General features: G+C 68.1%; 217 protein-coding genes, 1 tRNA gene, 1 rRNA gene and 1 riboswitch (2 of these 220 running past the window's edge). Of the genes, 132 read left to right on the forward strand and 87 right to left on the reverse strand.

The window, feature by feature from the left end; translation table 11 throughout:
- Positions 1–268 (reverse strand): 16S ribosomal RNA (locus tag CY658_RS12575) (it extends 1,267 nt beyond the left edge of the window).
- Positions 269–364: 96 nt separating this feature from the next.
- Between CY658_RS12575 and CY658_RS32475 the strand changes: the two genes are divergently transcribed.
- Positions 365–895, forward strand: coding sequence for a hypothetical protein (locus CY658_RS32475; RefSeq protein ID WP_143713679.1), 531 nt, complete (start codon positions 365–367; stop codon positions 893–895).
- Between the two features lie 302 nt (positions 896–1,197).
- On the opposite strand, the gene CY658_RS12580 is transcribed toward CY658_RS32475, so the two are convergent.
- Positions 1,198–1,740, reverse strand: a complete 543-nt coding sequence (locus CY658_RS12580) for a hypothetical protein (protein WP_101490539.1) — start codon at positions 1,738–1,740, stop codon at positions 1,198–1,200.
- 123 nt (positions 1,741–1,863) lie between these two features.
- Between CY658_RS12580 and CY658_RS12585 the strand changes: the two genes are divergently transcribed.
- Positions 1,864–2,835 carry a LysR family transcriptional regulator gene (locus CY658_RS12585; RefSeq protein ID WP_101490540.1) on the forward strand — a complete coding sequence of 324 codons (972 nt, stop codon included), beginning with the start codon at positions 1,864–1,866 and terminating at the stop codon, positions 2,833–2,835.
- Positions 2,836–2,885: 50 nt separating this feature from the next.
- Here the strand turns inward: CY658_RS12585 and CY658_RS32760 are convergent, their stop codons facing one another.
- Positions 2,886–3,056 carry a hypothetical protein gene (locus CY658_RS32760; RefSeq protein ID WP_180838940.1) on the reverse strand — a complete coding sequence of 57 codons (171 nt, stop codon included), beginning with the start codon at positions 3,054–3,056 and terminating at the stop codon, positions 2,886–2,888.
- A 129-nt stretch (positions 3,057–3,185) separates the two neighbouring features.
- On the opposite strand from CY658_RS32760, the gene CY658_RS12590 reads away from it, so the two are divergent.
- Positions 3,186–3,992, forward strand: coding sequence for a metallophosphoesterase (locus tag CY658_RS12590; RefSeq protein WP_101490541.1), 807 nt, complete (start codon positions 3,186–3,188; stop codon positions 3,990–3,992).
- 16 nt (positions 3,993–4,008) lie between these two features.
- Here CY658_RS12590 and CY658_RS12595 read toward each other — a convergent pair whose 3' ends face one another.
- Positions 4,009–4,743, reverse strand: a complete 735-nt coding sequence (locus CY658_RS12595) for a GntR family transcriptional regulator (RefSeq protein WP_101490542.1) — start codon at positions 4,741–4,743, stop codon at positions 4,009–4,011.
- A 297-nt stretch (positions 4,744–5,040) separates the two neighbouring features.
- Between CY658_RS12595 and CY658_RS12600 the strand changes: the two genes are divergently transcribed.
- The 8 genes from CY658_RS12600 (at position 5,041) to CY658_RS12635 (ending at position 12,855) form a co-directional block, all read left to right on the forward strand.
- Entirely contained in the window at positions 5,041–6,378 is a 1,338-nt protein-coding gene (locus CY658_RS12600) for an aromatic ring-hydroxylating dioxygenase subunit alpha (protein WP_101490543.1), read from the forward strand.
- Positions 6,379–6,387: 9 nt separating this feature from the next.
- The gene (locus CY658_RS12605) at positions 6,388–7,836 is read left to right on the forward strand and encodes a glutamine synthetase family protein (RefSeq protein ID WP_101490544.1); all 1,449 of its coding nucleotides are present in this window, start codon (positions 6,388–6,390) and stop codon (positions 7,834–7,836) included.
- Positions 7,837–7,841: 5 nt separating this feature from the next.
- Complete coding sequence (locus CY658_RS12610; protein ID WP_062470484.1) at positions 7,842–8,165, forward strand: 2Fe-2S iron-sulfur cluster-binding protein; 324 nt, start codon at positions 7,842–7,844, stop codon at positions 8,163–8,165.
- A gap of 97 nt (positions 8,166–8,262) precedes the next feature.
- Positions 8,263–9,477, forward strand: coding sequence for an ABC transporter substrate-binding protein (locus CY658_RS12615; protein ID WP_101490545.1), 1,215 nt, complete (start codon positions 8,263–8,265; stop codon positions 9,475–9,477).
- 58 nt (positions 9,478–9,535) lie between these two features.
- Positions 9,536–10,396 carry a branched-chain amino acid ABC transporter permease gene (locus tag CY658_RS12620; protein WP_101490546.1) on the forward strand — a complete coding sequence of 287 codons (861 nt, stop codon included), beginning with the start codon at positions 9,536–9,538 and terminating at the stop codon, positions 10,394–10,396.
- The gene (locus tag CY658_RS12625; protein ID WP_101490547.1) at positions 10,393–11,355 is read left to right on the forward strand and encodes a branched-chain amino acid ABC transporter permease; all 963 of its coding nucleotides are present in this window, start codon (positions 10,393–10,395) and stop codon (positions 11,353–11,355) included. The genes CY658_RS12620 and CY658_RS12625 overlap by 4 nt, the downstream gene beginning before the upstream one ends.
- Entirely contained in the window at positions 11,352–12,128 is a 777-nt protein-coding gene (locus CY658_RS12630) for an ABC transporter ATP-binding protein (RefSeq protein WP_101490548.1), read from the forward strand. The genes CY658_RS12625 and CY658_RS12630 overlap by 4 nt, the downstream gene beginning before the upstream one ends.
- The gene (locus tag CY658_RS12635; RefSeq protein WP_101490549.1) at positions 12,121–12,855 is read left to right on the forward strand and encodes an ABC transporter ATP-binding protein; all 735 of its coding nucleotides are present in this window, start codon (positions 12,121–12,123) and stop codon (positions 12,853–12,855) included. Before CY658_RS12630 ends, CY658_RS12635 begins: the two co-directional genes overlap by 8 nt.
- A gap of 4 nt (positions 12,856–12,859) precedes the next feature.
- Here CY658_RS12635 and CY658_RS12640 read toward each other — a convergent pair whose 3' ends face one another.
- The 3 genes from CY658_RS12640 to CY658_RS12650 all read right to left on the reverse strand — a co-directional run bounded on the left by CY658_RS12640 (position 12,860) and on the right by CY658_RS12650 (position 16,159).
- On the reverse strand, positions 12,860–13,210 hold the full coding sequence (locus tag CY658_RS12640; protein ID WP_101490550.1) for a hypothetical protein: 351 nt from the start codon (positions 13,208–13,210) through the stop codon (positions 12,860–12,862).
- Positions 13,211–13,311: 101 nt separating this feature from the next.
- Positions 13,312–14,481, reverse strand: coding sequence for an ABC transporter substrate-binding protein (locus CY658_RS12645; RefSeq protein WP_101490551.1), 1,170 nt, complete (start codon positions 14,479–14,481; stop codon positions 13,312–13,314).
- 85 nt (positions 14,482–14,566) lie between these two features.
- Positions 14,567–16,159 (reverse strand): phospholipase D family protein, encoded by a 1,593-nt coding sequence (locus CY658_RS12650; RefSeq protein WP_101490552.1) that lies wholly within the window; start codon positions 16,157–16,159, stop codon positions 14,567–14,569.
- Positions 16,160–16,255: 96 nt separating this feature from the next.
- Between CY658_RS12650 and CY658_RS12655 the strand changes: the two genes are divergently transcribed.
- On the forward strand, positions 16,256–17,485 hold the full coding sequence (locus tag CY658_RS12655; RefSeq protein WP_101490553.1) for a nucleoside recognition domain-containing protein: 1,230 nt from the start codon (positions 16,256–16,258) through the stop codon (positions 17,483–17,485).
- Between the two features lie 272 nt (positions 17,486–17,757).
- Here CY658_RS12655 and CY658_RS12660 read toward each other — a convergent pair whose 3' ends face one another.
- Positions 17,758–19,746 (reverse strand): alkyl/aryl-sulfatase, encoded by a 1,989-nt coding sequence (locus CY658_RS12660; protein WP_101490554.1) that lies wholly within the window; start codon positions 19,744–19,746, stop codon positions 17,758–17,760.
- 132 nt (positions 19,747–19,878) lie between these two features.
- On the opposite strand from CY658_RS12660, the gene CY658_RS12665 reads away from it, so the two are divergent.
- The 5 genes from CY658_RS12665 (at position 19,879) to CY658_RS12685 (ending at position 23,814) form a co-directional block, all read left to right on the forward strand.
- A complete protein-coding gene (locus CY658_RS12665; protein WP_101490555.1) occupies positions 19,879–20,793 on the forward strand; it encodes a LysR family transcriptional regulator in 915 nt (304 codons plus the stop codon).
- 51 nt (positions 20,794–20,844) lie between these two features.
- The gene (locus tag CY658_RS12670) at positions 20,845–21,354 is read left to right on the forward strand and encodes a flavin reductase family protein (protein ID WP_101490556.1); all 510 of its coding nucleotides are present in this window, start codon (positions 20,845–20,847) and stop codon (positions 21,352–21,354) included.
- On the forward strand, positions 21,351–21,860 hold the full coding sequence (locus CY658_RS12675) for a BON domain-containing protein (protein ID WP_101490557.1): 510 nt from the start codon (positions 21,351–21,353) through the stop codon (positions 21,858–21,860). Before CY658_RS12670 ends, CY658_RS12675 begins: the two co-directional genes overlap by 4 nt.
- Before the next feature lie 101 nt (positions 21,861–21,961).
- A complete protein-coding gene (locus CY658_RS12680) occupies positions 21,962–22,870 on the forward strand; it encodes a DMT family transporter (protein ID WP_101490558.1) in 909 nt (302 codons plus the stop codon).
- Positions 22,867–23,814 carry a glutaminase gene (locus CY658_RS12685; protein WP_101490559.1) on the forward strand — a complete coding sequence of 316 codons (948 nt, stop codon included), beginning with the start codon at positions 22,867–22,869 and terminating at the stop codon, positions 23,812–23,814. The genes CY658_RS12680 and CY658_RS12685 overlap by 4 nt, the downstream gene beginning before the upstream one ends.
- Positions 23,815–23,821: 7 nt before the next feature.
- Here the strand turns inward: CY658_RS12685 and CY658_RS12690 are convergent, their stop codons facing one another.
- Complete coding sequence (locus CY658_RS12690; RefSeq protein WP_101490560.1) at positions 23,822–24,811, reverse strand: SDR family oxidoreductase; 990 nt, start codon at positions 24,809–24,811, stop codon at positions 23,822–23,824.
- Positions 24,812–24,906: 95 nt separating this feature from the next.
- Here CY658_RS12690 and CY658_RS12695 point away from each other — a divergent pair, with 95 nt between their 5' ends.
- The 13 genes from CY658_RS12695 (at position 24,907) to CY658_RS12760 (ending at position 38,035) form a co-directional block, all read left to right on the forward strand.
- Entirely contained in the window at positions 24,907–25,854 is a 948-nt protein-coding gene (locus CY658_RS12695) for a LysR family transcriptional regulator (protein WP_101490561.1), read from the forward strand.
- The gene (locus CY658_RS12700) at positions 25,855–26,349 is read left to right on the forward strand and encodes a hypothetical protein (protein WP_095948507.1); all 495 of its coding nucleotides are present in this window, start codon (positions 25,855–25,857) and stop codon (positions 26,347–26,349) included.
- Between the two features lie 410 nt (positions 26,350–26,759).
- Positions 26,760–27,953: an urea ABC transporter substrate-binding protein gene (urtA, locus tag CY658_RS12705; RefSeq protein ID WP_101490562.1), complete on the forward strand. Its 1,194-nt coding sequence runs from the start codon at positions 26,760–26,762 to the stop codon at positions 27,951–27,953.
- A 5-nt stretch (positions 27,954–27,958) separates the two neighbouring features.
- Positions 27,959–28,861, forward strand: coding sequence for an urea ABC transporter permease subunit UrtB (gene urtB, locus CY658_RS12710; RefSeq protein ID WP_101490563.1), 903 nt, complete (start codon positions 27,959–27,961; stop codon positions 28,859–28,861).
- Positions 28,862–28,864: 3 nt separating this feature from the next.
- Positions 28,865–29,917 (forward strand): urea ABC transporter permease subunit UrtC, encoded by a 1,053-nt coding sequence (gene urtC / locus CY658_RS12715; RefSeq protein ID WP_101490564.1) that lies wholly within the window; start codon positions 28,865–28,867, stop codon positions 29,915–29,917.
- A gap of 29 nt (positions 29,918–29,946) precedes the next feature.
- Positions 29,947–30,714, forward strand: a complete 768-nt coding sequence (gene urtD / locus CY658_RS12720) for an urea ABC transporter ATP-binding protein UrtD (RefSeq protein ID WP_101491271.1) — start codon at positions 29,947–29,949, stop codon at positions 30,712–30,714.
- Between the two features lie 17 nt (positions 30,715–30,731).
- On the forward strand, positions 30,732–31,421 hold the full coding sequence (urtE, locus tag CY658_RS12725) for an urea ABC transporter ATP-binding subunit UrtE (RefSeq protein ID WP_101490565.1): 690 nt from the start codon (positions 30,732–30,734) through the stop codon (positions 31,419–31,421).
- A 43-nt stretch (positions 31,422–31,464) separates the two neighbouring features.
- Complete coding sequence (locus tag CY658_RS12730; RefSeq protein ID WP_101490566.1) at positions 31,465–32,502, forward strand: aliphatic amidase; 1,038 nt, start codon at positions 31,465–31,467, stop codon at positions 32,500–32,502.
- An 18-nt stretch (positions 32,503–32,520) separates the two neighbouring features.
- Positions 32,521–33,531, forward strand: a complete 1,011-nt coding sequence (locus tag CY658_RS12735; RefSeq protein WP_101490567.1) for an alpha/beta fold hydrolase — start codon at positions 32,521–32,523, stop codon at positions 33,529–33,531.
- Entirely contained in the window at positions 33,528–34,346 is an 819-nt protein-coding gene (locus CY658_RS12740; RefSeq protein ID WP_101490568.1) for a CbbQ/NirQ/NorQ/GpvN family protein, read from the forward strand. The genes CY658_RS12735 and CY658_RS12740 overlap by 4 nt, the downstream gene beginning before the upstream one ends.
- A complete protein-coding gene (locus CY658_RS12745) occupies positions 34,343–35,977 on the forward strand; it encodes a nitric oxide reductase activation protein NorD (RefSeq protein ID WP_101490569.1) in 1,635 nt (544 codons plus the stop codon). The genes CY658_RS12740 and CY658_RS12745 overlap by 4 nt, the downstream gene beginning before the upstream one ends.
- A 66-nt stretch (positions 35,978–36,043) precedes the next feature.
- Positions 36,044–37,198, forward strand: coding sequence for a transporter substrate-binding domain-containing protein (locus CY658_RS12750; protein ID WP_101490570.1), 1,155 nt, complete (start codon positions 36,044–36,046; stop codon positions 37,196–37,198).
- Between the two features lie 183 nt (positions 37,199–37,381).
- Positions 37,382–38,035, forward strand: a complete 654-nt coding sequence (locus CY658_RS12760; protein WP_101490572.1) for an ANTAR domain-containing response regulator — start codon at positions 37,382–37,384, stop codon at positions 38,033–38,035.
- A 6-nt stretch (positions 38,036–38,041) separates the two neighbouring features.
- Here the strand turns inward: CY658_RS12760 and CY658_RS12765 are convergent, their stop codons facing one another.
- Positions 38,042–38,932, reverse strand: coding sequence for a LysR family transcriptional regulator (locus CY658_RS12765; RefSeq protein ID WP_099794445.1), 891 nt, complete (start codon positions 38,930–38,932; stop codon positions 38,042–38,044).
- A gap of 90 nt (positions 38,933–39,022) precedes the next feature.
- On the opposite strand from CY658_RS12765, the gene CY658_RS12770 reads away from it, so the two are divergent.
- Together CY658_RS12770 and CY658_RS12775 are read left to right on the forward strand one after the other, a co-directional pair.
- Positions 39,023–39,217: a DUF1127 domain-containing protein gene (locus CY658_RS12770; RefSeq protein WP_101490573.1), complete on the forward strand. Its 195-nt coding sequence runs from the start codon at positions 39,023–39,025 to the stop codon at positions 39,215–39,217.
- Positions 39,218–39,281: 64 nt separating this feature from the next.
- Positions 39,282–40,943, forward strand: coding sequence for a hypothetical protein (locus tag CY658_RS12775; RefSeq protein WP_101490574.1), 1,662 nt, complete (start codon positions 39,282–39,284; stop codon positions 40,941–40,943).
- Here the strand turns inward: CY658_RS12775 and CY658_RS12780 are convergent.
- Genes CY658_RS12780 through CY658_RS12800 form a run of 5 tightly spaced genes read right to left on the reverse strand, consistent with a single transcriptional unit; the run spans position 40,849 to position 46,340 of the window.
- Positions 40,849–41,508, reverse strand: a complete 660-nt coding sequence (locus tag CY658_RS12780) for a uracil-DNA glycosylase family protein (protein ID WP_101490575.1) — start codon at positions 41,506–41,508, stop codon at positions 40,849–40,851. The two genes, CY658_RS12775 and CY658_RS12780, sit on opposite strands and share 95 nt — an antisense overlap.
- An 11-nt stretch (positions 41,509–41,519) precedes the next feature.
- On the reverse strand, positions 41,520–42,350 hold the full coding sequence (locus tag CY658_RS12785; protein WP_101490576.1) for an isocitrate lyase/PEP mutase family protein: 831 nt from the start codon (positions 42,348–42,350) through the stop codon (positions 41,520–41,522).
- Between the two features lie 56 nt (positions 42,351–42,406).
- A complete protein-coding gene (locus CY658_RS12790) occupies positions 42,407–43,792 on the reverse strand; it encodes an L-serine ammonia-lyase (protein WP_180838967.1) in 1,386 nt (461 codons plus the stop codon).
- 4 nt (positions 43,793–43,796) lie between these two features.
- A complete protein-coding gene (locus CY658_RS12795; RefSeq protein ID WP_101490578.1) occupies positions 43,797–44,966 on the reverse strand; it encodes a M20 aminoacylase family protein in 1,170 nt (389 codons plus the stop codon).
- 24 nt (positions 44,967–44,990) lie between these two features.
- Positions 44,991–46,340, reverse strand: a complete 1,350-nt coding sequence (locus CY658_RS12800; RefSeq protein ID WP_101490579.1) for a DUF3100 domain-containing protein — start codon at positions 46,338–46,340, stop codon at positions 44,991–44,993.
- A gap of 112 nt (positions 46,341–46,452) precedes the next feature.
- Here CY658_RS12800 and CY658_RS12805 point away from each other — a divergent pair, with 112 nt between their 5' ends.
- On the forward strand, positions 46,453–47,430 hold the full coding sequence (locus tag CY658_RS12805) for a LysR family transcriptional regulator (protein ID WP_101490580.1): 978 nt from the start codon (positions 46,453–46,455) through the stop codon (positions 47,428–47,430).
- 55 nt (positions 47,431–47,485) lie between these two features.
- Positions 47,486–47,944, forward strand: a complete 459-nt coding sequence (locus tag CY658_RS12810; RefSeq protein WP_101490581.1) for a CopD family protein — start codon at positions 47,486–47,488, stop codon at positions 47,942–47,944.
- Here CY658_RS12810 and CY658_RS12815 read toward each other — a convergent pair.
- From CY658_RS12815 to CY658_RS12825, 3 genes are read right to left on the reverse strand one after another with little or no spacing between them, the layout of a single operon-like run.
- The gene (locus tag CY658_RS12815) at positions 47,941–48,399 is read right to left on the reverse strand and encodes a VOC family protein (RefSeq protein WP_101490582.1); all 459 of its coding nucleotides are present in this window, start codon (positions 48,397–48,399) and stop codon (positions 47,941–47,943) included. The two genes, CY658_RS12810 and CY658_RS12815, sit on opposite strands and share 4 nt — an antisense overlap.
- Positions 48,400–48,412: 13 nt before the next feature.
- Positions 48,413–49,651 (reverse strand): CaiB/BaiF CoA transferase family protein, encoded by a 1,239-nt coding sequence (locus tag CY658_RS12820; protein WP_101490583.1) that lies wholly within the window; start codon positions 49,649–49,651, stop codon positions 48,413–48,415.
- An 8-nt stretch (positions 49,652–49,659) separates the two neighbouring features.
- Positions 49,660–50,859: an acyl-CoA dehydrogenase gene (locus CY658_RS12825; protein ID WP_101490584.1), complete on the reverse strand. Its 1,200-nt coding sequence runs from the start codon at positions 50,857–50,859 to the stop codon at positions 49,660–49,662.
- A 185-nt stretch (positions 50,860–51,044) separates the two neighbouring features.
- On the opposite strand from CY658_RS12825, the gene CY658_RS12830 reads away from it, so the two are divergent.
- The 3 genes from CY658_RS12830 to CY658_RS12840 all read left to right on the forward strand — a co-directional run bounded on the left by CY658_RS12830 (position 51,045) and on the right by CY658_RS12840 (position 53,544).
- Positions 51,045–51,947, forward strand: a complete 903-nt coding sequence (locus tag CY658_RS12830) for a LysR substrate-binding domain-containing protein (RefSeq protein ID WP_101490585.1) — start codon at positions 51,045–51,047, stop codon at positions 51,945–51,947.
- A 64-nt stretch (positions 51,948–52,011) separates the two neighbouring features.
- The gene (locus CY658_RS12835; protein WP_101490586.1) at positions 52,012–52,506 is read left to right on the forward strand and encodes a helix-turn-helix domain-containing protein; all 495 of its coding nucleotides are present in this window, start codon (positions 52,012–52,014) and stop codon (positions 52,504–52,506) included.
- Between the two features lie 108 nt (positions 52,507–52,614).
- Positions 52,615–53,544, forward strand: coding sequence for an AraC family transcriptional regulator (locus CY658_RS12840; protein ID WP_101491272.1), 930 nt, complete (start codon positions 52,615–52,617; stop codon positions 53,542–53,544).
- Positions 53,545–53,557: 13 nt separating this feature from the next.
- On the opposite strand, the gene CY658_RS12845 is transcribed toward CY658_RS12840, so the two are convergent.
- Complete coding sequence (locus CY658_RS12845; protein ID WP_101490587.1) at positions 53,558–54,064, reverse strand: GFA family protein; 507 nt, start codon at positions 54,062–54,064, stop codon at positions 53,558–53,560.
- Between the two features lie 176 nt (positions 54,065–54,240).
- Here CY658_RS12845 and CY658_RS12850 point away from each other — a divergent pair, with 176 nt between their 5' ends.
- A complete protein-coding gene (locus tag CY658_RS12850) occupies positions 54,241–54,954 on the forward strand; it encodes a 2OG-Fe(II) oxygenase (RefSeq protein ID WP_101490588.1) in 714 nt (237 codons plus the stop codon).
- Positions 54,955–55,181: 227 nt separating this feature from the next.
- Entirely contained in the window at positions 55,182–57,146 is a 1,965-nt protein-coding gene (locus CY658_RS12855; RefSeq protein WP_101490589.1) for an adenylate/guanylate cyclase domain-containing protein, read from the forward strand.
- Positions 57,147–57,186: 40 nt separating this feature from the next.
- Here the strand turns inward: CY658_RS12855 and CY658_RS12860 are convergent, their stop codons facing one another.
- Together CY658_RS12860 and CY658_RS12865 are read right to left on the reverse strand one after the other, a co-directional pair.
- Positions 57,187–57,630: a YbaY family lipoprotein gene (locus CY658_RS12860; protein WP_101490590.1), complete on the reverse strand. Its 444-nt coding sequence runs from the start codon at positions 57,628–57,630 to the stop codon at positions 57,187–57,189.
- Positions 57,631–57,661: 31 nt separating this feature from the next.
- Positions 57,662–59,656, reverse strand: a complete 1,995-nt coding sequence (locus CY658_RS12865) for an acetoacetate--CoA ligase (protein WP_101490591.1) — start codon at positions 59,654–59,656, stop codon at positions 57,662–57,664.
- A 99-nt stretch (positions 59,657–59,755) separates the two neighbouring features.
- Here CY658_RS12865 and CY658_RS12870 point away from each other — a divergent pair, with 99 nt between their 5' ends.
- Genes CY658_RS12870 through fahA form a run of 7 tightly spaced genes read left to right on the forward strand, consistent with a single transcriptional unit; the run spans position 59,756 to position 66,059 of the window.
- A complete protein-coding gene (locus CY658_RS12870; protein ID WP_101490592.1) occupies positions 59,756–60,526 on the forward strand; it encodes a TetR/AcrR family transcriptional regulator in 771 nt (256 codons plus the stop codon).
- Positions 60,523–61,470 carry an ABC transporter substrate-binding protein gene (locus CY658_RS12875; RefSeq protein ID WP_101490593.1) on the forward strand — a complete coding sequence of 316 codons (948 nt, stop codon included), beginning with the start codon at positions 60,523–60,525 and terminating at the stop codon, positions 61,468–61,470. Before CY658_RS12870 ends, CY658_RS12875 begins: the two co-directional genes overlap by 4 nt.
- The gene (locus tag CY658_RS12880; protein ID WP_101490594.1) at positions 61,467–62,324 is read left to right on the forward strand and encodes an ABC transporter ATP-binding protein; all 858 of its coding nucleotides are present in this window, start codon (positions 61,467–61,469) and stop codon (positions 62,322–62,324) included. The genes CY658_RS12875 and CY658_RS12880 overlap by 4 nt, the downstream gene beginning before the upstream one ends.
- Positions 62,317–63,087 carry an ABC transporter permease gene (locus tag CY658_RS12885; RefSeq protein ID WP_101490595.1) on the forward strand — a complete coding sequence of 257 codons (771 nt, stop codon included), beginning with the start codon at positions 62,317–62,319 and terminating at the stop codon, positions 63,085–63,087. Before CY658_RS12880 ends, CY658_RS12885 begins: the two co-directional genes overlap by 8 nt.
- The gene (locus CY658_RS12890) at positions 63,084–63,878 is read left to right on the forward strand and encodes an ABC transporter permease (RefSeq protein ID WP_101490596.1); all 795 of its coding nucleotides are present in this window, start codon (positions 63,084–63,086) and stop codon (positions 63,876–63,878) included. Before CY658_RS12885 ends, CY658_RS12890 begins: the two co-directional genes overlap by 4 nt.
- A gap of 49 nt (positions 63,879–63,927) precedes the next feature.
- A complete protein-coding gene (locus CY658_RS12895) occupies positions 63,928–64,734 on the forward strand; it encodes a cyclase family protein (protein WP_056574620.1) in 807 nt (268 codons plus the stop codon).
- A 2-nt stretch (positions 64,735–64,736) separates the two neighbouring features.
- The gene (gene fahA / locus CY658_RS12900) at positions 64,737–66,059 is read left to right on the forward strand and encodes a fumarylacetoacetase (protein WP_101490597.1); all 1,323 of its coding nucleotides are present in this window, start codon (positions 64,737–64,739) and stop codon (positions 66,057–66,059) included.
- Positions 66,060–66,114: 55 nt separating this feature from the next.
- Here the strand turns inward: fahA and CY658_RS12905 are convergent.
- From CY658_RS12905 to CY658_RS12915, 3 genes are all read right to left on the reverse strand, one after another.
- Positions 66,115–66,190, reverse strand: a tRNA-Gly gene (locus CY658_RS12905).
- A 63-nt stretch (positions 66,191–66,253) separates the two neighbouring features.
- Positions 66,254–67,156 carry an NAD(P)/FAD-dependent oxidoreductase gene (locus CY658_RS12910; RefSeq protein ID WP_101490598.1) on the reverse strand — a complete coding sequence of 301 codons (903 nt, stop codon included), beginning with the start codon at positions 67,154–67,156 and terminating at the stop codon, positions 66,254–66,256.
- Positions 67,146–67,607 (reverse strand): Rrf2 family transcriptional regulator, encoded by a 462-nt coding sequence (locus CY658_RS12915; RefSeq protein WP_101490599.1) that lies wholly within the window; start codon positions 67,605–67,607, stop codon positions 67,146–67,148. Before CY658_RS12915 ends, CY658_RS12910 begins: the two co-directional genes overlap by 11 nt.
- 249 nt (positions 67,608–67,856) lie before the next feature.
- Here CY658_RS12915 and CY658_RS12920 point away from each other — a divergent pair, with 249 nt between their 5' ends.
- Positions 67,857–68,339 carry an adhesin gene (locus CY658_RS12920; protein ID WP_101490600.1) on the forward strand — a complete coding sequence of 161 codons (483 nt, stop codon included), beginning with the start codon at positions 67,857–67,859 and terminating at the stop codon, positions 68,337–68,339.
- Between the two features lie 107 nt (positions 68,340–68,446).
- On the opposite strand, the gene CY658_RS12925 is transcribed toward CY658_RS12920, so the two are convergent.
- From CY658_RS12925 to CY658_RS12945, 5 genes are all read right to left on the reverse strand, one after another.
- Complete coding sequence (locus CY658_RS12925; protein WP_101490601.1) at positions 68,447–68,893, reverse strand: MaoC family dehydratase; 447 nt, start codon at positions 68,891–68,893, stop codon at positions 68,447–68,449.
- A gap of 276 nt (positions 68,894–69,169) precedes the next feature.
- Positions 69,170–70,450, reverse strand: coding sequence for a benzoyl-CoA 2,3-epoxidase subunit BoxA (boxA, locus tag CY658_RS12930; protein ID WP_101490602.1), 1,281 nt, complete (start codon positions 70,448–70,450; stop codon positions 69,170–69,172).
- A 140-nt stretch (positions 70,451–70,590) separates the two neighbouring features.
- Entirely contained in the window at positions 70,591–72,018 is a 1,428-nt protein-coding gene (gene boxB / locus CY658_RS12935; protein WP_099794387.1) for a benzoyl-CoA 2,3-epoxidase subunit BoxB, read from the reverse strand.
- Positions 72,019–72,055: 37 nt separating this feature from the next.
- On the reverse strand, positions 72,056–73,729 hold the full coding sequence (gene boxC, locus CY658_RS12940; protein ID WP_101490603.1) for a 2,3-epoxybenzoyl-CoA dihydrolase: 1,674 nt from the start codon (positions 73,727–73,729) through the stop codon (positions 72,056–72,058).
- Positions 73,730–73,868: 139 nt separating this feature from the next.
- A complete protein-coding gene (locus CY658_RS12945; RefSeq protein ID WP_101490604.1) occupies positions 73,869–74,810 on the reverse strand; it encodes a helix-turn-helix transcriptional regulator in 942 nt (313 codons plus the stop codon).
- Positions 74,811–74,978: 168 nt separating this feature from the next.
- On the opposite strand from CY658_RS12945, the gene CY658_RS12950 reads away from it, so the two are divergent.
- The 11 genes from CY658_RS12950 to CY658_RS13000 all read left to right on the forward strand — a co-directional run bounded on the left by CY658_RS12950 (position 74,979) and on the right by CY658_RS13000 (position 87,342).
- Complete coding sequence (locus tag CY658_RS12950; RefSeq protein ID WP_101490605.1) at positions 74,979–75,473, forward strand: 4-hydroxylaminobenzoate lyase; 495 nt, start codon at positions 74,979–74,981, stop codon at positions 75,471–75,473.
- Positions 75,470–77,020: a 3,4-dehydroadipyl-CoA semialdehyde dehydrogenase gene (locus tag CY658_RS12955; protein WP_101490606.1), complete on the forward strand. Its 1,551-nt coding sequence runs from the start codon at positions 75,470–75,472 to the stop codon at positions 77,018–77,020. The genes CY658_RS12950 and CY658_RS12955 overlap by 4 nt, the downstream gene beginning before the upstream one ends.
- Before the next feature lie 29 nt (positions 77,021–77,049).
- Positions 77,050–78,600 carry a benzoate-CoA ligase family protein gene (locus tag CY658_RS12960; protein WP_101490607.1) on the forward strand — a complete coding sequence of 517 codons (1,551 nt, stop codon included), beginning with the start codon at positions 77,050–77,052 and terminating at the stop codon, positions 78,598–78,600.
- 151 nt (positions 78,601–78,751) lie between these two features.
- Positions 78,752–79,564, forward strand: a complete 813-nt coding sequence (locus tag CY658_RS12965) for an alpha/beta fold hydrolase (protein WP_101490608.1) — start codon at positions 78,752–78,754, stop codon at positions 79,562–79,564.
- Positions 79,561–80,736: an ABC transporter substrate-binding protein gene (locus CY658_RS12970; protein WP_101490609.1), complete on the forward strand. Its 1,176-nt coding sequence runs from the start codon at positions 79,561–79,563 to the stop codon at positions 80,734–80,736. Before CY658_RS12965 ends, CY658_RS12970 begins: the two co-directional genes overlap by 4 nt.
- A 112-nt stretch (positions 80,737–80,848) precedes the next feature.
- Entirely contained in the window at positions 80,849–81,721 is an 873-nt protein-coding gene (locus tag CY658_RS12975) for a branched-chain amino acid ABC transporter permease (protein ID WP_101490610.1), read from the forward strand.
- Positions 81,718–82,701 carry a branched-chain amino acid ABC transporter permease gene (locus tag CY658_RS12980; protein ID WP_101490611.1) on the forward strand — a complete coding sequence of 328 codons (984 nt, stop codon included), beginning with the start codon at positions 81,718–81,720 and terminating at the stop codon, positions 82,699–82,701. Before CY658_RS12975 ends, CY658_RS12980 begins: the two co-directional genes overlap by 4 nt.
- Positions 82,702–82,846: 145 nt before the next feature.
- On the forward strand, positions 82,847–83,596 hold the full coding sequence (locus CY658_RS12985; RefSeq protein ID WP_101490612.1) for an ABC transporter ATP-binding protein: 750 nt from the start codon (positions 82,847–82,849) through the stop codon (positions 83,594–83,596).
- Positions 83,597–83,598: 2 nt separating this feature from the next.
- Positions 83,599–84,300 (forward strand): ABC transporter ATP-binding protein, encoded by a 702-nt coding sequence (locus CY658_RS12990; protein ID WP_101491273.1) that lies wholly within the window; start codon positions 83,599–83,601, stop codon positions 84,298–84,300.
- Positions 84,301–84,410: 110 nt separating this feature from the next.
- A complete protein-coding gene (locus tag CY658_RS12995; RefSeq protein WP_101490613.1) occupies positions 84,411–85,196 on the forward strand; it encodes a hypothetical protein in 786 nt (261 codons plus the stop codon).
- A gap of 193 nt (positions 85,197–85,389) precedes the next feature.
- Positions 85,390–87,342, forward strand: coding sequence for a sigma-54-dependent Fis family transcriptional regulator (locus CY658_RS13000; protein ID WP_101490614.1), 1,953 nt, complete (start codon positions 85,390–85,392; stop codon positions 87,340–87,342).
- On the opposite strand, the gene CY658_RS13005 is transcribed toward CY658_RS13000, so the two are convergent.
- The 3 genes from CY658_RS13005 to CY658_RS33005 all read right to left on the reverse strand — a co-directional run bounded on the left by CY658_RS13005 (position 87,339) and on the right by CY658_RS33005 (position 90,717).
- Positions 87,339–88,553, reverse strand: coding sequence for a glycosyltransferase (locus tag CY658_RS13005; protein ID WP_101490615.1), 1,215 nt, complete (start codon positions 88,551–88,553; stop codon positions 87,339–87,341). The genes CY658_RS13000 and CY658_RS13005 overlap by 4 nt on opposite strands.
- Positions 88,550–89,197: a TetR/AcrR family transcriptional regulator gene (locus CY658_RS13010; protein ID WP_257884855.1), complete on the reverse strand. Its 648-nt coding sequence runs from the start codon at positions 89,195–89,197 to the stop codon at positions 88,550–88,552. Before CY658_RS13010 ends, CY658_RS13005 begins: the two co-directional genes overlap by 4 nt.
- A gap of 134 nt (positions 89,198–89,331) precedes the next feature.
- Complete coding sequence (locus CY658_RS33005; RefSeq protein WP_257884856.1) at positions 89,332–90,717, reverse strand: hypothetical protein; 1,386 nt, start codon at positions 90,715–90,717, stop codon at positions 89,332–89,334.
- 387 nt (positions 90,718–91,104) lie between these two features.
- On the opposite strand from CY658_RS33005, the gene CY658_RS13020 reads away from it, so the two are divergent.
- Positions 91,105–92,907: an NAD(P)/FAD-dependent oxidoreductase gene (locus CY658_RS13020; RefSeq protein WP_101490617.1), complete on the forward strand. Its 1,803-nt coding sequence runs from the start codon at positions 91,105–91,107 to the stop codon at positions 92,905–92,907.
- A 145-nt stretch (positions 92,908–93,052) separates the two neighbouring features.
- On the opposite strand, the gene CY658_RS13025 is transcribed toward CY658_RS13020, so the two are convergent.
- Together CY658_RS13025 and CY658_RS13030 are read right to left on the reverse strand one after the other, a co-directional pair.
- Positions 93,053–93,763 carry a Crp/Fnr family transcriptional regulator gene (locus CY658_RS13025; protein WP_101490618.1) on the reverse strand — a complete coding sequence of 237 codons (711 nt, stop codon included), beginning with the start codon at positions 93,761–93,763 and terminating at the stop codon, positions 93,053–93,055.
- Between the two features lie 19 nt (positions 93,764–93,782).
- A complete protein-coding gene (locus CY658_RS13030) occupies positions 93,783–94,163 on the reverse strand; it encodes a DUF1090 domain-containing protein (RefSeq protein WP_143713682.1) in 381 nt (126 codons plus the stop codon).
- Between the two features lie 164 nt (positions 94,164–94,327).
- Between CY658_RS13030 and CY658_RS13035 the strand changes: the two genes are divergently transcribed.
- The 5 genes from CY658_RS13035 to CY658_RS13055 all read left to right on the forward strand — a co-directional run bounded on the left by CY658_RS13035 (position 94,328) and on the right by CY658_RS13055 (position 100,116).
- A complete protein-coding gene (locus CY658_RS13035; protein WP_101490620.1) occupies positions 94,328–95,248 on the forward strand; it encodes a 3-keto-5-aminohexanoate cleavage protein in 921 nt (306 codons plus the stop codon).
- 37 nt (positions 95,249–95,285) lie between these two features.
- On the forward strand, positions 95,286–96,494 hold the full coding sequence (locus tag CY658_RS13040) for an ABC transporter substrate-binding protein (RefSeq protein WP_101490621.1): 1,209 nt from the start codon (positions 95,286–95,288) through the stop codon (positions 96,492–96,494).
- The gene (locus tag CY658_RS13045; protein ID WP_101490622.1) at positions 96,491–97,438 is read left to right on the forward strand and encodes a 3-hydroxyacyl-CoA dehydrogenase NAD-binding domain-containing protein; all 948 of its coding nucleotides are present in this window, start codon (positions 96,491–96,493) and stop codon (positions 97,436–97,438) included. Before CY658_RS13040 ends, CY658_RS13045 begins: the two co-directional genes overlap by 4 nt.
- A gap of 1 nt (position 97,439) precedes the next feature.
- Entirely contained in the window at positions 97,440–99,248 is a 1,809-nt protein-coding gene (locus tag CY658_RS13050) for a feruloyl-CoA synthase (RefSeq protein ID WP_101490623.1), read from the forward strand.
- Between the two features lie 82 nt (positions 99,249–99,330).
- Positions 99,331–100,116, forward strand: coding sequence for a crotonase/enoyl-CoA hydratase family protein (locus tag CY658_RS13055; RefSeq protein ID WP_101490624.1), 786 nt, complete (start codon positions 99,331–99,333; stop codon positions 100,114–100,116).
- Position 100,117: 1 nt separating this feature from the next.
- Here the strand turns inward: CY658_RS13055 and CY658_RS13060 are convergent, their stop codons facing one another.
- A complete protein-coding gene (locus CY658_RS13060) occupies positions 100,118–101,512 on the reverse strand; it encodes an aminotransferase-like domain-containing protein (RefSeq protein ID WP_101490625.1) in 1,395 nt (464 codons plus the stop codon).
- 137 nt (positions 101,513–101,649) lie between these two features.
- On the opposite strand from CY658_RS13060, the gene CY658_RS13065 reads away from it, so the two are divergent.
- The 3 genes from CY658_RS13065 (at position 101,650) to CY658_RS13075 (ending at position 104,867) form a co-directional block, all read left to right on the forward strand.
- Positions 101,650–102,936, forward strand: coding sequence for a hydroxymethylglutaryl-CoA reductase, degradative (locus CY658_RS13065; protein WP_101490626.1), 1,287 nt, complete (start codon positions 101,650–101,652; stop codon positions 102,934–102,936).
- Positions 102,937–103,029: 93 nt separating this feature from the next.
- Entirely contained in the window at positions 103,030–103,482 is a 453-nt protein-coding gene (locus CY658_RS13070) for a hypothetical protein (RefSeq protein WP_101490627.1), read from the forward strand.
- A 41-nt stretch (positions 103,483–103,523) separates the two neighbouring features.
- Entirely contained in the window at positions 103,524–104,867 is a 1,344-nt protein-coding gene (locus CY658_RS13075) for a tripartite tricarboxylate transporter permease (protein WP_101491274.1), read from the forward strand.
- Positions 104,868–104,973: 106 nt separating this feature from the next.
- Here the strand turns inward: CY658_RS13075 and CY658_RS13080 are convergent, their stop codons facing one another.
- Positions 104,974–106,311: a hypothetical protein gene (locus CY658_RS13080; RefSeq protein ID WP_101490628.1), complete on the reverse strand. Its 1,338-nt coding sequence runs from the start codon at positions 106,309–106,311 to the stop codon at positions 104,974–104,976.
- Positions 106,312–106,400: 89 nt separating this feature from the next.
- Here CY658_RS13080 and CY658_RS13085 point away from each other — a divergent pair, with 89 nt between their 5' ends.
- From CY658_RS13085 to minE, 5 genes are all read left to right on the forward strand, one after another.
- Positions 106,401–106,823 (forward strand): hotdog fold thioesterase, encoded by a 423-nt coding sequence (locus tag CY658_RS13085; protein WP_056574715.1) that lies wholly within the window; start codon positions 106,401–106,403, stop codon positions 106,821–106,823.
- Between the two features lie 166 nt (positions 106,824–106,989).
- Positions 106,990–108,276: a solute carrier family 23 protein gene (locus tag CY658_RS13090; RefSeq protein ID WP_101490629.1), complete on the forward strand. Its 1,287-nt coding sequence runs from the start codon at positions 106,990–106,992 to the stop codon at positions 108,274–108,276.
- A gap of 131 nt (positions 108,277–108,407) precedes the next feature.
- Positions 108,408–109,184, forward strand: a complete 777-nt coding sequence (minC, locus tag CY658_RS13095) for a septum site-determining protein MinC (RefSeq protein ID WP_101490630.1) — start codon at positions 108,408–108,410, stop codon at positions 109,182–109,184.
- A gap of 68 nt (positions 109,185–109,252) precedes the next feature.
- Positions 109,253–110,068 carry a septum site-determining protein MinD gene (gene minD, locus CY658_RS13100; RefSeq protein ID WP_095747381.1) on the forward strand — a complete coding sequence of 272 codons (816 nt, stop codon included), beginning with the start codon at positions 109,253–109,255 and terminating at the stop codon, positions 110,066–110,068.
- Between the two features lie 2 nt (positions 110,069–110,070).
- On the forward strand, positions 110,071–110,343 hold the full coding sequence (minE, locus tag CY658_RS13105) for a cell division topological specificity factor MinE (protein WP_099794335.1): 273 nt from the start codon (positions 110,071–110,073) through the stop codon (positions 110,341–110,343).
- A 45-nt stretch (positions 110,344–110,388) separates the two neighbouring features.
- On the opposite strand, the gene CY658_RS13110 is transcribed toward minE, so the two are convergent.
- From CY658_RS13110 to CY658_RS13120, 3 genes are all read right to left on the reverse strand, one after another.
- Complete coding sequence (locus CY658_RS13110; RefSeq protein ID WP_101490631.1) at positions 110,389–113,352, reverse strand: SEL1-like repeat protein; 2,964 nt, start codon at positions 113,350–113,352, stop codon at positions 110,389–110,391.
- An 87-nt stretch (positions 113,353–113,439) separates the two neighbouring features.
- Positions 113,440–114,336 (reverse strand): alpha/beta fold hydrolase, encoded by an 897-nt coding sequence (locus tag CY658_RS13115; RefSeq protein WP_101490632.1) that lies wholly within the window; start codon positions 114,334–114,336, stop codon positions 113,440–113,442.
- A gap of 229 nt (positions 114,337–114,565) precedes the next feature.
- Complete coding sequence (locus CY658_RS13120) at positions 114,566–115,168, reverse strand: TetR/AcrR family transcriptional regulator (protein ID WP_101490633.1); 603 nt, start codon at positions 115,166–115,168, stop codon at positions 114,566–114,568.
- A gap of 175 nt (positions 115,169–115,343) precedes the next feature.
- Between CY658_RS13120 and CY658_RS13125 the strand changes: the two genes are divergently transcribed.
- The gene (locus CY658_RS13125) at positions 115,344–116,288 is read left to right on the forward strand and encodes a CysB family HTH-type transcriptional regulator (protein WP_101490634.1); all 945 of its coding nucleotides are present in this window, start codon (positions 115,344–115,346) and stop codon (positions 116,286–116,288) included.
- 113 nt (positions 116,289–116,401) lie between these two features.
- Entirely contained in the window at positions 116,402–116,671 is a 270-nt protein-coding gene (locus CY658_RS13130; protein ID WP_101490635.1) for a hypothetical protein, read from the forward strand.
- Positions 116,672–116,753: 82 nt separating this feature from the next.
- On the opposite strand, the gene CY658_RS13135 is transcribed toward CY658_RS13130, so the two are convergent.
- Together CY658_RS13135 and CY658_RS13140 are read right to left on the reverse strand one after the other, a co-directional pair.
- The gene (locus tag CY658_RS13135; RefSeq protein WP_101490636.1) at positions 116,754–117,224 is read right to left on the reverse strand and encodes an RcnB family protein; all 471 of its coding nucleotides are present in this window, start codon (positions 117,222–117,224) and stop codon (positions 116,754–116,756) included.
- Positions 117,225–117,370: 146 nt separating this feature from the next.
- The gene (locus CY658_RS13140) at positions 117,371–117,961 is read right to left on the reverse strand and encodes a dihydrofolate reductase family protein (RefSeq protein WP_101490637.1); all 591 of its coding nucleotides are present in this window, start codon (positions 117,959–117,961) and stop codon (positions 117,371–117,373) included.
- Between the two features lie 110 nt (positions 117,962–118,071).
- Between CY658_RS13140 and CY658_RS13145 the strand changes: the two genes are divergently transcribed.
- Complete coding sequence (locus tag CY658_RS13145; protein WP_101490638.1) at positions 118,072–118,494, forward strand: winged helix-turn-helix transcriptional regulator; 423 nt, start codon at positions 118,072–118,074, stop codon at positions 118,492–118,494.
- Positions 118,495–118,503: 9 nt separating this feature from the next.
- Here the strand turns inward: CY658_RS13145 and CY658_RS13150 are convergent, their stop codons facing one another.
- The 6 genes from CY658_RS13150 to CY658_RS13175 are packed head-to-tail and all read right to left on the reverse strand — an operon-like array spanning position 118,504 to position 124,695.
- Positions 118,504–119,397 (reverse strand): VOC family protein, encoded by an 894-nt coding sequence (locus tag CY658_RS13150; RefSeq protein ID WP_101490639.1) that lies wholly within the window; start codon positions 119,395–119,397, stop codon positions 118,504–118,506.
- Positions 119,398–119,431: 34 nt separating this feature from the next.
- Positions 119,432–120,277, reverse strand: coding sequence for an ABC transporter ATP-binding protein (locus tag CY658_RS13155; RefSeq protein WP_374221106.1), 846 nt, complete (start codon positions 120,275–120,277; stop codon positions 119,432–119,434).
- On the reverse strand, positions 120,274–121,122 hold the full coding sequence (locus CY658_RS13160; RefSeq protein WP_101490640.1) for an ABC transporter ATP-binding protein: 849 nt from the start codon (positions 121,120–121,122) through the stop codon (positions 120,274–120,276). The genes CY658_RS13155 and CY658_RS13160 overlap by 4 nt, the downstream gene beginning before the upstream one ends.
- The gene (locus CY658_RS13165; protein ID WP_101490641.1) at positions 121,106–121,663 is read right to left on the reverse strand and encodes an OsmC family protein; all 558 of its coding nucleotides are present in this window, start codon (positions 121,661–121,663) and stop codon (positions 121,106–121,108) included. Before CY658_RS13165 ends, CY658_RS13160 begins: the two co-directional genes overlap by 17 nt.
- A gap of 14 nt (positions 121,664–121,677) precedes the next feature.
- Positions 121,678–123,507, reverse strand: coding sequence for an ABC transporter permease (locus tag CY658_RS13170; RefSeq protein ID WP_101490642.1), 1,830 nt, complete (start codon positions 123,505–123,507; stop codon positions 121,678–121,680).
- Positions 123,508–124,695, reverse strand: coding sequence for an ABC transporter substrate-binding protein (locus CY658_RS13175; protein WP_101490643.1), 1,188 nt, complete (start codon positions 124,693–124,695; stop codon positions 123,508–123,510).
- Between the two features lie 166 nt (positions 124,696–124,861).
- Here CY658_RS13175 and CY658_RS13180 point away from each other — a divergent pair, with 166 nt between their 5' ends.
- Positions 124,862–125,503 carry a GDSL-type esterase/lipase family protein gene (locus CY658_RS13180; protein WP_101490644.1) on the forward strand — a complete coding sequence of 214 codons (642 nt, stop codon included), beginning with the start codon at positions 124,862–124,864 and terminating at the stop codon, positions 125,501–125,503.
- Here CY658_RS13180 and CY658_RS13185 read toward each other — a convergent pair.
- Positions 125,481–125,930, reverse strand: coding sequence for a hypothetical protein (locus CY658_RS13185; RefSeq protein WP_101490645.1), 450 nt, complete (start codon positions 125,928–125,930; stop codon positions 125,481–125,483). The genes CY658_RS13180 and CY658_RS13185 overlap by 23 nt on opposite strands.
- A 96-nt stretch (positions 125,931–126,026) precedes the next feature.
- Between CY658_RS13185 and CY658_RS13190 the strand changes: the two genes are divergently transcribed.
- Positions 126,027–126,404 (forward strand): MerR family transcriptional regulator, encoded by a 378-nt coding sequence (locus tag CY658_RS13190; RefSeq protein ID WP_101490646.1) that lies wholly within the window; start codon positions 126,027–126,029, stop codon positions 126,402–126,404.
- On the opposite strand, the gene CY658_RS13195 is transcribed toward CY658_RS13190, so the two are convergent.
- The 4 genes from CY658_RS13195 to CY658_RS13210 form a co-directional block, all read right to left on the reverse strand.
- Complete coding sequence (locus CY658_RS13195; protein ID WP_101490647.1) at positions 126,371–126,895, reverse strand: class IV adenylate cyclase; 525 nt, start codon at positions 126,893–126,895, stop codon at positions 126,371–126,373. The genes CY658_RS13190 and CY658_RS13195 overlap by 34 nt on opposite strands.
- 300 nt (positions 126,896–127,195) lie before the next feature.
- Positions 127,196–127,549, reverse strand: coding sequence for a hypothetical protein (locus CY658_RS13200; protein WP_101490648.1), 354 nt, complete (start codon positions 127,547–127,549; stop codon positions 127,196–127,198).
- Positions 127,546–128,145, reverse strand: a complete 600-nt coding sequence (locus CY658_RS13205; RefSeq protein WP_062473752.1) for a cob(I)yrinic acid a,c-diamide adenosyltransferase — start codon at positions 128,143–128,145, stop codon at positions 127,546–127,548. The genes CY658_RS13200 and CY658_RS13205 overlap by 4 nt, the downstream gene beginning before the upstream one ends.
- A gap of 19 nt (positions 128,146–128,164) precedes the next feature.
- Positions 128,165–128,665 (reverse strand): DinB family protein, encoded by a 501-nt coding sequence (locus tag CY658_RS13210; RefSeq protein WP_101490649.1) that lies wholly within the window; start codon positions 128,663–128,665, stop codon positions 128,165–128,167.
- 76 nt (positions 128,666–128,741) lie between these two features.
- Between CY658_RS13210 and CY658_RS13215 the strand changes: the two genes are divergently transcribed.
- Positions 128,742–130,166: an FAD-binding oxidoreductase gene (locus CY658_RS13215; RefSeq protein WP_101490650.1), complete on the forward strand. Its 1,425-nt coding sequence runs from the start codon at positions 128,742–128,744 to the stop codon at positions 130,164–130,166.
- An 88-nt stretch (positions 130,167–130,254) separates the two neighbouring features.
- Here CY658_RS13215 and CY658_RS13220 read toward each other — a convergent pair whose 3' ends face one another.
- The 9 genes from CY658_RS13220 to CY658_RS13260 form a co-directional block, all read right to left on the reverse strand.
- Complete coding sequence (locus CY658_RS13220; protein WP_101490651.1) at positions 130,255–131,154, reverse strand: CsgG/HfaB family protein; 900 nt, start codon at positions 131,152–131,154, stop codon at positions 130,255–130,257.
- 124 nt (positions 131,155–131,278) lie between these two features.
- Entirely contained in the window at positions 131,279–132,232 is a 954-nt protein-coding gene (locus tag CY658_RS13225) for a ParB/RepB/Spo0J family partition protein (protein ID WP_101490652.1), read from the reverse strand.
- Positions 132,232–132,777 carry an RBBP9/YdeN family alpha/beta hydrolase gene (locus CY658_RS13230; protein ID WP_101490653.1) on the reverse strand — a complete coding sequence of 182 codons (546 nt, stop codon included), beginning with the start codon at positions 132,775–132,777 and terminating at the stop codon, positions 132,232–132,234. The genes CY658_RS13225 and CY658_RS13230 overlap by 1 nt, the downstream gene beginning before the upstream one ends.
- 48 nt (positions 132,778–132,825) lie before the next feature.
- Positions 132,826–133,749, reverse strand: coding sequence for a ParA family protein (locus CY658_RS13235; RefSeq protein WP_101490654.1), 924 nt, complete (start codon positions 133,747–133,749; stop codon positions 132,826–132,828).
- Positions 133,750–133,778: 29 nt separating this feature from the next.
- On the reverse strand, positions 133,779–134,393 hold the full coding sequence (locus CY658_RS13240; protein ID WP_099794289.1) for a LysE family transporter: 615 nt from the start codon (positions 134,391–134,393) through the stop codon (positions 133,779–133,781).
- A gap of 114 nt (positions 134,394–134,507) precedes the next feature.
- Positions 134,508–135,152 carry a 16S rRNA (guanine(527)-N(7))-methyltransferase RsmG gene (rsmG, locus tag CY658_RS13245; RefSeq protein ID WP_101490655.1) on the reverse strand — a complete coding sequence of 215 codons (645 nt, stop codon included), beginning with the start codon at positions 135,150–135,152 and terminating at the stop codon, positions 134,508–134,510.
- On the reverse strand, positions 135,149–137,125 hold the full coding sequence (gene mnmG, locus CY658_RS13250; RefSeq protein ID WP_101490656.1) for a tRNA uridine-5-carboxymethylaminomethyl(34) synthesis enzyme MnmG: 1,977 nt from the start codon (positions 137,123–137,125) through the stop codon (positions 135,149–135,151). The genes rsmG and mnmG overlap by 4 nt, the downstream gene beginning before the upstream one ends.
- Before the next feature lie 176 nt (positions 137,126–137,301).
- Positions 137,302–138,210: a transglutaminase-like domain-containing protein gene (locus CY658_RS13255; RefSeq protein ID WP_374221107.1), complete on the reverse strand. Its 909-nt coding sequence runs from the start codon at positions 138,208–138,210 to the stop codon at positions 137,302–137,304.
- Complete coding sequence (locus CY658_RS13260; RefSeq protein WP_101490658.1) at positions 138,207–138,392, reverse strand: DUF1328 family protein; 186 nt, start codon at positions 138,390–138,392, stop codon at positions 138,207–138,209. The genes CY658_RS13255 and CY658_RS13260 overlap by 4 nt, the downstream gene beginning before the upstream one ends.
- Before the next feature lie 190 nt (positions 138,393–138,582).
- Between CY658_RS13260 and gstA the strand changes: the two genes are divergently transcribed.
- The 10 genes from gstA to CY658_RS13310 all read left to right on the forward strand — a co-directional run bounded on the left by gstA (position 138,583) and on the right by CY658_RS13310 (position 148,101).
- Positions 138,583–139,191: a glutathione transferase GstA gene (gene gstA, locus CY658_RS13265; protein ID WP_101490659.1), complete on the forward strand. Its 609-nt coding sequence runs from the start codon at positions 138,583–138,585 to the stop codon at positions 139,189–139,191.
- A gap of 114 nt (positions 139,192–139,305) precedes the next feature.
- Positions 139,306–140,559, forward strand: a complete 1,254-nt coding sequence (locus CY658_RS13270) for a CaiB/BaiF CoA transferase family protein (protein ID WP_101490660.1) — start codon at positions 139,306–139,308, stop codon at positions 140,557–140,559.
- Positions 140,559–141,386: an enoyl-CoA hydratase/isomerase family protein gene (locus tag CY658_RS13275; protein ID WP_101490661.1), complete on the forward strand. Its 828-nt coding sequence runs from the start codon at positions 140,559–140,561 to the stop codon at positions 141,384–141,386. Before CY658_RS13270 ends, CY658_RS13275 begins: the two co-directional genes overlap by 1 nt.
- A 16-nt stretch (positions 141,387–141,402) precedes the next feature.
- Entirely contained in the window at positions 141,403–142,188 is a 786-nt protein-coding gene (locus tag CY658_RS13280) for an enoyl-CoA hydratase/isomerase family protein (protein ID WP_101490662.1), read from the forward strand.
- On the forward strand, positions 142,185–144,008 hold the full coding sequence (locus tag CY658_RS13285) for an acyclic terpene utilization AtuA family protein (RefSeq protein ID WP_101490663.1): 1,824 nt from the start codon (positions 142,185–142,187) through the stop codon (positions 144,006–144,008). The genes CY658_RS13280 and CY658_RS13285 overlap by 4 nt, the downstream gene beginning before the upstream one ends.
- Positions 144,005–144,997, forward strand: a complete 993-nt coding sequence (locus tag CY658_RS13290) for a Bug family tripartite tricarboxylate transporter substrate binding protein (RefSeq protein ID WP_101490664.1) — start codon at positions 144,005–144,007, stop codon at positions 144,995–144,997. Before CY658_RS13285 ends, CY658_RS13290 begins: the two co-directional genes overlap by 4 nt.
- Before the next feature lie 45 nt (positions 144,998–145,042).
- A complete protein-coding gene (locus CY658_RS13295) occupies positions 145,043–145,852 on the forward strand; it encodes a GntR family transcriptional regulator (protein ID WP_101490665.1) in 810 nt (269 codons plus the stop codon).
- Between the two features lie 105 nt (positions 145,853–145,957).
- On the forward strand, positions 145,958–147,061 hold the full coding sequence (locus CY658_RS13300) for an alkene reductase (protein WP_101490666.1): 1,104 nt from the start codon (positions 145,958–145,960) through the stop codon (positions 147,059–147,061).
- Positions 147,062–147,142: 81 nt separating this feature from the next.
- Complete coding sequence (locus CY658_RS13305; RefSeq protein WP_101490667.1) at positions 147,143–147,628, forward strand: RidA family protein; 486 nt, start codon at positions 147,143–147,145, stop codon at positions 147,626–147,628.
- Positions 147,625–148,101, forward strand: coding sequence for a GNAT family N-acetyltransferase (locus CY658_RS13310; protein ID WP_101490668.1), 477 nt, complete (start codon positions 147,625–147,627; stop codon positions 148,099–148,101). The genes CY658_RS13305 and CY658_RS13310 overlap by 4 nt, the downstream gene beginning before the upstream one ends.
- Before the next feature lie 4 nt (positions 148,102–148,105).
- On the opposite strand, the gene CY658_RS13315 is transcribed toward CY658_RS13310, so the two are convergent.
- Entirely contained in the window at positions 148,106–149,491 is a 1,386-nt protein-coding gene (locus CY658_RS13315; protein ID WP_257884858.1) for a sensor histidine kinase, read from the reverse strand.
- Between the two features lie 8 nt (positions 149,492–149,499).
- Positions 149,500–150,189 (reverse strand): response regulator transcription factor, encoded by a 690-nt coding sequence (locus tag CY658_RS13320; RefSeq protein WP_056574813.1) that lies wholly within the window; start codon positions 150,187–150,189, stop codon positions 149,500–149,502.
- Between the two features lie 115 nt (positions 150,190–150,304).
- Here CY658_RS13320 and CY658_RS13325 point away from each other — a divergent pair, with 115 nt between their 5' ends.
- Genes CY658_RS13325 through CY658_RS13335 form a run of 3 tightly spaced genes read left to right on the forward strand, consistent with a single transcriptional unit; the run spans position 150,305 to position 152,783 of the window.
- Positions 150,305–151,189, forward strand: a complete 885-nt coding sequence (locus CY658_RS13325) for an alpha/beta hydrolase (RefSeq protein WP_101490669.1) — start codon at positions 150,305–150,307, stop codon at positions 151,187–151,189.
- 17 nt (positions 151,190–151,206) lie between these two features.
- Positions 151,207–151,494 (forward strand): phosphopantetheine-binding protein, encoded by a 288-nt coding sequence (locus CY658_RS13330; protein WP_101490670.1) that lies wholly within the window; start codon positions 151,207–151,209, stop codon positions 151,492–151,494.
- Positions 151,491–152,783, forward strand: a complete 1,293-nt coding sequence (locus CY658_RS13335) for a beta-ketoacyl-[acyl-carrier-protein] synthase family protein (RefSeq protein WP_101490671.1) — start codon at positions 151,491–151,493, stop codon at positions 152,781–152,783. The genes CY658_RS13330 and CY658_RS13335 overlap by 4 nt, the downstream gene beginning before the upstream one ends.
- A 6-nt stretch (positions 152,784–152,789) precedes the next feature.
- On the opposite strand, the gene CY658_RS13340 is transcribed toward CY658_RS13335, so the two are convergent.
- Positions 152,790–153,860 carry a tetratricopeptide repeat-containing glycosyltransferase gene (locus CY658_RS13340; RefSeq protein ID WP_101490672.1) on the reverse strand — a complete coding sequence of 357 codons (1,071 nt, stop codon included), beginning with the start codon at positions 153,858–153,860 and terminating at the stop codon, positions 152,790–152,792.
- Positions 153,861–153,934: 74 nt separating this feature from the next.
- Here CY658_RS13340 and CY658_RS13345 point away from each other — a divergent pair, with 74 nt between their 5' ends.
- The gene (locus tag CY658_RS13345) at positions 153,935–154,486 is read left to right on the forward strand and encodes a GNAT family N-acetyltransferase (protein WP_101490673.1); all 552 of its coding nucleotides are present in this window, start codon (positions 153,935–153,937) and stop codon (positions 154,484–154,486) included.
- Positions 154,487–154,498: 12 nt separating this feature from the next.
- Here CY658_RS13345 and CY658_RS13350 read toward each other — a convergent pair whose 3' ends face one another.
- Positions 154,499–156,769, reverse strand: coding sequence for a heavy metal translocating P-type ATPase (locus CY658_RS13350; RefSeq protein ID WP_101490674.1), 2,271 nt, complete (start codon positions 156,767–156,769; stop codon positions 154,499–154,501).
- 170 nt (positions 156,770–156,939) lie between these two features.
- Here CY658_RS13350 and CY658_RS13355 point away from each other — a divergent pair, with 170 nt between their 5' ends.
- Together CY658_RS13355 and cueR are read left to right on the forward strand one after the other, a co-directional pair.
- Positions 156,940–157,134 carry a heavy-metal-associated domain-containing protein gene (locus CY658_RS13355; protein WP_101490675.1) on the forward strand — a complete coding sequence of 65 codons (195 nt, stop codon included), beginning with the start codon at positions 156,940–156,942 and terminating at the stop codon, positions 157,132–157,134.
- Positions 157,134–157,553 (forward strand): Cu(I)-responsive transcriptional regulator, encoded by a 420-nt coding sequence (cueR, locus tag CY658_RS13360; RefSeq protein WP_101491277.1) that lies wholly within the window; start codon positions 157,134–157,136, stop codon positions 157,551–157,553. The genes CY658_RS13355 and cueR overlap by 1 nt, the downstream gene beginning before the upstream one ends.
- Positions 157,554–157,562: 9 nt before the next feature.
- On the opposite strand, the gene CY658_RS13365 is transcribed toward cueR, so the two are convergent.
- Entirely contained in the window at positions 157,563–158,513 is a 951-nt protein-coding gene (locus CY658_RS13365; protein ID WP_101490676.1) for a YcjF family protein, read from the reverse strand.
- A 569-nt stretch (positions 158,514–159,082) separates the two neighbouring features.
- Between CY658_RS13365 and creB the strand changes: the two genes are divergently transcribed.
- Both creB and creC read left to right on the forward strand, forming a co-directional pair.
- Complete coding sequence (gene creB / locus CY658_RS13370) at positions 159,083–159,877, forward strand: two-component system response regulator CreB (protein WP_101490677.1); 795 nt, start codon at positions 159,083–159,085, stop codon at positions 159,875–159,877.
- Entirely contained in the window at positions 159,874–161,316 is a 1,443-nt protein-coding gene (creC, locus tag CY658_RS13375) for a two-component system sensor histidine kinase CreC (RefSeq protein ID WP_101490678.1), read from the forward strand. Before creB ends, creC begins: the two co-directional genes overlap by 4 nt.
- On the opposite strand, the gene CY658_RS13380 is transcribed toward creC, so the two are convergent.
- The 5 genes from CY658_RS13380 to creD all read right to left on the reverse strand — a co-directional run bounded on the left by CY658_RS13380 (position 161,310) and on the right by creD (position 168,220).
- Positions 161,310–162,224, reverse strand: a complete 915-nt coding sequence (locus CY658_RS13380) for an acyl-CoA desaturase (protein WP_101490679.1) — start codon at positions 162,222–162,224, stop codon at positions 161,310–161,312. The two genes, creC and CY658_RS13380, sit on opposite strands and share 7 nt — an antisense overlap.
- 9 nt (positions 162,225–162,233) lie before the next feature.
- Entirely contained in the window at positions 162,234–162,839 is a 606-nt protein-coding gene (locus CY658_RS13385) for a hypothetical protein (protein ID WP_101490680.1), read from the reverse strand.
- Between the two features lie 210 nt (positions 162,840–163,049).
- A complete protein-coding gene (locus CY658_RS13395) occupies positions 163,050–165,443 on the reverse strand; it encodes a penicillin-binding protein 1A (protein WP_101490681.1) in 2,394 nt (797 codons plus the stop codon).
- A gap of 18 nt (positions 165,444–165,461) precedes the next feature.
- Positions 165,462–166,754: a glycoside hydrolase family 3 N-terminal domain-containing protein gene (locus CY658_RS13400; RefSeq protein ID WP_101490682.1), complete on the reverse strand. Its 1,293-nt coding sequence runs from the start codon at positions 166,752–166,754 to the stop codon at positions 165,462–165,464.
- Complete coding sequence (creD, locus tag CY658_RS13405) at positions 166,751–168,220, reverse strand: cell envelope integrity protein CreD (protein ID WP_101490683.1); 1,470 nt, start codon at positions 168,218–168,220, stop codon at positions 166,751–166,753. Before creD ends, CY658_RS13400 begins: the two co-directional genes overlap by 4 nt.
- A 216-nt stretch (positions 168,221–168,436) precedes the next feature.
- On the opposite strand from creD, the gene CY658_RS13410 reads away from it, so the two are divergent.
- The 8 genes from CY658_RS13410 to CY658_RS13445 all read left to right on the forward strand — a co-directional run bounded on the left by CY658_RS13410 (position 168,437) and on the right by CY658_RS13445 (position 176,884).
- A complete protein-coding gene (locus tag CY658_RS13410; protein WP_101490684.1) occupies positions 168,437–170,497 on the forward strand; it encodes a VIT and vWA domain-containing protein in 2,061 nt (686 codons plus the stop codon).
- Positions 170,498–170,512: 15 nt separating this feature from the next.
- Complete coding sequence (gene xrtQ, locus CY658_RS13415) at positions 170,513–171,445, forward strand: exosortase Q (protein ID WP_101490685.1); 933 nt, start codon at positions 170,513–170,515, stop codon at positions 171,443–171,445.
- Positions 171,426–171,995: a hypothetical protein gene (locus CY658_RS13420; RefSeq protein WP_101490686.1), complete on the forward strand. Its 570-nt coding sequence runs from the start codon at positions 171,426–171,428 to the stop codon at positions 171,993–171,995. The genes xrtQ and CY658_RS13420 overlap by 20 nt, the downstream gene beginning before the upstream one ends.
- A 34-nt stretch (positions 171,996–172,029) precedes the next feature.
- Positions 172,030–173,277, forward strand: coding sequence for a biosynthetic peptidoglycan transglycosylase (locus CY658_RS13425; RefSeq protein ID WP_257884860.1), 1,248 nt, complete (start codon positions 172,030–172,032; stop codon positions 173,275–173,277).
- Complete coding sequence (locus CY658_RS13430) at positions 173,274–174,038, forward strand: GNAT family N-acetyltransferase (RefSeq protein ID WP_101490688.1); 765 nt, start codon at positions 173,274–173,276, stop codon at positions 174,036–174,038. The genes CY658_RS13425 and CY658_RS13430 overlap by 4 nt, the downstream gene beginning before the upstream one ends.
- A gap of 70 nt (positions 174,039–174,108) precedes the next feature.
- Complete coding sequence (locus tag CY658_RS13435) at positions 174,109–174,999, forward strand: pirin family protein (protein ID WP_101491278.1); 891 nt, start codon at positions 174,109–174,111, stop codon at positions 174,997–174,999.
- Positions 175,000–175,076: 77 nt separating this feature from the next.
- Positions 175,077–176,150, forward strand: coding sequence for a flavodoxin family protein (locus CY658_RS13440; protein WP_101490689.1), 1,074 nt, complete (start codon positions 175,077–175,079; stop codon positions 176,148–176,150).
- Between the two features lie 149 nt (positions 176,151–176,299).
- On the forward strand, positions 176,300–176,884 hold the full coding sequence (locus CY658_RS13445) for a Spy/CpxP family protein refolding chaperone (protein ID WP_101490690.1): 585 nt from the start codon (positions 176,300–176,302) through the stop codon (positions 176,882–176,884).
- A 105-nt stretch (positions 176,885–176,989) separates the two neighbouring features.
- Here the strand turns inward: CY658_RS13445 and CY658_RS13450 are convergent, their stop codons facing one another.
- A complete protein-coding gene (locus CY658_RS13450) occupies positions 176,990–177,364 on the reverse strand; it encodes a serine/threonine protein kinase (RefSeq protein ID WP_101490691.1) in 375 nt (124 codons plus the stop codon).
- Positions 177,365–177,572: 208 nt separating this feature from the next.
- On the opposite strand from CY658_RS13450, the gene CY658_RS13455 reads away from it, so the two are divergent.
- From CY658_RS13455 to CY658_RS13470, 4 genes are all read left to right on the forward strand, one after another.
- Complete coding sequence (locus CY658_RS13455; RefSeq protein WP_101490692.1) at positions 177,573–178,370, forward strand: endonuclease/exonuclease/phosphatase family protein; 798 nt, start codon at positions 177,573–177,575, stop codon at positions 178,368–178,370.
- 14 nt (positions 178,371–178,384) lie between these two features.
- Positions 178,385–179,668 carry a cardiolipin synthase ClsB gene (gene clsB / locus CY658_RS13460; protein WP_101491279.1) on the forward strand — a complete coding sequence of 428 codons (1,284 nt, stop codon included), beginning with the start codon at positions 178,385–178,387 and terminating at the stop codon, positions 179,666–179,668.
- 55 nt (positions 179,669–179,723) lie between these two features.
- Complete coding sequence (locus CY658_RS13465; RefSeq protein ID WP_101490693.1) at positions 179,724–180,701, forward strand: lysylphosphatidylglycerol synthase domain-containing protein; 978 nt, start codon at positions 179,724–179,726, stop codon at positions 180,699–180,701.
- Between the two features lie 119 nt (positions 180,702–180,820).
- Entirely contained in the window at positions 180,821–181,321 is a 501-nt protein-coding gene (locus CY658_RS13470) for a polyhydroxyalkanoate granule-associated phasin (protein WP_101490694.1), read from the forward strand.
- A gap of 21 nt (positions 181,322–181,342) precedes the next feature.
- Here the strand turns inward: CY658_RS13470 and CY658_RS13475 are convergent, their stop codons facing one another.
- The 3 genes from CY658_RS13475 to CY658_RS13485 form a co-directional block, all read right to left on the reverse strand.
- Positions 181,343–182,599, reverse strand: a complete 1,257-nt coding sequence (locus CY658_RS13475) for a metallophosphoesterase (protein WP_101490695.1) — start codon at positions 182,597–182,599, stop codon at positions 181,343–181,345.
- 122 nt (positions 182,600–182,721) lie between these two features.
- Positions 182,722–183,237, reverse strand: coding sequence for a hypothetical protein (locus CY658_RS13480; RefSeq protein ID WP_101490696.1), 516 nt, complete (start codon positions 183,235–183,237; stop codon positions 182,722–182,724).
- Between the two features lie 113 nt (positions 183,238–183,350).
- Positions 183,351–183,875 carry a hypothetical protein gene (locus CY658_RS13485; protein ID WP_101490697.1) on the reverse strand — a complete coding sequence of 175 codons (525 nt, stop codon included), beginning with the start codon at positions 183,873–183,875 and terminating at the stop codon, positions 183,351–183,353.
- Between the two features lie 404 nt (positions 183,876–184,279).
- On the opposite strand from CY658_RS13485, the gene CY658_RS13490 reads away from it, so the two are divergent.
- The 3 genes from CY658_RS13490 (at position 184,280) to CY658_RS13500 (ending at position 186,653) form a co-directional block, all read left to right on the forward strand.
- On the forward strand, positions 184,280–185,431 hold the full coding sequence (locus CY658_RS13490) for an ABC transporter substrate-binding protein (protein WP_257884861.1): 1,152 nt from the start codon (positions 184,280–184,282) through the stop codon (positions 185,429–185,431).
- A 179-nt stretch (positions 185,432–185,610) separates the two neighbouring features.
- Complete coding sequence (locus CY658_RS13495) at positions 185,611–186,072, forward strand: mobile mystery protein A (RefSeq protein ID WP_101490699.1); 462 nt, start codon at positions 185,611–185,613, stop codon at positions 186,070–186,072.
- Positions 186,063–186,653: a mobile mystery protein B gene (locus CY658_RS13500; protein ID WP_101490700.1), complete on the forward strand. Its 591-nt coding sequence runs from the start codon at positions 186,063–186,065 to the stop codon at positions 186,651–186,653. The genes CY658_RS13495 and CY658_RS13500 overlap by 10 nt, the downstream gene beginning before the upstream one ends.
- Positions 186,654–186,728: 75 nt before the next feature.
- Here CY658_RS13500 and gyrB read toward each other — a convergent pair whose 3' ends face one another.
- From gyrB to dnaA, 3 genes are all read right to left on the reverse strand, one after another.
- Positions 186,729–189,350: a DNA topoisomerase (ATP-hydrolyzing) subunit B gene (gene gyrB, locus CY658_RS13505; protein WP_101490701.1), complete on the reverse strand. Its 2,622-nt coding sequence runs from the start codon at positions 189,348–189,350 to the stop codon at positions 186,729–186,731.
- A gap of 134 nt (positions 189,351–189,484) precedes the next feature.
- The gene (gene dnaN, locus CY658_RS13510) at positions 189,485–190,591 is read right to left on the reverse strand and encodes a DNA polymerase III subunit beta (protein ID WP_099794246.1); all 1,107 of its coding nucleotides are present in this window, start codon (positions 190,589–190,591) and stop codon (positions 189,485–189,487) included.
- An 89-nt stretch (positions 190,592–190,680) separates the two neighbouring features.
- Positions 190,681–192,060 (reverse strand): chromosomal replication initiator protein DnaA, encoded by a 1,380-nt coding sequence (gene dnaA / locus CY658_RS13515; protein ID WP_099794245.1) that lies wholly within the window; start codon positions 192,058–192,060, stop codon positions 190,681–190,683.
- 308 nt (positions 192,061–192,368) lie between these two features.
- On the opposite strand from dnaA, the gene rpmH reads away from it, so the two are divergent.
- The 7 genes from rpmH (at position 192,369) to CY658_RS13550 (ending at position 198,065) form a co-directional block, all read left to right on the forward strand.
- The gene (gene rpmH / locus CY658_RS13520) at positions 192,369–192,503 is read left to right on the forward strand and encodes a 50S ribosomal protein L34 (protein WP_007834827.1); all 135 of its coding nucleotides are present in this window, start codon (positions 192,369–192,371) and stop codon (positions 192,501–192,503) included.
- 101 nt (positions 192,504–192,604) lie between these two features.
- A complete protein-coding gene (locus tag CY658_RS13525; RefSeq protein ID WP_101490702.1) occupies positions 192,605–193,021 on the forward strand; it encodes a ribonuclease P protein component in 417 nt (138 codons plus the stop codon).
- Positions 193,018–193,305, forward strand: a complete 288-nt coding sequence (gene yidD / locus CY658_RS13530) for a membrane protein insertion efficiency factor YidD (protein ID WP_101490703.1) — start codon at positions 193,018–193,020, stop codon at positions 193,303–193,305. The genes CY658_RS13525 and yidD overlap by 4 nt, the downstream gene beginning before the upstream one ends.
- A complete protein-coding gene (yidC, locus tag CY658_RS13535) occupies positions 193,302–194,984 on the forward strand; it encodes a membrane protein insertase YidC (protein WP_101490704.1) in 1,683 nt (560 codons plus the stop codon). Before yidD ends, yidC begins: the two co-directional genes overlap by 4 nt.
- Before the next feature lie 75 nt (positions 194,985–195,059).
- Entirely contained in the window at positions 195,060–196,472 is a 1,413-nt protein-coding gene (mnmE, locus tag CY658_RS13540; protein WP_101490705.1) for a tRNA uridine-5-carboxymethylaminomethyl(34) synthesis GTPase MnmE, read from the forward strand.
- A 101-nt stretch (positions 196,473–196,573) separates the two neighbouring features.
- Entirely contained in the window at positions 196,574–197,035 is a 462-nt protein-coding gene (locus tag CY658_RS13545; RefSeq protein WP_101490706.1) for a Crp/Fnr family transcriptional regulator, read from the forward strand.
- Between the two features lie 91 nt (positions 197,036–197,126).
- Positions 197,127–198,065, forward strand: coding sequence for a zinc ribbon domain-containing protein (locus CY658_RS13550; protein WP_101490707.1), 939 nt, complete (start codon positions 197,127–197,129; stop codon positions 198,063–198,065).
- A gap of 22 nt (positions 198,066–198,087) precedes the next feature.
- Here CY658_RS13550 and CY658_RS13555 read toward each other — a convergent pair whose 3' ends face one another.
- Positions 198,088–200,079, reverse strand: coding sequence for a monovalent cation:proton antiporter family protein (locus CY658_RS13555; RefSeq protein ID WP_101490708.1), 1,992 nt, complete (start codon positions 200,077–200,079; stop codon positions 198,088–198,090).
- Positions 200,080–200,165: 86 nt separating this feature from the next.
- On the opposite strand from CY658_RS13555, the gene CY658_RS13560 reads away from it, so the two are divergent.
- Genes CY658_RS13560 through CY658_RS13575 form a run of 4 tightly spaced genes read left to right on the forward strand, consistent with a single transcriptional unit; the run spans position 200,166 to position 203,191 of the window.
- On the forward strand, positions 200,166–201,167 hold the full coding sequence (locus CY658_RS13560; protein ID WP_101490709.1) for a KpsF/GutQ family sugar-phosphate isomerase: 1,002 nt from the start codon (positions 200,166–200,168) through the stop codon (positions 201,165–201,167).
- The gene (locus CY658_RS13565) at positions 201,167–201,715 is read left to right on the forward strand and encodes a KdsC family phosphatase (RefSeq protein WP_062473615.1); all 549 of its coding nucleotides are present in this window, start codon (positions 201,167–201,169) and stop codon (positions 201,713–201,715) included. The genes CY658_RS13560 and CY658_RS13565 overlap by 1 nt, the downstream gene beginning before the upstream one ends.
- Entirely contained in the window at positions 201,712–202,362 is a 651-nt protein-coding gene (gene lptC, locus CY658_RS13570; protein WP_180838945.1) for an LPS export ABC transporter periplasmic protein LptC, read from the forward strand. The genes CY658_RS13565 and lptC overlap by 4 nt, the downstream gene beginning before the upstream one ends.
- Positions 202,363–202,405: 43 nt before the next feature.
- The gene (locus CY658_RS13575) at positions 202,406–203,191 is read left to right on the forward strand and encodes an SDR family oxidoreductase (protein ID WP_101490710.1); all 786 of its coding nucleotides are present in this window, start codon (positions 202,406–202,408) and stop codon (positions 203,189–203,191) included.
- A 102-nt stretch (positions 203,192–203,293) separates the two neighbouring features.
- Here CY658_RS13575 and CY658_RS13580 read toward each other — a convergent pair whose 3' ends face one another.
- Positions 203,294–203,839 carry an RNA recognition motif domain-containing protein gene (locus CY658_RS13580; RefSeq protein WP_101490711.1) on the reverse strand — a complete coding sequence of 182 codons (546 nt, stop codon included), beginning with the start codon at positions 203,837–203,839 and terminating at the stop codon, positions 203,294–203,296.
- A 259-nt stretch (positions 203,840–204,098) separates the two neighbouring features.
- A riboswitch (yybP-ykoY riboswitch) is annotated at positions 204,099–204,285 on the forward strand.
- Between the two features lie 9 nt (positions 204,286–204,294).
- Between CY658_RS13580 and CY658_RS13585 the strand changes: the two genes are divergently transcribed.
- The 4 genes from CY658_RS13585 (at position 204,295) to CY658_RS13600 (ending at position 207,355) form a co-directional block, all read left to right on the forward strand.
- Entirely contained in the window at positions 204,295–204,858 is a 564-nt protein-coding gene (locus tag CY658_RS13585) for a TMEM165/GDT1 family protein (protein ID WP_101490712.1), read from the forward strand.
- 127 nt (positions 204,859–204,985) lie between these two features.
- Positions 204,986–206,146: a homoserine O-succinyltransferase MetX gene (gene metX / locus CY658_RS13590; protein ID WP_101490713.1), complete on the forward strand. Its 1,161-nt coding sequence runs from the start codon at positions 204,986–204,988 to the stop codon at positions 206,144–206,146.
- A complete protein-coding gene (metW, locus tag CY658_RS13595; RefSeq protein ID WP_101490714.1) occupies positions 206,143–206,730 on the forward strand; it encodes a methionine biosynthesis protein MetW in 588 nt (195 codons plus the stop codon). Before metX ends, metW begins: the two co-directional genes overlap by 4 nt.
- Before the next feature lie 37 nt (positions 206,731–206,767).
- Entirely contained in the window at positions 206,768–207,355 is a 588-nt protein-coding gene (locus CY658_RS13600) for an IMPACT family protein (protein WP_101490715.1), read from the forward strand.
- On the opposite strand, the gene CY658_RS13605 is transcribed toward CY658_RS13600, so the two are convergent.
- Positions 207,300–208,232, reverse strand: a complete 933-nt coding sequence (locus CY658_RS13605) for an ion transporter (RefSeq protein ID WP_101490716.1) — start codon at positions 208,230–208,232, stop codon at positions 207,300–207,302. The two genes, CY658_RS13600 and CY658_RS13605, sit on opposite strands and share 56 nt — an antisense overlap.
- Before the next feature lie 113 nt (positions 208,233–208,345).
- Here CY658_RS13605 and CY658_RS13610 point away from each other — a divergent pair, with 113 nt between their 5' ends.
- Positions 208,346–208,849, forward strand: coding sequence for a bactofilin family protein (locus tag CY658_RS13610; RefSeq protein ID WP_101490717.1), 504 nt, complete (start codon positions 208,346–208,348; stop codon positions 208,847–208,849).
- A gap of 21 nt (positions 208,850–208,870) precedes the next feature.
- On the opposite strand, the gene CY658_RS13615 is transcribed toward CY658_RS13610, so the two are convergent.
- Positions 208,871–209,653, reverse strand: coding sequence for a DUF72 domain-containing protein (locus CY658_RS13615; RefSeq protein ID WP_101490718.1), 783 nt, complete (start codon positions 209,651–209,653; stop codon positions 208,871–208,873).
- Between the two features lie 92 nt (positions 209,654–209,745).
- On the opposite strand from CY658_RS13615, the gene CY658_RS13620 reads away from it, so the two are divergent.
- Both CY658_RS13620 and CY658_RS13625 read left to right on the forward strand, forming a co-directional pair.
- Entirely contained in the window at positions 209,746–211,254 is a 1,509-nt protein-coding gene (locus tag CY658_RS13620; RefSeq protein ID WP_101490719.1) for a M20 family metallopeptidase, read from the forward strand.
- Complete coding sequence (locus CY658_RS13625; protein ID WP_101490720.1) at positions 211,251–212,126, forward strand: alpha/beta hydrolase; 876 nt, start codon at positions 211,251–211,253, stop codon at positions 212,124–212,126. The genes CY658_RS13620 and CY658_RS13625 overlap by 4 nt, the downstream gene beginning before the upstream one ends.
- A gap of 6 nt (positions 212,127–212,132) precedes the next feature.
- Here the strand turns inward: CY658_RS13625 and CY658_RS13630 are convergent, their stop codons facing one another.
- The 5 genes from CY658_RS13630 to CY658_RS13650 all read right to left on the reverse strand — a co-directional run bounded on the left by CY658_RS13630 (position 212,133) and on the right by CY658_RS13650 (position 217,354).
- Complete coding sequence (locus CY658_RS13630) at positions 212,133–213,311, reverse strand: MFS transporter (RefSeq protein WP_101490721.1); 1,179 nt, start codon at positions 213,309–213,311, stop codon at positions 212,133–212,135.
- Between the two features lie 106 nt (positions 213,312–213,417).
- Positions 213,418–213,885, reverse strand: a complete 468-nt coding sequence (locus CY658_RS13635) for a YidB family protein (RefSeq protein ID WP_101490722.1) — start codon at positions 213,883–213,885, stop codon at positions 213,418–213,420.
- Between the two features lie 100 nt (positions 213,886–213,985).
- The gene (locus tag CY658_RS13640) at positions 213,986–215,341 is read right to left on the reverse strand and encodes a M20/M25/M40 family metallo-hydrolase (RefSeq protein WP_101490723.1); all 1,356 of its coding nucleotides are present in this window, start codon (positions 215,339–215,341) and stop codon (positions 213,986–213,988) included.
- Positions 215,342–215,445: 104 nt separating this feature from the next.
- Positions 215,446–216,177, reverse strand: coding sequence for a 16S rRNA (uracil(1498)-N(3))-methyltransferase (locus tag CY658_RS13645; protein WP_101490724.1), 732 nt, complete (start codon positions 216,175–216,177; stop codon positions 215,446–215,448).
- 79 nt (positions 216,178–216,256) lie between these two features.
- Positions 216,257–217,354, reverse strand: a complete 1,098-nt coding sequence (locus CY658_RS13650) for an aminoglycoside phosphotransferase family protein (RefSeq protein ID WP_101490725.1) — start codon at positions 217,352–217,354, stop codon at positions 216,257–216,259.
- Positions 217,355–217,487: 133 nt separating this feature from the next.
- Between CY658_RS13650 and CY658_RS13655 the strand changes: the two genes are divergently transcribed.
- The 3 genes in view from CY658_RS13655 to rsmA are tightly spaced (at most 26 nt apart) and all read left to right on the forward strand, a layout consistent with a single transcriptional unit that may run on beyond the window.
- A complete protein-coding gene (locus tag CY658_RS13655; protein WP_101490726.1) occupies positions 217,488–220,079 on the forward strand; it encodes an LPS-assembly protein LptD in 2,592 nt (863 codons plus the stop codon).
- 19 nt (positions 220,080–220,098) lie between these two features.
- Complete coding sequence (locus tag CY658_RS13660; RefSeq protein ID WP_101490727.1) at positions 220,099–221,502, forward strand: peptidylprolyl isomerase; 1,404 nt, start codon at positions 220,099–220,101, stop codon at positions 221,500–221,502.
- A gap of 26 nt (positions 221,503–221,528) precedes the next feature.
- Positions 221,529–222,224, forward strand: the 5' portion of a protein-coding gene (gene rsmA, locus CY658_RS13665; protein WP_101490728.1) for a 16S rRNA (adenine(1518)-N(6)/adenine(1519)-N(6))-dimethyltransferase RsmA. The gene runs 72 nt beyond the window's last position; 696 of the gene's 768 nt are visible here — the first part of the coding sequence; it begins with the start codon at positions 221,529–221,531; the stop codon falls past the right edge of the window.

Below are 222,224 nucleotides of genomic sequence, written 5' to 3' on the forward strand. Positions count from 1 at the left end.
TTGGTGAGCCTTTACCTCACCAACTACCTAATCTGCCATCGGCCGCTCCATTCGCGCAAGGTCTTGCGATCCCCTGCTTTCATCCGTAGATCGTATGCGGTATTAGCACAGCTTTCGCTGCGTTATCCCCCACGATTGGGCACGTTCCGATGTATTACTCACCCGTTCGCCACTCGCCGCCAGGATTGCTCCCGCGCTGCCGTTCGACTTGCATGTGTAAGGCATGCCGCCAGCGTTCAATCTGAGCCAGGATCAAACTCTATAGTTCGATCTTGATTTTTGCGCCTGACCTCGCGGTCAAGCAAAACTCATAAAAAAAGAATTAAAGTGAACTTCACTTCTATCTCATGAGCGTTTTTAAGTCTTGCGACTTGTTCCGAAGAACTTACGCAATTACCTTCAAACGCCCACGCTTATCGGCTGTAATTTTTTAACGATCACCGAAGCAACTTATCGTTTACTTCGTTTTGCTTCGCTGCGATCAGCGGAGCCTTGTAGTCTAGCACGATTTTTTAAGTATCGTCAAACTTTTTTCGCTTTCTTCAACTTCTTTTTCCGCATCCCGAATCTTTCGATTCAAGCTGCCGAAGTTGTTTTCAGCGGAGCCTTCGATTATGCACTGTTTTTTCAAACCGCGTCAACTTTCGGAGACTTTTTTCGCTTTCCACTTCTTCTTTCCTGCAACCCGAACCTTTCAGTTCAAGTCGCTGAAGTTGTTTCCAGCGAAGCCTTCGATTATGCACTGTTTTTTCAAACCGCGTCAACTTTCGAAGACTTTCTTCACCACCCACAACCAGCACTCCTGAGAGCACCAGTCGCTTCGAAAACCAGAGGTATTCAGCAGCGAAGCCTGCCAGTGTATGTCATTTTGAGTGCCGCAGCCAACAAGAGATGAAAAGAATCTGCAGTGCGGCCGCCCCACTGGCTTGTAGCGCCGCCAAGCATCGCCTGATCTCACAGCATTCTCCCCAGGAGCCGCACTCACGCCACACGCTCCTCCTTATATATAGAGATAGAAGGACACGCGTTCTCCCAGGCGCCATGGAGTAACTCCCCTAACGCCTCCATCGATAGCAGAGACATCCGCCAACCGCATCACCTCAGCCCCCAACGAAAAATGCCCGTCAGACATATGTCTGACGGGCATTCAAACCGACTCAACTGCAGCCAGGCGCTTAGCGCCCGGCTCAGCCTTGCTTAGTAATAGCGCGAGCTGTTCATGCGGCGCATCGCTTCGTACAGCGTAGGCATGCGCACTTCTTGCGAACGACGGTTCATGCGGGCCAGGGCGTCGACCTTGGCGACGGCTTCAACCGATGCGACGTCGTCCGACTGCTGGCGCCAGACTGCCGCTTGCAGCTCTTGCATGATGCGCGGGTCGCTCTGGGCGGTCGCCAGGAAGCGGGCGTCTGCACGGGCTTCCGCACGGCGTTCTGCAGCTTCGCGCCACAGGGTGGCGAGGCTGCTCTTGCGCACCGAGCCCACGAAGAGCGCGAACAGGGCGATGGCGGCGACACAGAACACGGTCCATGCGGCGAGCAGTGCGCCTTCATCCCAGTTGGAAACGATCTTGTCGGCGACCACGAGCACGGCGGCCGCGAGGGCCAGCACGAACAGTGCGATCAGCGGACGGGCGCCATGGGCACCGGCGCGGGCGGCCTGGATCTGGCCGAAGAGAACTTCGGCGCGACGGACGCCGGGATGTTCGGTGGGTTGGTCAACGTGGACAAAGCTGGTCATGATGCATCCCTCCTAGGGATAAGTGGTAATCAGTGGTGGCGAACAAGGCCGATGGGTCGATATTAGGGATTACCCCAGTGTTTGGCCACTTTATCTTTCTGATGCTTATCATTCACATCGCTGATGGATGTCAATTTCCGCACATTCGACCTGAACCTGCTGCGCGTCTTTGATGAGGTGATGGCGGAGCGCAACCTCACGCGCGCCGCACGCAACCTCGCGATCACCCAGCCGGCCGTGAGCAACTCGCTGCGCCGCCTGCGCGAGCTGCTGGGCGACGAGCTGGTGCGGCGTTCCGGTGCGGGCGTGGAGCCCACGCCGCGGGCGCAAGCCCTCTGGCCGACCGTGCGCGACGCCTTGCGCCAGCTGCAGCACACGCTGGCACCCGGCGAATTCGACGCCGGCACCGCCGACACGACCTTCCTGCTGGCCATGGCCGACGCCACCGCCGCCGAACTCATGCCGGGGCTGGTGAAGATTGCAGAAGAAGAAGCGCCTGCTATCTCGCTGCGCGTGCTGCCGCTGACCACGCGCGACCCGCGCCGCATGCTGGAACATGAAGAGGTCGACATGGCCGTCGGCTACTTTCCGGCGGTGATCGCGAGCCTGGCGGCGCGCGGACAGTCGGGGGTGGGGGTGCCGTTCGAGACCCAGCGGCTCTACCTGGGCCAATATGTATGTGTGATGCGGCGCGGCCATCCGCTGGCGGGGGCACCGTTGACGCTCGACAGCTACTGCGCGGCGCGGCACCTGCTGGTGAGTTTTTCGGGCCGGCCCTATGGCTTCATCGACCAGACGCTGGGCGCCATGGGGCGCGAGCGGCGGATCGCGGTGACGGTGAACCAGTTCTTCACCGCCGGGCGCGTGGTCGCCAATTCGGACCTGCTGGCGGTGCTGCCGCGCCACTTCGTGAGCGTGACCGGCATCGAGGAGCAACTGGTGGTGCACGACCTGCCGTTCGACCAACCGCCGGTGCACGTGGATGCCATCTGGCATCGGCGCGCCCAGCACGGGCATTCCCACGAGTGGCTGCGAACGGCGCTGTTGCGCTCGGCGGCCGCGGCGTTCGCGGGCTCGGTTCACGGGCAGGCGTGACCCGCCCCTTGAACCAGGGTGCGCCGCTCGAGGCGGCGCGGGTCAGTCAGTTACCTGACGACGCTGAGCCAGGCGGAAGCCGCAGCACGCAGCTCTTGTGCGTGGTGCGCGCCACGGCCGGCACGGCTGTCGGCGCTTTCCATCAGCGCAGCGGCGTGGCTGGGGGTCTGGGTCGGCGACGAGCGGAAGAAACGGGCCACTTGGGCAAGAAGACTGAACATGACGGTACGCGGCGTGTGGCTGCGACAGAGTTGATTAACGATGGATGTAGATTAAGGGTAATCCCTAGTAAAGCAAGCCCCACGTTATGCAGCTCACGCATAGTGCGATTCACCTAGACTGATCCGACGATGAAGTTGCAACTGCTCTCCGACCTGCACCTGGAATCCCACCCGAGCTTTCATGCCGACCCGATCCCGGGTGCCGACCTGCTGGTGCTCGGGGGCGATATCGGCTCTTACCAAGAAGGCTCCCGCCTGACGGACACCGACTTCGGCCTGGGCCGCTTCTCGCCGCGCAACGGCTGGCCGACGCCGGTGGTCTACGTGCCGGGCAACCACGAATACGACAACCTCGATTTCGACGCCACGCATGCGCGCCTGCGTGCGCTGTGTGACGAACTCGGCATCCTGTGGCTCGAGCGCGAGACGCTGGTCATCGAGGGCATCCGCTTCATCGGCACCACGCTGTGGGCCGATTTCGACGCGCTGGTCGAGCCCCGCGACGGGCTCGCCGAAGCGCTCAAGAAGCGCGGCAAGGCGATGCGTGCGGCCGACTTCTACCTCGAGAAAATGGCCGGAACGCGAAACGGATTGCCCTTCATGGCTGCCGAAATGCGAGAGCAAGCGCTCACCTGCCAGACTTGGCTGCGCGACGCGCTGGCCCAACCCTTCGACGGCACGACGGTGGCCATCACCCATTTCGCGCCCAGCCTCGCGAGCGCCGACCCCCGCTACGGGCTCACGCCCGGCACCGCGGGTTTCTGCAATTCGCTCGACGAGCTGCTGCCGCACGCGCAACTCTGGCTGCACGGTCACCTGCACTGCCCGTTCGATTACGTGAAGGACGGCTGCCGCGTGGTCGCCAATCCACTGGGCTACCGCAGCAACGGCGAACAAGAGGGCTACCAGCCCCAGTTGCTGATCGAGGTCCGCTGACCGGCCGCTTCGCCCGTCAGGCGTTGCGGCCCTTCGCCACGAGGCGAATGCCCGGCATGAGTTCGGCGGCCAGTTCGGGCCGCTCCAGCGCGTAGTCGAGATTCATGCGCGCGATCTCGACGTGCTCTTCGCCGAGCGCCTGTGCGCGCGAGCCTTGGCCGCGCTCGATCGCCTGCACCATCGCGTGGTGCGTGCGATGCGCCTGCCGCATCCACTGCTGCCCCTCTTCCATCGACGACTGCATCGGCAGCATCGCGCTGGGCGCGGCAAAGGGCTGGCCGCCGAGCATGTCCATCACGCGCTTGAGTGCGAGGTTGCCGCAGCCTTCGAGGATCAGCTTGTGGAAGCGGTCGTTCATCTCGACGTACGCGGCGTAGTCGTCGATCTCCATGCTGGGCTTGTTGACGGCGCGGTCGCCGTCTTCCAGGCAGTCTTTCAAGTCGCGCAGCAACTGGCGCGACACGCCGTCTTCCGCCAGCAAACGGGCGGCAAAGCCCTCGATCACGCCGCGCACGCGGATCGCGTCGGCCACTTCCTGGGAGGTGAAGCGGCGCATCTGGTAGCCGCCGCTGGGCGACTGCTCGATCAGGCCTTCGTGCTCGAGGCTGGCCAGCGCCAGGCGCACCGGCGTGCGCGAGGCCCCGAGCTTCTCGGCCAGCGGGATCTCGGCCAGCCGCTCTCCAGGCACGAATTCGCCCTTGAGGATCAGGTCGCGCAGTTGCACGAGCACGCGGGATTGTTGGGAGTCCATCGGGAGGCGCCAGGGCAACGGGGAGAGGGATGAATGGGCGGATTCTAGGAGAACCGCCCGCCGCTGCACGCAGCATAGCCAAACGGGCGCAGTTGTTGCATACAGTGCAAATAGATGTGTGTCAAAAACCCACAAACACCCCAGAGTTAACCCTATATATGGTTTCCATCGGCCCCAAAGCAGGGCGAACGAGGCGATGAAAGTTTGACCTTTGTCAAAAATCACCAAGACAATGCATACAACTGCATGCAATGCCTGCAGGCCTTCTGACAAAGACCTCTCGATGGAGCCCGCACGATGATCAGCGCCGAGCAAAACGATTTCATCACCCGCGTCGGACCCGGCGCGCCCGCCGGCAAGCTGCTGCGCCGCTACTGGCAGCCGGTGGCCCTGGCCGACGAACTGGCGGGTCCGCGCCCGGTCAAGCCCGTGAAGCTCATGGGCCAGGACTTCGTGCTGTTCCGCGACGAGAGCGGCCAGCTCGGCATGCTCGACCGCGACTGCCCGCACCGCGGCGCCGACCTGGCCTTCGGCCGGCTGGAAAACGGCGGCATCCGCTGCGCCTTCCACGGCTGGCTGTTCGACGCCAAGGGCAACTGCCTGGAGACGCCGGCCGAGCCCGCCACCAGCAAGCTGTGCAGCCGCATCAAGCAGTCGGCGTACCCGGTGGTCGAGAAGGCCGGCGTGGTCTTCGCGTACATCGGCGAGGGCGAGCCCCCGGCCTTCCCCGAGTTCGACTGCTTCGTCGCGCCCGACAGCCACACCTTCGCGTTCAAGGGCCTCTTCGAATGCAACTGGCTGCAGGCGCTCGAAGTGGGCATCGACCCGGCGCACGCCTCGTACCTGCACCGCTTCTTCGAGGATGCCGACACCTCCGAGAGCTACGGCAAGCAGTTCCGCGGCGCCTCGGCCGACTCCGACATGCCCATCACCAAGGTGCTGCGCGAGTACGACCGCCCCGACATCAGCGTGGAGCCGACCGACTACGGCTTCCGCCTCAAGGCGCTGCGCAAGCTCTCGGAAGACACCACCCACGTGCGCGTGACCAACGTGGTGTTCCCGCAGGCCTTCGTGATTCCGATGAGCGCCGAGATGACCATCTCGCAATGGCATGTGCCCGTGGACGACACGCACTGCTACTGGTATGCCGTGTTCACCAGCTTCACCGGCCCGGTCGACAAGCAGCAGATGCGTGACCAGCGCCTGAAGCTGTACGAGCTGCCCGACTACACCTCGCGCAAGAACAAACGCAACAACTACGGCTTCAGCATCGAAGAGCAGCTGACCGAAACCTACACCGGCATGGGCGACGACATCAACGTGCACGACCAGTGGGCGGTGGAGTCGCAGGGCGCCATCCAGGACCGCACGCGCGAGCACCTGGGCAGCACCGACAAGGGGATCATTGCCTACCGCCGCGTGCTGGTGAAGGCCATCGAGGCCACGCTCGCCGGCGAAAGCGCGCCGATGCTCATCGACGCCGCGCAGGCCAGCGCCATGACCGGCCCGCCGTCGATCGACGGCATCGGCAAGGTGGTCGACGAAGCCGCCACCGAGGCCTATTGGCAGGACGCCGACCGCGCGCGCCGCCTGAAGTCCGACTGGGCGTCCGCACGCCTGGCCGCCACGGCCTGAGCACGCGCCATGAACAGCAGCCACACCTTCGTCGACCGCTTCGGTCTCTGGTCGGCCGACCAGCATGCGCAAGCGCGCGAGCTCGTGCGCCGCATCGACAGCGGCGAGGTGGACACCGTCCGCTTCGCCTGGCCCGACCAGCACGGCCTGCTGCGCGGCAAGACCCTGGTTGCCAGCGAGGCGCGCTCGGCCCTGTGGGAGGGCGTGAACCTCACCTCCACCCTGCTGGCCAAGGACACCTCGCACAAGACCGTGTTCCCCGTGTTCACGCAAGGCGGCGGCTTCGCCATCGAGGGCCTGCAGGGCGGCGCCGACTTCACCATCGTGGCCGACCCCGCCACCTTCAAGGTGCTGCCCTGGGCACCGCGCACCGGCTGGATTTTGTGCGACGCCTACATGGCCGACGGCCGGCCCTGCCCCTTCGCCACGCGGCAGATCCTGCAGCGCGCGGTGGCGCAGCTCGACGAGCTGGGGCTGGACTTCATCGCAGGCCTCGAGGTCGAGTTCCACGTCTTCAAGCTCGAAGATGCGCGCATGGGCCTGTCCGACTCGGGCCAGCCCGGCGAACCGCCGCGCGTGTCGCTGCTGTCGCACGGCCACCAGTACCTGACCGAGCTGCGCTACGACCGCGTCGACGGCCTCATGGAGCTGCTGCGCTCGCAGCTCGTGGCGCTCGGCCTGCCGCTGCGCTCGCTCGAGATCGAGTTCGGCCCGAGCCAGTTCGAGCTCACCTTCGGCCCCACGGCCGGCGTGACGCCCGCCGACACCATGGTGCTGCTGCGCAGTGCGATCAAGCAGATCTGCCAGCGCGCCGGCCTGCACGCCACCTTCATGTGCCGCCCGAAGATCCCGAACGTGATGTCCAGCGGCTGGCACCTGCATCAGTCGCTGCGCCGCAAGAGCGATGGCGTGAATGCCTTCATGCCCGAGCCCGGCGGACGCGACCTCAGCGAGATCGGCATGCACTACCTCGGCGGCCTGAAGGCGCACGCCTGCGGTGCGGCCGCATTGGCCAGCCCGACGATCAACGGCTACCGCCGCTACCGCCCCTTCTCGCTGGCACCCGACCGCGCGATCTGGGCCCGCGACAACCGCGGCGCGATGCTGCGCGTGCTCGGCGGCCCGGGCCAGAACGCCTCGCGCATCGAGAACCGCGTGGGCGAGCCGACGGCCAACCCGTACCTGTACCTTGCGTCGCAGTTGTTCTCGGGCCTGGACGGCATCCGCCACCAGACCGACGCCGGTCCTTCGGCCGATGCACCCTACGAAACGCCGGCCGAGCAACTGCCGCGCTCGTTGAGCGACGCCCTCGCCTGCCTGCGCAAGGACGAAATGCTCAACGCGCAGATGGGCAAGGTCTTCGTCGACTACCTGTGCCACATCAAGGAAGCGGAAATCGCCCGCTTCAACCTCGAAGTCTCGGAGTGGGAACACCGCGAGTACTTCGACATGTTCTGAACCCCATGCCCACGATCCACTACATCCTCAAGGACGGCACCACGCGCGAGGTCGACGCCAAGGTCGGCGCCAGCGTGATGGAGACCGCCATCCGCGGCAACGTGCGCGGCATCGACGCCGAGTGCGGCGGCTGCTGCTCGTGTGCGACCTGCCACGTCTACGTCGACGACGCATTCCTCGAACTGCTGCCGCCGCCCGACGACATGGAAAGCGCGCTGCTCGATGCCGTCGCCTCCGAGCGCCGGCCCGGTTCGCGCCTGAGTTGCCAGCTCAGCGTGAGCGCCGCCCTCGATGGCCTCACGGTGCGTGTGCCCGATACACAGGTCTGACCAACGCGTCGGGCATCATCGCCCGCTGCCAAACATCCGGTTACAAGCCAGCGGCGCCCGCGCGGCGCATTCCACTCCCACAGAAAGGCGTTTTTTCATGACGACGACGATGACCAAGCGAACCCTCCTCTCGACCCTGCTGCTCGCCGGTTTCGGCATCGCGGGTGCGGGCCAGGCCCTGGCCCAAGCCTTCACCGAGCCGCTGCGCATCGGCCTCATCGCGACCTACTCCGGCCCCTACGCCGACTACGGCCGCCAGTTCGACGCCGGCATCGCGCTGTACCTGAAGGAGCACGGCGGCAAGGTGGGCGGGCGCACCGTCGAAATCATCAAGAAGGACACCGCCGGCCCCGCGCCCGACGCCGCCAAGCGCATCGCGCAGGAACTCGTCGTGCGCGACAAGGTGAGCATCCTCACCGGCCTGGACTTCAGCCCCAACGCCTACGCCGTGGGCGCCATTGCCACGCAGGCCAAGATCCCCACGCTGGTGATGAACGCCGCCTCCTCGGCCATCACCACCAGCTCGCCCTACGTGGCGCGCCTGTCGTTCACCGTGCAGCAGGTCACCGACCCGATGGCGCGCTACATGCTCAAGCAGGGCGTGAAGGACGCCTACACCGTGGTCGCCGACTACGCCTCGGGCGTCGATGCCGAGACCGCGTTCAAGAAGGCCTTCACCGCCGGTGGCGGCAAGGTCTCGGGCGAGGTGCGCACGCCGATGAGCAACCCCGACTTCTCGGCCTACGTGCAGCGCATCAAGGACGCCAAGCCCCAGGCCGTGTTCTTCTTCTTCCCCTCGGGCGTGATGCCGCCGGCCTTCCTCAAGGTGTGGAAGGAGCGCGGCATGGAACAGGCCGGCATCAAGCTCTTCGCCACGGGCGAAGCCACCGACGACAGCTACCTGGACGCCACCGGCGACGTGGCGCTCGGCCTCGTCACCAGCCACCACTACTCGTTCGCGCACAACTCGCCGAAGAACCAGAAGTTCGTCAAAGACTTCGCCGCCGACAACGGCACCAAGCTGCGCCCGAGCTACTTCGCCGTGACCGCCTACGACACCATGGCCGCCATCGACCTCGCACTGGCCAAGACAAAGGGCGACACCGCCGGCGACAAGTTCATGGACGCGCTCAAGGGCCTGAGCTTCGAGAGCCCGCGCGGCCCGATCGAGATCGACGCCGCCACGCGCGACATCGTGCAGACCGTCTACATCCGCAAGACCGAGCGCGCCAACGGCCAGCTGGTGAACGTGGAGTTCGACAAGTTCGAGCGCGTCAAGGACCCGGCCAAGGAAGCCGCCGCCGCCAAGTAAGCCAACGCCAGCCAACGCCAGCCAACGCCAGTACGCAGCAGCAGCAAGCAGGAAATTCATGGGTATCGTGATCTTCGACGGGGTGGCCTACGGCATGCTCCTGTTTCTCATCGGCGTGGGCCTGTCCATCACGATGGGACTCATGAATTTCGTCAACCTCGCGCACGGCAGTTTCGCGATGGTGGGCGGCTACGCGGCCAGCGTGCTCATGAACCAGTGGGGCCTGGGCTTCGGGCTCTCGCTGGTGGCGGCCTTCGTGGCCGCGGCGCTGGTGGGTGCGGTGCTGGAGTTCGTGTTCTACCGGCGGCTGTACCGCGCGCACCCGCTCGACCAGGTGCTGCTGTCGATCGGCGTGGTGTTCGTCTCGATCGCCGCGTTCACCTACTTCTTCGGCCCGACGATGCGGCCCTTCACGCTGCCCAAGGCGCTCGAAGGCCAGGTGTCGTTGCTCGGCCTCGAGGTGGGCCGCTACCGCCTGTTCCTGATCGGCTGCGGCGTGGCCGTGCTGGTCGCGCTGCTGCTGGGCCTGGGCAAGACGCGCTACGGCGCGATGGTGCGCGCCGCGGTCGACAACCAGCGCGTGGCGGGTGGCACGGGCATCCACGTGCAGCGCCTGTTCTTCCTGACCTTCTCGCTGGGCTGCGGCCTGGCGGGCCTGGGCGGCGCACTGAGCCTGGGCATGCTGGGGCTGGAGCCGTCGTTCCCGCTCAAGTACCTCGTCTACTTTTTGATGGTGGTGTGCGTGGGCGGTGCGGGCACCGTCACCGGGCCCTTCATTGCGGCGCTGCTGGTCGGCATCGTCGACGTGGCGGGCAAGTACTACCTGCCTGAAACCGGCGCCTTTCTCATCTACGTGTTCATGATCGTCATGCTGCTGGTGCGCCCGAACGGCATCGTCGCCAAGAAGGGGCTCGCATGAAGCCGCTGAGCCTCTCCCCTGCGCAACTGCGCGTGGCCGAAATCGCCTTCTGGCTTGCGCTCGCGTCGAGCTTTTTCCTGCTGCCCGACAAGCTCACGCTGATGAGCCAGATCATGATCTTCGGGCTCTTTGCCGTGTCGCTCGACATGGCGCTGGGCTACGCGGGTATCCTCACCGTGGGCCACGCCGCCTTCTTCGGCGCGGGCGCCTACGCGGCCGGCCTGCTCGCCAAGTACGGCTGGAGCGAGCCCTTCAGCGGCCTGGTGTTCGCGCTCGCCGTGTGCGCCCTGCTGGGCTACGTGCTGAGCTACCTCGTGGTGCGCGGCGCCGACCTCACGCGGCTGATGATCACCATCGGCGTGTGCGTGCTGCTGTTCGAGCTGGCCAACCGGCTCTCGGGCATCACGGGCGGCACCGACGGCCTGCAGGGCGTGGTGATCGCGCCCGTGCTCGGCCTGTTCGACTTCGACCTCTACGGCAAGACCGCGTTCGGCTATGCCTTCGGCGTGGTGCTCGCGATGTTCCTGCTCGTGCGGCTGGTGCTGCGCTCGCCCTTCGGCCTGGCGCTGCGCGGCATCCACGACAGCCGCAAGCGCATGACGGCCATCGGCTCGCCGGTGGAAGCGCGGCTGCGCATGGCCTACGCGATGTCGGCCGCGGTGGCCGGCGTGGCGGGCGCGCTGCTGGCACAGACCACGCAGTTCGTCGGCATCGAGTCGATCAGCTTCAACCGCTCGGCCGAAGTGCTCATCATCCTCGTGCTCGGCGGCACCGGGCGGCTGTACGGCGGGCTCATCGGGGCCATCGTCTACATGCTGGTGCACGACTGGTTCGCCGACATGAACCCGCAGTACTGGATGTTCTGGCTCGGCATCTTCCTGATCGCGGCCGTCATGCTGGGACGCGGCGGGATCATGGGCGCACTGTCGCGCGTGGTTCGCACGGGGAAGGCACGATGACTTCCACCACCACGACCACCACGCACGCCCTGCGCACGCAGAACCTGGGCATCCGCTTCGGCGCCTTCCAGGCCGTGAGCGACGTCAACCTGTCGCTCGAACCCGGTGCGCGGCAGGCGCTGATCGGCCCCAACGGCGCCGGCAAGACCACGCTCATCAACCTGCTCACGGGCGTGTTCAAACCCACCAGCGGATCGATCCGCCTGGGCGGGCGCGACATCACGCGCCTGCCCGGCGACAAGCGCGCCCGCATGGGGCTGGCGCGCACCTTCCAGATCAACACGCTGTTCCCCAGCCTCACGCCACTCTTGTCGGTGGTGCTGGCCATCAGCGAGCGCGAAGGGCTGGGCGCCACGTGGTGGCGGCCGCTCAAGGGCTGCACCGCCGTGTTCGACGAGGCGCATGCGCTGCTCGCCACGCTGAAGCTCGACGCCCTGGCCGACGTGCCCGTGGCCGAGCTGGCCTACGGCAAGCAACGGCTGCTCGAGATTGCACTGGCGCTCGCCGCCAAGCCCCGCATCCTGCTGCTCGACGAGCCCGCCGCCGGCGTGCCGGAGGACGAGAGCGGCGAACTCTTCGAAGCCATTGCGGCGCTGCCGGCCGACATCAGCGTGCTCTTCATCGAGCACGACATGAAGCTCGTGTTCCGCTTTGCGCGCCGCATCTCGGTGCTGGTGGGCGGACGCATCCTCACCGAAGGCACGCCCGCCGAGATCGGCGCCGACCCGCGCGTGCGCGAGGTCTACCTGGGAAGCTCGCACCACCATGGCTGACACCGACACCGCCGCACTCGCCTTCGACCGCGTCACCGCCGGCTACGGCAACGCCGTGGTCCTCGACCGCCTCGACTTCTCGCTGCGGCCCGGCGAAAGCCTGGCCATCCTCGGGCGCAACGGCGTGGGCAAGACCACGCTGCTCGAAACGCTGATGGGCAACACTCGCGTGATGCAGGGCGCGATCCGCTGGCAGGGCGCCGACATCACGCGCTGGCCCGCGCACCAGCGCGTGCGCGCCGGGCTGGGCTGGGTGCCGCAGGAGCGCGAGGTGTTCCCGTCGCTCACGGTGGAAGAAAACCTCACGGTGATCGCCCGCCCCGGCAGCTGGACCTTGCAGCGCGTCTACGAGTTCTTTCCGCGCCTGCGCGAGCGGCGCGGCAACTACGGCAACCAGCTCTCGGGCGGCGAGCAGCAGATGCTGGCCATCGGCCGCGCGCTCATGACCAACCCGAAGCTGCTGCTGCTCGACGAGCCGATGGAAGGCCTCGCGCCGATCATCGTGGAAGAGCTGGCGGCCGCCATCCGGCGCCTGTGCGAATCGGAAGGCCTGGCCTCGATCGTGGTGGAGCAGCACCCGGTGCTGGCCCTGGACATGACGCACCAGGCGATCGTGCTGGAGCGCGGCACCGTCGTGCACGCCGGCCCGAGCGCGGCGCTCGCGGCGGACAAGGAGCTGCTCGAAGGCTTGCTGGGCGTCGGCATCGCCGAGGCGCCGGCCGGCTGAGCCGTCAGGCCAGCAGGCCGATCTTCCTGGCGCCGGCGAAGAAACGCCACGACGCCACCCCTGCGGCGATCGCGCTCACGCCCCACGACAGCCACAGGCAGGTGTAGAGGATGAAGGCCAGGCCGATGTCCACCACGCGCGCGAGGAAGGTCGTGTCCTGCCCGAACAGCACGTGGGTGCCCAGGCCCCACCACACGACGTACGGCAGCGCGGCCAGGCACAGGCCGTAGACCAGGCTGGCCGCCAGCGGGCCGAGGTGCTCGCGCAGCACGGCCCAGCGCACGAGGAAGAACAGGGCCAGGTCCAGCAGCACCAAGGCCAGCAGGCCGAGGCCCAGGATGAGTTCGAGGGTCATGGCCGCACTGTAAGCACGTCGCCCGGCGAAAGGACTGTGCGGGTGCCGGCGTACCGGCAGGCGCTACCGGACGCCGCAGCGCGCGGTACGCCTCACCGGCATCAGCTCAGCATCTGCCCGCGGCTGCCGATCACGGCCACGTCCACGAACTGGCCGCCTTCGCGGTTCGAGCGGCCGTAGTTGATCTTCACGCCGCCGAGGTCGAAGTTCTCGATGCTCGCCATGCCGCCGAGCACGGCGGCGCGCGTCGGCGAAGGGCCGGCGCGGCGCAGGCCTTCGGCCAGCACGGCGGCGTTCATGTAACCCTCCAGGCTGGTCAGCGAGAAGTCCTTGGTGCCGTTGGCCACCATGTCGGCCTGGTAGCGGCGCACGATCTCGAACTTGGTCGAGTACGGCGACGGCACCACGATCACGAAGCCCAGGCCGCGTGCCAGGTCGCCCATGGCCGACAGCGCGCTGGCCGTGATCGACAGGCCGTAGGCCGAGCTGCTGTTGCCCGCGCCGCGCAGCGCCTTCAAGAACACCGGCGCCGTGCCGGCCAGGCCGACCACCACCACCTGCGGCTTGGCCTTGGCGATGGCTTCTGCGGCCGGACCCACTTCCATGCTCGTGGTGTTGGGCGTGGTGGCGATCACCGCCGGCTCCAGCTTGGCCTTGGCCAGCGCGTTCTTGAACGCCGCCAGCACCGACTGGCCCAGCGGGTCGTTCGAATGCACGAGGCCGATGCGCGTCTGGCCCAGCACGGCGGCCGTGCTCACCAGCTTGTCGACCTCCTGGTCGTAGTTGGCGCGCACCCAGAAGGTGTTGGGTGAGGTCTTCTTGCGCAGCGCGATGGTGCCGGTGATCGGGCCGACCACGGCCATGCCGGGCACCGCATCCATCACCTCGGCGGTCTGGCGCGTGCCCAGCGGGTGCACCAGCGCAAGCACCGAGCTGTCTTTTTCGAAAGCCAGCGCGTTGGCCTTGGCCACGTCAGGCTTGAAGGTGTCGTCGGCCATCACAAGCTCGACCTTGCTGCCGTGCAGGCCGCCGGCCTTGTTCAGCGCGTTGAAGAACGCGCTGGAGCCCTGGTACAGCCCCTGGCCGTTGGCCTTTTCCACGCTGCTGTTGTCGAAGGTCGTCCCGATGCGGATCGCACGGTTCTGCGCGAACGCCGGAAATCCCAGCCCGACGCCGGCCGCGGCGGCCGTCGTGGCGGCCAGCCCGGAAAGGGCGCGGCGGCGGCTGGTGGAAAGCGGCGCGGTCGACTCGCGCGGCACGGGGACGGTCATGATCAAAGCCTCCAATAGTCGGTGACAAAAGTTCACATTTCAAACAGAAATGTAACGCACCTCACTGGATCGGTCATGACAAACCCTAAAGCAGCTCCTCGCCCACGATGGGCAGCAGCAGCCAGTTCTTGAAGCGCAGCCAGAGGAATTCGCCCGGTTCGTCCTCGTGCACGATGTCGCCGCCGGCATCGTCGTATTCCAGCCACTGCACGCGCCGCCCGCCCGGCGCGAGCCGCAGCCGGTAGCCCAGGTTGACGCGCTCGCCGTTCATGAGCTTGTCGTAGTCCTGCACCAGCCGCGGGCTGTCGATGACCAGGCCCATCTCGGTGTTGACGGCGGCCGAGCGGTGGTCGAGGTTCATCGAGCCGACGAAGAAGCGCTGGTCGTCCACGATGGCCAGCTTGGCGTGCAGCCGGCTGATCGACTTGCCGAAATCGCCGAAGCGCCCCGAACGCCCGGAGAGCGTGGGCGCGATCTCGTAGATGGTGACGCCGATCTTCAGCATGTCGGCGCGGTAGCGCTCGTAGCCCGCGTAGGCCAGCGGCTCGTCGGTGGCGCCCAGCGAGTTGGTGATGACCGTGATGCGCCCGCCGCGCTCGATGGCCGTCTTCATCATCGCCATGCCGCGCGCGCCCGGAATGAAATACGGCGAGCCGATCTTCACCTCGTGCTTGGCCGCCTGGATCACGCCGAGCGCGCCTTCGGTCACGCTGCCGCCGTAGGCCGCCTCGGCCTTGCGCGTGATCTTGTCGGGGTCGTCCACGAACAGCGTGGCCGGCGCCCAGTAGCGGTCGATGCGGCCCGTGGTGAGCTGCTCGCCGACCGGCGACTTGCCCAGCACGTCGCGCGGCTGCATCGGCACGTCGGGCACGGCCGCGCGCGCCAGGGCGTCGAAGCGCCGCTGGGCTTCTTCGAGCGGCAGGCGCTGCGGCACGATGCGCTCGATGGGCCAGGCGTGGTCGCTGTTCCAGTAGCGGTCGAAGCCCTCGGACATGCGGCGCACGATCGGCCCGCTGGACAGCACGTCCATGTCGATGAAGTTCGCCGCCGTGCTGCGCATGAAGTACTCGTTGGCGATGTTGCGCCCGCCCGAGACCGCGAAGCTGTTGTCGGCCACCAGCAGCTTGTTGTGCATGCGGTGGTTGATGCGGCCGAAGTCGCCCAGCGAGAACAGCAGCCGCGCGGGCAGCGAGCTGGCGCGCGACGGCAGCGGGTTGAACAACCGCACCTCGATGTTCGGAAAGGCCGAGAGGGTGCTGAACACCTCGTCCTCGCCGCCCGTGTAGAGGTCGTCCACCAGCAGCCGCACGCGCACGCCACGCGCGGCGGCCTCGCGCAGCTCCTTGAGGAACAGCAGGCCGACGTCGTCGTTGCTGATCAGGTAGTACTGCACGTCGAGCGACTTCTCGGCGTGCCGCGCCAGCGAGATGCGCGCGTCGAACGCAAACGCCGCCTCGGGCAGCAGCCGGAAGCCCGACAGCGGCACCGCGCTGCCCTGCGGCGCGTCCTTGGCGGCCAGCCGGCCCAGGTCGGTGTCGGCCACGTCGGTGATCGCATTCGTGAGCACCGGGTGCGGTTGCGGCGGCGGCAGGCTGGCGCAGCCCGCGAGCCAGGCGATGGCCAGCCCCGTCGACACCAGGGCGACGAAGCGACGGAGGCGGGAGAGCGCGGCGGCCATGGGTCGCACTGTAGCGCCGCAGAGCCCGGCCGGGGCGGCATGCCGCCCTATGATCAACGGCACATACAGCAGCCAACGAAAAGAAGGAAAAAACGCGTGCTCAATGGGTTGTGGCTGGGGTTCTTCGGGATGGCGGCGCTGGCAGCGCTGGGACGCTGGCTCGTCGGCGGTGACCCGACCGTGTTCGCGGCGCTGGTCGAAAGCCTGTTCACGATGGCGCGGCTGGCCGTCGAGGTGATGGTGCTGCTGTTCGGCACGCTCACGCTGTGGCTGGGCTTCCTGCGCATCGCCGAAGCCGCCGGCCTCGTCGGCTGGCTCGCGCGTCTGCTCGGTCCGCTGTTCCGGCGCCTGATGCCGGGCGTGCCGGCCGGGCACCCGGCGCTCGGGCTCATCACGATGAACTTCGCCGCCAATGCGCTGGGGCTGGACAACGCCGCCACCCCCATCGGCCTGAAGGCCATGCGCGAACTGCAGCGCCTGAACCCCGACCCCGTGACGGCCACCAACGCGCAGATCCTGTTCCTGGTGCTGAACGCCTCGTCGCTGACCTTGCTGCCCGTCACCATCTTCATGTACCGGGCGCAGCAGGGCGCGAGCGACCCGACGCTGGTGTTCCTGCCGATCCTGCTGGCCACGAGCGCCTCGACGCTGGTGGGCCTGCTCACGGTGGCGGTCGCGCAGCGCCTGCGGCTGTGGGACCCGGTGGTGCTGGCCTACCTCGTGCCGGGCGCGCTGCTGCTGGGCGGCTTCATGGCGCTCCTGGGCACGCTCTCGGCGGCGGCCATCGCCTCGCTGTCGTCGCTGCTGGGCAACCTCACGCTGTTCAGCGTGATCATCGTGTTCCTGGCAGCGGGGGCGATCCGGCGCATCAAGGTCTACGAGGCCTTTGTCGAGGGCGCGAAGGAAGGCTTCGACATCGCAAAGAACCTGCTGCCGTACCTCGTCGCGATGCTGTGCGCGGTGGGCGTGCTGCGCGCCTCGGGCGCCCTCGACTTCGCACTCGACGGCCTGCGCTGGCTGGTGCAGGCGGGTGGCTGGGACGCACGTTTTGTCGACGCGATGCCGACCGCGCTCGTCAAGCCCTTCTCGGGCAGCGCGGCCCGCGCGATGCTCATCGAGACCATGAAGACCCAGGGCGTCGACAGCTTCCCCGCGCTGGTGGCCGCCACCATCCAGGGCAGCACCGAGACCACGTTCTACGTGCTAGCGGTGTACTTCGGAGCCGTGGGCATCCAGCGCGCGCGGCATGCGGTGGCGTGCGCGCTGCTGGCCGAACTGGCGGGGGTGGTGGCCGCCATTTCGGTCTGCTACTGGTTCTTCGGCTAGTTCGCAGTCATTCAGGGCGACACTCCCGCCGACGGGGAGCCTTGCTCCGCGAATGTCCTCCGCCCTTCGGGCTCCCCCTTAATTTCGCTGCGCAAGGCACCCCATCGACGTGAGCGTCTTCAGTGCGGTCGTTGATCGGGCCAGCACAACGAGAGCGCCCTGCGTGCTCAGGACACTGGGTGCTTCCCGCAGCGAAATCAAGGAGGAGGCCGCAGGCCGGGGGACATTCGCGGAGGGAAGTACCCGGTGGCCTGGGCACGCGCCCTGAACAACTACTTGCGCGGCTCCACCACCGGAAACATCAGATCGAAGTTGTCGAGCATCCCGAACAGCTCCCCGAGCTTCGCGCGGTTGCCATCGATCTTCACCTGCCCCGACTGCACCGCCTCAGGAAAGGTCGTCTGCTTCAGCGTGATCGCATCGAGCGTCGCCCGGCTCAGCGTGACGGTGGCATCCGCCCCGCTCGCCTGCTGGTTCTTCACATGCGTGAGCGCCGAGTTCTCCAGCGTCAGCACGAACTTCTGGTTCGAATCGGTGAAGTTCCAGTTGACCACCATCGTCTTGCCTTCGGCCTTGGCCGCGTCGAGCCGCACGCCGAGGTAGTCGAAGAAGAGTTCGTTGCTCACCGCCTTCAGCGTGTCGCCGTTCGCGCTGCTGCCGCCCGGGATCTTCGGCACGCCGTTGCGCAGTTCCATCGCGCCCACCAGGTAGGCGCTGCGCCAGGTGCCCGCCTCCGACTGGTAGCCCAGCTGTTCGAGCGCGTCGGCGCCGAGTTCGCGTGCCGCGCGGTTCGCCGGGTCGGCGTACACCACCTGGCTCATCGCGCTCGCCACCCAGCGGTACTCGCCCTTCTTGAAATCTTCGCGGGCGCGCGCCACCACCGCGTCGGCGCCGCCCATGTACTCGACCGTCTTCTTCGCTTGCGCCACCGGCGGCAGCGGGTTCAGGTTGGCCGGGTTCGCGTCGTACCAGCCCAGGTACTTCTGGTAGACCGCCTTCGCGTTGTGGCGCAGCGTGCCGTAGTAGCCGCGCGTGGACCACTCCTGCTCCAGGCTCTCGGGCATGCGCAGCGTCTCGGCGATTTCGGGTGCCGTGTAGCCGTGATTCAGCAGGCGCAGCGACTGGTCGTTGATGAACTTGTACATGTCGCGCTGCTTCTTCAGCAGGTCGACGATCCGCGCACGCCCCGTGGTGGGCCAGTGGTGCTGCGCGATGAGCACGTCGGTCTTGTCGCCGAAGGCCACGCGGGCCTCGTCGATGTATTTGGCCCACAGGTTGCCGTCGCGCACCTCGGCGCCGCGGATCGTGTACAGGTTGTGCATGTTGTGCGTCACGTCCTCGGCCATGTTGAGCACGCGGAACTGCGGCATGTACATGAGCATTTCGGACGGCGCCTCCGAGCCCGGCACCAGCTGGAACACGATCTGCACGCCGTCGATGGTGCGCTCCTCGGTGGACTTCTCGATGGTCGAGGTGGGCGCGATCAGCGTCACGCTGCCGCGCGCCAGCGCCTTGCCCAGGCCCGTGTCGACCTGGCCGCGCGCGCCCGGCGGCAGCAGCGTGCCGAACTGGTACTGCGAGCGCCGGTTCATCGCGTTGCCCGCGAGGATGTTCTCGGCCACCGCCGATTCCATGAAGCCCGAGGGCGCGATCACCTGCACCTTGCCCGCCGCCACGTCAGCCTCGCTGACCACGCCCTTCACGCCGCCGAAATGGTCGGCATGGCCGTGCGTGTAGATCACCGTGCCGACCGGCTTCTTCGGGCGATGCTGGTAGTACAGCTCGAGCGCGGCGCGCGCCGTCTCGGCGGCCAGCAGCGGATCGATCACGATCAGCGAGGTGTCGCCTTCGACGATGGTGATGTTCGCCAGGTCGAAGCCGCGCACCTGGTAGACCCGGTCGGTCACCTTGAACAGGCCGTGAATCGCATTGAGCTGCGCCTGCCGCCACAGGCTCGGGTTGACCGTGTCGGCCGCCTCGTTCGCTTTCAGGAAGTCGTAGGGCTTCATGTTCCAGACCGGGCGCGGGCCGCTGCCGGTCACCAGCGCGTCGGGCACGGTGCCGATGAAGCCGCGCATCGCGTCCTCGAAATCCTGCTTGTTGGCAAACGGCAGCGCCTTCGCCATGTCGGCGTTGGCCTTCAGCGTGACGGACTCGGCCGCCTTGGGCGCCACCACCGGCTGCGCCGCAGCAGTGAAGGCGCAGGCCCAGGCGACGAGGACCAGGGAGAAACGGGTGGGCGCGGAAGCAATGCGGGTCATCGATGTCTCGGGGTTGTTGTCTGTCGAACGACGGGGCACGGGAAAGCACGGGGAAGCCGTGGCCGATTCTCGGAAGCACCCAACCCCTTGGCAAATGCAAAATGTGATCTTGCTTTTGAACCAGAACGCAAAATGCAGCTGCGCCACCTCCAGCACCTGATCGCCCTCGCCGAGCAAGGCAGCTTCGGGCGTGCCGCGCAGGCCGTGCACCTGTCGCAACCCGCGCTGTCGCGCAGCATCGACGCGCTCGAACAGGCGCTGAAGACCCGCCTCATCGATCGCGCCTACGGCACCGTGCGCTTCACGCAGGCCGGCGAGCTGGTGCTGGCGCGGGCCCGCGAGCTGGTCGCCGACGCGCGGCAAATCCAGCGCGAGGTGCAGCAGCTCGAAGGCCTCACGCTCGGCAGCCTCGACGTGGGCCTGGGCCCGTTCGCGGCCGGCCTGCTCGGGCGCGCGGCGCTGTCGCTCATGACGCAGCGCCACCCGCAGCTGCTGATGCGCATGGAAGTGGCCGACACCGTCACGCTGTGCGAGCGGCTGCACAAACGCCAGATCGACCTGTTCATCGCCGACACCCGCGACCTGAAGAAGCCCTCGGGCCTGAAGCTCGTGCGGCTGCCCAACGTGCCGGTGTCGTTCTTCGTGCGGCCCGGGCACCCGCTGCTGAAACAGCCGGCGCCGCTCACGCTCGAGCAGCTCATGGACTACCCCGTGGCCGGCCCGCATCTGCCCAGCGAGGTGGCCGCGTATTTCGACCGGCAGATCCGCCGCACCGACCGCGGCGTGTTCAACGTGATCTGCGACGACGCCGACACGCTGCGGCACCTGGCGCTGACCGCGCACGCGGTGATCCTCGCGCCCCACGCGCCCGGCCTCACGCCCGAGACCGCCGCGCTCGCGCCGCTGGCGGTGACGGGCCTGTCGCGCATGCGCACGCACTACAGCCTGGTGACGCTGGCGGGCCGCACGCCCACGGCCGCCGCCACGGTCTATACCCGGCTGGTGACCGAGTTGCTCGGCCCTGCCAAGCAGCCCGCCAAAGCCTGAGCCAAAATGGTCCCTTCCTTTGCCGCTCACCGCCTTGCCGTCCGTTCTCCCGTGACCACCTCCCGCCGGGCCCAGCCCCCCACCTTCTCGCCCGGCGAATTCCGCAAGGCACTCGGCATGTTCGCCACCGGCGTGACCATCGTCACCGCACGCGCGGCCGATGGCAGCCTGGTCGGCCTCACGGCCAACTCGTTCAACTCGGTGTCGCTCGCGCCGCCGCTGGTGCTGTGGAGCCTGGCGCGCGCGGCGGCGTCGATGTCCGCGCTGCGCGCCGGCTCGCACTACGCGGTCAACATCCTGGCCGCCAACCAGAAGACGCTGGCGGAGCGTTTCGCCACCAAGAACATCGACCGCTGGGCCGACGTGGCCTACACCGAAGGCCTGGGCGGCGCGCCGGTGCTGCAGGGTGCGGCGGCGAGCTTCGAGTGCTTCAACCGCAGCCGCTACGACGAGGGCGACCACGTGATCTTCGTGGGCGAGGTGGAGCGCTGCATGCACGACCCCGACGCCTCGCCGCTGCTGTTCCACGGCGGGCGCTTCTACACCGAGCATCCCTTGTGAACCGCCCCGCGCTGCTGGCCGTCCTGCTGCTCGTCGCGCGGATTGCCACGGCGCAGGGCACGCCTGAGCCGACATCGCCATCGCTGCGGCAGAACTGGTTCGACGACCCCTTCTTCCAGGTCGCCGCGGGCCTGCCGGCCTGCCCCATGCCGCAGGGCCCCTACTACACCGCCGAGGAACGCCGCGCGCAAACCCACTCGCGGCTGGAGCGCGGCACCAGCTGCTGGCTCGCCGGCAAGTGCACCGACAGCAACGCCTACCGCTACGACAAGCCGCTCGCGCCCAAGGTGCGCGCCGCGCTGCTGGCCGTGCCCGGCGTGCGCCGCGGCAGCGTGTGGGTCACCGTGCAGCGCCGCTGGGTCTACCTGCAGGGCTGCGTGCCCGATGCGGCCCTGGCCCGGAAGCTCGAACGCGCGGCGCGCACCGTGCCCGACGTCGAGACCGTGGTGCCCGACCTGATGGTGGGCACGCGCGGCAAGCCGCCCTACCCGATGGCCGGGCACTGAGCGGCGCCGCACGGCGTTGGCGCCGGCGCGATACGATCATCGGATGAATTCGGCGGCTGTCCGCCGCCTTCGCCGCCCCTGCCGCCACCGATTGACCGCGAATGATCCAGCGCAAGACCCACCTCGACTCCCTGGCCATCGGCCTGCTCATCGTCTGCTGCGCGTTCTGGGGCCTGCAGCAGATCCTCATCAAGACCACCGTGACCGAGGTGCCGCCGCTGTGGCAGGCCACGGTGCGCATGGTCGGCGCGGTGGCGCTCCTGTGGCTGTGGTGCGCGGTGCGGCGCGTGCCGCTGTTCGAGCGCGACGGCACGCTGTGGCCCGGGCTGCTGGCCGGCCTGCTGTTCGCGGGCGAGTTCGCCGGCATCTACCTGGGCTTGCAGCACACCAGCGCTTCGCGGCTCACGGTGTTCCTGTACACCGCGCCCTTCTGGGTGTCGCTGCTGCTGCCGCGCTGGGTGCCGGCCGAACGGCTGCGCGGCTTCCAGTGGCTGGGCCTGTTCATCGCCTTCGCGGGCGTGGTGCTGGCCTTCAGCGAGGGCTTCGGCCACATGAGTTCGTCGCAGCTCATCGGCGACGGCATGGCCCTGGCGGCCGGCATGCTCTGGGGCCTGACCACGCTCACGCTGCGCACCACGCGCCTGGCCACGGCCAGCGCGGAAAAAACGCTGTTCTACCAAGTGGCCGTGACCGCCGCCGTGTGCCCCCTGCTGTCGCTCGCGCTGGGCGAGACCTGGGGCTTCTCGTACTCCGCCTGGGCCTGGACCTCCATCGGCCTGCAGACGGTGGTCGGCGCCTTCGCGAGCTACCTCACGTGGATGTGGCTGCTGCGGCACTACCCGGCCACGCAGATGTCGTCCTTCACCTTTCTCACGCCGCTGTTCGCGCTGATCTTCGGCGTGGCGCTGCTGAAGGAGCCGCTCACGCTGCAGCTGGTGGTGGCGCTGATCGGCGTGGCGCTGGGCATCGTGCTGGTGAACCGGCGGCCTGCGGTACAACGCTCGGCATGAGCACGAAGACCCCGACCCGATTCCAGCCCGTCCTCGACGAGATCGTCGCCACCCTGCGCCTGCAGCTCGGCCAGGGCGGCACCGTGGCCAGCTACATCCCGGCGCTGGCGCGCGTCGATGCGCGGCAGTTCGGCATTGCGCTGCGCACCTGCGACGGCGAAGAAGCCGGCGCGGGCGACTTCGAAACGCCCTTCTCGATCCAGAGCGTGTCCAAGCTGTTCACGCTCACGCTCGCCATGCAGCGCATGGGCGATGCGCTGTGGGAGCGCATCGGGCGCGAGCCCTCGGGCAACCCCTTCAACTCGCTGGTGCAGCTGGAGAACGAGCAAGGCAAGCCGCGCAACCCCTTCATCAATGCGGGCGCCATCGCGGTGGCCGACCGGCTCGTGAGCCAGGCCAAAGCCAAGGGCGGCAGCGCCAAGACCGACATCCTCGCGCTCATGACCAGCCTGTGCGGCGAGCCCATCGGCTTCGACGGCGAGGTGGCGCAGTCGGAGGCCGACACGGGCTTTCGCAACGTCGCACTGGCCAACTTCATGAAGAGCTTCGGCAAAGTCGACAACGACGTGGCCGAGGTGCTCGACACCTACTTTCACCAGTGCGCGCTGCGCATGAGCTGCCGCCAGCTCGCGCGCGCCGCCGCCTTCCTGTGCCGCGACGGCGCGCACCCGATTGCCGGCGAGCCCGAGGTCACGGGCGAGCGGCAGACGCGCCGCATCAATTCGCTGATGCTCACCTGCGGCACCTACGACGCGGCCGGCGACGTGGCCTTCTCGATCGGCCTGCCCTGCAAGAGCGGCGTGGGCGGCGGCATCGTCGCCGTGGTGCCCGACAAGCTCACGCTGTGCGTGTGGTCGCCGGCACTCGATGCGACTGGCAATTCGCTGCTGGGCATGAAGGCGCTGGAGATGTTCGTGGCGCGCACCGGGCTGTCGGTGTTCTGACGCACGTTCAGGCCGCGACAGCCACCGGCGCCACAGGCAGGCACCCCATGCCGTCGAGCGCAGCCTCCACCGCTTCGTCGAGCGGCGTGTGCGGCTCGCGCCCCAGAAAAGCCACCAGCTTCGCGTTGTCCATGCCCACGGGCGTGCGCCACAGGTAGCGCATCTCGCGCAGTTCGCGAAAGGTCGCGACGAAGGGCGAGGCCAGTGTCAGCAGCCCCCAGGGAAAGGCCGACACGCGCACCTGGGCGCCGGTGCGCCGGGCCACCACCTTGCGGATCGCGTCGCTCATGCGCGTGCCGTCGGCGTCCCAGTGGCCGGCCATGTGGAAGCGCGCGAAGGCTTCGAGCCGGTCGCGCCGCGCCAGCAGCTCGACCATCGTGCGCGCCACGTCCGGCAGGTACGACCAGTGGTGGCCCACGCCCGCGTCGCCCGGATAGCTCACGGCCCGCACCGGTTGCCCCGCCTTCACCAGCCCCTGCGAGAACCAGTTGTTGCCGGCCTTCGGGCCGAAGAAGTCGCCGGCGCGCACGATCAGCACGCGCGCGCCCTCGCGGCTCGCGGCCTCGAGGCGCCGCTCCATCTCGACGCGGATCGCGCCCTTGCGCGTGGCGGGGTGCTGCGGCGCGTCTTCGGTGAGCAGCGGGAAGGCGTCGGGCCCGAAGTTGTAGACGTTGCCGGGCAGCACGAGGGTCGCGCCTTCGGCCTTGGCGGCGGCGATGCTGTGGTCGAGCATCGGCAGCACCAGCTCCGACCAGCGGCGGTAGCCCGGCGGGTTGACCGCATGCACGATGACCGCGCAGCCCTTCGCGGCTTGGCGCACGGCCTGCGCGTCCATCGCGTCGCCGGCCAGCCAGGTGATGCCGTCGCGCTTTCCTTCGGTGGCGCCGCGCTTCAGCGCGCGCACCTGCCAGCCTGCATCGCGCAGCTGGCGCGCCACTTCGCCACCGATGCCGCCCGTGGCGCCCAGTACCAGAACCGTGTTGTCGTTGCCTGCCATGAAATGCTCCAGAAGAGTGATCGATGAGCGAATTCTGGGCAGGATGGGGTTCGAATGGAATTGCCGAACATGCGCCATTGGCCATACATTTCTGTATGACCTGGAACATCAGCTGGGAGCTGTACCGCTCCTTCCTCGGCGTGCTGCGCGAGGGTTCGCTCTCGGGCGCGGCGCGCGCACTCGGCATCACGCAGCCCACCGTGGGGCGCCATGTGGCGGCGCTCGAAGAGGCGCTGGGCGTGGTGCTCTTCACGCGCTCGCAGGTGGGCCTGCTGCCCACCGAAGTGGCGCTGGCGCTGCGCACGCACGCCGAGGCCATGGAAAGCACCGCGGCCTCGCTGCAGCGCGCGGCCAGCAGCCAGGGCGACGGCGTGCGCGGCGTGGTGCGGGTGTCGGTCAGCGAGGTGGTCGCGGTGGAGGTGCTGCCGCCCGTCGTGGCGCGGCTGCGCGAGGCGCACCCGGCGCTGAAGGTCGAGCTGGTGGCGACCAACCGCGTGCAAGACCTGCTGCGGCGCGAGGCCGACATCGCCGTGCGCATGGTGCGGCCCCGGCAGGCACAGCTGGTGGCGCGCCGCATCGGCCACATCGAGCTGGGCTTTCATGCGCACACCAGCTACCTCGCGCGCCACGGCACGCCGCGCACGCCCGACGACCTGGCGGCGCATGCGCTCATCGGCTATGACCAGCCTTCGGCCTTCGTGCGCGACGCGATCAAGTCATTCAAGGGCTTCACGCGCGACGCCTTTGCGCTGCGCACCGACAGCGACCTCGCGCAGCTGGCCCTCATCCGTGCGGGCGCGGGCATCGGCGTGTGCCAGGTCGGCCTGGCGCGGCGCGACGCCGCGCTGGTGCGCCTGCTGCCGCGCGCGCTCTCACTCAAGCTCGACACCTGGGTCACGATGCACGAAGACCTGCGCCACAGCCCGCGCTGCCGCGTGGCCTTCGATGCGCTGGTCGAGGGCTTGCAACAGTACGTTGGCGCGGCGGCGGCCTCCGCGCCCCGGGCGACAATGCCCCGCGCAAGACCCAAAGCTTCTCCCTGAATGACGACGACCGATTCCCCCGACCACCTCCCCCTGCAGGAACCCCGCCTCTGGCGCGACGACCTCTGGACCGCCCGCATCATCAAGAACGAGGAAGACGACGGCTGGGCCGTCGAGATGACCCGCCACGGCGACCCCGAGCCCGCGCTCGTCGGCCCCTGGACCATGGGCCGCGACAAGAAGAACCCCAAGCCGCTGGACACCCCCGCCTTCCACACGCTGGTGAAGACCGCCGCCGAGGTGATCCGCCGCCACGAGCAGCAACTGCACGCCACGCTCAACAAGAGCGTGACGGTCACCGCACGCAACGACCAGCGCATTCGCGTGGCGCTGTCGATCGTGCCCGACGAAGACAACCCCTCGGCCACGCTCACGGCGTACGACGATGCCGACGACTCGGAGCTGGCGAGCGTGAACGTGTCGCCCGCGTTCCGGCTCACGACGTCGAGCGCGACCGCGTGGATCGAGTCGGACTACGCACGCCCGCGCAGCTAGCCGCCTCTGATTCACGCAGGCGCTGCGCGCGAATAGCACACGCGCCGCCCTTTCGCCAATTAGCGAAAAAGCGTATGTTCACGCCGGGGTGAGACGAGAAGAATCCGCCCCAACGAGCAATCGTTCCCAGTCATACGACGCCCGCTGCCAGTGCTGCCAGCGAGGTGTCGGGCAATAAAGCCCGAATCGGTTTCACCGCCGGTTCGGGCTTTTTTGTTTTTTCGGTCGCAACAACGCCTTTTCAAAACGGATGCGCGTCATCCGGTGGCGCAGCTTTGCCCGAAGAAAAAGCACTGGCAGCACAGCGCTCGTTTGCAGGGGCCGCGCGGCGGGAGGAGACACCCACCACGCGGTTCCGAAGGTCGGAGGTTCCTGATGACTCGCACAAAACCAAAGCAAAGGAATTTGACATGACGAACGCTTTCAACCGCCGCCAGATCGTGAAGACGGGCGGCTCGATGATCGTGCTGGGCGCCACCGGCGGCGTGGCCGGCCTGGCCCGCGCGCAGGACGGCGCCACCGTGAAGCTCGGCCTGCTGCACTCGCTCTCGGGCACCATCGCCATCGCCGAGGCCTCGCTGGTCGATGCCGAAAAGCTGGCCATCGAAGAGATCAACGCCGCCGGCGGCGTGCTGGGCAAGAAGATCGAGGCCGTGGTCGAAGACGGCGCGAGCGAGAACTCGGTGTTCGCCGAGAAGGCGCGCAAGCTGCTGGAGCGCGACAAGGTCGCGGCCATCATCGGCTGCTACACCTCGGCCTCGCGCAAGGCGCTGCTGCCGGTGCTCAACCAGGCCAAGGGCCTGCTGTTCTACCCGACCTACTACGAAGGCCAGGAGCAGGACAAGCGCGTGTTCTACCCCTCGCAGGAAGCCACGCAGTCGGTGATCGCGGCGGTGGAGTGGATGGCGCGCGAGAAGGGCAAGAACTTCTTCCTCGTCGGCTCCGACTACATCTACCCGCGCACCTGCAACAAGATCGCCAAGCCCGCCATCGCGAAGGCCGGCGGCAAGGTGCTCGGCGAAGAGTACGCACCGCTGGGCCACACCGAGTTCTCGTCGATCATCAACAAGATCAAGGCCGCCAAGCCCGACTGCATCTACAGCACGGTGGTGGGCGGCTCCAACGTGGCCTTCTACAAGCAGCTGCGCGCGGCCGGGCTCGACGGCGCCAAGCAGGTGCTGCTGTCGACCGTGGTGTCCGAGAACGAGATCGACGGCATCGGCAAGGACAACGCCGCGGGCTACTACGCCTGCATGGGCTACTTCCAGAGCATCAAGTCGCCGGCCAACGAGAAGTTCGTGAAGGCCTTCAAGGCCAAGTACGGGCAGGACCGCGTGATCGGCGACCCGATGGAGGTGGCCTACAACAGCGTGTACCTGTGGAAGCTGGCGGTCGAAAAGGCCAAGTCCTTCGAGGTCGACAAGGTCACGGCCGCCGCCGCGGGCGTGGAGATCGAGGCGCCCGAGGGCACGGTGCGCGTGCACGCCACCAACCACCACGTGTGGAAGAAGGTGCGCGTGGGTCGCGCGCGGCCCGACGGGCAGTTCGACATCGTGTGGGAATCGCCGCAGCCGGTCGAGCCCAACCCCTTCCCGAAGGTCTGAACGCGATGAACTTCGACATCGCGGTGATGCAGGTGTTCAACGGCGTGAGCCTGTTCACCATCCTGCTGCTCATGGCGCTCGGGCTGGCCATCGTGTTCGGTCTGATGGGCGTCATCAACATGGCGCACGGCGAGCTGATGGCGCTGGGCGCCTACATGACCTACCTGGCGGCGCGCTTCTTCGCGCACTACGCGCCGGGCTTCATGGACCTGTACCTGTTCGCCGCGATTCCGTTCGCGTTCGCCGTGACCTTCGCGTTCGGCTATGTGCTGGAGCGCGGCTTCATCCGCTTCTTCTACGACCGCCCGCTCGACACCCTGCTGGCCACGTGGGGCCTGAGCCTCATGCTGCAGCAGGCCTACCGCTCCATCTTCGGCGCGCAGGAAGTGAGCGTGCCGCTGGCCTCGTGGCTGGCGGGGGCGTGGGAGCCGACGGCGGGCATCCAGCTGCCGCTGAACCGCATCTTCATCGTCGGGCTCACGGCCCTGGTCGCGGTCGGCGTGTACCTGCTGCTGTACCGCACGCCGTGGGGGCTGAAGGTGCGCGCGGTGACGCAGAACCGCCCCATCGCCGGCGCGGTGGGCATCGACACGCACCGCGTCGACGCGATGACCTTCGCGCTGGGCTCAGGCCTGGCGGGCATCGCGGGCGCGGTGTTCACGATGATCGGCTCGACCAACCCCGGCACGGGCCAGCTGTACATCGTCGACTCGTTCATCGTGGTGGTGTTCGGCGGCGTGCAAAGCCTCATCGGCACCGCGCTCTCGGGCTTTGCCATCGCGCAGTCGCAGACCTGGCTCGAGTACCTCATGAGCGGCTCGATGGCCAAGGCCACGATCCTGCTGCTGGTGATCGCGGTGCTGTACTTCCGGCCCAACGGCCTGTTCGCCACACGCGCGAGGAGCTGACGCATGCACGGTCTTTCTCCTCAACGTACACGCGACCTCGGCGCGATGGTGGCGGTGCTGGTGCTGCTGGCCGTGGTGCTGCCGCTCACGCTCGATCCATTCCGCCTGAACCTCATCAGCAAGTACCTGGCCTTCGCGTTCGTCGCGGTCGGCGTGGTGCTCACCTGGGGCTACGGCGGCGTGCTGAGCCTGGGCCAGGGCATGTTCTTCGGCCTGGGCGGCTACATGATGGCGATGTTCCTCAAGCTCGAAGCCTCCGCGCCCGAGCTGCCGGACTTCATGGTGTGGAGCAGCGTGGAGCAGTTGCCCGCGTGGTGGCAGCCCTTCCACTCGCTGGGCTGGACGGTGGTGGGCATCCTCGTGATTCCCGCCGTGCTGGCTTATGTGTTTTCGTACGCGATCTTCAAGCGGCGCGTGAGCGGCGTGTACTTCGCAATCGTCACGCTGTCGCTGGCACTCACGCTCACCGTGGTGGTGGTCGGCCAGCAGGGCGACACCGGCGGCGCCAACGGCATCACCGATTTCCGCACGCTGCTGGGCTGGGACATCGCCACCGATGAGGCGAAGCGCACGATGTACTTCGTCGAGGTCGCGGCCATCGCGCTGGTGATGATGGTGTCGCTCGCCATCGTGCGCAGCCGCTTCGGCAAGCTGCTGATCGCCATCCGCGACAAGGAAGACCGCGTGCGCTTCAGCGGCTACAACACGGCGCACATGAAGGCCTTCGTGTTCGCGGTGGCAGCCGTGCTGTCGGCCATCGGCGGGGCGTTCTACAGCCTGCAGGTGGGGCTGATCGCGCCGGGCGTGATCGGTGTCGTGGCTTCGGTCGAGATGGTGATCTACGCGGCGGTCGGCGGGCGGCTGTCGATCCCGGGCGCGGTGATCGGCGCCCTGCTCATCGGCTTTCTCAAGTCGTACCTGTCGGAGACCTTTCCCGAAGGCTGGCTGTACTTCCTGGGCGCCGTGTTCATCCTCGTGGTGTGGGCGATGCCGAACGGGCTTGCGGGGCTGGGCGAGAAGCTGATGCGCCGCCGTGGCACGGAGGTGGCGCCATGAACGCCACGATGACGATGCCCAACGGCGGCATGCCGCAAGCGGTGGCGGCGTTCTCGCACTCGAACGAACAGATCCTGCGCATCGAAGACCTCACCGTGTCCTTCGACGGCTTCAAGGCCGTGGACGGACTCAGCCTCTCGGTCGAGCGCAACGAGCTGCGCGTGATCATCGGCCCGAACGGCGCGGGCAAGACCACGCTGCTCGACATGGTGTGCGGCAAGACCAAACCCAGCGCGGGCCGCGTGCTGTTCAACGGCCAGGACCTCGTCCGCCTGAACGAGTACGAGATCGTGCGTGCCGGCGTGGGCCGCAAGTTCCAGACGCCTTCGGTCTACGAAGACCTCACGGTGCTCGAGAACTTCGAGATTTCGCTGCCGCGCATGCACGGCCTGCTGCAGTCGCTGACCTTTCGCCGCACGCCCGCCGTGCGCGAACGCATCGACGCGATGGCCGAGCAGGTCTTCCTGAGCGAGCGCCTCGGCCACCGCGCCGGACAGCTCAGCCACGGGCAGAAGCAGTGGCTCGAGATCGGGATGCTGCTCATGCAGGAGCCCGAGTTGCTGCTGCTCGACGAGCCCGTGGCCGGCATGAGCCCGCGCGAGCGCGAGCAGACGGGCGACCTGCTGCGGCGCATCTCGGCGGGCAAGTCGGTGGTCGTGATCGAGCACGACATGGACTTCGTCAAGCGCATCGCGCACCGCGTCACGGTGCTGCACCAGGGCAAGTTGCTGAGCGAAGGCACAGCGGCCGAGGTGCAGGCCGACCCGCGCGTGATCGACGTGTACCTCGGCCATTGAGAGAAGGAGAAATTCACATGCTCGAAGTCTCCGACCTCAACGTGGCGTATGGCGAGTCGCACGTCATCCGCGTTGTGTCGCTGCGCGTCGCGCCCGACGAAGCGGTCGCCATCATGGGCCGCAACGGCATGGGCAAGACCACCTTGCTGAAGTCGCTCATCGGATTGCTGCCTGCGCGCGGCGGCCATATCCGCCTGGGCGGCACCGAGCTCACGAAGCTGCCCAGCTACCAGCGCGTGGCGCAGGGCCTGGCCTTCGTGCCGCAGGGGCGCATGGTGTTTCCGTTCCTCACGGTGGAGCAAAACATCCTCGCGGGGGCCGCGCGGTCGGGCCACCGCACGGTGCCCGACTACCTCTACACCTTCTTCCCCGTGCTCAAGGACATGAAGCAGCGCAAGGCCGGCAACCTCTCGGGTGGCCAGCAGCAGATGCTGGCGATTGCGCGCGCACTCATCTCGGAGCCGAAGGTGCTGATCCTCGACGAGCCCACCGAGGGCATCCAGCCTTCGATCATCAAGGAGATCGCGCAGACGCTGAACGTGCTGCGCGCCGAGCGCGGCTTTGCTGTCGTGGTGTCGGAGCAGGTGCTGAGCTTCGCGCTCGACCTGGCCGACCGCTTTCTCGTCATCGACCGCGGCCGCATCGTGCACGACGAAGCGCGCGCCACGCTCGACCAGGACAAGGTCAGGTCCTTTCTGACCGTGTAGCCCATCCCTCTTTTTTCTTCAACCACCCTTCAGGAGCAGCGTCATGAGACATGGTGATATTTCGAGCAGCAACGATTGCGTCGGCGTCGCGGTCGTCAACTACAAGATGCCCCGCCTGCACACCAAGGCCGAGGTGCTGGACAACGCACGCAAGATCGGCGAGATGCTGGTCGGCATGAAGCGCGGCCTGCCGGGCATGGACCTGGTGATCTTTCCCGAGTACTCCACGCACGGGATCATGTACGACGCCAAGGAGATGTACGACACCGCGTCGGCCATCCCCGGCGAGGAGACCGCGATCTTCGCGGACGCCTGCCGCCGCGCCAACGTGTGGGGCGTGTTCTCGCTCACCGGCGAGCGCCATGAGGAGCATCCGAACAAGGCGCCCTACAACACGCTGATCCTCATGAACAACCAGGGCGAGATCGTCCAGAAGTACCGCAAGATCATGCCGTGGGTGCCCATCGAGGGCTGGTACCCGGGCGACTGCACCTACGTGAGCGAAGGCCCCAAGGGCATGAAGATGAGCCTCATCATCTGCGACGACGGCAACTACCCGGAGATCTGGCGCGACTGCGCGATGCGCGGCGCCGAACTCATCATCCGCTGCCAGGGCTACATGTACCCGGCCAAGGAGCAGCAGATCCTGGTGTCGAAGGCCATGGCCTTCATGAACAACACCTACGTGGCGGTGGCCAACGCGGCCGGCTTCGACGGCGTGTACTCGTACTTCGGCCACTCCGCGCTCATCGGCTTCGACGGCCGCACGCTCGGCGAATGCGGCGAGGAAGAGATGGGCATCAACTACGCCGAGCTCTCGATGAGCCTCATCCGCGACGCGCGCAAGAACGGCCAGTCGCAGAACCACCTGTTCAAGCTCGTTCACCGCGGCTACACCGGCACCATCAATTCGGGCGACGGCGACAAGGGCGTGGCGGCCTGCCCCTACAACTTCTACACGCAGTGGATCAACGACCCTGAAGGCACGCGCGAGATGGTGGAGTCGTTCACGCGCACCACCGTCGGCACGCCGGAGTGCCCGATCGAGGGCATTCCGAACGAGCCGGCGAAGCACCGCTGAACCCCGGCGCGAACGACCATGGACTACGAGATCTTCGACCTCGGCGATGTCGCGCTGCAGCGGGGTACCACCCTGCGCGGCGCGAAGCTCGCCTACAAGACCTACGGCAAGCTCAACGCCGACAAGAGCAACGTGATCGTCTACCCGACCTGGTACTCGGGCCAGCACTACGACAACGAATGGCTCATCGGCCCGGGCATGGCGCTCGACCCCGAGAAGTACTTCATCATCGTGCCGAACATGCTGGGCAACGGCCTCTCTTCGTCGCCGAGCAACACGCCCGAGCCGTATAACCTGCCGCGCTTTCCGGACATCACGCTCTACGACAACGTGACGCTGCAGCACCGGCTGGTGACGGAGAAATTCGGCATCGAACGCATCGCACTGGTAGTCGGCTGGTCGATGGGTGCGCAGCAGACCAACCAGTGGGGCTGCCTCTACCCCGACATGGTGAAGCGCATCGCACCCTTCTGCGGTTCGGCGAAGACGGCGCCGCACAACATCGTGTTCCTCGAAGGCGTGAAGGCCGCGCTCACGGCCGACGTGGCGTGGAACGGCGGCTGGTACAGCGCACCGCCGAGCAAGGGCCTGCGCGCGGTGGGCCGGGTGTATGCGGGCTGGGGCCTGTCGCAGCCCTTCTACATGCAGGAGCTGTGGCGCGAGCTGGGCTTCAGTTCGCTCGAAGACTTCCTGGTCGGCTACTGGGAAGGCTTCTTCCTGCAGAAGGACGCGAACAACCTGCTCGCGATGCTGTGGTCGTGGCAGCACGGCGACATCAGCGACAACCCGGTGTTCAAGGGCGACATCAAGAAAGCGCTGGGCGCCATCCAGGCGCGCGCGATCGTCATGCCGGCCGAGCGCGACCTGTACTTTCCCGTGGCCGACAACGAATGGGAGGTGTCGCACATGCCGAACGCCGAGTGCCGCCCGATCCCGGGCGTGTGGGGCCACTTTGCCGGCGGCGGCAGCAGCCCGGTCGACACCCGCTTCATCGACAACGCCCTCAAGGAACTGCTCGCCACGCCATGAACGCCCCCGTCCACGATCCGCTCGCCAGCTACCGCATCGAAACCGAGCCCTTCTACCGGCCCGCTGGAAACGAAGTGGCGCTCTATGAACACGCCTATCGCCACCGCATGCCGCTGATCCTGAAAGGGCCGACCGGTTGCGGCAAGACGCGCTTCGTGGAGCACATGGCGTGGTCGCTCGGGCGGCCACTGGTCACGCTCGCGTGCAACGAGGACATGACGGCGTCGGACCTCGTGGGGCGCTACCTGCTCGATGCGAACGGCACGGCCTGGCACGACGGACCGCTGACGCTCGCGGTGCGCCACGGCGGCATCTGCTACCTCGACGAGGTGGTCGAGGCGCGGCAGGACACCACCGTGGTGATCCACCCGCTGACCGACGCGCGCCGCATCCTGCCGCTCGACAAGAAGGGCGAGCTGGTGCACGCGCACCCCGACTTTCAGCTCGTGGTGTCGTACAACCCCGGCTATCAGAGCAGCGCGAAGGACATGAAGCCGTCGACACGCCAGCGCTTCGCGGCGCTCGAATTCGACTACCCCGACGGCGCGCTCGAAGCGGAGATCGTCGCGCACGAGGCCGGCGTCGAACCCGCGCTCGCTGCGAAGCTGGTCGCCATTGCGCACTGCTCGCGCGAACTCAAGCACCGCGGGCTCGACGAGGGCGTGTCGACGCGCATGCTGATCTACGCGGGCGTGCTGATCCGCGACGGCGTGTCGCCGCGCGACAGCTGCGACATGACGATGACGCGCGCCCTCACCGACGACCCCGACATGGCGAGCGCGCTGCAGGGCTTTGTCGAGGCGCAGTTCGGATGAACGACGGGCACGGCGCCCTCTCGCTGCTGGCCCGCGGGCTGGCCGGCATCGATGTCGACGTGCAGCCGCTGGCCGGCGCACGCGCCGTGCTCACGGGCCGTCGGCTGCTGTTGCCCGAAGGCGATGAGGCCGTGCGCCTGCGCCGCGCGATGGTGGCGCATGCGGTCGCACACCTGCGCCACTCGACGCCCGCGCGGCCGGCGCGCACGCTCAAGCCGATGGGCATCGCCATCGTTTCGGCCCTTGAAGACGCGCGCGTCGAACGGCTGCTGTGCCGCGACTTTCCCGGCCTGCATGGCTGGTTCACCGCCGCGCTGCCGCCCGCGCCCGATCCGCTGGACCTGCGCTTTGCCGCGCTGGTCGCGCGCATGGACCGCGTGCTGCTGCGCGCCGAAGCGACGGATGACAACCACTGGGTGAACAAGGCGCGCCGCCTGTTCGACGAGACCGTCGACCGCGCGGGGCTGGAGGACTACGACGCCTTCCGCGCCGTCGCCTCGGTCCTCGCCAACGACCTCGGCCAGATGCGCGTGCGCTTCGAGCCGCAGGACTACGCCGTGCCCGCGCCCTGGCGCGACGACAACAGCTACCTGTGGGATTTCGGCGAGGCCGAGACACCGCCCGACGAAGCCATCGCGCTGCAGCAGACGGGCGCGCGGCCACCGCCACCGTCGGATGCACCGAGCGAAGGCAACGAAGCGCCACCCGAAGGCGGCGCCGACATGGAGCTCGGCCGCTACACCTACCCCGAATGGGACCGCATGCAGGAGCGCCTGCGACCCGACTGGTGCACGGTGATCGAGAAGCTGCCCGCGTGGCAGGGCCTGGGCGCGGCGGGCGCTTCGGGAGCGGCGGGCCATGAGCGCATCGTGCCGCTCGCCCTGCCCCGCGCGCGCCACCTCGACCGCACGCACCGTCTGCGCCGGCAGTGGGAAGGCGACGACATCGACCTCAATGCGGCCATCGAGGTGCTGGTCGATCGCCGCCTGCGCCTGCGGCCCGATGCGCGGCTGTTCATGCGACCGGGCAAGGGCCCGCGCCCGTCGAGCGTGCTGGTGCTGCTCGACCTGTCGGAGTCGGCCAACGACGCGGGCCACGGCGATGGTGCTGTTTCACTGCTCGACCTGGAGAAGCAGGCCGCGCTGCTGCTCGCCGCCTCGAACGCGCGCGGCATCGACCGGCTGGCCATCCACGGCTTCTCGTCGAACACGCGCGCCGAGGTGTACTACTACCGCCTGCTCGAATTCGGCCAGCCGCTCGCTGCGCCCTCGCGCGCCATGATCGGCGCGGTGCGCGGGCGCTACTCGACGCGCATGGGCGCCGCGCTGCGCCATGCGGCCTCGCACCTGCAGGCCGAGCCGGCCGGGCCGCGCGCGATCCTGCTGGTGACCGACGGTGCACCGTCGGACATCGACGTGCACGACCCGAAGTACCTGATCGAAGACGCCCGCCAGGCCGTGGCCGAGGCGCGCGATGCCGGCGTGCGCAGCGCGTGCATCGCCGTGGACGGCGCGGCCGATGCGTATGTGCGGCGCATCTTCGGCTGGCGCAACTATTGCATCGCCGACGATGCGCGCAGCCTGCCCGCACGGCTGGCCCGCATGAGCACGCGGCTGGCCGCCGCCCATTGACCGAACGACTGAAGAAAGACACGGAGGAGCACACAATGAGGGTCCACACCTCCAGGAGACACCCCAGTGGCTGACAGGGACCCTCTTCGCGTCGGCATTCTGTATTCCGAGACCGGCGTCACCTCGACCATCGGCCTGTCGCAGCTGCAGGGCGCGCTGCTGGCCATCGAGGAAATCAACGCGGCCGGCGGCGTCGACGGCCGCGAGCTCGTGGGCGTGCGCTACGACCCGCAATCGAACCCGGTGCGCTACGCCCAGCTGGCCGAGCGGCTGATCGTGCAGGATCGCGTGAACGTGATCTTCGGCTGCTACATGTCGAGCAGCCGCAAGGCCGTGATCCCGGTGATCGAGAAGTGGAACAAGCTGCTGTTCTACCCCACGCTGTACGAAGGCTTCGAGTACTCGGGCAACGTGATCTACACCGGCGCGGCGCCCAACCAGAACAGCGTGCAGCTGGCCGAGTTCATGACCACGAACTTCGGTTCGCGCGTGTACCTGATCGGCTCCGACTACATCTACCCCTACGAGTCGAACCGCATCATGGGCGAGCTGGTGATGCAGCGCCCCGGCAGCGAAAAACTCGGCGAGCGCTACGTGGCACTCGACGCCACCGAGAAAGATTACCGCGCGATCATGGACGACATCCGCGACAAGCGGCCCGACTTCATCTTCTCGACGGTGGTGGGCGACTCGACCGCCAGCCTGTACCGCGCGTATGCCGAAGCCGGCTTCGACCCGAAGACGATGCCCATCTCGAGCCTCACGACCTCGGAGGCCGAGATCTCGCAGATGGGCCCTGGCGTTGCCACGGGCCACTTCACGGCGGCGCCGTATTTCCAGTCGATCGACTCGCCCGCCAACCAGCGCTGCCTGGCGCGGCTGCGCGCGCGCTTCGGCGATGGCTGCGTGCCCAACCTGTGCTGGGAGGCGTCGTACTTCCAGATGCACATCTTCGCCAACGCCTTCCGGCAAGCGGGCACCGACGGCATCGCGGAAATCCTGCCGCACATCCTGGGCAGCGAGTTCGATGCGCCGCAGGGCCGCGTGAAGATCGACCCGACGAACCACCACACCTGCCTGTATCCGCGCATCGGGCGCGTCGATGCGCACGGGCAGTTCACCATCGTCCGCCAGGCCACGCGCGCGGTGTACCCGGACCCTTACCTCGTCACCCACTCGCTGGGCGACTGGACGGCGCGGCTCGATACGCTGGAGCTCTAGGATGAATCCGCAGCGGTCGTCGATCGGCGAGCACCAGCAACGTGCCCCTGTGCGCAGGGCACTGGGTGCTTCCCGCAGCGAAATCAAGGAGGAGCCGAAGGCGGGGGACATTCGCGGAGGGAAGTACCCGGTGGCCTGTGCACACGCCCTGAACAGCAGCAGCGCCCTGAGAAAGAGCTGACCGTGGACAGCACAGCCCCCAAGCGACACACCCTGCGGGTGACGCCACCGCAGCTCAAGGAGCTGCGGCTGCTGAAGATCGCGGTGATCCACCCCGACGACGCAGACGGCCGGCAGCTCACCCAGCAACTGCAGCGCATCGGCTGCCAGGTGCAGGCCTTCTGGCCGCCCGTGCAGCACCTGCCCGAGGGCATCGACGTGGCCTTCATGGCCGTGCTGCCCGACTTCATCAACCTGCGTTTCGAATGGACCCAGAGCGAGGACGCACCCGCCGTCATCGCCGTCGTGACCTACGAGAACCCGACCATCGTCGAGGCCGTGCTCGAGATCGGCGCCAAGGCCGTGCTGCCGTCGCCGGTGCGTTCGTTCGGCTTGCTCTCGGCACTCGTCGTTGCGCGCGAGGCGCACAAGGAAAGCCGCTCGCTCGCGCGGCGCCTGCGCAAGACCGAGGCCAAGCTGCTCGGCGTGCGGCAGCTGGCCGAGGCCAAGGCCATCCTCATGAAGACACACGACGTGTCGGAAGGCCAGGCGCACGACCTGATCCGCGAACAGGCCATGAGCAAGCGCACCACCATGGAAGACATTGCCGCGGCCATCGTCAACGCCAACGAAATTCTTTCGCTCGGCGCGCGCGGCAACAAGCCCGGGCCGGGCTGAACGAACTCAGAGCTGGCGAAAGCCCGTCAGCACCTTCAGCACGCTCTGCGTGGCACCGTCGAGCACGGCATGCTGGCGGTGCGCAATGCCCACGCGCCGCGTGAGTTTGGGTGTCACCGGCACGATCTGCATGCGGTCGTTGCGCGCCATGTCGGTGGACTTCTGCAGCGGCAACAACGCGGCGCCATAGCCCGCCGCCACGAGGCTGCGGATGGCCGCGTCGTAGTTGAGCTCGATGCGCGCACGCGGCGCAAAGCCGGCCGCGGCAAACCACTCCATCGTGAGGCGGTACATGTGCGTGGTCGCCTCGTTGAAGATCAACGGCTGCGCCGCGAGCCACGCCGGCGTGACGCGCTTCGGTGCCTTCCAGCGCTGCGGCACGAAGGCCATCATGGGCTGCTCGCACCACGGCGTGACCACGATGCCGCGCACCGGCGGCTGCGGAATGGCGACGAGGCCGATGTCGAGCGTGCCCGCCGCGAGCCGCTCCATGGCCTCGTACGAGCCGCGGATGCTCACCTCGACATCGATGCCCGCGTGCTCCGCACCCAGCGCCTCGAGCACCTGCGGCAGCAGGTCGACCAGCACACCGGTCGAGGTGCCCAGCCGCACGCGGCCCGTGCGGCCTTCGGCCTGGCGCTTGACGGCCTCCACCGCGTCGTCGGTGTCGCGCAGCAGCTTGCGCCCGCGCTCCACCAACGCTGCACCGGCCGGCGTGGGCAGCACGCGGCGGCTGCCGCGCACCACGAGCGGCGCGCCCAGGCGCGATTCGAGTTCGCTGATGTGCAGGCTCACCGTCGGCTGCGCGAGGTGCAGCGCCTTGGCTGCGGCCGAGAAGGTGCCCAGGTCGGCAATGGCGATGAGCGTACGCAGTTGGTCGAGGTTGAGCTGTCGCATCAGGAATGCTGATTGAAGGTGTCAGAAATCTCAACTTCCACAATAGCACGCGTCGCCGGAAGATGAGCGCTCCCCTACCAGGAGCCCACCGTGACCGCGCCGAAGCCACCGTCTTTTCATCAACGCCTGCTGCACGCCCTGCACGACTGGCGCCGCCGCGCTGTGACACGCCGCCGCGCCCGCAACGACGTGCAACTGCTGGCCGGCATGAGCGACCACGACCTGCGCGACCTCGGCATCGGCCGCAGCGAAGTGCCCGAGCTGCTCGACCGGCACCGCTACTGATTCGCCGAGCCCCGCGCACGCTTTCTTCTGAAAGGCGTGCGCGATTTGAGGTTCAATCCAGGGCGTGCCTTCCACCGCCACCCCTGCCCTTCTCTCCATCGAACTCACCTCCCCGCAGTCCGTCAACGGACGGCGCGCGGCCTTCCAGTCGCTGTGGCTGCTGGTGCGCATGCAACACGCCCATGCCCACGGCGGCGGCAGCGGCGTCGTGCGGCTGGCCGACCTGCGCGGCGAGGTGTCCGACGCCAGCACGCTGCGCATGGTCGTGAGCCGCGCGTTCCGCGACTTCAAGGCCTGGGGCCTCGAGGTCGGCTGGGGCGAAGACCTGCAGCGCGAGCCGCGCTTTCTCAATGCTGAGCGGCGCAGCCAGGGCCCGTTCTGGCTGCCGGCTGCTGAAGCGAAACGCCTGCGCCTGCTCGTGGACAACCGCCCGGCCACCGCGGCCGAGGTCGCGTCGTTCCTCGGCCTGCGTTCGCGCAAGGCGCAGCCCGTCGGCACGGTGACGCCGCCCGACGCCGTGCACCTGCAGGACGCCGCCTTCTGGAAACAGCTGGTCGCCTCGCAGCAGGCCGCACGGCAGGGCCGCCTCATGTCGCCGGTGGCGGGCGGCAGCGGCAGCGCGCTCGAGTCCATCCGCCTGGCCGGCACGCTGGCCGCGAGCGATTTCCAGCGCGCGCTCGTCACGCTCAACGAAGCGATGCTGTGGCGCCGGCTCGGCGACAACGAGCAGGCACGCCGGCGGTTGCAGGCGCTCAAGAAGCAGCGGCTCGCGCACCACGTGGCGGGCAACGACTACCTCGGCGCGATGGAGTGCATCGTCTCGGCCTGGTGCGCCTACACCGCACGCGACCTGCCGCTGGCGCAGTCGCTGCTGGGCGGCATGGCCGAAGACCCGGCGCGCGCACTGGTGCTGCGCCACCACCCCGACGTGCGCTTCGAGTGGTGCAACCTGTGGGCGCTGGCCTGCCGCTCGCGCGCCCTTGCACTGGCCGCCGACGACCGCCCGGCTGCCGCAGCGCTCGCCGAAGAGTCGCTGCAGCGCTTCGGCGAGGCGCTGGCGGCGGCCTTCGAGTCGCACTCCTTCGACGCCGCGCAGCACGTCGCCGCCAACATGGGCATGGCCGCGTGGCTGTTCGACCGCGTGGGCCTGGGCGACCTGCCGGCGCTCGCGCACGACGGCCACCGCGCCGACACCACGCGCCGCGCGGTGCAATGGATCGCCTTCAGCGAATGGCTGTGCGGCCACACCGACGGCCAGGGCCGCTCGGCCTGGAACGCGATCTACCTGCTGCGCATCGCGCGCGGCCATTGCAAGCCAGAGACGCAGCCCACGCTCGCGCAGTTCCGCGCACAGAAGCCGCTCGACCCGGCCGCGGTCTCCAAGCTCGCGGGCCCACTCGCCGATGCCTTCGACGCCGCCAACTGGCCCGCGCGCTGGGTCGACGTGGCGCAGGCGCGGCTGGTCGACCACCAGGCCGGGCGACGCCGCTACCCCGGGCTTCAGCAGGGCAGCCTGCTGTTCGAGCACGCGTGGTACGCGGCGCATGCGGGCGACCTGAAGGCGGCCGAGCACTCGCTGGGCCTGCTGCGCGAGGTGCTGCCGCAGCTGGTGCCGAGCGACCGCGCCTACTTCACCGAGTCGTGGAATGACGCGCTGCCGGCCGAACTGGTGCTGGAGGCGAAGCCGCCGCGGCGGCCGTCGGCCCCTCGGAAGAAGGCGCGCTGAGCGCCTGCTGCACGCGCTCGCGCAGCACCGGCAACACATCGCGCTCGAACCACGGGTGGTGCTGGAACCATGCGGTGTTGCGTGGCGACGGATGCGGCAGCGGGATGAAGCGCGGCGCATGATCCGCAAAAGCGGCGACGGTCTCGGTCACGCCCTTGTGCGCGGTCTTGCCGAGGAAATGGCGCTGCGCGTACTGGCCGATGAGCAAGGTCAATTCGATGTGCGGCATCTGCGCCAGCAGGCGGTCGTGCCACAGCGGCGCGCACTCCTTGCGCGGCGGCAGGTCGCCGCTGGTGCCGCGGCCCGGGTAGCAGTAGCCCATCGGCACGATCGCGATGCGCGCCGCGTCGTAGAACAGCGCGCGGTCGATGCCGAGCCAGCGGCGCAGCTGGTCGCCGCTCTTGTCGTTCCACGGCACGCCGGTCTGGTGCACCGTGAGGCTGGGCGCCTGGCCGACGATGAGCAGCCGCGCGCTCGCACTGGCCTGCACGATCGGGCGCGGCCCGAGCGGCAAATGCGCCTCGCACGCACGGCAGGCGCGGATCTCGGCGAGCAGCGCATCCACGGTGCTGACAACTAATCTGCGAACGGACGGAAGAAGGCGTTGAGCTCGGTGCCCGGCGTGGCATCGGCAAAGCCGTCGAAGCGGCCCTGCTCGGCCAGCGTGCGCGCGGCGCGGATGAAGCCGCCCCAGGCCGCGCGCGCCATGCCGCCGCCCACGCTCACGCGGCGCACGCCGAGCGCGGCGATGTCCGCCATCGTCAGCTCGCTGGTCGCGCCGACCAGCAGGTTGACCGGCTTGGGCGCAACGGCGGCCACCACGGCGGCGATCTGCTCGCGCGTCTTGATGCCGGGCGCGTAGAGGCAGTCGGCGCCGGCCTCGGCGTACGCACGCAAGCGCGCGATGGTGTCGTCGAGGTCGGGGCGGTTGGCAAAGAAGTTCTCGGCGCGGCCCACGAGCAGCGTGTCGCCGCCCGCCGCGTCGATGGCCCGGCGCGCGGCGCGCAGCCGCTCGACCGCCACGTCGATGGGGAACAGCGGATCGTCGGGGTTGCCCGTCGAATCCTCGATCGACAGGCCCGCCACGCCAGTCTCGACCGCGAGGCGCACGCTCTCGGCCACGCCCTGTGCATCGGTGGCAAAGCCGTTCTCGAAGTCGGCGTTCACCGGCAGGTCGGTGGCGGCCACGAGTTCACGCAGGTGGGCGAGTATCTGGTCGCGCGACAGCGCCCCGTCGGCATGGCCGCGCGACCACGCGAAGCCCGAGCTGGTGGTGGCCAGCGCCTTGTAGCCCAGGCCTTCGAGGTAGCGCGCGCTGCCCGTGTCCCAAGGGTTCGGAATGACGAAGCAGCCCTGTGCGTGGAGGGCACGGAAGGCGGCGCGCTTTTCGGAGACGGTGCGGGTCATGGGGCCTCGGCTTTCTGTGTTCAAGACAGTGAGCCGGTCATTCTGACGCAGCGGGCTCAGCACTCCACCACGTTCACCGCAAGCCCCCCCAGCGAGGTCTCCTTGTACGTGGACTTCATGTCCTCGCCGGTCTGCTTCATGGTGCGGATCACGGCGTCGAGCGAGACGTAGTGGCTGCCGTTGCCGCGCAGCGCCATGCGCGAGGCGTTGATGGCCTTCACGGCCCCCATCGCGTTGCGCTCCACGCACGGGATCTGCACCATGCCGCCGACCGGGTCGCAGGTGAGGCCAAGGTTGTGCTCCATGCCGATCTCGGCGGCGTTCTCGACCTGCGCGGGCGTGGCGCCGAGGACTGCGGCAAGCGCGCCCGCCGCCATCGAGCAGGCCACGCCGACCTCGCCCTGGCAACCGACCTCGGCGCCCGAGATGGAGGCGTTGGTCTTGTAGAGCATGCCGATGGCTGCGGCCGTGAGCAGGAAGTCGACGATGCCTTCGTCGCTCGCCTGCGGCACGAAGCGCTGGTAGTAGTGCATCACGGCGGGCACCACGCCGGCCGCACCGTTGGTGGGCGCGGTGACGACACGGCCGCCAGCCGCGTTCTCCTCGTTCACCGCCATCGCAAAGGCGTTGACCCAGTCCATGGCCGCGAGCGGATCGGCGGCGCCGGCCTGTGCCAGCAGCTCGCGGTGCAACTCGGGCGCGCGGCGGCGCATGCGCAGCGGGCCGGGCAGCGCGTGCGCGGCCAGCGGGTTGTCGATGCCGAAGCCGCGCTGCACGCACTGCTGCATCACGCCCCAGATGCGCAGCAGGCCCGCGCGCACCTCGGCCTCGGGCCGCCACACGCATTCGTTGCGCATCACCAGCGTGGCCACGGAGATGTCGTGCGCGTGGCACTGCGCCATGAGTTCGTCGCCGGTCGTGAAGGGATGCGGCACGGCCGCTGCAGCGGCTGCCGTTTGCGCCACCGCCTGCCCGCCCTCGACGACGAAGCCGCCGCCGACCGAGAAGTAGGTGCCTTCGGCAAGCACGGCGCCATCGGCCGCGAAGGCCGTGAAGCGCATCGCGTTCGGGTGCTCGGGCAGCGACTCTTCGCCGCGAAAGGCGATGTCGCGCACGCGGTCGAAGGCGATGGGCGTGGTGCCCAGCAGGCTCAGCTGGCCGCTGCGGCGCAACGCGTCCAGGCGCGGCTGCACGGTCTCGGGCCGCACGGTGTCGGGGGCGTCGCCGAAGAGCCCGAGGATCACGCCCTGGTCGGTCGCGTGGCCGTGGCCGGTGGCGCCGAGCGAGCCGAAGAGGTCGACGTGCAGCCGTGCGACCTGCGCGAGCAAGCCGCGCCGTTCGAGCGATTGCGCGAACAGCAGCGCGGCGCGCATCGGCCCGACGGTGTGCGAGCTGGACGGGCCGATGCCGATCTTGAAGATGTCAAAGGCGGAGAGCATCAGCGCATCATGCGACCGGAAGCTGCTGTTTGACCAGCGCCACCCAGTAGGCCGCACCCAGCGGGAGGATGTTGTCGTTGAAGTCGTAGTACGGGTTGTGCACGTTCGGGTCGTTCGGGCCCTCGCCCGCGCCGATGCCGATGTAGGCGCCGGGGCGCTTCTGCAGCATGAAGGCGAAGTCTTCCGAGCCCATGGCGGGCGGAATGTCGGTGTGCACCTGTTCGATGTCGACCAGGCTGGCCGCCGCCGCGATGGCTGCGTCGGTCTCGGCCGGCGTGTTGACCACGCCGGGGTAGCCGCGGCGGTACTCCAGCGCCACCTTGGCGCCGTGCGTGGCGGCCACGCCGTCGCAGATCTGTTGCATCGCCGCCTGGGTCTTGTCCTGGATGCCGGCGTCGAGCGTGCGCACGGTGCCGCGCAGCACCACGGTTTCGGGAATGACGTTCCAGGTGTCGCCACCGTGGATCTGCGTGACGCTGACCACGGCCGCATCGGTGGCGCCGGTGCGGCGGCTCACGATGGTCTGCAGCGCGTTGATGAGCTGGGCCGAGATCACCACCGAGTCGATGCCGGTCTCGGGCATGGCGCCGTGGCTGCCCTTGCCGGTGATGACGATCTCGAAGGTGTCGAGAAAGGCCGTCATGGTGCCCTTGCGGATCGCGAAGCGGCCGCGCGGCAGGCTCGGAAAGTTGTGCATGCCGTAGACGGCGTCGGCCGGGAACTGGTCGAACAGGCCCTCTTCCACCATCACGCGGCCGCCGCCTTCGTTTTCTTCGGCGGGCTGGAACACGAAGTGCACCGTGCCTTTGAAGGGCTTGTGGCGCGACAGGTGCTCGGCCGCGCCCAGCAGCATCGCCGTGTGGCCGTCGTGGCCGCAGGCGTGCATCTTGCCGACGCACTTCGAGGCGTGCGCCTGCGTGCCGAGCTCTTGCATGTTGAGCGCGTCGAGGTCGGCGCGCAGCGCGATGCTCGGGCCGTCGCCGTTCTTCAGCGTGCCGACCACGCCGGTGCCGGCCAGGCCGCGGTGCACGGGCAGGCCCATGAGCATCAGCGCATTGGCCACCACGTTGGCGGTGCGGTGTTCCTCGAAGGCAGTCTCGGGGTTGGCGTGGATGTCGCGACGCCAGCTGAGCATGCGGGCGCGGGTGTCTTCGGCAATCTCGGGGTCGCGGTACATGGCGTGAATCTCTCGTGGGTGAAATCAGTGGAAGAACTCGGCGATGAAGGTCGCGCCGAGGAAAGTGCCTGCGGTGGCGGTGAGCGATACCACCACGATGCGCCAGCCGAGGCGGCGGAACACGGGCAGGTCTTTGGCGACCGAGAAGCCGGCCAGCGCCAGCACCGGCGTGGTGAAGGCCAAAAAGTTGAGCTTGGCGGTGAGCGCGATCAGCGCGTCGGAGAACGGGAACAGGCCCGGGATGCCGACCACGGTGGCCACCACCGAGAGCACCAGCACCATCGGCAGGCGCGGCACGAAGCGCTTGATGGCTTCGACGGCGCCGGCAATCGCCACCACGGCGAGCACGCCTTCGAGCGACACCAGCACCGGCACCTTGTAGGTCACGGCATTGCCGATGAGCACGCCACCGCCCACCACCAGCCAGGCCAGCAGCGTGTCGCGCAGCGAGGTCGGCGCGGCATGGGCCACGTCGGCGCTCGAGACGTTCGCGCCCGCATCCACGGCGGCGCCCTGTTGGGCGCCATGCTTGGAGAAGCGGCCCAGCACCGGCTCCAGCTTGCCGTAGAGCCACGAGCACAGCGGCAGCGAGAGGAACAGCGTGAAGTAGAAGCCGGCCACGGTGGTCAGCAGGTTCGACGCAGCGGCAATCGCCGTGAGCTGCGGCAGCATCTCGGGCGGGCTCTGCGCGGCGATGGCGCCCAGCGCCGCCGCCATCAGGCTGCCCGAGCCCACGCCGGCGCCCATGGCCAGCGAGCGCGGGTCGAAGATGTGCAGGCTGGCGATGAAGCCCGCCAGCACCGCGATGAACAGCGCGCCCAGCACGGTGCCGGTGATGTACTCGGCCAGCACGCCGCGGCCTTCGGGCGAGGCCATGCCGTACTTTTCTCCGATGATCACGAGGTTGCCCTCGCGGCCCACCGAGAAGGTGGCGCCCACGGCTTCGCGCTTGATGCCCAGCAGCAGCGCCAGCGGCAGGCCCAGCGCCAGGGTGCCCAGCGCATGACCGAACTCCTGGAACAGCAGCGCCCAGCCGGCCTGCTTCACCTGCGGCAGCGCGGCGCCGACCGTGAGGCCCAGCTTCACCACGAACAGCAGCAGGCCCGCGTTGAGCAGGCCGCCGGCCAGCGACTGCTGCGCCGTGGCCACGCGCACCACGCCCGGCACGCGCCGGTGTGCGATGCCCCAGGCGGCGGCCATGAGCAGCGCCCACAGCATCGGCAGCAGCACCACCTTGCCGGGGCCGACGCTGAACTGCGTCGGGCCGATGAGTTCGGCCACGGCCACGAGGGCTAGGGTGACGACGAGGAGCTTGAGTTTGCCGGCGGCGCTGGAAGGCGCTACGGCTGCAATCGTGGAGGCAGCGGAAGTCATGGGTGGGCGTTTTCGAGGGGTGCCGGCGAGTTTCGGGCGGCTAGCCCCTTGCATCAATGACCGCAAATAAGGATATTCGTTGCATTGAATGCAACACTCGGAGACGACCGCCATGGACGACAAGCTCGACACCCGCCGGGTGCGCTACTTCATGCAGGTACTCGACAGCGGCTCGGTGCGCGGCGCGGCCGACGTGCTCGACATGGACCCGTCGGCGGTGAGCCGCGCCATCGGCATCCTGGAAACAGAGTGCGGCCTGCCGCTGCTGGAGCGCCACGGACGTGGCGTGGTGCCCACCGACGCGGGCCAGTTGCTGGCCGGCTATGTGCGAAGGCAGCAAGGGCAGAAGCAGCACCTGCTGGCGCAGATGGACAGCATCCGCAAGATCGAGAGCGGCCACATCGACATCGTGGCCGGCGAAGGCTATGTCGACTGGCTCATGCGGCACAGCCTGCGCATCTTCATGGCCAGCCACCCGAAGATCACGGTGAACCTCGACGTCGCCAGCACCGACGAGATCGTGCGCCGCGTGATCGAGGAGCGCGCCCACATCGGCATGTTGTTCCAGCCGCCGAAGGACGAGCGGCTCACCTCGCACCAGTCGCACGCGCAGCCGATCCAGGCCATGGTGCTGGGCTCGCACCCGCTCGCGCAGCTCGGGCGCCCGCTGAAGCTGGCCGACCTGCTGCCCTACCCCGGCGCCACGCTGCACCGCAACTTCGGCGTGCGCCAGCACATCGAGGCGGCCGAGATCAGCGAGGGCGTGCGACTGCCCGCGCTGCTGACCACCACCTCGTTCAGCGCGCTGGGCCACTTCGTGTCGGCGGGCTTGGGCTACACGCTGGGCACGCGCATCTCGCTCACGCCCAATGCCGACCATCCGGCGCTGGTCGAACTGCCGATGAAGAACCCGCTGCTGTCGCAGGGGCGTTCGCACATCGTGTCGCGGCACGGCCGTCTGCTGCCGCCGGCCGCGGCGACGCTGCTGCGACAGGTCGTGGCGGACATGAAGCGCTATGCCGATTCGATCGCAGGCACCGGCACCAGCAAGCCCCGCGCGAACACGCGCGGGCGCGGCGCGACGGGTTGAAGGCATGGGGGCTTGCGTTGCGTGCGCGGCCGGTTCGGTGTTCTGATCGGACCCCATGTCCTACCTCGCTTCCCTCTTCATTCATTTGCTGTGCGCCGCCTTCTGGGTCGGCGGCATGGCCGTCATGCACTTCGCGGTGCGCCCCGCCGCCGTCGCCACGCTGGAGCCGCCGCTGCGCCTGCGCATGATGGCCGCGACGCTGCGGCGCTTCTTCATCGGGGTGGACGCGTCCGTCACGCTGCTGTTCGTGACCGGCATCGGTTTGGTCCACGCGACCGGCGGCTTTCGCGCCGTGCACTGGCGCGTCGAAGCCATGATGGGCATTGCCCTCGTGATGGCGGCGATTTATGTCTACATCCGCGCCTCGGTGTTCCGCGCGCTGCGCCGTGCGGTGGACGACAGCGCCTGGCCCGTGGCGGCCGCGCGGCTGAACACCGTGCGCCAGCTGGTGACACTGAACCTCGCGCTGGGCGTGGTGGTGTTCGGGGTGGCGGTGATGGGGCGCGGCGCTTAGGCCGCAGGGCCCTTCAATTCAACGCCATTGCCATCGGGATCTTCGAGGTAGATCGAAGGCCCGTTGCCCTCGGCCCCGAAGTTGTTCTGCACCTCGCCGTGCACCGGCACGCCGTGCCGCGCCATGCGCGCGCGGATCGCCGCTTCGTCGAAGGGCTCGATGCGCAGGCAGAGGTGATCGACGTTGCGGCCCTCACGCCCGGCCAAAGCGCCGCCCTGGCTACCGAGCTTGCCGTCATGCGTGACGAGGTCGATGAGGCTGCTGCCGGCGCGCAGGTGCACGAGGCCGAGGTCGTCGCGGCGCTTCTCGAGCGTGCAGCCGAGCACGTCGCAATAGAAGGCCATGGACCGCGCGGCGTCGCGCACGCGCAGCACGACGTGGTCGATGCGCAGCACCGCGAACGGCGCTGCATCGGCAGCGGAAACCACAGGAGACGGATCAGGCGGGCGCGTCATGCCCGCCAGTGTGTCAGACCACCCCGGCGGCGCGCAACACCTCGAAGCGCGTGGCGTCGACGCCCATCTCGGCCAGCACCTCTTGCGTGTGCTGTCCGAGCGCGGGCGGTGCGCGGCGCAGCACGGGCGGCGTGGCCGTGAGGCGCAGCGGGCTCGCCACGCCGGTGATGCTGGCGATGCCGTCGCCGGCATCGCGCGGCAGCGTGACCGCCAGGCCGCGCGCCTTGACCTGCGCGTCGTCGAAGGCCTGCGCGATGTCGTTGATGGGGCCGCAGGGCACGGCCTTGTCTTCGAGCAGCGCGACCCAGTCGGCGGTGGTGCGGGTGCGCGTGAGCTCTTCCATCATCGGAATCAGCACGCCGCGGTGTTTCACGCGCAGCGTGTTGGTCGCAAAGCGTTCGTCGGCAGCCCACTCGGCGTGGCCGGCAGCTTCGCAGAAACGCGCGAACTGGCCGTTGTTGCCGATGGCCAGCAGCATCGAACCGTCTTGCGTCGGAAAGTCTTGATAAGGCGCGAGGCTCGGGTGCGTGTTGCCCTGGCGGCCCGGCGCCTTGCCGGTGTTGAGAAAAGCGCTCGCCTGGTTGGCAAGGATGGCCATGCCCACGTCGAGCAGCGCCATGTCGATGTGCTGGCCTTCGCCGGTGCGGTCGCGCACCTGCAGCGCCGCGAGGATGGCGGTGCTGGCGTACACGCCCGTGAAGAGGTCGGTGAGCGCCACGCCCACGCGCAGCGGACCACCGCCGGGTTCGCCGTCGGGGCGGCCGGTGATGCTCATCATGCCGGTCATGGCCTGGATCATCAGGTCGTAGCCCGCGCGCTCGGCGTAGGGGCCGTCGTGGCCGAAGCCGGTCACGCTGCAATAGATGAGGCGCGGGTTGGCCGCGCGCAGGCTGTCCTGGTCGAGGCCGTACTGCTTGAGGCCGCCGGTCTTGAAGTTCTCGACCACGATGTCGGCCTGCGCCGCCATCTGCTGCAGCAGCGCCTGCCCTTCGGGCGTGGCCATGTCGATGGTGACCGAGCGCTTGTTGCGGTTGCAGGACGTGAAGTAGCTGGCCTGGTCGGTGTCGTGGCCGTTCGCGTCCTTCACGAACGGCGGGCCCCAGGTGCGCGTGTCGTCACCGACGCCGGGGCGTTCGATCTTGACGACGTCGGCGCCCAGGTCCGCGAGGATCTGCGTGCACCACGGGCCCGCGAGCACGCGGGACAGATCGAGGACCTTGATGCCGTCGAGTGCTGCGGGCTTGGTGGTCATGCGTCCGATCAGTTCGCGAAAGCGGCGATGCCGGTGATGGCGCGGCCCAGGATGAGCGCGTGGATGTCGTGCGTGCCTTCGTAGGTGTTCACGACTTCGAGGTTCACCAGGTGGCGTGCCACGCCGAACTCGTCGCTGATGCCGTTGCCACCCATCATGTCGCGCGCCATGCGAGCGATGTCCAGCGACTTGCCGCAGTTGTTGCGCTTCATGATCGAGGTGATCTCGACCGCGGCGATGCCCTCGTCCTTCATGCGGCCCAGGCGCAGGCTGCCTTGCAGGCCCAGCGTGATCTCGGTCTGCATGTCGGCCAGCTTCTTTTGAATGAGCTGGTTGGCGGCGAGCGGGCGGCCGAACTGCTTGCGGTCCAGCGTGTACTGGCGGGCGCGGTGCCAGCAGTCTTCGGCGGCACCGATGGCGCCCCACGAGATGCCGTAGCGAGCGCTGTTCAGGCAGGTGAACGGGCCCTTGAGGCCTTGCACTTCGGGGAACGCGTTTTCTTCGGGGCAGAACACGCCGTCCATCACGATTTCACCGGTGATGCTGGCGCGCAGGCCGACCTTGCCGTGGATGGCGGGAGCGCTCAGGCCCTTCATGCCCTTCTCGAGCACGAAGCCGCGGATCGGGCCGACCGTCCCGCTTTCGCTGACTTCCTTGGCCCACACCACGAAAACGTCGGCGATGGGCGAGTTGCTGATCCACATCTTCGAGCCGCTGAGCGAGTAGCCGCCCGGCACCTTCTTGGCGCGCGTGGCCATGCTGCCGGGGTCGGAGCCGTGGTCGGGTTCGGTCAGGCCGAAGCAGCCGATAAATTCGCCGGTGGCGAGCTTGGGCAGGTACTTCTGCTTCTGGCCTTCGGTGCCGAATTCGAAGATCGGCACCATCACCAGCGAGCTCTGCACGCTGGCCATCGAGCGGTAGCCCGAATCGACACGCTCGACTTCGCGGGCGATCAGGCCGTAGGCCACGTAGTTGAGGCCAGGGCCGCCGTACTGCTCGGGGATCGTCGGGCCCAGCAGGCCGAGCGCGCCCATTTCGCGAAAGATCGCGGGGTCGGTTTCGCCGCTGCGGAAGCCTTCGATGACGCGGGGCGCCAGGCGCTCCTGGCAGTAGGCGTTGGCCGCGTCGCGGATCATGCGTTCTTCGTCGGTCAGCTGCTGGTCGAGAAGAAAGGGGTCGTCCCAGTGGAATTGCGCTTTGGCGGCCATGTGGATGTCTCCGGAAAAGGAAGAAGAAACAAAAGAAGGGGAAATGCGGTCGATCGTAGCCACGCAGGAGGCCTGGCGCAAACGATGAATCCTCACCCAGATATGCGCCTGACGCACATATGCAGAGATACATCTTGTTGATTTACAGGTGAAACCACACCGCCAGTCATACACTCCCGACATACATGCGCCGCAAGATCCCACCCCTGCAAACCCTCGTGTGCTTCGACGCCGCCGCGCGCCATGAGAGCTACACCCGCGCCGCGCAGGAACTGGCGCTCACGCAGAGCGCGGTGTCGCGCCAGGTCGGGTCGCTCGAGGCCTTCCTGGGCGTGGCGCTGTTCCGCCGCACGCGGCACGGCGTGGCGCTCACGGCCAGCGGCGCCGCCTACGCGCGCCAGATCGCCCGCCGCCTGGAGGCCATGGAGCGGGACACGCTCGACGCCATGGCGCACCAGGGCGAAGGCGGCTCGCTGTCGCTGGCGGCAGTGCCGACCTTCGCCACGCGCTGGCTCGTGCCGCGCCTGCGCGGTTTCGCGGCGCTGCAGCCCGACGTGGTGGTGCACATCGAGACGCGCACCCGCCCCTTCCTATTCGCCGACGCGGAGTTCGACGCCGCGCTGTACGCGGGCACGCCCGCGCAGGTCGAGAACTGGGCCGGCACGCGCGCCGTGTTGTTGATGCATGAAGACGTGGTGCCTGTGTGCAGCCCTTCGCTGCTGCCGAATGGCCAGGCCGTGTCGCCCGATGCCATCGCGCAGATGCCGCTGCTGCAGCAGAGCACGCGCCCCGACGGCTGGCGCCAGTGGTTCGACGCGCAGCAGGTCGACGCGCCCAACGCGCGTGGCGGCCCGCGCTACGAGCTGTTCTCGATCCTCGCTGCGGCGGCCTCACACGGGCTCGGGGTCGCGCTGATGCCGACCATGCTGGTGGCCGACGAGCTGGCGCGCGGCGAACTGGTGGTGGCCTGCCCGCGGGCGCTGTCGGCGGAGCGCAGCTATTACCTGGTGACGCCGGAGCGGGCGGACCAGCGGCCGTTGTTGAAGTTGTTCAGTGATTGGTTGCTGGGGCAGGCTCGGGAGGTCTGACTCGGCCGAAAAATGCATCTCATACTAGACATTTCATTAGTTTTGCCTAATATGAGATACATATATGCCATCCGCCGCACCGCCGACCTTCGAGGGAGCCAGCCGACGCCTTGAAGCGTTCGGCCGGCATATCCATGCCCGGCGGAAGTCCCTCAGGATCAGCGCCACCACGGCCGCCGAGGCGGCGGGCATGTCGCGCATGACGCTGCATCGCATCGAACGCGGAGAGCCCTCCGTCACGATGGGGGCCTACATGAATGCGCTCGCAGCATTGGGGCTCGATGTCGAAGTGACGGCACCGCTCGAAGGCACCGCCAAAGAGATGGCGACGCCGGCACCTTCACTCATGCCGATGAAGACCGTCCGGGTCGGCGACTTTGCGCAGTTGCGTCGCCTGGCCTGGCAATTGCCGGCGGACGCGGAACTCACACCCGAAGAGGCCTGGGGCACTTACGAACGCAACTGGCGCCACGCCGATCCGTCCGCGCTCGAAGACAACGAGCGCCAGTTGCTCGCCGAGTTGGCCCGCCTGCTGGGCCGAAAGCCGCTGGATGTTTGAGCGCGCGCACCTGGACTACCCACCGGCGCGGGCGGACCAGCGGCCCTTGCTCAAGTTCTTCAGCGACTGGCTGCTCGAGCAGGCCCGCCAAGGTTGAGAATGCGCGCCATGCCGCGCGACAGCCGCTCCGAGTACGAATGGCGCATGCACAAGGTGCTGACGCACATCGACGACCACCTGGACGAGGCGCTCGATCTCGCGGCGCTGGCCGACGTGGCGCATTTCTCGGCGTACCACTTCCATCGCCTCTTCGCGGCCTGGGCCGGCGAGACGCTGGGCGACTACATCCGGCGCCGTCGCGTGGAGGTGGCAGCACTGCGGCTCGCGACGCAGCCGCACCTGTCGGTGCTCGAGGCTGCGGTGTCGGTGGGCTTCGGTTCGGGCGAGGCGTTCACCCGCGCGTTCCGCGCGCATTTCGGCAGCGCGCCCAGCGTATGGCGTGCATCGCACGATTGGTCTTTGCCCTGCGACGACCCTTCACGCAATAGCAATCCTGATCAGATCGCCCTGCACGGCTTCACGAAGAATGGATCTCCAACGCGCAATTCCGCGCACGAGGAGCCACCTGTGAATGTCCAGCTGATCACCCGCTCTCCCGTCACCATCGCCTACCTGCACTACACCGGCCCGTTCGGTGCGCCGGTGGGCGATTTCTGGGCCACGAAGGTCGCGCCCTGGATCGGCGCGCACAACCTGTGGTCGCATGCCCGCTACGGCATCAGCCACGACGACCCGAGCATCACCGCACCCGAGCACTCGCGCTACGACGCCTGCGTGGAAGTGCCTGAAGACTTCGTGCCCGACGGTGGTTTCCAGAAAACGGTGCTGCCGGGCGGGCGCTATGCCTCGCTGAGGTTCGAGGGCCTGCCTGCGGAAATCAACGATGCGTGGACGCGCCTGATGCGCGACTGGCTTCCCGCCAGCGGCTTCCAGTTCGACAGCCGGCCCGCGTTCGAGTACTACGGGCCCGACATGGCCTTCGACGAGAAGACCGGCGCGTTCGAATGCGACATCTGCATTCCGATCGCGCCGCTCTGAACGATGCCGTGCGTCAGGCCTTCGCAGCCGGCCGCGCACCCTCTTGCGCAAACGCTTGAATCAACGCCGGGAAGGCCGCCAACTCCGGCAGCTTGCCGAAGCTGTGCTTCGCCGGCGTCGTCGCCCAGGGCAGCTTCTCGTCGGTCCAGGTTTCGGCGAAGGGCACGACCCATTCGTGCCGGTCGAGCATCGTGGGGCGCAGGTTGACGAACTCGTCCATGCCTTCGGTGCGGGTGAACATCCAGCTCTTGCAGTGCGGGCAGAAGAAATGGTGCGAGTCGCCGTGCAGGCCGCCGATGACGGGCTCGCCCGACACCACTTCGAAACCCGGCGTCGGAATCGCCAATGACAACGAGAACGCACTCGCGCTCATGGTCTGGCAGCCGGTGCAATGGCAGGCCATCGCCAGCAGCGGCGGTGCGGTGATGCGCAGGCGCACCTGGCCGCAGCGGCAGCCGCCGGTCCAGGGGAGTTGCCAGTCGTTGGCGGTGTCTTGAGGGGCGTTGCTTTGGGTGCTCATGGGCGCTTTCTGGCTTGATTTTCAGAATGATCGCTCAATACGTGTCCCGCTTCATCGGCCGATTCAAAGCCCATGCGATCCCTTCGCGAAACAACAAGAACACTGCCGTCCAGCGCTTTGAAACCCGCGTCCGAAAACGGCGAGCCTGCACAGAGCCGCAGCGCGACACTGCCCGCATGACCTCCCCCGTCCCCTCCCGCGTCGATGCCCTCGATTGGCCCCGCATCGACGCCGACCTGGCCACGCGCGGCTGCGCTGCCACGGGCGTGCTCTTCACACCGAAGGAATGCGCCGCGCTCGCCGCGATGTACGAGCAGCCGCAGCATTTCCGCAGCCGCGTGGTCATGCAGCGCCATGGCTTCGGCCAGGGCGAGTACCAGTACTTCGCGAACCCGCTGCCGTCCAAACTCGTGGCGTTTCGCAGCGCGCTGTACGAACGCCTCGCGCCGCTGGCCAATGCCTGGGCCGCTGCGATGGGCCAGCCGGCCGACTACCCGCCGGACCACGCAACCTACCTCGCGCGTTGCCATGCGGCGGGCCAGTTGCGCCCCACCCCGCTGCTGCTGCGCTATGACGAAGGCGACTACAACTGCCTGCACCAGGACCTGTACGGTGACCTGCAATTTCCGCTGCAACTCACGGTGCTGTTGAGCCGGCCCGGTGAAGACTTCACGGGTGGCGAGTTCGTGCTGACCGAGCAGCGCCCGCGCATGCAGTCGCGTGCCGAGGTGGTGCCGCTCGCGCAAGGAGAAGCGGTGATCTTCGCGGTGAACCAGCGGCCCGTGGCCGGCACGCGCGGCAGCTACCGCGTGACGATGCGCCATGGCGTGAGCCGCGTGCGCAGTGGGCGACGTCACACGCTGGGCCTGATCTTTCACGACGCGCGCTAACCAAAACGAACGCCCGTTCGCAAGCAAGCCCTCGGGCGCGGCAACGTTGCACCGAGCGTGCAAAGTTGCACATATGTACCAATTACAGGCGAAAATCCCGCGCGCATCTGGGGGGATTGCCAGGATGGCCGGCGCACACGATCGGCCCCGCAACCCCCTCCGGACGTCGGACCACGACCTCGTGAGGAGGAGCCGAGGTCCGTTCCGAGTTGTCGTCAGGGAGCTGTATGTACAAGAAATCGTCCGGGCCTCCGGATGTGGCGGGTCGCCCGTCTTTCGCGCACGCCACCACGCCGTTGCCACCGCCTTCGTCCCCCTCTTCTGCTGAACCTCCTGTGCCCCGGCGACCGCGTCGCTTCCGGGTCGATGTCGGCTCCATCGTCAGTGCCGTGGCGCTTGCGCAGTCGCTGCTGCTGGTGACGCTGGGCTACTGGGGCTCGCAGCGGCTGGTGACGACGATCGGCAGCTCGGCGCACAAGTCGAACCACGACCGCATCGAAGACAAGGTGCTGGCCTTCCTGTCCAAGGCCGAATCGGCGGTCGGCGCGATCGGCAGCTCGCCCAGCCTCACGCCCGCGGGCGAGAACGTCGAGCGCACGGCCGAGCTTTTGTGGACGCTGCTGCAGCAGTCGCCCGAACTCGACAGCGTCTACGTGGCGAACGTCGAGGGCAAGATGCTGATGGCGCTGCGCTACCCGGTGCCGGCCATCCGCCACATTGCGCGCAGCGCCGACTTCACCACCGAGACCTGGCAGTACAAGCTGCCGCTGGGCTCCGAGGCCGATGTGCAGCAGCGCTTTGCCACGCAGCGCGTGGAGGCCTACCGCAGCAACTACAACCCGACGCAGCGCAGCTGGTTCGTGCAGGCGCGCAAGACGCAAGCGCCGGTCTGGACCAGCCCCTATGTGTTCGCCGCCGCGCAGGAGCTGGGCGTGACCTACGCGCTGCCGAGCCAGCGCCGCCAGGCCGAAGGCAGCCCGCAGGCGATGGTGGTGGCGGGCGACGTGTCGCTGGGCCGGCTGTCGGAGTTCGTGCGGCTGTTCAGCCGCAACGGCAACGGCAACAGCGCGCTGCTCAGCGCCGACCACAAGGTGCTCGCACGCAGCGACATGCCGGGCGTGCTGCACACGCTGGAGGCACCCACGGGCGCACTCGGCGCGCTCGATGCGCAGATGGCGGCCGACGGCATCGCCGGCAGCGGCAGCGACAGGGCCTTTGCGTTCAGCCACGAAGGCAAGCGCTACCTGGTGCAGGCCTCGCGCATTCCTGCGACGGGCTGGCAGCTGGTCAGCTGGGTGCCCGAAGACGTGCTGCTGGGTGGCCTGCGGCGCGCGGTGGCGTGGTCGCTGCTGCTGGCGCTGGTGTTCCTCGGGCTGGCGCTGTACATGTCGCTGAAGCTGTCGAAGCTGGTGACGGCGCCGGTCGAGAACCTCTCGCGCATCGCGCACCGCATCGGCCGGCTCGAGCTTGACGACCTGCCGCGCGAGCCGAGCCGCGTGCTTGAAATCCAGCACCTGGACCAGGCGCTCGACGACTCGGCGCGCAGCCTCAAGGCCTTCCGCAAGTTCGTGCCGGTGGACGTGATCAACCAGCTGGTGGCGCAGGGCCACGCGCTCGCGCCCAACGGCTCGCCGCGCCAGGTGACGGTGATGTTCACCGACGTGGAAGGCTTCACGTCGATTTCCGAATCGATCGCGGCCGATGTGCTGGTGCGCCAGCTGACCGAGTACTTCAACCTCGCGGCCGATGTGTTCGCGCGCCACGGCGGCGTGATCGACAAGTTCATCGGCGACGGCATCATGGTGCTGTGGGGTGCGCCGGCCGACCTGGAAGACGCCGAGTACAAGGCCTGCTGCGCCGCGCTGGAACTGCACGCCGAGATGCACGCACTCAACCGGCAGTGGGCCGAACAGGGCCTGCCCGAGTTCCGCACGCACATCGGCATTCACACGGGCGTGGTGGTGGCGGGGGTGCTGGGCTCGAACGACCGGCTGTCGTACACGGCGTTCGGCGACGTGGTGAACGTGGCGAGCCGCATCGAAGGCGCGAACCGCCAGCTGGGCACGCGCATGCTGATTTCAGAAATCACCTACGCGGCCCTGAAGGGGCGGCTGGCCACGCGGCGCATCGAAGAGCTGGTGGAACTGCGCGGCCGGCAGACGCGCATGGTGCTGCACGAACTGCTGACTTGATCTGTCTGACCCGCGCGAGCCTGTCGCGCGGATCGGTCGATCAGCGCGAGGGGCGCGGCGGCGCAGGCGGCGTGGTCACGCGCACCAGCATCAGGTTGGCGGTGGTGCCGTTGCCCTGCGTGAGCACCGAATACTGCGTGTCGTTGATGAACAGCAGCTGCTCGCCACGCGTGATGCGCGCCGCGACGGCGTAGCGCATGCGCGGATCGATGCGTGCCGCATCGACGCTGAGTTCGAACGCGAAGGGCGGTTGTTTGCCGTTGGCGGGAATGCGCTGCTCGGCGAGCACGACCGAGGGCGCGTCCATGCGCGACACGTCGAGCAGTTGCACGCGCACTTCGGCTGCAGGGTCGAGCGCGATGCGCTCGCGGTAGGCCACCGTGCCGGTCACGCGCAGCGGCGCGGCGCCCGGTTTGGGCGTGGCGGGCGTGCCCGAGGAAGCGCAGGCGCTCAGGACGGAGGCTCCGGCAATCGCGGAGAGCATGAGGAGGCTGGTGCGTCTTTTCATCGCCCCATTATGCGGAGGCACGCTCGGCGGCGAAAGCCACATACCAATCCAGGCTGCCGGGGTTTGCCATCGCCTCGCGGTTCACGACCTTCTCGATCGGCTGGCCCAGCAGCAGCTTCTTGATCGGCAGCTCCTGCTTCTTTCCCGACAGCGTGCGCGGGATCTCGGCCACCTGGAAGATGTCGTTGGGCACGAAGCGCGGCGACAGCGAGGTCTTGATGGCGTTGTTGATGCGCGCGCGCATGGCCTCGTCGAGTGCCACGCCGGGGCGCAGCACCACGAACAGCGGCATGTAGCTGTCGCGGCCCAGGTATTCGAGGTCGACCACCATCGAGTCGAGCACCTCGGGCAGGCCTTCGACCGCGCTGTAGATCTCGCTCGTGCCCATGCGCAGGCCCTGGCGGTTGATGGTGGCGTCGCTGCGGCCATAGATGATGCAACCGCCGTCGCTGCCGATCTTGATCCAGTCACCGTGGCGCCACACGCCCGGGTAGGTGTCGAAGTAGCTCGACACGTAGCGTGCGTTGCCTTCGTCGCCCCAGAAGTACAGCGGCATCGAGGGAATGGGCTGCGTGCACACCAGTTCGCCCACCTCGCCGATCACCGGCTGGCCCTGCTCGTTCCAGGCCTCGACCGCGTGGCCGAGTTCGCGGCATTGCATCTGGCCCGGCACTTCGGGCAGCTCGCGGTTGCCACCGACGAAGGCACCGCAGAAGTCGGTGCCGCCCGAGATGTTGCACCACCACACGCCGCTCGAACCCGCATCGAGGATCTGCTGCGAGCCCCAGCGCTGCACCTCGTCGGGCAGCGGCGAGCCGGTGCTGCCGAGTGCGCGCACGCGCGACAGGTCGCCGCAGTCTTTGGCGACGAGACCGGCCTTCATGCAGTTGGTGAAGTAGGCCGCGCCCGCGCCGAAGAAGGTGACGCGGTGCTTGGCGACGAAGCGCCACAGCACGCCCCAGTCGGGCTTCTCCTTGCTGCCCGCCGGGTTGCCGTCATAGATGCAGATGGTGGCGCCGAAGGCCAGGCCCGAGAGCTGCGAGTTCCACATCACCCAGCCCGTGGAGCTGTACCAGTGGTAACGCTCGCCGAGGTTGTTGGCGCCGTAGCTCGCGCCCACGTCGTTGTGCAGGCCGCAGGCGTGCATGGTCAGCAGGATGCCGCCCTGTCCGTGCACGATGGGCTTGGGCAGGCCCGTGGTGCCGCTCGAATAGACGATCCAGATCGGGTGATCGAAGGGCAGCCACTCGGGCTCGAAGGCCGCGACCTCGGCGTCGTCGCGCGCAATGGCCTGCTGCCATTCGACGTCGTGCGCCACCGCGTTCGCAGCAAAGGGCGTCTGCACGAGCAGCAGCTTCTGCACGCTCGGCAGCTGGCCGCGCAGCTCCCGCAGCACGGTGCTGCGATCGAGCGGCTTGCCACCGTAGTGCACGCCGTCGACCGCAATCAGCAGCGTGGGTTCGATCTGGCGGAAGCGGTCGGCGACAGCGGCCGTGCCCATGTCGGGCGCGCACACGCTCCACACCGCGCCGATGCTGGAGCACGCAAGAAACGCCACCATGGTCTCGGGCACGTTCGGCATGTAGGCGGCCACGCGGTCGCCGCGGCGCACGCCGAGCGACTTCAGCGTGAGCGCCACCGCGGCCACCTGCCGGCGCAGCTCGGGCCACGACAGCTCGCGCACCTCGCCGCGTTCGTTGTCGCTGACGATGGCGGGCAGGCCGGCCGCATGGGCCGCGTCGGCGTGGCGCAGCACCTCGCGCGCGTAGTTGACCTGCGCGCCGGGGAACCAGCGCGCGCCGGGCATGCGCCGTTCGGCGAGCACCGCGGTGTGCGGCGTGGGCGAGTGCAGGCCGGCGTAGTCCCAGATGCTCTGCCAGAAGGCATCGAGGTCGGTAACGGACCAGCGCCACAGCGCGTCGTAGCTGTCGAAGGCCAGGCCGCGCGTGTCGCGCAGCCAGTTCTGATAGAGGCGAATCTGGGGGATGTTGGGAGCGGGCATGCCACGAGCGTAGCGCCGCGAACGGCCGTGCTCAATGAGGGTTGACCTCAGGGTTTGTACGTGTGTTCAACATTTTTGTACAGCCGTTCAATACGCCCCATGAACGCTCGCACACCGACGGCCCGCAAACGCAGCACCTCACGCGCCTCAGCCGCCTCAAGCGCCGCGCCCGAGGCTGCGCGACCCGACCGCCGACAGGCGATCCTGCTGGCGGCCGAGAAGCTCTTTGCGCAGCACGGCTACCACGCGGTGACGATCCGCCAGATCGCCGAAGAAGCCGGCGTGCCGCTCGCGCTGGTGGGCTACTACTTCGGCCCGAAGCACGAGCTGTTCCACGCGATCTTCGAACACTGGAGCCACAGCATCGACGAGCGGCTCGCGCGCCTTGCGGCCGTGACCATCGACCCCGACGACGCGCGCACGCTGCCGCGCATCATCGAGGCCTTCACCGCGCCCGTGCTGGCGCTGCGCGCGAGCACCGAGGGCGAGTACTACGCACTGCTGGTGGCGCGCGAGCTGTACCACGCGACGGAAGAAGCCGACCGCGTGCTGCGCGGCTACTTCGATCCGCTGGCAGAGGCCTACATCGACGCGTTGCATGTCGCGCTGCCGCACGCCACGCGCAGCCAGGTCGCATGGGGCTACCAGTTCGCGCTGGGCGCGCTGCTGCACCACCTGACCGACAGCCGCATCGAACGGCTCTCGCGCGGCGAGAACACACGCGCCGACCCGGCCGTGGCGCCGATGCTCGTGAACTTCATCGCCGGTGGCCTGCGCGCCGCGCTGCCGAAACCGAAGGCGACGTCGAAGGCCCCCGCCGCCAAGTCCTCACGCACGAAAAAGACCATCCCCAGGAGACCCCAGCCATGATGAAAAGACGCACCCTGCTGTCGGCGCTCGCGGCCGCATCGGCCACCGCCTCGTTGCCTTCGCGCGCACAGCAGGCGCACCCGAAGATCGTGTTCGGCTACACGGCGGTGACCGACTTCGCCTCGGTCTTCGTGGCGGCCGAGGAGGGCTACTTCAAGAAGCGCAACCTCGACGTGGAGCTGAAGTTCATTCCGCTGAACTCCACCATCCCGGCCGCGCTGCAGTCCGACTCGCTGCAGATCGGCGGGCCCACGCCTTCGGTGTTCCTGCAGGCGGTGGACGGCGGTCTCGACCTGGTGCTGGTGGCCGGTGGCGGCCTCACCTCGAAGACGATCACGGGCTTCGGTCTCGTGGCACGCGCGGGCTCGGGCATCAAGAGCGCGCAGGACTGCGTGGGCAAGAAGATCGGCGTGCCGGGGCTCGGCGCCTTCCTGCACGTGACCTTCCGCGCGTGGCTGAAGGACAGCGGTGTCGACTACCGCAAGGTGAACTTCATCGAGGCCGCCTTCCCGCAGCATGCCGACCTGCTGCGCGGCGGTTCGGTCGATGCGGTGGTGTCGGCCGACCCGTTCATGAGCCGCATCACCGAGAGCGGCGCGGGCTACGTGGCCTCGTACTACTCGACCTTCCTGCCCGAGAACAACCAGACCATCGTGCATGCGGCCAAGCGCGAGTGGGTGGCGAAGAACCCCGCCACGGCGCGCGCGTTCCGCGAGGCGCTGGTCGAATCCAGCGGCTTCATGCAGCAGGCGAAGAACGACGCCAAGGTGCGCACGGCCATCGGCAAGTACATCAAGCTGCCGGCCGAGGTGCTCGCCAAGGTGCAGGTCTCACCACCCGGCCCGGTCGTCACCGACAAGCAGCTGGGCTACTGGACCGGGCTCATGAAAGAGCAGGACATGCTCAAGACGAACATCGACGTTGCGAAGCTGATCGCCAAGTGATTTCCGCACCTGCCCCGATCACCACGCGCGCCGCGCTTTCCGCGAGCGTCGCAGGCTCGCCAACAAGTTCGGCGATGCAAGCCACGCCCTTCCTTCGCTTCGATGGCGTCACCATCCGCTTGGGCGGGCGCGAGATCCTGTCGCCCACGTCGTTCGACGTGGCGCGCGGGGAGTTCGTCTGCATCGTCGGCCCGAGCGGCTGCGGCAAGACCACGCTGCTGCGTGCGGCCAGCGGCCTCGTCACCGCGAGTGCCGGCGAGGTGCGGCGCAAGGGCGTGCCGATGACGGCGCCTTCGCGCGAAGTCGCCTTCGTGTTCCAGGACTACGGCCGCGCGCTGCTGCCGTGGCGCACGGTCGAAGGCAACGTGAGCCTCGCACTCGAAGCGGCCGGCGTGCCCGCGTCCGAGCGCGCATCGCGCATCGCCGACGTGCTCGGCAAGGTCGGGCTCGCGAAGCACGCGCACAAGTTTCCGGTGCAGCTGTCGGGCGGCATGCAGCAGCGCGCGCAGATTGCGCGCTGCCTCGCGCAGAAGCCAGAGCTGATGATGATGGACGAGCCCTTCGGCGCGCTCGATGCACTCACACGCCAGAGCCTGCAGGACGAGCTCGCGCGGCTGGTGCGCGACGACGGGCTCACGGTGCTGTTCGTCACGCACGACCTCGAAGAAGCCATCTACCTCGGCGACCGCGTGATCGCGCTGCAGGCCAACCCCGGACCGGGACGCCCGAGCCTCGCGCGGATGATCGACGTGAAGATCCCGCGCCCGCGCGACCAGCTCACGACCAAGGAGCATCCGGACTACCTGCAGTTGCGGCGTGAGCTGTTCGCTTTCATCGAGCAAGGCCATGACTGAGGGTCGCCTCTTCCGCTGGCTGCGGCCGTGGGTGTTTCCTGCGGTGCTGGTCGGCGCCTTCGAGTGGTACGCGCGGCGCGCGGCGGCGTTGGGCAGCGATGCACTCGCGCCACCGACCGCGGCGGCCAAGGCTTTCGTCGGTGCGGCGATAGACGGCTCGCTCTGGCAGGCCACGGGCTTCACGCTCGGCACGGCGGCACTCGGCCTGCTGCTCGGTGCGGTGCTCGGCATTGCACTCGGGCTGATGCTCGGGCTCTCGCGCCGTGCAGCGCAGCTGGGCTCCGTCTCCATCGAGGTGCTGCGCCCCGTGCCTTCCGTCGCGCTGATCCCGCTCGCGATGCTGGGCTTCGGTTTCGGCGTGCGCATGGAAGTGGCCATCGTCGCCTTCGCCACCTTCTGGCCGCTGCTGGTGCTGGTGCAGTCGGCGGTGCAGCAGATCGAGCCCCGGCTGCTCGAGGTGAGCCGCGTGCTCGGCCTGTCGGCGCGCGAACGCGCCTTCAAGATCGTGCTGCCGGCCATCGTGCCGCGCCTGTTCGTCGCATTGCGCCTCGGCGTGGCGGTGGCGCTGGTGGTGGCGGTGACGGTCGAAATCGCCGCGAATCCGCACGGCATGGGTTACGCGATGATGATCGCGCAGCAGAGCTTCGACCCCGCGCTGATGCTCGCGTGGCTCGGCTGGATCGGCGTGGTGGGCTTCGCGGTCAACGCGGGCATGGTGCGGCTGCAATCCTTCGTCGCGCGCCGCATGGGGGTGCAGCCATGAACAACAACCGCAACGACCGACTGGGTCTGGGGTGGCTGGGCTCCGCGGGCGTGCTGCTCGCGCTGATCGCGCTGTGGTGGGTGGCCAGCAACGCGGGCTGGGTCAGCCGCGTGTTTTTGCCGACGCCGCAGGCTACGTTCGCGAGCCTGCTCGAGGGGCTCAATCTCTCTGCGGGCAACGATGGCAACGGCGAGCTGCTCGCTTTCACGCAGGCCACGGTGGGCCGCATGGTCGAAGGCTGGCTGCTCGCCTCGCTGTTCGGCGTGCTGCTGGGTGCGGCCATCGGCGTGTCGCCCGCGGTGCGCGCGTGGGTGCAGCCGACGCTGGAGTTCATCCGCCCGCTGCCGGCCTCGGCGCTGCTGCCGCTGGCGATTTCGATCTTCGGGCTGAACCCCGGCATGGTGCTGTTCGTGGTCGCCTTCGGCGCGATGTGGCCGGTGCTGCTGGCCACGGTGCACGGCTTCGCGGCGGTGGAGCCGCGCCTGTCGGAGGTGGCGCGCTGCCTGCAGATGTCGCGCGCCGCGTACATCTGGAAGATGGGCCTGCCCAACGCCATGCCCGACATCCTGGCCGGCATGCGGCTGGCGCTGACCATCGCGCTGATCGTCGCGGTGGTGGGCGAAATGATCGCCTCGCAAAGCGGCCTGGGCCAGGCGATTCTGCTGGCGGCGCGCGCCTTCCGCGCCAGCGATTTGTTCGCCGGCATCGTGCTGCTCGGGCTCATCGGCTTCGTGAGCAACGCGCTGCTGGCCTTTGCCGAAAAGCGCCTGCTGCGCTGGCAGCAGCCCTGATTGATTCGATCGATTCCTTCAAAACCAACACCCCACAAGGAGCCTCGCCATGCCACGCAAGTTTGTCGACCTGTCGATCTTTCTCGAAAACGACGTGCTGTCCGATCCACCGGCCTTCGCGCCGAAGATCCAGTACTTCACGCACGACAACACCTTCGAACAGATCGAGCCCTTCTTTCCGGGCCTGAAGAAAGAAGACCTGCCCGACGGCGAAGGCTGGGCCGTGGAGCTGGTGCAGCTGTCCACGCACAACGGCACGCACCTCGATGCGCCGTACCACTTCCACTCGACGATGGACAAGGCGCTGGGCGAGAAGAAGCCTGCCATTGCGATCCACGACGTGCCGCTCGAATGGTGCTTCCAGCCCGGCGTGAAGCTCGACTTTCGCCACTTCGCCGACGGCTACGTGGTCACGGCCGCCGACGTCGAGGCCGAGCTGAAGCGCATCAACCACACGCTGAGCCCGTTGGAGATCGTGGTGGTCAACACGCGCGCCGGCTCGCGCTACGGCAACAACGACTACGTGTCGGCCGGCGCGGGCATGGGCTACGAAGCGACGATGTATCTGCTGGAGCGCGGCGTGCGCCTCACGGGCACCGACGCCTGGAGCTGGGACGCGCCCTTCGTGCACACCGCAAAGAAGTACGGCGAGACGCAGGATGCCTCGCTGATCTGGGAAGGCCACAAGGCCGGGCGCGACATCGGCTACTGCCACATCGAGAAGCTGCATAACCTCGAGGTGCTGCCGCCCACGGGCTTCTTCATCAGCTGCTTCCCGCACAAGATCCGCGGCGCCTCGGCAGGATGGACGCGCGCGGTGGCGATCTTCGACGACGCGTTGATGGCGTCGGTGTGAACATGATCGAACTCAACCACACGCACGACATTGGCGCCCGCAGCTGGGTCGCATCGGCCAACGTCGCAGGCAGCGACTTTCCGATCCAGAACCTGCCGTATGCGATGTTCCGTCGCACGGGCCGCCCCGAGCCGTTTCGCGGTGGCGTGGCCATCGGCGACCAGGTGCTCGACCTCGCAGCGCTGGCCGCGGGCTCGCACGTCGACGGCCTCGCGCTCGATGCGGCGCGCGCCGCCGCCCTGCCCGCGCTCAACGATTTCTTCGCGCTCGGCCCGTCCGCCTGGCAGGCGCTGCGCCATGCGGTCTTCGCGCTCTTGCGCAGCGATGCACCGTCAGCGACGGCGGATGATCTGCGCGGCTGCCTCGTGCCGCAGGCCGAGGTCGAATACACCGTGCCCGCGCGCATCGGCGACTACACCGACTTCTACACCTCGATCGACCACGCGCTGAACATCAGCCGCCTGATGAATCCCGACGGCGACGTCACGCCCAACTTCCGCTGGGTGCCGACCGCGTACCACGGGCGCGTGTCGACCATCGGCGTGAGCGGCCAGCGCTTTCACCGGCCGATGGGCCAGGCCATGCCGCCCGGTGCGAAGGCGCCGACGTATCAGGCCTGCGCGCGGCTCGACTACGAGCTGGAGCTGGGCGTGTGGATCGGCCAGGGCAATGCGCAGGGCGAGGCGATTCCGCTCGAACGGGCGGAGGAACACATCTTCGGCCTCTGCCTGCTCAACGACTGGTCGGCCCGCGACATCCAGTTCTGGGAAATGGCGCCGCTCGGGCCTTTTCTCGCAAAGAACTTCGCCACCACGATCTCGCCGTGGATCGTGACGATGGAAGCGCTCGCGCCCTACCGGCAGGCGTGGACACGCCCCACGAACGAGCCGCAACCGCTGCCGTACCTGGAAGGCAGCGCGAACCGCGAAGGCGGCGCGCTCGACATCCGGCTCGAGGTGTGGCTCGAAAGCGAAACGGCGCGCGAGCAGAAGACCGGGCCGTCGCGCCTGTCGGGCACGAGCTTCCGGCACCAGTACTGGAGCATTGCGCAGATGGTGGCGCACCACACGGTCGGCGGCTGCAGCCTGAACCCGGGCGACCTGTTCGGCAGCGGCACCATCTCGGGCCCCGGCGAGGGCGAGGCCGGCGCGATCATCGAACTGACGCGCGCGGCCCAAACCCCGGTGACGCTGGCCAACGGCGAAACGCGTGGTTTCCTGGAAGACGGCGATGCGGTGTTGCTGCGCGGCTGGTGCGAGAAGCCCGGCCATGCGCGCATCGGTTTCGGCGAAAGCCGGGGGACCGTGCTGCCGGCGCGGGGATAAAGGCGGCGCGCCAATGAAAAAGGCCACCTGGTGAGGTGGCCTTTTTCATGCGATTTGGAGCGGGAAAAGAGTCTCGAACTCTCGACCTCAACCTTGGCAAGGTTGCGCTCTACCAACTGAGCTATTCCCGCGTGAGCCTCAGATTATAGGGTGGTTCGGGGCCGTTTGCCAGCCTCCCCCGAAAAAATTTGAAATCAGGCCCCGAACACCAGCGCGCGGTGCATCGACACCCCGGCGAACAGCCCGTCGGCCGAGGCCAGCGTGGCGTTGGAAAAAGCCATCGCCACATCGCCCGCCGCGTACACGCCGGGCACGGTGGTCGTCTTCATCGCGTCGACGCGCAGCACCGGGCCCGTGGGGCCGTCGTCGAACGCGCAGCCCAGCTGTTCGGCCAGCGGACTGGTCGGCCGCGTGTGCGGCGCCACGAACAGCGCCTCGATCGGCACGCGCCGCCCGTCGTCCAGGCGCACGGCCGCCAGCTCCGTCCCCTGCCCTTCGAGACCGGCGATGCGCCCGGGCTCGAGGGTCACGCCGCGCGATTGCAGCCGGGCGCGCGCCTCGGCATCCGGCCCTTCGTCGCCATTCAGGAAGAGCGTGGTCGGGCCCCACTCCGCGATCAGGAGCGCGTGGTCCGGCGGATGGGCGCTGTGAAAGAGCACGCCCAGCGGTCGATCGCCGAACTCGTAGCCGTGGCAATAAGGACAGTGCAGCACGCTCTTGCCCCAGCGCTCGCCGAGGCCCGGAATGTCGGGCAGGCCGTCCTGCACGCCGAAAGACAGCAGCAGCTTGCGCGCCGAGAGCTCTTCGCCGTTGTTCAGCGAAACCGTGAAGCCCTCCGCGCCATCGGCCGTCGCTGCAGTCACCGTGCCCTCGACGAACGTGACCGACGGGTAGGCGAGCAGCTTGTCGCGCGCATCGGCAATCATCTGCAGCGGCGGCATGCCGTCCTGCCCGAAGAAGCCGTGCGAGGCGTCGGCGAAGCGGTTCCGCGGCGCGCCCGCGTCGACAACGCAGACCTTCCTGCGTGCGCGCGCCAATTGCATGGCGGCGGAAAGGCCGGCAAAGCTGCCGCCCACGATGAGTGCGTCATAACGCATGTGCGATGTCCTTCAGGGTGAAGCCGCCGCCCGTCATGCGGCGATGAAAGTCCTTGGAAAGATCGGCCAGCGTGATGCCGTTGAGGCGTCGCAGCAGCAGCGCCTCGGCCTCCTGGCAGGCGCCGTCGAGCGCCGCGTTCACCGCCTGCTCGACGATGCAGCCCGGGCTCTCGGTGCGGTTGCCCATGGCCAGCAGCGCGGGCGCGCCGACGGCGTTGTGGATGTCGCCGAGCGTCACCGAACCCAGCGAGCACGACAGCACCCACCCGCCGCCATGTCCCTTCGCCGAACTGACGAAGCCGGCCTGCCGCAGCCCCGCCATGAGCCGGCGCACGACCACGGGGTTGGTCTGCATCGCCGCGGCGAGCGCCTCGGAGGTGATGGGTGCGTCCAGCTCGGCCATGTGCAGCAGCACGTGGAGCACGCCGGAAAGCTTGCTGTCTCGTTTCATGCAACATTATGAGTTGCATGTTTTCAACGACGCGGCGCGTCGCACAAAAAAACCCCGGATTGCGCGGGGATTTACAGACGCCGCCCTAACGCACGAGCCCTTCATTTCGCCGACGGTCGATTCCCACAGCAGTGGGCGAACGCGCCGCACATGGCGACAACCCGCCAGGCCGTGATGGTTGCCCCCGAATCGATCGAACCCCGGTCGGTTCTGCAAACCGTGACTCAGCAACGAAAGGAACTGTCACTCATGACTACACATGCAACCAACCGCATCTTCATCGGCGCCATGCTGGCGGGCCTCCTGGCCCTCGGCGCGACGGCCCAGGCGCAAGGCGTCGGGGTCGGCGTGGGGGTCAACGCCGATGTGAAGGCCTCGGGCGCTACAAGCAGCACCGGCGCGACGCAAGGCGGCGCAGCAGGCGCACGCTCGCAGACCGGTGCGTCGGCCGATGCCAACGCGGACACGTCCACCTCCGGTGCGACCGGCGGCGTGGGCAATGCCGTCGGTGGCGTGCTCGGCACGGCCACGGGTGCGGTCGGCGGTGCCACTGGCGCCGCAGGCGGCGCAACGCAGGCCGTCGGCGGTGTGACCAACACCGTCGGCAGCACCGTGAACAGCGCGACCGGTGCCGCGGGCGCGGTCGGCGGCGCGGTGAAACCGGCCACCGCCGGCGCCAAGGCGAGCGGCAAGGCCCAGGGCTCGGGCGCGGTCGACCTGCACAAGAAGTAAGCAGGTCGCACGCCGCATTGCTGCAGCGGCCGGACGCGGCTGCTGCAGCGCATCGCTCCAAAAGAAATCAAGCCCGCAACGCTTCGCGCGTTGCGGGCTTGTGTCGTTCAGAGCTCGGGTGCGGGCAACTTGAAAAGGCTGGTGACTTCGGTGTCGAGCACCACCAGCGCGCGCTGGTTGAACAGCCGCCAGCGCCAACGCAAGATGCCGAGCGTGGGTCGCTTCTCGGAGCGGCGCACCTCGATCACGTCGGCCACGAGCCGCAGTGCATCGCCGGGCCGCACCGGGTTCGGCCAGCGCACGTGCTCAAGCCCGGGCGACGCAAACGATTCGGAGCCGGCCAATGCCGCCTCGACCACCAGCCGCATCGCGATCGAGCAGGTGTGCCAGCCACTGGCGATTAGGCCGCCGAAAGGGCTTTCGGCCGCGGCTTCGGGATCGGTGTGAAACCACTGCGGGTCGTAGGCCCGCGCGAACTGCAGCAGCTCGGCTTCGGTGAGCACATAGGGCCCGGCCTCGATGACCTGGCCCGCATGGAAATCGGCGAACTGCATCCGCCGCAGTTTAGGGCCTGCTCACGCCATGCAAGGGGATCGCGTTGCTTCGCAAAGGGGCTGGCTGCAAGGCGCCCGTGCGCAGCAAGGCTGAAGCCTTGCAAGCGCGGGCAACGCCGCAGACGGCCCCTTTGCGAAGCAACCCGAAGGGAAGGTCACCACAGCCCGCCCCTCCGCGTTGCGTTCCTTGTGCGTGCGGACGCACGCACGGCGTCACGCGTCTTGATGGGCGGACTGTGGTGACCTTCGCGACCCCTTGCATGGCGTGAGCAGGCCCTAGTACGTTTCGAGGTGGAGCCGGCCTTCACGCTTCAGTGCGGCGCCCACGGTGTCCCAGTCGAGCCCCGCTTCTTTCGCCACGTCGCGCAGTGCGAGCACCACGCCCTCTTCCATGCTCTTCAGGCCGCACACATAGAAGTGGCTCGCGCCGTCTTTCAGCAGCGCGGCCAGGTCGGCGGCGCGTTCGCGCATCAGGTCCTGCACGTAGCGCTTGGGTTGCCCCGCCGTGCGCGAGAACGCGAAGTTGATGTCGATGAAGTCCTTGGGCAGCGACTGCAGCGGACCGAAGTACGGCAGCTCCTGCTGCGTGCGCGCGCCGAAGAACAGCATGAGCTTGCCGCCTTCGAACTTGCCGCTCTTGCGCAGGCGCCGGCGCCATTCGGTCATGGCGCGCATCGGTGCGCTGCCGGTGCCGGTGCAGATCATCACGATGTGCGACTTGGGGTGGTTCGGCATCAGGAACGACGAACCGAAAGGGCCCACCACCTGCACCGTGTCGCCCACCTTGAGGTCGCACACGTAGTTGGAGCACACGCCGCGCACCGGGTCGCCTTCGTGGTCCTCGGTGACGCGCTTCACGGTGAGCGAGACGTTGTTGTAGCCGGGGCGCTCGCCGTTGCGCGGGCTGGCCACGGAGTACTGGCGCGCATGGTGGCGCTTGCCGATGGCATCGACGCCCGGCGGCACGATGCCGATCGACTGGCCTTCGAGCACGGGGAACGGCACCACGCCGAAGTCGAGCACGATGTGGTGCGTCTCGCTGTCGAAGCCGGCTTCGGTGCAGTTGAAGTTGCCCACCACGGTGGCGGTGGTCGGTGTCTTCGGCGGAAAGAGGTTGGTGTACGCGTGCGCGGCCGACCAGGGCGGCACGCTGGCACCGTACTGCGCGGAGTTGAAGACCGGCTCGGTGGCTTCGGCGGCGGCCTGGGCCTGCGTCTGCGCGGGCGCTTCTGCAGCCTCAGCGGAAGCGCCGGACACGCCCGCGGCTTCGAGTTCTTCGGGCGACAGCTCGGCGGGAAGTTCTTCCCACGTGAGCTGTTCTTCGATGGTGTACGCGCGCACCAAAGGCATGGTTCGCCAGTTGTCGATCGAGCCCGTGGGGCACGGCGAGATGCAGGCCATGCAGCCGTTGCAGACGTCCGCACGCACAACGTAGTTGTTGTCGTCGTGCGTGATCGCGTTCACGGGGCAGGTCGCCTCGCAGGTGTTGCAGCGGATGCAGATCTCGGGGTCGATCAGGTGCTGCTTGATGACCCCGGCTTCAACGACCATGTCCATGTTGTTCTCCTAACCTGAAGCCCTCCCCCTTTGGGGGAGGGTTGGGTGGGGGCAAGCGGCCTCTGTCGTGGGCGCTATCGCCGCTTGCCCCCATCCCAGCCTTCCCCCAGTGGGGGAAGGAGCAATACCGAAATCCCTAATCAACCGAAACGCACGTATTCGAAATCCACCGGCTGGCGGTTGATGCCCATCACCGGCGGTGCGATCCAGCCCGCGAACTTGCCCGGCTCGATCACGCGGCCCATCAACGATGCCACGAAAGCGAAGTCTTCGGAACTCGGCAGCCATTCGTCGCGCTTGGCGGCCCATTCGACCTCGCTCACCACGCGGCCTTCGGGCGACATCTTGATGCCGGCGAGTGCGCCGATCTGGCGGTTGAAAGCCTTGTGCGGCACGCTCAGGCGCGTGGGAATGCCGGCCTTCTCGAGCACCTTGTTCCAGCGGCCGACGCCGGACACCGAGTCCTTGATGAAGTCGTCGCGCAGCACCTCGTTCAGTGCGTTGAGCATCGGCACGTCCTTCTCGACGAGCTGGCCCTCCTTCACTTCGAGCACCTTGTAGGTCTGGCCCTTGAGCACGTGGTCGTCGTCGCGCTTGCCTTCTTCGTAGCGGCCCTTCAGGCCCGAGCTGTAGAAGATGGCGGCGTTGCTCGACTGGTCGGCGCCGAACAGGTCGATGGTCACCGAGTAGTGGAAGTTCAGGTAGCGCTGGATGGTGCCCAGGTCGATGCAGCCGGCGGCGCGGATCTTCTGCGCGTCGTCGGTCTTCAGCTCGTTCATGACCTGCGCGGTGCGCGCAATGACGCGCGACACGCCGCTCTCGCCCACGAACATGTGGTGCGCCTCTTCGGTCAGCATGAACTTCGTGGTGCGCGCCAGCGGATCGAACGCGCTCTCGGCCAGCGCGGCCAGCTGGAACTTGCCGTCACGGTCGGTGAAGTACGTGAACATGAAGAACGCGAGCCAGTCGGGCGTCTTCTCGTTGAAGGCGCCCAGGATGCGCGGGTTGTTGGCGTCGCCCGAGGTGCGCTGCAGCAGCGCGTCGGCCTCTTCGCGGCCGTCGCGGCCGAAGTGCTTCTGCAGCAGGTAGACCATGGCCCACAGGTGGCGGCCTTCTTCGACGTTGATCTGGAACAGGTTGCGCAGGTCGTACATCGACGGCGCCGTGAGGCCCAGGTGGCGCTGCTGCTCGACCGAGGCGGGCTCGGTGTCGCCCTGCGTGACGATGATGCGGCGCAGGTTGGCGCGGTGTTCGCCGGGCACGTCCTGCCAGACCTTCTCGCCCTTGTGGTCGCCGAAGTGCACTTCGCGGTTGGCGTCGCCCGGGTTCAGGAAGATGCCCCAGCGGTAATCGCGCATCTTCACGTGGCCGAACTGCGCCCAGCCCTGCGGGTCGACGCTCACGGCCGTGCGCAGGTACACATCGTGGTTGGTCGAGCCTTCGGGGCCCACGTCGTCCCACCAGTTGATGAAGTTGGGTTGCCAGCCTTCGAGCGCGCGCTGCAGCGTGCGGTCTTCGCCGAGGTTGACGTTGTTGGGGATCTTCTCGCTGTAGTTGATCGTGCTCATCGTTGTTCCTTGGGTTGTGCGGACTGCTGCTCTGTGCTCAAACGCGGTTCAGGTCGAAGCCGGCTTTCTGGCCGGTGCCGTAGACCTTCAGCGCGCCCTTTTCGCCGACGGCGTTGGGGCGGTTGAAGATCCAGTTCTGCCAGGCCGTGAGGCGGCCGAAGATGCGGGTGGCCATGTTCTCCTTGCTTGCGAAGCGCAGGTTGGCTTCGAGGCCGGTGAGTGCGTCGGGCGACATGGCGGCGCGCTCTTCGATGGCGATGCGGATCTCGTCGTCCCAGTCGATGTCGTCCGGCGCGGCGGTCACGAGGCCGAGCTTCATGGCCTCGTCGGCGTCGAGCGCCTGGCCGGCGACCGCGCGCGCGGCTTCGAGCGGCGCGGCCTCTTCATAGAAGCGGCGCTGCAGGCGGCTCTGGTCGTTCACCATCGGGAAGAAGCCGAAGTTGAATTCGTTGAGCGTGAGCTTCGGTGCGCGCGCGGCGTCGTCGGGCAGCGCGAGCATGTAGGTGCGGTCGGCCGCAAAGGCCAGCTCGGCCAGCGTGCCGGCGAAGCACGAGCCGGCCTCGACCAGCGCGAACAGGCTGCGCGACGACACATCGAGGCGCGCCAGCGTGCGGCGCAGGCCGCCGATGGTTTCGCGCACCAGCCAGTGGTCCTTGTTGGCGAACATCACGGCATCGGAGGCGAGCACGGCGGCGGCGTCGCCTTCGGTCTTGAGCAGCCAGGTGCCGACGTCGAGTTCGTTGGTGCGCAGGTTGAGGATGGCGTCGTCGAGCTCGCGGCACACGGCCAGCGGCCACCAGGCGGCGCCGGCGGCTTCGATGCCGGCGATGTCGGTCGGCTGCGTGCCGGTGGGCGCCTTCACGGTGATCGTCGCGGTGCGCTTGCTGCGGTCGATCTGCACGTTGACGTGGGCATACGCGATGCCGTCGGCGCTGTCGGTGCGCTCGACGCGGGTCAGGGCCACGCCCTTGGCGCCGGCGGGGCGGTCGCTGCCGGCGGCGAGCTGGGTGGCGCGTTCCTGCACGGCGGCGGGGAACTGCGCGGGCTTGGCCACCGCATCGACCAGGCGCCAGTCGACCGCGCGCTGGCCGCGCACGCCTTCGACGCTGGTGCAGAAGATGTCGGCAAGGTCGTGGCGCACGTGGCGCTTGTCGGTCACGCGGGTCAGGCCGCCGGTGCCGGGCAGCACGCCGAGCAGCGGCACTTCGGGCAACGAGACCGACGAGGAGCGGTCGTCCACCAGCAAAATTTCGTCGCAGGCCAGTGCCAGCTCGTAGCCGCCGCCGGCGCAGGCGCCGTTCACGGCTGCGAGGAACTTCAGGCCCGAATGCTTGGAGGTGTCTTCCATGCCATTGCGCGTCTCGTTGGTGAACTTGCAGAAGTTCACCTTCCAGGCGTGGCTCGACACGCCCAGCATGAAGATGTTGGCGCCCGAGCAGAAGATGCGGTCCTTGCCGCTGGTGACGATCACGCTGCGCACTTCGGGGTGCTCGAAGCGGATGCGGTTGAGCGCGTCGTTCAGCTCGATGTCCACGCCCAGGTCGTAGCTGTTGAGCTTGAGCTTGTAGCCGGGGCGAATGCCGCCGTCTTCCGCGATGTCGAGCGTGAGGCGCGCAATCGCGCCGTCGAAGCTCAGCGACCAGTGGCGGTACTGAGCAGGTTCGATGCGGTAGTCGACGCGCTGGGGCGCCTGGAGCGTGGTGTCGGTCATGCGGAAGTCTCCTGTGGGGCTGTGTTCAGAAAACCGTGAACAGGAATAATAATGCACTTCCCTGTTCCGATGACATGCATCATGCTGCATGCAAACAGGCAAGTCAATGCCTGTTGTGCTTTTTTTCAGATGCAGCGGCCTAGACCAAGCCTATGGATTGGCGGGCGACCGTGCGCAGCGCCTGGAAGCTCTGTTGCAGCGTCTTTCCGCTCGTATCGACCGACAGGTCCGCCTTCGAATAGAACGCGGCGCGCCCGTTCAGGATGCGGCGCAGGTCTTCCATCGCTTCCTTGCTGGCGGCCATCGGGCGGGTGTCGCCCTGCGCGGCCACGCGGCCCATGTGCTCCTCGGGCGCGGCCTGCAGCCACACGGTGGTGCAGTGGGCCAGCAGCTCGTTGAAGGTGGCCGGGTCGGACACGATGCCGCCGGGCGTGGCAATGACCACCTCGCTGTAGATCTGCACCGCTTCTTCGAGCGCGCGGCGCTCGTAGCGGCGGTAGGCGTTGGTGCCGTAGAGGTCGTGGATTTCGCGCACGCTGCAGCCCGCGAGCTTCTCGATCTCGCGGCTCAGTTCGATGAACGGAATCTCCAGGTCTTCGGCCAGCATCTGCCCCAGCGTCGACTTGCCCGCGCCGCGCAGCCCCACGAGCGCGATGCGCCGGTGCCGCGCCGGGTCGACCGAGGCCGTGCCCAGCATCTCGCCGAGCGCCACACGCACGCGGCGCAGGTCGGCCTCGCTGCGGTGCTCCAGCAGTTCGCGGATCAGCAGCCACTCGGGCGAGCTGGTCGTCACGTCGCCCACCAGCTCGGCCAGCGAGCAGTGCAGCGCCCCGGCCACCTGCTGCAGCACCAGGATCGATGCGTTGCCGATGCCGTATTCCAGGTTCGCCAGGTGGCGCTCCGAGACGTCGGCCGACAAGGCCACCGCCTTGCGCGTGAGGCCGCGCTGCGCGCGCAGGTTGCGCACGCGGTCGCCCAGTGCCACCAGCAGCGGGTTCTTGGCCTCCCCGGCCACGGCGGCGCTGTTGCTTTGGCCGCCCTCGGGCGCGGTGGCCAGCACCGCGTCTACATGCTCGTTCATGCCATTCCTCGTTCTTCGCCGGGATTGTGCGCGCTCAGGGTAAACACCATAGATGCACTATATTGCTTGACACCTGTTGTCTCGCTGCTTATTGTTCGATCACACGCAAGATACTGCACGCGCAGCCTTCCTGCAAGAAGTCGATAGTTCATCCGTTCGAGGCCCACGATGTCCGACACCTCCACGCCCGCCACCGGCAAGGCGGCATTTCACCAGCTGATCGCCGGCCTGACCGCCGAGATCGCCGGCCAGCCGCTCGACGACACGCTCGACCAGTGGCTCAACACCACCCACGGCGCCGGCAGCGCCCGTTTTGCGCAACTGCGCCAGGCCTGCATCGGCGGCGTTGCCGAAGGCTGGCTGTGCGACCGCGAAGGCGGCGGCATCAAGTACGGCCGCGTCTTCAAGGCCGAAGACACGCTGCATCGCTTCTCGGTCGACGTGGTCGACATGCAGGACCTCGCCGGCCCGCACCACTCGCACCCGAACGGCGAGATCGACCTGATCATGCCGCTCGACGACACCCCCGCCGCCACCTTCGACGGACGGCCCGCGGGCTGGTGCGTCTACGGGCCCGGCACCGCACACCGCCCGACCGTAGCCCAAGGCCGCGCGCTGGTTCTCTATCTCCTGCCCGAAGGGCAGATCAAGTTCACCCCATGACCGACCTTCTCGCCAACCACGTCGCCGGCCGCTGGCAAAGCGGCACGGGCGCCGGCACGCCCCTGTTCGACCCGGTGCTCGGCACCGAACTCGCACGCGTCGACGCCACCGGCCTCGACCTGCCCGAAGCTTTCAGCTTCGCCCGCGCACAGGGCGGCCGCGCGCTGCGCGCCCTCACCTACCGCCAACGCGCCGGCCTGCTCGCAGCCATCGTGAAGGTGCTGCAGGCGAACCGCGACGCGTACTACGAGATCGCCACCGCGAACTGCGGCACGGTGAAGAACGACTCGGCCGTCGACATCGACGGCGCGATCTTCACGCTCGGCCAGTACGCCAAGTGGGGTGACGCGCTCGGCGACGTGCGCGCGCTGCGCGACGGCGACGCCGTGAAGCTCGGCAAGGAGCCCGTGTTCCAGTCGCAGCACCTGCAGGTGCCGACGCACGGCGTGGCGCTGTTCATCAACGCCTTCAACTTCCCTTCGTGGGGCCTGTGGGAAAAGGCCGCGCCCGCACTGCTGTCGGGCGTGCCCGTGATCGTGAAGCCCGCCACGGCCACCGCCTGGCTCACGCAGCGCATGGTGAAAGACGTGGTCGATGCGGGCGTGCTGCCGGCCGGCGCGCTGTCGGTCATCTGCGGCAGCTCGGCCGGGTTGATGGACCAGCTGCAGCCCTTCGACGTGGTCTCGTTCACCGGCTCGGCCGAGACGGCCGCCCTCATCCGTTCGCACCCGGCCGTGGCCGAGCGTTCGGTGCGCGTGAACATCGAGGCCGACAGCCTCAACAGCGCCCTGCTGCTGCCCGGCGCCGCGCCCGGCAGCGAGGCCTTCAACCTGCTCGTGCGCGAAGTGGTGCGCGAGATGACGGTCAAGTCGGGCCAGAAGTGCACCGCCATCCGCCGCATCCTGGTGCCGGCCGAGGTGTACGACGCCGCCGCCGAAGCCATCGGCGCCAAGCTCGCGGGCGTGACCGTCGGCAACCCGCGCAACGAGAACGTGCGCATGGGTTCGCTCGTGAGCCGCGCACAACTGAACGCGGTGCGCGACGGCCTCGACGCACTGGCCGCGCAAACCACCGTGCTGCACGACAGCAGCAGCAAGCCCCTCATCGACGCCGACCCGGCCGTGGCCGCCTGCATCGGCCCCGTGCTGCTGGGCGCGCGCGACGCCGATGCGGCGCAGCGCGTGCACGACGTGGAAGTGTTCGGCCCGGTCGCCACGCTGCTGCCCTACAACGACCTGGCACACGGCATCGCGCTCGCGCACCGTGGCCAGGGCTCGCTCGTCACCTCTCTCTACGGCAGCGACGATGCCGCGCTCGCCCAGGCCGCGCTGTCGGTCGCACCGAGCCATGGCCGCGTGCACGTCATCACGCCCGAGGTGGCGCAGGCTCACACCGGCCACGGCAACGTGATGCCGATGTCGATGCACGGCGGCCCCGGCCGCGCGGGCGGCGGCGCCGAGCTGGGCGGCCTGCGCGCGCTCGACTTCTATCACCGCAAGAGCGCGGTGCAGGCGAGCCCCGGCGTGCTCGCCGCCCTCGGCCTCTAGCCCCCGCACAGGCCCCAAGGAGACACACGATGAGCAGCCTGCCCGCACGATTCAACTTTGCCGAACACCTGTTCGCCCTCAACCGCGGCCGCGCCGAACGCACCGCCTACATCGACGACCGCGGCACGCTGAGCTACGGCCAGCTCGAAGACCGCGCGCGGCGCCTGGCCGCCGCGTTGAAAGCCGCAGGCCTGCGCCGCGAAGAGCGCGTGCTGCTGCTCATGCTCGACGGCAACGACTGGCCCGTGAGCTTTCTGGGCTGCCTCTACGCGGGCATCGTGCCCGTCGCCGTGAACACGCTGCTCACGCCCGACGACTACGCCTACATGCTCGACCACAGCCGCGCGCAGGCGGTGCTGGTGTCGGGTGCGCTGCTGCCGACCTTGCAGGACGCGATGTCGCGCGGCGGCCATGAAGTGCAGACGCTGTTCGTGTCGCAACCGACGGGCGCGCTGCCCGAGGGCGCGCAAGAGTTCGAGGCCGCACTCACCGCCGCCGAGCCCCAGCCCGCACCGGCACTCACCGCGTCGGACGACCCCGGCTTCTGGCTCTATTCCTCCGGCTCCACCGGCAAGCCCAAGGGCACGGTGCACACGCACGCCAACCTGTGGTGGACCGCCGAGCTCTACGGCAAGCCCGTGCTCGGCCTCACCGAAGACGACGTGTGTTTCTCGGCCGCCAAGATGTACTTCGCGTACGGCCTGGGCAATGCGCTGACCTTCCCGCTGTCGGTCGGCGCCACCGTCGTGCTGATGGCCGAGCGCCCCACGCCCGACGCGACCTTCCGCCGCTGGACCGAACACCAACCGACCGTGTTCTTCGGCGCACCCACAGGCTTCGCGGGCATGCTCGCCTCGCCCAAGCTGCCGGCGCGCGATGCGGTCGCACTGCGCATGTGCTCGTCCGCCGGAGAAGCGCTGCCGGGCGAGATCGCGCAGCGCTTCAAGGCGCACTTCGGCTGCGAGATCATCGACGGCATCGGCTCCACCGAGATGCTGCACATCTTCATTTCGAACCGCCCCGGCGACGTGCGCTACGGCACCACCGGCAAACCGGTGGACGGCTACGAGGTCGAGCTGCGCGGCGAAGACGGCCGCCCCGTGCCCGACGGCGAGGTCGGCGACCTGTACATCCGCGGCCCGAGCTCGGCGCTCATGTACTGGTGCAACCGCGAGAAGTCGCGCGACACCTTCCAGGGCGGCTGGACCAAGAGCGGCGACAAGTACACGCGCGATGCCGACGGCTACTTCACCTACGCGGGCCGCAGCGACGACATGCTCAAGGTCAGCGGCATCTACGTGTCGCCCTTCGAGGTCGAGGCCACGCTGATGCAGCACCCGGCCGTGCTCGAGGCCGCAGTGATCGGGAAGGACGACGCGGATGGGTTGACGAAGACCAAGGCGTTCGTGGTGCTGAAGGATGGCGCTGCGGTGACTGAGGACGAACTCAAGGCGTTCGTGAAGGAGCGGCTGGCGCCGTACAAGTACCCGCGGTTCCTGGAGTTTGTGAGCGAGCTGCCGAAGACGGCCACCGGGAAGATCCAGCGCTTCCGGTTGCGTGAACGCGAGAAGCAGGCATGAGCACGAGGTTCCCGCGTTGTCCCCTCTCCCTCTGGGAGAGGGTCAGGGTGAGGGCATCGGCCTTCACCCACGCACAGCCTTCGCCAGCGCCGCTGGCCCTCACCCCCGCCCTCTCCCAGAGGGAGAGGGAGCAACAGCCGGGAGCCATGCGATGAGCGCCATCAACTTCGCCACCATCGACTGGCGCGGCCGCCCCATCCGCATCGAGTGCCAGTGGATCGCCCCCAAGCGCGGCCCCGACGCCCCCCTCATCGTCTTCCTCCACGAAGGCCTGGGCTCCGTCGCGATGTGGAAGGACTTCCCCGCCCAGGTCTGCGAAGCCGCCGGTGCGCGCGGCCTCGTGTTCTCGCGCCCCGGCTACGGCCGCTCCACGCCGCGCGCCGACGACGAGATCTGGGACGTCGACTTCATGCACCGCCAGGCGCACGAAGTGCTGCCCGCACTGTTCGCCGCGCTGAAGCTCGGCGACGAAAAACCCTGGCTCTTCGGCCACAGCGACGGCGGCTCCATCTCGCTGCTGTACGCCGCGCGCTTCCCCGACAAGGTCGAAGGCCTCGTGGTGCTCGCGCCGCACCTCTTCGTGGAAGACAAGACGGTCGCGAACATCGAGATCGCGCGCACCGCCTACCGCACGACCGACCTGCCCGCCAGGCTCGGCCGCTACCACGACAGCGCCGACTCGGCCTTCTGGGGCTGGAACCGCATCTGGCTGCACCCGCCCTTTCGCGACTGGAACATCGAGGCCGAGCTGGCCACCATCCGCTGCCCCGTGCTCGCGGTGCAGGGCATCGACGACGAATACGGCACGCTCGCGCAGATCCGCGACATCGCACCGCGCGTCAGTGGGACATGCGAGCTGCTCGAAATCCCTGAATGCGGGCATTCCCCGCATCGCGATCAGCCGGATCGTGTCATCGTCGCGACCGCTTCTTTCATCACCAACAACAGGAGACAGACACCATGACGAACCTTCGCACCGCGCGCCTGGCGCTCACGGCCATCGCCCTCGCCGCACTGGCCACTGCTGCCGGCGCACAGGGCACGGGCAAGCTCAAGGTCGGCCTGATGCTGCCCTACAGCGGCACCTACACCGCCCTGGGCGTGGCCATTGAAAACGGCTTCAAGCTCTACGTGGAACAGCAGGGCGGCAAGCTCGCGGGCCGCGAGATCGAATACTTCAAGGTCGACGACGAGTCCGACCCCGCCAAGGCCACCGACAACGTCAACAAGCTCATCAAGCGCGACAACGTCGACGTGATCGTCGGCACCGTGCACTCGGGCGTGGCCATGGCCATGGCCAAGGCCGCCAAGGAAAGCGGCACCGTGCTCATCGTGCCGAACGCCGGCGCCGACGCCGTGACGGGCCCCATGTGCGCACCCAACATCTTCCGCAGCTCGTTCAGCAACTGGCAGCCGGCTTTCGCCATGGGCGAAGTGGCGGCCAAGCAGCAGGGCAAGAAGAAGGTCATGACCATCACCTGGAAGTACGCGGCCGGCGAAGAGTCGGTCAACGGCTTCAAGGAAGGCTTCGAGAAGAACGGCGGCAAGGTCGACAAGCAGCTCACGCTGCCCTTCCCCAACGTGGAGTTCCAGGCGCTGCTGACCGAGATCGCGGCGGCCAAGCCCGATGCGGTGTACGCCTTCTTCGCGGGCGGTGGCGCGGTGAAGTTCGTCAAGGACTACCAGGCCGCCGGCCTGAACAAGACCATCCCGTTGTACGGCCCCGGCTTCCTGACCGACGGCACGCTCGACGCGCAGGGCGAATCGGCGCAAGGCATGCTCACCACGCTGCACTACGCCGACGGCCTGAACACCCCGCGCGACAACGCCTTCCGCGTGGCCTATGCCAAGTCGTTCAAGCTGCAGCCCGACGTGTACGCGGTGCAGGGCTACGACGCCGCGCAGATGCTGGGCGTGGGCCTGAATGCCACCAAGGGCGACATCTCGAAGAAGGCCGAGTTCACGGGCGCGATCGAGAAGGCAAAGATCGACAGCCCGCGCGGCACCTTCACGATGAGCAAGTCGCACAACCCGGTGCAGGACATCTACCTGCGCAAGGTGGAAGGCAAGGAAAACAAGCTGGTGAGCACCGCGATCAAGGGCCTCTCGGACCCGGCTCGCGGCTGCCGGATGTAAGTAAGTAGCGGGCCACAAGCCCCGACGTTCGTCTCGTTCCCTCGCGGCCCCCGATCAAGTTCACGGGGCTGCGAGCCGCCTTGCGGCAACCACAACCAACTGGGATCTCACGGTGGATTTCGGAACCTTTCTCGTGCAGTGCCTGAACTCCGTTCAGTACGGCCTGCTGCTCTTTCTCGTGGCCTCGGGGCTGACGCTGATCTTCGGGATCATGGGCGTCATCAACCTCGCGCACGGGAGCTTCTACATGATCGGCGCCTACCTGGCGTTCTCGCTGGCGCCGCTGTTCGGCGACCAGTTTCTGCTGATGCTGGTGGCCGGCGTGGTGCTGGCCGCGATCTTCGGCTACGTGCTGGAGTGGGCCTTCTTCAGCTACCTCTACCAGCGCAACCACCTGCAGCAGGTGCTCATGACCTACGGGCTCATTCTGGTGTTCGAAGAACTTCGCTCCATCTTCGTGGGCAACGACGTGCACGGCGTGAAGGTGCCCGCGTGGCTCGACGGCAGCTTCGCGCTGGGCAACGTCATGAGCTACCCGTGGTATCGCCTGTTCGCCTCGGCCGCCTGCATCGTGCTGGCTGTGGGCCTGTACTACGTGGTGAACCGCACGCGCCTGGGCATGATGATCCGCGCCGGCGCCAGCAACCGCGACATGGTGCGCGGCCTGGGCATCGACGTGAAGCGGCTGTACCGCATCGTGTTCGCGGCCGGCGTGGCGCTCGCGGCGCTCGCCGGCATGATCGCCGCGCCGATGTCCTCGGTGTACCCGAACATGGGCGCGAGCGTGCTCATCATCTGCTTCGTGCTGGTGGTGATCGGCGGCATCGGCTCGATCACCGGCGCGCTCGTGGCCTCGCTGCTGGTGGGCTTCGTCGACACCTTCGGCAAGGTGTTCTTCGCCGACCTCAGCGGCATCGGCATCTACCTGCTGATGGCCATCGTGCTGATCTGGAAGCCTGAAGGCTTGATGGGGAGGCGGCCATGAGCCCCGTGGTTGCGTCTGTGTCTTCGTCGCCGCGGCGCGGCGCCTTCGTCGTGCCCGTGCTGTGCGCCATCGCCCTCGCCGTGGCCGGCCCGCTGCTGGGCAACTACGCGTCGGACTTCATCGTCAAGGTGATGATCCTGTCGATCTTCGCGCTCAGCCTGGAGCTGCTGGTGGGCATGACCGGGCTCGTGAGCCTGGGCCATGCGGCCTTCTACGGCATCGGCGCGTACGTCACCGTGCTGGCCTCGGGCAGCGAGGGCGGCAACTTCGCGGTGCTGCTGGTGCTGTCGATGGGCGCGGCGGCGCTGTATGCGCTGTTCGTCGGTGCGCTGAGCCTGCGCACGCGCGGCGTGTACTTCATCATGGTCACGCTGGCCTTTGCGCAGATGGCCTTCTTCGTGTTCCACGACACCAAGGTCGGTGGCGGCAGCGACGGCATCTACCTGTACGTGCGCCCCGCCCTCGGCGCGCTCGACATGGAAAACCGCCGCGTGCTGTTCTACGTGGTGCTCGCTTCGCTGGTGTTCACCTACGGCCTGCTCGCGCTGGTGCGCCGCTCGCGCTTCGGTGCGGCGCTCGCGGGCATCCGCGTGAACGAGCAGCGCATGCGCGCCGCGGGCTTTCCGGTGTACGGCTACAAGCTCGCGGCCTTCGTGCTCGCGGGCGCACTGGCCGGGCTCGCGGGCTTTCTGCTGGCCTCGCGCGACGGCGTGGTCAACCCCGAGCTGATGGCCTGGCACAACTCGGGCGAGGTGCTGCTGATGGTGATCCTGGGTGGCCTGGGCCACCTGCGCGGCGCGGTGATCGGTGCCGTGGCCTTCACGCTGCTGAAGGAAGTCTTCTCGACGCATGCCGTGATGGGCCCGCTGGCGGACCACTGGCAACTGACGCTGGGCATTGCGATCATCGTGTTCGTGGCGTTGTTGCCGAAGGGGCTGATCGGTTTGGTGCAGCGCCTGTCGCCGAAGGGAGGCGCATGACCCGCGCTCTGGCTTCGACTTTGAATTTCTCCCTCCCCTCCCGGGGGAGGGCCGGGGTGGGGGCAAGCGGCCTCCAACGCCGCGCAGCCTCGAAGGCCGCGTGCCCCCATCCCTACCTTCCCCCGGAAGGGGAAGGAGCAACACCATGACCGCACTGCTGTCCGTCGACAAACTCACGCGCCGCTTCGGCGGCCTCACGGCCGTGAACGCCGTCACGCTCGACCTGCACATCGGCGAAGTGCATGCGGTGATCGGCACCAACGGCGCCGGCAAGTCGACGCTCATCAACATGCTCTCGGGCGAGATCGAGGCCTCCGAAGGCCGCATCGCGCTCGACGGCGTGGACATCACCGCGCGCGCGCAGTCGCGCCGCGCCCGCGACGGCGTGGGCCGCAGCTACCAGCGCACCACCATCTTCCCGGAGTTCAGCGTGCACGAGAACTGCCGCCTCGCCGCGCAGGCCGCCACGGCGAAACCGTGGGCGATCTGGCAGTCGTCGCAGCGCTGCGCCACCAGCAACGCATCGGCCGACGCCGCGCTCGACGCCGCCGGCCTCACGGCCGAAGCGCGACGCATCGCCGGCACGTTGAGCCACGGCGCGCAGCGCCAGCTCGAAGTGGCGATGTGCCTGGCCACCCACCCGCGCGTGCTGCTGCTCGACGAGCCGCTCGCCGGCATGGGCGCCGAAGAAACAGACCGCATGCTCACGCTGCTCGCGCGGCTGAAGGCCACGCATGCCATCCTGCTGGTGGAGCACGACATGGACGCCGTGTTCCGCATCGCGGACCGCATCACCGTGATGGTGAACGGCACCGTCATCGCGACCGGCAACCCACAAGAAATTCGCGAGAACCCCGAAGTGCGCACGGCCTACCTCGGCGAGGAGCAACACTGAAAATGCTGATCGTTCGCGACCTCAACACTTACTACGGCAACAGCCACATCCTGCGCGGCGTGCACGCCGGCATTCCGGCGGCGACCTCGGTCGGTCTGCTCGGGCGCAACGGCATGGGCAAGACCACGCTCATCCGCACGGTCATGGGCTACGTGCGACCGGCGTCAGGCGAAGTGCAGGTCGACGGCCGCACCGTCACCGGCCTGCCGCCCGAGAAGATGGCGCGACTGGGCGTCGGCTACGTGCCCGAGGGCCGCGGCATCTTTCCGAACCTGTCGGTGCGCGAGAACCTCGTGATGAGCGAACGCGCCGGCGTCGACGGCCAGCGCGCCTGGACCTTCGACCGCGTGATGGCCACCTTTCCGCGCCTGTCGGAACGGCTCTCGCATGGTGGCCAGCAGCTGTCGGGCGGCGAGCAGCAGATGCTGTCGATCGGCCGCGCGCTCATGACCAACCCGCGCCTCTTGATCCTCGACGAGGCCACCGAAGGCCTCGCCCCGCTGATCGTGGCCGAGATCTGGCGCGTGATCAGCGAGATCCGCAGCACTGGCATCGCCACGCTGATCGTCGACCGCGACTACCGCAAGGTGCTCGCGCACACGGACCTGGCGGTGGTGATGGAGAAAGGGCAGATCGTGCGGCATGGGGCGTCGGCCGATTTGCTGGCGGAGCCGAAGGTGCTGGAGGAGCTGCTGGGCGTGTGAGGTTTTCGTGTTGTATTTGTCACCGTGACGGAGTGCGCCAAGGGGCGACGCTGGTCACACGATGTCGGGCTGCGTAGAGTGGCTCGACTTACAACAGGGAGGACAAATCAATGCTCAAGATCATCAGGCAGGTCGATCTCATTCGGGCAACCGATCCGGCCTACGGAAACATCCAGACGTTCTTGGAACAACTGGTCGTGGAAGTGATAGCGGGCAACTACCGCTACTTCCTCAATGAACACCTGATCAATTCAGTGGCCGGCGTCAACCAGCCTGAGGCCCTTTGCTGGCCTCCGCTGCTCGCAAACGAACGACAGGTTTCGGGGCTCTTCGCCAACGCGCTGTCGTCCGTCTGTCCTGTATCGCGCCCGGAGTACGCAATCCTTCGCCCCGGCGCGCTCGGCAAGCGTGGCAAGGTGGGCGCAGACCGCAATGGGCGTGTGGATTTCTTCGCGACCTACGGCAAACGGAGCCTCGCGCTGGAGCTCAAGCAGATCTCGATTTCCTCCTTGGGAGATGTCGCCGTCAGGCGCGGGCTCGCAGCACGCTGGAAGAGCGTGCAGCAGCAGTCGGCAGAGGCGCTGACACACTTGTGCACCGACCGAGTTTCGTATCCGCATCCGACGTCGGTCGGTCTCCTCGTGGTGCGGGTGAGCAGAAAAGTCTCTTCGAAAAAGCTCCCCGAGACAGCGCGTGCGGAAGCAGCCGAGCAGATGCCTTCTGTCTTGGAACGCGTCAGGCAGAGCATCAAGCCGGATTTTCTGGCGCACTATGAACCGCCTCTCGAGATGCAAACCAGTGGGGGATGGGGCGACAACGGAAACGAATACAAGGTCTTTCCCGGCGTCATCTTTGCGGCTGTCGTTCACGGGAAGCAACCACCCAAGAAGCGGTAATTCGATAAATTGGGCTTTCTCAGTACTTCCGGTCCTGTCGTAAGCCTTTGCAAACACGGCTCGGTGGGCAGTTTTGAGGCACCCTCCCCTCACTACCGGGTTTCACCTCTCTCCTGCGACAGTGCGACAGCCGAATCATGTCCGGCTGCGCAGCCTCTCCCCGAGCCGCGCCCACCCACGCACGAGGCTGCGCATGACGTCCCTGCAATCGCGCCACATCGACAACGTCTATTCGATCGCCACCGGCACGGCGCTGCTGGCCGATCCGGCGGCGAGCCTGGTGCACAAGTCGTGGGCGCGCTGCGTGCGCGACCATGGGCTCGATCCGTCGCGGCCGACGCCCGCGCGCATCCTGCCGGCCCAGGAGGTGCGCGTGCACCAGCAGCAGCTCGAGCACTTCTTGCGCGCGGCGCGCGCGGGCATGGAAGACATCTACCGCCGCGTGGCCGAGCTGGGCTACATGGTGCTGCTGACCGATGCCGAGGGCATCACGGTCGACTACATCGGCAACCCGGCCTGGGACGACCAGCTGCGCCGCGCGGGCCTGTACCTGGGCGCCGACTGGAACGAAGCGCACGCCGGCACCTGCGGCGTGGGCACCTGCCTGATCGAGCGGCAGCCGATGACCTGCCACCAGACCGAGCACTTCGACGCCACGCACATCGCGCTCACCTGCACGACCGCGCCGCTGTTCGACCACAGCGGCAAGCTCACGGCCATCCTCGACGTGTCGGCGCTGCGCTCACCCGAGGCGCGCGAGAGCCAGCACCTGGTGCGGCACCTGGTGTCGATGTACGCGCGAATGATCGAGGACGCCGACTTTCTGCGGCACTTTCGCGGCCACTGGATCCTGCGGCTGGGCAGTGCCTTCGGGCTGGTCGACGTGGCGGGCGAGGTGATGCTGGCCTTCGACGATGGCGGCACGGTGGTGGGCGCCAACGGCGGTGCGCGCGAGGTTTTCTCGGGGCTGCAGCACCCCCTGCTGGGCGGTGCGGTGTCGGAGCTGCTGCACCTGCCGATGGATGCGGTCTGGCGCCTGGGCAACGGCGGTGCATCGGCCCTGCCGTTCGCGCACACGGTGCTGCTGCCCGGCGGCGGCGAATACCACGCCTCACTGATCGCGCCGCGCCTGCGGCGCTCGCCGGCCACGACGCCCGCCTCGCCGGCGCCCCAACCTTCGGACCGCCTGCCGCCGCTCGAACGCATCGCGGGCGACGAAGACCCCGCGATGCAGCAGCTGATCGCGCAGGCGCGCCGCCTGGTGGACCGCGGCATCCATGTGCTGGTCGAAGGAGAGACCGGCAGCGGCAAGGAGGTGCTGGCGCGCGCACTGCACGGTGCAAGCCGCCGCGCGGCCCTGCCCTTCGTGGCGGTGAACTGCGCGGCCATTCCCGATTCGCTGATCGAGAGCGAGCTCTTCGGCTACACGCCCGGCAGCTTCACGGGCGGCCGCGCCAAGGGCATGAAGGGGCTGATCGCGCAGGCCGACCGCGGCACGCTGTTTCTCGACGAGATCGGCGACATGCCGATGGCGCTGCAGACGCGGCTGTTGCGCGTGCTGTCCGAAGGCGAGGTGCTGCCGCTGGGCGCCGAGTCGCCGCAGCGCGTGGACCTTGCGGTGGTGGCGGCCACGCACCGCGACCTGTCGGCGCTGGTCGCGGCCGGGCGCTTTCGCGAGGACCTGTACTACCGCCTGTGCGGCGCGGTGCTGAAGCTGCCGCCGCTGCGCGCGCGGCGCGACCGGCGCTACTTGATCGAAGCGATGTTCCACGAAGAAGCGGCGGCGATGGGCTCGACCGCGCGGCTGTCGGAGGCCGCGATGCTGCGGCTGATGGCGCATGACTGGCCGGGCAATCTGCGCGAGTTGCGCAATGTGCTGCGGTTGGCGCTGGCGCTCTGCACGGGTGCGAACATCACGCCCGAGGAGCTGCGCCTGGCGCCGCATCGTCCGTCGCTCGACCACCGCGACGCCGCACCCGCGCCGGTCGACGATGAAGACAGCGCCGCTGACGCCACGCGCCTGCTCGACGCACTGCAGCGGCACCGCTGGCATGTGGCGCGGGCCGCGCAGGCGCTCGGCATCAGCCGCGCCACGGCGTACCGCCACATGAAGCGCTTCGGCATCGTGGCGCCGCAGCGCGGCTAACGCCTCAGGATCTGCTCGATGGTGCGTACGGCCATGCCCAGGCCGTCTTCCGCGCGCATGCGTTCGCCCATCGCCCGGGCCCGCGCGCGCACCTGCGGGTCGTGCGCGAACGCGATGCCGCGCGCCAGGTCATCGGCGCCGAACCGGGCACCCGCCACCGCGGGCGGTGCCACGCCCGCCTGCGCGAGGTGGTGCGCCCAGAACGCCTGGTCGCCCGCGAAGGGCACGACCACCGAGGGCACGCCCGCGCGCGCGGCCGAGTGGCTGGTGCCCGAGCCGCCGTGGTGCACCACCAGCGCCATCTGCGGAAACAGCCAGTCGTGCGGGGTGTCGCCGATGGCGTGGAAGTTCGGCGGCAGCTGCCGCACATCGAGACCGCTCCATCCGGGGTGCAGCACCGCACGCCGGCCGGCCACGCCGTCGACGAGGGCCGCGAGCAGCCGCGCCTTGTCGAAGCCCGTCATGCTGCCGAAGCCGATGTAGACGGGTGCCTCGCCGGCCGCGAGAAAGTCGCGCAGCGACGCTGGCGGCTGCCAGTCGGGCGCGGGCGCGAGCCACTGGCCGCACACGGCGGCGTTGGCAGGCCAGTCGGCGGGGCGCGGCAGCAGGCTCGGCGAATAGCCGTAGAGCACGGGGTGCGTGGTCCACAGGCGCCGCCGCGGCGGCAGGCCGCAGACCTCGGCGCGCGCGGCATTCACGGCCGGCCGGAAGGCACGCCAGAGCAGCCCGTTGACGAGGTGGTGGCTCGCGCGGTTCAGGAAGCGCGGCACGCGCGCGGGCGGCAAAAAGGGCGAGGCGAACGCGGCCGTCGGCGTGAGCGGGAACATGCCCGCGCCGATGGCGGGCACGCCCAGCGCCTCGGCCGCCGACAGGCCCACGAAGGCCGCGAGCCCCGCGCAGACGATCGCGTCGCAGCCCTGCGCGGTCTCGACGGTCTGGCGCAGCCAGGGCGTGGCGTTGGCATTGGCGATGTCCGCGAGCGCCTTCGCGGCCGCGGCCGGCTTGTCGCCCTGCGCGATGACGCCGCCGAGCGCCTGCCGGATGTCGCCGGCCAGTGGCTGCGAGCGCACGCCGAGCCGTTCGGCCGCGCCGAGCGTGGTCGCGTCCGCCAGCAGCACCGACGCATGGCCCGCGTCGTCCAGTGCGCGGCACAGCGCGGCGAGCGGGCGCGCGTCGCCCTCGGTGCCGTAGGTGAGCACGGCGAGTTTCATGAGGCGCGCCTCCTTGCAGAGGGTTTGGGGGCTGCGCGTGCGCCGCCGACGAAGAGGTCGACGACCACGGCGAACTCGTCGCGCAGCACGAGGCCGGGCAGCGTGAGCCAGCGCATCAGCGCGCCGAAGTACAGGTGGTGCAGCAGGCTTGCGAGGTGCGCGGCCGAGACGTCGGTGCGCAATGTGCCGGCCTGCTGGGCGGCGGCAATCAGCGCCTCGAACAGCCCCGACAGGTCGCGCGGCGTGCCGCGGTCGCCACCGCCGCCGAGTTCGCTCTCGATGTTGAGAAAACGAAAGCGGAAGTAGTCGAGCAGGTAGGCCCGGTAGCGCTCGGACCATTCGGCCGAGGCATCGAGCAGGCCGGTGAGCTGCGCCGTGAAACCGGCCTTCGGGTCAATCGACGCATGCAGGCGCTGCGCATCGACCACGAGTTCGAGGTGCACCCAGTGCGCCAGGATCGCTTCTTTGGTCGGGAAGTGGTTGTAGAGCGTGCCCTTGGCCACGTCGGACTGCAGCGCGATCTGCTCCATCGTCGTCGCGTCGTAGCCCTGGGCTTCGAACAGGCGCATGGCGGTGGACGCCACGTGGTCGAGCGTCTGGGTGCGGCGGCGCTCGCGACGGCCTGGGGGATCGGGTTCTGTCACGGTGCAAGTCCCTTGAATTTGAACGTCGTGCAATTTTATACGTCGTTCAATATTCCATGCATCGCCGTCGCGTCGCGCATGAAAAAGCCCGCGACGCCGGTCACGGCGCGCGGGCTTCTGGGGTCAGCGTGGTGTTACTGGATCACGCCAATGTGCAGGTAGCCGCGCGTCGGCGACGAAGGACCCCGCTTGCCGATCAGAACGTCGAGCTTGCTCGAGCGCATGGCGAAGTACTGATCCGATGCAGCCGCACCATCGATGGCATCCCGCATGCCGACAGGGGCGTCGCTGCTCAACGCGGTCAGCGCCAGCGACTTGGTGATCACCGGACCAGCGGGCGCCGACAGCGAATACAGCCCGGGCGACACGGCCGAGAGGTTGATGTCCCCGTCCGTGGCCCAACCGGAAGCGTTGAAGTCCGCATAGGTCGCCACGGCCGGGACACCGATGGCCATCACCTGATTGGCCAGGGCTGTCGACGTGCCGGCGCTCAGGTAGATCTTGTCGCCTTCCACCACGGCGATGCCGAACTTGCCGATGACCGCGCCACTGGCGTCCTTCAGCGTCCACAGACCGGCTTCCGTGTCGGCCGCGACCGCCGAGGTCGCCACACTGCTGCTCGGGCAGTTCTCGATGCGATAGATCTTCTGGTCGACGCACTGCTTCATTACCGTGCCGCCATCGGAAATCCGGATTTGTGCGATCGCGGATTCGCGGTCTGCGCTCGTGTAGTCGACGCGCGCGCGGTCGTACGTGCCGTCCAGCTTGGCCTGCGTGGTGACGAAGGCGCGCGTTGCGATGAACGGCGCGTTCTTGTAGGTCACCGGCGACGAGAAGGGCACGGCGAACGGGAACCCGCCGGCGAAGCTGTCCTTCAGCGTCAGGAAGGTCGCGTTGTTGGGAATGCCGGGAACGCGGCTGTTGGAAAAGACCCAGCCCGTGGTGCCGTTCGCACTGACGGTGCCCGAGGTCTTGTCGCCTGCCGCGTCGGTCACGTCGTAGGTCTTCGCATCGAAGTCGATGTGCAGCTTCTGGCGCGAGCCGTTGGCGGCGAACACCATGTAGTCGCCGTTGTCGTAGCTGCCGGTCTGGACCGCGAAGTTCACCTGCTTCGTGCGACCTTCCGAGGCGGAGGCTTCGAGTTTGTAGCTGGCGGCGTCCGTCTTGCTGCTGTTCGCGAAGCGCGAGACCCACTGTGTGGCGCCGGTGTCGACGTCGTTGGTGAGGGTGGCCGTGCCGCCGCCACCGCTCGCGGCCCAGGCGACGCTGTCGCTCGACTTGACCACCACCTCCTGGCCCGGCCGCACGGTGTACGTGCCCGCGCCGTCGGGGGTGGCCACGCTGCCTGCGATTTCGACGGTGAGCTTCAGCTCTGCCGCTGGGGGCGGCGTGGGTGCGGGCGTCGGAACGAAACCGATCGGCAGCCCGCCGCCACCGCCACCACCCCCTCCTCCACCGCCGCATCCGGCCAGTCCCAAGACCACTGCCGCGGCGAGCGCGGTTCTGATGTTTGCCCTCATGTGTCCCTCGTCCTTTGTATGGATTTTTTGTGCGCTCCCGGCGGCGCCGAAAGGCTTCACGAATGTAACGAAAGCTTTGGATTCATAACCAAAAGTTCACGCCGAAGTGGCCGCTGCGCCACAGCTTTTGCGGCGCAGCGGATGCGGCCGCAGAAAAGTTAATTCAAAAGTTTTCTTCCTCTGTTCAGTGGGCTCGCCGGCCCGTCGCAACCACGTCGCATGCCCGTCGCACGGCGCATGCGACACGCCCGCCGCCTGCGACAAAACCACCGCCAACCCCTTGATTCCTCGTCACCCTCCGCACGGCACGAAAGCTGCGCCACGAACCCTGCGTGCGCCTTGCCGCGCCGCGATTCGATTCGTTCAACGACACAACGGAGACATGCAATGACAGACCCGACCACCGGCCCCACCCAGGCCGCCGCCCAATGGCTGGCCGACTTCGCCGCCGCGCTCGCACGCGGCGACATCGACGCGGCCGTTTCGCTGTTCGAGGCCGACAGCTACTGGCGCGACCTCGTCGCCTTCACCTGGAACCTGCGCACGCAGGAAGGCCCCGGCGCCATCCGCGCGATGCTGCAGGCGCGCCTGGCCGACACGCAGCCCACGGCCTTTGCGCTCGAAGGCGAGGCGACCGAGGCCGAGGGCGTGGTCGATGCGTGGTTCAGCTTCGAGACGCGCGTGGCGCGCGGGCGCGGCCACCTTCGCTTGCGCAACGGCAAGGCCTGGACGCTGCTCACCACCATGACCGAGCTGAAGGGCTTCGAGGAAAAGACCGGCGACAACCGCATCAAGGGCGCGGAGCACGGCGTGCACAAGGGCCGCAAGAACTGGCTCGAGAAGCGCCGCGACGAAGAGGCCGCGCTGGGCTACACCGAGCAGCCCGAGGTGGTGATCATCGGCGGCGGCCAGGGCGGCATCGCGCTGGGGGCGCGGCTGCGTCGGCTGGGCGTGCCGACGATCATCGTGGAGCGCAACGCCAAGGCCGGCGATTCCTGGCGCAAGCGCTACAAGTCGCTGTGCCTGCACGACCCGGTCTGGTACGACCACCTGCCCTACATGCCCTTCCCCGACGACTGGCCGGTGTTCGCGCCCAAGGACAAGATCGGCGACTGGCTCGAGATGTACACGAAGATCATGGAGCTCAACTACTGGAGTTCCACGAACGCGACCAAGGCGCGCTTCGATGAAGCCACGCAGCGCTGGGGGGTGCAGGTGGAGCGCGAAGGCAAGCCCGTGACGCTGCGCCCGAAGCAGCTGGTGTTTGCGCTCGGCGTGTCGGGCTACCCGAACGTGCCGAAGGTGGCGGGCGCCGAGAACTTCCTGGGCGACCAGCACCACTCCAGCCAGCACCCCGGGCCCGAGGCCTATGCGGGCAAGAAGTGCGTGGTGCTGGGCTCGAACAACTCGGCGCACGACATCTGCGCGGCGCTGTGGGAGCACGGCGCCGACGTGACGATGGTGCAGCGCTCGTCCACGCACATCGCGCCCTCGCAGTCGCTCATGGAGCTGGCGCTGGGCGGCCTGTATTCCGAGCAGGCGGTGAAGAGCGGCATCGACCACCACAAGGGCGACCTCATCTTCGCCTCGGTGCCCTACAAGATCATGCACACCTTCCACATCCCGGTGTACGAGGAGATGAAGAAGCGCGACGCCGACCTGTACGCGCGCCTCGAGAAGGCAGGCTTCCTGCTCGACTTCGGCGTGGACGGCTCGGGCCTGTTCATGAAGTACCTGCGGCGCGGCTCGGGCTACTACATCGACGTGGGCGCCTCGGAGCTGGTGGCCAACGGCAGCATCCACCTGAAGAGCGGCGTGAACATCGAGCGCGTGAACGCGCGCTCGGTCACGCTCACCGACGGCACCGAACTGCCGGCCGACCTGCTGGTGTACGCCACGGGCTACGGCTCGATGAACGGCTGGCTCGCCGACCTGATCTCGCCCGAGATCGCCGACAAGGTCGGCAAGTGCTGGGGCCTGGGCTCCGACACGCCGAAAGACCCGGGCCCGTGGGAAGGCGAACTGCGCAACATGTGGAAGCCGACGCAGGTCGACAACCTGTGGTTCCACGGCGGCAACCTGCACCAGTCGCGCCACTACTCGCAGTTCCTGGCGCTGCAGCTGAAGGCGCGCATGGAAGGGATCGACACGCCGGTGTACGAGCTGGCGGCATCGCACCACAAGCGCTGAGCGGGGATCGTCTTGTGTTGTCCCCTCTCCCGCTTGCGGGAGAGGGTTAGGGTGAGGGCAGGTGCGATTGACGAGGCGCGGCGCTTGGCCCAAGGCCGCCTCCCTCACCCCCGCCCTCTCCCCCAAGGGAGAGGGAGTCAATCCTTCATTCCTGGATGAAGCGCCGCAGCCCTTCGAGGTCGGTCACGGTGATCCCGCCGTACTCGATGTGCAAAAACCCCGCTTCCTTCAACCGGTTCAACGCCGCGTTGCACCGCTGCCGCGACACGCCCGACAGGTTCGCGATCTCTTCCTGCGAGGTCTGCAGATGCGACTCGCTGCCCGGATGCAGCCACGGGTGGAACAGGCCGGCCAGTGCGCGCGCCACCTGGCTGTCGGCGTCGAGCAGGCGGTGCGCGGCGTAGCTGCCCATGAACCAGTGCAGCCGCTCGTTGATCTGCTGCAGCAGAAAGTGATCGAAGCCGCGCTGCGTGCGGTGCAGCCACTCAAAGGTTTCCAGCGGCAGCTGCGCCACGCGGCTGGGCCGCAGCGCGATGATGTCGGCCGAGCGCGGCACGGCGCGCAGCAGCGTGCCTTCACCGAACCAGCTGCCCACCGACAGCCCGCCCAGCGTGACCGAGCGGCCGTCGCTGGAGGTGATCGACCACTTGAGCAGCCCTTCGAGCGTGCCGTACCAGTGCAGCGGCGTGTCACCGCGCCGGCACAGCGCGGCGCCGGCCGCCACCTCGACCTCGCGCATCTCGTCGAGCACGCGCTCGCCCGCGCCCACGTCGAGCAGCGGGAACCAGGCCGAGCCTTGCAGCAGCTGGGCAATGGTCAAAGAGGCTGCGGGGATCGCCGGCTTGGTCGGGGGCATGCTGTCTTTTTTTGCTTGTTTACTGCGCGGCCTTGAGGTGCTGCAGCTCGGCCTGCGCCTCGTGCAGTTTCTTCTCGCGGTCGGCGATCTTGCTGGCGCGTCCCTTCTGCTGGGCTTCGCGCAGGTCGCGCTCGCGCTCGGCCACCTTGCGCTCCTGGCTGCGGATGCGCCGCTGGTGCTCGGCCGCCAGCTTGGCGTCGGTGCAGTTGCGGTTCACCTCGGCCAGCGCCGTTTCGAGCCCGCGCACACGCTGCTTCTGGCCCTTGGACTTGGCCATCTCGATGTCGCGGCCGATGGCTTCGCGCTTGGCGTCGCAGGTGGCAGGGCCGGCGGGTTGCGCGGCGGCGCCGAGGGTGGTGAACGCGGCCGCGGTGGCCAGCAGGAAGGGCATTAATTTCATAGAGGGTGCTCCTTGGTGCGCGATGGCGCGACGACGACTTTAGCGCCTGCGCCGCGTAAACCCTGCCCCGGAATGTCGTCGCGATGACTGAGTACAAACGCATCACAAAAAATAATGGCGCGCCCCCATGAACGACTGACAGACCGACCCCAGGAGCCCCGAGCATGTCGAAGCGCAAAGTGATCGTGACCATCGCCCCCACCGGCGGCATGGCGCACAAGTCGCAGAACCCCCACCTCCCGACCCAGCCCGCCGAGATCGCCGCCGACGTGCTGCGCTGCTGGAACGCCGGCGCCAGCGTGGCGGCCATCCACGCGCGCCGCCCCGACGACGGCGCCACCTGCAATGCCGCGGTGTACCGCGACATCAACAGCCGCATCCGCGCGGCCGGCTGCGACATCGTGCTCAACAACTCCACTGGCGGCGGCGTGCACGGCGACATGGTGAAGCCCCTGGCGGGCGACCGTTGGGAGATTGCCTGGGAAGAGCGCATCAAGGGCATGGACGCCGGCGCCGAGATGTGCACGCTCGACGCCACCACGCTCAACCTGAGCTTCGAAGGCAAGCAGATCCTCATGGACACGCCGATCACGCGCGGGCGCGAGCTGGCGGCCGGCATGAAAGCGCGCGGCATCAAGCCCGAGTGGGAGGTGTTCAGCCCCACGCACATCCTGCAGGACACGACCACGCTGATCGAGGAAGGCCATGACGACGCGCCCTACTTCATCAACCTGGTGATGAACGTGCACCGCAACTTCCAGAACGCGATGCCCTACTCGCCGCGCAACCTGCAGATGATGGTCGACACGCTGCCCCAGGGCGCCATCTTCGGCGTGAGCGGCATCGGCATGTCGCAGCTCGAGGCCAATGTGGCGGCGCTGCTGCTGGGCGGACATGCGCGCGTGGGCCTGGAAGACAACCTCTACTTCCGCCACGGCGAGCTGGCCACCAACGTGCAGCTCACCGAGCGCATCGTGCGCGTGATCCGTGAGCTCGACATGGACGTGGCGACGCCGGCCGAGGCGCGGCAGATCATGGGCCTGCCGCGCGTGGGTGGCCCGCGGCCCGAGTTCGCACTCGGTTGAAGACAGACAACAACGACAACGAACAGAGACAAGACACATGAACACTTCACGCACCGCACTGGCTCTCGCGCTGGTCGCAGCCTTCTCGGCCAATGCCTTCGCCCAGGTGTCCGACGACACCATCCGCATCGGCTTCATCAGCGACATGTCGGGCATCTACCGCGACTACGACGGCCCGGCTGGCGCCGAGGCGATCCGCATGGCCATCGCCGACATGGGCGGCGCCATCGACGGCAAGAAGATCGAGCTGGTCACGGCCGACCACCAGAACAAGCCCGACATCGCCGCCGCCAAGGCGCGCGAATGGTTCGACGTGACCAAGGTCGACATGCTGATCGGCGGCGTCAACTCGGGCGCGGCCATTGCCATGGCGGGCGTGGCGGCCGACAAGAAGAAGCCGTACTTCGTGGTGGGCTCGGGCGCGTCGAGCCTCACCAACGAGTACTGCTCGCCCTACACCGTGCACTACGCCTACGACACGGTGGCCATGGCGCGCGGCACCGCGAGCGCGGTGGTCAAGGCCGGCGGCAAGAGCTGGTACTTCGTGGCGGCCGACTACGCCTTCGGCGCCGCGCTGCAGAGCGACGCCACCAAGACCGTGCAGGCCAGCGGCGGCACGGTGGCGGGCTCGGTGAAGCACCCGCTGGGTGCGAGCGACTTCTCGTCGTTCATGCTGCAGGCGCAGAGCTCGAAGGCGCAGGTGCTGGCATTGGCCAACGCGGGCGGCGACACGGTGAACGCCATCAAGTCGGCGGCGGAGTTCGGCCTCAGCAAGAACATGAAACTCGCCGGCATGATCATCACCATCAACGACGTGCACGCGCTGGGCCTGAAGGCCTCGCAGGGCATGTACCTCACCGACAGCTGGTACTGGAACCAGAGCCCCGAATCGCGCGCCTGGGCGCGCCGCTTCTTCGACAAGCACAAGCGCATGCCTTCTTCCTTCCATGCCGGCGACTACTCGGCCACGCTGCAGTACCTGCAGGCCGTGAAGGCCGCGCGCAGCGACGACGCCGACAAGGTGATGGCGCAATTGCGCAAGACGAAGTTCAACGACATGTTCGTCAAGGGCGGCTGGCTGCGCGACGACGGCCTCATGGTGCACGACATGCACCTCATGCAGGTGAAGACGCCGGCCGAGTCGAAGGAGCCGTGGGACTATTACAAGGTGATCGAGAACATCCCCGGCGAAGCCGCCTGGACCACCAAGACGGAGAGCCGCTGCGCGCGGTGGAAATCAGCATGACCCTCATCAACGACGTGAAGCGCGTCGCCGTCGTCGGCACCGGCGTGATCGGCGCGAGCTGGGCCGCGTACTTCCTCGCGCAGGGGCTCGACGTGAACGCGACCGACCCCTCGCCCGGCGCCGAAGACCGGCTGCGTGCCGCCGTGGCGCAGCACTGGCCGACGCTGGAACGCTTCGGCCTGGCCGAGGGCGCCTCGGTCGATCGCCTGCGCTTTCACGACAGCCTGGAAGACGCGGTGGCCGTGGCCGACTTCGTGCAGGAGAACGGCCCCGAGCGCATGGATTTCAAGATCGACCTGTTCCGCCGCATGGACGCGGCGGCGCCACCCGAGACGATCCTCGCATCGAGTTCGTCGGGCCTGGCGATCAGCGGCGTGCAGTCGGGCTGCGCGCACCCGCAACGCGTGGTGCTGGGGCATCCGTTCAATCCGCCGCACCTGATTCCGCTGGTCGAAGTGATCGGCGGCGAACAGACCTCGGCCGAGGTCATCGTCCGCGCGATGGCGTTCTATGCCGCCATCGGCAAGCGGCCGATCCACGTGAAGCGCGAGGTGAAAGGCCACATCGCGAACCGGCTGCAGGCTGCGCTGTGGCGCGAGGCGTTCCACCTCGTCAACGAAGGCGTGGCGAGCGTGGCCGACATCGACACCGCCATCGCGCACGGCCCCGGCCTGCGCTGGGCCGTGATGGGGCCGTTCATGAACCTGCACCTTTCGGGCGGCGCGGGCGGCATCGCGCATTTGCTCGCGCACCTGGGCGGGCCCATCGAAGACTGGTGGAAGGACCTGGGCGCGCCTTCGATGACAGACGCGTTGAAGCAGCAGGTGGTGCAAGGCGTGGCGGAAGAACTCGGCACGCGCCACACGGTCGACCTCGAGGCTGCTCGCGACACCCTGCTGTTGAACCTGATTCGCGCCAAGGCCGAGACGGGTACGCTGGATTGACATGACCGACTTCCTTCTCGACGACACGCTGATCGCCCCGCCCCGCACGGTGCGCATCGACCTCGACGACGGCTCGTTCGTGCTGCGCTCGCCGACGACGTTGCAGCCGTATGCACGCTGCATCGGCGAATGGATCGAACGCTGGGCGCGCGAAACGCCCGACGCGCTGGCCTTTGCCGAGCGCGATGAAACGGGCGAAGGCTGGCGAAAGCTCGACTACCGCGCGCTGCGTGCAGCCGTCGGCGCGGTGGCGCAGGGCCTGCTCGACCTGAACCTGCCAGCGAACAAACCGGTCGTGATCCTCTCGGACAACGCCATCGACCACGCGGTGCTGATGCTCGCGACGATGCACATCGGCCGCACGGCCTGTTCGCTGTCCAGCGCCTACTCGCGCATGACCAAAGACCCGTCGCGGCTGCACGGCATGCTGCAGGCGTTGCAACCGGCGCTGGTCTATGCCTCCGACGCGACGGTGTACGGCGCATCGCTCGCAGGCTGCGGCATCGAGGCCGTGACGGTGTTCAGCCGCCACGCCGACACGCATCCCGGCGCGATGGCGTTCGACCGATTGCTCGCGGCGAAAGAAACACCCGCCGTCATGCAGGCCTTCGCCACCGTGGGCCCCGACACGCACGCCAAGTACCTGCTGACCTCGGGCTCCACCGGCAAGCCCAAGGTGGTGATCAACACGCACCGTATGCTGTGCGCCAACCAGCAGATGATGGCGCAGACTTGGCGCTTCCTCACGCAGGAGAAGCCGGTGCTGGTCGACTGGCTGCCGTGGAGCCACACCTTCGGCGCGAACCACAACCTGCACATGGTGCTGTGCCACGGCGGCGCGCTCTACATCGACGAAGGCCGGCCCGCGCCGGGGCTCATCGAGAAGACCGTGCGCAACCTGCGCGAGGTGAAGCCCACGCTGCTGTTCAACGTGCCGCGCGGCTTCGACATGCTGCTGCCGTTCCTCGAAGCCGACGACGCACTCGCCACCGAAGTGTTCTCGCGATTGCGTCTCGCCTTCTACGCGGCCGCAGCGCTCGCGCCTTCGACCTGGCAGCGCCTCGAAGCGGTGGCTCAACGTGTGCGGCCCACGCGCCCGCTGTGGCTCACGACCTCGTGGGGCGCGACCGAGACCTCGCCCGCGATCACCTCCGCGCACTGGCAGCTCGACGGCGCCGGCTGCATCGGCGCGCCGCTGCCGGGGCTGGAACTGAAGTTCGTGCCCAACGGCGAGAAGCTGGAGATGCGCGTCAAGGGCGTCTCGGTGTTCCCCGGCTACCGCGATGCGCCGCGCGAGACCGCCGAAGCCTTCGACGCCGAGGGCTACTACCGCATCGGCGACGCCGGCTTTCTTGCGAACTCCGGCGACCCCGCGCAGGGCGTGATCTTCAACGGCCGCGTGGCGGAAGACTTCAAGCTCTCGACCGGCACCTGGGTGTCGGTGGGCACGCTGCGCGTGAAGCTGGTGTCGCTGCTGGCGCCGCATGTGCAGGACATCGTGCTCACGGGCCACGACCGCGACGCGATCGGCATGCTGGTGTTCGCGAGCCCGCAAGGTGCGGCGCTCGCGCCCGACGCGCTGGCCGCGCGCATCGCCGGGGTGCTGCGCGCCGTGCGCGACGAAGGCGCGGGCTCGTCGCAATGCCCGGCCTGTGCGCTGGTGCTGGCCGAACCGCCCAGCCTCGATGCGGGCGAGATCACCGACAAGGGCTACATCAACCAGCGCGCGGTGCTCACGCGGCGCGCCACCGAAGTGGCGCGGTTGCATGCACCGGACGAAGGCGACACGGACGTGATCCGCATCATCTGAGCGCGGCGGGGTTGGAGAACCCGGGAATGTTTTCTACGATGGCCGGACCGCCCCGCCACCGCACCTTCCCGGAGACTCCGCCATGACCACCCCGCCCTGCGTGACCTTCGACGTGGACGGCCCCGTCTGCACGCTCACGCTGAACCGGCCCGACAAACGCAATGCCGTGGACGGCGTGGTCGCCGCCGCATTGCGCGCGGCCTTCGAACGCTTCGAGGCCGACGACGCGCTGCGCGTGGCCGTGCTGACGGGCGCGGGGGGCCACTTCTGCGCGGGTGCCGACCTGAGCGCGGTCGGCGATCCGGCGCGCCGCAACGAGCTCGACCCCGAGGGCGGCGGCGCCGGCCCGATGGGCCCGACGCGCATGGCGCTGTCCAAGCCGCTGATCGCGGCGGTGAACGGCTATGCGGTCGCGGGCGGGCTCGAGCTCGCGCTGCTGGCCGACCTGCGCGTGGCCGACGACGATGCGGTGTTCGGCGTGTTCTGCCGCCGTTGGGGCGTGCCGCTGATCGACGGCGGCACCGTGCGGCTGCCGCGCCTCATCGGCATGGGGCGCGCGCTCGACCTGATCCTCACAGGCCGCCCCGTCGGCGCGGCCGAGGCGCTGGCCATGGGCCTGGTGAACCGCACCACGCCGCCGGGCGGCGCGCTCGCTGCCGCACAGGAACTGGCACGGCAGATCGCCGCCTTCCCGCAGCAGTGCATGCTGGCCGACCGCCGCTCCGCCTTCGAACAATGGGACCTGCCGCTGGCCGAGGCACTGCGCCGCGAAGGCGCGCAGGGCGTGCCGATCGTCGCGGCCGAAGGCGAGGCCGGTGCCGCGCGCTTTGCCGGCGGTGCGGGCCGGCACGGCACCTTCAAGGGCTGATTCAAGGACTGGACCGGCGCCGCAGCGCGGTGCGCAGCGCCTTCGCGAATCGCGGGTCGGCCATGGCGCCGACATTGAAGCGCGACCAGCGCGAGACCTGCGTCGAGTCGACACTGAAGATGCGCCCCGGCGCCATCACGATCTTGCGCGGCAGCAGCTCTTTCGCGAAGGCCAGCGAATCGTCCACGCCGGGCAGCGCGGCCCAGATGTAGAGCGACTGCGGGCTGCGCGCGAAGACCTCGGCGTCCACCGTATCGAACAGTTTCAGCGCGTCGCGCGTGGCCTCGCCCAGCCGCTGCTGCAGGCGCTTGAGGTGCCGCTGGTAGTGGCCCTCGCTCAGGATGACGTCGACCGTGCGCTCGCTGTACTCCGAGCTGCTCACGTGGATCAGCGCCTTCAGGTCGGCAAGGTCGCTCGCCAGGTCGGCCCCGCAGGCGATGAAGCCCACGCGCAGCGCGGCCGAGAACGACTTCGAAAAACTGCCGATGTAGATCGTGCGTTCGAGCTGGTCGAGCGCGGAGAGACGCGGCAACGCCGTCGGCTTGAAGTCGGCCAGCGGGTCGTTCTCGACGATCAGCAGGTTGTACTTCTGCGCCAGCTGCAGCACGCGAAAGGCCTTGGCCGGCGAGATGTCGGAGCCCGTGGGGTTGTGCGCGAGCGACTGCGTGAAGAACAGGCGCGGCCGCTCGGCGATGAGCAGTTGCTCCAGCACGTCGAGGTCGGGCCCGTCGGCCAGGCGCGGCACGGCCAGCATCTGCGCGCCCGCGAGCTTGAGCTTGCCGAACAGCGGGTAGTAGCCGGGGTCATCGACCAGCACCTTGCCGCCGGGCGGTACGAAGTAGCGGATGACGATGTCCATCGCCTCGTTGGCGCCGTGCGTGAGCACGATCTGCCGCGGCTCCGCGCCGATGCCGAAGTCGGCCAGCTTGCGCACGAGGTGGTCGCGCAATGGCGCGTAACCGAAGCGGCTGCCGTAGCGGAACAGCGCGCCGAGCCCCGTGCGGACGACCTTCGGGTGGTACTTGTCCAGCCGCACATCGGCGAGCCATTCGACGGGCGGAAAGCCGTCGCCCACGGCCACCGCATCGGGCTGCGTCTTGAGCTGCTCGCGCATGAGCCACACGATGTCCATCGCGCGGCCGAGGCTGCCGGCGTCTTCTTCGGCGGGCTTGGGCGTGGCCGTGGCCTGCGCGAGCACGTAGTAGCCCGAACCGCGTCGCGGCTCGACGAGGCCGCGCGACACCAGCAGCTCGAAGGCGGCCACGACAGTGTTCTTGGCATAGCCGTGAAGTTGCGCGAGTTCGCGCAGCGAGGGCAACTTGTCGCCGGCCTTGTAGGCGCCGCTCGCGATCTGGCGCGCGAGGGTGTCGGCGAGCGAATCGGCGATCGTGGTCATGGGCTTCGACTGTGACACAGCAGGCCGCGCTAGCGCACCACTGTCCGCACTGTCCCGCGAAACTGTGCCTTCCGCGGGCGGTACAGCCGGCCTAAATTGCCTGCTCCCGAATTCACCTTCCGAAGAGACACGCACCGATGGCCGCCGATTCCCGCATTCCCAATTTCCGCGCACTCACGCCCGCCCAACGCCTGGCCCACATCGCACAGGCCGCCTCGCTCACCGACGACGAGGTGGCGCTGCTCGCGCAACCCGGCGCGCTGAGTGTGGAGCGTGCCAACGGCATGGTCGAGAACGTGATCGGCACCTTCGAGCTGCCGCTGGGCGTGGCCGGCAACTTCACCGTGAACGGGCGCGACTACCTCGTGCCGATGGCGGTCGAAGAACCCTCGGTGGTCGCCGCCGCCTCGTTCATGGCCAAGCTGGCGCGCGAAGGCGGCGGCTTCGAGGCGTCGAGCACCGGGCCGCTGATGCGTGCGCAGGTGCAGGTGATCGACATCACCGATCCGTACGGCGCGCGGCTCGCGCTGCTGCGTGCGCGCGACGAGATCCTGGCCGTGGCCAACAGCCGCGACAAGGTGCTGATCGATCTCGGCGGCGGCTGCCGCGACATCGAGGTGCATGTGTTCGGCGACACGCCGCGCGGCGCGATGGTGGTGATGCACCTGATCGTCGACGTGCGCGACGCGATGGGCGCGAACACGGTCAACACGATGGCCGAGGCGGTGTCGCCGCTGGTCGAGCAACTCACGGGCGGCACGGTGCGGCTGCGCATCCTGTCGAACCTGGCCGACCTGCGGCTGGCGCGTGCGCGCGTGCGGCTTGCGCCTTCTGTGCTGGCCACGCGCGAGCGCAGCGGCGAAGAAGTGGTCGAGGGCGTGATCGACGCCTACACCTTCGCGGCCATCGACCCCTACCGCGCGGCGACGCACAACAAGGGGATCATGAACGGCATCGACCCGGTGATCGTCGCGACCGGCAACGACTGGCGCGCGGTGGAAGCCGGCGCGCATGCGTACGCCTGCCGCAGCGGGCGCTATTCCTCGCTGACCACGTGGGAGAAGGACACGAGCGGCGCGCTCGTCGGCACCATCGAGATGCCGATGCCCGTGGGCCTTGTGGGCGGCGCCACCAAGACGCATCCGCTCGCGCGGCTCGCACTGAAGATCCTCGACGTGAAGTCGGCACAGGAACTCGGCGAAGTCGCCGTGGCCGTGGGCCTCGCGCAAAACCTCGGCGCCCTGCGCGCGCTCGCCACCGAAGGCATCCAGCGCGGCCACATGGCGCTGCACGCCCGCAACATCGCGCTGGTCGCGGGGGCGACCGGCGACGAGATCGATCACATCGCCAAGCAGATGGCGGCGGAGCACGACGTGCGCACCGACCGCGCCGTGGCGCTGCTCGACGCACTGCGCAAGAAGTAAGCAACGCGGGAGCATCCCGCACCACGGTCCGCGGCCCACACCGCGGCGGTCGCGCACGCGGCTGTCACATAACCACAGACGGAGACAACACACATGAACGCAGACAGTGCAACGCCCGCCCGCTGGCGGCTGGTGGAGATATGGGGCGACACGGCCGACCTGGGCCACCTCGCGTGGTCGATCGTGATTGGCGTCGCGGTGAGCCTCACGGGCTACCTCGTGGCGAGCCGCGTGCTCGCGAGCGTCGTGAGCACGCCCGAACTGGCGCGCGCCTACGCCATGCTCGCGGGCCTTGGCGGCTGCGTCGTCTCGGGCCTGATCTGCGCGAAGCTCTTCGCGCCCAAGCGCGAGGTGGTCGAAGGCACCGACCCCGATCCGCGCTGGCGCGAAGAAGTGCTGGCCGAACTGGCCGGCGAGCAAGGCGACCTGGGGTCGGTGGACGACCTGCCGCCGTCGGTGGTGCGCGAGATGAAGGAGCTGGAAATCTACGACCTGTTCGCGTCGTACAAGCCCCGCGCCAAGAACGCCGAAGGAGCCGCATCGTGATCGACGCCGCCCTGTTCAACCAGATCCTCGTCGCCACCGGCATGGGCCTCGTGGGCGCCATCGTGTTCGCGGCCATCGGCCTCGTCTCGGGCACCGACGAAACCACCACGCTCGCGCCACTCACGCTGCTGGTGGTGCTGCTCGGCGTGCCGCCCGAAGGCGTGTTCACCTTCTTCCTCGCGGCCGCAGTCGCCAAGCACATGACGCACGCGGTGCCCACCGCGCTGCTCGGCATTCCGGGCGACACCATGGCCACGCCGCTGCTGCAGGACGCGAACGTGCTGCGCAACCTGGGCGTGCCGCACATCGCGCTGCGCAAGATGGTGTCGGGCGCGATCATCGCGGCCTTTCTCGCGGTGCCGCTGGCCGTGCTGTTCGCGGTGCTGCTGGCGCCGTATGGCGCGGCCATCAGCAAGGCGGCGCCGTGGATCTTCGTGGTGGCGGCCGTGGCCATTGCCTACTTCTCGAGCGGGCGCTGGGCCTCTGTGGCGACGCTGGTGCCGTTCGTGATGGTGATCGTGGCGCTGCAGGCGCTCACCGGCAAGTACGGCGTGAAGCTCAGCATCAGCTACTTCCTGGGCATCGCCATCGGGCCGCTGGTGGCCGATTTGTTCTCGGTGATCTCGCCGGCGGCGCGTGCGCGCATGAAGCGCGACAAGGTCCGCACCTTCTCGCTCGCGCCCGACGTGAAGGGCTGGACGGGCTACTTCCCGAACCCATTCAAGGTGCTCGACCGCGCGCAGGTGAAATGGACCTTTGCCACCGCCGCGATCTCCAGCGCCACCTTCGTGTTCAGCCCGGTCGCGATGACGGTGGTGCTGGGCGAGCTGGTCGGCTCGCGCATCAAGCACGCGTACCACCGCCTCACCACGACGTTGGCCGCGCGCAATGGCGTGACCGAGGCGACCTACATCGCCGAAGCATTGATCCCGCTGATCGCCATCGGTCTGCCGCTGAGCCCCGTGGCCGCAGGCCCGGCGGCGCCGCTCTTCAATGCGCCGCCGGTGTTCACCATCGATTCGGCCACGGGCCAGACGCACAACCTGCACAACCTGCTGAACCACTGGGAGTTCCTCGGCTACGGCATGCTGGCCGTGGTGCTCGCGGCGCTGGTGGCCTACCCCTTCACGATGAACTTCGCGCGCCGCGCGGCGCTGTTCGTCTCGCGCAAGGTGAGCCACGAAGCGATCATCGCGACCTTCGTCGGGTTGATCGTGGTGATCAGCGTGTGGGAAGGGCAGCTGCTCGGGCTGCTGGTGATCCTGACGATGGGTCTGCTCGGTGGGCTGCTGTCGCGTGCGATCGGGTTCAACACGGGCGTGCAGTTCATGGGGTACTACACGGCGGTGTTGACGGTGCCTGCGGTGATCAAGGCGTTCTCTTGATTGGTTGACGGGGGCGTTCAGGGCGACGCTCCCGCCGACGGGGGACATTCGCGGAGGGAAGTACCCGGTGGCCTGGGCACACGCCCTGAACGCGACGCCAGACCGCTCAACGCTGCGGCGATGCAGGCGGCTTCGGCGCCTTCTTCTTCGCAGGCTCATCCCCGCCGAAGAGCTTCTCCACCTGCTGCCCCACACGCGCCCCAATCGCCGTGCCCACACCCGGCAGCACCGCACTGCCAACGGCCGCCCCCGCGAGCGCGCCGCCGGTCATCGACACCTCGGGCTCGGCCACGCTACCGCTGATCTTGAGCGGCACGCCGACCACGCCGTCGACCAGATCGACCGCCATCTCGCCCGTCATCTGGCGGTTGAAGAGCCGCAGGTTGCCGCTCGCGGTGAGCACGCCCGAGCGCGCCTTGAGGTTCGTGTAGCGCATCACGATGCCGTCCTCGGTGCCCTGGGTGTCGAGCGTGCCGGTGAGCTCGTCCAGCGCCGTGGTGCCGCCGCGGCTGATGCCGACGGTGGTCACGGCCTTGGCGAGGTCGAGGCGGGTCAGCGTGGCGGGCTGCACCGAGAAGGTGGTGCGGGTGTGCAGGCCGCGGATCAGCGCGCCCACCTCGCGGGCCTCGGCCACCAGCGAGGTGTGGCCCGAGACCTTGCCGGCCACCGCCGAGCGGCGCCCGAAAGCCTGCACCAGCCCTTCGATGTCGACCTGCCGCGGGTCGAGCTCGGCCGACACGCGCAAGCCCCGCCCCTCGGGCAGCACCTCGAGCCGCGATTCGCCGTTCCACGTGCCGCCTCCGGCATCGATGCGGGTGCGCCAGCGGTCTTCTCCGCCCTCGCGGTCCAGCCGCAGCCGAACGGGCGACGCGGCGCCGGCGCGCTCCAGGCGCAGGTGGCGGGGGCGCCAGTTGTCGTCGAAGGTCACGTCGCCGTCGTAGGCCAGCGCGATCTCGCGGCGGTCGATCCAGACCACGTCGCGCCAGCGCACGCGCTCCACCGGCACGGGCGCCAGCGCCCAGGGCGCCGGCAGCACCATGATGCGGTCGCCCTCCTGCGGCGCGGGGCCCTTGCCTCGGAAAGCGCGCACCGAGTTGCGCGGCAGCACCAGACTTTCGACGTCGATCTCGTCGATGGCCACCACGCGGTGCAGCAGCAGCGGCCACAGGTGCAGCCGCACGCTCAGGCGGCGCAGGGTGATGGGCTGGGGCTGGTCGGTGGCCAGCTCGGACAGCGCCAGCACGGGCACCGGCCACAGCGACCAGTGGGCGCCGCCCACGGTCAGGTCGACGCCGTAGCGCTGCGAGAAGCCGGCGGCGATGCGGGCGGCCACCTCCTCGTCGTCGGGCAGGCGCGCGGCCACCACGAGCACCAGCGCGCCGAAGCCCAGCAGCAGCACCGCCACCGAACCCAGGAGCCAGCGTCGCACCGAAGGGAAGGTCATCGGGCCAAGGTAGCACGCAAAGGCGACTGTCCCTGTCAGCCGTCGTCGCTATAGTGCCCTCGCACCCCCTGTATCTCGGAGACTCCCGCATGCGTATCTGGAAGAAAGACATCTCGGTCGAATCGCTGACCGCCAACCACGTGGGCACGGCCGTGGCCGCCCTGGGCATCGAATTCCTGGAGGTGGGCGACGACTTCATCCGCGCCCGCGTGCCGGTGGACGAACGCACCCGCCAGCCCTACGGCATCCTGCACGGCGGCGTGTCGGTGGTGCTGGCCGAGACACTGGGCTCCTGCGGCGCGCACTACTCGGCCCCCGAAGGCGACCGCGCCGTGGGCCTGGACATCAACGCCAACCACATCCGCTCGGCCACCAGCGGCTGGGTCATCGGCACGGCGCGCCCGGTGCACCGCGGGCGCACCACGCAGGTCTGGCAGATCGACCTGACGAACGAGGCGGGCGAGCTGACCTGCGTCTCGCGCATCACCATGGCGGTGCTGCAGCCGCGCTGAGCGCGGGCGCCCCCTTCCGGGCCCTTTTCTTCTCCTCGTTTTCTTTCTCCCGCTGGTACGCCTCTTGCGGGTGGAACCCGTGTTCAGCACGGGGTGGATCGACCACAATCTCGCCCCAGGGAGCGCGTCGACCCCCCACACACACCAACCGAGGAGAAGAAAACACATGTTCAACTGGACTGAAAAGCCGGTGTCCACACTGGCCAATGGCGCCGTCATCGCGCCCGACGAGCGGCTGCCCTGGCTGCAGACGGGCGCCATGGGCATCCAGCACGTGATCGCCATGTTCGGCGCCACGGTGCTGGCGCCGATCCTGATGGGCTTCAATCCCAACATCGCGATCCTGATGAGCGGCATCGGCACGCTCATCTTCTACTTCGTGACCGGCGGCAAGGTTCCCAGCTACCTGGGCTCGAGCTTCGCCTTCATCGGCGTGGTGATCGCGGCCAGCGGCTATGCGGGCAAGGGGCCCAACGCCAACATCGCGGTGGCGCTGGGCGGCATCGTGGCCTGCGGGGTGGTGTACATCCTGATCGGGGCCATCGTGCAGGCCGTGGGCACGGGCTGGATCGAGCGCTTCATGCCGCCCGTGGTCACGGGCGCCGTGGTGGCAGTCATCGGGCTGAACCTGGCCAGCATTCCCATCAAGAACATGGCGCCCACCAACTTCGACGCGTGGATGCAGGCCGTGACCTTCCTGTGCGTGGGCCTGGTGGCGGTGTTCACGCGCGGCATGGTGCAGCGCCTGTTGATCCTCATCGGCCTGATCCTGGCCACGCTGGTGTACGCGGCGCTCACCAACGGCATGGGCCTGGGCAAGCCGGTCGACCTGAGCGGCATCGCCAATGCGGCCTGGTTCGGCCTGCCGACCTTCACGGCGCCGGTGTTCACGACCAACGCGATGCTGCTGATTGCGCCCGTGGCGATCATCCTGGTGGCGGAAAACCTCGGCCACCTGAAGGCGGTGACGGCCATGACCGGCCGCAACCTCGACCCGTACATGGGCCGCGCCTTCATCGGCGACGGCATTGCCACGGTCATCAGCGGCGCCGCGGGCGGCACGGGCGTGACCACCTACGCCGAGAACATCGGCGTGATGGCGGCCACCCGCATCTACTCGACGGCGGTGTTCGTGGTGGCGGCGGTGATTGCGCTGGTGCTGGGCTTCAGCCCCAAGTTCGGCGCGCTGATCCAGGCGATTCCGCTGCCGGTGATGGGCGGCGTGAGCATCGTGGTGTTCGGCCTGATCGCCATTGCGGGCGCCAAGATCTGGGTCGACAACAAGGTCGATTTCTCGCAGAACAAGAACCTGATCGTGGCCGCGATCACGCTGATCATCGGCACCGGCGACTTCACGCTGAAGTTCGGCGACTTCGCGCTGGGTGGCATCGGAACCGCCACTTTCGGGGCAATCATTCTTTACGCACTGCTCGGCCGTTCGCGCAACGCCTGAGGGCAGACAAAGTGAAACCTCGTGCAATAACTGTTGTGCGGGGTCAGTGAACACGGCGCCGGCCATCGGGCTTTGGCCGGCGCCCGTTAGACTCCAACGCTTTTCGCACCGACGTTCACACACGTTTTCCAATGGCCGATGTTTCCGCCGCTCGTACCAAGGCGGTTTTCGAATTCAAGAGCGCCACACTGCCGCTGATCGCAGTGATCCTCAAGACAGCCGACCTCGACGTGCTGGCCGAGGCGCTCGACGCCCAGTTGGCGGATTCGCCCGACTTCTTCGAGCAGGAGCCGGTGGTGATCGACCTCTCGATGCTGCAGGAACTGGCGGCAGAGGCCGACACCCCTGCCCCCGAGATCGACTTTGCCGCCCTGCGCAGCCTGCTGGCGCGCCACCAGACCCAGCCGATCGCCGTGCGCGGCGGCAGCCCCGAGCAGCATGCCGCGGCGCGTGAAGCCGGCCTGTCGGTGGCCGCCATGCCCTCGGCCCCTGCGCCCCGGTCGCCGGCCCCGCCCGCCGAGGCGCCTGCGGCCTCCGAGGCCCCGCAGATCGTGCGCGAGCTGCCGGTGCCGGCCAACGGCACGCTGCTGATCGACAAGCCGCTGCGCTCGGGCCAGCAGATCTATGCGCGTGGCGGCGACGTGGTGGTGACGGCCATCGTGAGCTTCGGCGCCGAAGTCATTGCCGACGGCAACGTGCATGTGTACGCGCCGCTGCGCGGCAAGGCCATTGCCGGCGCGCGCGGGAACACCGAGGCGCGGATCTTCTCGACCTGCATGGAAGCGCAGCTGGTGGCCATTGCCGGCATCTACCGCACGAACGAAGTGCCGCTGCCCGAGCCCGTGCTGGGCAAGCCCGCCCAGGTGCGCCTGGACGGCAAAAAAATAGCGATCGACGCGATTCCCTGATGAAAAACCAGGAACGCGGCAGCGCTGAGCATCAATCGACAACTGAATCGAAACAAGAAGGAATGGCGATGGCCAAAATTGTGGTGGTGACCTCGGGCAAGGGCGGCGTCGGCAAGACGACCACGAGCGCCAGCTTCGCGTCGGGCCTTGCGCTCGCCGGCAAGAAGACGGCCGTGATCGACTTCGACGTGGGCCTGCGCAATCTCGACCTGATCATGGGCTGCGAACGCCGTGTGGTGTACGACCTGATCAACGTGATCCAGGGCGAGGCCAACCTGAGCCAGGCGCTCATCAAGGACAAGCAGTGCGACAACCTGTTCGTGCTGGCCGCCTCGCAGACGCGCGACAAGGAAGCCCTGTCGCAGGAAGGCGTCGAAAAAATCCTGAACGACCTGTCGGCCATGGAGTTCGACTACATCATCTGCGACTCGCCCGCGGGCATCGAGACCGGCGCCATGATGGCGATGCACTTCGCCGACGAAGCGCTGATCGTCACCAACCCCGAAGTTTCTTCGGTGCGCGACTCGGACCGCATCCTGGGCATGCTCAGCAGCAAGACCAAGCGCGCCAAGGACGGCGGCGAGCCGATCAAGGAACACCTGCTGATCACCCGCTACAACCCGAACCGGGTGGCCGGCGGCCAGATGCTCTCGCTGGAAGACATCCAGGACATCCTGCGCATCAAGCTGATCGGCGTGATCCCCGAGTCGGAAAGCGTGCTGCACGCCTCCAACCAGGGTGTACCTGCCATCCACGACAAGGACACCGACGTGGCCCAGGCGTACAGCGACGTGGTCGCGCGCTTCCTTGGCGAAGACAAGCCGATGCGCTTTGTCGACGCCGAGAAGCCCGGCTTCTTCAAACGGATCTTCGGGAGCAAGTAGGCATGTCGTTTCTTTCGTTCCTGCTTGGTGAGAAGAAGAAGACTGCGAGCGTCGCCAAGGAGCGCCTGCAGATCATCCTCGCTCACGAGCGCTCCAGCCTCAGCGGCAAGAAGCGCCCCGATTACCTGCCCGAGCTCCAGCGCGAGCTGGTGGCGGTGATTTCCAAGTACGTGTCGATCAACGCCGACGACATCAAGGTGCACCTGGAAACCCAGGACAACCTCGAAGTGCTGGACATCAAGATCGAACTGCCCGATCCGATTCCGGCGCGCTGAGCGCCAGAACCCGGCAGCCGCCCTGAAGCCTCAGGGCGGACCCGCTCACTCCGGTTGGGCCGCGGGCAGCGCCTCCACCCGCTGCGTCCACTCGCGGGCCTTGTCCTCGTCGAAGAGCGGGCTGTCGGGGTCGCCGTAGAACTGCTCCGCCAGAACCTCCATGCAGGCGCGCTGGCTCTCGAGGTTCTCTTCGCAGTCATCGAGCGCGGCGCCGGTGAGCAGCCAGCGCTCGGCGGCTGCCGCGTCTTCCGGCGCGCCCTGGCCCTGAAAGCGCATCCAGCCCAGCTCGTAGCAGGCCCAGCCCTGCTGGCGCTGGGTGCTGTCTTCCGCCACCTTCTGCAGCGCGTAGAGGGCCTCGGCATACAGAACGTTCACTTCCGCTTCTGCGTGGTCCTGTTCGGCCAGCGCCCCTGCGTGCAGGCACAGCGTGCGGCCGAGCTGCATCGTGGCGCTGGTGTCGCCGGCTTCATGGCCGCGGCGGAAGTAGCCGATTGCGCGCGCCAGGTCGGGCTCCCCGGGCTCCCCGGGTTCGCCGGGTTCGCCGGGTTCGCCGGGTTCGCCGAGCTTGTGCGCCAGACCGAGGTTGTAGAGCGCCATCGTGTTGTTCTGCTCGGCGGCGAGTTCGTAGTGCCGCATGCCACCTTGCAGGTCGCGCTCGCCTCCCTCGCCTTCGCACAGCATGTAGCCGAGATGGCCGTGCGTGGCGGCATCGGCGCCGTCTTCACCGCCATGGGCGATGGCGTGCAGCAGCCAGGCGCGCCCCAGGACGGGGTCGGCGCCGAGGCCGGCCGTGTCCCAGCGCAGCATCTTCGAAAGCTCGCACATGGCCACGGGCAGGCCGTCGGGTGATGCGGTCGCAGGGGCGTCGCCGGGTTCGCGCACGCCGGCGGCGCGCGCCATCCAGCGCAGGGCTTCGCGCGGGTCGGCCTCCACGCCCTCGCCGTCGCGCAGGTGGCAGGCCAGCTCGTAGGCCGCCTGCAGGTCACCGGCGGCATGGCGCGCGGCCATGTGCTCGGGGTGCGCCTGCTCGCGGCCGTCGGCATGCAGCCAGACGTACAGGCCGGTGTCGTTGCGCACGGCCTTCACCGGCTCGCCCGCGCTCCAGCGCTTGCGCAGGTCCGAGCGGACCACCGTGGACATCCAGCCGTCAGCGACGGACACCGCGGCGCTGATCCACGGATAGGCCTGCGGATGCAGCACGGAGCCATCGGCGCGCAGGACGCCCACGGCGAGTTGCCCCTTCTCCGCCTTCGCGCTGCGCGGCACCGGATCGGCGACCAGCCAGCCGAAGTCCTGCGTGCCCCAGGCCAGCGGCTGCAGCGTGCGGTGCCGGCACGGCACCAGCTCTCGGCCGGCGGCCACGTCGTAGATGCCGCGCAGCCACGGCGCGTTCTTCGCCGCGCGCCCGCCCTTGGACGCCACGCGCACCAGGTCGCGCCGGACCATGGCGTGCGCGCGCTCTTCGCCGGTCAGCGGCTCCAGCGTTTCGAAGCGGCCGTAGCCGAAGGGCACGAGCACGCGGCCCTGCCCGTCGATGAGGCCGCACAGGCCGTCGGCGCGTTCCACTGCGAAGCGCTTCGGCCGGGCCGGTGTGCCGCGCTCGTTCGACGGATCGTTGTCTTCGCTCGTCAGGCTTTCGATCGGGTATTCCTCGAGCAGGTCGACCTGTTCGTAGACCGGCTCGATCACGACGCGGCCTTGCGCATCGAGCAGCCCGGCCTTGCCGTCGCGCGTGGCTTCTAAGCCCTCCCAGTCGTGGCGCCACTGGAGGTTTTCGAACGCGGGCGGCACGGCCCATTCGCCGTCCGCGCGCACCAGCCCCCAGCCGCCCTCGTCGCCGCGCGCGGGCGCGAGGCCGAAAGGCGTGAAGTCTTCGGCCTCTTCGAACCGCGGCGCGATCGTCCACTGGCCCTGCAGGTCGATGTACCCGATGCGCTCGCCCACGCGAGCGCGCACCCGGCCTTCGACAAAGCTCCAGACCTCGTCGACCGAAGGCGGGAGCAGCCAGCTGCCGTCGGTGCGCAGCAGGCCGACGTGGTCGCCGACCAGGGCCGTGGCGATGTCGTCCTCGAAGGCCCAGACCTCGTCGAGCTGCGGTTCGAGCAGCACGCGCGGCGCTTCGGCGTCGGCGAGCAGCAGGCCGGATTGCTCACCTTGCGAGATCCAGAGCAGGCGTGGGTCGCTTCCACCGGCGTAGCGGATGTCGTCCCACGCGGGCTCGACCACGGTGGTGCGATGGCTGGCGCCCTCGTCGTCGTACACCACGCGCATCACGCCCCAGCGGCCGTCGACCTCGAAGCGCCAGAGGTCGCCGCCCAGGTGGTTGTCGTAGTCGGGGCGCTCGTCGTCATCCTCGTCTTCTTCGGGCTCGAAGTCGGCAAAGCGCTCGTCGCGCGGCTCTTCGTAGCCGTCGAAGTAGGGATGCGAGAGGCTGCCGAAGCCGAACTGCCAGGCCCAGGCCTCCCAGTCTGCGAAACGCTTGATGCCGAGCGCCGCATCCACGCCCGGGTGGTTGCCGCTGTCGATGCAGCGGCGCACCTCGGCCCACAGTTCATTGCACTCGCGGCGGTTGCGTTCGATGAAGCCCTCGCCTTCCGTGTCTCCGCCCAGCCAGGACAGTTCGTCGAGGTTGGCAGAGAAGCGCGGCGCACTGTTGTCCGGCGTTTCGTCGATCAGTTCGGCCAGGTGCAGCGTCACCGCCTCGAACTGCAGTGCGATCTGCGGCAGCGTGTGCAGCATCGGGTGCCGTTCGACAAAGGCGTGCAGCTGCCGGATGCGCGCGAGCGCGGCGTGCGCGTCGCTGGCGAGGTTGTCGGTGCCGGCGTCGCCGAAGACGCGCTGGTGGTCGATGGCGTCGCCGGCCGCACCATCGGCCAGCAGGAGTTGCCAGAGCACGGGAAAGTTGTTGTTGGCTTCGGCGATTTCGTCGGCCGAAGTTTCTTCGGGGTCAGCGCCTTCGTCAGCGCCGGAAAGAGAGTGTTCGAGATAGAGCCAGGAACGATTGCCCATGTGTGGTCGCGTGTGTCGTCCACGGCGAAGGCCGTGGGTGGCGCCCAGTTTAGAGGCGCCGTTTCACGTTCACATGACCGCCGCGGGCTATGCCAGAAACTGCGTGACCTGCGCCAGCACGGCCTGCTCTTTCAGAATGCGGCGATGGCCCCAGCCCTGCGTGGGAAAGAGCCGCGCGCCGGCGATCGCATCGCGAAAGGCCTCGGCGTCGGCGAAGCGGTTCACGCGGTCGTCGCGGTCATGCACGATGAGCGTCGGCTGCGCGATGCGCGGGCCCACGGCGGCAGGTTCGAGCTGCTGCATCAGGATGCCCTCGCGTGCTTCGATCAGGCGCTGCATGCCCGCGCGCGTGCGCTCGCTGAGGCCGAACACCTGCGCGAAGTAGCGCGTGTACTCGCGCGGCGAGGCCGGCGGTGCGAGCAGCACCAGCCGCTGCGCCGGCAGCCCGCGCCCCGCCGCATAGGCCAGTGCATTGGCCCCCAGCGAATGCGCGACCGCTGCGCGCAGCACATGCCCGTCGGCACCCAAACGCGCCGCCACGTAGTCGATGGCGCGCGCGAACTGCGGCAGGTTGCTGGCCGTGCCCGCGCTGCGGCCATGGGCCGGCATCTCGAGCAGCACCGGCCGCAGGCCTTCGGCGGCGATGGCCTGCGCGAGCGGCAGCATCTGGCCCGCGTGGCCTCCCCAGCCATGCACCAGCAGCACGACCGGTGCCGACTCGGCGCCCGAGTCCTGCGCGGCGAGGTGGTAGATGCCGAGGTTCGCGTCCTCGAACGACCAGGCCTCCCGGCGCCAGTCGGCGCCGGGGTGCTGGCCGCGGTACAGCCATTTGGGCGGCAGCGGCGTGCCGAACACGCGGTACGCCGCGCGCACGCCGAGCGCGGGCCACAGGCGTTGCGAGGCGCCGAGGCCGAAGCGCATCGCGCGCATCAGCGGGCTGGCGCTGTAGTAGCCCGGGGGAACGGAAGTGGTGGTCGTGGTCATCGAAGAGGTTCCTTGTCGGGGCTCAGTACTGAGTGCTCAGTACCAGACCCAGTCCTGGTTGCTGCGCGGCAGGCTGCGCAGCGTGTCCCGCACGCCGCGCACACCGAGGAGGGCCGCGTAGGCGGCGAGGAAGAGGGCAATGATCAGCATGGTGCTTCTCCTTTTTTATCGCACGGTGGTGCGAAATTAAGGCAAACGAAGAGGCGAAGGTCGTCGTCTGCGGATGCGCTCAAGCGCGGTAGCTGGAAAGAAGGCGCTGCCAGGTCTGGCCCGCGCGCTCGGCCGCATGCCCGTCACGCAGGAAGCGCGCGTCGTGCAGCTGGTTCATCATGATTCCGTTGATCTCGCTCACGAGCTGGGCGGGATCGGTGTCGGCCTGGAGCTCGCCGGTCTCGACCGCCTGCAGCACCGTGCGGCGCAGCGCGGCACGCCAGCGCGTGATCTCGTCGAACAGCAGGTCGCGCAGCTCGCCTTCGCGGTCGTCGAACTCGAAGGCCCCGGCCACGTAGAGGCAGCCGGTTTGCGCTTCGACGTCGCGCGTGCGGGCGATCCAGCGCGCGACGATGTCGTTCAGGCGGGGCAGGCCCTTGGGCTTCTGCATGGCGGGCACGAACACCTCGGCCAGGAAGCCGCGGCCGTACTCCTCGATGACGGCCTTCTGCAGCGCCTCGCGCGACCCCACGCGCGAGAACACGCCGCTCTTGGACAGCCCGAGCCGGCTCGCCACGGCCTGCAGCGAGATCGCCTCCAGCCCTTCGGCCAGCGCAAGGTGCATCGCCGCGCCGACGATGGCGGCGCGGGTGAGTTCGCTTTTCTGGGTCTTGGCGTCCATGTGGCGAACTTTAGCACAGTCGTGCGAAACACCAACTCCCCTCGCGCAGAAGGGCCTCATAGATGTTTTGCTCATGTGAAACCAACAAACGCATCGTTCCCCGCATAAGCACTTCTGCCGAGAATCGCCGGTCGGCCCCGTCCGGGGTCCGGACCTTTCACCTCCTGCGCGCCCGATGAACTTTCAACAACTGCGCTCGGTACGCGAGGCCGTTCGTTGCGGCTTCAACCTGACCGAGGTCGCCCACACCCTTCACACCTCGCAGCCCGGCGTGAGCCGGCAGATCCGCGAGCTCGAGGAAGAGCTCGGCATCGAGCTCTTCGTGCGGGCCGGCAAGCGGCTCACGGGCCTCACCGAGCCCGGCGGCCACGTGCTGCCGATCATTGAGCGCATGCTGATGGAGAGCAGCAACCTCAAGCACGCGGGCCAGGAGTTCGTGGCGCAGCAAAGCGGCCTGCTGTCGGTGGCGGCCACGCACTCGCAGGCGCGCTATGCAATGCCGGTGGCGGTGCAGGAATTTCGCGCGCAGTTTCCGAACGTGAAACTGCACCTGCACCAGGGCTCGCCCAAGCAGATCGCGCAGATGCTGCTCGACGGCGAGGCCGACGTAGGCATCGCCACCGAGGCGCTGGGCGACTACCCGCAGCTGGTCGCCCTGCCCTGCTACCGCTGGACGCACTCGGTGATCGTGCCGCCCGGGCATCCGCTGCTCGACGCGCCGCTCACGCTCGAGGCGCTCACGCAGCACCCGCTGATCACCTACGACACCGGCTTCACGGGCCGCTCGCGCATCGACGAGGCGTTCGAGCAGCGCGGCCTGCAGCCCAACATCGTGCTGGCCGCGATGGACGCCGACGTCATCAAGACCTACGTGCAGTTGGGCCTGGGCGTGGGCATCGTCGCCGGCGTGGCCTACGAGGCCGAGCGCGACACGCAGCTGCGTGCGCTCGATGCGGGGCGGCTGTTCGGCATCAACCTCACCAAACTCGCCGTGCGGCGTGGCAACTACCTGCGCAAATATGTCTACGCGTTCATCGAGTCGTTTGCGCCGACCTTGACGCGCGCCATTGTCGAGAAGGCCTTGGGCGACGAGGTCAAGGTTTCTCACTACGAGATTTAGCTCAAGCGCAACGAAATCGACACTTCCGGCTCCAGGGTTGAAAAGAATGCGCGCGGCTTCACACAAGCGGCGTACATTCGGGTTAATTCCTTGGCTCCCGGAACGGATCAGCAATGGCATCGACTTCGCAGCAGCAGCAGAAACTACAGGCCACCCGGGCCGCCCAAAAGGCGGCCGATGCAGCGGAGAAGCGCGAACGCCTGAAACGTGCCCTGCCTGCCACCGTTGAACTGCTGCAAAGCCGCCAGGCCGATCGCATCGACGATCGCGACATCGACGCGTACGTCGATCTCAACTGGCTCGAATGGCATGGCGGCGGCCTGCGCCTCACCATCACCGGGCGCAACGTCTGCGCCCAGTCGGCCGCCACCGCGGTGGCCTGACAAACAGCCCACCCGACAGTCCCCCAAAGAAAAACCGCCACAGTCTCCTGTGGCGGTTTTCGCATGTGCGTCGTGAGACGGCTTACTGGCCCGCGATGATCTGCGCGATGAGGCCGGTGGCAATGGCCGCGAGCACGTAGTCACCGCCCACGCCGACCCACTGGTAGCCGCGCGGCGGCTGCTGCAGGCGGTAGGCGCGCCAGTCGTTCACCACGTAGTTGCGGCCCCGGTATTCGGTCGGCACGCGGCCACCACGGCGCCACTCGCTGTGCGGCTGCGGGAAGCCCCGGCGGTCGAACTGGCGGCCGTCGCGGAAGTCCTGGTCGCCGCGATAACCGGCGTGAGGGCCGCGGTGCGAGCGGTGGTCGTTGCGCTGTTCGTAGCGGCCTGCGCCACGGTGATCACCTCGGTGGTCGTCGCGCTGCTCGTAGCGGCCGCCGCCCGGACGTTGATCGTCGCCCCGGCGATCTTGCGCCAGCGCGCTGCCTGCTGCCAGGGACAATGCGAGCGCCGCAACGGCGGCAGTGGTGAGGCGCTTGGTACGGAAGATCATCTGGAACTCCTTTTGTTTGTCTGTGATGACGCCTCCATTGTGTGCAGCCCATGTGTCTGCTTGCGATGCATCAGGTCGCCGTCAGATGAAATACGGTAAGCGCCGGTATCTGCGCGGCGTGTTGTCCTGCACGCCCGTGAGGCATTTCACGCAGGCGCGTAGCGGTTCACCACCATGCCGCAGTCGTAGGCCGTCGATCCGAGCAACCGGAGCGCATGGCCGTGGCGCGTGTCGTGGAACACAGAGCGGCCTGCGCCGACGGCCGTGGGGTTCACGAAGAACTGGAACTCGTCGACCAGCCCCGCCGACGTGAGCGACGACGCAAAGCCGACACCGCCGATGGTGAGGATGTCTTTGCCCGGCTGGCGCTTGAGCGCATTCACTTCGTCGGCCATGGCACCGCGCGCGATGTCGGTGCGTTCCCAGCGCGACGCCTGCAGCTTGTCGGTGAGCACGACCTTGCGTGCCTCGACGATCCGCTGGGCAAAGGCGTAGTCGGGGTTCGCAGGAAAGCGCGTCGCGGCGCGGCCCCAGTGATCGAGGTAGCCCTCTTCGATGATCTTTCGGCTCAGCAGGATCGTGTCGACACCTGCGAACACGGCGTTGAAATCACGCTTGAGCGCCGCGTCCCAGCGCCACCGGTCGCCCCAGCCCCACAGCTGCCAGTCGATGTCGCCATTGGCCGGCGACACAAACCCGTCGACCGACATCTGCATTTGCACGATGAGCTTTCGCATCGGAGTCTCCTGAAGGTCGCTTGCGAAAACCAATCTTGAAATGCAAGCAGTTTCAGTATTCTCAAACCGATGCGAAAATGCAAGCAGTTTCTTGAACCGACGGAATCCCGATGGCCATCCAGCAGAAGTCCTTGTGCCCGATCAACCTCGCGCTCGAAGTCGTCGGCGACCGATGGAGCCTGCTGATCGTTCGCGACCTGATGTTTGCCGAGAAGCGGCACTTCCGCGAGTTCCTGCAGTCCGAGGAAGGCATCTCCTCCAACATCCTCACGGAGCGGCTGAACACGCTGGTCGAACACGGCGTGCTCAGCAAGACCGACGACCCCACGCACAAGCAGAAGGCGCTCTACAGCCTCACGCCCGTGGGCATCGACCTGCTGCCGGTGATCACGCAGCTCGGCATCTGGGGACGCAAGCACCGGCCGGTGACAGCCGAGAGCAGTGCGCCCGCAGCCGCGTTGGAAAAGGGCGGACCGGCGCTGCAGAAGAAGATGCGGGCCGCGCTGCGCAAGGCGCACCTGGGCGCCCGATAGCGCGGCGCCCTACCCGCCGACCGTGCTGCTCGCCGCGTCGTTGCGCGCACTGCCCTGCACTGCCAGCCCGTCCAGCGGTGGCAGGTCGAGCTCGATCCATGCGCCGTGCGCGCGTGCCAAGTCGAAGGTGCCGGTCGACTGCGGCCGGTCGGTGTGCAGCACCAGCGCGTACGGGCCTTCGCCGCGCACGGCGATGCGTTGTGCGAGCGCGTCGCCACCCAACTCTGCCGTCGAAGCGCGGTCGCGCGGTGACGACAGCACGAGCACGCTGCTGCCCAATGCGATCACCGCCACGCGCACCTGGCTGGCGGGCACGGCCACGGGCTCGCCGATGTGCGTGCTCGTGTCGTCGGACACGGTGCCCAGCAAGGCGCGGTAGCGCGCCAGCGTGGCGTCGAGGTCGCGCACGGCGATGGCCAGGCTGGCCACGCCGAGCACGCCGTTGGGGTGCACACGCGCGGCGCCCTCGGGCACGCGCAGGGCGCGCCGCGTGAGGTCGCCGCACAGGAACGGCAGGTCGGCCGACGGTGCGCGCGCGGTCTGCCAGCGCAGGTGTTCGCCGTCGGGGCGCACGCGCCCGCCGTCGAGCGGGCCTTCGAGCACGAGGCCGCGCGCTTTCGCGTCGGCCACGGTGACGGCCGTGTCGCGCGGCAGCAAGGCGAAGTCGACGATGCCTTCGCCGTGCCGCTGCAGCAGTTGCCACCAGCGCTCGGCGGGCGCGGGTTCGCGCCACGCGATGAGTTCGAAGTAGCTGCCGTCGCTGAACACGACGAGGGCGTTGTGCGTGCTGCGGCCCGGATGGTCGCCGCCGCGCAGCACATGAAAGCCGAGCGCGACGTAGTCGGCGATGGCGCGTTCGAGGTCGTGCACGGCGATCACGACGTGGTCGAGGGTCAAGGGCATGGTGAAGGTCTTCCTTCCAGCAAAAGTGTCGTCGTCAGGAGGCGGTGCGGGCGGCGCCCTCGCCGCCCAGGTAGGCGTCGCGGATGCGTGCGTCGGCCAGCAGCGCGCGCGCCGGGCCCGAGAGCACGATGCGGCCCGTTTGCAGCACGTAGCCGTGGTGCGCGATCTGCAGTGCAAGGCTGGCGTTCTGCTCGACCATGAAGACCGAGACGCCCTGCGCGTTGATACGCGCGATGAGCTCGAGCACCTTGTCGACGTACAGCGGCGACAGGCCCATGGTGGGCTCGTCCATGCACAGCAGCTGCGGCCGGCCCATGAGCGCGCGCGCCATGGCCACCATCTGCTGCTCGCCGCCCGAGAGCGTGCCGGCCAGGAAGCCCAGGCGCTCCGCCACGCGCGGGAACAGTTCGAGCATGCGCTCGAGGTCTTCGGCGACGGCCGCGCGGTCGCGGCGCGCATAGGCGCCCATGAGCAGGTTCTCGCGCACGGTCATCGCGGGGAACAGGCGGCGCGCCTCGGGCACCGAGCCGATGCCTTTGCGGATGATCTGCGGCGTGCTCAGGCCGAGCGTCGATTCGCCGTTGAACGTGACCTCGCCCGAGCGCGGCTTGAGCAGGCCGAGCACGATCTTCATCGTGGTCGACTTGCCGCTGGCGTTGCCGCCGAGCAGGCTGACGATCTGGCCTTTGCGCACTTCGATGTCGAGGTCGAAGTGGGCCTGCACGGGGCCGTAGAAGCTGTTGATCTTCTGGAGTTGGAGCAGTGCCGGCGTGGTCCCGGAAGAAGCAGGCGCTGCAACGCGTTCAGGCAGATCGTCGTTTCTCCCCTCTCCCCAGAGGGAAGAAGGCGACAGGCCGGTGCGGGCGACGGTCGCGATCATGCGGGCACCGCTTCTTTCTGTGCTGCGCCCACATGGCGATGGCCGAGGTAGGCCTCGATCACAGCGGGGTCGTTGCGCACGTCGTCCGGCAGGCCTTCGGCGATCTTGCGGCCGTCGTCGAGCACGGCCACGCGGTCGGACAGCTGCATCACGAGGTCGAGCTTGTGCTCGATCAGCAGGATCGTCTGGCCGCGCGCCTTGAGGCCGCGAATGATCTCCAGCATCTCGGCCGTCTCGCTCTCGTTCATGCCGGCCGTGGGCTCGTCGAGCAGCAGCAGGCGCGGCCGCAGCGCGAGGGCGCGCGCGATCTCCACGCGGCGGCGGTTGGCGTACGAGAGGCTGTAGGCCGGATGGTCGGTGCGCGGCGTGAGCCGTTCGCCGAAGAGCGCGATGATCTCGCGCGCCTCGTCGCGCAGCGCTTCTTCCTCGCGCCGCACGGCACTCGGTTGCACCAGCGCAAGCGCCAGCTCGGCCAGCGCCCCCAGGCCCGGCACACCACCCACGCGCGGTTTCACGGCGCGCAGCCGCGTGTGCGCGCCGACCAGCACGTTGTCGAGCACCGAGGGGTTCGCGAACACGCGCCCATGCTGGAAGGTGCGCGCGAGGCCACGCTGTGCGAGCTGCTGCGCAGGCAGGCCGGTGATGTCGTGCCCGTCGAAGCGCACCTGCCCGGCGTCGGGCTTGTCCAGACCCGTGACGAGGTTGAACAGCGTGGTCTTGCCTGCGCCGTTCGGGCCGATCACGCTCAGCAGTTCGCCCTCGCCCACCTGCAGGTCGACAGCGTTGACGGCCGTGAGCCCGCCGAAGCGGCGCACGAGGCCGTGAATCTCAAGCAGCGACGGCATCGGCGACCTTCGCCTTCGAGTTCACGAGCTTCACCTCGGCGCGGATGGCCTGCGGGTTGCGCAGCAGGTTGAGGATGGGGCAGTTGCGTTCCACCGCTTCGAACAGCGCATCGATCTCTTCGCGGCTCGCGGGCGAATCGATGTGTACCGTGTAGCCGATCTCGTGCGGCCAGATCGGCGTCTGCTCATGGCCCGGCTTGCCGCCGCGCGGATCGATGACGCCGGTCACCTCGACCTCGAGGCTTTCGAGCGGCACCTGGCGTTCGGCCGCCTGGATCAGGAAGATGTGCGTCACGCAGGTGCCGAGCACGCCCAGCTGCAACTCGGGCGAACTCGGGCCGAGGTTGTAGCCCGCGAAATCGGGCGGGCTGTCGCTGATGACCTGGTGCTCGCGGATGCGCAGGCGGCGCACGCCGCTGCGGCCTTCGGCGCGCACGCTGGCCTTGAGCTGCAAAGGCTGTGCAGTGCCGGCCGCGACGGCGGCGTTGCGTGCCAGCACGGCGGTGCGTTTCTCGGCGAGGTAGTCGTTGAGGTGGCTCATGGTGTGTGGTTCTTTCAGACAGTGCCGAGCAGGCCTTGGGGACGGAAGCGAATCAACAGAAGCAGCGCGACGCCGTAGATCAGCATGCGGTACTCGGCCGTCACGCGGAACAGCTCGGGCAGGCTCACGAGCGCGACCGCACCCAGCAGCGCGCCGCTGATGTTCCCGAGCCCGCCGAGGATCACCATCGTGAGCGCGAGGATCGAGATCTGCGAGCCGAAGGTCTCGTGGTTGATGTACGAGTACATGTGCGCGGTGAAGGCCCCGCTCACGCCGGCCGCGAAGCCGCCGAAGCCGAAGGCCAGCGCCTTGTAGCGGTCGGGGCTCACGCCGTAGGCGCGCGCAGCGACTTCGTCTTCGCGCACGGCGCGGAAGGTGCGGCCCAGGTGCGAGCGCAAGAGGCGCCACTGCAGCAGGGCCAGCAGCACCAGTGCACCGAACGAGGCCCAGTAGATCGCCTCGTTCGACGACGCATCGCGCCCGAACAGCGACAGCGGCGGAATGCCCGACACGCCGATCGGCCCGCGCGTGAGGCTTTCCCAGTTGAGGATGGTGAGCGCCACGATCTCGCCGATGCCCAGCGTGGCGATCGACACGTAGTGCCCGCGCAGCCGGAAGGCCGGGAAGATGAGCGCCGTGCCGATCAGCGAGGTGAGCACGCCCGCAACAACGATGCCCGTGCCCACGGGCAGGTGCAGGTCGAGCACCAGCAGCGACGAGGCGTACGCGCCGATGGCCAGCAGCCCCGCATGGCCCAGCGAGATCTGGCCGATGGTGCCGGCCACCAGCGTGAGGCTCAGGGCGAGCGCGCCGTAGAGCCACGCGTTGGTGAGCGTCTGCAGCACGTAGGGCGAGGGATCGAACAGCGGCAGCAGCACGGCCGCGGCGAACAGCGCGAGCAACACGCGCGGCGGCACGCGCCACGGCTTGCTCGGTGCGATGAAGGTGCCGGTGAGTGGCTCGGGTGGCAGCACACGCTTGCGGCCGAAGAGGCCGTTCGGCTTCCACACCAGAATGACCAGCAACAGCGCAAACGCAAACAGGTTGCGGTACGGCGTGCCGAGGATGGCCACGCCATAGCTTTCGATGAGCCCCAGCAGCAGGCTGCCGACGATGGCGCCCGGCACGTTGCCCACGCCGCCGACCACCGTGGCCACCACGCCCTTGAGCGTGGCCTGGAAGCTCATCGCCGGGCTGATGTTGTTGTAGTACATGCCCACCAGCAGGCCCGAGAGCCCGCCCAGCGCGGCGGCGATGGCGAACACGGTCTGGTTCACGCGGTTCACGTCCACGCCCATCTGCTGCGCGGCGTCGCGGTCTTGCGCGGTGGCGCGCACGGCCCAGCCGAGCTTCGTGAAACGCAGGAAGCCGAACAGCACGGCCGCGCTGGTGATGCCGATGCCCGCGATCAGCAGGTCGAGCGCACCGATGGTGCCGGTGCCGATCTGCAGGCGCCAGTCGGGCAGCTGCGTGGGCAGCGCGCGCGGGTCGGGGCTGAACACCAGCTGCACGAGGATGTCGAGCACGAAGCTGATGCCGATGGTGGCCAGCAGCGGCGCGATGCGCGCGGCGCCTTGCAGTGGTCGCAGCCCCACGCGCTCGATGAGCATGCCGAGCGCGCCACTGCCGAGCACCACCAACGCGATGGTGACCGGCAGCGGCGTGTGCAGGTAGGTGATGCTGGCCCAGCCGATGTACGCGCCCACGGTGTACACCGAGCCGTGCGCGAAGTTGATGAGGTGCGAGACGCCGAAGATCAGCGCGAGCCCGACCGCCAGCAACGCATAGATGTTGCCGATGATCAGGCCGTTGACCGTGTGGTCGAAGAAGGAGGTGAAGCTCATCTACTTGGCCGATGCCAGCGCCGCCGCCTTCTCATCGATCTGCGCCCACTTGCCGTCCTTCACCACGAGGTTGACGCTCTTCACGCCGATCACGCGGCGCGTCTGCGCATCGAAGGTGGCCTTGCCGAAGATGACGCTGGGCACGTCCTTGATCTTGTAGAACGCGTCGCGCACGGCCTTGCGGTCGGCCTTGGGGCCGGCCTGGCGCAGCGCGGCGGCGGCGTACACCACGGCGTCGTAGGCGTAGGCGTTGAAGGCGTCGGGCTCCTTGCTGTACTTCGCACGGAAGGTCTTCACGAACTCCTGTACCTCGGCGCGCGGCTCGTCGGGATAGAAGGCGGTGTTGGTGTGGATGCCGTTCACGGCCGCGCCGCCGAGCTCGATGAACTTGGGCGAGTAGACCGAGCCCACGGCCGCGATCGGCTGCTTCAGGCCCACGCTGCGCACTTGGCCCGCGATGAGCGCGCCGTCGGGGTAGTAAGAGATGAGCACCAGCCCGTCGGGGTTGGCATCGCGCACGCGCACCAGGGTCGAGCGGAAGTCTTTCTCGTCGGGCTGGTAGCCCTCGGCAATGGCGAGCTGCGCGCCGCGTTCCTGCGCGGCCTTCACGAGCACGTCCTTGCTGGTGCGGCCCCAGTCGGTGTTCAGGAAGAGCACGGCGATGCGCTTGAAGCCGAGTGTCTTCACGGCCAGGTCGGCCAGCAGCGGCTGCGCGTCGGCCTGGCTGATCGACGGGCTCCAGATGTAGTCGCCGCCCTTGGTGAAGTCGGGGTGCGAGTTGGTGAAGCCCAGCTGCACGAGGCCCGCACGCTGGTAGATGGGCGAGGCGGCCATCGAAGCGGGGCTGGAGAAGTCGCCCAGCTCGATGAGCACGCGCTTGTCGTTCACGAGCTTCTGCGCAATGGCGACGGACTGGCGCGGGTCGCTCTGGCTGTCCTCGAAGTTGTAGGCGAGTGGACGGCCGTGGATGCCGCCTTGCGCGTTGATGTGATCGATCGCGAGGTCGAAGCCGGCCTTCCACTGCGCGCCGTACTGCGCGTTCTGTCCGGTGAGCGGGCCGCTCACGCCGAACCACACGGGCTCGCCGCTGGCGGGTGCGGCCCAGGCCGCGAGCGGCGTGGTCAGCAAGGCGGCGGACAGTGCGACCGCGTGGCGCAGGAAACGATGGCGGGTGAACAGCGGCGGCATGGGATCGGACCTCGGTGGCAGTGAAGGGAGGGATGTGCAGGGCCGCGATTCTTCGCCGCTGTCCCCGTGCGGGGAACGAACAAAAACGGAGAGGCTTATGCACTTTCCGAGCAAGCGAAGGGACAAGCGCCAACCGCAGCGCAGCCTCGTTTAAGCTGCGCGCCACATGAAGCGACGCCACCTCCTCCACATGCTCGCCGGCGTGCCGGCCACCGCCCTGCTGCTCACCGCATGCGGCAAACGAAAGGCCTCAGCCAACGCGTTGAAGCCCGATGCCCGCGTGCTAGCGCTGGGCGACAGCCTGACCTTCGGCTACGGCGCATCACCCGACACGGCATGGCCCGCGAAGCTGGGCGAGCTCACGGGCTGGCAGGTCGAGAACGCGGGCGTCAACGGCGACACGTCAGCGGGTGCGCTGGAGCGCCTGCCCGCGCTGCTGTCCGCCGGCAGCTACGACGCGATCCTGATCGGCATCGGTGGCAACGACATGCTGCGCGGCGTGTCGCCCGCCAGCACGCGCGAAAACCTCGCCGCACTCATCGAGCAGGCGCGCGCGCACACGCCGCATGTGGCGGTGCTGGCCACGCCGGCGCCCGATGCGATGCGCGCGGTGGTGGGCTCGCTCAGCGACGCGCCGTTCTACGAAGAGGTGGCGAAAACGGGGCAGGCGCTGCTGGTCGCGGGTGTGTATTCGGGCGTGCTGTCGGATGCGGCCCTGCGCTCGGACCGCATCCATGCGAACGCGAAGGGCTACGCCCAGGTGGCGGAGCAGCTCGCCGAACAGCTCAAGGCTGCGGGCTGGCGCTGAGGCCTGCCGCGTTGTCGGAGCGCAGCGCTGCGGCACCGCGCACCGGCAGGCTCTCCAGCACGCCGAACAACAGCTCCATCGCGGTGAAGCCGAGGATGATCAGGCTGGCGCCCTGCGTCACGGCGTAGACCTGCCAGGTGGCGAACAGGAAGCGCGCCACGGCGTCGTAGCGCCCATAGCGCAAGCGCGGATCGCGGATGCGCAGCACGGCCCAGACGGTGACCACGGAGCCCAGCAGGTTCGCCATCAGCATGTGCACGGGGTCGAAGGCCGGAAAGCTGCCCGGCAGCTGCAGCGTCTGGATGGTCCACAGCAGCAGGGCATGCACTGCCGCAAAGGTCCACGGGGTGGCGAAGCCGATGGTCACCACGAAGTCGTACCAGGCGCTGGCGCGGACGATGCGTTGGTAGGTGGGAAGCGCGATCATGAAGAAGAGCCCTGCAGGGAGTGAAGAAGCCCCGGAAGCTAAAGCCTCGGGTACGCTCCAGGGTCAAGCACATTCTTCGGCGAAGGAACAACGACCATGCAGATCGGCCAGCTGGCTTCGGCGACGGGCTTGAGCCGCGACACGCTGCGCTTCTACGAAGAGCGCGGCCTGATCCGTGCGCAGCGCGGCAGCAACGGCTACCGGGTCTATGTGAAGGAAACCGTGCAGATGGTGGGCTACATCCGCACCGCGCAGAAGCTCGGCTTCAGCCTCCACGAGATCGGCGACAACCTGCCCGCGGTGTGGAAGTCGGCCGCACCCGACGATGCGATCGCGGCGCTGCTGGCCGACAAGGTCGCGGTCATCGACCAGAAGATCGCCGAGCTGAACGCGCTGCGGCAAGACCTGCTGGCGCGTGTGCCCGCCGGCTGCCCGATGGCTCAGGCGGCCTGCGCGCGCAACAGGTCGACGTAGGCGCCCTGCACCAGCTGGCCCTCGGCCACGCCAAGCCGGGCCATGAGCGCATGGGCTTCGGCCACGCCGGCCTCGGCGGGCTCGCCCTCTTGCAGCACCACTTCGAGTTCGAGGAATTCACCGAGCCCTTCGACGCGGTCGAGGTGCACGCGCGTGCGGCCCACGAGGAACAGGCGGCGCTGCTTGCGCACGCGGCCGGCCTGGCCCCAGGCGAGCGTGAGCGATTCGCGCAGCGCGTCGGGCGTGGCGGTGGGCGTGATCAGGTAGAACGATTCCTTCGGGCCGCTGCTGTCGGCGCGGCGGTAGAAGATGAGTTCGGCGCGGTCGGGCGCGAAGGTGCGCAGTTTGAGACGGTCGGCGCTGTGTTCGCAGCGGAAGAAGGTGTCGTCTTGCGCGATCTCGATGGGGCCCTGGTCGGCGAGCGTCGCGGCGATGTGTGCGATGCGATCCACGCTGTCGATGCGGGCTTTGATCTCTATGTTTCTGTCCATGTCTTCTCGTTTTCTTGAGGCTGTGTTCAGGGCGCGTGCACAGGCCACCGGGTACTTCCCTCCGCGAATGTCCCCCGGGCTTCGCCCTCCTCCTTGATTTCGCTGCGGGAAGCACCCAGTGCCCTGAGCACGAGAGGCGCTGTCGTTGTGCGGGCCGATCAACAGCCGCACTGCCCAGCGCTCACGTCGATGGGGTGCCTTGCGCAGCGAAATCAAGGGGGAGCCCGAAGGGCGGAGGACATTCGCGGAGCAAGGCTCCCCGTCGGCGGGAGTGCCGCCCTGAACAGCAGCAGCGAAGACTCAGGGCGCGTTGCCCTGCGGCCCCACAGGCGGCGGTGCCGCGCGCCCGCTCGAGCCCGGTGCCAGCTTGCGTCCGAAAGACTCGCCCACGTTGCGCACGGGCCGGCTGGCTTTTTCCGACACGTTGCTCACGCCGCGCCGCGTGGCGGCATCGGCGCGGTTGACGCCACGGCCGGCGGCGTTGGTGCCGCGTTGCACGCTGCCCACCACCTTGCCGTTGCGCGACGGCGCGGGGATGGTGTGGGCACGTTCAGCCTGGGGCGGGTTGTCGGCGCTCTGCGCCTGTGCAGTGACGGGCAGCCAGAGCGCGGCGGCGATGGCAGCGAGCGATGCGGTGATGTGAAGGTTCTTCATGGCGTCGTCCCCTGGGAGTGGTCTTCGGATTCGGCAGCGGCCGCGCGGGCCATGCGCTCGCTCTTCCAGTACACGTCGTCGCCGCCGTTCATGCGGTTGAGCACGCGTGCGAGCACGAAGAGCAAGTCGCTGAGCCGGTTGAGGTACTGGCGCGGCGCGTCGTTGAGTTCGGTGGTGGCACCGAGCGACACCACGGCGCGCTCGGCACGCCGCGCCACGGTGCGGCACACGTGTGCGAGCGATGCGGCGCGCGTGCCGGCCGGCAGGATGAATTCGGCCAGGCGCGGCAAGGCGGCGTTGTGGTCGGCCAGGGCGTTGTCGATCTGCAGCAGCGCCTCGGGCTTGAGCAGCGTGAAACCGGGCATCGAGAGTTCGCCGCCGAGGTTGAAGAGCTGGTGCTGCACATCGACCAGCAGCTCGCGCACGGGCTCTGGCAGCGGTTCGCACAGCAGCACGCCGATGTGCGAGTTGAGTTCGTCCACGTCGCCCATCGCGTGCACGCGCAGGTGGTCCTTGGGCACGCGGGTGTTGTCGCCCAGGCCGGTGGTGCCGTCGTCGCCGGTGCGGGTGGCGATCTGGGAAAGTCGGTTGCCCATGGGCGCTCCTCTGCTCAGTTCAGGTCGTGAGGCCGGCGGCGTCGATCTTGCCGGCCAGCCATTGCAGTCCGGCCAGATGCTGCTGGTCGTGGCTGCACAGGTAATGGATGAGGCTGCGCATCGTGAGCGGGCCGTAGCCCTCGAACACGGCGGTGCGCGCAAGCTGCACATCACTCAGCTGCGAGACGATTTCCATCGTCTGCACGCGCGCGAGGCGGAACTCGGCGAGCACGGTCGCCGCGTTGGCTGCGCCGTAATTGCGTTCGATGGCGAGCGGCTCGCTGTCGATCGATGCGAGCGTCGGATGGGCTTCGGCGAGCGTGCGGCGAAAGCGCACGTGGTAGCCCTCGATCTCGATGTCGCGCACGTGGCACAGCTGCTCGATGGCGGTGAAGGCTTCGCTGGGCACGCCCTCCCACGAAGGCGGCGCCCAGTGCCGGAACGCCTGGGGAATGGCCGCGTAGTGGGCTTCGAGCTGCGAGGGAAAGGCCGCAAGGGCTGCAAGGGTCGTGGGGTTCATGTCTTCTACTGAAGCGCATTATGGTGCGCGCTCCGTAAAATGACCGATCCCCCTCAGCCCCTCCAGGAGACGCCCGATGAACGCCCCGACTTCCACCTCGCACCTGATGCCGGCGCTCCATCTGCGCGACGTGCCCGCAGCCCTGATCGACGGGCTGAAGGCCCGCTTCGGCGACAACTGTTCCACGGCGATGGCGGTGCGCACGCAGCACGGGCGCGACGAGTCGTCGTTCGACGCACCGCCGCCCTCGGCCGTAGTGTTCGCCGAAAGCACGCAGGATGTTGCCGATGCCGTGAAGCTCGCCAGCGAGCACAGCGTGCCGGTCATCCCCTTCGGCGTCGGCTCTTCGCTCGAAGGCCACCTGCTCGCGGTGCAAGGCGGCATCAGCATCGACGTGTCGCGCATGAACCAGGTGCTGTCGATCAACGCCGACGACCTCACGGTGACGGTGCAGCCGGGCGTCACGCGCAAGCAGCTCAACGAAGAGATCAAAAGCACGGGCCTGTTCTTCCCCATCGATCCGGGCGCCGACGCTTCCATCGGCGGCATGACGGCCACGCGCGCGAGCGGCACGAACGCGGTGCGCTACGGCACGATGCGCGAGAACGTGCTGGCGCTCGAAGTGGTGACGGCTGCGGGTGAAGTGATCCGCACCGGCACGCGCGCGAAGAAGTCGTCCGCCGGTTATGACCTCACGCGCCTCATGGTGGGCAGCGAAGGCACGCTGGGCGTGGTCACCGAGGTCACGCTGCGCATCTACCCGCTGCCCGAGGCGGTGTCGGCCGCGATCTGCTCGTTCCCGAGCATCGAGGCCGCGGTGCGCACCACCATTGAGACGATCCAGCTCGGCGTGCCGATCGCGCGCGTGGAACTGATCGACGTGAACACGGTGCGCATGGTCAATGCCTACGCCAAGTTGAATCTGCGCGAAGAGCCGATGCTGCTGATGGAATTCCACGGCTCGCCCGCCGGCGTGAAGGAGCAGGCGGAGACGGTGCAGGAGCTCGCGAGCGGCCACGGCGGCAACGCCTTCGAATGGGCCAGCACGCCGGAAGAACGCACGCGCCTGTGGACCGCGCGGCACAACAGCTACTTCGCGGCCGTGCAGTCGCGCCCGGGCTGCCGCGTGATCTCCACCGACACCTGCGTGCCGATCTCGCGCCTGGCCGATTGCCTGCTCGATTCGGTGGCCGAAGCCGACGCCAGCGGCATCCCCTACTTCCTCGTCGGCCACGTGGGCGACGGCAACTTCCACTTCGGCTACCTGCTCGACCCGAACATCCCCGAAGAACGCGTGAAGGCCGAGGAGCTCAATCACAAGTTGGTGACTCGCGCGCTGGCGCTCGAAGGCACCTGCACGGGCGAGCACGGCGTGGGCCTGCACAAGATGGACTTCCTGGTGACCGAAGCCGGCGTGGGCGCGATCGACATGATGCGCACGATCAAGCGCGCGCTCGATCCGAAGAACATCATGAACCCGGGCAAGATCTTCAGTCTCTGATCTCTCGCGATCACACGTCAGTAAAAAGCCCGGCGGCTCGCAAGAGCGCCGGGCTTTTTCGTGGGCCTGAACGAAGGCCGACAGTTTCTTACCTGCGGCGGCGCGCCGGTGCCGGCTCCGGCGGCACGTAGGTCTGCGACGGAGCGGCACCGCCGTCCACGCCCAAGCGGCCACCGCCGCCGAGGCCCTGCCCGCGCACCGTCTGCGCCTTGTAGTTGCGCAGCGAACGGACCATCTGGTTGAAGGCGTCCATGAAGGCCGCGGCAATCACCTTGCCCTGCGCGGTGTTCGTGTAGCCGCCGAGGCCACCGGCGCCGCTGCGACCGGCCAGGCCACCGAAGGCGCCGAAGTCGGTCTTGGAAGCACTGCCCTCGGCTGCTGCGACCTGCACGCCCGAGCGGTTGTCGATGAGCGTCAGCAGCGCGCTGGCTTCCTTGGTCTGCATGCTGCCGCCGACGGCCGCGATGGCGCGGCCACGGCCACCACCCACGAGGCCGCCGAGCGCGCCGCCGATGCCGCCGGCATCGCTGTTGCTGAACACGATCTCGGGCGACAGGCCGTAGTCGGAGGCCACCATCTGGCCGCGGCCGAAGTTGCTGCCGCCGCGCATCTCGCCCGATTGCTGCAGCGCGCGTTCACGCGTCATCGCGTTCATGCCGGCTGCGCCGCGTTCGACCACGATGAAGCAGTTCGACTGCTGCACCAGCAAACGCAACAGATTTGCAGTAGGCGGCAGGCGGTACTCGCCCGTGAGGATGGTGTACCAGCCGGCGTTGACGTTCTCGACCAGCGACACGGTGCCCAACGGCGATTCGCAGCGCTCGAGCTGGCTGCTCGCGCCCGCCGTGGCACCGCCGGCGGCGCTGCCCGTGGCCGTGGTCTTGGCCGATTGGCTGCCCATCTGCATGTCGGTGGTGGCGCAGCCCGTGAGCAGCAGCGCGCCGACGGCGACCGCGGCGAACGGAAACTTGGTGACGAAGAACGGCATGGAGGGCTCCCTCGGTTCGATGGTGGTGGTCTTGCAAAACTGGAAGAAAAACCGCGATCGAGGATACGCGGAAAGGATTGCAGGAATCAATCAACCAAACGAACGCAGGGGCCCGCGTTCACAACTAGGCCGTTCGGCGGATGCGCTCGATGAGTCCGTTGAGTGCTTCGATGGAGCCGAAGTGGATCGCCAGCTCGCCGCTTTCGCCGCGCTTCGTGCGCTTCTTGATGCGCACCTCGACCTCGGCCGTCAGCAGGTCGGCCAGCTCTTCTTCGACGCGCTGCAGGTCGCGCGATTTCTCGCCGGCATTGCCGCGCCGCGAGGGCGTGAGCGTGAACTCGGCCGCGAGCTTCTTCACCAGCGCCTCGGCTTCGCGCACCGACATCTTCTTGGCGGCGATCTGGTTGGCGGCGGTGATCTGCGTGCCGCGGTCGAGCGACAGCAGCGCGCGCGCGTGGCCCATGTCGATGTCGCCGGCCATCAGCATCAGCTGTGCGGGCTCGGCGAGGTTCAGCAGGCGCAGCAGGTTGCTGGCGGCACTGCGCGAACGGCCGACGGCCTGGGCCGCCATCTCGTGAGTGAGCCCAAACTCTGTGACGAGGCGTTGCAGGCCTTGGGCTTCTTCCAGCGGGTTGAGGTCTTCGCGCTGAATGTTCTCGATGAGCGACATGGCCGCCGCGGCCTCGTTGGGCACGTCGCGCACCAGCACCGGCACGGTGTCCAGGCCCGCGAGCCGGGCGGCACGGAAGCGCCGCTCGCCCGCGATGATTTCGTACTCGGCGTTCTTGGCCGCGGCGGATTCGGCATCGAGCCGGCGCACCAGGATCGGCTGCATGATGCCCTGCACCTTGATGCTCTCGGCCAGCTCGTACAGCGCGCCCTCGTCCATGCGGGTGCGCGGCTGGTAGACGCCGGCGACCATCTGGTCGAGCTTCAGGGTGTTGGGGTTCTGCGGTGCGCCGCCCTCTTCTGCCGAGGTGCCGCCGAGCGGGCCGCCATGGTCGGCGGAGGGTGCGGCCGTCGGGCCGAGCAGCGCTTCGAGGCCGCGGCCCAGGCCCTTGGGTTTCTTGGTCGCCATCAGTGCGTGTCTTTCGAGAGGTCGTTCAGGAGTTGCCGGCCTTCGGGCCAGTCGCCCAGGCCGGATTCGGCGTTCAAGTGGCCGCTCTTGCCGGCATCGACGAAGCGTGCGCCCCAGTCGCTGGCCAGCTGCTTCGAGCGCGAGGCTTCGCAGTACGGGTCGTCGTTGGCGGCGATCAGCACGGCCGGAAACGGCAGCGGCTGGCGCACGATGGGTGCCCAGCCGGGAATCAGTTGGCGCAGGTCGTCGCGCTCCAGGTCGCCGGGCGCCACCAGCAGCGCGCCGCGCACCTTGTGCGTGTTGCGCGAATGGGCGGCCCAAGCGGCGGTGAGGATGCAGCCGAGGCTGTGCGCGGCCAGCACCACCGGGCCCGGCGCGGCCAGCACTTCTTCTTCGAGGCGGATCGACCAGTCGCCGCGCAGCGGGCGCATCCATTCGTGCTGGTCGACGCGGCGGTCGCCGTAGACCGACTCCCAGCGGGTCTGCCAATGGCCGGGGCCGCTGTTCTGCCATCCGGGCAGCAGCAGGATGCGGGGTTCACTCATGACTGGTTGCTACGAACTTGATAGCGCCTGCCGCCGGTTGGGCGAGCATCAGACGGGGTTTGGGTCGGTATCGGCGACGGAAGAAGCAGAAGGCGCAGCGGCCAGCACATCGTCAGGAATCGGCAGGTCGGGCACCACGCGCGGTGCGGGCGTGACCGGCGGTGCGACCGCACCCGAGGCGAAGGCGCTCGCGGGCGGCATCTTGGCGACCAGCTCTTCCGCGAAGGCGATGAAGGCCTGGCTGCCGCGGGCGGACGGATCGAACACCACGCCCGGCAGGCCGTAGCTCGGTGCTTCGGCGAGCCGCACATTGCGCGGGATCACGGTGTCGAACACCTTGTCGCCGAAGTGGGACTTGAGCTGCTCGCTCACCTGCTGCTGCAGCGTGATGCGCGGATCGAACATCACGCGCAGCAGGCCGATGATCTGCAGGTTCTTGTTGAGGTTGGCGTGCACCTGCTTGATGGTGTTGACCAGGTCGGTCAGCCCTTCGAGCGCGAAGTACTCGCACTGCATCGGCACGATCACGCCGTGGGCCGCGCACAGGCCGTTGAGCGTCAGCAGGCTCAGGCTCGGCGGGCAGTCGATCAGCACGAAGTCGTACTCGGCACCGACGGCGGCCAGGGCCGTACGCAGGCGCTTTTCGCGGCGGTCGAGCGCCACCATTTCGACTTCGGCGCCGGCCAGTTCGCGGTTGGCGCCCAGCACGTCGTAGCTGGCTTCGGCCTCGATGAGCTTGTCGGACTTCACCCGCGCCTCGGCCACTGAGGCCGACTCGAGCAGCACGTCGTACACCGTGAGCTCTAGCTGGCGCTTGTCGATGCCCGAGCCCATGGTCGCGTTGCCCTGGGGATCGAGGTCGATCATCAGCACGCGCTGGCCTACTTTGGCCAGGCCGGCGGCGAGATTGACAGTGGTGGTGGTCTTGCCGACGCCGCCCTTCTGGTTGGCGATGCAGAAAATCTTGGCCATGTGTCGTCAGTGCGGGTCGTCGGGGTCGGTCAGCGCGAGATCGCGAGCTTGATGCCGAAGGCGATCAAGAAGGTGCCAGCCAGCTTTTCGAGCGTGGCCGAGATGCGGGGATTGGCGCGGATGCGCTCGGCCAGGAAGTGCGTGAGCAGCGTCGAGGTCAGGCCGTACAGGAAGGTCAGCGCGGCGATGGTCACGGCCATGGCGCCGAAAGTGATGAGGCCCTGGTGCCGCGCCGGATCGACGAACAGCGGGAAGAAGGCCATGTAGAACACGATCGCCTTGGGGTTCAGCAAGGTGATCGTCAGCGCCTGGCGCAGGAAATGGCTCGGGCGGATGTTCAAAATCGGTGCCGCGCCGGGCTTGGCCAGCAGCATCTTGAGGCCGAGCCACGCCAGGTAGGCGGCGCCCAACCACTGCACGGCCTTGAAGGCGGCCGGGTAGGCAGCCAGCACGGCGGACACGCCCGCCACCGCCGCCCACATCAGAACCTGGTCTCCCAGGATCACGCCGAAGGTCGCTGCCAGGCCGCCGCGAATCCCGCCTTTGCTGGTCGAAGTGATCAGCGCCAGATTGCCCGGACCGGGAATCAGAAGGAACAGGACGATGGCGGCGACGAATGCGCCGTAGTCAGCGATGCCGAACATGGGATTTGCCTCGAAAAAGAGAGCCAGGGGGAGGCTTCGAGTCTAAGGCAGGCCGGCGCCGGGAAGATTGCTCCGGCACCGGCTTTTGCCGGCGCCGTCGCATCTTTTACGAAATCAGGCGGCCTCTTTGCGCGCCCAGACGATGCAGCGCTCGGCGTCCAGGCCCGGCACCGTCAATTGTTCCACGTGAAACACTGCGACGCCGGCCGGCAAGGCGGCGAGTTCGTCGGTCGGCATCTTGCCCTTCATGGCCAGCCAGACACCGCCCGGCGCCAGCAGATGCACCGAGCCGTTGAAGAAATCGGGCAGCGAGGCGAAGGCGCGCGAGCTGATCACCTCGTAGCTGCCAGCCAGCGATTCGACCCGTGCGTGCAGGCCGCGCAGGTTCGGCAGCTCCAGTTCGGCCGCCACCTGTTGGACGAAGGCAGCCTTCTTGGCGACCGCGTCGAGGCAGCTGACCTCGATGTCGGGCCGCATGATGGCGATCACCACGCCCGGCAGGCCGCCACCCGAACCCACGTCGAGCAACTTGCCCTTCCCTGCCCATTCGCGCTGCAGCGGTGCGATGGCGGCGAGGCTGTCGAGCAGATGGTGCGTCATGACACCGGCCGGGTCGCGCACGGCCGTCAGGTTGTAGACCTTGTTCCACTTGAGCATCAGCGTGCCGTAGGCCAGCAGCTGTTCGCCCTGCGCGTCGGACAGGGCCACGCCCAGGGCGGCTGCGCCTGCGCGCAGCGTGTCGAGAGGCGTCGCGCTCATGGTGCGGTGTGCGGCTCGGCGGCAGCAGCTTCGGCGGTTGTCGCGGTATCGGCGGCGTCGCGGGCGAATGCCTTGTGCCCGCCCTTGCGCAAGTGAATCATCAGCAGCGAGATCGCGGCGGGCGTGACGCCCGAGATGCGTGACGCCAGCCCCAGCGTTTCAGGCCGGTGCTTGTCCAGCTTCTGGCGCACCTCGAAGCTCAAGGCCTTGACCTGGCCGTAGTCGAAATCGTCCGGTAGCTTCAGGTTCTCGAAGTGGGCGGCGCGCTCCACTTCGTCGTGCTGGCGTTCGATGTAGCCGGAGTACTTGGCCGAGATCTCGATCTGCTCGATCTCCGATTCGCCCAAGGCCGTGCTCGCAGCGTACTTGCCGCCGTCCAGTGACATCAGGGTTGCGTAGTTCACATCAGGCCGGCGCAGCAGGTCGGCCAGGTTGTATTCGTGCTCGATGGCTTTGCCCAGCACCCGCGCCGACTCGGCCGCCGGCAGGTTGCGCGGGTTCACCCAGATCGACTTGAGCCGCTCTGTTTCACGTGAAACAACGTCGCGCTTTCGGCTGAAAGCGTCCCAACGCGCGTCGTCCACAAGACCCAACTTGCGCCCTGCTTCGGTCAGGCGCATGTCGGCGTTGTCCTCGCGCAGCTGCAGCCGGAACTCGGCGCGGCTGGTGAACATGCGGTACGGCTCGGTCACGCCCTTGGTGATCAGGTCGTCGACCAGCACACCCAGATAGGCCTCGTCGCGGCGCGGCAGCCAAGCGTCTTCGCCCCGGCACTGCAGCGCGGCATTGATGCCGGCGAACAAGCCTTGGGCCGCCGCTTCTTCGTAGCCGGTGGTGCCGTTGATCTGTCCGGCAAAGAACAGGCCGCGGATCGCACGGGTCTCGAAGCTGCTCTTGAGCTCGCGCGGATCGAAGTAGTCGTACTCGATGGCATAGCCCGGTCGCAGGATGTGGGCGTTTTCCAGGCCCGCCATCGAGCGCACCAGCTGGTACTGGATGTCGAACGGCAGGCTGGTCGAAATGCCGTTCGGGTAGTACTCGTTGGTCGTCAGGCCTTCGGGCTCGAGAAAGATCTGGTGGCTGTCCTTGTCGGCGAAGCGGTTGATCTTGTCTTCGACGCTCGGGCAGTAGCGCGGACCGACGCCGTCGATCTTGCCGGTGAACATCGGGCTGCGGTCGAAGCCCGAGCGGATGATGTCGTGCGTTCGCTGGTTGGTGTGGGTCACCCAGCACGGCATCTGCCGTGGGTGCATCTCGGCCTTGCCCATGAAGCTGAACACAGGCATCGGCCCTGCCCCACCGGGCATGCCGTCGCCGGGTTGTTCGGTGCACTTCGAGAAGTCGATGCTGCGGCCATCCAGGCGCGGCGGTGTGCCGGTCTTGAGGCGGCCCTGCGGCAGCTTCAGTTCCTTGAGGCGCGCCGACAGGCTGATCGCCGGCGGGTCGCCCGCGCGGCCGGCCTGGTAGTTGTCGAGGCCGACGTGAATGCGGCCGTCGAGGAACGTGCCCGCGGTCAGCACCACGGTGCGTGCGCGAAAAGAAATGCCCACTTGCGTGACGGCGCCCACCACACGGTCGCCTTCGATCATCAGGTCGTCGACCGCCTGCTGGAACAGGCTCAGGTTCGGCTGGTTTTCCAGGCGGTGGCGGATCGCGGCCTTGTACAGCACGCGGTCGGCCTGCGCACGCGTGGCGCGCACGGCCGGGCCCTTGCTTGAATTGAGGATGCGGAACTGGATGCCCGCCTCGTCGGTGGCAATGGCCATCGCGCCGCCGAGCGCGTCGACCTCTTTCACGAGGTGGCCCTTGCCGATGCCGCCGATCGATGGGTTGCAGCTCATCTGCCCCAGCGTCTCGATGTTGTGGGAGAGCAGCAGCGTCTTGGCGCCCATGCGTGCGGAAGCGAGCGCGGCTTCGGTGCCGGCATGGCCACCGCCGACGACGATCACATCGAATTCTTCGGGGTACAGCATTGGAAAAAGGAGCGCACCACAGGACGCGTGCGCGGCGCAAAAAAGGGCACTAATTTTAAGCGGCGATGCCCTGTCATGCCCTCGGTGTGGACAAGCTAGGGGGCCATGCCAAAAATGGCCAGAACCCGCGTCGGGATTACGTGAGTTGCTATATATTTAATAGCAAACAACCCACGTCAAGCGGGCACTTGCGTGGGCTTGGGCACCGGATCGGGCTTCTCGATGCCTCGCAGTTCGCCGCTGGGGGCCGGCGTGCGCGGCGGCACCGCCCGTTCGTCCTGCAGTTCCTGCACCGTGAGCTTCTTGTCGGTCATGCGCACGGCGCCGAAGATCGTGGAGAAGGCCACGTCCTTCGCGTCGCGCCCCGTGCCCACGCGCACCAGCCGGTCGACGGGCGCCATGCGGGTCGGATCGAACAGCACCCACTGCCCGCCGAGCCAGGCTTCGAACACGGCGTGGAAATCCTGCGGCGGCTCGTCGAACCACACATAGCCCACCACCAGCCGCGCCGGGATGTTGAGCGCGCGGCAGAAGGTGATGCCCAGGTGCGCGAAGTCGCGGCACACGCCGGCGCGCTGCACGAACACCTCGCGCGCCGTGGTGGTCGAGTCGCTGCTGCCTGGCACGTAGACGATGCTGTCGTGGATCCAGTCGGCAATCGCCTGCACCCGGCCGATGCCCGGCGGCAGGTCGCCGAAGAGCTGCTGCGCGCAGCGTGCCAGCAGGTCCGACTCGCAATAGCGCGTGGGCAGCAGGTCGCCCAGCACGGCGTCGGGCAGCTGGCTCACCGGCACCTCGGGCAAGGTCGCCGGCACATGCACCACCGGGCGCCGCACCGTCGCGCGGTAGGCGATGGTCAGCGGGCCGGGTTGGGCGTCGAAGCGCACGAAGCGATTGCCGCTGTCGGCCTCGCAGCCCACCCGCAGCCGCGCGGGCGGCTCGATGGTCAGCGTCTCGGCCAGCACCGCCTGCGCGCCCGTGCGCGCGGCCTCGATGTTCAGTCGCAGGTGCGCCGGCGCGTCGACCTCGTACGCCAGGCGCAGGCCGATGTGCGACAGGTGCATGGCATGGGGCAAGGCGGTCAATCGATCACTTTCTTCACCGCGCCCACGCCGAGTGCTGCGAGCACCACGAACAGCACCGCCAGCACGAGGAACAGGCCGAACAGCAGCTTGGCAATGCCCGCCGCACCGGCCGCCACGCCGCCGAAGCCCAGCAGACCCGCCACGAGCGAGATGACCGCAAAAATGATCGCGTACTTGAGCATGGTGAACCACTCCTTTGCTTCGTTGCGACGGGCGTGCGCCGCCGTGTCCGGACTGTAGGAAGGCCCTGCCCCACGCCCGATAGTCGGCGCGCGCAAGCCGCCGTAGGACAAAAACGCGACGCAGCCAAACCCGCTAGCATCCCCTGCGGTCACACAGATCTTTTCCTTCTATCCATTGGAGTTTTTTCGAATGAAGCTGTACTACTCGCCCGGCGCCTGCTCGCTCTCCCCGCACATCGCGCTGCACGAAGCCGGCATCGCCTTCGAGCCCGTGCTGGCCAGCACCAAGAGCCACAAGCTGCAGGACGGCACCGACTACTACGGCATCAACCCGCTGGGCTACGTGCCGATGCTCGAGCTCGACGACGGCACCCGCCTGCGCGAAGGCCCGGCCATCGTGCAATACATTGCCGACCTCGCCCCCACCAAGAACCTCGCGCCCGCCAACGGCACGATGCCGCGCTACCGCCTGCAGGAGTGGCTGACCTTCATCGGCACCGAGATGCACAAGGGCTTCAGCCCGCTGTTCAACCCGGCCATGCCCGAAGAAGCCAAGACCATCTCCAAGGACAAGCTCAAGGCCCGCTTCGAATGGCTCGACAGCGAACTCGCCGCCAAGCAGTACCTGATGGGCGAGCATTTCAGCGTGGCCGACGGCTACCTGTTCACCGTGACCAACTGGACCAAGCCCACCGGCGTGGACATTTCGGCCTTCCCCAACGTGCTGGCTTGGCACGCCCGCGTGGCCGCCCGACCCGCCGTTCAGGAAGCAATGAAGGCCGAAGGCCTGCTGAAGTAAGCCGAAGCCCACCGATCCGGGGGAAAACCCGGATCGATTCAGCCAGAAGCCGCCTTGCGCGGCTTTTCTTTCGCCTCATAAACTCTATAAATAGAACTTTAGAGATTGGGGCCGATGTCTTCTTCTTCGCCTTCTTCCAGCCCGGACGAACCCGGCGCACCCGGTGCACGTGGCCCGCTCACCGGCGTGCGCGTCGTCGACATCACCACCATCTTCATGGGCCCTTCGGCCACGCAGATGCTCGGCGACCTCGGCGCCGACGTGATCAAGGTCGAAGCGCCCGAGGGCGACGTGGTGCGCGGCATCGGCGCCCAGGGCCAGCAGAAGATGGGCCCGCTGTTCCTGGGCATGAACCGCAACAAGCGCAGCATCGCGCTCGACCTGAAGTCGCCCGAGGGCCGCGCCGCGCTGCTCGACCTCGTGCGCGACGCCGACGTGCTCACCTACAACGTGCGCCCGCAGGCCATGGAGCGCCTGGGCCTGGGCTACGACGCGCTCGCCGCCCTCAACCCGCGCCTGCTCTACGTCGGCATGTTCGGCTTCTCGCAGCGCGGGCGCCATGCCGCAAGCGCCGCCTTCGACGACCTCATCCAGGCCGCCTGCGCCCTGCCCCAGGCCATGGCCATGGGCAACCCCGACGGCACGCCGCGCTACCTGCCCATCACCATCGCCGACCGCTCCGTCGGCCTGTATGCCTTCGGCGTGATCAGCGCCGCGCTCTACGGCCGCGAGCGCACCGGCCGCGGCCAGCGCATCGACGTGCCGATGTTCGAGACCATGGTGCCGCAGGTGCTCGGCGACCACCTCTACAACCAGACCTTCGTGCCGCCGCAGGGCGACTTCGGCTACCCGCGCCTGCTCTCGCCCGAACGCCGGCCCTACCCGACGCGCGACGGCCATGTCTGCTGCCTGATCTACACCGACCCGCAGTGGCGCGCCTTCCTCGCGGCCATCGGCCAGCCCGCGCTGTTCGACAGCGACCCGCGCTTTGCCGACATCCGCGCGCGCACGCGGCACATCGACGCGCTCTACGCGATGGTCGGCGAGGCGCTGGCCACGCGCACCACCGCCGAGTGCCAGGCCCTGCTCACGGGCACCGACATCCCGGTGTTCCCGATGCACACCTTCGACACGCTGCTCACCGACGCGCACCTGCAGGACATCGGCTTCTTCAGCGAGATGGACCACCCCGACGTCGGCCGCATCCGCCAGATGGCCGTCCCCAGCGAATGGTCCGGCACGCCGCCCGGCCCCGCCACGCCGCCGCCGCGCCTGGGCCAGCACAGCCGCGAGGTGCTGCGCGAAGCGGGCTACGACGACGCGCGCATCGACGCCCTCATCCACAACGGCGCCGTGCGCGCATCCTGATGACCACCACCGCTTCTTCTTTCATCGCCTGCGACATCGACGGCCACGTCGCCACCCTCGCGCTCGACCGGCCCGAACGCCGCAACGCCTTCGACCTCGAGATGCGCGCGCAGATGTTCGATGCGATCCGCAATGCCGTCGAAAACCCACAGGTTCGTGCAATCGTCCTCACCGGACGCGGCGGCCACTTCTGCGCAGGCGGCGACGTCAAGGGCATGCGCGAGATCGAGCGCCTCGAAGCGGCTGCCGGCCGCCTTCGCATGAAGGACGCACAAGCCGGCATGCGCCTGCTGATGCAGAGCGACAAGCCCGTCATTGCGGCGGTCGAGGGCTGCGCCTACGGCGGCGGCTTCGGCCTGGCGCTGACGGCCGACATCGTGCTCGCCGCGCCCAGCGCGCGCTTCTGCATGTCGTTCATGAAGGTCGGCCTCGTGCCCGACTGCGGCGCGCTCTTCACGCTCGCGCGCAGCGTGGGCCTGAACCGCGCCAAGGTGCTGATGCTGTCTGCGCGCGAGCTCGACGCACAGACCGCGATGGACTGGGGCATCGTCCATGAAGTGGTCGCCGCCGATGCGCTGCTGCCGCATGCACAGGCCATCGCCGCCGCGTTGGCCCACGGCCCCGCCACCGCCATCGCGCTCACCAAGCAAGGACTGCAGCGCACCTTCGACAGCGACATGGACGCGATGTTCGAGTTCGAAGCCATGGCGCAAGGCCTCGCCTTCGCGACCGACGACCACCGCCAGGCCATCGACGATTTCACGCAGCGCCGGCCGGCACGCTTCCAGTGGCCCGCCTCGCCTTCCTCTTCCTCCTCTTCCTCTTGAACCAAGGACCCACCGCATGACCGACCACGCCCCGCCCCCCACCGAACTGCGCGAGGAAATGCGCGGCGCCGTGATGTGGCTCACCATCGACCGCGAAGCACGCCGCAACGCCATCAGCGCGGACGTGCTCGCGGGCCTGTCCGACGCGCTGGCGCGTGCCAACCGCAACACCGACGTGCGCGCCGTCGTCATCACCGGCGCGGGCACGCGCGCCTTCTGCGCGGGCGCCGACCTGCAAAGCGGCAGCGCCTTCAAGTTCGACTACTCGCAGCCCTACCAGGGCTTCGCCAACCTGTTCCGCCAGGCGAAGCAATCGACCGTGCCGCTCATCGCGCGCGTTAACGGTGCGTGCATGGCCGGCGGCATGGGGCTCATGGGCATGTGCGACATGGCCGTGGCCAGCAGCCAGGCTGTGTTCGGCCTGCCCGAGGTGAAGGTCGGCCTCTTTCCCGCGCAGGTGCTCAGCGTGCTCGGCGACCTGCTGCCGCGCCGCGTGCTGTCCGAGATGTGCATCACCGGCGAGCCGATCACCGCCGCGCAGGCGCTCGAACACGGTCTCGTCAACCGCGTGAGCGACGACGTCGACGAGAGCGTCGACTGGCTGCTCGGCCGCATGCTCGACAAGTCGCCCGCCGCCATTCGCCGCGGCCTGTACACGATGAAGAAGATCGAGGCCATGGCGTTCGAAGAATCGATGGCCTTCACCGAAAGCCAGATCGCCCTCTTCGCCCTCACCGAAGACGCCGCGGAAGGCCAACTCGCCTTCCGCGAAAAACGCAAACCGCAATGGAGTGGCCGATGAACAGCAGCACAAAAAACAGCAAAGACCGCGTCGTCCGCATCGGCGGCGCCTCCGGCTTCTGGGGCGACAGCAGCGTGGGCGCACCGCAGCTCGTGGCCAGCGGGCAGATCGACTACCTGGTGTTCGACTACCTGGCCGAACTCACCATGTCGATCCTTGCGGGCGCACGGCTCAAGAAGCCCGAGCTGGGCTACGCCACCGACTTCGTCTCGGTCGCCATGAAGGCCGTGCTCAAGGACGTGGTAGCGCAAGGCATCCGTGTCGTGAGCAATGCCGGCGGCGTCAACCCGCAAGGCTGCGCCGACGCACTGGCCGCGCTCGCGGCCGAGCAAGGCATCGCGCTGAAGATTGCCGTGGTGAGCGGCGACGATGTGTCGCCGCTGCTGCCCGAGCTGCGTGCATCGCAACCGCCCGTGCGCGAACTGCAGAGCGGCGCGGCCCTGCCCGAGCGCGTGCTCACCGCCAACGCGTACCTCGGTGCGCGGCCCGTGCAGGCGGCGCTCGATGCGGGCGCGCAGGTGGTCATCACCGGCCGCTGTGTCGACTCGGCCGTCACGCTCGGCGTGCTGATGCACGAATTCAAATGGCAGCCCGGTGACCACGACCTGCTGGCGGCCGGCAGCCTCGCGGGCCACATCATCGAATGCGGCTGCCAAGCCACGGGCGGCCTGCACACCGACTGGGACACCGTGCCCGACTGGCCGCACATCGGCTACCCCATCGTCGAGTGCAGCGCCGACGGCGGCTTCGTCGTCACCAAGCCCGTGGGCACCGGCGGCAAGCTCACGCCCGCGGTGGTCGGCGAGCAGATGCTCTACGAGATCGGCGACCCCGCCACCTACCTGCTGCCCGATGTGGTGGCCGACTTCACGCAGGTGCGCATCGAACAGGCCGGCGAACACCGCGTGGCCGTGCGCGGCGCGCGCGGGCGCGCACCGACCGCGACCTACAAGGTCTGCGCCACCTACGTCGAAGGCTTCAAGACGGCAGCGCAGCTCACCATCGTGGGCTTCGATGCGGTGGCCAAGGCGCGGCGCACCGGCGAGGCGATCCTCACGCGCACCAGCGAGCTGATCGCGGCCGCCGGCCTCGGGCCCTACAGCGGCACGCAGCTCGAAGTGCTGGGTGCCGAGTCCTGCTACGGACCGCACGCCCAGGCCACGCCAACGCGCGAAGCCATCCTGCGGCTCGCGGTGACGCACCCGCGCAAGGAGGCCCTGGAACTGTTCGCACGCGAGATCGCGCCGGCCGGCACCTCGTGGGCGCCGGGCACCACGGGCGCGGGCGGCGGGCGCGCGTCGGTCTCGCCGTCGATCCGGCAGTACGCGTTCCTGCTCGACAAGGCGCGCGTGCAGCCGCGCGTCACGGTCGATGGTACGCCGGTCGAGGTGCCGCCGACGCAGGCGGGTCCGGGAGACGGCGCACCCCGTGCGGCAGTCGCTTCCGCGGACACAGTGGCCGACATCGGCACCACCGACAGCATCGAGGTGCCGCTGATCCGCCTGGCCTGGGCCCGCAGCGGCGACAAGGGCGACACCTCCAACATCGGCATCATTGCGCGCCACCCCGCGCTGCTGCCGCTGCTGCGCGCGCAGCTCACCGAGGCCCGCGTGGCCGCATGGCTCGCGCACCTGGTGAAGGGTCGCGTCACGCGCTACGACGTGCCCGGCATCGACGCCTTCAACTTCGTCTGCGAACAAGCGCTCGGCGGCGGCGGCATGGCCTCGCTGCGCAACGACCCGCTCGGCAAGGGCATGGGACAGATCCTGCTCGCGATGCCGGTGCGCGCAAGCACCGCCCTGCTGGCGCTGCTGCCATGAACGCCGCGCGCATCCAGCGGCGCAGGCTGGTGCTGGGCAGCTGCGGCGCCGCAGTGCTCGGCGCGCCGCTGCATGCGCTGGCGCAGCCGGCCTGGCCGTCGCGGCCGATCCGCCTCATCGTCTCCTTCAGCACCGGCAGCGGCAACGACACCATCGCGCGCGAGCTCGCGGTGGCGATGACCCAAAGCCTCGGCCAGAGCGTGGTGGTGGAAAACCGCGGCGGCGGCGGTGGCGTGATCGGCACCGAGGCCGTCGCCAAGGCCCCGCCCGACGGCTACACCATCGGCCTGGGCACCAGCTCGCAGCTGGTGATGAACGTGGGCCTGTACCGCTCGCTGCCCTTCGACGTAGAGAAAGACCTGCACGCCATCGGCCTGGTCTCTCGCACGCCACTCGTGCTGGTGGCCAGCGCCGACATGCCGGGCACGCTGAAGGAACTCATCGCGCTCGCGAAAGCCAAGCCCGGCGTGGTCAGCTACGGCTCCGGCGGCCCGGGCTCCATCAGCCATGTCGTCGGTGAAGCCTTCGCCAAGGCCGCCGGCGTGCAGCTGCTGCACGTGCCCTACAAGGGCAACGGCGCTGCGCTGGTCGACCTCTCGGGCGGCCATGTGAAGCTGCTGTTCGACGGGCTGATCTCGACCGCACCACTGGCGAAGCAGGGCAAGCTGAAGATGCTCGCGATCTCGGGCGACAGGCGCAGCCCGATGGCACCGGCGCTGCCGACCTTCGCCGAGCAGGGCCTGCGCGACTACGAGGCCTACACGTGGAACGAGCTGATGGCGCCCGCCGGCACGCCGCCCGAGGTGCTCGCCAGGCTCAATGCCGCACTCAACCAGGCGCTGGCGTTGCCGGCCGTGCAGGCGCGGCTCGCGCAGGGCGCATCTGATCCGCTGGGGCCGACCACGCCCGCGCAGGCCGAGGCCTATGGACGGGCCGAGCGCGCGCGATGGGTACCATTCATCCGCTCGCTGCGCATCGACAATCCCTGAGGCGCAGTCCCGCCACGCCGTACAGCACCGCGCACCGCCCCCGACATGAACCTCCCCGCCGCGTCCCCTCTTCCTTCGCCCCTGGGGGGCGACCATGGCGCGGGCGTCACGCAGTACCTGCAGTTGGCCAGCGTGCTGCGCCACCGCATCGCCCATGGCGAACTGCAACCCGGCCAGCAGTTGCCCACCGTGGCGCAGCTCGCGGCCGACTACAAGCTCGCGCGCGTCACCGTGCGGCAGGCCTACGGCGTCCTCGCGCGCGAAGGCCTGCTCACCAGCCAGCGCGGCCGCGGCACCTTCGTCGCGGCGCGGCCCGCTGCGTGCGCGGACCCGCTGCTGCGCAACGCCATCAACGATCCGCGGGCGCGCAACATCCGCTTCGACATCCTCGAGCAGCGTCGCCAGCAGCCGCTGCCCGAAGGGCTGGCACGCGGCAGCGCCACCTTCCCGGACTACGCCTTCATCCGCAAGATCCACGTGCACGACGACGAGCCCTTCTGCCTCGTCGAGATCCATGTGGCGTCGGAGATCCACGCGCTCTTTCCGCCCGACAGCGAACAGCACCACAAGATCGCCCACCTGCTCGAACAGCACGCCGCCGAGCGCATGCACAAGGTGCAGCAGACGCTCACCGTGGCGCCGGCCGACCTGCTGCTCGCGCAATACCTGCACTGCTCCTTTGCCACCCCCATCGCGCACATGGAGCGGCGCGTGTTCGACACCCAGGGCCGCATCGCGCTCGCGGGACGCTTCTGGTACCGGGGCGACCGCTTCGTGTCCGACATCGAGATGCCCTTCGCCACCTGGGCCAACGCCGGGGCGTCGCTGATCCCCGAGGCCCTGGCGCTGCCCTGAGCTGACTTGCCGTCCCTAGCACCAATCGGGACAACCGTGCGACAGCAGGGTTGAGGCGGGCGGCTTAGCCTCGGGCCTGTTTCAACTCTGCCCCCTCAATCCGCGATGTCCACCCTTTTCGACCCCGTCCAGGCCGGCGACCTCCAGCTCGCCAATCGCATCGTGATGGCGCCGCTCACGCGCAACCGCTCGCCCAATGCGATCCCGCCCGACATCGCCGCCACCTACTACGCCCAGCGCGCCAGTGCCGGCCTGCTCATCACCGAAGCCACCGCCATCAGCCACCAGGGCCAGGGCTACGCCGACGTGCCCGGCCTCTACGGCACCGAACAGCTCGACGCCTGGAAGCACGTGACCGATGCCGTGCACGCCCAAGGCGGCAAGATCGTCGTGCAGCTGTGGCACGTGGGTCGCGTCTCGCACACCGAACTGCAACCCGGTGGCGGCAAGCCCGTCGCGCCCTCGGCCATCACCGCCAAGACCAAGACCGTGCTCATCAAGGACGGCGTGCCGACTTTTGTCGAAACCTCGGAGCCGCGCGCGCTCGACGCGGCCGAGCTGCCCGGCATCGTCCACGCCTTTGCAGCCGCCGCACGCAACGCCGTCGAGACCGCGGGCTTCGACGGCGTCGAACTGCACGGCGCCAACGGCTACCTGCTCGACCAGTTCCTGAAGGACGGCAGCAACAAGCGCACCGACGACTACGGCGGTTCCATCGAGAACCGCGCGCGCCTGCTGCTCGAATCCACGCGCGCCGTGGTCGACGCCGTCGGTGGTGGCAAGACCGGCATCCGCCTGTCGCCCGTCACGCCCGCCAACGACGCGCACGACAGCGACCCGCAGCCGCTGTTCACCTACGTCGTGAAACAGCTCGCACCGCTGAACCTGGCCTACATCCACATCATCGAAGGCGCCACCGGCGGCCCGCGCGAAATCGCCGACCGCCCCTTCGACTACGAAGCCCTCAAGGCCGCCTACCGCGCCGCCGGCGGCAAGGCCGCCTGGATGGTCAACAACGGCTACGACCGCCCCCTGGCCGAAGAAGCACTGAAGGAAGGCGACGACCTTGTCGCCTTCGGCAAGCCCTTCATCTCGAACCCTGACCTGGTTCGCCGGCTGCGTGAGAACGCGCCGTTGAATGAACTGGACAAGGCGACGATGTATGGGGGTGGGGTGAAGGGGTATACGGACTATCCGGCGCTGGGCTGAGCCCAAGACGGCCCCTGAGGGCCATGGCAAGATGCAGCGGACCTCTTCTTCATCAACGTCCGTCTGCAGGAGCGCAACGCCATGGCCCGCATCGAACAACGACTCGCAGCACTCGGCCTCGTGCTGCCTCCAACGGTCACGCCACCCCCGGGCGTTGTGCTGCCTTTCCAGTTCGTGCGCCTCATCGGCCGCCGCGCCATCATCTCGGGCCACGGCCCGCTCAACGCCGACGGCACCATTGCCGCACCGCTCGGTAAGCTGGGGCGCGAAGTGACGGTCGAGCAAGGCTACGCATCGGCCTGCCTCACGGCATTGGCGATGCTCGGCAGCCTGCAGCGCGCGCTCGGGGATCTCGACCGCATCACGGCCTGGACGCGTGTGTTCGGCATGGTCGGCTCGGCGCCCGGCTTCGACAAACAGCCGGCGGTCATCAACGGCTTCTCGGACCTCATCCTCGAACTCTTCGGCCCCGATATCGGCGCCCATGCGCGCAGCGCCGTCGGCATGGCCGAGCTGCCCTTCGGCATCCCGGTGGAGATCGAGGGCGAAGTCGAGTTCGACGCATGAGCGTCGAAGCCGCGCCCTGGCATCTGCGCCGCGCGAACGCCGCCGACGTGGCGACCGTCACCGCGTGCGCCGTCGAGGCCTTCCGCACCTACATCCCGCGCCTGGGCCTCACGCCGCGGCCGATGACACGCGACTACGCCGAGGCCATCGCGCACCTGCAGGTCTGGGTGGCTGAGCGGCCGGCGCAACAGATCGGTGCGGCACTGCTGCTCGACGCCACCGACGAAGGCTTCCTCATCGACGTGATCGCGGTCCACCCCGATCACCAGGGCAGCGGCGCGGGCCGCGCGTTGCTCGAGCTGGCCGAACGCGAGGCATCGCGCCAGGGCCATGCATCGATCTACCTGTTCACGAACGAGAAGATGACCGAGAACCTCGCGCTCTACCAGCGCATTGGCTACGTCGCATACCGGCGCGAAACGCTCGACGGCCGAACGCGCGTTTATCTGCGCAAGCCATTGACGAACGCGTGAGCGGTCAGGCGTCGTCCCCGAAGGTCACGCTCACGCGCAGCCCCGTCGGCTCCGCCGCTTCGAGCCGCAACTCCGCCCCCAGCAGCTCGGCGTAGCGCGCCACGATCGACAGCCCCAGGCCCGCGCCCTGCCCCAGCTTCTGGCCCGCGGGCCCTTGCGCCCAGCGTTGCATCAGATCACGCTGCGCTTCGATCGGAATGCCGGGTCCGTCGTCGATCACGCTCAGCGTGCGGCCCGCGAGTTCGACGGTGATCGTGCGTCCGCCATAGCGCAGCGCGTTGTCGATGAGGTTGTCGAGGATGCCCTCCACCAACGCTTCGTTCGCAAGCACCGTCACGCCGTCGTCAAGGCCGCGTGCACCCAGGTCCACGCCGCGTGCATCGGCGCGCGCCAGGTGGCGCAGCACGGTCTGCTCGGCCAGCATGTCGAGCGACACCGGCGTGCGCTGCAGGTCGGTGCGTGCCTCGTCGGCCAGCGCCAGTGCCAGCAGTTGGTCGATGAGGTGGCTCGCGCGCGCCTGCCGCTCGGACACGCGCGTGAGCTGTTCGCGCCACACCGCGGTGTCGTGTTGCGCGAGCCCGTACTCGGCGAGTGCGCGGATGCCGGCGAGCGGCGTGCGCAGCTCGTGCGCGACGTTGCCGACGAACTCGCGCTGCGCGCGCACGCTGTAGCGCAGGCGGTCGAACAGCGCGTTCACTGCATCGCCCAGGCGCTGCAGTTCTTTCGACGTCTGCGCCACGGCCACCGGCGAGAGGTCGCGCACATCGCGGGTGTCGAGTGCGCGCTGCAGCTCGCCGAGCGGACGCAGATCGCGTCGGATGCCATGCCAGAGCCACACGGCCAGCAACACCAGCAGCAGCACCTGTGGCGCCATGGCATAGAACAACAACCGCTGAACGAGCGCCGCGCGGCTCAGCGTGGTCTGCGCCACGATCACGCGGTAGGGCATGTGCAGGCCGGGCTCGGCGTCGTGATCGAGCACGACGGCACGCAGCACGTGCCCGTCGTAGTCGATGTCGGAAAAGCGGTAGCGCGAGCCTTCGCCCGGCAGCGGCGCCTGCAGGTCGGACTTGCCCGAGATCGGCGTGCCGTCGAGCCGCTGCACCGAGAAGTAAACCTTGTCGGTCTGGTCGAACAGCACGGTCGCCACTTCGCGCGGCGTCAGCAGCAGCTCGATGCCGCGCTCGCCGGCCTGCACGTTGGCCGACAGCGCATAGGCGTCGTCGAGCATGCCGCGGTCGAAGGCCTGTTCGGAGAAGTAGTTGGCGATGACGAGCGCAATCACCGCGCCCGCCATCCAGGTCAGCGCCAGCGGCACCAGCACGTTGCGCAGCACGCGCCGCGTGAGCGATGGTGCGATGCGTACGGTCGTTGGCGTTGCCTCGCTCACAGGCGGCCTCACACCTCGGCTTCGAGCAGGTAGCCGATGCCGCGCAAGGTGCGAATGCCCGCGCCCGAGCCGAGCAGTTTCTTGCGCAGGCGCGAGATGAAGGCCTCGAGCGCGTTGTCGCCGAGCGATTCGTCGAAACCTGAAAGCTTGTCCGACAGCGCCCGCTTGCTCACCGTGCGGCCCGGCGGGCTCATGAGCTCCCACAGAACTTCGAACTCACGCGCCGGCAAATCGAGCGGCGCGTTCGCGACCGCGAAGCGCCGCGCCTTGCGGTCGAGCTTGAGCTGGCCGAGCACCACGATGTCTTCGGTGCCCTTGGCGCGCCGCACCAGCGCACGCAGCCGCGCTTCGACCTCGGCGAGATCGAAGGGCTTGCCCAGGTAGTCGTCGGCGCCCGCATCGAGCCCGGCGATGCGCTCTTCGGTGCGCCCGCGCGCCGTGAGCACCAGCACCGGTGTGCGGTCGCCACGCGCACGCGCCTGTCGCAGCGCAGTGAGGCCGCTCGCCAGGCCGCTGGTGGGGCTGGCGGTGGCGGGCAGGTTGAGGTCGAGCAGCACGGCATCGAAGGGCTGCACGCGCCACAGGTGGTCGGCGTCCTCGACGTTGGTCGACACGTCGACCCGGTGACCCGCGTCGGCGAGGCTGCGCAGCATCACGTCGCGCAGCACGGTGTCATCTTCCACAAGCAGGATTCGCATGGTGAGTGAATGAGTGGTGGGTGGATTTGTGGGTCTGCCCTGGCGATGGACGCGTCAGCGGCCGGTCAGTCGCTCACCGCGATAAACGCGACATGAGCATACGACACACGTTCCGATGAGTGCACGCGATCCCTCCGATCCCTTGAGCCTGGTGTCCCCCGCCGTGCAGCGCACCGCGGTGGTTCTGCTCCATGGTTTATGCAGCACGCCTGACGAGCTGCTGACCGTGCAATCGACCTTGCAGCGCCACGGGTATGCGGTGCAGCCGCTGTGCATCGCGGGCTACTCGTTCGACGCCGCCGCGCCGCTGCAGCAGGCCGTGCCTTTCGAACGATGGCTCGACACGCTCGAAGCGCACGTGAAGGCGCTGCGGCGCACGTACGACCGCGTGATGCTGGTCGGCATCTCCGCGGGTGCGTCGCTGGCGCTGGGCGGCGCGATCCGTTGCGGGCGCGAGGTGGATGCGCTGGTGCTCATGTCGACCACGCTGCGCTTTGACGGCTGGGCCGTGCCGCGCACGCGCTTTCTGCTGCCGCTGGCCTTCTACACACCGCTGGGCCGCTTCTGGCAGTACCGCGAGCGTCCGCCCTACGGCGTGAAGAACGAACGCGTGCGCACCTGGATCGAACGCGAGCTGCGCCATCGCCAGGTCTCGCGCGCCGGCAGCGCGGTGATCGGCGTGGGCCATCTGCGCGAGCATGACCGGCTCATTCGCCATGTGCGACGCCGGCTGCATGAAGTGCGGTGCGAGCAGGTGCTCGCGCTGCATGCGCGCGAAGACGAGGTGGCCAGCCTGTCGAACCTCGACCTGCTCGTGCGCGGGTTGCGCTGCGCCTCGCTGCGCACCGTGGTGTTGAACAACAGCTACCACATGATCTCCATCGACAACGACCGCCAGCAGGTGGTGCGCGAGACCCTCGCCTTCGCCGAAACCGTGGCCCACGGCCCGGTGCCCGAACCCGTGGTCCGCACCCGCGGACTTTCCGTTCTCCACGCCTGAAAGAAAGGAACCCCCTCATGTCTTCCTCTCCCACCTTCAACAGCATCGCCACCATCCTCGAGACCGACTTCCGCGTCGCGCGCGCCAACATCGCGCCCGCCACCGCGCTGTCAGACCTCGGCCTCGATTCGCTGGCGCTCATGGAGTTCGTCTTCGCGGTCGAAGACGCCTTCCACCTGCGCATTCCCGAAGACCGGCTCGACCCGCGCGAAGCGGGCATCACGCTGCAGCGGCTGTGCGAGGTGATCGATGCCGAAGGTGAAGCAGCTGCCGCACGCAACGAGCCGATGGCAGCCACGGCATGAGCAGCGGCGCCGCCCATGCCGTGCTCGCGGCCGCCTCGACCGCGCACACCGCCGCCGCACCCGTGCACGTGAGCGGCCTCGGTTTTGTCACGCCACTCGGACGCTGCATCGAAGCCTTCGACGACGCGCTGTTCGCCGGCCGTTCTGCCGTGCGCGCTCAGACGCTCGAGATCCCGGGCATGGACCCGATGGCGATCGCCGCCGCCACCTGCGACTTCGACGCGGGCGGCGTGCGCAGCGCCTCGCGCCTGCCGCTGGATCGCGGCACCGCGATGGCATTGGCCGCTGCACAGGATGCTGCAGCCGACGCCGGGCTCGACCTCGACATGATCGACCGCGACCGCCTCGGCGTCTTCTGGGGCAGCGGCCTGGCCGGCGCCGGCACCTTCGACGCCACCACGCGCGCGCTCTATGGCGAGCAGCGCCGCATGCGCCCCACCACCGTGCTCACCGTGATGCCCAATGCCGCAGTCGCCGAACTGGCGCTGCACTTCGGCGCGCGTGGTGCGGCGTTGGCCTATGCGTGCGCCTGTGCCTCGTCCGCGGTGGCCATCGGCGAAGCCATGCGCGCCATCCGCGGCGGCTGGATCGACATCGCCATCGTCGGCGGCCACGACGCGATGCTCACGCCCGGCGTGATGGCCAGCTGGCACGCGATGCGCGTGATGGCGCCGCCACCAGCCGATGCACCCGCGTCCGCCTGCCGTCCGTTCTCGGCCGACCGCGCGGGCTTTGCCATCGGCGAAGGCTCGGCGGCGCTGGTGCTCGAATCGGAGGCGCATGCACGGGCCCGCGGCGCCGGCGCGCAACCCTTCGTGCTCAGCGGCTACGCGAGCAATTGCGACGGCACGCACATCACGAATCCCGATCCGGCCGGTCAGGTGCGCGCGATGCGTGCCGCGCTGCGCGACGCCGGGCTCACTCCGTCAGACATCGGCCACATCAACGCCCATGGCACGGCCACGACCGCGGGTGATGCTGCTGAAGCCGCATCGATCGGTGAACTGTTCGGCGACGCCGCACCGGTCACCGCCACCAAGGCGATCCACGGCCATGTGCTCGGCGGTGGTGGCGCCATCGAACTCGTGGCCGCGCTGCGTGCGCTGGCACGCGAGACCTTGCCGCCCATCGCGCACCTGCACACGCCCGATGCCGCATTCAACAACGTGGACTTCGTGCGCGGCACGGCACGCGAGGCACGGGGGCTGCGCCATGTGCTGTCGAATTCCTTCGCCTTCGGCGGCACCAACGCAGTGATCGTGGCGAGCCGGCGCGCTGCCGATCGCTGACTCCCCTCAGAGTCCGTACGACGTTCGGTTGCCTTCGATGCGCGCCTGCTCCGAATCGGGAAACTTCCGTTCCGCGAGCAGACGCCGCAGCGCTTCCCGACCTTGGTCGGGGGCGTTCGCGTAATAGGCGCTCACCACGAGTTCGTCGAGCGCACGCCAGGCGTACACGGCCGCATCGAGATACAGCGCATCCGACGGGTAAGCAATGGCCGCCGCCTGCTGCGCGTAGAGATGCGCGAGCGCCAACTCGTCGCGCAGCCGATGGAAACGTGCCAGCGCACACAACGGTTCCGCGCGTGTCGGTCGCATCTGGTACGCCTTGAGGTAGCCCTCGCGCACCTGCGCGGCATCGGCGCCGAGCTGCTCGTCGAGTGCCGCCACCTGGAACAGCGAGAACCACACCTCTTCGTCCCATCCACCCATCGTTGCGCGCGTCGCGTAGTGCGCGCGGCCTTCGGCGAGCAGGCCCGCATCGCGGCAGCTCTGCGCCAGGTAGAAGCGGTAGCGCGTGTGATCGGGTTCGTCGTGCAACGCACGCTCCAGCACCTCGATGTCGCGCAGGCAGGTGTCGACGCTGCGTGCACGCGCGCCATCGCGCGACACCTGGATCGACGGTGCCATCAGATGCGCCCAGGTGTGCGGCGCATCACAGCTCAGGTGCTCGTGCAGCACGCCTTCCCAACGCCACGGCAGATGCGTCGCGACCAGCGTGTTGCGAAAGAAATGCAAGCCATCGCTGTCGCACTGCAGCTGGTAGCCATCGCCTTCCATCGGCGGCCAGGCGAAGCCTTCGGGCACCACCAGCGTTTCGTCGGCGTCGATGAACAGCAGCAGATCGCCCTGCGCGCGCGCCAGCTCGAGCGCCTCGTTGCGGTTGGACGCAAAGTCGACCCACGGCCGCTCGTGCAGCTCACCGGGCAGGTCGCTCATGAACTCGCGGACCAGGTCTTGCGTGCCATCGGTCGAACCGGTGTCGACGATCACCCAGTGGTCGATCCATGGCTTCACCGAAGCCAGGCAGCGCGTGATCACGGGCGCTTCGTTCTTGACGATCATGTTGAGACAAATGCGCGGCATAGCGAGGACTTCAGTGCGAGAAAAACAGAGACAGGAGTGCGTGACAGCGCTGACGACTATAGCCACGCCTTGCTATGCTCCAACGCCTCCTCCTCGCCAGGTCACAGAGAAGAACAAAAGAGAACATAGGACCCCCACGCACCATGCACCGCCTTGCCACTGCTTCCGATTTCGACGCCGTCTTCGATCTCTACATGCACGAGCGGGTCGTGCCCTACCTGGGCTACGACCCGATGCCGCGCGACGACTTTCGCCCGATCTTCCAGGGCCTGCTCGACAGCGGTGCTTTCTTCATCTTCGAGGTCGATGGCCAGGTCGCCGGCTTCTATCGCGTGACGCGCTATCCGGGCCGTGCGCAGCATGTGGCGAGCCTGGGCACGCTCGCGGTCGACCCGAGTCTGCATGGCCGCGGCGTCGCGCAAACCATGGTGACCGACGTGCTCGCGCGGCTGAAGACCGAAGGCGTTCGCCGCGTCGAGCTGATGGCCGAGAGCGACAACGCCACGGCCCTTCGTTTCTATGCCCGGCTGGGCTTCGTGCAAGAAGGCACGCTGCGCCAGTTCTACCGCCGGGCCGGTGAAGCGGACTTCATCGACGAGCACCTGATGGCGCTGCTGTTCGACTGATCCAGTGTTCGGTCAGTGTTGTTGTTGCTGCTGGTGCTTGGGCCTCCAGCGCCGCAGCAACAGCGCATTGGCCATCACGCTCACGCTCGACAGCGCCATCGCCGCGCCGGCCACCACCGGGCTCAACAAACCGAAAGCCGCGAGCGGAATGCCGGCCACGTTGTAGGCAAAGGCCCAGAACAGGTTCTGCCGGATCTTTGCCACCGTGCGGCCCGAGAGTTCGAGCGCTTCAGCCACGAGCGCGAGGTCGCCGCGCATCAGCGTGATGCCGGCCGCTTCCATCGCCACGTCGGTGCCGCCGCCCGAAGGCGCCATCGCGATGCCCACGTCGGCCGCGGCCAGTGCGGGCGCATCGTTGGCGCCGTCGCCGACCATCGCGACGACGTGGCCGTTCTTGCGCAGCGCGCTCACCTGCTCGGCCTTGTCGGCGGGCAGCACGTCGGCGCGCACGTCTTCGGCGGGAATACCGAGCCGCGCTGCCATCGCCTGTGCCGCGCGCAGGTTGTCGCCCGAGATCATCACCACGCGAAGGCCGCGGCCACGCAAGGTGCGGATCGCTTCGGCAGCCTGCGGCTTCGGCTCGTCGGCGAAGGCCAGCAGCGCCTGCACATGCGCGGAACCGGCATCGTCGAAGCGCAGCAATGCGGAGACCGTGGCGCCTTGCGACTGCAGGCGTTCGATGTCGGCTTCGGCCGGCATCGCATCGAGTTCACGGCACCAGCGCAGGCTCGCGATGGCCCAGGTCGCGCCGTTCACTTCACCGCGCACGCCGCGGCCCGGCATCGCCTGCATCGCACCGAGCGACGGTGCCTGCACGCCGCGTTCAGCAGCGGCGGTCAGCACGGCACGGGCGAGCGGATGCTCGCTGCCGCCTTGCAAGCTGGCGGCCGTGGCGAGCAGGTCGTTTTCGTTGGCCAGCGCACCGGCCGCGGGCAGCAGCGCCGTGAGCACGGGGCGGCCCACGGTCAGCGTGCCGGTCTTGTCGAAGGCCACGGTGTCGACGCGGTGTGCAATTTCCAAAGCGCGTGCGTCCTTGATGAGGATGCCGTGCTTCGCGGCCACGCCGGTGCCCGCCATCACCGCCACCGGTGTCGCGAGGCCCAGCGCACACGGACAGGCAATCACCAGCACCGCCACCGCATGGATCAGCGCGGTCTCGACGCCGGCACCCGCGACCATCCAGCCCGCGAAGGTGACGAGCGCGATCAGCAGCACGACCGGCACGAACACGGCCGCCACCTGGTCGACCATGCGCTGGATCGGCGCCTTGGCGGCCTGCGCGTCTTCGACCAGCCGGATGATGCGTGCCAGCACGCTCTCGGCGCCGACCGCGCGCACTTCGATGACCATGCGACCGTCGCCATTCACTGCGCCGCCGGTCAGTGCGTCGCCCGGGTTCTTGGCCACCGGCAGCGGTTCGCCGGTGAGCATCGATTCGTCCACCTCGGACTGCCCTTCGAGCACGCGCGCATCGGCCGGCACACGTTCGCCGGGACGCACGGCGAGGCGGTCGCCGACCATCACGTCGGCCAGCGGCACGTCGCTTTCCTTGCCGCGTGCGTTGATCAGGTGCGCCACTTCGGGCCGCAGCTGCTGCAGCGCGCGGATCGCCGAGGTGGCCTGGCGCTTGGCCCGCGCCTCGAGCCATTTGCCCAGCAGCACGAGCGTGATCACCACCGCCGAAGCTTCGAAGTACAGGTGCGGCACCATGCCGTGCCCCGCATGCTCGCCAGTGGCGGCGCGCCACCACAGCCACAGCGACAGGCCGAAGGCCGCGCTGGTGCCCAGCGCGACCAGCAGGTCCATGTTGCCGGTGCGGGCCTTGGCCGCATGCCAGCCCGCGCGATAAAAACGTGCACCGAGCCAGAACTGCACCGGCGTCGCGAGCAGCAGCTGCACCCAGGGCGGCAGCATCCAGCTCTGGCCGATCAGGTCGCCGAGCATCGGCGCCATCAACGGGATCGACAGCGCCAGGCCGACGGCGACGGGCATGAAGCCGTGCCAGGGCGACATCGCCGCAGCCTCGTCCTGTGCGGTGCTTTCGGCACGCGGCTCGTAGCCGGCGGCGCGCACGGCGCGGCGCAGCAGCAAGGCCATGTCCTCGCCGCCGGTCGCCACGATGCGGGCCGACTCGGTCGCGAGGTTGACGCTCACGTCCTGCACGCCGGGCACGTTCTTGAGCGCGCGTTCCACGCGCATCACGCACGAGGCGCAGGTCATGCCGCCGACCGAGAGGTCCAGCGTGGCGGCGGCTGCGGAAGGTTGGGGCTGAATGTGTTCCATGGTGCCGAGGCTAAAGCCTGACACCATGGCAAGGTCAAGTGGCAATTTTTCAAAGCCCTTGGCTGGACGTTGACATCGTGAGAGGGTTGAAACTGGCGTTGTCCCCGATTCGGGTGTTCAATCCTTCCACCCTTCATTCAATCATCCATTCCTCACAAGGAGCAACGACGATGAGCCAGAAATTCCAGGTCTCCGGCATGAGCTGCGGCCACTGCGTGGACGCGGTGCAAGACGCGGTACAGACGGTCGATCCGCATGCGCAGGTCACGGTCGATCTTGAAACCGGCCATGTGGACGTGTTGAGCCAGCAGCCGCGCCAGGACATCGTGGCCGCGATCGAGAACGCCGGCTACATGGTTCAATGATGGCGGCGACCACAGCCTCCGGCCGCCAGGTGGCCATCGGCGAGGCCGCGCGGCTGTCGGGCGTGTCGGCGCGCATGGTGCGCCACTACGAAGGCCTGGGCCTGCTGCCGGCGGTGGCGCGCACCGAGAGCGGCTACCGTCAGTACAACGACGCCGACATCCACACGCTGCGCTTCATCAAGCGCTCACGCGATCTCGGTTTTTCGATGGAAGAAATCGCCGAACTGGTCGGCCTGTGGCACAACCGCCGCCGCGCCAGCTCGAGCGTGAAGCGCATCGCCGAAAAGCACCTCAGTGAACTGGAGCAGCGCATCGCCGACATGCAGTCGATGCGCAGCACGCTCGCGCACCTCGTGCATTGCTGCCATGGCGATGCGCGGCCCGACTGCCCGATCCTGGACGACCTGAGTCAGGTCTAGACCGCTAGATCAGGCGTTTTTAACGAGCGACAGTACCTGGCTCGTGTCCAGCGTGCGCGCGCGTTCCTGGATCGCCGGCAGGTACTGCGTCTGCAGGCCCTGCCCTTCCTTCACCACGTTGGAAAACGCGTCCTTCAGCATCTGCGTGGACAGCGTGCGGCCGCCCGCGTAGTAGCGCTTGGCCACATGGCCCAGCGCATAGGTCGACGCGAAGCTCATGCCCGAACTCACGGCCTGCTTGCCGAGTCCGCCCAGGAGGCCGCCGCCGACCTTGCCCAGCAAGCCGCCGAGCAGCTTGCGCCCGGCCTGCTCCAGGTACTGCGAGGTCAGGCCCACGCCCACGGTGGCCAGGAAATCCTTGATGTGGCCGGTGTCCAGCTGGTAGCCGTGCGCCTGCCCGATGCGGTAGACCAGCTTCATCTGCAGCGGAATGATCGCCATGGTCGACAGCGTCTCGGGCAGCAGCTCGAGCGCGCCGTTGAGGATGGCGGCGTTGAGGATCGCGCGGTCCAGCTCGGTGCTGTCGGGCGCCTGCGGCGCCGCGGGGACTGCTGCCGTTGCGGCCGTCACCGCCACAGCCGCCGGCACCGCGGCGGCAATGTCTTCCGCCCGCTGCGAGAACTGCGCCGCCGAGGCGTCCAGGCCGAGCGAGCTGCGCACGTCCATCAAAAAGAGCCGCTCCGGCTCCGACTGCACGCCATCGGCGTCGCACATGCACACCGCCATCTCGTACGCCAGCTGCCGCGACTCAGCGCTTTTCAGCTCGCCGGCCACCGAGGCCAGCGACACCCGCTTCATGAGCACGTCCTGATAGATCGTCGGCAGGTTCACGCCGTCGGCCTGCGACAGGCCCTCGGCGATGCGCTTGATCTCGGCGCGCTCGCGTTCGTGCTTTTCGCCGTCGACGAAGGCCGCCAGCAGGCTCAGGGTGACGATCGCTTTTGTTTCAGAAGGTGTCATGTTCGAGTTTTTTCGTCATGTGAAGGAACGGATTGGGTCCGCACCGCGCCCGAAGGTTCCGCTTCGCGTTCTCCCCACAAAACTGGGACAACTCTGTGGGTAACCCCGGCACTGCTCTGTAGGGGCGTTGCAAGTCATTGATTTACAAGGGAAATCTACAACCTGCCCAAATAACAGGCACTTGATTTCTTTGTCCGAAAACCGCCTTTCGCAGAATTGTGGAAGGCTGTCAAAGGACAACTCTGGGGAGAGTTCTGGCACAAGCCATCGGTTATCCACAGGGCCGGCGGGTTACCCAATGTTGTCCAAGTTGCGGGTACATCACGGAAGCGGGGGTGCGCACAGTGACGCAGGCATGGCAAGTCGTTGTCACGTCAAGGAAAAAGTGACCTTTCCACAGACGAGGGCGACCCTTATCTACTACTACTAATTTGAATAAGAAGAATAAGAAGACAGGAAGAGGACAAGCCTCGCCCGAAAAAAAAAGCCGCGAAAGGCCGCGCCGGTCCCCGGCGCCTCGGGCGAAAAACCGGGCACGGGTCGTCCTTGGGCCTCGCTAACATCGCCGGATGAGCTTCAAACCCCGGATCCTGATTGCCGAAGACGAATCGGGCATCGCCGACACGCTCCAGTACGTTTTGAGCAGCGACGGCTTCCAGCCGGTGTGGTGCGCCACGGCCGAAGAAGCCATCGCGCAGTTCGCGCAAGAGCGCCCTGCGCTCGCGATCCTCGACATCGGATTGCCCGACCTGAACGGCTTCGAGCTCTTCAAACGCCTCCAGGCGCTGAATCAGTCGATGGGCGGCCCGGAGGTACCGATGGTGTTTTTGACGGCCCGCAGCGACGAAATAGACCGCGTGGTGGGCCTCGAACTGGGTGCGGACGACTACATCGCCAAGCCGTTCTCCCCGCGAGAGCTGGTCGCCCGGGTGCGAACCATCCTGCGACGCAGCGCCAGAAACGGCCCAGGAAGCCCGCCAGCGGCCGCGGCGCCAAACCATGGGGTACTTCCTCAAAACGCGCCGGCGCCGCCTCCAGCGGCGCCACAGACCCCTGCAACACCCTTTGCGCTCGACAGCGAGCGCATGCAAATCCGTTACTACGGACGGCTGCTGGAACTCTCGCGCTACGAATACGGCCTGCTGAAACTCATGGTCCAGCGCCCGGGGCGCGTGTTCACGCGCGACGAACTGCTCCAGCTCGTCTGGGACGACGCCAGCGACAGCTTCGACCGCACCGTCGACGCGCACATCAAGACGCTGCGCGCCAAGCTCAAGACCATCGCGCCCGAGGTCGAGCCGATCCGCACCCTGCGCGGCACCGGCTACGCGCTGCACGAAGATCTGCCTGCCAGCAGGGCATGACGCGGCGCACGCGGATCTTCATCGGCATCCTGCTGATCTACACGGCGGGCATCGCCTTCCTGCTGTACCGCGTCGTCTCCGACATCGACCCGCGCTACCGCGAGTCGGCCGAAGAATCACTGGTCGAAACTTCGCAGCTCATGGCCAGCCTGGTCGAGCAGGACGTGATCGCCGGCGCCATCAACACGGCGCGGCTGGAGCCGCTGTTTCGCAGCGTCTACACGCGCGAGTTCTCGGCCCAGATCTACAACCTGCACAAGAGCCGGGTCGAGCTGCGCGTGTACGTCACCGACCGCACCGGCCGCGTGATGTTCGATTCACTCGGCCGCCACCTGGGCAACGACTACTCGCAGTGGAGCGACGTGAAACGCACGCTCGGCGGCCTGTACGGCGCGCGCACCTCGCGCGACGTCGACGGCGACCCGCGCACCTCGGTGATGTACGTCGGCGCACCGATCCGCTGGAACGACGAGATCGTCGGCGTCGTCAGCGTCGGCAAGCCGGTGCAGAGCTTCGGCCAGTTCGTTGAAGACGCACGCGTGCGCACCATCTGGGTCGGCGTCGGTTCGGCACTGGCGCTGCTGCTGCTCACCGTGATCGTCTCGATCTGGCTGGTGCGGCCCTTCGGCCTGATCCGCGACTACTGGACCTGGGTGCGCGCGCAGCGCAGCCTGAGCCTGTCGCGCATGGCGCGGCGCGCGGTCGATGCGGTGCGCACCGGCTTCGGCGAGATGCGCGACGCGCTCACCGGACGCAACTACGTGGCCGACTACGTGCAGACCTTCACGCACGAAGTGAAGAGCCCGCTCTCGGCGATTCGCGGCGCGGCCGAGCTGCTGCAGGAACCGCAGATGCCGCACGACCAGCGCGAACGTTTTCTGAAGAACATCGAACGCGAAACCCAGCGCATCCAGGAAATCGTCGACCGCATGATGGAGCTCACCGCGCTCGAAACGCGGCGCACCCTCGACCGCACCGAACCGGTGGCGTTGGGCCCGTTGATCGAAGACATCGCGGGCAGCGCCCAACCCGCTGCGTCGCGGCGCGGCATCCGGCTCATCGTGAACATTCGGGAGCCCGCGCGGGTTGAAGGCGATCCGTTTCTGCTGCGCCGCGCGATCAGCAATCTGCTCGACAACGCGCTCGACTTTTCACCGCCCGACAGCGAGGTGCTGCTGACGCTGGAAACCACCTCGCGTCTGGCGCGCATCAACGTGCGCGACCACGGCCCGGGCATTCCGGACTACGCGCAGGACAAGGTCTTCGAGAAGTTCTATTCGCTCGCCCGGCCGCACAGCCAGAAGAAAAGCACGGGGCTCGGGCTGGCGTTCGTGAAGGAAATTGCGACCCTGCACCGGGGCCGCATCGACCTGGGCAATGCGACGCGCGGCGGCGCCGTGGCGACGCTCACGCTGCCGCTGCTGTCAACGCATCACTGACGAGGGGCGAGCACCGCGAGTTCGGGGCGCGGCGGGAGCGCATCGGGCAAGCGCAGGTTCCATACGAGCCCGCAGCGTTCGAGCAGCTTCAGCATCCACCAACCCGGATCCCACTCGCCGGGCGCCAGGCCCAGCCGGGCAGAACCGGGAAAGGCGTGGTGGTTGTTGTGCCAGTTCTCGCCCATCGTCAGCAGCGAGGTCCAGGGAATGTTCCGGCCCTGCACGGCAGCGCCTCGCACTTCGTAGTTCATCGCGCCGCGGTTGTGCGCGAACCAGCCGATCAGCCAATGCCCGAGCACGCCCGCGGTGACGCGGGCGCACACGCCCCAGAAGACGAACGACCAGCCGCCCCAAAGGTAGAAAAGAATGGCGGGCGGCAGTTGCTGCAGCATCCAGGTTTTTTCCAGCCACCACAGGAAGCGATCATTCGCGATGAGCGCTTCGACCTCGAGACGTGGTGGTCGGTGCAGATGCAGTTCGCAATGCAGCTGCCACCACGCGTCGGTCCAGAAACCCCGTCCGTGGCGCAGGTAGTCGTGGCATGTGGGCAGACGCTGCGCGTAGTCGCGCAACTCGTGCTGGCGAAGAATGCCCAGCGGTCCGGCCAAGCCGACCAGAACGCCGCAGTAGATCAGGGCGCAGCGCAACCATCGGGGGCACTCAAAGCTGTGGTGAATCAGCTGGCGATGGCTGCCCAGGGAATGGCCGAAGAGCAGCACGAAGCCGGTGCTGACGATGAACAGCGCCACCGCATCCCAGCGAAAGAACAGGCTGCCTCCGACCAGCGCCGCACCCACCATGCCTGAAAACCAGAGCGATTTTCCGGGGGCGTAGCGAACGTCCCCTTCAAGAACGAAGGCTGCTTGCTCGGCATGGACACGATGGTGATCGAGGCCCGCGAGCAGCATGGCAAAACCTCAGGTCCCGACCAGCACGCGGTAGGCCTCGCGCGTTTCGGGGCTCACGGCTTCGAGCAATTGCTCGTACGAGGTCTGGTGCCGCGTCAGCATGCGCGCCGAGGCCACGGCCTTCGATTTGCAGAACCAGTGGCAGGTGTGCTGCATCAAGAACAGCTCGGCCGACATCGTGAAGGCCTTCGATTTCGGCGAACGGCCTGCCGCATTTTTCGCCACGCCCGCGATGCCGCGCGCGTGAATGCGCAGCGCTTCGCGCAGGTCGAAGCTCGTGGACGGGAACAGCGTGGTGGCGAACGGCAAGGCCACCGGCAGACGGCTCACGCGCGTGTCGGCTTCGGGTTCGCGCGCCAGGTCGGCGGCGAAGGTCTCGAACTGGGCGGCGAGTTTTTCCTCGGTGCTGTCGAGCAGGTGCCAGATCTGCTGGCGGCGCTCGGCGTCGTCTTCGCCGAGGCAGCGCAGGTAGCCCTGGGTCAGGCTCTCCATCAGCTTTTCGATCTGGTAGCGGCCCAGATGGCGACCGAGCAGCGCGATGCGCTGGCGCTGTTCCTTGGACTTCAGGATGTAGAAGCCAGCGGCAATGAGTGCCACCAGGGTGAGGATTTCCATGGATGCGAGAAAAGGGGAGAGAAGAGAAAAGACAAAAAATCGCGGGGGCCGCGGCACCGAGTGTAGGCACCGCAGACCGCCCGCGTTTTCCTCTGCTGGATCGTCTTTTCGTGAAACACCGCGGAACCGGCTTTGCCGGGCCGCTGGTGTTGCCCCCGGCGAGGGGGTTGGCGAAGCGACACGAAGTGCGCGTAGCCTGGGGGAGTGCCGTTACCTGAAGAAATCGAGGATGCGGTTGCGTTCCTCGGGTGGCGGCGGCGCACCGATGGGCGCGCCCGTCAGCACCTCCACCGGCTGTATCGGCTGCTCGGTGCTTTCCAGGCCCAGGCTCGCCACGTTGTGGCCCGGCGTGAAGTCGTCGAAGTACCACTCGCCGTCGATGCTGACCACGCCGGCCGGCTCGGCCGGCAGCATCACGGGCACGCCGCGCAGCGCCGACTGCATGTAGCCGGTCCAGATCGGCAGGCTCAGGCTGCCGCCGGTTTCGCCGCGCACGCCGAGCTGGCGCGGCGTGTCGTAGCCGACCCAGGCGATGCCCACGCGCGTCGGCTGGAAGCCCGCGAACCAGGTGTCGAACGAGTCGTTGGTGGTGCCGGTCTTGCCGAAGAGGTCGTCACGCTTGAGCGCCTGGTAGGCCTTGAAGCCGGAGCCGCCCTTGACCACGCTCTGCAGCAACGATTCCATGACGAAGGCGTTGCGTGCGGGAATGGCGCGGCGGCTTTCGTCGAGCGCCGGGGGCTCGGTTTCCATCAGTACCTTGTCCTTGAGGTCGGTGACGCGGGTCACGAGGTACGGGTTCACACGGTAGCCGCCGTTGGCGAACACCGAATAGCCCACCGCCATCTGCATCGGCGTGACCGAACCGGCGCCCAGGCCCATCGGCAGGTTGGCCGGGTGCTTGTCCTTGTCGAAGCCGAACTTGGTGACCCAGTCTTGCGCGTAGGGCGCGCCGATCGACTGCAGCACGCGCAGCGTGACCAGGTTCTTCGACTTCATGAGCGCGTTGCGCAGCGGCATCGGGCCTTCGAAAGTGCCGTCGAAGTTCTTCGGGTCCCAGGGCTGGCCGCCGTTGACGCCGGCGTCGAAGACCAGCGGCGCGTCGTTCACCACGGTGGCGGGCGTGAAGCCCTTTTCGAGCGCGGCCGAATAAATGAAAGGCTTGAAGCTCGAGCCCGGCTGGCGCCAGGCCTGCGACACGTGGTTGAACTTGTTCTTGCCGAAGTCGAAGCCGCCGACCAGCGCGGTGATGGCGCCGCTGCGCGGGTCCATGGCGATGAAGGCGCCTTCCACTTCGGGCAGCTGCGTGATTTCCCAGGTGTTCTTCGGCGTCTTCGCCACGCGGATCACGGCGCCGCGGCGGATCTTGATGTTGGGCGCTGCCTTCGCGGCCAGGCCCGACTGCGCGGGCTTCAGGCCCTCGCCCGAGATTTCGAAGGCTTCGCCGTTGGCGCGCACCACGGTCACTTCCTTGGCGCTGGCTTCCAGCACCACGGCCGAGATCACGTCGCCGTTGTCGGGGTGCTCGGCCAGCGCTTCGTCGACGGCCTCGTCGATCTCCTTCTGGCCGCTGGCCGGCAGGTCGACGAACTTCTCGGGGCCGCGGTACACCTGACGGCGCTCGTAATCCATGATGCCCTTGCGCAGCGACTTGTACGCCGCCGCCTGGTCGGCCGCGACCAGCGAGGTGTAGACCTTCATGCCGCTGGTGTAGATGCTGTCGCCGTACTGCGCGTACATCATCTGGCGCACCGTTTCGGCCACGTACTCGGCGTGCAGCCGGTTCGGGTCGGCGGCGTCGCGCAGGTGCAGCTCTTCCTTCTTGGCCTCGGCCGCCTGCTCGGCGGTGATGAAGCCGGTTTCGTGCATGCGGTCGATCACGTAGAGCTGGCGCGCCCGCGCGCGGCGCGGGTTGGCCACGGGGTTGTTGGCACCGGGCGCTTTCGGCAGGCCGGCGAGCATGGCGGCCTCGGCAATGGTTACCTGCTGCAGCGGCTTGCCGAAGTAGGCCTCGGAGGCAGCGGCAAAACCGTAGGCGCGATTGCCCAGGTAGATCTGGTTCAGGTAAATCTCGAGGATCTGGTCCTTGCTGAGCTGCTGCTCGAGCCGGAAGGCCAGCACGATCTCCGACGCCTTGCGGCTCAGCGTGCGTTCCGAGCTCAGGTAGACGTTGCGCGCCACCTGCATCGTGATGGTCGAGGCGCCCTGCTTGCGACCGCCCTTGAAGCTGGCCACGGCCGCGCGCGCGAAGCCCTTGTAGTCCACGCCGCCGTGGTCGTAGAAGCGCGCGTCTTCCACGGCCAGCACGGCATCTTTCATGACCTTCGGAATGTTCGCGAAGGGCGTGAGGTTGCGGCGCTCCTCGCCGAATTCGCCGATCAGCGTGCCTTCGGTGGTGTACACGCGCAGCGGCAGCTTGGGCCGGTAGTCGGCCAGCTCGGAGATGTCGGGCAGCTTCGGGTAGATGGCGACCACCCCCACGATGGCGGCGCCCAGCAGCACCACGGCGCCGGCACCGGCCACGACGGCGCTCCAGCCGGCGATGCGTTTCCAGGGGAGCTGGCGCAGCGCACCGGCGGGTTGGGACGAACGAGGTTCTTGGGACATTGGGATGGGGCCAGGGGGCTAGCGAAGAGGTTGGAGCCGTGGCGCGCGCGGGCGTTCCGTCACCCGGGGATCGAGCGCGCCGCGCCGCACGCCTTCCAGCGCGCAGTGCATGGCATCGAAATACTTGTCGTGGTCGTAGGCGATGAGCAGCAGGTCCACCCCGGCGTCGAGTGCGCCCAGGGTGGCGTTGCAAAGACCTCGGTTGTAGGCCCCGCCCATCGTGAGGTCGTCGGTGACGAGCAGGCCCTGAAAGCCCCATTCGCCTCGAATCACCTGCCGCACGATTTTGCGTGAGAAAGAGACCGGCGCGTCCGCGTCGAGTTCCCCAAGGATGACATGGGCCAGCATGATCGCGGCATCCGAATGTTTCGACACGTCTTGAAACGGCTTCCAGTCGTGCGCGGCGAGTCGGGCCACGGGCGTGCGCAGTTCGGCGCCGATGTGGTGCGTGTCTTCGGTCACGCCGGCCAGGCCGGGAAAGTGCTTGAGCGTGCCGCGCACGCCAGCCGATTCAAGGCCTTGCTCGTAAGCGAGCGCCACCTGCGCGGTGACTTCGGGGTCGCTCGAAATGGCGCGTTCCTCGATGCGGGTGTGCAGGTCCCAGCGGCCCGGGGCGCGGCCGGGACGCAGGTCGACCACGGGGCTGAAGTTCAGCGTGATGCCCAGCGCGGCGAGCGCCCCGCCCTGCTGCGCGCCGTAGGCGCGGGCACGTTGCAACAGTTCGTGTGCGGGCACGTCGGCGTCGAGCAGGCTGGCGAGCGCCGGCTGGTGCGGCACCATCGGCGAGAGGCGCGAGACGCCGCCGCCTTCCTGGTCGGTCGCCACCACCAGCGGCGGCAGGCCGGCCGCCTGTCGCAGCGCCTGCAGGCTGGCGATTTCCGCGCGCAGCGTTTCAGCGCTGCGGCCTCTCACATTGCGGCCGGTGACGAAGATGCCGCCGATCAGGCCCCGGCGCGCCAGCTCGCGCAGGTCGTTCGCATCGTCATACCCGACGATGAAGCGCGCACCGAGTGCTTGCGCCACCGGGCCCGCGGCCGCGTTCACTTCCAGCCGGTGCTGGCGCGAGGCCAGCTCGTGGCCCAGTGCCGTCAGCGTCGCACCGACCGTCAGGGCCAGCGCCACGACACGGCGTGCGCCGCGCGCGCTGCGCCAGGCGATCGCGCCGCTGGCGCACAGCGCGGCGAGCAGCAGCGGTAGCTCCTCCTCGCGCAGGAAGCGCAGGTGCGGGTCCTTCAGGTGCCAGGCCCAGGCGCACAGCACGGCCAGCACCAGCCAGCCGAGCACGCCGGGGACCGCGCGCAGCAGTTTCATGCGTCCACCGTGGCCGCCGGGGCGGCCTCGTTGCGGCGCGACAGCGCATACCAGTCGACCTTGCGCGTCACGAGCATCAGCGTGGCCAGCATGCCGAAGATCAGCAGTGCGCCCAGCAGCAGCGCATTGCTTTCCGAGGCCAGCAGGCCGTAGAGCGCGCCGTACAGCAGCGCCACGAAGGCGGCAAACGACAGGCCGCGTTGCCAGCCGCCGAGCACCGCGCTGAAGTACACGGCCAGCAGCGCCACGCTCGCACCGGCCGCGCCCGCGTAGGCGAAGTGGAAGGCGAACTTTTCCGACAGCGCGAGCAGCAGCAAAAAGAACAGCGCAATCGACAGGCCCACCAGCCCGTACTGCACCGGGTGCAGGCGCAGCTTGCGGAACAGCTCGAACATGAAGGCCGCCATCAGCACCAGGCCGATGAACAGTGCGCCGTATTTGCCGGCGCGCGTGCTCATCGAATACACGTTGACGGGCTGCGCGAGCGACACGTCGAAGGTCTGCAGCGGGCCCGAGACATGCCGCGGCGTGGACGCCGTGCGCACGACGGCGGCCGCGGCGTTCTGCGCGGCATCGCCTTCACCGCCCGACAGGCCGGCGCGCACCTGTTCGCGCGCCGTGGTCACGAGCGAAGACACGCGCCAGTGCGCGTCGAAGCCTTGCGGCGTGACCTTGCGCTGCGTGGCAAGAAAGCGCCCGCCGAAGCTGGGGTGCGCCCACGGCGAACGCAGGTGCGCGGTGGTTTCCTCGGCGATCGGCACTATCGAGAGCGTGTCCTGGCCCACCAGCGAGAGCTTCATGTCGAAGGTGAGCGGCTTGCCCGCCTGCCACGCGGCGAGCGCGGCGCCCGCGAGCGGCGCGTGGATGCCGTCGGCGTACGTGGCGTGGTCGGGCAGGCCGGGCACGCGCTGGCGAAAGCGCAGCGCTTCGCCTTCGATCGTGAGCGCGGGCGAGCCGTCGAGGCCGCGCAGGTCGCTCACGTGGAAGGCGATCAGCGGCGGGCGGAACTCGATCGACGAATCGCTTTCGCTGTGCGGCACGGACCGCGGGTCGAAGCCCGTGAAGCCGCCGCCGAGCGCGGCCGTCAGGGTGTAGAACGGAATGCGGAAGATGCCGCGGTAGCGCTCCTGCGTGGCCATGCTGCCTTCGATGTTCAGCTTGTCGGGGAACACGGCGTGCGTCATCTCCTTGCTCTGCGGGGCCTGGCCGATCACCTTGCCCTGCGCGTCGCGCAGCGGCTCCATCCAGCGCTCCACATACGGCACCAGCAGCACGGGACCGACCATGGTTTGCGGCCCGGCGTAAGACTCGGCAAGTTCGTTCGCGGCCTCTCGCTGGCTCTCGCCACGGGCGCGGTTCAGGTCGTCGATCCGTGCCAGCGGAATGCACAGCACCAGCAGCAGGAAGAACAGGCCGGCCACCTTGACCAGCACCGAGCTCTGCAGGGCCTTCAACAGTTGAAGCATGGGTTTCTCCCCTCTTTTCCGGGTTTTTTCGTGATGAGGCGCCGATGCTCTGCGCCCGATCCGAAGGCCGTATGAAGCCGCCGCGCGGCGCACTTCACACAGACTTCACACAGCGGCGCATTCGGTTGTGGCGACTTCAACGCGTCTTCCAACTGCCTTCTCGCACGCTCACGACAGTGAGGGCTGTGCAAGTTCGCACGCAGAAGGACACCCGCCATGGACACCCCCACCACCCCACGCCCCGGCCGTTGGCTCTGGCTCGCCACCGTGAGCCTGGCGACCGTGGGTTTCATCGCCATGGGCGCCCGCCCGGTCCACGCGCAGGAAGCGCCCGCCGGTCCGCGCCTGAAGACCGAGAGCCCGTACTTCTTCGTCAAGAGCGACGACCCCTCGGTCGACCGCCTGCCGCTGAAGGGCACCGAGGTCTCGGTCAGGATTTCGGGCGTGATCGCCGACGTCACGGTCACGCAGACCTACCGCAACGAAGGCCAGCGCGCCATCGAGGCGAAGTACGTGTTCCCGGGTTCCACCAAGGCGGCGGTGAGCGGCCTCAACGTGCGCCTGGCCGACCGCCTCATCACGGCGCAGATCCGCGAGAAGCAGCAAGCCAAGATCGAATACGACACCGCCAAGAAGGAAGGCAAGACCGCCGCGCTGCTCGAGCAGCACCTGCCCAACGTGTTCCAGATGAACGTCGCCAACATCCTGCCGGGCGACGACGTGAAGGTGGAGCTGCGCTACACCGAGCTGCTGGTGCCGCAGTCGGGCAACTACCAGTTCGTGTTTCCGACCGTGGTCGGCCCGCGCTACAACAGCCCGCAGTCGGAGAACGCACAGGCCAAGTGGCCGGCGCAGCCCACGCTGCGTGCCGGCGTGGCACCGAGCACCAGCTTCAAGCTCACGGTGAGCATCGACACGCCGATGGGCCTGAAGGAAATCCGCTCGGCCACGCACACCATCGACGTGAAGAAGCGTGACGAAGACCAGCACGCGGACATCACGCTGAGCGCTGACGGCCGCCCCGCCGACAACCGCGACTTCGTGCTCGACTACCGCCTGGCGGGCGAGAAGATCGAATCGGGTCTCATGCTCTACAAGGGCCAGGGGGAGAACGCAGAAAACTTCTTCCTCGCGATGGTCGAGCCGCCCAAGGCCGTCGCCGCCAGCGCCATCTCGCCGCGCGACTACATCTTCGTGGTCGACATCTCGGGCTCGATGCACGGCTTTCCGCTGGACACCGCCAAGACCGTGCTCGAACGCCTGATCGGCGGCCTGCGCCCCAGCGACACCTTCAACGTGCTGCTGTTCTCGGGCAGCAACAAGATGCTGTCGCCGCAGTCGGTACCGGCCACGCGCGCCAACATCGAGCAGGCGCTCGCCACGATCAAGAACTACAGCGGCAGCGGCAGCACCGAGCTGATTCCGGCGCTCAAGCGCGTGTACGCCGAACCCAAGGCCGCGAACGTGTCGCGCAGCGTGGTGGTGGTGACCGACGGCTACGTGACGGTCGAGCGCGAAGCCTTCGAGCTGGTGCGCAACAACCTCTCCAAAGCCAACGTGTTCGCCTTCGGCATCGGCTCGTCGGTGAACCGCAGCCTCATGGAAGGCATTGCACGCGCCGGCATGGGCGAGCCTTTCATCATCACCGACCCGGTGCAGGCGCCCGAGCAGGCCGCGCGTTTCCGCCGCATGGTGGAGTTACCCGTGCTCACGAACGTGAAGGCCACCTTCGGCGGCCTCGATGTGTACGACGTGGAGCCGCAGGCGCTGCCCGACGTGCTGGGCGAGCGCCCGGTGATCGTGTTCGGCAAGTGGCGTGGTGAGGCCAAGGGCCGTGTGATCATCGAAGGCCAGAGCGCCACCGGCCCGTACCGCGAGGAAGTGCGCATCACGCCGCAGACGCGCCAGGACACCGCCGCGCTGCGCACGCTGTGGGCACGCCACCGCATCCAGAGCCTGAGCGACCAGGAAGCGCTCGAAGGCAGCGCCGCCTTCAAGGACCGCATCACCGAGCTGGGCCTGAAGTACAGCCTGCTCACGCAGTACACCAGCTTCATCGCGGTGGACAAGGTGGTGCGCAACGTGGCGCCGCAGAACAGCGTGGACGTGAACCAGCCGCTGCCGATGCCGCAGGGCGTGAGCGACCTGGCACTGGGCGCCGAGGTGCCGAGCACGCCGGAGCCGGAAACGCTGGGCGCGATCGCCGTCGTGCTGTCGATGCTGGCCATGCTGCGCCGCCGCGCACGCCGCAACGACCCGCGCCGTTTTACCGCCTGAACAGGACGCACGACCATGTCTCTGGCAACCCTGGCCCATCACCATCCGCGCGTCGTGGACTGGGCCATCCGCATCGACCGCACGCCGGCCTTCGGCTGGCTCGCGCTGCAGTGCGCCGCGCTTGCGCCCACCTGGGTCTGGATGGCCCGCCGCCTGCAGGACGGCTCCGACGATCCGCTGGGGCTCGTGGCGCTGGTCGCGTTGGCCGCGCTCGCTTGGCAGTGCCGGCGCGAGCTGCGCGCTTCGCCGCGCCTGGGCTGGCTCGCGCTGGCCGGCGTCGGCACCGTGCTCGCCACGCTGCTGCGTACGGGGCTCGGTGGCCTGCCCGCGCTGCCGCCGCTGGCCTCGGGCCTGGTGGCGGTGTTGTCGCTCGCGGCCGGGCTGCTGGCCTTCTTGCCGCGCGGCGTGGCGGCGCTGCCGGTGGCCGGGCTGTCGGTGCTGGCGCTGCCGTTGCTGTCGTCGCTGCAGTTCTACGCGGGCTACCCGCTGCGCGTGGTGACGGCCGAGGCCAGCCGCTGGCTGCTGGCGCCGGGTTTCGAGGTGGCGCGCGAAGGCGCGACGCTGATGGTCGACGGCCGCCTGGTGATCGTCGACGCGCCCTGCTCGGGCGTGCAGATGGTGTGGCTGGGCTACTTCACGGCCTGCGCGGTCGCGCTGTGGGCGCGGCGCGGCGACCGCGCCTTCCTGCGCCGCCTGCCGGCCGTCGGGCTGCTGGTGCTGGCCGGCAACATCGTGCGCAACAGCGTGCTGATCGCCTTCGAAGGCGCCGGCCACGCGCTCGCGCCCTGGGCGCACAACGCGCTGGGGCTGGTGCTGCTGGCCGTGGTGTGCGGCGCCATCGCGCGCCTCATGGTGCCGGCGCGCGTGGCGCCCCGCATCGACCTCGAACGCCCGCTGCCGGGCCTGATCACCGCCGAAGGAGGCCGCCGTGTCGATACCGTTCGTTGAGCGCTGGTTCGCCAACCATTTCATCAACCGCGTGGGCCACAAGAGCGCGTTCGCACTGGCGATGCTGCTGTGCGTGCTCTGGTCGGCCGCCGCGGCGCTGCGCGCGCCGGCCGAAGAGGCCGACGCGGTCGGTTCCCACGAATGGCCGAGCCAGTGGGACGGCGTGCCGCTGCGCCCGCTGGCGCTGAGCGAGGTCGAGCAGCGCTTTGCCGATCGCTTTCCGGGCGCCATCGGCCGCATGACCGACGGCCACCAGACGCTGGTGATGCGCGCCGTGAACCGGCCTACGCGCATGCTGCATCCGGCCGCCGACTGCTACCGCGCGCTGGGCTACCGCATCGAGCAGGCGCGGCTGGAACGCGACGCGCAGGAGCGGATGTGGCGCTGTTTTGTGGCGCAACGGCACGGTACGCCAAATTTCCGCGTCTGCGAGCGCATCGTCGATGCCCAAGGCACGGCTTTCACCGACACTTCGGCTTGGTACTGGGCGGCGGCCAGCGGCCAGTCGCATGGTCCATGGCAAGCTGTCACCGTGGCAAGACCGATGTGATGAGAACGCGTTTGTGAAGAAGACCCTGAGATTCGTGATTTACGGGCTGCTGGCCCTGGTGCTGACAGCCCTGGTGGCTATCTTCCTGATAGCCAAGATCGCCCTCGCCCCCTCCGCGGGCGAGTGGAGCACCACGGTCAAGGCCGGCCCGCTCGACTTCGAGGTCGGCGTGCCGACCGCGGTGCGGCTGGCCACCTCCTCGTGGTTCGCGCCGCGACTGAACGGCCATGCGCTCGACACCCGCTTCGGCACCGTGCATTTCACCTGGGACGAGAAAACCGGCCAGCAGCAGATGCGCTGCGCGCCGTGCAGTGCCGACGTGCCCGCGCTCGGCACGCAGCCGATCAAGGTCGAGCGGCTGGTGGCCACCGTGCGGCGCGACGGCAACACGCTGGCTGGCACCTTCGAGGCCACGCCCGAGGCGGCCAACGGCAACGCGCTGCTGCAGGGCACCTGGACCGGCCGCCTCGCGCCGAAGAACCTGCAGCTCGACGTCCGCGTGCAAGACGCGCCCATCGCCCGCTGGTACGCCGTGCTGGTGCCGGCGTTGCCCGAGCTGCAGCGCGCCCGCATCGGCGGCACGCTGGCGCTGCAGGCGCAGCTGCTGCTGCCCGACGCCACCTTCGCGGTGCAGCCGGCCATCAGCCAGTTCACCGTCGAGGGGCTGGGCACCGAGGCCATGCTGGGCGCGCGCACCAGCTGCGGCCCGTCGGGCAAGCTGGCCAACGACAGCTGGCTGGCGCGCGCCGTCATCGCGGCGGAAGACCAGCGCTTCTTCAGCCACGCCGGCTACGACCTGACCGAAATCCTCGCCTCGATCGACCACAACCAGAAGCCCGGCCAGACCCGGCGCGGCGGCAGCACGCTCACGCAGCAGCTGGCCAAGCTGCTGGTCACCGGCAGCGACCGCACGGCCGAGCGCAAGCTGCGCGAGCTGCTCTACGCGGTCGAGATGGAGCAGACGCTGGGCAAGGCCCGCATCCTGCAGCTGTACCTGGACAACGCCCCGTGGGGCGGCAACCTCTGCGGCGGCGAGGCCGCGGCGCGGCGCTACTTCAAGCGCAGCGCGCGCACGCTCGAACCGGCGCAGGCCGTCTGGCTCGCGGCCATGCTGCACAAGCCGCAGGCCGTGCTGGAGCAATGGCGGCGCGACGGCACGATCGATCCCGACCGCACCAAGTGGGTGGCCGAGAGCGTGCGCGGCATCAGCCGCAACCAGCGCGAGGCGCTGCTCAAGAACGTGGCCGCCGCCAAATACGCACCGCCGGAAGCCGTGCAATGAGCATCGCCCCGCACGACATCGAAGCCATCGAACGCGCCACCGTCGCGGCCGTGGCGCCCGAAGCCTGCGAGGAGCTCGACGGCTGGCTGCTGCCCTTCGACCGCGGCACCGTCAAGCGCGCCCGCTCCGCCGTGCCGCTGCACCGCGAGGCGGTCGATGCCGCCACGCTCGACCGCATCGAAGACCGCTGCGACAGCCGCCAGGTCGCGCCCGCGCTGCGGCTGGCCGATGCCGCCTGCTTCGACACGCTGCGCGCCGAACTCGCGCGCCGGCACTACATGGCCGACCACCCGACCTGCGTGCAGACCGGCTCGGCGCGGCGCATGCGCGACCTCGTCGCGGGGGATGTGCGGCTGGCTGACGTCGATGCGTCGCCCGATCCGGATTGGGCCGCGTTGTTCCTCGGCGAGGGTTTCGATCCGGTCGACGGCGTGCACCGCGTGCGTTCGCTGTCGCGCGCCACCGGCTCGCTCTTTGCCAGCGTGCGCGAGAACGGCGCCACCGTGGCGGCCGGCGCCATGGCCTTCGGCCACGGCTGGGCCAGCGTGCACGGCATGCGCACCGAGCAGTCGCAACGCGGGCGCGGCCTGGCCGGGCGCGTGCTCGCAGGCCTGGCGCAGGCGGCACTGGCACGCGGGGTCGAGCGCGTGTTCCTGCAGGTCGACGCGCAGAACCAGCCGGCGCTGGCGCTGTACCGCCGCGCGGGTTTCGAGACCCGCTGGCAGTACTGTTATTGGCAGCGCCAGCAGTGGCCGCGCTGAGCTGAACCCCACCGGCAGTGGGCGCCCCCACCGGTGGCGCGGTCGGGGCTTTGGTGCCACCATGGGCGGCATGACGAACGTTCATGCCCACCACCCCACCGATCCCGTCGCCACCCCGCGCGGCATCGACCACATCGTGGCCGGTGTTTCCACCAGTGACGGCGACGGCGTCAAACTCACCCGCGTGCTGCAGCAGCCGCTGCAGAAGCGGCTCGACCCCTACCTGATGCTCGATGCCTTCGGCAGCGACAACGCGGGCGACTACATCGGCGGCTTTCCGAACCACCCGCACCGGGGCTTCGAGACGGTCACCTACATGATCGCCGGGCGCATGCGGCACCGCGACAGCGCGGGCCACGAAGGCCTGCTCGAAAACGGCGGCGTGCAATGGATGACGGCCGGCCGCGGCCTCGTGCACAGCGAGCTGCCCGAGCAGGAAGAAGGCCTCATGGAAGGCTTCCAGCTCTGGCTCAACCTGCCAGCCAAAGACAAGATGCGCGAGCCCTGGTACCGCGACATCCAGAGCAGCGAGATCCCCGAGTTCACCACCGTCGGCGGTGCGCACGTGCGCGTGATCGCCGGCACCAGCCACGGCATCGCGGGCGCGGAGCAGCGCGCGCACACCGAGCCGCTGTACCTGGACATCACGCTGCCGCCCGGCGCCGAGTTCGCGCAGCCGCTGCCGGACGACCACAACGCGCTGGTCTACGTGTTCCGCGAATCGCTGTGGATCGCGGGCAGCGAGGTGCCGACGCGGCGCATGGCCATCCTCGCGAACGATCCCGGCAGCGACGGCACCGTGCTGCGCGCCGGCGCCAGCAACCACAGCCCGGCAAGGGCGCTGCTGATCGCGGGCCGGCCGCTGAACGAGCCCATCGCGCAGTACGGCCCTTTCGTGATGAACACGCAGGAACAGATCAAGCAGGCGGTGCACGACTTCCAGAACGGCAAGCTGGGTTGAGCCTGTAGTCGCTCGCCTACCGAAAGACGGCGCGACGTTCGGTTCGCGTGAGCGGGTGCGCGGCCTAGATTGCGGTCATGCCTCCCACGATACGCAAAGGTCAGGCGCCGCCGATGCTGCAGCGCGCCGAGTTCCACGACCGCTTCATGCAAAGCTTTCACGACCCGGCATTCCGGGCCGAGGCCGGGGCGCTGCAACGCCTGGAAGACATCGCCTGGCAAGCGTACGACGAAGGCCGCAAGGCGCCCGTGACGCGCCGTGCCGGCCCGGGCTATGCCGACCCCGACTACGAACTCTCGGTTGACTGGCTCGACGCCCGCGCACGCATCGACGCGGCGCAGGACGCCTGGGGCCGGCCCGAGACGCGCTCGCGCGTGCTGCTCGTCAACGGCTCGCCGCGCAACGACGGCACCTGCCCCGGCGAAATCTCCAAGACCTGGCGCCTCACGCAGTGCGCGCGCGAGGTGCTCGAAGGCAGCGGCATCGAGGTCGACGTGCTCGACCTGAGCCGGCTCACCTCCGACTACGGCCGCCACATCCACCCATGCAAGGGCTGCGTCTCCACTGCGATGCCGCTGTGCCACTGGCCCTGCAGCTGCTACCCCAACCATGCGCTGCGCCAGACCGGCGACTGGATGAACGAGATCTACGAACGCTGGGTGGCCGCGCACGGCGTGATCGTGCTCACGCCCACGCACTGGTACCAGGCCGCGAGCCCGCTCAAGCTCATGATCGACCGCCTCGTGTGCGCCGACGGCGGCAACCCCGACCCCACCAGCACGCACGGCAAGAAGCCCGATGAGGCCAAGGCCCTGGAGCTCGAAGGCTGGGGCTACCCGAAGCACCTGGAAGGCCGCGTCTACGGGGTGGTGGTGCACGGCGACGTGGCCGGCCCCGAGGGCCTGCGCCGCAACCTCACGGACTGGCTCGACTGGATGGGCCTGGTCGATGCGGGCGCGCAGGCACGGCTCGACCGCTACATCGGCTACTACGCGCCCTATGCCACCAGCCACGACGCGCTCGACGCCGATGCCGACGTGCAGGAAGAAGTGCGCAACGTCGCGCGTGCTGTGGTGCTGGCGGTGACCGCGCTGCGCGCCGGCAAGCTGCAGGCACCCGACCGCGGGCTGAAGCCGCCGAGGCCCAAATAAGTCACGCTGCAGGCCGCAGACCGGCGCTGCGGTTCATGCTTCTTTACGCAGGCTCACTCGCGGCTCACGGACGCGTTACAGAGGCGCTCCACACTTCGTCTCACCCGCTGCCCTTTGGCGGCGGACTTCTTCGAAAGGAAGCGACTCTCATGATCTCTCTTCGCCAACGCATCGTCTGGGCCAGCCTGCTGGGCTCGGCCGCCCTCGCCTCTTCGGGCGCCTTCGCCCAAGCGCCGGCCGCCACCACGCCTTCGACGGCCGCGCCCACGGCCGCCACCGCACCCGCCGATGCCACCGCCGCACCCAAGGCGCAGCACAAGCGCATGGACCCGGCCCAGCGCATGGAGCGCATGAAGGAGCACCGTGCCAAGCGCCTGGCCGCGCTGAAGGACAAGCTCAAGCTCACCAGTGCCCAGGAAGGTGCATGGAGCAGCTTCACCGAGGCCAGCCAGCCGCCGGCCGGTGCAGCCCGCCCGCAGCGCATGGACCGCGCCGAGTTCGCCAAGCTGACCACGCCCCAGCGCCTGGAACGCATGCAGGCCCGCCAGGCCGAGCGCAGCGCCCGGTTCGCCAAGCGCGCCGAAGCGACCAAGACCTTCTACGCAGCGCTGACGCCCGAGCAGCAGAAGACCTTCGACGCCGAGACCGCGAAGTTCGCGGGCCACGGCCATCGCGGGCACCGCGGCCATGGCGGTCATGAAGGCCACCACGGCGCAGCGCCTGCCAAGAGCTGACCAGGCGGCCGGCTGAAGGGGTCGGCCTCCAGAAAAGGGCAAGAAAAAGCCCGCGATGCGTGAAGCATCGCGGGCTTTTTCGTGGGCGCGTGCAGCGTGACAGCGTTACTGCGGCGTGCCCGTCTTCTCGGTCGGGTTGGTCGGCACGGCCGGACGTTCACCCGGCTGGCCGAAGCGCGGCTTCACGTGCTGCGTCTCGGCGCGCACTTCCGCGCGCGAGCGCTCGCCGGTCGGCGACGGCATCGCGTTGGGCTGGTGGTTCACGGTGGTGCTGGCCTCGCCCTTGGGCACCACGCTGTTGGCGTTGTTGCGGTTCTGAGCGCGGGCCTCGGCCTTCACGGCTTCGCGCGAGGCGGGCACCGAGCTGTCGCCCGCCATGGGTTGCTGGACGGGTGTCGGCATCTGGGCCTGGGCGATGCCGGCGCCCAGCAGGGCGGCGAGCAGCGCGGTAGGGATCGTCAGGCGTTGCAGGGTGGTCATCAAAGCTCCTTTGCAAATGAAAAAGGGCACAAAACCGAGCGCGATGGCATCGGCTTTGAAACCACCGTAGGAGCCCCGTTTCGGGCGTTGTGTGGGGGTGCGGCAGGCCTGCCTGTAGGAGCCCGTCGCCCTTGCGTGAAAGGCACGCGAAGAAGGTGGCGCGTTCCTACAGTCGGCGCGGGCGCGGCCACGTACAACGACAGCACCGATGTCCTCCCCCTTCACTTCCCCGCTGCCCGAGGCCGCTGTCGCCGCCGCACCGGCCTCGCTCAAGGTCATGACCGTGAACACCCACAAGGGCTTCACGGCGCTCAACCGCCGCTTCATTCTTCCGGAGCTGCGTGACGCGGTGCGCACGGTGGGCGCGGACGTGGTGTTTCTGCAGGAGGTGATGGGCACGCACGTGCGCCATTCGCGCACGGTGAACAACTGGCCCGAGGCGCCGCACTACGAATTCCTGGCCGACACGATGTGGCCGCAGTTCGCCTACGGGCGCAACGCGGTGTATCCGAAGGGGCACCACGGCAACGCCGTGTTGTCGAAGTTTCCGATCGTGCATTACCGCAACCACGACGTGTCGGTGAGCGGCCCCGAGAAGCGCGGCCTGCTGCACTGCGTGCTGCGCCTGCCCGGTCGCACGGTCGACGTGCATGCGATCTGCGCACACCTCGGGCTGGCCGAGTCGCACCGCCAGCAGCAGCTGGAACTCTTGTGCCACATCGTGCGCGACGAGGTGCCGGCCGACGCGCCGCTGATCGTCGCGGGCGACTTCAACGACTGGCGCAGCCGCGCACACGACGTGCTGGCCGAAGGCGCGTCGCTGCGCGAGGTGTTCGTGCATGCGCACGGCCGCGCGGCGCGCACCTTTCCGGCGCGACTGCCGCTGCTGCCGCTGGACCGCATCTACGTGCGCAACGCGGGCGTGCACGCGCCCGTGGTGCTGCCGCGCCGGCCGTGGTCGCATCTGTCGGACCATGCCCCGCTGGTGGCAGACATCGAGCTGTGAACGCCGAGGCCCCCATGCGCGACACCCACGAGCGCGCCGGCCACTGGACCGGCGGCAACCGCATCGACCTGCTGGAGAACGGCGAGGAGTTCTTTCCGCGCGTGTTCGAGGCCATTGGTGCGGCGCAGCGCGAAGTGATCATCGAGACCTTCATCCTGTTCGAGGACAAGGTGGGCCTGGCGCTGCATGCGGCCATGCGCGCGGCGGCGCTGCGCGGCGTGAAGGTCGACCTGATGATCGACGGCTTCGGCTCGCCCGATCTTTCGCGCGAGTACCTCGCAAGCCTGGCCACGGCCGGCGTCAAGGTGCGGGTGTTCGACCCGGGCCAGCGCTTTCTGGGCCAGCGGCTCAACGTGTTCCGCCGCATGCACCGCAAGATCGTGGTGGTCGACGGCGAGCGCGCCTTCGTGGGCGGCATCAACTACTCCGAAGACCACCTGCTCGACTTCGGCCCCAAGGCCAAGCAGGACTACGCGGTCGAGCTGGCGGGGCCGATCGTGGCCGAGATCCACCAGTTCGTGCTGCGCGCGATTGCAGTCGGCGGCAAGGGCGTGGGCTGGTTCCGGCGAAGGCTGAAGCAGGCACCGCCTGCGTCGCAACTGCAGGCCGCAGCGGGCGAGGCCGACGCGATCTTCGTCACGCGCGACAACCGCCGCCACACCAACGACATCGAGCGCCACTACCGCGCCGCGATCCGCGCCGCGCGCGAGCGCATCGTGATCGCCAACGCGTACTTCTTTCCTGGCTACCGCCTCATCAAGGAGCTGCGACGCGCCGCGCGGCGCGGCGTCGATGTGCGCCTCATCCTGCAGGGCGAGCCCGACATGCCGATCGTGAAGACCGCCGCCGGCATGCTCTACCACCACCTGCTGCACGCGGGCGTGCGCATCTACGAGTATTGCGACCGCCCGCTGCACGGCAAGGTCGCGCTCATGGACGACCGCTGGAGCACCGTGGGCTCGAGCAACCTCGACCCGCTGAGCCTGTCGCTCAACCTCGAGGCCAACGTGGTGGTGCGCGACACCGCGTTCAACAACCTGCTGTGGGAGCGCATGGACCAGCTCATGCAGCACAGCTGCAAGCAGATCGGCGCGGACGACCTGGCCAGCGAATGGAGCGGCTGGCGGTTGGTGCGCAGCTTCTTCGTCTTCCACTTCTTGCGCTGGTACCCGTCGTGGCTCAACCGGCTGCCGCGCCATGCGCCGCGCCTGACGCCGGCCGAGGCGACCGACCTCATGGCGCAGCAGCAGAAGCGGCGCGACAGCGACGAAGGCACGGCGCGCACGGAGACGGCATGAGCCGCCGGGCCGCTCCCAAGGCGAATACCGCAGCGCGCAGCGCGGAGGCGATCGAATGAGCGCTTCTGTCGCCCTCACGCACAGGCCCTGGTGGCCATGGGTGCGGCGCGTGGCGATCTGGGCCTTCTTCGGCGGCATCGCCTGGCTGCTGCTGAAGCAGGCGCGCACCATCGACTGGGCCGAGGTGTTCGCGGCGCTGCGCGCGCTACCGGCCCTCACGCTGCTCGCGGCCGGCGCATTGGCTGCCAGCAGCTTCCTGCTCTACAGCACCTACGATTTGCTCGGCCGCCACCTCACGAAGCACCGGCTCGGTGCGGGCACGGTGATCGGCGTGACCTTCATCAGCTACGCCTTCAACCTCAATTTCGGCTCGCTGGTGGGCGGCGTGGCGTTTCGCTACCGGCTGTACTCGCGCCTGGGGCTCGGCAACGAAACCATCACGCGCGTGTTGGGCTTCAGCATGCTGACCAACTGGCTCGGCTACCTCGTGGTGGCCGGCGCCGCGTTCTGCTTCTGGCCGATGGCGCTGCCGCCCGACTGGAAGATCGACGGCGGCGGCCTGCGCGTGCTCGGCGCGGCGCTGCTGGGGGTGTCGCTCGCCTACCTGGCGCTGTGCGCGTTCTCGAACGGCCACGTCTGGCGCGTGCGCGGCCACGCGCTGCGCACGCCGACCTTGCCGATGGCCTTGCTGCAGCTGGCGATGTCGTGCGTCAACTGGTCGCTCATCGGCGGGGTGATCTGGGTACTGCTGCAGGGCGAGGTCGGGTATCCGCAGGTGCTCGCGGTGCTGCTGGTCGCGGCCGTGGCCGGCGTTGTCACGCACGTGCCGGCGGGGCTCGGCGTGCTGGAGGCGGTGTTCGTCGCGCTGCTGGCGCACGAGGTGGCGGAAACGCGGCTGCTCGCGGCGCTGCTGGCCTACCGCGCGCTGTACTACCTGCTGCCGCTGGCCGTGGCGCTCGTCGCCTACCTCGTCACCGAGGCGCGCGCGCGGCGTCTGCGCGCGGATGCCGGCAACAACCATAAGAAACGTTAAATATTGCCCGCAGAAAGCGACCGATCGGTGAAATGACGGTCAGGAATTGTTGCACTGCAGCAATCTTCACTTCGCAGGCCTATAGTGGCCCTCTGTTCCCTCACGCACCCCCTCTTCCCATGTCGTCCTTCAGTACCACCGCCCGCCTGGCCAGTCCGCTGATGCAATGGGGCGACCTGGCCCTCAAGGCCCACGAAACCCTGCTGTCGTCCGGCACGGTGATTCGCATGCGCACCGAGCGCATCGCCAAGGCGGGGCTCACGCCCAGCGCCGCCGACCTGGCGGAATTTCATTTGATGGGCCACGAAAAGCTCGCCGCGGCGAGCGAATCGGGCTTGGCCATGGCGAAGCAATGGCACAGCAGCAATGCCTCGCTGGCCCAGCGCGCGTGGCAGCACTGGCTGCAGGGCGCCACGGCCCTCTTCTCGCTGGCCGGCAGCTTCACGCCGGCGCAGGCGGCCACGCATGGCGACGCGCTCGTGCAGGCCACGGCGCGCGGTGCCAGCACGGCGGGTCAGTTCACGGGCGTGGCGGCGCGCATCGCGCGCGAAGGCCTGAAGCCGATCCACGCCGCCGCCACGTCGAACGCGCGGCGGCTGCTGGCCGAGCTGCAGGCCTGACGGCCCTTCTTCTCTTTCAGTTCAGGATTGCGCCGGGACCAGCGTCACCAGCGTGATTTCCGACGGCGCGCCGAAACGCTTCGGCGGCCCCCAGTAGCCGGTGCCCCGGCTCACATAGATCCACATGTCGTGCAGCCGGTGCAGGCCGGCCGTGAACGGCTGCTGCATCGGCACGAACAGGTTCCATGGGAAAAACTGGCCGCCGTGCGTGTGGCCCGACAGCTGCAGCTGGTAGCCGGCCGCGGCCGCCACCGGCGCGCTGCGCGGCTGGTGTGCCAGCAGCACGCGGGTGTGGACCAGCGGCGGCGCGTCGTACAGCGCCAGGTGCGGGTCGCTCGCGTGCGCGGCGTCGAAATGGCCGGCGGTGAAGTCGGTCACGCCGGCCAGCACCAGCGCGCTTTCGAACAGCTCTTCGTCGGTCTGCGCGCCGCGCACGTTGCGCGTCTGCAGCACCACGTGCTCGTTCAGCAGCACCTTCAGGCCGAGGCGACGCAGCTCGTCGATCCAGGCGTGCGCGCCCGCGTAGTACTCGTGGTTGCCCGTGACCACGAAGGTGCCGTGGCGTGCGCGCAGCCCCGCCAGCGGCGCGATGTGATCGCGCAGCTCGGGCACGCTGCCGTCCACCAGGTCGCCGGTGATCGCGATGGCGTCGGCGCCGAGCCCGTTCACCGCGTCGACGATGCGCTGGATGTAGCCGTTGCGGATCGTCGGACCCACGTGGATGTCGCTGAGCTGCGCGATCGTGAAGCCGTCGAGCGCCGCGGGCAGGCCGCGAATAGGCACCTCGACCTGCTTCACGCCGGCCGTGCGGCGCGCATTGAAGAAGCCGATCAGCGACACGCCCGTGGCCAGCGCCAGCACCGCCAGCGCGCTCCAGGGCGCGACCGTGTCCGGCACCTGCAGGCCGCCGAGCGCGCTTGCGAGCCACGCCAGCAGCAGGCCGAGGTCGCGCACCAGCGTCAGGATGAACAGCGAGGAAAACCAGCCCATGCTGATCAGGCCGATCCAGTGCAGCGTTTCGCCCGCCGGCTTGGCCTTGCGGTCGGCGCGATGGCTGCGCGACACGAACGGCAGCGGCATCGTGACCGCCGACACCACCAGCAGCACGAGCGCGAGCGGCCACGCAGGCGTGAGCGTCGCCAGCGCGGGCAGCAGGCGCAGCGCGATATAGACGTGCAGGAGCGCGGTCAGGACGCTCAGGGGACGGATCGGCATCGGGACGGAGGGGGACGCGGGCATGGCCCGGGACACGTCATCTGCAAGGCGCATGCCGCGCATTCAAGGCGCTGAAAGCTGCCTGCGCCGCTATTTTTTCTATAGCGCAAGGCAACCGGATAGCGGGCGTTGTGGCGCCGCGGGCGTGACCGTTCGGTGTCGGCCGCGGTGCGATGCGGCTGCGTCTACCGCACCGTGCGCGTGCCGGCGGAGGCCATGTCGGTGCCCGCCGGCCATTCGAACACCGCCTTGGCCGGCGCGCCCAGTGACACCTGCAGCGTTTGCTTCAGCGTCTGGCCGCCGATGCGAGCCTCCACGTCATAGCGGCCCGGTTCGAGCCGCGCCACCATGAACGGTCCGCCCGAGACCACGTTGTCGAGCAGCGCCGTGCCGTGGCTGTCGCGCACGGTGACGTGCACGCCGGCCGCGAAGTCGGCGCGGCGGCCGTCCTTGATCGCGAATTCGAAGCTCGCGGGCCAGCGCGGTGACACGGTTTCCATCAGCTGCGCCTCGTCCTGGCCGATGCCGCCGCTCATGTACTCGACGCCGTGCGCCATGAGGATCGGCGGGTTCATCGCGGCCTGGGCCGGCTGTGCCGAGAGCGCCCCGCCGAGCAGCACGAGCAAGGCGGCGCCCGTCGCCGCGGCGATGGGCCGGGCGTGCGAGAACAGAAACAGGGGGTTGGTGGTGGCGAGAGACATCGAGGCCTTCCTTTCCGGGCGGTGGTGGCGACAGGCCACGCAGGAAGGCACTGTGCCGGGCACGACTTAAGGAAGACTTAACTGCTGCGCGGGCCGCGATGGCCCGCGTCGGGTCAGCGCGCGGCGGTTTGTGCCAGCGCCTGGGGCAGCGGTGGCGCGACCGAGGCCATGTCGAAGTTCGACGGCCAGACGAACGAGGCGCGCGCCGGGATGCCGGCGATCACGACCAGCTGCTGCGTGAGCGTGAGCCCGCCCAGCGTCACGTCGACGTCGTAGGCGCCCGGTTCGAGCCGCGCGAGCATGGTGGGCGCCTGGGTCTGCACTTCCATGACGGTCTGGCCCGTGTACTTCTGGCGGATCTGGATCGCTGCCTTGGCCGGGAAGCCGGCCTGCTGTGCGCCCTTGCCGTCGTTCACGCGGAAGTCGATGGTCGCGGCCCAGCGCGGTGCGACCATGTCCAGGAAGGCGGCTTCGCCCTTGGCGGCACCGCCGCACATGTATTCGATGCCCTGCGCGACCTGGATCGGCGGGTTCGAGAACGCGTGGGCCGGCGACACGGCCCCGAGGAAGGCCGCGGCGACCGATGCGCCGCCCAGAACCAGTGCAGCCAGGGGCCGCTGGAAACGCTTGGGGTTCATTGCTCTGTGTGTCCTCGATCTTGCGTGACAGGAAATCCGTCAGGAATTTTGCTTAGCAAGAGTCGGGCTAGATATAGCGTTTACGAGGAAGCTTCTGCGTTGCGCAGGTGAATGCTATTGTTTTCATAGCTGGTGACGCCCGTGTGACGGGCGCCATTCACGCTTTTGGGGTGTCTTTCATCGGAAACCCTGAGACGGGGCTCGCGCGCACTCCCCGGTCTGGCGCCCCTGCATGGTCTGTGCTGAATCAGCAACAAAAGACGGAATTAGTGCGCAATTGACTGGGCATACCCTAGCTATTGGCGGGCGCACAAAGAAATTAGGCTCGGCCTTTCTTCCAAAGCGCTGAAACCAAAATGCCTCATTCAAATTACCGGTTCATCTTTTTACTGATGGGCTTTGGAATGTCTGTCCAGGCCATGGCGCAGCAACCCGCGCCGATCCGCATCGGCGTCATCGGCCCTTTCACTGGGCCGTCGGCCGATTTCGGCCTGCCCATGCTCAACGGCGTGAAGATGGCCGTCGACGAAATCAATGCCGTCGGCGGGTATCTCGGGCGCTCGCTCGAACTGGTGATCAAGGACGACCAGGCCAATCCGGACATCGGCCATTCGCAATCCCGGGCCCTCGTCAATGACAAAGTGGTCGCCACCATCGGCTTCTGCAATACCGGCGTGGCGATGAAATCATTGGCGGTTTTCAATGACGCGAAATTGCCGCTGATCGTGCCCTGTGCCACCGGTTCGGCGCTGACCTCGACCTATCCGCTGGCCACGAGCTATATCTTTCGCACCTCGCCCAAAGACAGCATTCAGGCACCTTTCGTGGTCGACGACCTGCTGGCGCGGGGCTGGAAACGGGTCGCCGTGCTGCACGACACCACCGGGTACGGCGAGGCAGGCGTGAAAGATGTGGAAAAAGCGCTGGCGGCGAAGAACCTCAAGCCCGTGTACGTGGGGCGTTTTCCACTCGGCGTGAAAGACCTGACGAAGGAGCTGTCGGAGGCCAAGGCGGCCGGCGCGGACGTCATCTTCAGCTACACCGTGGGCCCCGAAAACGCCGTCATCGCGCGTGGTCGGCAGGCCTTGAACTGGAAGGTGCCGCAGGTCGGCGCCTGGCCGCTGTCCTTCCCTTCCTTCATCGACGGCGCGCGCGATGCCGCCGAAGGCGCGTTGATGGCGCAGAGCTTCATCGCCGAGCCCAGCAACGAGCGCCGCTCGTCGTTTCTGTCCAACTACGTGCGGAAATTCAACACCAAGCGCATCCCGGTCCCGATGGCCGCCGCACAGGCCTACGACGCCACGTACCTGCTGGCCCACGCGATGTTCAATGTGCCCCACGGCAAGCTCGAAGGCCCGTTCATCAAGGCCTCGCTCGAGCAGCCCAAGCGGCCGTACTACGGCGTGGTCACGACCTATGACAAGTCGTTCTCGGAGAACGACAAGGACGCGATCTCGCCCAACATGCTGGTGATGGGCGTGGTGCGCAACGGGCAGATCACCTTCGCGTACCCCGAGGACGCGAAGCGCAACCTGTTCGTGCAGCGCAAGCAGTGAAGGGGGCGTTTGCAGGACGTCCTCGGCTGAGCAGACGTGGGCGCGGGTTACGTCGGAGTGCTGCCTCAAAGCGCAGCAAGTATTCTCCGTATGCTTCCCTATAGGAAAGCAAATGTTTTGATTTTGCTGCGTCAAGGGCTATCATGAAACCACTAGATGTAAGCCTATGAGCTAGCAAAATGTCCTCTGAACTGAACCAGCTTCGACTTGAGCAACTGCAAGCCACCGTGTCCGCCTATGCCGAGATGGTGAAACGGCCCCGGCCGTCGCGCGGATGGCTAAAGCTGATTCGAGAAGCGCTGGGGCGCACGGAGCGCCAGCAAGCCCAGCGCCTGGGCATTTCAGGGCCGACGCTGCACAAATCCGAACAGTCGGAAGCGGACGACCGAATTACGCTTGGCCAGTTGCGCAAGCTCGCCGACGGACTTGACTGTGAGCTCGTTTACGCCCTGGTGCCGCGCCGCCCCCTCACGGAAATGGTCAAGGAACGCGCCCGAGCCATCGCCATCGAAGAGGTCGGCGGGGTGGCCCACACAATGAGCCTCGAAGACCAACGGCCAGCCTCGGAACGACTTCGCAAGCAGGTGGAACGCAGGACCGAGGAACTGCTGCGCGGCCGATGGTCAGACCTGTGGCGATAGACCTCGAAGCGCAGGATGGCCAGACACCCCTGGACCCCGACGAGAAGGCCGGACTCCTTCCTGAACACCTGGCCACCAAGAGCGACCTGAACGACTGGGAGCAGGAGAACATCCTGCGCGCCGTGCGTTGGCTGAAGCGCTTGCGGTCACCGGACGTCCTCAGCGAGGAGTTCTGCCGGGCGTTGCATGAACAGATGTTCGGCAAAACCTGGGCGTGGGCGGGCACGTTTCGCAAGTCGGACAAGAACATCGGCTGCGACTGGACACAGGTGGGCGTCAAGCTTGCGCAGCTGTTCGGGAACACCCGCTGGTGGGTCGACAACGCCACGTTTCCCCCTGACGAAATCGCAGCGCGCTTTCACCGCGACCTGGTCTGGATTCACCCGTTCCCCAACGGCAACGGGCGGCACTCCCGCATGATGGCCGACGCGCTTCTACGCAGCCTTGGCCAGCCTGCGTTCTCCTGGGGAAACGGCGGCAATCTGGTCGCCGCCGACGACGCGCGGGTGCGGTACCTGGCTGCCCTGCGTGCCGCAGACCAAGGCGACTACCAGCTGCTGCTCGCGTTTGCTCGCACCTGAGCTCACCCCGAAAACGAGCGAAGGGGCCGGCAAAGCCAGCGCCCTGCTGTGGCTCGTGGAGGCAGACCTCCCCGATCAGACGTCGATGTTCGACGCGCGCAGCGCGTTCTGCTCGATGAACTCGCGGCGCGGTTCCACCTCGTCGCCCATCAGCATCGTGAACACGCGGTCGGCTTCGATCGCGTCGTCGATCTGCACGCGCAGCAGGCGGCGCACGGTCGGGTCCATGGTGGTTTCCCACAGCTGCTCGGGGTTCATCTCGCCCAGACCCTTGTAGCGCTGGCGCGAGGTGGCGCGTTCGGCTTCGCCGATCAGCCACTTCATGGCCTGGCGGAAGTCGTCGACCTTTTCTTCCTTGGCGCGTTCGCCCTCGCCGCGCTTGACCAGCGCGCCTTCGGTGCTCAGCAGGCCGCGGAAGGTGTTGGCGGCTTCGGCCAATGCCGCGTAGTCGGCGCCGTGCACGAAGTCCTGCGTGATCACGCTGGACTTGATGTTGCCGTGGTGGCGGCGGCTGATGCGCAGCAGCGGCTTGTCGGTGCGGGCGTCGAACTCGCTACTCACCTCGGCCGGCACGCCGGTCGTGTTGAGCTCGCGCAGCTTGGCTTGCATCGCCACGGCCGAGGCCTCGGCGGCGGGCGGCGTGTCGAGGTCGAGCGCCACGCCGTCGGCGATGGCGCGCAGCGCTTCGGCGTCCATGAAGTTGCGCAGGCGCGCAATCACGGCTTCGGCCACCTGGTGCTTGCGCGCCAGCTCGCCCAGCGTCTCGCCCGACAGCGTGGTCGAGGCGGCGCCGCCGGTCTGGATGCTCGCGTCTTTCAGCGCCACCTTGAGCAGGAAGGCGTCGAGCGCGGGGCCGTCCTTCAGGTACTGCTCTTCCTTGCCGACCTTGACCTTGTACAGCGGCGGCTGCGCGATGTAGATGTGGCCGCGTTCGACCAGCTCGGGCATCTGCCGGTAGAAGAACGTGAGCAGCAGCGTGCGGATGTGGGCACCGTCGACGTCGGCGTCGGTCATGATGATGATGCGGTGGTAGCGCAGCTTGGCGACGTTGAAGTCGTCCGCGCCGCCGCCCGCCGTGGTCGCGCCGGCGCGGCCGATGCCGGTGCCGAGCGCGGTGATCATCGTGAGAATTTCGTTGCTGGTGAGCAGCTTCTCGTAGCGCGCTTTCTCGACGTTCAGGATCTTGCCGCGCAGCGGCAGGATGGCCTGGAACTTCCGGTCGCGGCCCTGCTTGGCGGAGCCGCCGGCGGAGTCACCCTCCACCAGGTAGACCTCGCACAGGGCGGGGTCCTTTTCCTGACAGTCGGCCAGCTTGCCGGGCAGGCCCATTCCGTCGAGCACGCCCTTGCGGCGCGTCATTTCGCGGGCCTTGCGGGCCGCTTCGCGGGCGCGGGCGGCCTCGACGATCTTGCCGCAGATGATCTTGGCGTCGTTCGGGCGTTCCTGCAGGTAGTCGGTCAACAGGCGGCCGACGATGTCTTCCACCGGCGCGCGCACTTCGCTGGACACCAGCTTGTCCTTGGTCTGGCTCGAGAACTTGGGCTCGGGCACCTTCACGCTCAGCACGCAGCACAGGCCTTCGCGCATGTCGTCGCCGGTGACCTCGACCTTCGCCTTTTTCGCGAACTCGTTTTCTTCGATGTACTTGTTGATGACGCGGGTCATCGCGGCGCGCAGGCCGGTGAGGTGGGTGCCGCCGTCACGCTGCGGGATGTTGTTGGTGAAGCAGAGCACCTGCTCGTTGTAGCCGCTGTTCCACTGCATCGCCACTTCGACGCCGATGTGCGTGCCGGGGATGCCGCCGTAGGTTTCGGCCGGCTTCTCGCCTGCTGCGTAGAACGAGTTCGGGTGCAGGACGGTCTTGCCCTTGTTGATGAATTCCACGAAGCCGCGCACGCCGCCGGCGCCCGAGAAGTCGTCTTCCTTGCCGGTGCGTTCGTCGAGCAGGCGGATGCGCACGCCGTTGTTCAGGAAGCTCAGCTCGCGCAGACGCTTGCTCAGGATCTCGTAGTGGAAATCGTTGTTTTCCTTGAAGATTTCCGTGTCGGGCAGGAAGTGCACTTCGGTTCCGCGCTTGTCGGTGTCGCCGATGACCTTCATGGGCGAGACCTCGAAGCCGTTCACGGTGTCGAGCAGGCGGTTCTGCACGAAGCCGCGGCTGAATTCGAGCTCGTGGATCTTGCCTTCGCGGCGCACGATGAGGCGCAGCTTCACGCTCAGCGCGTTCACGCACGAGACGCCCACGCCGTGCAGGCCGCCCGAGACCTTGTAGCTGTTCTGGTTGAACTTGCCGCCGGCGTGCAGTTCGGTGAGCGCAATTTCAGCGGCCGAGCGCTTGGGCTCGTGCTTGTCGTCCATCTTCACGCCGGTCGGGATGCCGCGGCCGTTGTCGGTGACGGAGATCGAGTTGTCGGAGTGGATGGTCACGACGATGTCGTCGCAATGGCCCGCGAGCGCTTCGTCGATGGAGTTGTCGACCACTTCGAACACGAGGTGGTGCAGGCCCGTGCCGTCGGAGGTGTCGCCGATGTACATGCCCGGGCGCTTGCGCACGGCTTCCAGACCTTCGAGGATCGTGATCGCGCCTTCGCCATAACTGGAGTCGGCGACAACGCCTTCGGGCGCCACGATCTGGATTTCGGGGGTGTAGACCGGCTCGGTGTGCGGCACGTCGGGCTTGTTTTCTTCAGCACTCATTCGGATATTCCTCTGTCTCTCACGGCATTCACGTGATTTGTCGGGCTCTCAAAAGCTCAATTCGCCGCCTCTTGAAAGCGCAAACCCGCGGGGGGCCGCGGGTTGTGTGCGCAAGGCGCTGTGTCTTGGGGGGTCTAGATGCGCATCGGCATCACGACGTACTTGAAAGATGCGTTCTCGGGGATGGTTAACAAGGCCGAGCTGTTGGAGTCGGCCAGGTCCAGCTTGACCATGTCCTGGTCCATGTTCGACAGCGCGTCGATCAGGTAGGTGACGTTGAAGCCGATTTCGATGCTGTCGCCGCCGTAGTCGATGTCGAGCTCGTCCTGGGCTTCTTCCTGCTCGGCGTTGTTCGACGCGATGCGCAGCGTGCCCGGCTCGATGTTCAGGCGCACGCCCTTGAACTTCTCGCTGGTCAGGATGGCGGTGCGCTGCAGGCTGGCCAAGAGCGGTGCACGGCCGAGCGTGACGGTGTTCTTGTGGTTCTTGGGAATCACGCGGTTGTAGTCGGGGAACTTGCCCTCGACCAGCTTGGTGACGAACTCCATGCCGCCGAAGCTGAACTTGGCCTGGTTGTTCGCAAACTGCATCTCGATGGCGCCTTCGGCGTCGGACAGCAGGCGCTGCATTTCGAGCACGGTCTTGCGCGGCAGGATCACTTCCTGGCGCGGCACTTCGACGTCGAGCAGCGCCGACGAGAACGCCAGGCGGTGGCCGTCGGTGGCGACCAGGCTCAATTGCTTGCCTTCGGCGACGAACAGGATGCCGTTCAGGTAGTAGCGGATGTCGTGCACGGCCATCGCGAACGAGACCTGCGAGAGCAGGTCTTTGAGCGTCTTTTGCGGCACGCTGAACACGGGGCCGAAATTGGCGGCTTCCTGCACCAGCGGGAAGTCTTCGGCGGGCAGCGACTGCAGCGTGAAGCGGCTCTTGCCGCCCTTGAGCACGAGCTTGCTGGCGCTCGATTCGAGGCTCACGGTCTGGTCGGCCGGCATGGTGCGCAGGATGTCGATCAGCTTGCGCGCGCCGATGGTGGTCGTGAAGTTGCCCTCGTCGCCACCGAGCTCGGCGGTGGTGCGGATCTGGATCTCGAGGTCGCTGGTGGTCAGCTGCAGCTGGCCGCCGGTCTTGCGGATCAGCACATTGGCCAGGATCGGCAGGGTATGACGCCGTTCCACGATGCCAGCCACCGACTGCAGGGCGGCAAGAACTTTGTCTTGGGTTGCCTTCAAAACGATCATGTCTTCTTCCTCTTCTCTTATCTCTTTGAATCAGCTTTCAGGACGCCATTCTCCGCTGTCGCGAGGGGCGTTCTTGATGACATTCGGCTTCAGCCTTTGAGGGTCTGTTCGAGGACGTGGAGCTGCTGGTTGAGTTCGGTGAGCTGCTGGCGCTCGCCCGAAATCTTGCGCACCGCGTGGAGCACCGTCGTGTGGTCGCGACCGCCGAACAGCTCGCCGATTTCCGGCAGGCTCTTCTGCGTGAGCTCCTTGGCCAGGTACATCGCGATCTGCCGCGGCCGCGCAATGCTGGCCGGGCGTTTCTTGCTGTACATGTCGGCGACCTTGATCTTGTAGTAGTCGGCCACCGTCTTCTGGATATTTTCGACCGAAATCTGCCGATTCTGGATCGACAGCAGGTCGCGCAGCGCCTCGCGCGCCAGGGCGATCGAGATCTCCTTCTGGTTGAAGCGCGAGTACGCGAGGATCTTGCGCAGGGCGCCTTCGAGCTCGCGCACGTTGGAGCGCACGTTCTTGGCCACGAAGAAGGCGACTTCTTCCGGCATTTCGGTGCCTTCGACGCGGGCCTTGTTGATCAGAATCGCCACGCGCATCTCGAGCTCGGGCGGCTCGATCGCCACCGTGAGGCCCGAATCGAAGCGCGACACCAGCCGCTCGTGGATGTCGGCCAGCCCCTTGGGGTAGGTGTCGCTGGTCATCACGATGTGCGACTTCTTGGCCAGCAGGGCCTCGAACGCGTTGAAGAATTCTTCCTGCGTGCGGTCCTTGTTGGCGAAGAACTGCACGTCGTCGATCAGCAGCAGATCGAGCGAGTGGTAGCGCTCCTTGAACTCATCGAAAGTCTTGCGCTGATAGGCCTTGACCACATCCGAAACGAACTGCTCGGCGTGGATGTAGAGAACTTTCGAATCCGGCCGGTCGGCCAGCAGCCGATTGCCCACCGCGTGCATCAGGTGGGTCTTGCCCAGGCCGACGCCGCCGTAGATGAAAAGCGGGTTGTACAGATGGCCCGGCATGCCGGCCACGTGCATCGCCGCGGCGCGCGCCATGCGGTTGGCCGTGCCTTCGACCAGGGTGTCGAAAGTGAGCCCCGAATTGAGGCGATTCTTGAAGCCGGCGGCGGCCGGCTCCTCGCCCGGACCGGCCACGTCGCGCGGCACATCCGTTTCGGCCATGATGGCCATGGGAGCAACACGGACGGGGGCTTCACGCGGAGCGAGCGCTAACTCGATGGTGACCGGCTGGCCGTACATCTTCTCGGCCATGGCCGCAATCTTGCCGGCGTACTGGGCACGGATCCAGTCGAGCTTGAAGCGGTTGGCGACGAACACCGTCATGCGCGAAAGGTCGTCGGCGACCTGCGCGTTGAGGGGTTTGATCCAGGTATTGAACTGCTGCTCGGACAGCTCCTGCGCGAGCTGGTCGACGCAGGCTTGCCACAGGCTTTCGCCGATGCCGTCAGTCGACATGGGTGCTTGAAAAAGTGAGGAAACCTTCGGGCATTTCTTGTATAGGTATTGTGGATATTCTCTGCTGGAAGGCGCCGGGCATTCTAACTTGTCAAAACCTTATCCACATGCTGCGCTGCACATGGAAAGGCCCGCAAATCCAGTCGAAGATTGTTCCCGCGGCCAATGTTTGCGATAATTGCGGGTTTCCCTGAAAAGCCTTCACAGCGTCTTTCGGGGGCCATCCGAAACTCGCTCCCCCAGCGCTCGTCGGGTTTGTGCATGCCTTCATGCGGAAACCGGCGCAAACAGGGAATCAGGAAACCATCATGAAACGCACTTACCAAGCATCCAAAGTCCGCCGCGCCCGTACCCACGGCTTTCTGGTCCGCATGAAGACCCGTGGCGGCCGCGCCGTGATCAACGCACGCCGCGCCAAGGGCCGCAAGCGCCTGGCCGTCTGACGGCACCCCACCTGCCGTTGTCAGCCGCCGATACGTCCGCGCAGGCTCCTGCAGCCTCTGCGCCTGGCCCCGCCAGCAGCGACGTCCGCGGCCCGGCTTCCTTGCAGCGGCTCAAGACCCGCGCGCAATTCCAGGCCGTCCTCGCAGGTGCCACCGTGGCGCGCACTGCCCATTTCGCATTGCACCGCTGTGCGCTCGATGTTTCCGCATCGGGCGCTGCTTCGCTGTTTCCGTCCGATGAGGTCTGGCTGGGCGCCATGGTGCCCAAGCGCTGGGCACGCCGCGCGGTGACGCGCAACGCCATCAAGCGCCAGATCTACGCCGTGAGCGCCGCGCCCGGCGTTGTGTTGCCGCGTGCCGCGCACGTGGTGCGTTTGCGCGCCGGTTTCGATCGCAAGGTGTTCGTGAGCGCCTCCTCGGACGCGCTCAAGGCCGCCGTGCGCGCCGAGCTCCAGCAATTGCTGGCGCGCGCCGGACGTCCGCCAACCGCCCCTTCTCCTGCACGCGCCTCCGCATGAAACGCCTGCTGATCGGCCTCGTGAAGGGCTACCGCCTGCTGCTGAGCCCCTGGCTCGGGCAGTCGTGCCGCTTCACGCCGACCTGCTCCGTGTATTCGATCGAGGCGCTGGAAGTGCACGGCGCGCTCAAGGGCAGCTATCTGACTCTGTACCGCATCGCGCGCTGCCAGCCCTGGTGCCAGGGCGGCCACGATCCGGTTCCACCGAAATCACAGCGTCGCACTGACAAGTCAGGATCGCTGTTTTCGTCTCTTCTCTCCTCCGACAAGAAGTCTTCGTCATGAACGATATCCGCCGCACGATCCTGTGGGTGATTTTTGGTTTCTCGCTCGTGCTGCTGTGGGACCAATGGCAGGTCTTCAACGGCAACAAGCCGACCTTCCTGCCGTCGACCAAGCCCGCCGTCACGGCACCGGCTGCCGGTACCGCCACGAACAACGGCGTGCCGACCGCGGCTGCCGCGGCCGGTGGCACCGCAGGTGCCGTGCCCACGCAGGCGGCTCCGGCCGCGCCGCGTGAGCAGGTCGTGGTGACCACCGACCTGTTCAAGGCGACGATCGACAGCGAAGGCGCTACGGTCAACCACCTCGAACTGCTCAAGTTCGACGAAGCCGACCGCACCAAGCGCGTCGTGCTGTTCGAGAACGGCTCGCCCGCCACGCGTTACGTCGCGCAGACCGGCCTGCTGAACCCCGTCGCTGGCGAAGCCTTCCCCAACCACCTGACGGCCATGACGCCGAAGGCCGGTCCGCGCGCGATGGCCGACGGCCAGAACACGCTCGAAGTGAGCTTCGAAAGCGCCCCGGTCGGCGGCCTGAAGTACATCAAGACCTACGTGTTCAAGCGTGACGACTACGTCATCGGGGTGCGCCACGAAGTGGTCAACGTGAGCGACCAGCCGCGCGACGCGCAGCTGTACATGCAGCTGTTGCGCCACGGCACCGTGGCCGCCGGCACCATGTTCGGCACCAACACCTTCACCGGTCCGGCCGCGTACACCAACGAGAAGAAGTTCCACAAGCTCGACTTCAAGGACATCGCCAAGGGCAAGATCGAACCGCCGCCGCCGGCCAACGACGGCTGGATCGCGATGGTGCAGCATTACTTCGCGTCGGCATGGCTGCTCAAGGGCGACCCGGCCAGCGAACAGCTGCGCCGCGAATTCCGCGTGAAGGACCTGGGCGACAACCTCTTCACCGTCGCCATGGTGGCGACGCTGCCGAAGATCGCCCCGGGCGCCACGCAGGTCGTGAACAGCGCGCTGTTCGCCGGCCCCGAAGAAGAAAAGAAGCTCGAAGCCATCGCCCCGGGCCTGGACCTGGTGAAGGACTACGGCATCTTCGCGATCATCTCCAAGCCGCTGTACTGGCTGCTCACGCAGCTGCACGGCATCCTGGGCAACTGGGGCTGGTCGATCGTCGCGCTCGTGGTGCTGCTGAAGGCGGCCTTCTACTGGCTCAACGCCAAGGCGTACGCCAGCATGGCCAAGATGAAGGCCATCAACCCGAAGATCATGGAAATGCGCGAGCGGCTGAAGGACAAGCCGCAAGAGATGCAGCAGGAAATGATGCGGATCTACAAGACCGAAAAGGTCAATCCGATGGGCGGCTGCTTCCCCATCGTGATCCAGATTCCGGTGTTCATTGCGCTGTACTGGGTGCTGCTGTCGTCGGTTGAAATGCGCCACGCCCCGTGGATTGGCTGGATCACCGACCTGTCGGCACCCGATCCCTGGTACATCCTGCCGGTCGTGATGACGCTCACCTCGCTGTTCCAGACCTGGCTCAACCCGACGCCGCCCGATCCGATGCAGGCCAAGTTGATGTGGATCATGCCGCTCGCGTTCAGCGTGATGTTCATCTTCTTCCCGGCCGGCCTGGTGCTGTACTGGATCACGAACAACGTGCTGTCGATCGCGCAGCAGTGGTTCATCAACAAGCGACTGGGCGTGCTGGGCAAGTAAGCCAGCCGGCCACCGCCACCCGCCAAAGGGCCGCATCCGCGGCCCTTTGCTTTTTGCTGAAAGAATCGCGCTGTCATGACCCTCGCCCGCACCTCCGATCCCATCGTCGCCATCGCCACCGCCCCGGGGCGCGGGGCGGTCGGCATCGTTCGCGTGTCGGGTGCCAGGCTCGCGCCACTGGTCGAGGCGCTGTGCGCCCGGGCGCTCAAGCCGCGCGAAGCCACCTACCTGCCCTTTCGCGATGCGCAGGGCGAGCCGGTCGACCACGGCCTCGCGATTCACTTTCCGACGCCGCACTCCTACACTGGTGAAGACGTGCTCGAGCTGCAGGCGCACGGCGGCCCGGTCGTGCTGCAGCTCTTGCTGTCGCGTTGCCTCGAGGCCGCGGCTGAACTCGATCCGGCCACCAACCGCCCGCGCCTGCCCGGCCTGCGCGTGGCCGAGCCGGGCGAGTTCAGCCAGCGCGCCTTTCTCAACGGCAAGATCGACCTGGCGCAGGCCGAGGCCATTGCCGACCTGATCGATGCGAGCACCGAAGCGGCTGCGCGCAGCGCCGGGCGCTCGCTGTCGGGCGCGTTCTCGCGCGAGATCCACACGCTGCGCGACGCGCTGATCCACCTGCGCATGCTGGTCGAGGCCACGCTCGACTTCCCCGAGGAAGAGATCGACTTCCTGCAGAAAGCCGACGCCACGGGCCAGCTGCAACGGCTGCAGGCACAGCTCACCGCCGTGCAGTTGCGTGCCAAACAAGGCGCGTTGCTGCGCGAAGGCATCAAGGTGGTGATCGCGGGCCAGCCCAACGCGGGCAAGAGTTCGCTGCTCAACGCACTGGCCGGCGCCGAGCTGGCCATCGTGAGCGCCATCGCGGGCACCACGCGCGACGTGGTCTCGCAGACCATCCAGATCCACGGCGTGCCGCTGCACGTGGCCGACACCGCCGGCCTGCGCGACAGCACCGACGAGGTCGAACAGATCGGCGTGGCGCGCGCCTGGGGCCAGATCGAAAGTGCGGACGCCGTGCTGTTCCTGCACGACCTCACGCGCGCCGACCAGCCCGACTACGCCGCCGCCGACGCCGAGATCCTGGCGGGCCTGCGGCGCAAGCTGCCGGCGAGCGTGCCGGTGCTCGATGTGTGGAACAAGCAGGACGCGGCATCGATGACCGCGCCGCCGGCCGAAGGCATTGCCCTGTCGGCCAAGACCGGCGCGGGCATCGAGGCGCTGCGCGACCAGCTGCTCGCCATGGCCGGCTGGCAGGCCGTGCCCGAGGGCGTCTACCTGGCGCGCGCGCGCCACGTGCAGGCGCTGGCCCGGGTCGAGACGCACCTTGCGCTGGCGGCCGCCCACCTGGCGGCGCAGGCGCAGCTGCTCGATCTGCTGGCCGAAGAGCTGCGGCTGGCGCAGAACGCGCTCAACGAGATCACCGGCGAGTTCGGCGCGGACGACCTGCTGGGTGTCATCTTTTCGCGCTTCTGTATCGGCAAATAGCGACACATGCGTGCGCTTCGCTGAGGAAAGCGTAAACAGTTGTAGCCGAACCTCGGGGCCTTCGCGGATACTTCGGATCACTTGCGGGGGTCGAGAAAAACATGTCCATCCAGAACCTGAGCCGCTCCATTGCGGAGAACCCGAGCGCCGACGCGTTCGCGCTGACCTTGAGCGTCGCGCAATGGGACACGCTCGCGGGCTACTTGCAGCCCATCGAAACAGCCATCGGCGACGTGCTGATCTCGCAGGGCACGCACGATCGTTCGGTGTACTTCGTCGAAAGCGGCGCCATCAGCGTGCACCGCGTCAGCAGCAAGGAGCAGATGCGCCTGGCCGTGCTGTCGCCCGGCTCGGTGGTGGGCGAAGGCTCGTTCTTTTCGCGCGAGCCGCATGCGGCCAACGTGGTGGTCACGGGCGCGGGGCGCGTGTGGCGCCTCACGGCCGTGCGGTTCTCCGAGATGTCGAACCGCCAGCCCAACACGGCGCTGGACATCGCGATGGCGCTCGGCGCCGTGATCGCCAAGCGCATGGCGCACCGCTCCAAGCGGGTGGCCGTCACCTGAGCTGAGCCTTCCAGCTCGCCGCGCGCTGCCAGCCGCTGCACAACAACAAGAACAAGTCTTCGTTTCCGATCCTGAGAATTGCTGGTGAGCCATGGCCTTGATCTGCCCGGTCTGTGACGCGGACAACCGCGACGGTGCCAACTTCTGCAGAAGCTGCGGTGGCCGGCTGTCGGCCGCCGACCGCGTGCCACCCCCGGCACCGAGTCCTGCCGACCGCGAATGGGCCACCACCGCACCGGCTCAGTTGCGTGCGCCGACCATTCCGGCGCCGCTGTTCGATCCCGCCGAGTCGAAGCGGTCATCGTCGTCTGCGTCCCACGGCTGGATGCCCGAGCCGCCGCCACCACCGCCGTCGGTGGATGAACGAACCGTGATCGTGGTACCGGGGCGCGGAGGCGCCGCATCGTCCTTGCCTCCCTCCCCACGGGTCGACCGGCCAAAGACGCGGATCAAGGTCAAGCGCATCAAGCCGCCCGAACCGGTACTGCGCCCGCGCGGCATCGGTCTGTGGCTGGGGCTGCTCATCGTCGCGCTGCTGCTGGTGGTCGCGGGCTGGCTGGGCTATGGGACCGACAACAAGGCGCCCGAGCTGGCTGTGGCTCCGCCTCCTGCAGCTGCGCCAGCGCCGGTCGTGGCGCCGCCAGCAGTCGAACCACCACCCGTTGCGACCGAGCCCGCGCCGCCCGTGACCGAACCGCCGTCCGCAGAAGCGGTCGCCGAGCCAGCCGAAGCTGCTCCCAAGCCAACGCCCGTCGCGAAGCCGCGCAAGCCGGTGACACCTCCCACGCCGACGCCCCAGGGCCCGCCCGCCGCCGCGCCTGTGGCGGCCGCCCCGGCACCCGCGCCCGCAACACCGTCCCCGCCGGCCGATCCGCAAGCTCAATGCGGCGACCGCAACTTCATCGCCAAGGCGCAATGCATGGCGGTCCAGTGCGTGAGGCCCGAATACAAGTCGCACGCGCAGTGCGAAGCGGTGCGCCGTCAGCAGCGCATCGACGAAGAAAAGCGCAACCCGTCGCTCTTGAACTGAGTGTGCGCCCGCGCCGGCAGCCTCAGCCTTTCTGCAGTCGCTCGATGGCAATCGCCAGCGCGGCGGGCTTGCCCGACAGCACCAGGGTGTCGCCGTCCGACAGCAGCGTGTCGTCGTCCGGCACGCGCGCCTGACCGTCCTGGCGGCGCAGGTTGGCCACGCGCACACCCAGCGTCGGCAGCGCCATCCGTCCCAGCGTCTGGCCGATGGCGCGTGCGCCCGGCGTGAGCGTGAAGCTGTTCAGCCGCTCGTGATCGATCTCGTCGGCGTTGTCGTCGTCGGCGCCGTGGAAGTAGCCGCGCAGCAGGTTGTAGCGCGCGTCGCGCTGGTCCTGCACCACGCGGATCACGCGCCGCATCGGCACGCCGACCAGCGCCAGCGCATGGCTCGCAAGCATGAGCGAACCCTCGATGGCCTCGGGCACCACCTCGGTCGCGCCGGCGGCCTGCAGTTTCTCGAGGTCGTGGTCGTCCTGGGTGCGCACGATCACCGGCACGTGCGCCGCGTGGGCGCGGGTGTTGGCCAGCACCTTCATCGCGCCCCCCACGTCGAGGTAGGTGACGACCACCGCGCTGGCGCGCGCCAGGCCCGCCGCCATCAGCGCCTGCAGCCGGGCCGCGTCGCCGAACACCACCGAATCGCCGGCCGCAGCGGCCTGGCGCACGCGGTCGGGGTCGAGGTCGAGCGCCATGTAGGGAATGCCTTCGCGCTCCAGGATGCGCGCCAGGTTCTGGCCGCAGCGCCCGTAGCCGCAGATGATCACGTGCTGCGCGGTGTTGATGGTCTTGCGCGCGATGCTCGTCATCTGCAGCGACTGCTGCAGCCAGTCGCTGGCCACCAGCTTGCGCACGACGGCGTTGCTGTACATCACGATGAAAGGCGTGGCCAGCATCGACAGCACCATCGACGCCAGCACCGGGTTGGCCAGCCACGGCGGCAGCAGGCTGCGCTCTTGCGCGAGCGTGAGCAGCACGAAGCCGAACTCGCCGGCCTGCGCCAGGTACAGGCCGGTGCGCAGCGACACGCCCGAGGTCGCGCCCAGCACCCGCGCCAGCACCGTCACCAGCCCCAGCTTGAACAGCAACGGCACCAGCAGCAGCACGGCCACCAGCAGCCAGCGCTCGACCACGATGTGCCAGTCGAGCGACATGCCGACGGTGATGAAGAACAGCCCCAGCAGCACGTCGTGGAAGGGGCGGATGTCGGTCTCGACCTGGTGCTTGTATTCGGTTTCCGACACCAGCATGCCGGCGATGAAGGCGCCCAGCGCCAGGCTCAGGCCGGCCAGCTCGGTGAGCCAGGCCAGGCCCAGCGTGATCAGCAGCACGTTCAGGATGAAGAGCTCTTCGCTGCGCCGCCGCGCCACCAGCGTGAGCCACCAGCGCATGATGCGCGGCCCGCCGTAGAGCAGCAGGCCGATGAGGAAGGTCGCCTTCACCAGCGCAAAGCCCAGCGCCTTGGCCAGTGCTTCGGGCGGCGCACCCAGGGCGGGAATCAGCACCAGCAGCGGCACCACGGCCAAATCTTGAAACAGCAGCACGCCCATCACGCGCTTGCCGTGCTCGCTCTCCAGCTCGAGCCGCTCGGCCATGAGCTTGACCACGATGGCGGTGCTGCTCATGGTGAGCGCGCTCGACAGCGCCAGCGTGGTCTGCCACCCCAGCTGCCAGGCCGGCGGCAGCTGCGTGGCAATGAGCAGCGCGCCGACGGTGGCCAGCGCCATGGTCAGCAGCACCTGCAGCAGGCCCAGCCCGAACACGTGCTTGCGCATGGCGCGCAGCTTGGGCAGGCTGAACTCGAGCCCGATCACGAACATCAGGAACACCACGCCGAATTCGCCCAGGTGGCGGATGCCTTCGGTCTCGGTGCTTCCCGTCAATGCAAACGCATGCGGCCCGATCAGCACGCCGGCCGACAGGTAGCCCAGCATCGGCGGCAGCTTCAGCGACCGGCAGGCCACCACGCCGATCACCGCGGCCAACAGATACAACAGCGTGAGATCGAACGAAGACATAGGCGCCGATGCTAGAGCAATGTCCGTGCCCCGGGCTTCCCCGGGCCATGTGATCGCCGACCGCGCCCGCCTCGTAAAATCCGGCGATGAGCTCCCGCCCCGCCCCGACCCCCATGGTCGACCCCGAAGCCATCCTGGCCCGGGCACGCGTCACATTCGACATCGAAGCCGAAGCCGTCCTCGGCCTGAAGGCCCGCGTCGGTCCGAGTTTTGTCGAGGCCGTGCGCAAGATTCTTGAAGTGCGCGGCCGCGTGGTCGTGATGGGCATGGGCAAGAGCGGCCATGTCGGCCGCAAGATCGCCGCCACCCTCGCCTCCACCGGCACGCCCGCGATGTTCGTGCACCCGGCCGAAGCCAGCCACGGCGACCTCGGCATGATCAAGTCGGTCGACCTCGTGCTGGCCATCTCCAACAGCGGCGAGGTCGACGAACTCACCGTGCTGCTGCCGGTGGTCAAGCGCCAGGGCGTGCCCCTGATCGCCATCACCGGCCGTGCCGATTCCACCCTGGCGCGCCATGCCGACATCGTGATCGACGCCGGCGTCGCCAAGGAAGCCTGCCCGCTGAACCTCGCGCCCACCGCAAGCACCACCGCGCAGATCGCCATGGGCGACGCGCTGGCCGTGGCCCTGCTCGACGCGCGCGGTTTCGGCTCCGAAGACTTCGCGCGTTCGCATCCCGGCGGCGCGCTGGGCCGCAAGCTGCTCACCCATCTGAGCGACGTCATGCGCTCGGGCGACGAGGTGCCGTGCGTGCCGCCGACGGCCACCGTCAGCGAGCTGATGCGCGCGATGAGCATCAAGGGCTTCGGCGCCGCTGCGGTGGTCGAGCCCGACGGCCGGGCGCTGGGCATCTTCACCGACGGCGACCTGCGCCGCCTGATCGAAGCCGGCGCCGACCTGCGCACGCCCAAGGCGGCCGACATCATGCACCGCGACCCGCGCACCATCCGCGTCGACGCGCTGGCGGTGGAGGCGGCCGAACTCATGGAGCAATGCGGCATCACCCGCCTGTTCGTGATCGACAGCGCGGGGGTGATCGTCGGCGCGGTGAACACCAACGACCTGATGCGCGCGAAGGTCATCTGATGCCGCTTGATTTCCAGGCCGAGACCCTGCTGGCCGCGCAAGATGTGCGCATCGTCTTCTTCGACATCGACGGCGTGCTGACCGACGGCGGCGTGTACTTCACCGAGCACGGCGAGACGCTCAAGCGCTTCAGCATCCTCGACGGCTACGGCCTCAAGCTGCTGCGCAAGGCCGGCATCACGCCGGCCGTGATCACCGGGCGCGACTCCAAGCCGCTGCGCGTGCGGCTCGAGGCGCTGGGCATCGAGCACGTGCGCTACGGCACCGAAGACAAGCTGCCCGCCGCCGAGGCCATGCTGAAGCAGCTCGGCTTCACCTGGGCGCAGGCCGCCGCCATCGGCGACGACTGGCCCGACCTGCCCGTGCTGACCCGCGTCGGCTTCGCGGCGGCGCCGGCCAACGCGCACGCCGAGGTGCGTGCCGTGGCGCGTTATGTCACCACCGCGCGCGGCGGCGAAGGCGCGGCGCGCGAATTCTGCGACCTGCTGCTGACGGCCTGCGGCCAGTACCGCCCGCTGCTCGACGCTGCCTTGGGACCCCGACCATGAGCCCGCAGCTGCGACGCGCCTGGAACCTCACGCGCGATGTGCTCGACCGCAGCACCATCTACCTGCCGATCATCCTGATGTTCGGCGTGGCGCTGGGCACCTACTGGCTGGTGCGCAACGCGCCCAAGCTGCTGGAGCCCACGGTCAAGGCCGCGCCCACGCACGAGCCCGACTATTTCATGCGGGACTTCGTCATCAAGAACTTCCTGCCCAACGGCGACCTGCGCAGCGAGCTGCACGGCGTCGAGGGGCGGCATTACCCCGACACCGACACCATCGAGGTCGACCAGGTGCGCATGCGCTCGATCTCGCCCGAGGGGCTGGTCACCCGCTCGTCGGCGAACCGGGGCTTGTCGAATGCCGACGGCAGCGAGATCCAGCTGTTCGGCAACGCCATCGTGATCCGCGAACCGGCGGTCAGCGCGGGCGGCAAGGCCACGCCGCGGCTGGAGTTCCGCGGCGAGTTCCTGCACGCGTTCCTCGACACCGAAAAGGTGAAGTCGAACAAGCCGGTCACCCTCATTCGCGGCAGCGACCAGTTCGTCGGCGATTCGCTCGACTACGACAACCTGAGCGGCGTGGCCAACCTCACAGGCCGCGTGCGCGGCATGCTGGTGCCGTCGGCCGCGGCGGGCAAGCCGCGCTGAGCGGCTGCAATACAAAAACAAGCTCCCGGGAGACGACCGATACATGACCACCGCCGCACCGCTCGTCTTCATCACCGGCGCTTCCAGTGGCATCGGCCAGGCTTTGGCCGCGTCTTTCTACGACGCGGGCTACCGGCTGGCGCTGGTCGCGAGGCGCACGGGCGAGATCGAAACCTGGGCCACGGGCCGCCAGTTGGACGCGGGCCGCTACCAGGTCTACGGCGCCGACGTGGCGGACACCGACAGCATCGTGGCCGCCGGTGCCGACTGCATCGCGCGCCAGGGCGTGCCCGATGTGGTGATCGCCAACGCCGGCATCAGCATCGGCATCGACACGGCCGATCGATCGGACCTCGACGTGCTGGCGCGCACCTTCGCCGTCAACAACGTGGGGCTGGCCGCCACCTTCCATCCCTTCGTGCAGGCCATGGTGCAGCGCGGCAGCGGGCGGCTCGTGGGCATCGGGAGCGTTGCGGCCATCCGCGGACTGCCGGGGCACGGCGCCTACTGCGCGAGCAAGGCCGGCGTGGTCGCGTACTGCGAGAGCCTGCGCGGGGAGTTGCGTACCAGCGGTGTGAAGGTCGTCACGCTGTGCCCGGGCTACATCGACACCCCGCTGACGCAGGGCAACCGCTACGGCATGCCCTTTCTCATGCAGCCCGAAGACTTTGCGGCCCAGGCGCTACGGGCCATCGAGGCCGGCACCAGCTACCGCGTGATTCCGTGGCAGATGGGCGTGGTCGCGAAGGTCATGCGCCTGCTGCCCAATGCCGTGCTCGATCGCGCGGTGCAGGGCCGGGCGCGCAAGAAGCGCAGCGGCGAAGCCTGAACTGCTGCGTCGCTGAGCAGTGGCGCGCAGCCCAAAAAAAAGGCTCCCGAGGGAGCCTTTTGTGTTTGTGTGCCGTGAGGCATGCGAAGAAGTGAACGGGGGTCAGTACCCACCGTTGCCGCCACCGCCGTAGCCGCCACCACCGCCGCTGCGACCACCGCCGCCACCGCCACGGGGACCTGCGCCGTAGGGGCTGCGGAAACCGCCATCGCCACCACCGCCGCCGCCGCCCGAACGACCACCACCGCCGCCGCCGTAGCCGCCGCCACCACCGGAACGGCCACCGCCGCCACCACCGTAGCCGCCACCACCACCGCCGTAGCCACCGCCACCACCGCCGCCATAACCACCACCACCGCCGCCGTAGCCGCCACCACCACCGCTGCGGGGCGGGCGTGCTTCCATGGGACGTGCCTCGTTGACGACCACGCTGCGACCACCCAGGGGTTGGCCGTTCATGCCGTTGATGGCGGCCTGTGCTTCCGCGTCACTGCCCATCTCGACAAAGCCGAAGCCCTTCGAGCGGCCCGTGTCGCGCTCCATCATGACCTTGGCGCTGGTCACTGCGCCGAACTGGCCAAAGGCCTGTTCGAGATCACCGTCGCGCACCGAGTAAGGCAGGTTGCCGACGTAGAGTTTGTTGCCCATCAAGGGACTCCTATAAACACATCAAGAAAAGCGATGGAGTCCCGAAAGCATCACTCAAACGAGAGCCGCCGAGCCGCGCGAAACTGACCGATCACCGAGTTGCTCCCTCCCAAAATCAAGAGGGAGGCTCGTGCATTATGGGTGAAATATCAAAAAAGCAAGCATGAATTTGCGTCCTGAGGTAGCGACTTTTGAAGCCAATAGAAGTTAGCGCACGCCTACCTGTTTGAGCCGGGGGAATTGACGATGCGGCTACAATTTGCGGGTCATTGGGGAGTAGCCGCCTTCCGCTTACGAGAAGGGCCCGCGTCAACAGACTTGTCCTTGCCCCACGAGGACATGGCGCGTGCAGTGAACACACCTGGCGAGACCTTTGACCGCACAACTTCGGGAATATGGCCGAAGGTGTTGTGCGGTCAATTGCGTCCTTCGGCCCAAGGAACCCCACATCTCTCATGGAAGCTTTTCTCGTTGCAACGGGCGTGGTCGCGCTCGCCGAAATGGGCGACAAGACCCAACTCCTGGCCCTTTTGCTGGCCGCGCGTTTCAGGAAGCCCTGGCCGATCGTGCTCGGCATCTTCGTCGCCACGGTCGTCAACCACGCGTTGGCCGGCGCGGTCGGCAACTACATCACGCGCTGGCTCGGCCCCGAGGTGCTGCGCTGGATTCTGGGCGGCTCGTTCATCGCGATGGCCGTCTGGATGCTGATTCCCGACAAGCTCGATGAAGACGACGCCCCCGGCGTCTCGAAGTTCGGCGTCTTCGGCACCACCGTGATCGCCTTCTTCCTGGCCGAGATGGGCGACAAGACCCAGATCGCCACCGTCATGCTCGCCGCCCGCTTCACGCAGGACTACGCCTGGGTCGTGGTCGGCACCACGCTGGGCATGATGCTGGCCAATGCGCCGGTCGTCTGGCTGGGCGACAAGATCGTGCGGCGCGTGCCGATCAAGCTCGTGCACGGCATCTCGGCGGCGATCTTCCTGGTGCTGGGCGTCGTGATGATCGTCGGCTGGTAGCAGGAAAAAGTCACGGGGCTATACTTGCCGGGCGCCGATTTGCTTCAGCTTGCGGGCGCTTTATAAATTCTGCTAAAGACGGCTGCCGAACCCGGCTCGTTTTTGGCGAGGCCGGGTTTTTTCATTCATGTCGTCGCCATCACCTTTGGTCGTCACCCCGCAGTCGATGCAGTTCGCAGGCCCGCTGGCCCTGCGCAGCGGCACGTCGATCAGCGGCTACACGCTCGCCTACGAAACCTACGGCACCCTCAACGCCGAGCGCAGCAATGCGGTGCTGGTGTGCCACGCGCTCAACGCCTCGCACCACGTCGCGGGCGTGTACGAGGGCCAGGCCCGCTCCGAGGGCTGGTGGGACAACATGGTGGGCCCGGGCAAGCCGCTGGACACCGACCGCTTCTTCGTGATCGGCGTCAACAACCTCGGCTCCTGCTTCGGCTCGACCGGCCCGATGCACGTCAACCCCGCCAACGGCCGCGTCTACGGCGCCGACTTTCCGGTGGTCACGGTCGAAGACTGGGTCGATGCCCAGGCCGTGCTGCTCGACGCGCTCGGCATCCAGACGCTCGCGGCCGTGATGGGCGGCAGCCTCGGCGGCATGCAGGCGCTGTCGTGGACGCTGCAGTACCCCGATCGCGTGCGGCACGCCGTGGTGGTGGCCAGCGCGCCCAACCTCACGGCAGAGAACATCGCCTTCAACGAGGTGGCGCGCCGCGCCATCGTGACCGACCCCGACTTCCACGGCGGCCACTTCTACGAATACGGCGTGATCCCCAAGCGCGGCCTGCGCATCGCGCGAATGATCGGCCACATCACCTACCTGAGCGACGACGTGATGAACGCCAAGTTCGGGCGCATTTTGCGCAGCGCCGTCGAGGGCGAAGTGGCCGGGCTCGACTACCGCTATTCCACGCAGGACATCGAGTTCCAGATCGAAAGCTACCTGCGCTACCAGGGCGACAAGTTCAGCGAGTACTTCGACGCCAACACCTACCTGCTGATCACCCGCGCGCTCGATTACTTCGATCCCGCGCGCCACCAGGGCGGCCAACTGAGCACCGCACTGGCGCAGGCCACGGCCAAATTCCTGCTCGTGAGCTTCAAGACCGACTGGCGCTTCTCGCCCGCGCGCAGCCGCGAGATCGTGAAGGCGCTGCTCGACAACCGCCGCAACGTGAGCTACGCCGAGATCGACGCGCCGCACGGCCACGACGCCTTCCTGCTCGACGACGTGCGCTACATGGGCGTGGTGCGCTCGTACTTCGAACGCGTCGCCAAGGAATTTCAATGAGTGACCTTGCACACCAACGATTGATTGCCGAGCTCGTGCCGAAGGGCTCGCGCGTGCTCGACCTGGGCTGCGGCGACGGCAGCCTGCTCGACCTGTTGCAGCGCGAGCGCGGCTGCACCGGCTACGGCGTGGAGATTGCCGACGGCAACGTGTTGCAGTGCATTCGCCGCGGCGTCGATGTGATCCAGCTCAACCTCGACGAAGGCCTGGCGATGTTCGACGACGCCACCTTCGACGTCGTGCTGCAGATCGACACGCTGCAGCACCTGCGCAATGCTGAGGTGATGCTGCGCGAGACCGCGCGCGTGGGCCGCTTCGGCATCGTCGCCTTCCCCAACTTTGCGCACTGGCCCAACCGCCTGAGCGTGGCGCGCGGGCGCATGCCCGTGACGCGCCGCCTGCCGTACCAGTGGTACGACACGCCCAACATCCGCGTCGGCACCTACAAGGACTTCGAGGTGCTGGCTGGCAAGAACAACCTGCGCGTGCTCGACGCCTTCGGCCTGCAGAACGGCCGCGACGTGCGCTGGCTGCCCAACGCGCGCGCCAGCACCGCGGTCTTCAAGTTCGAGCGGGGCGGCTGAGCACGCCGCCCTTGCACCGCACGGATATCGGGTCGGAATGAGCTTCACGCTCGCGCAGCCGGTTCACAGCGAACTGCTCATCAAGAAAAGCCGCTTCATCGGCTGCGTGCAGCCGGTGCCCGACCGCGCGGCGGCGCTGGCGGTGGTCGCCTCGCTGCGCGCCGAACATCCGGGCGCCGCGCACGTGTGCTGGGCCCTGATGGCCGGCGGCCAGTCGGCCGCGAACGACGATGGCGAACCTGGCGGCACGGCGGGGCGCCCGATGTTGGAGGTGCTGCGCCATCAGGAAATCGAAGGTTCGCTCGCCACCGTGGTGCGCTACTTCGGCGGCGTGAAGCTCGGCGCCGGCGGCCTCGTGCGGGCCTACACCGATGCCGTGGCACAGGCCCTGCTCGGTGCCACGCTGGTGCCGCTCGTGCGCCAGCGCCACCTGGAGTGCGCCGTGCCCTACGCGTTCGAGGGGCTGGTGCGGCGCGAGCTGGCCGCCATCGGCGCGGTGCTCGAAGACGTGCAGCACGGCGACGACGTGCGCTTTGCCTTCGCGCTGCCCGCGCCCGAGGCCGACGCCTTCATCGCGCGCCTCGACGATGCTGCGCAAGGGCGCGTCGCCTGGCCGACGGCGTGAGCCGCTTCGCCGGCGCCTTGCCTGAAGCCGGCTCTGCCGTGAGGGCGAGCACGCCGCGCGAGGCCAGCGCGATCGGCTCCGCCAGGTCGTCGTCGACACCGCGCCGCGTCATCTCGGCGGTCACGATGCCGGTGGGCACGGCCAGCACGCCCCAGCCGAGCAGCATCATCACGGAAGCAATCGCGCGGCCCAGGTCGGTCTTGGGCACGAGGTCGCCGAAGCCGACCGTGGCCATGGTCGAGATGGCCCAGTAGATCGCCACCGGAATGCTGGTGAAGCCGTGCGTCGGGCCTTCGACCACGTACATCAGCGTGCCCATCACCAGCACCACGAGCATCACGAAGCCCACGAACACCGTGATCTTGCGGCGGCTGGACGCCACCGCCGACACCAGCGCGCGGTATTCCACCGAATAGCGCGAGAGCTTGAAGATGCGGAACACGCGCAACAGCCGCAGGATGCGCACGTCGATCAGGTAGGCCAGCTCGGGCGCGAGCGCGACGAGAAAGGTCGGCAGCAGCGCGAGCAGGTCGATCACGCCGTAGAAGCTCAGCGCGTAGCGCAGTGGCTTGTTCACGCAGCACAGCCGCGCGATGTACTCCAGCGTGAAAAGAATGGTGAACATCCATTCGAGCCCATTGAACAGAGGGCGCCACTGGTCGCGGATCGACTGCACGCTGTCCAGAATGACGACCAGCACACTCATCACGATCACCGCGATCAGCGTCAGGTCGAACCACAGGCCGGCAGGCGTGTCGGCCTCGAAGATCACGGTGAACAGCGTGCGCCGCCAGCCACGCGCGGGTTTGTCGAACCGCGAGTCGGTGTCGGAGGGCGTGGACAGGGCTTCGATGTTCGGGCGAATCAGGCGGGTCATGAGGGCATTGTCATGGGGCCGGGCGACTTATTCAGTTACGCTTCTTGCGCAATGAAGTGCGGCATGCCGCGAGCGCCTTCTTACGATAGTCCCCTTTCTTGAGGAGCTCCCCATTGGCCACACAGTCCCCCTTTTTCGGCAAGCGCGATCGTGACACCGACTCGCTGACTTCCCGTCCCGCACCGCTGGTTGGTTCGGGCACCAATCTCTCGGGCACTCCCGTCAATCCCTCCTCGTTGACCGCGCAGGCCGGCCTGGCCCCGGTGGCAGCCGCTCCCGCTGCCAAGGAAGGCGGCAGCAAGCTCACCGTCGGCCCGAACATCAAACTCAAGGGCGTCGAGATCACCGATTGCGACACGCTCGTGGTCGAAGGCCTGGTCGAAGCGACCATGGATTCGCGCCTGATGCAGATCGCCGAACAGGGCGAGTTCAAGGGCTCGGCCGAAATCGACATCGCCGAAATCCGCGGCGTGTTCGACGGCAACCTCACCGTGCGCGAAAAGCTCGTCATCCACTCGACCGGCAAGGTCACCGGCAAGATCCGCTACGGCAAGATCGTGATCGAAGAAGGCGGCCAGCTGTCGGGCGAAATCAGCTTCGGCGCCAAGGCGTCGTAAGCCAGCCGATGCAGGCCGCCTTCAGGCGGCCGGCGGCTCCCATCCCAGGCGCTCCAGCAAGGCACCGGCCGCGGCCGGTGCCTTTTCTTTGGCGCCGTTGATGAAGTACACGAACACGTCGCGTTGCTTGGCCGACGTGCCGGCCCAGCCCTGCGCGCGCTCGGCCCAGGTGTCGAGCGCTTTCGGCCCGTAGCCCGTCTTGAGCTTGGCGTCGGCCATCATGAGCCGCGCATAGGCGACGTCGCCTTCGGGCTCCTCGAAGGACGGAAACTTGTCGGCGTCGGTGAACACGGTCGACACCTTGTGCTTCTTCGCGAGCGCCTGGTAGGCGGGCGTGATGAAGCTCTCGTGCCGCACGTCCATCACGTGGCGCAGCACGCGGCTGCCTTCCTTCTTGGGCAGCAGTTCCAGAAACGCCTCGAAGTCTTCCGCATCGAACTGCTTGGTCGGCATGAACTGCCAGACGATCGGCCCGAGCTTGTCGCCCAACTCGGCCACGCCGCTGTCGATGAAGCGCTGGATCGACTCGCCCGCGCTCGCCAGCACCTTGCGGTTGGTGGTGAAGCGCGAGGCCTTCATCGAAAACATGAAGCCGTCGGGCGTGTCGTCGTGCCACTTGCGGAAGGTCTCGGGCTTGAAGGTGCTGTAGTAGGTGCCGTTGATCTCGATGGCGCTGACCTGCCGGCTGGCGTAGTTCAACTCCTTCGCTTGCGCGAGGCCCTTGGGGTAGAAGTTGTCGCGCCAGGGCTCGTAGGTCCAGCCGCCTATCCCCACCTTGATCCGCGTCGATGGTGCCTTGCTCACATTGCGCTCCGGGTTTTGAGATCGCCCGCACTCTACGCGCGCTCGCCGCGAGGCGCAAAATGCGTTTTTTCGTCCCCGCGGAGAACCCCCCGATGAACGCCCCCCTGCACCGTGAAATGCCCGCCGGCACGCTCGACGCGACGCGCGCCCTCTCTGACGTCACCGCCCAATGGGACGGCGACATCGTCAAGCAACTCACCGACTACATCGCCATTCCTGCCAAGTCGCCCGGCTTCGACAAGGACTGGTCGGCCAACGGCTACCTGGAGACCGTGCTGCGCAACGCCGCGGCCTGGGTCGAGGCGCAGAAGGTCGAAGGCCTGAAGCTCGAAATCGTGCGCCTTGAAGGCCGCACGCCGGTGCTGTTCTTCGAAGTGCCGGCCACCGGCACGAACATGGCCGAGACCGTGCTCATGTATGGCCACCTCGACAAGCAACCCGAATTCACCGGCTGGCGCAACGACCTCGGCCCGTGGACGCCCAAGTACGAGAACGGCCTGCTCTACGGCCGCGGCGGCGCCGACGACGGCTACGCCGTGTACGCCAGCGTGGCCGCGCTGCAGGCCCTCAAGGCGCAGGGCGTGGCGCATCCGCGCATCGTCGGCCTCATCGAGACCTGCGAGGAAAGCGGCTCCTACGACCTGCTGCCGTACGTCGACGCGCTGCGTCCGCGGCTGGGCCAGGTCGAGCTGGTGATCTGCCTCGATTCGGGTGCCGGCAACTACGACCAGCTGTGGCTCACCACCTCGCTGCGCGGCATGGCCAGCGGCACGCTCAAGGTCGAGGTGTTGACCGAAGGCATCCACTCGGGCGACGCCTCGGGCCTCGTGCCCTCGAGCTTCCGCATCATGCGGCAGGTGCTCGACCGCCTCGAAGACAGCGCCACCGGCCGCCTGCTGCCCGCGAGCTTCCATTGCGAAGTGCCGGCCGACCGCCTGGCGCAGGCCAAGGCCACGGCCGCCATCCTCGGCGAGGAGGTCTACAAGCGCTTTCCGTGGGCGCACTACGACTGCGGCGGCTCGACCATGTTCGCGCTGCCGACCACCACTGACCCGCTTGAAGCCCTGCTCAACCGCACCTGGAAGCCCACGCTGTCGGTGACCGGCGCCGAAGGTTTTCCGGCCCTGAAGGACGCGGGCAACGTGCTGCGCCCCTACACCGCCTTCAAGCTGTCGCTGCGCCTGCCGCCGCTGGTCGATGCGGCCGAGACGGTGCAAAAGCTCAAGGCCCTGCTCGAAGACAACGCACCCTACCAGGCGCGCGTCACCTTCGAAGGCAGCGGCGCCACCGGCTGGAACGCACCGACCATCACGCCGTGGTTCGAGGATGCGCTCAACAAGGCCTCGCGCGCGCACTTCGGCGCCTCGTGCGGCTACATCGGCCAGGGCGGCACGATCCCGCTGATGAACATGCTGAGCGCCGGCTTCCCGACGGCGCAGATGATGGTCTGCGGCGTGCTCGGCCCGAAGAGCAACGCGCACGGTCCCAACGAGTTCCTACACGTGCCTTATGCCAAGAAGCTGACGGCCGCCGTGGCCGAGGTCATCGCTGCCCTGCCGGTCGCGCACCGCGCGGCGGCTGCGGAGCCGGTGGCGGCTTGAGCGACGCGCTGCCCTTGCCGCACCGCGTGTCGCTGTCCACGTCGGACGGCGAGACGCTGGCGCTGCGGCGGCTGCCCGTTGCCGGCGCACCCCGCGCCGTCGTGGTGGTGGTGCATGGGCTGGGCGAGCACGCGGGGCGCTATCACGGCCTCGCCAAGCAGTTGCATGCCTGGGGCTTCGCGGTCTGGGCGCATGACCATCACGGACACGGCGAGTCCACCGGTGCACGCGGCGGCTTGCCCAGCGAGCTGCGGCTGGTCGACGACCTGGCCCTGGTGATCGACGACGCGCGCCGCGAGAACCCCGGCGTGCCGCTGGTGCTGCTGGGCCACAGCCTGGGCGGCCTGGTCGCTGCGAGCCTGGTGGCGCGCGGCGTGCGGCCGGTCGATGCGCTGGTGCTGTCGTCGCCGGGGCTCGACCCGGGGCTGAATGGCGTGCAGAAGATGCTGCTGGCCGTGCTGCCGCGCATCGCACCCAACCTGCGCGTGGGCAACGGGCTCGACGACAACTACCTCTCGCACGACCCGGTGGTGGTGCAGGCCTACCGCGACGATCCACTCACGCACGACCGCATCGGCAGCCGGCTGGCGCGCTTTCTCGCGCACGAAGGCGCCACGGTGCAGCAGCATGCGGCGCAATGGTCGGTGCCGACGCTGTTGATCTACGCGGGTGACGACCGGCTCGTGCGGCCGGCTGCGAGCCGCGCCTTCGCGGCGGCCGCGGCGCCCAGCGGCAAGGTGGAGGCGAAGTGCTTCGACACGCTGTACCACGAGCTCTTCAACGAGCTGGACGCGGAGCCCGTGTTCGACACGCTGCAGCGCTGGCTCGACCGGCGGTTTCCGGTCGCGGCCGAGTCGACGCTCGCCGCCTGAGGTCGCTCAGGCCTTGGCGGCCAGGGCTTGTTTGCGCTGGGTCTGCGCGAGCCAGAACAGCGCCGCACCGGTCAGCACCACCGGCACCAGCGAGCCGTAGTTCAGCAGCTGCCAGCCCTGCGTGGTCACCAGCACGCCCGAGGCGAACGAGGTCAGTGCCAGCGTCGCGAACACGCAGAAGTTGAGCGCGCCCTGGGCGCGGTCGCGCTCCTCGGCCGTGTAGGCCGTGAGCGAGAGCGTCGTGCTGCCGGTGAACAGGAAATTCCAGCCCACGCCCAGCAGGAACAGCGCCACCAGGAAGTGGTGCAGTTCCACGCCCGACAGCGCCACCACGATGCAGCCGAGGTTGAGCGCCAGCCCCACTCCCATCACCGGCAGCACGCCGAAGCGGCGGATCAGGTGGCCGGTGAAGAAGCCCGGCGCGAACATGCCGATCACGTGCCATTCGAGCACCAGCGCCGCGTCGGAAAACGGCAGGCTGCAGATCTGCATCGCGATGGGCGTCGCGGCCATCAGCAGGTTCATCACGCCGTAGCTCAGTGCGCCCGCGGCAGCGGCCACGATGAACACGGGCTGCCGCATGATCTCGCCCAGCGACCTGCCGCCGGCCGCTTCCTTGCGCGTCGGCGACGGGGGGAATTCGATGAAGCGCATCACCGCCATCGACAGCAGCGCCACCGCCGCCAGCGCGATGTAGGCGCCGGCGAACGGCACGGAGAGGGCGTCGCGCGTGAAGGTGGCCAGGTTCGGCCCCGCCACCGCGCCGATCAGGCCGCCGGCCATCACCATCGACACGGCCTTCTCGCGCCAGGCCGGCAGTGCCAGCTCGGCCGCCGCAAAACGGTAGAGGCCGGCGTTGGCGTTGTAGTAGCCCGCGACCAGGGTGGCGAAGCACAGCAGCCAGAAGTTCTTGGAGGATGCCGCGTAGGCGCACAGCAGCGCCGAGCCGACCGCCACCGCCAGTCCGATCTGGAACGAGCCGCGGCGGCCGAAGCGCTGCTGCGTGCGCGCCACCAGCCCCGTGCTCAGCGCGCCGCCCACCACGTAGCCCATCACCGGCAGCGTGGCCATCCAGCCCTGCGGCGCGATGCCCAGGCCCACGAGACCGTTGATGGCGATGAAGGTGACGTTGTTGGTCAGGAGCAGGCCCTGGCAGATGGCCAGGAGCCACAGATTGCGATTCATGGGGCGCGGTTCTACGCGATTGGGCGACGAAGGCAAGGCGCCGGCCAAAAAAAAAGCGCCCTCGCGGGCGCCGGAATTCTGAGAATGAAATTCGCCGGGTGGCAGCTCAGGTCGGCTTGTTGCCTTGCAGCAGGCCGCTGAGCGAGCCCAGCAGGTCGTCCTGGTTGCCGAGGCCTTGCTCGGGCACCTTGCCCTGCGGCGTGAGCTGGTTGATGAGGGCCGGCAGCATGGTGGCCAGCATCGGCAGCAGCATTTGTGCGTTGATGCCGAGTTTGGACGCGATGGCGGCGATCGTGTCGCCGCCCAGCGCGTTCTGCAGCTGATCGCCCGAGACCTGCTTGTTTTCACCGTTGCCGATCCACGAGCCGATCACGTCGCCCATGCCTGCCTGCTCGAATTTCGAGACCATGCCGCCGAGGCCGCCCTGCCCGCCGTTGTTGGCAAGCAGACCGCCCAGGGCGCCGGCGAGGCCTCCGAGATCTCCCAATCCCCCGAGGCCACCGCCCTGCGGTTGCTGCTGTTGTTGTGCAGCGCCTCCCAGCACCTGACCGAGTACCGAATCGAGCAATCCCATGGCGTTTCCTTGGTGTGTGACAGAACCGGCGGCATTTTCCGACGCCCCGGACCGCAAGCCGAAGGTGGAGTGACCACTTTCAAGCTGGCATCGTGACAAATTACTTGGTCCGCGCAGGCCGTTTGGGAAGCAATGCGGGATTGACCCCTTGCACGCCCACCAAGCCCAGCACGGTGACGAGCGAATTCTGCGCGCCTTTCCATGCATCTGTCACGTCGATCGACTCGGCCAGCGAGTGGAATCCGCCCGACTTGCCGCCGCCGCCGATGATGATGGCCGGGATGCCCAGCGAAATAGGAACGTTCGCATCCGTGCTGCCGCCGCGCAGCAGGGTCTTGTGGCCAAAAGCACTGTTGGCGCGCGTCGCGGCCTCGACGATCACCGAGTCGGGCGCCGTGCGGCCACCCGGGCGGTCGCCGATGAGCTTGGTGCTCACGCTCAGCGAGCTCACGTTCCAGCGCTTGTTCTCTTCCGCCACGGCCTCGTCGAGCGTCGCAAGAATCTTCTTCTCGGCCTCGAGCAGCGAGGCCATGTCGTCCGAGCGGATGTCGATCGCCATGCGCGCATCGGGCGCGATGGTGTTCACCGAGGTGCCGCCGCCCACGGTGCCGACGGTGAACGTGGTCTTGGGGAAGCTGGGCGTGCGCACTTCGGCGATCTTGGCGATGGCGCGGCCCATGCCGTGGATCGCGCTGGGCACCTGGCCGAAGGCGCCGAAGCTGTGGCCGCCCGGGCCCTTGAAGGTGACCTCGTAGCGGTGGCTCGCGGTGCCGAGCACCAGCACGTGGCCATCGGCCGAGGGCTCGAGGCCGACCATGCCGTCGATGTCGAGGTGGTCGCGGAAGATGGCCTTCATGCCGCGCAGGTTGCCCAGCTCTTCCTCGCCGACGTTGGCGACGAACATCAGGTCGCCCACGGTCTGAATCTTGTTGTCGTTGAGCACCTTGAGCCACGACAGCAGCACCGACAGGCCGCGCGTGTCGTCGCCGATGCCGGGCGCGAAGAGCTTGCCGTCGCGCTCCTTCACCTTCACGTCGGTGCCGGCCGGAAAGACGGTGTCCAGGTGCGCCGAGATCAGCAGCTTGGGGCCGTTGCCCGTGCCCTTGCGCAGGCCGACCACGTTGCCTTCGGCGTCGATCTTCGCGTCGGTCAGGCCGAGCACCTTCATGCGCGCCAGGAAGGCTTCGGCGCGCTTCTGTTCCTTGAAGGGCGGCGCCTCAATCTCGGTCAGCGTCTTCAGTTCTTCGACCGTGCGTTCGTGGTCGGCCTTGACCGATTCCAACAGCTTGCGGATCGTAGGCGAGGCCATGAGCTGGGTGTAGGCCTGGTCGACCGCGGGGCTGACCTGCGCCGGCGTGGGCGCGACAGCCTGGCTCTGGGCGTGGACGACGGGCATGGCGCACAGCGCGGCCAGAACGAGAGGGGCGAGACGAAACGCGCGGGATGAACGAGGCATGAGGGAGCGGTCCTTCCGGGAGGCGGATTGAACAAGGAAAAGGAAGCGGCCATTGTTCCGCAGGCGCCCGTTTGGCGCCTCGCGGAAAACACCCCCCGAACCACTCAGGCGCCGATGAGCGACACCAGCGCAGCGAGCGCTGCTGTTTCTGCGCGCAGCACCCGTGCGCCGAGCGTGGCCGGCGCGAAGCCGCGCGCGATGGCGTCCTGCTCCTCGGTGGCGCTGAGGCCGCCTTCGGGGCCGCTCAGCACGAGCGCGGATTGCGTGGTCGGGGTGTTCGCAGCCACGGCGGTGACGGCGCGCGTGCCGTCGGCCAGGCTCAGCACCAGACGCGTCGCTGAAGCGTCGGAGGCGGCAGCACCGCCGAGCCAGCCCGCGAAGGACTGCACCGGATGAATCACCGGCACGCGGTTGCGACCGCATTGCTCGCAAGCCGCGACGGCAATGGCTTCCCAGTGCGCCCGCTTCTTCTCGGCGCGCTCGCCCGACAGGCGCAGCACGCCGTGCGCCGTGGCCAGCGGCTGGATGCTGGTCACGCCGAGTTCGGTGGCCTTCTCGACCAGCCAGTCCATGCGCTCGTTGGCCGGCATGCCGACCGCGAGGTGCACGGCGCGGGCCGCTTCGCGCTCCACCGGCGTGTGGGCGCCGACCATCACGGCGACCTCGCTGCGGCCCATGCGCTCGACCGTCGCGCTGTACTCGCCGCCCGCGCCGTCGAACAGGGTGAGGGTGTCGCCGGGCTGCATGCGCAGCACCTGCACATGGCGCGCGGCGCCCGGCGGCAGCGCCAGGCTGGCGCCGGCGGTCAGCGGCACGGAGCAGTGAAAACGGGGCATGCTATGAAATCAGGAGCTGACGACGCCCGTGGTGCGGGCGCTACAGCGGTTTTCTTTTTCGGCTTTTTTCAGTTTCTCTTCAGACTCGGCCGTAGGCGAAGCCCGTGACGGCCGTGGTGCCCTCGACCTCGTCGATCACGCGCAGCAGCGGCTTCAGCTCGATGTAGCGGCTGGCGGTGGCGCGGATGTAAGCGATGAAGCGAGGTGTGTCGGCCAGGTAGCGCGGCTTGCCGTCGCGCAGCGTGAGGCGCGCGAAGATGCCGGCCACCTTGAGGTGGCGCTGCAGGCCCATCCATTCGACCGCGCGGTAGAAGGCGCCGAAGTCCTCGTCGACCGGCAGGCCGGCCTTGCGCGCCGCGGTCCAGTAACGGATGGTTATGTCGAGCACGAACTCCTCGTCCCAGCTGAGGAAGGCATCGCGCATCAGGCTGGCGATGTCGTAGGTGATCGGGCCGTAGACCGCGTCCTGGAAGTCGAGCACGCCCAGCGGCTGGCCGGCATCGCTGCCCACCATGAGGTTGCGCGGCATGAAGTCGCGGTGCACGTACACGCTCGGCGACGCGAGGTTGTTCTCGACGATCAGCGCGAAGGCGCGGTCCAGGCGTTCCTTCAGCTGGCCTTCGACGGCCACGCCGCGGTGCTTGCCGATGTACCACTCGGGAAAGAGCGCCAGTTCACGTTCGAGCAGCGCCCGGTCGTAGGGCGGCAGCACGCCGGGTTTCGAGGCCAGCTGCCAGCGGATCAGCGCGTCGATGGCCTGGTCGTAGAGCGGCCGGTTGGCGTCGGGGCGGGCCGGGTCGATCACGTCGAGCATGGTCTGGTGGCCCAGGTCGTCCAGCAGCAGGAAGCCGTGGTCGCGGTCCCATTCGAGCACCTGCGGCGCCGTCACGCCGGCCTCGGTCATCAGCTGTGCCACCTGCACGAAGGGGGCGCTGTTTTCCTTGTCGGGCGGTGCGTCCATCACGATGCGCGTGCCGCCGTCGGTGGTGTCCAGGCGGAAGTAGCGGCGAAAGCTCGCGTCGGCCGAGGCCAGCCGGACGGTGTCCGGGCGCAGTTGACGGGTGTCGGCGATGCCGGCCAGCCAGCCCTGGAACGCTTCGGCCCGCTGCGGATCTGTCCAGAGAATGGCCTGGTCGGGGTGTGGGGTCGTGGACGCCGGGGTCGAAGGTGCTGTCATGGATAATCAATTCTACAAATCCGCCTGGCGCGGCACCCCTTCCCAAGGCCGATCCGGCCGGGCGGGGTGGCTGCCGGTCCCCGCAACCCGCCGGCCTGCCGCGCCGTCCCCGACGATCTTTCGTTCCGAATCGATGCCTACGACCCCACGCGCCGCCTTGCGACGTTTGAGCCCGCCGCTGCCACTGGCCGTGCTGTCGCTGGCGTTGTTGCACGCGCATGGCGCCTTCGCCCAGCAGGCCGGTGTCCTCGACGGACCACTCACGCTGAAGCGCACGCCGCTGCTCACCGAGACACTCACGCCCGCGCAACGCAGCCAGCTGCCCAGCCTCGTCACCGGCGACCGCATTTCCGGCCGCCCCGACCTGGAGACCGTGGTCGAGGGCAACGCCACGCTGCGCCGCGGCCCGCTCGCCATCACGGCCGACCGCCTCGAGTACTACCAGCCCGACGACCGCGCCAAGGCCACCGGCAATGTGCGGGTCAACCAGGCCGGCAACGTGTACGAAGGCCCCGAGCTCGAACTCAAGCTCGAGACCTTCGAGGGCTTCTTCAACAACGTGCGCTATCGCTTCCTCTCGACCGGTGGCCACGGCGAGGCCGAGCGCATCGACTTCGTCGACTCCAACGTCTCGATCGCGCGGCGCGCCAGCTACACCACCTGCCGCCGCGAAGATTTCCCCGGCTGGATGCCGGCCTGGCTGCTGACCGCCGCCACGCTGACCACCGACACCGAGGAAAACGAGGGCGTCGCCATCGACGCGCGGATGAGCTTCATGGGCATCACGACGCCGCCGATTCCGCGCGTGACCTTCCCGCTGTCGAACGAGCGCAAGAGCGGCCTGCTGCCGCCCACCATCGGGCTGGACAACACCAACGGCTTCGAGGTCGCGCAGCCCTACTACTGGAACATCGCGCCCAACCGCGACGCCACCATCACGCCCACGCTGATGAGCAAGCGCGGGCTCAACCTGGCCAACGAATTCCGCTACCTCGAGAAGGACTACAGCGGCAGCATCCGCCTGGACCTGATGGGCAGCGACCGCCTCGTGGGCCAGCGCTACAACGAGGCGCGCGCCGAGCAGTTGCAGAGGTTCAACAACGGCGAGATCGCGCTCAAGGACCTGAACCTCGGCAAGCAACCCGACGGCAGCAAGCGCTGGGGCCTGTGGCTCAACCATCGCCACGACTTCGATGCCAAGGCGCTGGGGCTCGACTCGCTGTCGGCCAGCCTCACGATCAACCGTGTCAGCGACAACGACTACTGGCGCGATTTCACGCGCACGCCGACGCTGGCGCAGCGCCAACTGCCGAACGAAGGCTCGCTGAACTGGGTCAAGGGCGACTGGAGCGGCGCCGTGCGCGCCTTGCGCTACCAGACGCTGCAGTACAACCTGTCGCCGGTCGTGCCCTCGTATGACCGCATGCCGCAGATCACGGCCAACTACGCCAAGTACGACTGGCACGGTTTCGACGTCTCGCTGAACACCGACTACTCGCGTTTTCGCGTCAACACCATCCTGGCCGGTCAGCCCGGCTTCGACCTGCTCCAGCAGTCGCAGCCCGACGGCGATCGCGTGTTCGCGCAGGCGGCGATCAGCCGGCCGTTCCTCACGCCGAGCTCGTTCATCATTCCCAAGCTGCAGTTGCACGCGACCTCGTACAACTACTACCTGCCGCAGTCGTCCATTCCGAAGGTGTCGGTCAATGGCATCGACTACGTGAACGGGATGCCGTACAACCCGAGCCAGCTGTACTTCTTCCAGACCTCGTCGAACCGCGTCGTGCCGACCTTCAGCCTCGACAGCGGCCTGATTTTCGAGCGCGACGCCAACTACTTCGGCCGCGCCTTCCGCCAGACGCTGGAGCCGCGCGCGTACTACGTGTACACGCCGTACCGCAACCAGAGCATGCTGCCGAACTACGATTCGGCCGCCAACGACTTCAGCTTTGCGACCATCTACACCGAGAACGCCTTCTCGGGCGCCGACCGCATCTCGGACACCAACGCGCTCACGCTGGGCGTCACGTCGCGCCTGATCGACCCCGGCACCGGCGTCGAAGCCGTGCGCTTCGGCATCGCACAGCGCTTCCGCTACGCCGACCAGAAAGTCACGCTGCCGGGCATCGCGCCGGTCACCGACCGCACCAGCGACCTGCTGCTGGGCGCCCAGATCAACTGGACGCCCAAGTGGAGCCTGGACACGCTGCTCCAGTACAACCCCGATTCGCGCCGCTCCACGCGCAGCGCGATCAGCGCCCGCTACAACCCGGGGCCGTACCGCAACCTCAGCGCCGCCTTCCGCTATCAGGCACCGAGCACGCCCACGGCCACCGACGGCAACAAGTCGATCGACTTCGGCTGGCAATGGCCCCTCAACGACCTGTGGGGCGACAAGGGCAAGGACCTCGGTCCGGGCAAGGGCGAAGGCGGCGGACGCTGGTACGCCGTGGGCCGCCTCAACTACAGCCTGCAGGACAAGAAGCTCACGGACGGCGTGCTCGGGGTCGAGTACGACGGCTGCTGCTGGATCAGCCGCGTGGTGCTGCAACGCATCACCACCGGCCAAGTCACGGCCAACACCCGCATCATGTTCCAGCTCGAATTCGTCGGGTTCTCCGCCATCGGATCGAGCCCGATGCAGGCCCTGCGGCAGAACGTGCAGCGTTACCAGCCGCTGCGTCAACCGACCGAAGCCCCGAGCCGCTTCACCAATTACGACTGAAACGACGACCGTTCACGCCATGAAACACATCCGTTCCCTCCTCACCCTGGGTTGCCTTGCGGCCATCGCCGCAACGGCCGGCGCACAGGGCTTTCGTTCCGGCAGCGGCATCACGGACATCATGCGCGCCGGTCCCCGCATCGTGCCGCCGACGGCCCGCCCTGCCGCTCCCACGGCGGCGCCGGTGCAGCGCGCCGCCGAGTACATCGTGGCGCTGGTCAACTCCGAGCCGATCACCAACACCGAGGTGCAGTCGCGCGTCACGCGCCTGATCCGCGAGAACCCGGACGCCGAGCGCGTGCCGCGCGCCGAACTCACGCGCCTCGTGCTGGAGCGCCTGATCACCGAGCGCGCACAGCTGCAGCTCGCGAAGGAAAACGGCATCAAGGTCGATGACGTGGCGATCGACCAGGCCGAGCAGACCGTGGCCCGCCAGAACGAGATCAGCCTCACCGAACTGCGCAGCCGCGTCGTGGCCGAGGGCATCTCGCCGCGCGAATTCCGCAACGACCTGCGCGACCAGCTGCTGCTCACTCGCCTGCGCGACCGCGAGGTTGAGTCGAAGGTCAAGATCAGCGACACCGAGGCCGACGAGTACCTGCGCGACCAGCGCGAGAGCGCCGTCAAGAACAACGCCCTGCTCAACCTCAACATCGCCCAGCTGCTGGTGGCCGTGCCCGAGAGCGCCACCGACGCGCAGATCGCGACCGCACAGAAGAAGGCCACCGACCTCGCGCAGCGTGCGCGCAGCGGCGAAGACTTTGCCAAGCTGGTGCGCGAGAACTCCGACTCGCCCGACCGCGCCAATGGCGGCGCGCTCGGCCTGCGCAGCGCCGACCGTTACCCGCCGGTGTTCGTCGAAGCCACGCAATCGACCGCGGTGAACGGCATCGCCGGACCCGTGCGTTCGGGCGCCGGCTTCCACGTGCTCAAGGTGCTGACCAAGGCGCAGGTGGGTTCGTCGGATGCTTCCATTACCCAGACCCAGGTGCGCCACATCCTGCTGCTGAACGATCCCAAGCGCACGACCGCGCAGGCGGTGGCGCAGCTGCAGGAATTCAAGCGCCGCGTGCAGTCCGGCACGGCCGACTTCGCCGGCCTGGCGCGCGACAACTCGCAGGACGCCAGCGCCAAGGAAGGCGGCGACCTCGGCTGGTCGCGCCCCGGCCAGTTCGTGCCCGAGTTCGAGGAAGCCATGGACCGCCTCACGCCGGGCCAGATCAGCGACCCTGTGGTGTCGCGCTTCGGTGTCCACCTGATCCAGGTGGTCGGCCGCCGCGAAGCCAAGCTGAGCCAGTCGGAGCAGCGCGAAGCCGCGCGCGCCGCACTGCGCGAACAGCGCGTCGAAGAAGCCTTCACCACCTGGGTGCAGGAAGTGCGCGCGCGCGCCTACGTCGAATTCCGCGAGCCGCCGCAGTCCTGATGGCCGCGGCAGCGTTCTAGGCCGCGATGGCACAACACATTGCAAGAAAGCGGTTCGGGCAGCACTTTCTGTCCGACGGCGGGATCATCGACGAGATCGTGCAGGCGATTGCGCCGCAGCCCGGCGATGCGATGGTCGAGATCGGGCCGGGGCTGGCGGCGCTCACGCAGCCGCTGGTCGAACGGCTCGGCCGCCTCACGGTCATCGAGCTTGACCGCGACCTGGCCAAGCGGCTGCGCGAGCATCCGCAGCTCGAGGTCATCGAATCCGACGTGCTCAAGGTGGACTTTGCCGAACTCGCAGCCAAGGTCGAGCCGAAGCCGCTGCGCGTGGTCGGCAACCTGCCCTACAACATCTCCACGCCGATCCTGTTCCACCTGCTGGGCTACGCCCACCTGATCGCCGACCAGCACTTCATGCTGCAAAAGGAAGTGATCGACCGCATGGTGGCCAAGCCCGCCACGTCGGACTACAGCCGTTTGAGCGTGATGCTGCAGTGGCGCTACGCCATGGAGAACGTGCTGTTCGTGCCGCCCGAGAGCTTCGATCCGCCGCCGCGCGTGGACAGCGCCGTGGTGCGCATGGTGCCGCTCGCGCAGCCGCCGGTGGTCGACGCAGCGCGGCTCGGTGAGATCGTGCAGGTGGCCTTCAGCCAGCGCCGCAAGATCCTGCGGCACACGCTGGGCAAGTGGTTGGAGACGCACGGCTTCGAAGGAGCGTTC

This window comes from Variovorax sp. RO1, assembly GCF_002849325.1.
Lineage (GTDB): Bacteria > Pseudomonadota > Gammaproteobacteria > Burkholderiales > Burkholderiaceae_C > Variovorax.

Excerpts from the sequence above, each read along its gene's own strand:
- CY658_RS12580 (WP_101490539.1), bottom strand. The coding sequence starts at position 1,740 with ATGACCAGCTTTGTCCACGTTGACCAACCCACCGAACATCCCGGCGTC.
- CY658_RS12585 (WP_101490540.1), top strand. The coding sequence starts at position 1,864 with ATGGATGTCAATTTCCGCACATTCGACCTGAACCTGCTGCGCGTCTTT.
- CY658_RS32760 (WP_180838940.1), bottom strand. The coding sequence starts at position 3,056 with ATGTTCAGTCTTCTTGCCCAAGTGGCCCGTTTCTTCCGCTCGTCGCCG.
- CY658_RS12590 (WP_101490541.1), top strand. The coding sequence starts at position 3,186 with ATGAAGTTGCAACTGCTCTCCGACCTGCACCTGGAATCCCACCCGAGC.
- CY658_RS12595 (WP_101490542.1), bottom strand. The coding sequence starts at position 4,743 with ATGGACTCCCAACAATCCCGCGTGCTCGTGCAACTGCGCGACCTGATC.
- CY658_RS12600 (WP_101490543.1), top strand. The coding sequence starts at position 5,041 with ATGATCAGCGCCGAGCAAAACGATTTCATCACCCGCGTCGGACCCGGC.
- CY658_RS12605 (WP_101490544.1), top strand. The coding sequence starts at position 6,388 with ATGAACAGCAGCCACACCTTCGTCGACCGCTTCGGTCTCTGGTCGGCC.
- CY658_RS12610 (WP_062470484.1), top strand. The coding sequence starts at position 7,842 with ATGCCCACGATCCACTACATCCTCAAGGACGGCACCACGCGCGAGGTC.
- CY658_RS12615 (WP_101490545.1), top strand. The coding sequence starts at position 8,263 with ATGACGACGACGATGACCAAGCGAACCCTCCTCTCGACCCTGCTGCTC.
- CY658_RS12620 (WP_101490546.1), top strand. The coding sequence starts at position 9,536 with ATGGGTATCGTGATCTTCGACGGGGTGGCCTACGGCATGCTCCTGTTT.
- CY658_RS12625 (WP_101490547.1), top strand. The coding sequence starts at position 10,393 with ATGAAGCCGCTGAGCCTCTCCCCTGCGCAACTGCGCGTGGCCGAAATC.
- CY658_RS12630 (WP_101490548.1), top strand. The coding sequence starts at position 11,352 with ATGACTTCCACCACCACGACCACCACGCACGCCCTGCGCACGCAGAAC.
- CY658_RS12635 (WP_101490549.1), top strand. The coding sequence starts at position 12,121 with ATGGCTGACACCGACACCGCCGCACTCGCCTTCGACCGCGTCACCGCC.
- CY658_RS12640 (WP_101490550.1), bottom strand. The coding sequence starts at position 13,210 with ATGACCCTCGAACTCATCCTGGGCCTCGGCCTGCTGGCCTTGGTGCTG.
- CY658_RS12645 (WP_101490551.1), bottom strand. The coding sequence starts at position 14,481 with ATGACCGTCCCCGTGCCGCGCGAGTCGACCGCGCCGCTTTCCACCAGC.
- CY658_RS12650 (WP_101490552.1), bottom strand. The coding sequence starts at position 16,159 with ATGGCCGCCGCGCTCTCCCGCCTCCGTCGCTTCGTCGCCCTGGTGTCG.
- CY658_RS12660 (WP_101490554.1), bottom strand. The coding sequence starts at position 19,746 with ATGACCCGCATTGCTTCCGCGCCCACCCGTTTCTCCCTGGTCCTCGTC.
- CY658_RS12665 (WP_101490555.1), top strand. The coding sequence starts at position 19,879 with ATGCAGCTGCGCCACCTCCAGCACCTGATCGCCCTCGCCGAGCAAGGC.
- CY658_RS12680 (WP_101490558.1), top strand. The coding sequence starts at position 21,962 with ATGATCCAGCGCAAGACCCACCTCGACTCCCTGGCCATCGGCCTGCTC.
- CY658_RS12685 (WP_101490559.1), top strand. The coding sequence starts at position 22,867 with ATGAGCACGAAGACCCCGACCCGATTCCAGCCCGTCCTCGACGAGATC.
- CY658_RS12690 (WP_101490560.1), bottom strand. The coding sequence starts at position 24,811 with ATGGCAGGCAACGACAACACGGTTCTGGTACTGGGCGCCACGGGCGGC.
- CY658_RS12695 (WP_101490561.1), top strand. The coding sequence starts at position 24,907 with ATGACCTGGAACATCAGCTGGGAGCTGTACCGCTCCTTCCTCGGCGTG.
- CY658_RS12700 (WP_095948507.1), top strand. The coding sequence starts at position 25,855 with ATGACGACGACCGATTCCCCCGACCACCTCCCCCTGCAGGAACCCCGC.
- urtA (WP_101490562.1), top strand. The coding sequence starts at position 26,760 with ATGACGAACGCTTTCAACCGCCGCCAGATCGTGAAGACGGGCGGCTCG.
- urtB (WP_101490563.1), top strand. The coding sequence starts at position 27,959 with ATGAACTTCGACATCGCGGTGATGCAGGTGTTCAACGGCGTGAGCCTG.
- urtC (WP_101490564.1), top strand. The coding sequence starts at position 28,865 with ATGCACGGTCTTTCTCCTCAACGTACACGCGACCTCGGCGCGATGGTG.
- urtD (WP_101491271.1), top strand. The coding sequence starts at position 29,947 with ATGCCGCAAGCGGTGGCGGCGTTCTCGCACTCGAACGAACAGATCCTG.
- urtE (WP_101490565.1), top strand. The coding sequence starts at position 30,732 with ATGCTCGAAGTCTCCGACCTCAACGTGGCGTATGGCGAGTCGCACGTC.
- CY658_RS12730 (WP_101490566.1), top strand. The coding sequence starts at position 31,465 with ATGAGACATGGTGATATTTCGAGCAGCAACGATTGCGTCGGCGTCGCG.
- CY658_RS12735 (WP_101490567.1), top strand. The coding sequence starts at position 32,521 with ATGGACTACGAGATCTTCGACCTCGGCGATGTCGCGCTGCAGCGGGGT.
- CY658_RS12740 (WP_101490568.1), top strand. The coding sequence starts at position 33,528 with ATGAACGCCCCCGTCCACGATCCGCTCGCCAGCTACCGCATCGAAACC.
- CY658_RS12745 (WP_101490569.1), top strand. The coding sequence starts at position 34,343 with ATGAACGACGGGCACGGCGCCCTCTCGCTGCTGGCCCGCGGGCTGGCC.
- CY658_RS12765 (WP_099794445.1), bottom strand. The coding sequence starts at position 38,932 with ATGCGACAGCTCAACCTCGACCAACTGCGTACGCTCATCGCCATTGCC.
- CY658_RS12785 (WP_101490576.1), bottom strand. The coding sequence starts at position 42,350 with ATGACCCGCACCGTCTCCGAAAAGCGCGCCGCCTTCCGTGCCCTCCAC.
- CY658_RS12795 (WP_101490578.1), bottom strand. The coding sequence starts at position 44,966 with ATGTACCGCGACCCCGAGATTGCCGAAGACACCCGCGCCCGCATGCTC.
- CY658_RS12800 (WP_101490579.1), bottom strand. The coding sequence starts at position 46,340 with ATGACTTCCGCTGCCTCCACGATTGCAGCCGTAGCGCCTTCCAGCGCC.
- CY658_RS12805 (WP_101490580.1), top strand. The coding sequence starts at position 46,453 with ATGGACGACAAGCTCGACACCCGCCGGGTGCGCTACTTCATGCAGGTA.
- CY658_RS12810 (WP_101490581.1), top strand. The coding sequence starts at position 47,486 with ATGTCCTACCTCGCTTCCCTCTTCATTCATTTGCTGTGCGCCGCCTTC.
- CY658_RS12815 (WP_101490582.1), bottom strand. The coding sequence starts at position 48,399 with ATGACGCGCCCGCCTGATCCGTCTCCTGTGGTTTCCGCTGCCGATGCA.
- CY658_RS12820 (WP_101490583.1), bottom strand. The coding sequence starts at position 49,651 with ATGACCACCAAGCCCGCAGCACTCGACGGCATCAAGGTCCTCGATCTG.
- CY658_RS12825 (WP_101490584.1), bottom strand. The coding sequence starts at position 50,859 with ATGGCCGCCAAAGCGCAATTCCACTGGGACGACCCCTTTCTTCTCGAC.
- CY658_RS12830 (WP_101490585.1), top strand. The coding sequence starts at position 51,045 with ATGCGCCGCAAGATCCCACCCCTGCAAACCCTCGTGTGCTTCGACGCC.
- CY658_RS12835 (WP_101490586.1), top strand. The coding sequence starts at position 52,012 with ATGCCATCCGCCGCACCGCCGACCTTCGAGGGAGCCAGCCGACGCCTT.
- CY658_RS12840 (WP_101491272.1), top strand. The coding sequence starts at position 52,615 with ATGCCGCGCGACAGCCGCTCCGAGTACGAATGGCGCATGCACAAGGTG.
- CY658_RS12845 (WP_101490587.1), bottom strand. The coding sequence starts at position 54,064 with ATGAGCACCCAAAGCAACGCCCCTCAAGACACCGCCAACGACTGGCAA.
- CY658_RS12850 (WP_101490588.1), top strand. The coding sequence starts at position 54,241 with ATGACCTCCCCCGTCCCCTCCCGCGTCGATGCCCTCGATTGGCCCCGC.
- CY658_RS12855 (WP_101490589.1), top strand. The coding sequence starts at position 55,182 with ATGTACAAGAAATCGTCCGGGCCTCCGGATGTGGCGGGTCGCCCGTCT.
- CY658_RS12860 (WP_101490590.1), bottom strand. The coding sequence starts at position 57,630 with ATGCTCTCCGCGATTGCCGGAGCCTCCGTCCTGAGCGCCTGCGCTTCC.
- CY658_RS12865 (WP_101490591.1), bottom strand. The coding sequence starts at position 59,656 with ATGCCCGCTCCCAACATCCCCCAGATTCGCCTCTATCAGAACTGGCTG.
- CY658_RS12870 (WP_101490592.1), top strand. The coding sequence starts at position 59,756 with ATGAACGCTCGCACACCGACGGCCCGCAAACGCAGCACCTCACGCGCC.
- CY658_RS12875 (WP_101490593.1), top strand. The coding sequence starts at position 60,523 with ATGATGAAAAGACGCACCCTGCTGTCGGCGCTCGCGGCCGCATCGGCC.
- CY658_RS12885 (WP_101490595.1), top strand. The coding sequence starts at position 62,317 with ATGACTGAGGGTCGCCTCTTCCGCTGGCTGCGGCCGTGGGTGTTTCCT.
- CY658_RS12890 (WP_101490596.1), top strand. The coding sequence starts at position 63,084 with ATGAACAACAACCGCAACGACCGACTGGGTCTGGGGTGGCTGGGCTCC.
- CY658_RS12895 (WP_056574620.1), top strand. The coding sequence starts at position 63,928 with ATGCCACGCAAGTTTGTCGACCTGTCGATCTTTCTCGAAAACGACGTG.
- fahA (WP_101490597.1), top strand. The coding sequence starts at position 64,737 with ATGATCGAACTCAACCACACGCACGACATTGGCGCCCGCAGCTGGGTC.
- CY658_RS12910 (WP_101490598.1), bottom strand. The coding sequence starts at position 67,156 with ATGCGTTATGACGCACTCATCGTGGGCGGCAGCTTTGCCGGCCTTTCC.
- CY658_RS12915 (WP_101490599.1), bottom strand. The coding sequence starts at position 67,607 with ATGAAACGAGACAGCAAGCTTTCCGGCGTGCTCCACGTGCTGCTGCAC.
- CY658_RS12920 (WP_101490600.1), top strand. The coding sequence starts at position 67,857 with ATGACTACACATGCAACCAACCGCATCTTCATCGGCGCCATGCTGGCG.
- CY658_RS12925 (WP_101490601.1), bottom strand. The coding sequence starts at position 68,893 with ATGCAGTTCGCCGATTTCCATGCGGGCCAGGTCATCGAGGCCGGGCCC.
- boxA (WP_101490602.1), bottom strand. The coding sequence starts at position 70,450 with ATGGACATGGTCGTTGAAGCCGGGGTCATCAAGCAGCACCTGATCGAC.
- boxB (WP_099794387.1), bottom strand. The coding sequence starts at position 72,018 with ATGAGCACGATCAACTACAGCGAGAAGATCCCCAACAACGTCAACCTC.
- boxC (WP_101490603.1), bottom strand. The coding sequence starts at position 73,729 with ATGACCGACACCACGCTCCAGGCGCCCCAGCGCGTCGACTACCGCATC.
- CY658_RS12945 (WP_101490604.1), bottom strand. The coding sequence starts at position 74,810 with ATGAACGAGCATGTAGACGCGGTGCTGGCCACCGCGCCCGAGGGCGGC.
- CY658_RS12950 (WP_101490605.1), top strand. The coding sequence starts at position 74,979 with ATGTCCGACACCTCCACGCCCGCCACCGGCAAGGCGGCATTTCACCAG.
- CY658_RS12955 (WP_101490606.1), top strand. The coding sequence starts at position 75,470 with ATGACCGACCTTCTCGCCAACCACGTCGCCGGCCGCTGGCAAAGCGGC.
- CY658_RS12960 (WP_101490607.1), top strand. The coding sequence starts at position 77,050 with ATGAGCAGCCTGCCCGCACGATTCAACTTTGCCGAACACCTGTTCGCC.
- CY658_RS12965 (WP_101490608.1), top strand. The coding sequence starts at position 78,752 with ATGAGCGCCATCAACTTCGCCACCATCGACTGGCGCGGCCGCCCCATC.
- CY658_RS12970 (WP_101490609.1), top strand. The coding sequence starts at position 79,561 with ATGACGAACCTTCGCACCGCGCGCCTGGCGCTCACGGCCATCGCCCTC.
- CY658_RS12980 (WP_101490611.1), top strand. The coding sequence starts at position 81,718 with ATGAGCCCCGTGGTTGCGTCTGTGTCTTCGTCGCCGCGGCGCGGCGCC.
- CY658_RS12985 (WP_101490612.1), top strand. The coding sequence starts at position 82,847 with ATGACCGCACTGCTGTCCGTCGACAAACTCACGCGCCGCTTCGGCGGC.
- CY658_RS12990 (WP_101491273.1), top strand. The coding sequence starts at position 83,599 with ATGCTGATCGTTCGCGACCTCAACACTTACTACGGCAACAGCCACATC.
- CY658_RS12995 (WP_101490613.1), top strand. The coding sequence starts at position 84,411 with ATGCTCAAGATCATCAGGCAGGTCGATCTCATTCGGGCAACCGATCCG.
- CY658_RS13000 (WP_101490614.1), top strand. The coding sequence starts at position 85,390 with ATGACGTCCCTGCAATCGCGCCACATCGACAACGTCTATTCGATCGCC.
- CY658_RS13005 (WP_101490615.1), bottom strand. The coding sequence starts at position 88,553 with ATGAAACTCGCCGTGCTCACCTACGGCACCGAGGGCGACGCGCGCCCG.
- CY658_RS33005 (WP_257884856.1), bottom strand. The coding sequence starts at position 90,717 with ATGAGGGCAAACATCAGAACCGCGCTCGCCGCGGCAGTGGTCTTGGGA.
- CY658_RS13020 (WP_101490617.1), top strand. The coding sequence starts at position 91,105 with ATGACAGACCCGACCACCGGCCCCACCCAGGCCGCCGCCCAATGGCTG.
- CY658_RS13025 (WP_101490618.1), bottom strand. The coding sequence starts at position 93,763 with ATGCCCCCGACCAAGCCGGCGATCCCCGCAGCCTCTTTGACCATTGCC.
- CY658_RS13030 (WP_143713682.1), bottom strand. The coding sequence starts at position 94,163 with ATGAAATTAATGCCCTTCCTGCTGGCCACCGCGGCCGCGTTCACCACC.
- CY658_RS13035 (WP_101490620.1), top strand. The coding sequence starts at position 94,328 with ATGTCGAAGCGCAAAGTGATCGTGACCATCGCCCCCACCGGCGGCATG.
- CY658_RS13040 (WP_101490621.1), top strand. The coding sequence starts at position 95,286 with ATGAACACTTCACGCACCGCACTGGCTCTCGCGCTGGTCGCAGCCTTC.
- CY658_RS13045 (WP_101490622.1), top strand. The coding sequence starts at position 96,491 with ATGACCCTCATCAACGACGTGAAGCGCGTCGCCGTCGTCGGCACCGGC.
- CY658_RS13050 (WP_101490623.1), top strand. The coding sequence starts at position 97,440 with ATGACCGACTTCCTTCTCGACGACACGCTGATCGCCCCGCCCCGCACG.
- CY658_RS13055 (WP_101490624.1), top strand. The coding sequence starts at position 99,331 with ATGACCACCCCGCCCTGCGTGACCTTCGACGTGGACGGCCCCGTCTGC.
- CY658_RS13060 (WP_101490625.1), bottom strand. The coding sequence starts at position 101,512 with ATGACCACGATCGCCGATTCGCTCGCCGACACCCTCGCGCGCCAGATC.
- CY658_RS13065 (WP_101490626.1), top strand. The coding sequence starts at position 101,650 with ATGGCCGCCGATTCCCGCATTCCCAATTTCCGCGCACTCACGCCCGCC.
- CY658_RS13070 (WP_101490627.1), top strand. The coding sequence starts at position 103,030 with ATGAACGCAGACAGTGCAACGCCCGCCCGCTGGCGGCTGGTGGAGATA.
- CY658_RS13075 (WP_101491274.1), top strand. The coding sequence starts at position 103,524 with ATGGGCCTCGTGGGCGCCATCGTGTTCGCGGCCATCGGCCTCGTCTCG.
- CY658_RS13080 (WP_101490628.1), bottom strand. The coding sequence starts at position 106,311 with ATGACCTTCCCTTCGGTGCGACGCTGGCTCCTGGGTTCGGTGGCGGTG.
- CY658_RS13085 (WP_056574715.1), top strand. The coding sequence starts at position 106,401 with ATGCGTATCTGGAAGAAAGACATCTCGGTCGAATCGCTGACCGCCAAC.
- CY658_RS13090 (WP_101490629.1), top strand. The coding sequence starts at position 106,990 with ATGTTCAACTGGACTGAAAAGCCGGTGTCCACACTGGCCAATGGCGCC.
- minC (WP_101490630.1), top strand. The coding sequence starts at position 108,408 with ATGGCCGATGTTTCCGCCGCTCGTACCAAGGCGGTTTTCGAATTCAAG.
- minD (WP_095747381.1), top strand. The coding sequence starts at position 109,253 with ATGGCCAAAATTGTGGTGGTGACCTCGGGCAAGGGCGGCGTCGGCAAG.
- minE (WP_099794335.1), top strand. The coding sequence starts at position 110,071 with ATGTCGTTTCTTTCGTTCCTGCTTGGTGAGAAGAAGAAGACTGCGAGC.
- CY658_RS13110 (WP_101490631.1), bottom strand. The coding sequence starts at position 113,352 with ATGGGCAATCGTTCCTGGCTCTATCTCGAACACTCTCTTTCCGGCGCT.
- CY658_RS13115 (WP_101490632.1), bottom strand. The coding sequence starts at position 114,336 with ATGACCACGACCACCACTTCCGTTCCCCCGGGCTACTACAGCGCCAGC.
- CY658_RS13120 (WP_101490633.1), bottom strand. The coding sequence starts at position 115,168 with ATGGACGCCAAGACCCAGAAAAGCGAACTCACCCGCGCCGCCATCGTC.
- CY658_RS13125 (WP_101490634.1), top strand. The coding sequence starts at position 115,344 with ATGAACTTTCAACAACTGCGCTCGGTACGCGAGGCCGTTCGTTGCGGC.
- CY658_RS13130 (WP_101490635.1), top strand. The coding sequence starts at position 116,402 with ATGGCATCGACTTCGCAGCAGCAGCAGAAACTACAGGCCACCCGGGCC.
- CY658_RS13135 (WP_101490636.1), bottom strand. The coding sequence starts at position 117,224 with ATGATCTTCCGTACCAAGCGCCTCACCACTGCCGCCGTTGCGGCGCTC.
- CY658_RS13140 (WP_101490637.1), bottom strand. The coding sequence starts at position 117,961 with ATGCGAAAGCTCATCGTGCAAATGCAGATGTCGGTCGACGGGTTTGTG.
- CY658_RS13145 (WP_101490638.1), top strand. The coding sequence starts at position 118,072 with ATGGCCATCCAGCAGAAGTCCTTGTGCCCGATCAACCTCGCGCTCGAA.
- CY658_RS13150 (WP_101490639.1), bottom strand. The coding sequence starts at position 119,397 with ATGCCCTTGACCCTCGACCACGTCGTGATCGCCGTGCACGACCTCGAA.
- CY658_RS13155 (WP_374221106.1), bottom strand. The coding sequence starts at position 120,277 with ATGATCGCGACCGTCGCCCGCACCGGCCTGTCGCCTTCTTCCCTCTGG.
- CY658_RS13160 (WP_101490640.1), bottom strand. The coding sequence starts at position 121,122 with ATGCCGTCGCTGCTTGAGATTCACGGCCTCGTGCGCCGCTTCGGCGGG.
- CY658_RS13165 (WP_101490641.1), bottom strand. The coding sequence starts at position 121,663 with ATGAGCCACCTCAACGACTACCTCGCCGAGAAACGCACCGCCGTGCTG.
- CY658_RS13170 (WP_101490642.1), bottom strand. The coding sequence starts at position 123,507 with ATGAGCTTCACCTCCTTCTTCGACCACACGGTCAACGGCCTGATCATC.
- CY658_RS13175 (WP_101490643.1), bottom strand. The coding sequence starts at position 124,695 with ATGCCGCCGCTGTTCACCCGCCATCGTTTCCTGCGCCACGCGGTCGCA.
- CY658_RS13180 (WP_101490644.1), top strand. The coding sequence starts at position 124,862 with ATGAAGCGACGCCACCTCCTCCACATGCTCGCCGGCGTGCCGGCCACC.
- CY658_RS13185 (WP_101490645.1), bottom strand. The coding sequence starts at position 125,930 with ATGATCGCGCTTCCCACCTACCAACGCATCGTCCGCGCCAGCGCCTGG.
- CY658_RS13190 (WP_101490646.1), top strand. The coding sequence starts at position 126,027 with ATGCAGATCGGCCAGCTGGCTTCGGCGACGGGCTTGAGCCGCGACACG.
- CY658_RS13195 (WP_101490647.1), bottom strand. The coding sequence starts at position 126,895 with ATGGACAGAAACATAGAGATCAAAGCCCGCATCGACAGCGTGGATCGC.
- CY658_RS13200 (WP_101490648.1), bottom strand. The coding sequence starts at position 127,549 with ATGAAGAACCTTCACATCACCGCATCGCTCGCTGCCATCGCCGCCGCG.
- CY658_RS13205 (WP_062473752.1), bottom strand. The coding sequence starts at position 128,145 with ATGGGCAACCGACTTTCCCAGATCGCCACCCGCACCGGCGACGACGGC.
- CY658_RS13210 (WP_101490649.1), bottom strand. The coding sequence starts at position 128,665 with ATGAACCCCACGACCCTTGCAGCCCTTGCGGCCTTTCCCTCGCAGCTC.
- CY658_RS13215 (WP_101490650.1), top strand. The coding sequence starts at position 128,742 with ATGAACGCCCCGACTTCCACCTCGCACCTGATGCCGGCGCTCCATCTG.
- CY658_RS13220 (WP_101490651.1), bottom strand. The coding sequence starts at position 131,154 with ATGCCGTTCTTCGTCACCAAGTTTCCGTTCGCCGCGGTCGCCGTCGGC.
- CY658_RS13225 (WP_101490652.1), bottom strand. The coding sequence starts at position 132,232 with ATGGCGACCAAGAAACCCAAGGGCCTGGGCCGCGGCCTCGAAGCGCTG.
- CY658_RS13230 (WP_101490653.1), bottom strand. The coding sequence starts at position 132,777 with ATGAGTGAACCCCGCATCCTGCTGCTGCCCGGATGGCAGAACAGCGGC.
- CY658_RS13235 (WP_101490654.1), bottom strand. The coding sequence starts at position 133,749 with ATGGCCAAGATTTTCTGCATCGCCAACCAGAAGGGCGGCGTCGGCAAG.
- CY658_RS13240 (WP_099794289.1), bottom strand. The coding sequence starts at position 134,393 with ATGTTCGGCATCGCTGACTACGGCGCATTCGTCGCCGCCATCGTCCTG.
- rsmG (WP_101490655.1), bottom strand. The coding sequence starts at position 135,152 with ATGAGCGCGACGCCTCTCGACACGCTGCGCGCAGGCGCAGCCGCCCTG.
- mnmG (WP_101490656.1), bottom strand. The coding sequence starts at position 137,125 with ATGCTGTACCCCGAAGAATTCGATGTGATCGTCGTCGGCGGTGGCCAT.
- CY658_RS13260 (WP_101490658.1), bottom strand. The coding sequence starts at position 138,392 with ATGCTCAAGTACGCGATCATTTTTGCGGTCATCTCGCTCGTGGCGGGT.
- gstA (WP_101490659.1), top strand. The coding sequence starts at position 138,583 with ATGAAGCTGTACTACTCGCCCGGCGCCTGCTCGCTCTCCCCGCACATC.
- CY658_RS13270 (WP_101490660.1), top strand. The coding sequence starts at position 139,306 with ATGTCTTCTTCTTCGCCTTCTTCCAGCCCGGACGAACCCGGCGCACCC.
- CY658_RS13275 (WP_101490661.1), top strand. The coding sequence starts at position 140,559 with ATGACCACCACCGCTTCTTCTTTCATCGCCTGCGACATCGACGGCCAC.
- CY658_RS13280 (WP_101490662.1), top strand. The coding sequence starts at position 141,403 with ATGACCGACCACGCCCCGCCCCCCACCGAACTGCGCGAGGAAATGCGC.
- CY658_RS13285 (WP_101490663.1), top strand. The coding sequence starts at position 142,185 with ATGAACAGCAGCACAAAAAACAGCAAAGACCGCGTCGTCCGCATCGGC.
- CY658_RS13290 (WP_101490664.1), top strand. The coding sequence starts at position 144,005 with ATGAACGCCGCGCGCATCCAGCGGCGCAGGCTGGTGCTGGGCAGCTGC.
- CY658_RS13295 (WP_101490665.1), top strand. The coding sequence starts at position 145,043 with ATGAACCTCCCCGCCGCGTCCCCTCTTCCTTCGCCCCTGGGGGGCGAC.
- CY658_RS13300 (WP_101490666.1), top strand. The coding sequence starts at position 145,958 with ATGTCCACCCTTTTCGACCCCGTCCAGGCCGGCGACCTCCAGCTCGCC.
- CY658_RS13305 (WP_101490667.1), top strand. The coding sequence starts at position 147,143 with ATGGCCCGCATCGAACAACGACTCGCAGCACTCGGCCTCGTGCTGCCT.
- CY658_RS13310 (WP_101490668.1), top strand. The coding sequence starts at position 147,625 with ATGAGCGTCGAAGCCGCGCCCTGGCATCTGCGCCGCGCGAACGCCGCC.
- CY658_RS13320 (WP_056574813.1), bottom strand. The coding sequence starts at position 150,189 with ATGCGAATCCTGCTTGTGGAAGATGACACCGTGCTGCGCGACGTGATG.
- CY658_RS13325 (WP_101490669.1), top strand. The coding sequence starts at position 150,305 with ATGAGTGCACGCGATCCCTCCGATCCCTTGAGCCTGGTGTCCCCCGCC.
- CY658_RS13330 (WP_101490670.1), top strand. The coding sequence starts at position 151,207 with ATGTCTTCCTCTCCCACCTTCAACAGCATCGCCACCATCCTCGAGACC.
- CY658_RS13335 (WP_101490671.1), top strand. The coding sequence starts at position 151,491 with ATGAGCAGCGGCGCCGCCCATGCCGTGCTCGCGGCCGCCTCGACCGCG.
- CY658_RS13340 (WP_101490672.1), bottom strand. The coding sequence starts at position 153,860 with ATGCCGCGCATTTGTCTCAACATGATCGTCAAGAACGAAGCGCCCGTG.
- CY658_RS13345 (WP_101490673.1), top strand. The coding sequence starts at position 153,935 with ATGCTCCAACGCCTCCTCCTCGCCAGGTCACAGAGAAGAACAAAAGAG.
- CY658_RS13350 (WP_101490674.1), bottom strand. The coding sequence starts at position 156,769 with ATGGAACACATTCAGCCCCAACCTTCCGCAGCCGCCGCCACGCTGGAC.
- CY658_RS13355 (WP_101490675.1), top strand. The coding sequence starts at position 156,940 with ATGAGCCAGAAATTCCAGGTCTCCGGCATGAGCTGCGGCCACTGCGTG.
- cueR (WP_101491277.1), top strand. The coding sequence starts at position 157,134 with ATGGCGGCGACCACAGCCTCCGGCCGCCAGGTGGCCATCGGCGAGGCC.
- CY658_RS13365 (WP_101490676.1), bottom strand. The coding sequence starts at position 158,513 with ATGACACCTTCTGAAACAAAAGCGATCGTCACCCTGAGCCTGCTGGCG.
- creB (WP_101490677.1), top strand. The coding sequence starts at position 159,083 with ATGAGCTTCAAACCCCGGATCCTGATTGCCGAAGACGAATCGGGCATC.
- creC (WP_101490678.1), top strand. The coding sequence starts at position 159,874 with ATGACGCGGCGCACGCGGATCTTCATCGGCATCCTGCTGATCTACACG.
- CY658_RS13380 (WP_101490679.1), bottom strand. The coding sequence starts at position 162,224 with ATGCTGCTCGCGGGCCTCGATCACCATCGTGTCCATGCCGAGCAAGCA.
- CY658_RS13385 (WP_101490680.1), bottom strand. The coding sequence starts at position 162,839 with ATGGAAATCCTCACCCTGGTGGCACTCATTGCCGCTGGCTTCTACATC.
- CY658_RS13395 (WP_101490681.1), bottom strand. The coding sequence starts at position 165,443 with ATGTCCCAAGAACCTCGTTCGTCCCAACCCGCCGGTGCGCTGCGCCAG.
- CY658_RS13400 (WP_101490682.1), bottom strand. The coding sequence starts at position 166,754 with ATGAAACTGCTGCGCGCGGTCCCCGGCGTGCTCGGCTGGCTGGTGCTG.
- creD (WP_101490683.1), bottom strand. The coding sequence starts at position 168,220 with ATGCTTCAACTGTTGAAGGCCCTGCAGAGCTCGGTGCTGGTCAAGGTG.
- CY658_RS13410 (WP_101490684.1), top strand. The coding sequence starts at position 168,437 with ATGGACACCCCCACCACCCCACGCCCCGGCCGTTGGCTCTGGCTCGCC.
- xrtQ (WP_101490685.1), top strand. The coding sequence starts at position 170,513 with ATGTCTCTGGCAACCCTGGCCCATCACCATCCGCGCGTCGTGGACTGG.
- CY658_RS13430 (WP_101490688.1), top strand. The coding sequence starts at position 173,274 with ATGAGCATCGCCCCGCACGACATCGAAGCCATCGAACGCGCCACCGTC.
- CY658_RS13435 (WP_101491278.1), top strand. The coding sequence starts at position 174,109 with ATGACGAACGTTCATGCCCACCACCCCACCGATCCCGTCGCCACCCCG.
- CY658_RS13440 (WP_101490689.1), top strand. The coding sequence starts at position 175,077 with ATGCCTCCCACGATACGCAAAGGTCAGGCGCCGCCGATGCTGCAGCGC.
- CY658_RS13445 (WP_101490690.1), top strand. The coding sequence starts at position 176,300 with ATGATCTCTCTTCGCCAACGCATCGTCTGGGCCAGCCTGCTGGGCTCG.
- CY658_RS13450 (WP_101490691.1), bottom strand. The coding sequence starts at position 177,364 with ATGACCACCCTGCAACGCCTGACGATCCCTACCGCGCTGCTCGCCGCC.
- CY658_RS13455 (WP_101490692.1), top strand. The coding sequence starts at position 177,573 with ATGTCCTCCCCCTTCACTTCCCCGCTGCCCGAGGCCGCTGTCGCCGCC.
- clsB (WP_101491279.1), top strand. The coding sequence starts at position 178,385 with ATGCGCGACACCCACGAGCGCGCCGGCCACTGGACCGGCGGCAACCGC.
- CY658_RS13465 (WP_101490693.1), top strand. The coding sequence starts at position 179,724 with ATGAGCGCTTCTGTCGCCCTCACGCACAGGCCCTGGTGGCCATGGGTG.
- CY658_RS13470 (WP_101490694.1), top strand. The coding sequence starts at position 180,821 with ATGTCGTCCTTCAGTACCACCGCCCGCCTGGCCAGTCCGCTGATGCAA.
- CY658_RS13475 (WP_101490695.1), bottom strand. The coding sequence starts at position 182,599 with ATGCGCGGCATGCGCCTTGCAGATGACGTGTCCCGGGCCATGCCCGCG.
- CY658_RS13480 (WP_101490696.1), bottom strand. The coding sequence starts at position 183,237 with ATGTCTCTCGCCACCACCAACCCCCTGTTTCTGTTCTCGCACGCCCGG.
- CY658_RS13485 (WP_101490697.1), bottom strand. The coding sequence starts at position 183,875 with ATGAACCCCAAGCGTTTCCAGCGGCCCCTGGCTGCACTGGTTCTGGGC.
- CY658_RS13490 (WP_257884861.1), top strand. The coding sequence starts at position 184,280 with ATGTCTGTCCAGGCCATGGCGCAGCAACCCGCGCCGATCCGCATCGGC.
- CY658_RS13495 (WP_101490699.1), top strand. The coding sequence starts at position 185,611 with ATGTCCTCTGAACTGAACCAGCTTCGACTTGAGCAACTGCAAGCCACC.
- gyrB (WP_101490701.1), bottom strand. The coding sequence starts at position 189,350 with ATGAGTGCTGAAGAAAACAAGCCCGACGTGCCGCACACCGAGCCGGTC.
- dnaN (WP_099794246.1), bottom strand. The coding sequence starts at position 190,591 with ATGATCGTTTTGAAGGCAACCCAAGACAAAGTTCTTGCCGCCCTGCAG.
- dnaA (WP_099794245.1), bottom strand. The coding sequence starts at position 192,060 with ATGTCGACTGACGGCATCGGCGAAAGCCTGTGGCAAGCCTGCGTCGAC.
- rpmH (WP_007834827.1), top strand. The coding sequence starts at position 192,369 with ATGAAACGCACTTACCAAGCATCCAAAGTCCGCCGCGCCCGTACCCAC.
- yidD (WP_101490703.1), top strand. The coding sequence starts at position 193,018 with ATGAAACGCCTGCTGATCGGCCTCGTGAAGGGCTACCGCCTGCTGCTG.
- yidC (WP_101490704.1), top strand. The coding sequence starts at position 193,302 with ATGAACGATATCCGCCGCACGATCCTGTGGGTGATTTTTGGTTTCTCG.
- mnmE (WP_101490705.1), top strand. The coding sequence starts at position 195,060 with ATGACCCTCGCCCGCACCTCCGATCCCATCGTCGCCATCGCCACCGCC.
- CY658_RS13545 (WP_101490706.1), top strand. The coding sequence starts at position 196,574 with ATGTCCATCCAGAACCTGAGCCGCTCCATTGCGGAGAACCCGAGCGCC.
- CY658_RS13550 (WP_101490707.1), top strand. The coding sequence starts at position 197,127 with ATGGCCTTGATCTGCCCGGTCTGTGACGCGGACAACCGCGACGGTGCC.
- CY658_RS13555 (WP_101490708.1), bottom strand. The coding sequence starts at position 200,079 with ATGTCTTCGTTCGATCTCACGCTGTTGTATCTGTTGGCCGCGGTGATC.
- CY658_RS13560 (WP_101490709.1), top strand. The coding sequence starts at position 200,166 with ATGAGCTCCCGCCCCGCCCCGACCCCCATGGTCGACCCCGAAGCCATC.
- CY658_RS13565 (WP_062473615.1), top strand. The coding sequence starts at position 201,167 with ATGCCGCTTGATTTCCAGGCCGAGACCCTGCTGGCCGCGCAAGATGTG.
- lptC (WP_180838945.1), top strand. The coding sequence starts at position 201,712 with ATGAGCCCGCAGCTGCGACGCGCCTGGAACCTCACGCGCGATGTGCTC.
- CY658_RS13575 (WP_101490710.1), top strand. The coding sequence starts at position 202,406 with ATGACCACCGCCGCACCGCTCGTCTTCATCACCGGCGCTTCCAGTGGC.
- CY658_RS13580 (WP_101490711.1), bottom strand. The coding sequence starts at position 203,839 with ATGGGCAACAAACTCTACGTCGGCAACCTGCCTTACTCGGTGCGCGAC.
- CY658_RS13585 (WP_101490712.1), top strand. The coding sequence starts at position 204,295 with ATGGAAGCTTTTCTCGTTGCAACGGGCGTGGTCGCGCTCGCCGAAATG.
- metX (WP_101490713.1), top strand. The coding sequence starts at position 204,986 with ATGTCGTCGCCATCACCTTTGGTCGTCACCCCGCAGTCGATGCAGTTC.
- metW (WP_101490714.1), top strand. The coding sequence starts at position 206,143 with ATGAGTGACCTTGCACACCAACGATTGATTGCCGAGCTCGTGCCGAAG.
- CY658_RS13600 (WP_101490715.1), top strand. The coding sequence starts at position 206,768 with ATGAGCTTCACGCTCGCGCAGCCGGTTCACAGCGAACTGCTCATCAAG.
- CY658_RS13605 (WP_101490716.1), bottom strand. The coding sequence starts at position 208,232 with ATGACCCGCCTGATTCGCCCGAACATCGAAGCCCTGTCCACGCCCTCC.
- CY658_RS13620 (WP_101490719.1), top strand. The coding sequence starts at position 209,746 with ATGAACGCCCCCCTGCACCGTGAAATGCCCGCCGGCACGCTCGACGCG.
- CY658_RS13630 (WP_101490721.1), bottom strand. The coding sequence starts at position 213,311 with ATGAATCGCAATCTGTGGCTCCTGGCCATCTGCCAGGGCCTGCTCCTG.
- CY658_RS13635 (WP_101490722.1), bottom strand. The coding sequence starts at position 213,885 with ATGGGATTGCTCGATTCGGTACTCGGTCAGGTGCTGGGAGGCGCTGCA.
- CY658_RS13640 (WP_101490723.1), bottom strand. The coding sequence starts at position 215,341 with ATGCCTCGTTCATCCCGCGCGTTTCGTCTCGCCCCTCTCGTTCTGGCC.
- CY658_RS13645 (WP_101490724.1), bottom strand. The coding sequence starts at position 216,177 with ATGCCCCGTTTTCACTGCTCCGTGCCGCTGACCGCCGGCGCCAGCCTG.
- CY658_RS13650 (WP_101490725.1), bottom strand. The coding sequence starts at position 217,354 with ATGACAGCACCTTCGACCCCGGCGTCCACGACCCCACACCCCGACCAG.
- CY658_RS13655 (WP_101490726.1), top strand. The coding sequence starts at position 217,488 with ATGCCTACGACCCCACGCGCCGCCTTGCGACGTTTGAGCCCGCCGCTG.
- CY658_RS13660 (WP_101490727.1), top strand. The coding sequence starts at position 220,099 with ATGAAACACATCCGTTCCCTCCTCACCCTGGGTTGCCTTGCGGCCATC.